Source organism: Acinetobacter sp. ANC_7553 (genome assembly GCF_056779895.1).
This window is the reverse complement of the sequence record NZ_JBWYIV010000001.1, coordinates 57,266-287,951: the sequence shown is the minus strand read 5'-3', so window position 1 is coordinate 287,951 and position 230,686 is coordinate 57,266. Positions and strand designations below refer to the sequence as shown.

Below are 230,686 nucleotides of genomic sequence, written 5' to 3'. Positions count from 1 at the left end.
TTAGACATCACCTAGACTAATGATGGTTAAGATGTCGCGTGTCAATCAGGGAAATTGCAATACGTCAACTCAACGCAAAAAATTATAATAAAGCTCGAGTTATCAATTCAGTCCAAATTCATATCAATATCTGACAAATTTGCTAGTTTGCGCTACACCAATCATCAATAGTCATGCCCGATTGTTGAAAACTCGTAGATTGCTGATTTAAATAAAATTGCGCAATACGCTTCATTACATGTGCTTGTTCAACTTGAATAAACTCGTCTGCTAAACCAACAATGTTTTGATAGGCCTTTAACCTTCCGCATAAAGCAAGTTGTTGCTCCATCGCTGTGGCTGTACTGTGTTCATCATCTAAAATCTGCTTGGTTTGTTCGATCAGCTGCATTTCATGATCCAGTTTTTGCTGATACACCATCTGTTGTGCATCAATCAAATCATTCGCTACAACCTGTTGCGATACAACAAAACTTAAACCTACAAAAATCAAACTCACCCATAACATGCGCATTAGATTCCTAAATCAGGCTCAGCTTTCCAAACATCCTCATAATCATCTCGATCAATCATAAAACGGAAACCTGTTTCCAATGCAAGAAATGGAATGGCATCGGGTAAAATTTCTTCAAGCTCTTTCACCGTCATCGTCTCAAAAAAATCTTCGCCTTCGCCTAATTCACCACCATAAATAAACCATGCCACTTTCTCACCAGGTTCAGGTTTATTACGTAAACCGACGATTGGCTCTTGATCTAAAGTATGCTTAGCCACAGCAACAACATCATCTTCATTCACTTTGATGTAAGCAGAATCAAACTCCTCACAGACTAATTTTTGCTCTTCAATAAAATCTTGCAACATGGATGATTCCATTTTCATCATAAATTCAGACCTAATTTTAAGCATAGTGTCGTATAAGCACAATCAATCCGACGAAACAATCTGTTTTTACAATGTTTTTTTTGCTATCTTGATTTTGTTACATATTCAAGATTAAATGGGGGGAATTTCATATGAGCAGCAATTCAAATATTTCAGCAACAAATACCGCTTCTCTACATGGTGGTAAACGTGCCAATGCAGGTCGAAAATCACAGTTTTCAGAAAAAACAGTAGTAATGCGTGTTCCTGAATCAAAAGTGATTCAAATTAAAGAATGGTTAAAAATACGACCTGAAGATGATTTCAATCAACAAATTGAAATTTCACCAATCCAATTTAGAACACGTTTAAAAATCGCCTATCCTATTGAATCTGTGGCAGCAGGCTTCCCTTCCCCAGCACAAGATTATGTAGAAGGACATATTGATCTAAATGAATACTTGGTTCAAAACGTAGCTTCTACTTTTATACTACGCGTAAATTCGTTATCAATGAAAAATGCAGGGATTGAAGTTGGTGATCAAATCTTGATTGACCGGAGTTTGAATGCAGAACATGGTGATATCGTCTTGGCGCTGATTAATAATGAATTCACAGTAAAAAGATTAATGTTAGAAAAACAAAATGATGGAACGATCCTTTTATGGTTAAAAGCCGAGAATCCAGACTACCCTGACATCTATCCTCGTAGCGAAGAACAAATCATGGTCTGGGGTGTAGTGACTTGTATTTTAAAAAAACTGAAATAAATTGATCTAAGCAGTTCACCCTACTCCTATGCAAAATATTTATCATCAAGAGATTTTTGCGCTCATTGATATTAATAACTGCTATGTCAGTTGTGAGCGTGTATTTAATCCAAGTTTAAATGGTCAACCGGTCGTTGTTTTAAGTAATAACGATGGTTGTGTCGTATCTCGTAGTGAGGAAGCGAAAGCTCTCAATATTGGCATGGCCGTGCCATGGTATGAAATTGAAAAAGATATGCTTAAAGCTGGTGTTAAAGTATTTTCAAGCAACTATGCCCTCTACGGCGATATGTCTAGTCGTTTTTTCACTATTTTAGAGCAACACTTTCATGCAGATTCAGATCTAGAGCCCTATTCAATTGATGAATGTTTTATTCGTCTAACACATTATCAAAGTCTTTTTGATTTAGAAAAATTTTGTCGAGAATTAGTCGACCGTATTCAACAATGGATCGGTTTACCTTGTTGTATCGGGATTGGTTACAGTAAAACACAAGCTAAACTCGCCAATCACTTTGCCAAAAAACGTTCTGGTTTTAACCGAGTGTGTTCTTTATTGGATTTGGATCCATGCAGTTTTGATCAATTACTTATAGAAACCTCAGCATCGGAAATTTGGGGCGTAGGTCGAAAAATTAGTAAACAACTTGAAAGTTACGGTATTTATAATTGCTATGACTTAACTTTTGCCAATGAACACTATTTGATGAAGCAGTTTTCAGTGCTCATGGGGCGTACCATTCGTGAGCTAAAAGGTCAGTCCTGTATTTCACTAGAAGATCCTGATTTACCGTCTAAACGAATCTTAGCATCACGAAGTTTTGCATCAGCATTAAAGGATAAAGCATTAATCAAGCAAGCCATGATTTTTCATTTAAGTCGGGCTCATGAGCGTTTAACCAAGCAAGAACAATTATGCGCCTGTGTCCATGTGTCTCTTTATGAAAAAATTCCAGTAAAACCATTCAAGAAATCACATTCTCATGTAATTGGTTTGGAATATCCGACGGATGATTTATTAATCCTGACCCATGCAGCACAACAGCAAATTGATGTTTTATTTAAAGAAAATATACGTTATGTAAAAGTTTCCGTCATGTTTTCTGCTTTGAGTGCTAAAAAAACACATACACATGACCTTTGGCAGCCTCATGATTTAATCCAGCAGCGAGATTCACTCATGACAACAATTGGCGCTATGAAAAACCGCTTTGGAAAGCATTGTATTCAAGTGGGCTATCATACCAATCAACAACAATGGAAAATGAAGCAATTGCACCACTCTCCACGCTATACCACCTCATGGTCAGAAATGCTGACTATTGATGACTCACATATGGCGGTTACACAAAACAAATGAATACTTTTGGTCAATTCGGTTTAAAATAGCAGACTCGAAGAATTAAAAGAAAAATGTAATTTTTTAACATTGCCAATTGACTGCAAAGTTCTCAAAATACAGCTCATTGACGACATTGTTTTTTTGCTATTTTTGAAACAAAATATAAATGAAAAGCTTAAAAACATGCCATAATATGCAAACTTTGCAGACATCTTGCAAGGTTATATTGCAACTTTCATATTGGAGCTGTCTTCATGAGTTCGACCATTTTGGTCATACATGGACCAAATTTAAATTTGCTAGGAAAGCGAGAACCTGAAGTTTACGGACATTTAACTTTAGACGATATCAATCATCAACTCATACAGCAAGCTCAAGAAAGTTCAATTCAACTTGAAACCTTCCAAAGCAATTGGGAAGGTGCCATTGTCGACCGAATTCATCAAGCCCAAATTGATGGTATAAAATTTATCATCATCAATCCTGCTGCACTGACCCACACCTCAGTAGCAGTACGTGATGCCCTATTAGGTGTTGCGATCCCATTTATTGAAGTTCACCTTTCAAATGTTCACGCACGTGAAGCATTTAGACACCACTCTTATCTCTCAGATAAAGCTGTCGGTGTCATTTGTGGACTAGGCGCACAGGGTTATTCATTTGCATTAACTCATGCCGTGCAAAAAATTCAAACTTCTACACATCTTTAACCTTAGGAATACGAATTCATGGATATTCGCAAAATTAAAAAGCTCATCGACTTAATGATTGAATCGGATCTTCAATCTATTGAAGTAAAAGAAGGTGATCAATCCATTGCTTTAGCGCGTCGTAATCCTATCGTAGCCGCTGGTGTTGCACCAATACAATCTGCTGCGCCAGAAGCTCCAGTTGTGAAACCAGCTTCTCGTGGTGCTGTTGAAACCTCACCAATGGTTGGCGTGTTCTATGCTGCACCAAGTCCAGGCGAAGCACCATTTGTAAATGTAGGACAAACTGTTTCAGCAGGCGAAACGCTTGGAATTATTGAAGCAATGAAAATCATGAACCCAATTGAGGCAACTCAAAGTGGTGTGATTGAAGAAATTTTAGTTAAAAATGGTGATGTAATCCAATTCGGTCAACCTTTATTCCGCTACCGCGCGTAATCGTTGGGGGTTGGTATGTTGCAAAAAGTTCTCATTGCCAACCGAGGTGAAATTGCACTGCGTATTACACGTGCTTGCAAAACACTCGGTATTAAAACAGTCGGTATCTACTCGGATGCCGATAAAGATCTCATGCATTTACGCTTTGTTGATGAAGCCGTTTGTATTGGTCCTGGTGCAAGTAGCGAAAGTTATCTAAATATTCCTGCAATTATTACAGCAGCGGAAGTGACTGGTGCAGATGCAATTCATCCAGGTTATGGCTTTTTATCAGAAAATGCTGAATTTGCTGAGATTGTAGAAAGTTCTGGTTTTATCTTTATTGGTCCACGTCCTGAACATATTCGCCTTATGGGGAATAAAGTGTCAGCGATTATGGCGATGCGTAAAGCTGGTGTACCAACCGTTCCAGGTTCAGCTCATGCTGTAACACCAAACAATGCCTTGGCCGAAGCAAAAGAGATTGGCTTCCCACTTATCGTTAAAGCTGCTGCTGGTGGTGGCGGTCGCGGTATGCGAATTGTTGAACGTGTTGATACACTGTTGGAGTCTGTACAAGCAGCTCAACGTGATGCTGAAATGTGGTTCGGTGATGATACGGTTTACATGGAACGTTTCCTTCAAAAGCCACGCCATGTTGAAGTACAGGTGATTGGCGATGGTAATGGTCACGCCGTACATTTATATGATCGTGACTGTTCATTACAACGCCGTCATCAAAAAGTGCTTGAGGAAGCTCCTGCTCCGAACCTTCCAGAAGAAGCTCGTGCTGAAATTTTAGCAGCTTGCGTAAAAGCATGCGAATTAATGCAGTATCGTGGCGCAGGCACGTTCGAATTCTTATTTGAAGATGGTGAGTTCTTCTTTATTGAGATGAATACACGTGTTCAAGTAGAACATCCTGTGACAGAAATGGTAACGGGTGTCGATATTATTGAACAACAGCTTCGTGTAGCCGCTGGTCTTGGTTTAAATCTAGAACAAGATCAAATCAAAGTACACGGTCATGCAATTGAATGCCGTATTAATGCAGAAGATCCAACCACCTTCCTCCCATCACCAGGTAAAATCGAGCAATTCTACACACCAGGTGGTGCAGGCATCCGTTTAGATTCTCATATCTATCCAGGTTATAGCATTCCACCTTACTATGATTCGATGATTGCTAAATTAATCGCACATGGTAAAGATCGCGAAACCGCTTTGGCTCGTATGAAACAAGCCTTAGATGAAATGATCTTAACTGGAATCAAAACCAATATTCCGCTACACAAAGATCTCATCCTTGAAGATAAGAACTTTGCAGAACAGGCTATGGATATTCACTACTTAGAGAAACATTTGTTGAAACAGGTACAAGGACATAGCGAAGCTGAGTAATTACAGCTTTACAAGATGAATAAAAAAGCCTCTTTTTCAGGAGGCTTTTTTTTATTGAAGAATACGCTGCAAAGATTTTAGCTCATGGCAATATACGATTAAGTTTTGCAAAACATTGTCCACCCTTTTCAGATGCACAGAAATTGATTTGATTCGGATTGTCCCATTTTACAAAATATTGAGACAAATCTCCTGCCTGATCTACTTGATTACCAGAGCAGTCTTTTTCGTTGTTCTCATAATTGACTTGCATGACCAAGGTAGGCAACAAACCCGAAGAGCTGTCTTGAGATGGTTGATACTCAAATAAACCGACCGACCACTCTTTAGCACTATTCACGACCACCTCATTGTTACCACGGAAATTATAATACTCAACACATTTTTTATTATTTGGAATTTCCATTCCCCATAAACCTAAAATTTCTGGGCGCATGTTGATTCGAATATTATTTTCAGGCTGTTGTAAATCAGCACCTTTAGCTTGCGCTTGGACATTTTGATCGGCAGAAGAAAAAGACGTCATTAATAAAAGTAAAGGTGCAAAAAAAACTGTTTTTTTCATACAACATCTATAGGTCAACGTTTAGAGCTAAATTAGCACATTTCAGCAAGAAAACTTATAGAATTAACGTGATAAGAACAATTTTATATAAGAAAATGAATTCCCTATTGATGAACTTTAAATCATCAGCAGTTTAATGCGATCTATTGATTTATTAGTGCAAAAATATATTCTTATCAGAATAATATTCATTCTATACCTCACAGAAAGCTTAAAAATATAAGATTTTATGCAAGGGAATATACGTTAAGTATGACCATATGGATACGAACAGAGCTGATTAAAAACAATGCACAATCTTTTTTGATTGTCATGCTGATCATTACACTTTGTGCTTTGGCTGGAATACTTGGTCGACCTCTCTCATTTCTTGCAATTTTCTGGCCTGCAAATGCCGTACTACTTGGTCTTTTTTTAAGATTTAGTTATCTCAATAATCTTGGTGGCTGGCTTGGGGCCTTTTCTGGGTATATGCTTGCAGACCTAGGTACTGGCAACACTTTACAACTTACTTGGTTGTTAACTCTTGCTAACTTGCTAAACCCATTAGTGACCTTATACCTACTGAACCGATTAAAAATCAATTATCAAGAATTCAATAAAGGTCTTACATTTGTTTACTTATTTTTAATTAGTGCTTTTGGCGGGTGCCTAGCGAGCCCAACCTTTGCGATTTTAACCATCCCTTATGTTCCTAACAGCTTTATGGAACTCAGCCGTATTTGGGTTGATTTTGGCATGTGGTGGAGTGGTGAAATTCTTAACTTTGTCGCTTTTTTACCTATTGTTCTCGCATTACCAAACAAAACTACAGTTCAACAATATTTTGTAAATCAAAAAAATCAACGTTTAAGTTTGCCCTTTGTCTTACCCTTCATATTTGTCGTTGTATCTGTAATTCTAACTCACTTTTTTATTGGCCCTGGCGCCATCATGTTCCCGATCGGAGCACTCATCTGGGCAGCATTAACCTACAATTTATTGTTGGTTGCAATCATCAACTGCTTTGTATGTATGTTCTTATACAACAGCTTAAGTGCATATTATCTAACAGAATCTCCAGAAGCATTTATTTCGACAACACTGTCTGTTCGCATCGGTCTTTTCATGCTGGCTTTAGGCCCACTAACATTATCAATTATTAGTTTGAATCGCCAAAAGCTATATCACCAAATATTATATTTAGCGAACCATGACAGTTTAACAACGACTATGAATCGCCGATATTTTTATGAAGAAAGCGAAAAGACGATAGACTCAACTCATAGGGAGGCGAAATCCAATATTCACAGCGTGTCTATTCTACTACTCGATATTGACCACTTTAAAAAAATTAATGATCAATATGGACATGAAATAGGTGATATTGTTCTCAAAGACTTTAGCAATATCGTCAGATCTCAAATTAGATCAAATGATTTATTCGGTAGAGTTGGCGGTGAAGAATTTGCCATCTTAATTAAAGATAGTAACCTACCAGCCTGCATTGAAATCGCACAGCGTATATGCGACCGCGTGGCAGAAACACCGATTATGATCAGGCAAAATCAACATCTCAATATTAGTGTAAGCATAGGTTTAAGTTATCAACAACTTCCGTCTGGCACCCCATTCCAACAATTGATTAATCGTGCAGACGTTGCCCTTTATCAAGCGAAATCTGAAGGACGAAATAGATTATGCGTGGATCCGCAATTACTATTTACTCAAACATCATAAGTCATTATCTTGCTTCAGTGGGCTTGAGATTTGGTAAAGCGGATAAAAATATGAAACCAATCAACGTTGAAGCTCCTGCAATGATAAAAATATAGCTACCAGAAATCAGCTCCCAATATTGTCCTGCCAATACGCTTCCAGATGCCACACCCAAGCCCCACATCGTACTATACAAAGCTTGAGCTCTACCCTGCTGCCCAGCAGAAAAGTGCTCAAAAATAATGCGCATCGCCAATAAGTGAAATAAACCGAAACTAAATGCATGCATTGTCTGGGAGAGAAATTGGAGAGCAAAACTTTCAGGAAATAAACCAACAATCAAAAACCTAAGCCCAGTCATCCATAAACAAATCGCAACCAACTGACGCCATGTAAAACGATTTAAAAAAAATGATGCATAGGCAAACATCATGATTTCAGCAATAACACCTGTTGACCAAAGAAATCCTGTTGCTGTGGTACTAAATCCAGATGACTGTAAGTAATTGCTATAAAAACTATAGAATGGTGCTTGAGCAAACAACATAATGAACTCAATTAAGAAAATTGCTTTCACAACTGGTTGTTTTAAAACTGGAATAATGGATTCAAGTGTTTTTTGGGCTTTTGGTGCGCCCTTCGGTTCTTTTACTGTAAATGACCATAAGAACGCTAGAAATGAAATACTCAGTAATAAAATCGGGAGATAGTGAATATCGATGATTTCAAGAATTAGACCAATAAAGAAAACACCAACAATAAACCCAATCGATCCCCATTTTCTCACTTTGCCATAAAGTTCATTTCGTTTTTCGCCTAACCAAAATAATGTAACGCCTTCAAATTGAGCAAGTATCGCATTTTGAAAAAAGCTGAAGATCAACATTAACAAGGCAATTGATTGAAAATTATTGGGTATAATAAAAATGAGGAACCATATACTCGCTTCCATCCATGTTGCGATTCGCACCAATAGCATTCTTTTACCCGTTTTATCCGCCACCCAACCCCAAATAAACGGCGCAAAAAAACGTGTCATGATTGCAATTGCACTAAGCCACCCAATCTCTAAAAAGCTAAATCCCTGATCTTGCAGATATAGACTCCAATACGGCATGAAGGTACCGACAATCGCATAGTAGAAAAAATAGAATCCACCTAGTTTTGTTTTAATTGGCAACGCTTGTATCATATTGCAATTACCTGTATTTTCAATGACTTAATACTATTTAATAGTTGCATACATTTGTTACCACTTAGGTGTAATTGCACTTCATCAGTCTACAAATCAGTCTACAAATTTATTTTTTTGTAGACTCTTCATTTTTTGTAGACTGAAGATATTTACGTCTTAGAAAATAATTCTGTGATCATTTTCATCAGAATTAATTGTTAGTAAGTTACTAAAGAAATTTTATACTTTACCTATAAGGTTTCCTACCCAATTTTGCTATTTCTCTTTTTTGAAAATTCAGCGGATAGCATAACTTGCAAAGTATTGAAAAAATTTCAATCTATAGATTGAATCGTACTAGACTGGGGTAATAGAGTTTGATGAGGAAATTACTGCTAAATTGCTAATGTAAAAATTTATGACAATGCATGGGTAAGAGTTTTTATAAATTACAAATATATTAATTTAAATATTATATTAATAATCGATTAATATCAGGCACTCATAATAAATATTTCTAAAACTATAAATCTTGATACATATTCAGGGTATCTATTAATAAATATAAGGCACATGCTGAGTTTGTCGATAATACTATTGACAATTCAAGGACAATCATTATGTCAAATTTCACAAAGTCAAGTGACTCTAAAACCCAGCAACAGAACCAGCAACAATCAAATCCTGCAGGCGATAATACGCAAAAAACTCAGCAAGAAAAAAATAAGGAACAGCAATTAAATGCTGAGAACAGACAAACTAAAGATGCTCCGAAAGAGCATACTGAGGGCGAAGTTAAAAAATAACTTATAACTCAGAATTCTTAAATCATTTAAAAGGTTTAACTCCTTTTAGGTGATTAGGATAAATAATGAATATTGTTAAAGTTAAAGTCCATAAAATGTATGAAAACTTTCACAGAAATCCAGCTATTCAATATGTTGGGTTTTTTGATGATAATAATGTATTAATCAGCTTATACGATAACAATAATATTAAACTCATTAATAAAATCGGGACGTTGCAATGGGTAAGCATTGCTACTAATCAAGCTTACTTTGTTGAAATACCAGATTATATTAGTGCCGAGAATTAAACTCCTGATGATTAAATACCCTCAAGTAATCCTCGTTTTTCACAAAGAGTCAAACCACAGTGATCGTAGATGTGCTTGGGCAAACTATAATTATCAAGGGAAACTAAATAACATTACAGATTTTTATGGCCAGAATTTATCTCTTTACGATGGCAATAAAGTTGTCATTGATGGTGATATTTGGGTTCTGGAAAGTCATCTACACAAGGTATATAGAGATAGAGGTCGCAAATGAAAAAAATTCTAAGTGCATTCGATTTAAAACGTAATTTATATTTCAGAAAATTAATGCTCGATGGTGATTACAAACAAAATGTATATGATTTAAAGCATAGGAATAATTATGATTTATATGTATATAAATTAATAGATAGTGAATCAGGCAGAAAACTGTTTTTTAAAAATTTTATTATATTTAAATAAATTAGCCCTCACTTGGAGGACTCATTTATAATCTTAACAATTGCTTCGTGTTTACGTGCGCATGCACCATATTTAATGCGGTCATCAATCATTACAGGTAAGATATCTTTACCTGTATCTCCATCTATTTCACGCAAGTCTTCACAACGTGTTTTAAGATTCGCTGGTATATCGTAGATCGTTAACGAGTTGCATCCCGTCATCATCAAAACAAGAGTTGAGATAAACAGTACGCTCAATGATCTTTGGCACTTCAACTGTAATTTTTTCGACTCGAATTTTTTCTTTTGATTCGCGCTGTTCATATTCTTCACTCACCTCTTTTGCAATTTCTCGACCACGTTTCTCGGCATCAAGGTATGGCTTCAGTTTTTTATCGATCTTGCCCTGACAGATAATTTCTGCATTCAATACCCTGTATTCTGCCTGGGTGCGTTTGTACTTCTGCCAACCACCCCAAACGGCGATAGCAACCAGTAGCGCTAAAAGACAATAAATAATTAGTTCATAAAACTTGGCGATAAAGGCTGACATCAGTTCACCCCCATGCACTTGTTATAGCGCTCAACTTGTCTGGTCCACACGCCATAGCAATTGTTAGAACGAATACTGCAGTCGCGCTTGGCCACATACTTCCATTTCAAAAGTGATTTACACGCCTGAATATATTCACGCGCTTTCAAATGACGAAGCATTGACGATCCAGACCAAGCGCTCGTGCCGTACTGGTACGTGAAGTCCATGTATAGATCATATTCATCTTGAGAAATTGGAATATTCAGAACGGTTTTATTGAATCGCTGTGCGTCTTTATTCATGTGTAGCTTCAGATATTGAAGCGCAGTCTTGCGGTCAATCGCTGGGTCAGTCATTTTTACGCGAATACCATTTGGATAGACAGTGGTACCGTGGCCAATGGTTGGTACATCGCCTTTAACTGGAATTTTAGGACTCGCTGTATAACCTTCTTTTAAAGCTGTTGCTTGTATTTGTTCTTCACTTGGACCAGTGATGTATTGATAACCACCTACGCCACTCAAGCCCACTGCTAATAATAAAGATGAACCGATGACGTAATGCTTAGGTTTTGCCATTGCACTGACCTCCTGCTTTACGAAGCTCAAATGCATGTAGCTCTTCTTTCCGACGCTCGTCCTTGGCTTTGTAGTACCAATTTACACAAAAACCTAAGATCGAAATGATTAGACCACCCACACCGACAATTAGGCCAATGGCTGTGATCGGATCTAAGCCAAGCCACTTCCCTGCAACTGCCCCACTACCTGCAACGAATGTTGTTTTTGCTGCCCCTGATGTCACTGCAGCACTTGTCTCTATTGCTGTTTGCACATGCTCTGATGACATGCTGCCCCCTATATTCAGACATTAAAAAAACCCTGATCTAATTAAAGTTCAGGGTTCATTGTGGTTTGTTGGTTAAAAAATGGTGCCGAAACCAAGGCACCCATATGTAAATTTTGAAGCGGCAGACGCAGCAACCGCTGCTTCTACGGCTAACTGCGTCTTTTCAGACATGCAACATCCATTAATTAAAATTCACACCCAAGCCCCTGTTCATGGTGCGGTGTACCAAGCCAGGTCATGGCTTTAGCTACAGTTTCGAGGTTGTTCATATTAATTCCCAAGGCGTCCAAGAACCATTAAAACCTTTTATTCGTCTAGCTCTCTTGTTACTGAGAACACTTTTAGCAGTTTGCTCTAGCCAGCCTTGACCGATTGCGGAGCTGTATTTAGTGTCTATAATCAGTCGATTATCAACCAACTCAAATGGAAGATTGATATATGTTTTACTATCACTTGCGGCTGCATAATAACTAGATCCAGCTGTAAAATCATTAGCATTAAAACTTGATTGCGGCTCGCTAGATAAAAAAGTTGCCTCTTGTGGAACAGCGCCAACGTTTCCAAAATTAGCCCACTTTGCAGCACTACCAATGCCTGATGTTACGCAAACATACCCAAGATTTCCTCTACTAAACTGATCATTTCGATAAATAATATCACCGATTTTCCAATAGCCACTTGTCGGCAATCCATTGCGATTAATCTCTAGGCGACCAGAACTTAATTGAATAAGATTATCAAATATAGCCGAAGAATTACCTTCGCGAGTAACAAGTATTTTCCCACCAACAGCAGTATCCACTTTGATGTTACTAGCATCAGCAACGCCTAATCGAACACCGAAATGAGCGCGGTTAACATGAATATTGCTCACACAACCAGAATCATCGGGAGAAAGAATCTGAACGGTTGAAGTTTGATTGGAAATATCTGCGCTTTCAGATATTTTAATATCAACATTTGAAACATTAGGTGTTTTCCCTGTTATTAAGAATGTTGAGTTAGGGTTATCTGTTTCTATTCGCACATTGTTAACAATAAGATTGTCACTGTCTTGTGCATAAAAAGAGTCACTAAAAATATTATTAAACGTTCCATTGGCGCTGAAACTGTAAGTTACAGAACCACCTTCGATATCATTCATCCTACCTTGATCAACACCCTCAAAATTATAATCAGAGTAACCGTTGTCCCATGATTTACAATGTGATGCTCTTACACCTTTGCTGTAAGACTTATCTGTTTTAGTAGTACTTCTATCATAAGTTGTTGCTACAAAACCTGTTCTAGCATTATTCCAAGATTCACACCCCAAAAATAGAACATTATCTGAGTTCATTGCAGAGAAGCCATCACCAGTCCCGCCTCCACCCGGATTAAAGCCATTGTTATATGACTTACAAAAAAGAGCTTTTTGATTTTCAGAACGAGGATTGAAGATCATAAGATCTTCATTCACTGCATAAAATCCATGTCTCGCATTATTGTATGAGTGACAAAAAATGGCGCACGAGTTTCTACGCAAATCAACCCCACGACATGTATGCGTACCTGCACCTAGAGCATCTTTATTACCATCTACAAATGCACCAAATAAAACACTATTTTCAGAGACAATAACTGTTGGTTTATCTGTATGTCTACGACGTTTAAAAATAGCTCCATTTGCATAAACGATGGTATTCGGCGGGATTACTGCACTATCAACTAAATAAACGCCCTTCGTCATCTGAATAACATGCTTGCCACTAGGATCCAACAAAGAAGCAATATTTACAGTTGCATCAGTAGAACCAGTAGAATCCGCTGCAACTTGTAAAGGAGTTTTGATCTGATTGTTTATTGTCTCCTGATCAAGTCCATTTGGATTGATTACTTGATTTGTTCTCCACTTTGCATTACTCGATGGGTAAGACTTCCCTGTTGGTACAGCAACCCCACCCTCATTCCAATATTCATCAATGTAAGAATCATCATTGCTGGATCGAACGCTAAAGTAGTCGCCACTCTTAGTATTAGCTAGCCCCTCAGCAGTATCCTTGTAAACCTTGCTACCTAGTGTTGCGCCAGTTCGAATTTGATCAATCTGATTATTAACATCACGAATATCACTTGTATTTTGTGAGATTCGTTCGCCATTTTGATTGATGCGATTACCCAGCCGAGACTCAAGCTGATCATTCTTTGAGTCTGAGTATTGTTTTGCAGCATTAATAGCGCTGTCTGTCGCCGTCTTATTTTGATCAACCTTGATGTTTAGGCTGTCTATGCGTTGACTTAACTTATTATCCTGACGATCCACATAGCCTTTAAGCAACACTCCACTTATCACAAGCTCTTGAACTTTGCGCCATACACGATCCAAGTCTTCATTAATAGCTTGCGGTCGGAATGAGTTGTTATAAGAAGAATATTGGCTTTCACGGCGAGCTGGTGAATTACGCTGAATAGTAATTTTTAAACCGTTAGCTGGTGCATGATTAAACTTAATTGAGCCTTGCAGATTTGATGAGTTTTTAATGAATTGCCATGTACTTGCTTCAACTTCATCATCATCAACCATCACAATTAAATGGTCTTTAGATTCACAGTCAAAAGTTGTTGGAAACTCGTTAGTCGTGCCATTTGCTGTATATTCTTTATATGGCGTTTGCTCAGGTACTGCCATGGTATGCCCCTAATTTTCAAAATCATAAGTGGCTTCATGCACACCACTTTCACTTCTCCAATTAGGTCCTTCTACAACCTCATTTTGTCTGTGTATTTTTCCGACACGTTCTGGTTGGTCAACTATCGCACCTGCTGCAGAGTCTAAATAATCGTCAGGCTGACTTACTATCGCTGGATTCCACTCACGCATTTGTTTAGCTGGTGGCGCATCTTCTTCCTCACCACTTTGATTTACTGTCACCAAAACTGAAATATGAGCCCAAAGAAGACCTGACATTAGTGGGCCTTCGAATCCTTCTAGAATCCTTTTATTTTTATTTAAGCTAGTATGTTGTTCATCTACTCCACATCGTATTCTTCTTTTCTTTAATACTGCTTTTAATGAAGTTGGAGCAAAGCCACCGATACCATTTGTTTCAACTACTATGCGCGGCACATGGAATTCTTTAATGAGATCGCTTAATTGCCAAACCTGTCCACCAACGATCTCACCGTTTTGATCAGTGATAATGTCTGGACCAGTTAAAGCTAAGGATCGATGCCAGTACTTGTTGCCAAGATCATCATGAAAGATCAGAGCTACTGTAGATTTATCTGATTTCAATTTACCTGATGATGGATCCCATTTTGCAGACATACCAACAATACGGCGTTGTCCTAGCATCAGATATAGTTCACCATTCGCACGTTTGAGCACAGGCTCACAGTCATATGCAAGCATTTTGTCTGGATCAAGTCTCACATCACCAATAGGTTTAGCATGCATTTGATACTGAGAATCCCATTCATTGAGTGTCTTACACTCCTCACGGCGAATTTCCATTTCTTCTGCAGTAAAACGTTCTTCCCAAATTCCCTCAGAATAAAAGTCGATAATGTAGTGCGACTCTAGGAGTGTTATTTCCCAAACTTCACCTTTACGCTCACAGAAATAATGAATACCTTTTTTTAAATATTTTGATCCTACACCGATGCCGCTAAAGCTATGTTTAGGTTCAAAATCTAAAATTACTTTTTGACCAACCACACCATTTTCAATTCTTCGTTCGTGCTCGAACATTTTTAAAATGAATGTTTCTACACGTTTCTGCTTTTTTATTTTTTCGTATAAAGAGTCATAGGTGTGTGGCGTACCAATCCACAATTTTTTTGCGCCTGGTATAGCAATGTGTGTTTGCTCTGAAAGTTTTTTCGGAAGCTTTTCTCTTTGCTCTGGATTTGCAGTTGTTTGTGGGGTTTCAACGTCATCATTCTGAATAAAGTGAGCACGGTGGCCTGTCACGCCTGATAAGATTCCTTTAGCCAACATAGTGCCGTATCGTACGTCTGGTGTGCCGTTCACGAACCAACGCTCGACCTCACCTTGGCGAATACTAACTGCGTGATTATTTATGCATAAAGGATGTCTTTCTAATACATCCCTAGTACCTTTTGAGCATTTATACGCATCTGAATCAGTAGTGCCTTGATGAAGAATTTGGGTTTTAGGCCAGCAGTAAATTACCCATGCATTAAACACGTCCAAGATCGAAGATTTAGAGTGTCCACGTGGCATCATTAACAAGGCTGTTCGCCCTGTTAAATAGAACTTTTCTAAAAATAGGCATACAAGTACGTGAAAGGTTGGTACTTTCCAACCCTGCAATTCTGCCCATATTAAAAAAAATGCGAGAAACGTTATCTTAGGTTTAGTCATTAACTCAACCGTTGTTTAAGTTTTGCCGCCTCTTCTTCAGCTTTTTTAATTAATTGCTGTTCGTATTTTTCCTGTGTCGCAGCTGTAGCACTAATAGGCTGAATAGTTCCATTTTTAAAAGCCAGAATACGTTCTAATGTGGCGAGAATGCTGGCTTGCTTTTGGGATATTGTGTATAGAAACCCTTTATCTCCCCGACCTTCTTTTGTGTGGATGGTTGTGTTGATCGCCTTGCACGTTGTGATAATGAAATCATCTGTCACTTCTTCAGCAAGATTTTCAATTTTTTCAATTTGTTCATCGCGCATAAAAAAAATCCCCTGCATATACGGCATATATACAGGGGATTTAAATTGATAAATTTGGGTGATTTCTCTATTGAATTATGCGCTCAAAATCAGGGGTCTCAATATCACCAAGATCATCGCCCCAGAATCGGGTTCGATCATGATCACGCTCAGCTTTACGAAGTAATTTTTCTCTATATCCAGGTGCGATCATATCCTGCATTTCATCAAAGATTAGGCGATTAGCTGCAGCTTTGGTATAGAAAAGATTCTGTGCAGGAATTTTATTTTTAACTAATCGATAAGCTTCATTAGCAGCATTTGTATCTTTGTCTTCGTGCCATTGCATTGCATTGCCTATCGTTACATTGGCTACAGATTTGATATCACCACCTAATGGACCAACCATAAAGTCAGTTATACCTCTACCAGATGGATCAGCTCCAGCAACAACAATATCCCCTAGAATAGATAAACCACCACCTTGAACTGCACTTCTCATCCAAAATGCCGCGGTTTTATTTGGATCATTACTATCAATCATCGTTTGAGGATCATTACCATTTGCTAACTCTTTTAACTGAACAACCAACGCACCTAGGATAGTAGTCATTGCAAAGATAGAAGCTCCATATGCTGCCTTAGAGGTCCCCTTTTCAAATGACATTGCACGGCTTCCATGACGCATAAGGAATGCCACAGGGAATGATTTAAACTGAGTGATACCCTTCCATAGGAACTCTGTTCCTGTTCCTTTTCTTAATCCTCCACCTATCAATGTACGCTCACGCAATCCAGCCTCTATGACTGCCATCCCCTGTTCATCCAGAAGGTGAGCTTGAAAGCTAGATGCAATCTCATCTTTAACTTTTTTGGGATCACCAAATTGTGTAAGTTTTTCATCTGGGATTTCATAAATTGAACGTGCAGACATGAGCTGGTTGCCTTTACGATCCACCACTGGTTCAGCCAATCGCATGACTTCCCAAGCTCTTTCATTCAATCCTGTTTTTTCCATGAGCTCACGGTCATCAGCATTTAGATCTGACCATGATTTATCACGGCTTAGTCGTCCATATTTCTCCATGAGCATCTTTGTGAAGCCCACTTTTGAAGCCGCAGTCAAAGCATTTAGACCTGACACACGCATGACTTGAGTAGCAATAGCACTTGATATACGTGCTAATTTCTGTGATTTGCCATGCACGGAAGTAAGGCCATCATCTGACCATCGTGCAATTGAACCAAGCATTTCCTCTGTTGCTAAACCTAGACTATGAGCTAACTCTCGATCTTCTTTATTTTTTGGGTTTAACTGAGATATAAGCTCACCAAAAGTTTTACGGTATGCGATGCCATGAATTGAAGCGGTCTTAGCAATCATCGCTTGATCCGTCACGGAAGATAGCGTGGTTCCACCTAGCATAGATGCCACATTCATTGATCGATATGCTAGACCAAGGTTTGCCAGAACTTCTGATTGAGGTGTGTTTTCCCCCATGAATTCTGAGAACATTAGTTTAGCTCGCTCAATAGTTTCATTTTTATCTTTTTTGATTAACCCTTTTTCGCGATCTTTTGCATCGGCTGCATCCCTCAATATACGCATAGCATTGTTCGGACTACTCCCGAGATTTTCTACTACAGCAATATCCTTTGATAATCCATTAATGTGCGCCTCAACTAAATCAACAAATGGCATTCCCCCAAATTCAGCCTGATATTCAAGCCAAGCATCAGCATCTTTGAAATGAAGCACACGACTCTCACTGTGTCGACTGGTTACTTTTGAATTTCCCCCAAAAGACTGACGACCAACTTCTGTTTTATTTGAACCATTTAGACTTAAAGTATCATATGAGTATTCAAGTAGCTCTCGTATTTCTTGCTGTGAATAGTACGTGCCATCCTCATGTACATACTTTGAAGTATCAATTAAGCCTTCTGCTTTCTGTACCCATACCTGTTTGCCTGCCTTGACGATCTTTTCCAAGCTGTGCGTCTGCGGCAATCCCCAATCATCCAGCTTGCCAATATCACCACCAGATCGGTTAAAACGCTCACGCATACCTTCAAAGACTTCTCCCATCTTGTCAGAAATCTTCTTGGCTAGTGGATCATCTGTGTTATCACCAAAGCGTTCACGTACAATCTTTTGCACTAGATCTGCATCGGTAAATACACCTAAACCGCCTTTGATGTTGGTATAGAAGTCCACCAGCTCACCACGATAAATAGAGGCAATAGCACGTGCCTTAGAGTCAAGGGACTGAATACCTGACATATCCCCATGCGGGGCAACCATGCGATCTACCACTTCACTTGCTGATAAAGTCGGATGGTCCAACAAAGCTAGGTTTTTATTTTGAGTTAGGATATCTTGAGCAGCAATTTTATGCTTTCGTTTAAGTTGCTCTTGAATATTGATTGCTACAAATTCCCCAGCTTTAATCAACTTTTCTGACTCGGATAGATTTCTCCAAGTCTGCATATCCTGCTTTGCCAAAGACTTCATAGCATCCTTGATACGATTTTCAATATCGGTTGCTTCTTGAATACTAAGTTGTGACTTTCCTAGCGCTTGTGCTACGGCGGCTTTACATTGTTCTTTCATAAAAAATGCTCAGATAGTTTTAAGTTATCTGAGCATTAATTAGAGTGTGGTTTGTTGGGTGATGTTAATTTAAATTAATACCCAAAAACTTTTCTATTTCTTATAACGGCAATGACGGATGGTGGAGTATGCTTGCTAACCAAATTATCAATTAATTCCTGTTTATATTCGCTCGAAAAAACTTCTGGATGGTTTTGAGCTAGTAAAAGCATATTATCTCGGGTTAATTTCATTAAAAAAGCGTGACCGGCTGGAGTAATTTGAGATATGTTATTTGCTATGTAAATTAAATTTGCATTGAGTAATTCAGTTACTTCTTGAGCATTGTATGGCAGCCAAATTGTTTCTGACTTTTGAATAAAGAACTGTAGTAAAACTGCCTTTTCATTATTGGTTAAATTTATTATTTTTTGTTCAATCTTTTCTTGATATGACTTTTCTATTTTACTATTTTCTCTACTATTTTTTATAGCACTGAATAGTGATCTAACGATCAAGATCGATATTGTAATAGCTGATATAAAAAACACTAATCCAGTATAATTCTTATATTCAGATTTAATGCTTGTATAACCAGTTAAATCTGCTGCCCCTAAAATATTGTAAGATAAAAAAGCTGTAGTAATACAAACTACATATAACAAGACATTATGAGTCCTAAATATATCTAAAAAAGATTTAATATATTCCATTTAGATATCCTTTAAATTTTTTAACATTTTGCACCCCTGCAATACCTGACAACAATACGGAAAGCATTCTGGTTAAATGCCTTTCGGGAGCGACCCTATCCGCTTAATGATTAAACGATTTATTCCCCAAACTGTAAAGCACAACTAATAGCCGTCTGAGTCGCTAAAGTATCTGCTTCCGCTTGTTTCGCTTCTGCTTCCAACTCATTCAGATATTCACGTAAAGTAATTGTGATTTCTTCAGCATTGCCATTTGGATCCGTTCGACTAACTGAAATAGCCTGATCAGGGTTTTGCATAATAATATCCAAAGCGGCTGATTCCTCTGGACCATCACCAAATAACGAACCTTGACGTGGATCACCCATCGATTCAATACGATCTATTTCTTTTTGAATATTCTCAGAAATGCCCTTAGCACTCCGCTTATTTTGATCAAAAACATTGAGGAAGTTTTTTGCACCAGGTGTAAGTCCATCATCAATTAACTGACCTTGATTCAAATAATCTTGTACGTTTTGACTATTCGCTTTTAAGTCGCTTAGCTTTTGCGCTGCTTGTGCTAAATCACTTGCTAAAGTGTTTTGATGCCTACCCCCTTGCTTAACCAAATCACTGAGCTGTGCAAGTTGTGGAGCGCTACGAAGCAATGCATTTAATACAGTTTTTGCATCATCATCTAAGGATTCTGCTAAACGAGTTACCAGACTGGAGTCACCATAAGCACGTTGTACTAATGCAGACTCAATACGGCGTTTACCATCTTGGTTAAGCCTACCCTCAGCAGTCATCATCGAAGCCTGTTCAGCCTTAGGTAAAGATGAAATAAAGCCTCTCACAAAATCCATTGAGCCATCTAAATTGACCGAACCATCTGCATTGAAGTTAATCATTGATGAGTCTGGCAAACGATCTACATCTGAAACAGCTCTTTCAGTCGCGCTAAATTGCGCAACATCGGATTCATTCGCTAAACGTGCAAACTGTACACGGTCAGTATCAGTTAGGCGTGTGCGCACTAAAACAGGCTTATTGATACCAGAAATATCTAACCCTTTAGATGATGCATATTCGGCAACATACTGTTGATATGCATCTGCTTTGCCTGATTCATAAGCTTTACCAATGGCTAATGTACGACCATTCCCTGATTCAACAACACCATCCATCCCAATGATCGGCGCACCATTGGATAACATTGAAGACTCGCCCAACCATTCAGGTTTTAATTCATTCGCCATTTGTTCGATCTGTTGACGTGATGCTTCACGTGTACGATCACGCGGTTGTAATTCACTTGGATAGTTTGGATTGACACCATACGCTAAATCATTAGATGCAATCAGCTCATCAAGGGATTTAACCTCATAAGCAAATTCATAGCTAGACCCATCCATGCCATAGGCAGTGGTAACATTATTACCAGTGTAATTTTTATATTTACCAGTATTGATGAAATCCTTTACACGATTGACGTAATTAATGGTTTCTTGTGCTTTAGGTTTACCATTTTTCTGCATGGCTTTACCATTTGCGAAGCCACCATTGTAGTGTGCAGCCAATACCAAAGGGTCTTTGGTTTTATACTGTTGTGACATTTCCCGAACAAGGTATAGCGCCATTTCAGTAGCATGTTCAGGATTATTAACATCCCATTTCTTTTTATAGTTACGCTCAAGACCTGCCTTAGTTTCAGGCATAATTTGCATAATCGACTGCGCACCCACTGGTGATACTTGCCAGTTATGTGACTTCTCACCTGCACGGCGAATTGAAAGTAGTAATGGTACAGCCCAATCCATATCCATTTCTTTGGCTTTTGAATGCAATATGGAATCCAAGCGTGGATCATCATAACGAATCTTGTCGTATTCGCTTGGTGCAATACGTACAGGCTTCTGCTTTTCCTCACCCTTAACTGGATGCACTACATTGACAGGTCGACCCATACGGATTGCTTCTACTGAGGCATCTAGGTTTTTTAAATGGTTGTTAGCCTGGATCGGATCGGCTGGGTTTACTGGTGCTAGTGTTTCTTCAAATTCCATTTCATTAGCGGCCAATGCTGCATGTTTTTGATCAGCAGAAATGTTTGAAACATAACGACCAGCACCAAAAAACATTGCATTGAGTAGGACATCAGTAGCAACCGATTCACCTGTGACTTCATATTTTTTTGCTTGTTTATCATAGCCCTCAGATTCGAGAGCTTGATTAGATGCATATTGACCAGCCGTAGATAAAGCCGTAGCACCCCCAATAGAAAGCAATCCATCTTTGACTAAGCCACTAGCACCCTTAAACCCATATGACATTGGCAGCACGGTTGATACTGCAGCAACTGCACCATCCGTTAATGCAACTTGAGTTGCTGTATCACTATCTACACCTTGCCGAGTAAGATCACCATATACGTGATTCGTTTCTGACAAACCTGTTACAGCTGCTGCACCACCTATGCCACCAACTGCTGCACCTAAGGTTGCTCGAGTTGCGTAATCTCCGAGACTAAACGCAATATTACCGATAGTTCCTGTATTCTCTTTATCTTCAAGATAATCAATAGATCCATATACTAGATCATCGCGCGCTTTATCCTTTTTCTCTTTATAGACTGAATATGGTTCTATAAATTCTTCAGTTCGCACATCTCTTAGAGAATGCGAAACACGGTCTGTTACAGCGTCAATTGGTGCCATGACCACTTCACCGACTTTGGCAAAACCTGCTGCAACACCACGAAACGGCGCACTCACAGCACCATCAAATAGCCCCACGTTTTTAGGTTGTTCAGTAGGATTATGCGCAATTCCTTTCGCATTTAATTCATCAATCTGACGCTGTTCTTCGCCTGAATACTCAGATAACCAATTGCTCATTACTTAGTTACTCCAATCAGGTTGATACGCCAAATTGCGCCATTTACAACTAAAGGTCTCCCACGTTCATCGATCAGGTCATATTGAATTTCACCACGTGCGGATCGTTTGTCTGAACGGCGTAAACGTAGATCTTGTAACTCACCGACACTTAGACCTGTTTGTTTAGATATGGTGTTGTAGCCTTTTTCTAAATGAGTTTCAAAGTCAGTATCTTGCATTCCATATGGTTTAGAGACTTTCCAATCAAGTTTGGACATACCATGGTTGCCAAATTTTAAACCCTGACTATAAACCCCACCTGTCGCCATACTTAGCGCCGTGTTAGCAATTTGAGTATTCACACTATTGGAATCAACATGGCGAAAGTTTTCTCGCTCAGATACGTGCGCATAAATGGATTTAAAAGCTGCAAATGTCATATTTGAAGTTTCACCTGAAACTGTAGAACCAACATATTCGTTAAATTTCTGTTTAAGCAGATTGTCACTTGGCAGAATTAACTGTTTGTTTTTGAGTGCCTGTGTACCACTTAAAATTGCTTCAGCTATATCTTCACCTTGATTTGACTTATAACCATTTAATCTCGCTATTCCTGCCATTACATATGATTTATCACCTGAACCAAGCTGCCCTAAAGCTGATCCCCACAGAGATGCACCACCCTTAACGCCTTTGGTTTGACCAATCATTTCACCAATAAAATTCAGTTTTTCGTTTACTGGCATTGCTTCAAAGGCTTTACGCACCTCTGGCAAGTCTTCTTCTGAAATTGGACGTACAGAGAGATTTGCATCTTTTAAAGCCAACTGATTCACGCCGTTATCAATCACTTTTGAAACGAATGATTTAGGATTACCACGCAATTCAGTTGGTGTAAGTGGGTGCACTTTAAGACCAGCTTCTGATACAGCTTGATTAGGATTCTTTTTGATCTTCTCAAGCTTCTCAGCATGAAGCGACTCAAACACACCTAAAATCTTTTCTTCGGTAGCTGGGTCGGCTGATGGACTATTTGCCATCTTGGCTTTTTGCTGATTGATACGCTTCAGTTGCTCAGGGGTGGATAGCCGAGTAAAGTGCTGAAAATTATTAGACTGTTGCTTGTAAAATTTAAATTCAGCTTCATGCTCAGTACCTGTTACAGCTTTTTCAACATTCAAAGAATATTCATCATCAAGCATTCGCCCGGTGAGCACTTGAGTTTTGTAGTCTCCAAAAACCTTACCAGCCATCTGAACACGTTTGTTTTCTTCAACTTCCAATTGTTTGTTGAGTGCATCAATTCGGCTTTGTACTTGAGCTTTCTTCTGCTGCGCTTGTTGTCCATCTAAATATCCGTATTTACCCTCATCTAGTTCAGTGACTAATGATTGCAAATCAGCTGTATTCTTGGTTTCTAGCGCTTTGGTAATACGACCATCAATTTCAATGAGATCCATTGATGTGTTGTAAGTACTCAAACGCTGTTGCTTAACATGCTCAGGGATATTCAAACTCGAAAGATTATTTTTTAAATATTCTGATCCTTGTTGACGTGGCATACGTGTCGCGATTTCCGTCATTCGGTCAGCAACATTTAGACCACGCTGTTCATCCGCTTTAAATTGCAATGGCAGAAAGCCAGTGCCATTACGATTGACATTACTGGTCCAATGGTTTTTTAAATCCTGACGTGCATGCTGTGGTAGATCATTTTCAATTTCTTTGAACCGCTTCTCTGACCAACCACTTAATAATTTATTGGCAACGTCTGCCTCCATCGTGCCTTTTGCCACTTCATTTTTCAACGTTGTAACTTGCTCCGATAGTTCTACCGTCAAGATATCATCGACTTTGACTTTAGCTTCTTTGGTAGCTAATTCATTTCGAGCATCAACAACGCCACCAATAGCTTGGCCTAAATTTGAAAGTCCAGAAAATGCAGGGCTTTGTCTCAATTGTGGAGTTGAATTAATACGCCCTTGAGATCGAGGAATCATCACCATAATTATTTCCACCCTGCTACACGTGCACCTGCACTAATGGCACTACTGGCTGATCTAAGCCCATAACTATTTGATTGAATACTTCCAGCTCTGCGAATGTTTGATGCGTTATTTGCTGCATCTTGAATCATGATCGAGGCGTTATATGCACCATCCGATAAAAATTCATCCTGAATTGCAGCTGCTGAACCTACATCCACATCAAGCCCATTTTCTGCCGCTGCTGCACGTGCTGAACCTGCATTATTCTTTGCCATGCGTCTTGCTTTTTCAGCTTCGACACGTGCCACAGATTGAACGGTTTTTGCATTACCTTTCGATTCAGCACGTGTTTGAACGGCGTTCATCGAGTTCTCAACACTGCTAAAAATATCGCTAATTAATCCGCCACTTTGACCACCACACATAGTTAAATATCCTTTTCCAATACATAGCCAGTGAGTTCAAAACCAAGTGATTCATAAAGTTTCACAGTTTTATCAGCATGAATGCCAGTGATGGTACCGACACTAATTCGATCAGCACCTTGCAACTCAGACCACGAAATGAAAGCTTTAATCAAGTCAGATGCTGCGCCTGATCTGCGGTACTCAGGCAAGACATATAGACCCTGCTCATAAGCCACCTTTTGCCCTGAACGCCAGTCAACATCCATTGCACCAATCAATGCACCTATAACTTCGAATTCATCATCGAGTGCGACAAAGATTGAGCCATACATATCGATAAGCTTTTCAAATACCATGGCTGTTCTTTTCGCATCAAAGCCTTGTTTCTTAAAACGTTCAGACTCTTGAGTTAGCTTTTCACCAAAATCTACTAATACTGGAACGTCACGTTCTTCTGCTGCACGTATATACATTTTATTTCTCGTTCACTGATACCAACATAGAGATACTTTGAACGTGAAACGGCAAAGGTTTGTTGTGTGTTAATTTAATTTGCAGTTCATGTAGTGGTTGCCAACCAGTTAGTGCTACTTCTGTGTAGCCTGTAAATGGCTGATTTTGAAAAGCCCATTGATCATTTCGTTTGTGCTGAAACTCATATTCATTGACATAGCCGCCAATTGATTTGTTTAGCCATACCACAACTTCATGGACCATAATTTTGTGGAACATCATGGTCGATGGTACCTGACTAAAATCAGGTGCAAGTAGATCAATCACAACCTCAAATGGCTGACCTACATAAGCGGAAGAAACATCGTCTGGATAAGTTTCACTATAGAAAAATCCATCAAATTCAGACCAGTTATACAGCGGATCGACCAACTTCTGCATATTAGAATCGAGAGTTGAATTTGTGACTAAAAATTCACAGTCACTCATTGCACTGTCTGTAATTTCTTCAAGAAAAGTACTGCCGTTTCGGTCAGTAAGCATGAAGCATTGATCAGATCCAGTACTTGTCGGCAACGCACAGATTGAAATTACATTTGCACCAAAATCATGAAGCGCCCAAGCATTCATTTCTTGATCACGATTGAGTGTGATACTTGCAACCTTGCCATCACCTAACACCATCCATACAAGGCTGTACGGCGTTTGTTGATATGTAATTTCTTTGATACCGCCGTGATTCTGTGAAATATGCGGCGCTACAGCAGAGAGTTCTGGTGAAGTAAGTCCATCCACTTCATAACGATAAGACAAAGCTCTTAAGCGCTCACCACCACGCTGGACGAATAATAGTTCACTCCCTACCAAGCATGGACGCACGTCTTTTTGAACACCATATGACGTGTGTTGATCGATTTGCGCTGATGCTGGCGTCAATGCACCTGTAGAGCTAATAAGGAATTCTGAGCCACCAGTGAGCGCTACAACGCCACCACGTTGCGCTAAATGGAGAATGTTATCTGACTGCGCAGATGATGAAGCGATACTGAAAGCATCTGAATCCTGAGTCGATTCCAAAAAGTCGCCGTCATTTCCAATCGAACTAAACCACATCTGATTTGGATTGGTTTTTGTGTTTGCAAATACCAGTCTTTGTTTGAAGAATACAACCGTCCGTGGATAACCTGTACTTGATGTAAATGCCAATGATCCCAAAGTCCAAGACTTTGCGATTGCTTGTACATCCGCATTCAACTTGACCATGACTTCACCCATAGCCACTGTAGGTGAACTGATCGATGTGATCTTGACCTGACCACCGTTGATAGAGACTACTGCACCAATATGACTTGAATTGAATACTGAAGCATCAACATTGGTCACCAATTCCCATTGTGATGCAGATTCAGCAGGTATAGCGTTTTTATTGTCGACTATCGCTCGCCATGTTTGCCCCATATAAATTACACGGTCACCAATGAGGTATTGCTCTGCACTGTTCCAAGATGGAAAAGCTGTAGCGGTCAGACTAATATTTTTACCAACATCTGTGCCTGATGGCTTCAACGCAACGTTTGGCGATGATCCTAGTTCATCTGTAGGCTGTGTCGTGAAGTTGAAAGGACTGAATTGCCAATTGGTAAAGTCTGCAGAACAAATAAATCGATAGACAGGCGTATCACCCTGCACGAAATACATGCGGTACCGAGTATGTGCAAATTGAATTTCTTTGACTTTTTGAGCAGTATCGTATGGCGTTTCTACTGACCAAACAGTTTCATTAGAACGTGGATCATACACATACAAATGACCAACTTTGAGAATGATCATGTATGCATTTTCAGAGTTTGGAATGAATGGAATTAATCTTAAGCATCCCTCCATCACACCTTCGAAACGTGTACCTGGTCTTTTCTTTGCACCGCCTTCAACCAATGGAATTGCATTGAGTAAGGTTTTAGCGCCGTTACCATACTGTTGAACATCTGTACGAGTATGTAGTAAGGGTGAAAGCTCACCACTACTGAGATTATTCTTTAATAACCACTGTCTAGCCATTAGTAACGACTCCCCACGTAGCGTGAAAACTCATATTGCAGTTCTTCACTAGGTCGCTCTTGTGCATTGATTGCACGCGCACGGCGTAATAATCGCTCATATTCCGCTAATGCTGATTGCCCAGCTGCATCACTTCCTGTATTCGGTTTGCTCAGTCTCGAAGCTAATTTAAGCGCCATAGCTTCAACCAGCATCGAATCCCATTCATCTTCATTGTCGTTATCAAAGATGTACTCGAGGTTGATTTGATTTTGGTTGGCAAGGATATGACGACCTTCGATTTCATAGCACTCTGTATTAGCACTGATGATACGAATAAAATCTCTTGGTAATGGGAACGCATGTGCATAGCCGAAGCTAGGATGTGTGGTAATTGGCGCAAGAATGGTACGTTTCTTCGCACATGACCAAGGATGATCGCGCAATATGGATTTACGTGTCTGATCGTACAGGCTTCTGCATCGTTCAGCCGTTGCAGTATTTTCGTCAAAGCCTGTAATGCCCCGATCACCAATCAAGCTAAGCGCATGATTGCAGATAGAAACTCGTGTTGTAGTCATAAAAAAGCCCTCAATTTTATTTCATATTGAGGGCTTTAGACTTTGAAAGTTTTGTGTATAAAAAAGACCTAACACCCTTGCTGAAAAGTGTTAGGCCAAAACTGATTAACGGAGGAAGTCGATAGCGATAACTGCTTCCTCAAGTGACCGTGCAGCGCCGTATGAAGCAATACCGCCTATTTGTTTGGTATTTGATTTATCCGGTCGTACTGCAATATCGAAGTTTGAAATCATGTTACGTCCAAAGTGAACTGCACGTGAAGCTGTGAAGAATGTTCGTCCTTCAGTCGCACCACCTGCGCCATCTGGTAGCTCTTCATAAGGAAGCCAGATAAAGCCACTCCATTTTTTAGCAACATCACCATCTTGAATGGATTGAATCGTGTCGCGATCCCATTTAGTCAGTTCATCATCATTCAGAATCTGTTCAAGGATTTCCGAGTTATAGATGGCGTACATTGGGCCGCGCTTGTCCATTTTTGTTTTACGCATAGTTGCACGTGCTTTTACAATCTTGGCTTTATTCATTGGTGAAGCATTTGCCAAGATGATTTGCGAGCTAGGCAACGGCGTAGGAGTATAATCCTCACCATCAGCTGTTTTACGCTGTACTGAAGCACCCAACGCTTTAATAATTGTGGAATCACGTTCTTCGTACTCAGCACCTAAACATAGCTGCATATATTCTGATGTTGGATTTGCTGAAAGCTTAGCTTCATCACGTGGATCAACTGGCACGAACAAACCAAAATCTTTCATTACAGCAAGACGTGTGCCTGCTTCTGGTACTGACCAATCTGTATCCTGGAAACGATCAGTCATTTCTTTCATTTTAAGAGCGCCTAAATCATTCACAGTGAATGTTGAGCCACCGATATTACCGCGATCCACCGCTAAGACTTGTAACGTTGATGCTGTTGTCTTAGCCTTAGTTTCAAACGCAGTATGGAACTCACGCTTAAATGCAGCTGTGATCATTCCATTATTTGTTGCGAAGTCTTGAGACATCTTCTACCCCTTAAATTATTCTGGGAATTGCTTTTGGAAATATTGGCTTACACGCGCTGCGACTGACTTATGATCAGGATGATTAGCATTGCTGTATGCTTCCGATAACATCAATTGTTCAATAGACTCACTACCGCTTTGCTGTGTGTTTGATGGCGGTAAATCTTCCTGAATTTGCTTACCAATTGCTGCAGCAAGTTTCAAAGCTCCAATCGGTGAATCCAAATCACTTGCCTGAAAACCTAAAGCTTCAATGGCTTGCTTTGCTAAATTCACATTGGCGTTAAATTCAGAGCCCCATTCTTGTTGCAATGCATCAATTTGAACGGCGTTATGCTCATCAAAAGCTTTAACCACCGCCGTGACCTGCGCATTTGTCATACCTTCTGCATGAAAAGATTTAAGAACTTCCGCGTTACCAGTTTTGAAAGCATCAAAATCAAAGCCATCAATCTCAACTGCATAGGCATCCGCTGATTCTGGTACCGCCGTAGCTGGATCTGTTTCAGTTGTTTGCTTTTCTTGTTCACCAGGATTCTGCTGTGTTGTCTCAGTACCTGGCACCGTTTGCGTTTCTGTTGCTGCAGGTGGTGTTGTAGTTTGAGTCTGTTCAGTTGTTTGTACGTTCGTTGTGTCTGTTGTTTGTGATTCATTCATTGTTTTGCTCCATATGTGCAATTTCTAATTGCTCGCTATAGCGAGGATCATTTGCTGTATTAATTCGATTGATGATGAAGTCCACGACTTCTGAGCGCCCTATACGGCGACAAGTCTCACGCTCATCATCTGTAAAGACGTTTCGTTTAAATCGGCTTGTCAGTTCTTCTAAAATTCGCTGACCATCGCTACTCATGTCGAAATGGATTCGGTAAGTCATAGACGTAGGCTTGCGAACCTGACGCCATTTGAAGTGATGACCAAGCTCATCCTTGGCTTCATTTTCATCAAGAAGCGTTTTGAACGGTTTGGAATACTCTTCATACTTGGTTTTGTAATACTCAGAATTGCGCTTGTTCTGGTCGTTTTCCTGTAGTAATTGGTAGATAACAACACCCATAACCAGTACAACAATCACAAGAAAAACGATGAATCCGATCATTGCATTGCCTCACTAACCATTTGGGCTTCTAAGCCTTTACCCATACCTTGAGCAACCGCGTCAGTCATTTGCTGAGCCATAACTGCTTGTTGCTCCTGTGCTTGGGCTTGTTGCTGCTGTTTGGCTTTTTCTTCTCGATATGCTTCAAGTTTTTCAGTCGTGCGCATGATTGATGTCGGTACACCTAAACCTGCTGCCAATACATGCGGAATTGCATCTGTATCGATGTTGTCCAATGCATTTGGATCTACTTCAATGATTGATCCTAAAGACATCATCAAGCGCTCAATACTTGATACTTCTTCGAGCTTTTGAGCACGTGCCAAAGGTGAGATAAATTTGAAAGAAAGATTACGCTCGACAAGTTCTTCAGGAGCTTCACCAAGCACACCAGCACGATAAGCAAGCCCAAATGAACGCTCTAATAGTGGAACTAGTAGTTCAGCTTGTGCACGACCATATAACGGACCTAACTGCTGTCGAATCATGTCTACACGCGCATAGATTTCAGCTGCAGTTGGCGGTGTGTTGTAGTGTTGAGTCAGACCATCAGCCAATAATTTACGGCGAATACCTGATTGGATTTTTTCTAAAAGACCATCCCCAACCACGAAGCCTTTTCCTGAATCTAAGCGCTTCAATGAATCAGTACTGTTCGCTGTAATGATTTTCCCACCACCTAAACGCACTGTACGAGGATTTAGAATGCTGTCATCCTCAGCAACCCACATACCAAGAATATCAATCTCAGCACTGCGTAGCGTATCTCTGATCAATGTATTGGCTGTCTTTGCATCAGGTAGTGCAGTTGACATGATGCCAACGCCGTAAACCGAACCAGGTATTTTTCTAAAACGTGGTACCGCACATGGGAACTCGTAATAGCCTGATTCTTTCAGCATGTGCTTACTATCGACTTCTAAGTGATATGACGCAAAAGGCATATTCTTTGGAAGCAATGGACGACCATCTAACGGCGTTTTAACGTCACGTGGCTGAATCACGTGCAGTAATTTAAATCGATCATCTGGACGATTTTGGAATGCATCAAGCACTGCTTTACTGACCTTGTGCTCCCCAAACTCGCTCACGATCTGTGCTGCTGTTTTGGTGTATTCACGGAAGATGGTATCAATCAAACCATCTGATCGAGTCGATGCAATAAAGCACTCACCAATAGGCCATCCTTGGAATACGAAGCCACCGCCTTTCTTACGATCAATGTCTTGATACATGACACACCAACCAGCAATCGCGAAGTCAATCATCACGTCAAAGATTTCAGAGTCGTAATTTGCGCCGTGGATGTTACGGAAAATGAACTGTGCAACCTGCTCTAACCAGTGCTCACCCTCGGTTAATTCGGCTGGATCATCCATACCATCGGGTACAGCCTTAAACCAAATTGCATTCGCTGGCGTGGTACCGCTTATCAAATTCGACACAAATGTTTGAATCGAATCTGCAGCAGTTGAATCTAGCAAATCAGCACGTTGTTTCTCACGTGTGCCAGTTAGATCACCGCCACCGCTAAAACATTGTTGGCGTTCAGGTGCACCAAACTTGTAACACTCAGTCCAATGCGACTCGAACTTGGAACGCTCAGAGCGCATTTCTCCAAATCTTTTGCATAGCTGTTTTGCTAGTTCACTCATGCCTTAACCGCCTAATGTTGTTTTCTTTTCGTTTTCTTCTGCTGAAGCAAGCACATCAGAGGCTTTACGTTTCTTACGTTGCGCCTTAGCATCGTTCTCAGCCAATTGCGCTTCTTTTTTCGCTTGTGCTTCTGCTGCTTGAGCATCGAACCCTTTTTCAGCTTTTTTGAATCCTGTAAGACCAATCGCGTCCATAGTTGATCCAAATAATTTCCCTACTGCTCCACCACACATGATTAGATTTCCTTTTGCTCTAAGCCGTGTTTACCTTGAACCCAACGTGTTTTCTTTTTCGCTTCGATACCACCAGCTTTAAGCAATTGGTCGAGCTTTGATTCGATACGTTTTTGGTTTTCAAGAATGAGGTCTAGACGTGCGTCATCGACTTGAATTGATTCAGGTGTACTTTGAGCTTCGGTAGATACATCAATTTGAATTGACTCAGGCTCAGTCGATATTTCATTGGAGAGATCTTCGCCGTGAGGATTTGATTCATTCGCACCGATTGGTGTTTCATCTATCGCAGGTTGTGCACCTGGTGTTTGGAGTTTTCTTTTTTGAGTGGTCATTAAAAAGCCCTATTCATTTGTTGGTGAATAGGGCTACTGTGAGGCTATATATGTTCAGGTTGGTTGAGTATAATTAAGCCCTTAAATTATAAACATAGATTAAATATGGACAAAACTTACACTGTAGAAGTCATGAAGAGAATCTTACATGAGCGTTTATCAACATTAATTCAGGATGATGAATATTATTATTTTTATAAATATTTGTCTTTTGATTCGGACTTAAACGTTCTTAACACATTTAAAAATGTTACTTTAAAATACACCAAACCGAAAAATTACAATGATCCTTTTGATTGTTATTTTACTGTAGATTTAGATGATAGTGGGTTTAACAAAAAAAATATTGAAGCGGAAATGGGGTTTACTATACCTCCCAAAAAGTGGTTCAGTAATAAAAATAAATATCTTAATTTATATAAAAAATTTTATATAGAAAGATTTGTAAATGATTATCGAGATTGCATTTCAGTTACTTGTTTTACTAGTACACCTCTAGATATACTGATGTGGTCTCACTACGCTAGCAATCACTCCGGATTTGCTTTAGAGTTTAAAATACCTAAAAACAAATATTTAGCTAAAACAACAAATATTCCTTTACCAGTTATTTACACTGATAAATATCCAAAAATTAAACTCAGTTGGCGTTCTAATGATATTAATTTGGAAAATCCTGACCATCAAATGGATCTATACACAAAAATGGTGTTAACTAAAGCTGATTGCTGGTCATATGAAAATGAATTTCGAATAATTTCTTATAATCATAATCAACATAATGAATTAATATTATTACCTTTCGAAGCAACTACGCTTTCAAGCGTAATATTGGGCGCTAGAGTGGATAAAGAAAATCATTTAAAAAGAATCCACTCTTCAGTAAAAGAATTTAATAAAGATAATAATACGGATGTCAAAATTTATGAAATTGAAATGGTTAGAGGGAAATATGAGTTATATATCCCTAAACACCCAATGCTTTCATAGTGAACAAAAGAGGATCCAGATATGACGATTATTTTCTTATCTCCCGATCCAACTCATCAATCACTTGGTCACATAGACCGCCGTCTTCAAAAATATCTAACTGACCTAACTTGTATTGGTAGGTCTGCCATTCCCCTTCACGTGGATATCGCTCAATCCCTGTTTCCGTTTGCCACAGCTCGATAAAAGCTGCGCCGTTGTCATAGTTAGGGATTCCACCTCTCGCCCATTCAGAGACTGTAGAAGCACCAGAGACAGGCAAAATGAATGCGATCTTTTCATGCGTCCAACCAAAGTGATTGCACAAATCCAAAATCATACGGTTGAAGTCTGGACGCTTGTATCCACGCTGTTTAACGCGAAATTCTTTAACCGTCTTTTTGTTTTTTTGATTAATAAAACGCGCGCGCGCGCGAGGATCAGTGGCAAACGCTACAGAATCAACCGTCATATCCATATTTATTCCCCTTAAAGTTCCCAGACTTTCAAACGAATTAAGCCACCCTTAACGACACTTCCACGCTTGACATGAAGTTCATCGAACTGCTCATCGTCTTCACAAAAACCACACTTCACTAAAGAATCGATAGTTGCTTTCAAATGGTTATCGATATCTCGTTTCTGATTGGTTGGAAAATGAAACGTCACTTCTAATTTCAAACGTGTGGAAAGTCTTAATGCTGGGATGAGTGCATTGACTACGGCGTGAAACTGACGCGCCTTATCGCTCAATTTCATGCCTTTGCCGTTACGTTCCCAGTAGTGGTTCACACTTGGTGGTGTTGCAGCGATTTCGCAAAATAAAACCTGGTTATCGTCATAGTTCGTATTTCGCTCTAATTTCGCTTGTGTTGCGTTTTTCTTAGCCTGCTGTACCTTTGCTTGATTTTCTTGTTTAAGACGCTCACGCGCTAATCCTGATCGATTCTGATGCGCTTTCAAGTGCGCTTGTAACTGTTGTTCGCTCCATCGAAGTGTTGTCATAAGCCCACTCCAAATGTTTGTTTCGCTTTCAGTATTGGCACAAACCCTTGTGGTTGTTTGCAATCACCTTGAACATATCCATGTTTCTGCAATGAATTTAAATACCTTTGGACTGTTCTAGGACTTACTTCGGTTACGACATTTTCCATAATGTCTCGAACATAGGTTTTGTTAGGTCTACATGTGATGAAAAGTAAAATTTCAATCGTAAGTTCAAACATGTAGCCGTGAGACTGAGTAATGCTCATACAGCACCTCCCAAACGATGGTCATTCCAACCGCATTCGATAATGGTCAAAACGCCTTGTTGGAAACGTGACCAGAGTCGATCTCCAAGATCTTTTTTCAATTCACTCAATGGCATGTTCGATATCAGCATAGTCGGCTTCAATCGGTCATATCGTGCATACAAAACTTTGTGAACTAACTCACGGCGCTTATCTCGATCATGCAATCCATACTCATCAATGATCAGCAAGTCATACTGCGAAAACTCATAAATCACCGACTTTTCAGTTTCATTCGGAGCATCCCATGCATCCATGATCTTTTGTGCTAAGTCTTCACTGGTGATATAGCGTGTGTATTTACCCTTCTTGAGCAATGTTTTTGCGGTTGCACAGCTCAGATGTGTTTTACCAGTACCTGTACGACCTGCCATGATCAGGTTGTTTTTATCGCCGTTCAGAATGCTTTTCGCATAATTCACAGTTTTGTCTAACGCATACTTGTGACCTTCATGCTCGACCAGATAGTTTTTAAAACCTGATTCAGCGTGACGTTCTGGAAGCATTGCACCAGTCATGTGCTTAACTCGAACCATCTCGTCTACTGATTTTTGATGGTTAGCGTTTGAGTTATTCACTGATTCCACTGCGCATTTCGGGCATGTTGTAAATGGACCTGCTTTGACCATTGCAACGTTGTGGATCTGACAAACTTGAGCAACGGTGTTGAGATCAAAATTGATTGATGACATCGCATTCATAGAAAATCCTCCGGAATGTCTACAGGTGCAGAAACTGGCTGATACTCAGCTTTTTCCCATGCTGCATTCACTTCAAGATTAGTTTTCGATTTTTGAGATTGTTTCGCCTTGCGTTGTTGAAAAGCCTGTTCCTCTGCATCGGTTTTAAGGTTTTTCATGAATGTGGTTAACCAGATCGACATCCACTTTTGAGGCGTATGTTTCCCCTTGTCTAATGACCATTGCGCCATGGTCTCGAGATTTTTATAAATTCGATCAACTGAGTGATTTGGAAAGTTGGTTCTTGCCTGGTCTTGAAAATCGACTTGTGCTGGATATTTTTTGCAAAGGTCTTTGAAAGAAATGAAGTTGCTGTCTTCAGGATGATATTCAACGAAATTCAATGGGCGATTTTGAGCCGTGAATTTCTTTTTATCTTTTTCTAAAGGTTCTATAAGGTTATCTATTGTGTGTTCGGTTTCCGAACTAGTTATTGGTTTGGTAATCGAACTAGTACGGTTCACTTTCCGAACTGGTTCGGTAATCGAACTAGTCTTGTTAGTGAACTGATCTTTTAGGGATATCTCATTTAAAACGTATTTTTTTACGCCCCTTGAACCAGCACCAGCAATTGAAACAACCTTGAGTTTTAATAGCTCTTCTATGCCATTTCTGACAGTTTCACGACTTAATTTACGTGCACCTGGTAAGTCGCCACCCTGTAACTGTGAATAACTAACAAAATCAGATTCTTTGTTGTGACCGTTAATGCGATTTTCTAATTCCGCATATACGTTTCGTGCCGCATCACTAAGAAATGGCCACACTTCTTTTCGATACAAGCGACTAGACATCACATAGCCCTGTTCGAACTTTTTGCTATACATGTTTAATCCAGCCTCTTGTTTCGGCTGTGAAGGTTTTTTAAATGGAATAACTTGCGCTGTATTCATTCTTCACAACCTCCCTATTACGTGTTAAATTCAACATTGGTTATCAACCTCGTTTACTTTTCGGAGTGAACGGCTAAAAGGCTCAACTGGTCGCACAGTTGGGCTTTTTTTATGCCTATATTTTTTGGAGTTACATCTCGGATCGGATGTGGTACCAATTCCAAACAGAATGTATTCGCTGTATTCGTGGACAGGTTTAGTTCGTCAGATAAAAATGAGACATAACTTTCAACTTGTGAAATATCAGCAATGATTAATGCTCTTACATATTCAGAAAATGTTTGGTTTCTTGTCCTTCCTATAGCTGTTGCTTTTTTCTTTTCAGTGTCGGTACATCTAAAAGTTCCGAGCTCATTTAGTTTTTCGGACATAAACACCCCTAAGCATTCGCAGGTAAAGGAGAGATATTTGCTTTCAACTTTCCTTTCGTTAGAACCTGAATTCTTGCCTGAGTATCAGAGGGAATCCCTTTATGTCGCCATTTACTAATTGTTCCTCTAGTTACGCCCAGAACTGTTTTTGTTAAGTGAATGTCTTTTTCAACGCCGAAGTGGTTTTTTAAATCGTCAACGGTCATGTTTACCTCAATAAACTAATAGTTTCCATTAGTAAACCACAAGTTTCCGCATTCTTCAATGCATTTGTTTACTATGGGAAACATAGAGCGGAGAGTTTTTTATGAGTCCAATCAGAGATCGAATAATTCAAAGAATGACTGATCTGAAGCTCAGACAAGTTGATTTGATGGATGCAACAGGTGCAACTAAGGGCGCTGTGTCAAAGTGGGTTTCAGGTACAAATGTACCGAGTACTGAATTTATGCCAGCGCTCGCGAAAATTTTAAGAACTTCTGAAAGTTGGCTTTTAACAGGAAATCAAACACCACACTTAACAAAAATTGAGCCGTGGGATAGTCACACTCCGCTAGAAGATGATGAAATTGAAATTCCATTTTTCAAGGATTTCTCTTTTGCATGTGGTAGTGGCTCTATTAGTGAGGCAATAGCTAATGAGACACGAAAATTACGCATGTCCAAAGCAACACTGCGAAACCTCTCGATTGCAAAAGATAATGCAGTAGCAGCTACAGCTACGGGCGACTCAATGAGTCCAACAATTAAAGATGGCGATACAATCCATGTTGATTTAGGCCGAAAAAATATTAAAGACGGCAAAATTTTTGCTATCTGTCTCGGTGGTCTGTTTTATTGCAAACGCTTGTACAACTTGCCATTGGGTGGGGTTCGCATTGTTTCAGATAACTCTGCTGAATTTCCAGAAATACAGTTAAGTGCCCAAGAAATAATTGATCAACAGTTAGAGATTATTGGTTGGGTTTGGCAAATATCTAGTTTAGAAAGCTGGTAATTTTACAATATTAAAATAATTTGAACTCATGATTGGCTGTATTAAAAAATTTAGATAAATACATGGTGGTAAGATGAGCTATATATTTTTATGGGCTATGAAAACTGAAAAATACTATGGAAGAGCTAGTAGATACATCACATCAGAATTAAATAAAATCAATGATTTAAAATTATATTACAATGAAAACCATAAAGTTCATGATATAGATTCTTATGAGCGCAACCTTAAATACTACTTGGATAAGCTGGAAAGCAGGTCTGATTGGATTAGAGGGATATTAATATTCATCTCACTTATTACATTGATGCAATTTATAGGTGTTATTTACGCAGCGTTTGATCAGAAGTATCTTAGTTCAAGCCAAACAAATCTACTTGTAACCTCTTTCATAATATTTCTATCTAGTTCATTTTACCTATTATGGGAATACAAAAATTTCCAAAAAAATAAATACGAAGCCCTAAAATTATTCCTAATGGTAAGACAACACAATTTTAAAAAAATACGTGATGAACACGAGGCTAAATTGAATCCAAAACAAAAATATGAAAAAGGAAGCCCTATGGACTACCTATTTGGGGATGATGACTAAAATTTTTAAAAGCCGCAACCCGAGCGGCTCTTGGATCGGGTGGAGAAGAACGATGAAGGATAAATTTCTACAAGCCATAGATAATAAACAAAAGATAAAAGTAACCTTTTATTCTAAAGATGATGGCCATGAGATTGAGCGCATATGTGCTCCAATGGACTTTGGCCCAAGCAGAAGATTTAAAGATGGGATTGATAGATACCATTTGTGGGATTATTTTCCAGACCAGGGAAAAAAACCCCACCCCATCCCACTTGAACCAAGATTTTTAAGAAATATTGTTGTGCTTGATGAGTTTTTCAATCCTGGTGACTTTATTACTTGGAATGTAAGTACTTCTCCTTGGCACTATCCAAGAGATTGGGGTCAATATTCATAATTCTATCTAATAACCAAAAACACTGCTCTTGGGTCAATTCAATAGCGTCATTTTCATCTGGATTCGGCCCATTAAAAGACAAATTCCAAACCGTTCCTTCTGTTTCAATGGACTCAATAACCAATGGCGGTGATGAATTTTTTATTGTTCCTGTCATCTTAACAAACTCCAAACAACCCATCCCTGTGATGGGTTTTCTTTTGTCTATTAAAACATAAAGTTTCCTAATTGAAAATATTTTGTTTCCTTGCATAAACTTTGTGTTGACTTAAAAGTTTCCTTTGGTAAACTAAATCTCGTACCCAATAAAAAAGCGGCAATGATTTCGAAGGCATGCCGCTTTGCAATTAAGCGAGATAAGTATGAACCAAATAAAACCAAATAGTCAAACGTCTAAACGTTTGCGCCAACACCCTACCGATGCAGAAATGACGACACCTCGTCTTGCATATATCCGCGCCAATATAAAAGAGTTCTCAGTATTTGCTGTAATGGCTGTGCTCTGCTGGTTTGTAGTGAGAGCTTTCATCTATTCAGTGTGGGGGGCGTGAAGTAATGACAATTCTAGAAATCCATCCTGAAAACCCAATTCGGGTAAGCTTCCCCACAGCCTGCAAACTGCTTGATGTGACCCGCGAATCACTTCGCCACACTATTCGCAAGGATCCAACGTTTCCGCGCCCAATCAAAATGGGGACCACGAAACAAGCTCCTCTATATTTTGATTATGCCGAACTAGTTGCTTGGCACAACAGTAAGAGGGTGAGCCCATGAACGCATACACTCAACTACCACAGGCAAAGCTCATTGAAAAAATGAGCAACGATGAATATCACGCTCGTTCTGAATTTAGTTCAAGCCAGCTCAAAGATATTTTACGTTCAAGTGCTCATTTCTATTCAAAAAACATTTTGAAAGAAGTTGAGCGTGAATCTAAATCAGCAATGGATTTTGGCACATTGGCTCACACCCTATTCTTAGAGCCTGAGCAATTCGAAAATGAGTTTGTGATTGCGCCTAAATTTGATCGTAGAACGAAAGATGGTAAAGCCCAAGCATTGGCATTTGAAGAAGCTAATCAAGGGAAAATTCTAGTAGATCAGGAACAAGTGGATGGAGCACATCGGATAGTAGCGAATCTTAAAAAACTCAGTTCATACGCTGACATGCAGAAACACTATGGAATGCCAGAAGCAAGCATCTTTTTTGTAGATCCTGAGTTTGGTTTAGAACTTCGTATCCGTCCTGACTGGCACATTGCACCGTGCAAGGCTTTTCCGTATGGATTGATTTTGGACCTCAAAACAACGACTGATGCACGTCCTCACAGCTTTTCTAAGAAATGTTCTGACTTTGGATATGACTTAAGCGCAGCTATGTACCGTGAAGGATTTCAACAGTACTACCAAACTGATGAGAAACCGCATTTTTTATTGCTTGTAGCTGAAAGCTCAATCCCTTTCAACGTTAAGCAATACAAAGCTTCTGACCTATTTTTAAGTGTTGGTGAAGTTAGGTACCGCAAATCTAAAGAATTACTTGCTGAATCACTATTGATCAATGAGTGGGATGGCTACTCGACTGATCTTGAAGAACTGTTTTTACCGTCATACATGACAAAACAAGCTTTAGAAAACGATTTTAACTAATAGGAATATTAAAAATGAACGCTCAATTACAAAACAACCGCCCTGCTAATCCTATCGCGTCTTTCAATGCTTTTATGCAAAAGCACAAATCTCAATTGGAATTAGCTTTACCGAAACATTTGAACGCGGATCGTATGGTGCGCTTATCTTTGACTGCATTTAGTCAAAACCCTGCTTTACAGCGTTGTGACCCTAAAACAATCTTTGGGAGCATTATCGTAGCCTCTCAGCTTGGTCTTGAAATCGGGGTTAATGGTCAAGGTTATTTAGTGCCTTACAAAGATAAATGTACCTTTGTACCTGGTTGGAAAGGCTTAGTTGATCTAGCAAACCGTGGCGGTCGCTGTACAGTTTGGACGGGTGCAGTTTATGAGGGTGATGAATTTGATTACATGCTTGGAGATTCACCTTATTGCAAACATAAACCTTGTGGTGAGTTCGATGAAGCAAAATTAACTCATGTTTACGCAATTGGTCGAGTTAAAGACTCAGAAACGCCAGTTATTGAAGTATGGCCTGTAAAAAAAGTACATGCACACTTCAAGAAAACGGTAGTTCCAGCGCTTCAACCTAACCATTATTCTAAAAAACATTTTGAGGCTTACGCTAAGAAAGTGGCTTTATTACAGGTTCTTAAGTACATGCCTCAATCGATTGAAATGTCTAACGCGGTTGATGTTTCCTATGCAGCAGAAACTGGCAAAGGCGTTGTTATCGATGGTGATTTTGTTTCTGTAGATAATAGCCCTGTTGAACATCAAGATGACACTCAAGAGCAAATAGTTGAGGCTGTGACAGAATCACATCAACAAGTAAGCCAACCTAACGAAGAAACTTACGCACCAACTTTTGAGCAAATCAAACGTGGGATTTTAACAGCTAAGTCACCAGCACATCTCGATGTAATCGAAGAACAAGCTATGGATCATGCTAATAAAGAAGAGCGTAAACAACTGATGACGTTGGTAAAAGCTCAGTCAGTAAAATTCACCCCAAAAGCGGAGGAACCAGCAGCAAAAAAGCATGAACCTCAGTTTGAAGATGCTCCACCCAAACAAACAACAGCTGAAAAAAAGCCGACTTCGACCGAGGTGCGTAAAGAGTTCTTAGATCGTATTGCACTGATGAGTAATGCAAAAGATTTAGAGACTGTAATCCCTTTTATTAACGGTAACGAAGTCCTCACTGAAGCGCATAAAACCTATTTAGTGAATGCCGTTACTAACAAAATTGAGGACATTAACAAGTCCAAAGTAGCCGCTGTGGATCCTAACAAGAGTGCTCAAGTCAAAGGTGGTCTAATGCTAATGATGGATGAGGCTAAAACACTTCCTGAATTAGAAGCTGTAGCACCAAAGGTGACTGAGAACAAAGCAAAGCTCACACCTGAAGATCATCAAGAGCTACTGGTTAAATACAGCGAACGTAAAGTGGTCGTTGCTCAAGGAGATATCTTCGAGTTTGTTACAGAGCAAACACCAGTCGAAAAGGCCATTTCGAGAATCATGAACTGTCAGAGCCAAGATGAGATCAATCAAGTTTGGGCTGAAATTGAAAGTGATCCTTACTTATCAGCATCCTTAACAGAGGATGACAAGAAAGCAATCGAAAGTGCTGCAGATCAACGCGAAGCTGAAATTACAGGCTAATCACTAGCGCCCTTAGGGGCGCAATCCAAGGAGTGGATCGTATGAAACGTGAATATTTTTATGGGTGTGTGATGTTAATTATTTTTGGTTTTTCGGCTGCGATAGTAGCGATATGGGAAAAGGTGGCGTGATGGCTTTAAAAAGTTTTAAAAATATAAATGAGGAAGAACGATCTAAATTATTAAAGCCTTTTTTGGATGCACCAAATGATCAAAAGTTTGGACAAGATTTGGTAGCGTTATATTTAGATTGTTCCCCTTGGACATTGGCTAGAATGCGCTGTGATGGCTCTGAACTCCCCTACACCAAAATTGGTCGACGAGTTGCTTATAGAAAAGCTGATGTATTAGCATTCGAAAAAAGCAGAACCGTCACCTGCACAGCTCAATACGCATAAGTTAAAAAGGCAGGTTTACCCTGCCTTTAATTGCTTAAGTCTTTCATCCCAGACACTTTCATAATTAAAACAGTCAATTTTGCCCTGATAAACTGCTTCTACCATGTTCATTGAAGCCCTGAGCTCTTCCATAGGAATTTGCACATATCCACCAGTCACATCAACACGTGGCCTCGCAGTATGATTCAGTAATCGCTTGGTCACGTAAATATTGAATCGAAGTAAATTGCAAATCGTGGCAAAAGTACGCCGAAAATCGTGCATGGAAACATAAAAATCTACCTGATCGCCTATGACTCTTAGAATCCGATCAACACAGGTGGCATGGATGTTTGCTGACGTTGGTATTTTTGTCGCAGGGAAAACCCAATCGTTCTCACGCAATAAATAACGGTCTTTCAGGATTGATAATAGATGTTCACCTATTGGAAACCAATGGTCAGCGCCATTTTTTGTATCCCTAAACACAACAGTTCCATCTTTAAAATTGATGTCAGTCCATTTCAGCTTACAAACTTCCTGACGACGGCAACCCGTATACATTGTGAATAAAAGTATATCTCGATGTGTGTTAGATCGAGCAGTATTTTCTAAATTCAGTTCATCCTGATAATTCAGAACGGCATTGTAATATTTGTGAATAACATCTTTATCCAAGTGCCTTTCACGACGCTCAATTTTATTCCAGCCCTTGGTTACAGCAATAACATCAACAGGATTTGTGCGCAGGATTGGATCCTCATCACTTGAGTACAGCACATGCATATATTTCCACAACGTACCCAGTAGCGATACAGCACCATTGGCAGATGAAGGGCTCAACTTAGTTACTTCAATAAATTTATCCAGGACTTCACTTTTGGTGATTTCAAATAATTTTCTATTAGACCAGCGCAAATACAAATTGAAGTACTTGTTATATTGTTTGACTGTTTTTGGCTTGAAGTCATTTTTGCTTAGATAAATATCCAATGCTTCTTGTACTGTAATATCAAGTGGATTATTAACAACTTGTTTTTTAGATGGCTTTACATACTCACCATTGGCAATTTTAGCCAAAATGGTTTGTGCTTTAGCACGAGCAGATAAGGCAGAAATTTCATTAGTTTTACCTAGAACTACCCTGTACAGTTCCCCTGCATTTCTTCTTTCAATGATATAGGATTTTGATTTGGTGGTAGCCCGAACAGCAAATCCAATTAACTCACTATCCCGATAAATTTTTTGACCTGACGTCGTCAATGGAATAGCATCAACATTGGACTTGTTGAGTTTCATATTTAATACCAGATACCTTAGACAGTACTGATTTAAGCATGTTTCTCAACAGTCTACAAATAATCTACAAGTAAAAAAGTGACACAATAAAACCTGCAAAATACCAACATAACAACTTGTTTTTATTGGATTTATAAAAATAAACTTTCCACAATGGTTCTATAGAAAAAATAGAATCCACCTAACCTACTTTGGATTGGGAATGTTTGGTGCATATTGAACCGTGCTTAATTTCGAATAGAACTATATTATAAAATAGATAATGAATAGTGATGAGAATAAGAAAGGCAGCTCAAGGCTGCCTTTAAATTAATTCAGTGCGATGACTTTAACTAAGATTGTTTGTGATTCTTCAAAGTCATCAAATATTTGCTTTCGATTAAGTTCTTTTGACTTCACTTTAAACTCATGATTCTGGTACTGAATGACTGATGGAATTGAATCGAAATACGCATAATCTGCCTCGATGGTTTCTTCAAACAATGGAGTGCCCAATTGATAGTCTTTGCTCTTCAGCACCACATATTTCACAGTCGTTTTCATTTCATACTCTTTTATTAACGCTTTATTTTTAGTTATATCACCTTTTGAAAAGTGTTCAATCAAAAATAGAAACGTTTGACTATAAAGGACTCAATCAATTATTTTTTAACACCTTTAAGCTTAATTAAAGCAACATGACAAGCATCACCACAAAGAAAAATAGCAAAACACGACAATAAATATATATTTTTTGATAACTGGTTAACATTTATATGGATTCTATGCTAAATTTAGCATATACAAAAACAACATCTATTTAACTGGTTGATAATAATGAAAGTTCAATTTATATCTATTCTTACTGCTCTTTCACTGAGTGGGTGTATCGTTGTATCCAATAAACCAAATGCAAGTTCTGCAAAAGCTTATGCATCTAATGTTATTGATTTTAAACCTTCAGAACATGCCAAGCGAATTGAAACACGTGGTCAGGTGATTTGTGAACCATCAAAACCATGTACTGAGTTAACATTTGATTGGAAACAACAAGGCAATAATTTATTTAGAGTACATACCAATCTATTTGATCGAAATACTTTTGATATCAAGCAAATTATCTTCACGCTAGATGGTCAAACTTATCCTTATGCAACCACAACCCAAACCAGCACCCGAACAGTTAACAATTCTGATCTCATTAACTCTACAAATTACATTGATGTACCAATGAATTTTATTGTTATGTTTGATCAAGCCAAAGCCATTGATATTGCTGTAGTGACAGATCAAGGTGCCATAACGCATAGCATTTTAAAAGATGGGCATGCATCGTTTGCCTATCAAACATTTAAAAGTGGCTACCAACAATTTAAGCAAAAGTAAAAAAAGACCCACTATGGGTCTTTTTTTAATCATCGATACAAAACTGCAACGTGTTATTAGACTGCTAGGCATTTCATTTTTTAGAAATTTTCGTTAGATTTAACAAATTGTGTACACAGTTATAATAAACAAGACAATAGGTAAAATCATGAAAATCAAACTAGCGCTTATTTCAGCATTGGTTGTATTAACAGGTTGTGCAGGAAGCTATCCAGAACGTGTTGTAACCAAAGGACCTCTCATCTGTGCTACTGATGAAATTTGCCCTGAACTTGCACTCCGTTGGAATGATGAAAAGCGTAATGGTTTTAAAATAACTGCAGATGTAAATGACACTGCACAACATGATATTAAACAATTGAACTTTATTGTTGATGGTCAGCCTTATGTCTATTCAACAATTCAACCAACCCAATATGCAACTGTAGCTGGTGTAACGAATTCATCTAATTTTATTGTCGTTCCTGTAAGTTTTTTAAACTCATTTAGAGACGCAAAACAAATTGATCTAAAAATCGTGACAGCTAACGGCGAAGTGACTCGTCCGATCTTGCAAGCTGATGGTCAGAAATCTTCTGCTTACTTAACCTTTATCAAAGGTTATACAGGTCAAACTATCGAATAAATGCATTATTCATTAAAAAGCCAGTTCGTTGAACTGGCTTTTTTTTAAGACTTACAACTTTTTTGATAACTTGTTCCTAAATCTTGGAATGATCGATCAAAAGAATTTCTCATTTTTCTTGCAAACAATGCTTCTCCCTTTGCTTTAGCCATATGAATATTCTTTTGTGCTAATCGTTCTAAAGCATTTAACACATCTGCATATTCACAAGCTCTTTGAATGATCAACGAAATATTCTGCTTACTATCGACCGATTGATGTAATCGAATTTGACTCGCCTCAATCTCGTTATAAATTGACTTCACTTCAATATCAAACTGAGATTGCGTTAAGCCATTCGCATAACTATACGATAATCCACATAAGACCATCGCCCCAACCAATATCCTTATTTTCAATTGAATTCCCCATAAAACGTTCAATTGCAATTTTAAAATTATATTAAAAAGCCAGATCAATCATCTGGCTTTTACATCATACGCTTTTTTACTTTGGTTAAATTGGCTCAAATGGCGCAACAACGTCGGCATTTTGGGCACGATGACGCATAAAGTGATCCATTAACACAATTGCAAGCATGGCTTCAGCGATTGGTGTCGCACGAACACCCACACAAGGATCGTGACGACCTTTAGTAAGAACATCCGTATCTTCACGATTAATGGTAATCGTTTTGCCTGGTGTGGTAATAGAAGCAGTAGGTTTTAGTGCAATTGATACACGAATATCTTGACCACTTGAGATACCGCCTAATATACCACCAGCGTGATTCGCTAAGAAGCCATTAGTTGTCAGTTCATCACGTGTTTCATGACCAAATTGTTCAGCCACGCCAAAACCATCACCAATCTCTACACCCTTGACCGCATTAATTGACATCATCGCATGTGCGATATCAGCATCTAAACGATCGAAAACAGGTTCCCCCCAGCCTACGGGTACTTTTGAAGCAATAATTTCAAGTCGTGCTCCACAGCTTGTTCCTTTTTCACGCAATGATGTCACAAGTGCTTCAAAGCGTGGTATGGCATCAACATCACCACAAAAGAATGGATTATTCGGCACTTCATTCCAATCTAGTTTTTCTGTTTTTTCAGTTCCGATTTGTGTTACATGCCCTCGGATTTCAATACCAAACTTTTCAAATAAGAATTTTTTAGCAATTGCACCCGCTGCAACACGCATCGCTGTTTCACGTGCGCTTGAGCGACCACCACCACGGTAATCACGGAAACCATACTTTTGTGTATAAGTATAGTCTGCATGACCTGGACGGAAAGTTTGTGCGATATTACCGTAATCTTTAGATTTTTGGTCTGTATTACGAATTAAAAGACCAATGGATGTCCCAGTGGTTTTACCTTCGAACACACCTGAAATAATTTCAACTTCATCTGGTTCTTTGCGTTGTGTTGCAAATTTAGAGGTACCTGGTTTACGACGATCTAAGTCTATTTGTAAGTCCTCAGCTGATAACTTTAGACCTGGTGGAACTCCATCTACAATCGCCATCAAACCAACACCGTGAGATTCACCACAAGTTGTTACACGGAACAATTGCCCAATACTATTGCCAGCCATGTTCAACAACTCCTTTATACTTGAACAGATTGAATGAATAAATCACGATATTGACGGCATTGTGCTGCAGTCAGTGCAAAAATACCTGACCCACCACGTTGGAATTGCAACCAGTAGAAATCAACAGTATTAAAGTTTTGTTTCATTGCCCACTCTGAGTTGCCCACTTCAATGATGATTAAACCATCTTCACTTAAATAGTCTGCGGCTTGAGCCAGCATTTTACGCACAAGATCCAAACCATCTTGACCCGCTGCCAATGCCAATTCTGGCTCGTGATGAAACTCATCTGGTAAATCTGCCATATCTTCAGCATCGACATACGGCGGATTAGAAACAATTAAATCGTATTGATTTTCAGCAGGTATTTTAGCGAAAAGATCAGATTCCAATAAAGCGACTTGATACTGTTTATTGTGATGCTCACAGTTGATCTGTGCAACTTCAAGGGCTTCTTTCGAAATATCAGTAGCATCAACTTCAGAATCAGGGAATGCATATGCCAAAGCAATTGCGATACAACCAGAGCCAGTACACATATCCAAAATACGCTGTGGAGTTTTAGGATTTGGATTCACTGGCAAATTATTGACCGCTTCACCCATTTCACCGTTTTCAGTCAAACAATAAGGTGCAAAACGATTTTCAATCAGCTCAACGATTGGTGAGCGTGGAATCAGTACACGCTCATCGACATAAAATGGTTTACCAAAGAAATAAGCAAGATTTAATAAATATGAAGTAGGAACACGGTCATTGATACGACGTTCGAGTAAGCTCAAGAATTCCGCAACTTCGCTTGGCAGCAATTTTGAGTCTAAAATCTCAGCATCGGCATTCCAGTCCAGTGACAAAGTTTGTAAAACTAAAGCAGAACTTTCAGCAAAATAATCTTCAGTACCTTGACCTAAGTGTGCATCGTATTGACGTAATGCTGTAACTCCAAAACGAATAAAATCTCGAATAGTTGTTAAGTTTTCAGCGGCTTCCTGTAGATGTTCAGGGCTAATAGTCGGTCGATCCACTTAAGGCGTCTCCAAGGTCAAATTTTTAAAAACGGTCTATGATACCTTGTTTTATCCTTTTAATAAAAAGTTCTATCCGTGTTATTCGGCAAATTTGTATTGAAAATTTGAATAGTTAGAATTATCCATTGAATAAGGTCTACTCATTCAAGTTTTAAAATAGCGAGAAAGTTGATTAAAACTAACGATATTGAAAATAATCGTGTATACTCGAAGCCAACTAGAAAATTTATGTTGTTTCATTAAATCTTTTATTTCGCAGTGTTAGTCATAATCCTACGTTTGGTTTCAGATTTTAAGTTTCATTTTTTTTCCAAGTTACATCATTGAGTTCAAACTCATAACATTAAAGTTTTATTAGGATTCCTATTATGTCTAATACTGTTAAAGGTACAGTTAAATGGTTCAACGAAACTAAAGGTTTCGGTTTCATCCAACAAGAAAACGGTCCTGACGTTTTTGCTCACTTCAGCGAAATCAAAGGTTCAGGCTTTAAAACTTTGGCTGAAGGCCAACAAGTTGAATTCAGCGTAACTCAAGGTCCTAAAGGTCCTAACGCTGTTGACATCGTAGCAGTTTAATTAACTGTTAAAAAAAAAGCGGGCTTTGCCCGCTTTTTTTGTCTCTCGAAAAGCTCACCAGACTTGAAAAAGAAAATTTAGACTCAAACTAATAAAAGTTAAAGTGGATTTCAAAAGTTGAAGTATGAGTTATAAACACAATAATTTAATGGCAATCCGTCAAAATTACTGGAGTGATGATTCTTCCCCTCGTGTCACAACAGAAAAACAATTTCTTAAGCAATTTTTGATGGATCATCAAGTTTTTGAAAATCCAAGTTTGGATGATGTTAAATATTTTGTCTTCAGCTTACCTAGCGTCATTATTATCAAAGCATATGCCCTTGGATTTATTCATGAAACTGTTGTCAACTTAATGAAGTTATTCATCTCTGAGTATCGCGTGTCTCTGTCTAATCGAGCTCAACTCCCAGTTAAATATCGACTTTAAAAAGCTTAGGCTATTTCAGTTTGAATAAATTGACCATTTATACACCTGATATTGAAATACTTGAACTATTTTAATACGTTCATAACATGTAATATTCAATACAATGATTTCTCTGCGCGATTCGCTTAAAGGACCTAAACTTCATGTCAGATCAGAATGAAAAGCTTAAACAATTAAAAACTTCTTCAATGGATCGCCGTCTTTCGATTGCGAAAGCTTCTCTACTGGCTGGCACACGCTGGGCTGCTTCAAGTGCGAGTTCTATTTTTTCAAGCGAAGAAGAAAAAGAAAAAAAACGTAAACAAGCGATGAAAGAACAAGCTGACTATCTCGTTGCTGAAATCGGTAAATTAAAAGGCTCTATCGTCAAAATTGGTCAAATGATGGCGTTATATGGTGAGCATTTTCTACCTGAAGAGATCACGCAAGCCTTAAATACTTTAAATAATCAGACCGTTGCCCTCGCGTGGCCTGCAATCCATGAGCAACTGCGCAACCAACTTGGATCTAAACTCGATGATCTCACCATTGATCATGAGCCTTTAGGCACCGCATCATTAGCACAGGTTCACCGTGCAACACGTAAGTCTGATGGACTTGAATTGGTGCTCAAAGTTCAATATCCAGGTGTAGCAAGCGCAATTGACTCAGATATGAGCTTGTTTAAGAACATGCTCAAACTTACACGCATGGTTCCTCAAACTCGTGAATTTGATCAATGGTTTGATGAGGTTCGCGAAATGATGCACCGTGAAGTAAATTACAAAATTGAAGCTGAAACAACACGTCGTTTTAGAGCGCGTTTAAAAGATGATCCGCGTTATGTTGTTCCACAAATTATTGATCAATATTGTACAGATCAAGTGCTTTGTATGACTTTTGAGCGTGGTGTTCCGATTAATAGCCCAGTCATGCTTTCACTCCCTCAGGAACGTCGCAACAAATTAGGTGAGGCATCGCTTGAAATTGCCGTTCGTGAAGTGTTTGAATGGGGCGAGATGCAGACTGATCCTAACTTTGGTAATTACCTAGTACGCTTAGGTGACGGCGCGCAAATTGAAGATAAAATCATTCTTTTAGACTTCGGTGCGATCCGTCAATTTGATGATCAACTCCTCAAGGTAGCTCGTAATTTAATTACCGCGGGCTATCATCATGATGCTCAAGCCATGGTCAATGCTATGACAGGTTATGAGTTTTTCGATGCAATGCCATTAAGCATTAAACCTGACATGGCAAAAGTGTTCCTTCTAGCTACTGAAGCTTTTAGTACTTATAGCAATAACCCAGACCTACCAACAGGCATTATGGATGAACAGCAGCGCTATGATTGGAAACAAAGCCAGCTGCATAGCCGTGTGATGCAACGAGCATCCAAGTCGATGGCATCGCGCTATTTTTCAGTTCCACCAAAAGAATTTATGTTCATCAGTCGTAAGTTCATAGGTGCATATACATTCATGACTGTGATCGAAGCAAAAACAAATGTACGTAAAATGATCCAATCATATATTTAATGAACTAAGACCATAGTGATCTATCGTGTCACTATGGTCAATTTATTAAATAAAAAATTTAATTACTAAAAAGAATATATCTTAAATTTCATTAAAATACCTATTGAATTACCATTTATCTGTTTGGTCAAAAAAGTCTTTTAAGCTAGTCATTTTCGACATAGTCATTTCACTAAACACATGTCACGATCTTGTTGTATAAAAAAACCATCAGGGAATTTACAACAATGAATGATATCGCAAACAAAGCGCAAGGTTTAGGCTTAGCCTTGATCACTAAGCTCGCAGGCAGTGATTTAATCGATCAATTAAAACTAAGAAAAATTATCGAACGCTCGCTTTATCAAGGTTCTAAGGCTGGATTTAAAACCTTGGGCTCTACACAGAAAATTTTTAAACAAAAATCCAATACTCCGACTCAACGTCTATCCAATCAGCAAAAAGGGTTATTTGATCTCAGCCTTTCTGAAGAACAACAGATGACTGTTGATGCGATGCAACAATTTGCTCATGAAGTTCTCTCCCCCCTAGCACATACAGCCGACCACCAAGCTACTTTTCCAGAAAACTTATGGGCTCAATTTAAAGATTTAGGTGTCAATTATTATGCATTGCCTGAACAATACGGCGGCGTTGCTTCAGAAAAGAATGTGGTTACAAATGTGCTGATCGCAGAGCAACTTGCACAAGGTGACTTCTCATTAACAGCTACATTACTCTCCACGTTCTCAGTCATTAATGCAATTACACAGTGGGGTTCAGCAGAGATTCAAAATAAGTATTTGTCGGCATTTAGCGAACAAGATTCTCTATTTGCGACTTTCGCTGTGCAGGAAAATACACCAGCTTTCAACCCTTTCCAATTAAAAACAAAAGCGACACGCCAAGGCGATCATTTTGTCATTAATGGTGAAAAAACTATTGTTATTCTAGGTGAGCAGGCAGATCTTTTATTGGTTTCCGCAGATTTAGATGGAACAGCTCAAGTTTTCATTGTTGAGCGAAATGAAACGATTTCATATAAAGCAAATCCAGCAATGGGGCTTAAAGCAACCCAATCTGTGAGCCTAAAATTTAACAATACACCAGCATTTAAACTGAGTGAGCAAGATTTTGATTATTCAGCGTTCATTGATCTGGGCAATTTAATGTGGTGTGCAATGGCAGTGGGTACATGCCAAGCGGTTAAACAATATTGCATTCAGTATGCCAATGAACGCACCGCATTTGGTGAACCAATATCCCACCGTCAAAGTGTTGCATTTATGATCGCGGATATGGCTATTGAAATTGATGCTATGAAAATGTTGGTTTTGAATGCTGCAAGTCGTGCAGAATCAGGTTTAAGTTTCCATCGCGAAGCATATTTAGCACGAATTTTATGCGCAGAAAAATCAATGAAAATTGGCACTGATGGCGTACAACTCTTAGGTGGACATGGCTTTACCAAAGAACATCCAGTTGAACGTTGGTATCGAGATTTGCGTGCTACTGCCATTATGCATTCTGGTTTACATGCTTAATCAAATAATAAAAATTTAAGGACAAAGATGATGAATTTAGAAAATCCGAAAAAATTTAAAATGCTTGTTGATCAAGCTCATCAGACAGCGTTAAACGTGCTTCGCCCTATTTCACGCAAATATGATAAAGCTGAACATGCTTATCCCAAAGAACTCGACATGTTAGCATCCCTATTGGATGGTATGAATGAAGGTGGCGATGGCATGAATGCTGGCGCTGCGGTCAATAAACGTGGAGATACGACTCAAGGCAACAAAAATGGCGTGAACATGTCTACTGCTTTGGGTGTAATTGAGATGTGTTATGGCGATACTGGTTTATTACTTACCATGCCTCGCCAAGGATTAGGTAACTCTGCAATTGCTGCTGTAGCCAATGAAGAGCAACTTGAACGCTTCAAGGGAACTTGGGCTGCGATGGCAATTACCGAGCCAGGCTGTGGATCTGATTCTGCAGCAATACGCACCACAGCGACTAAAGATGGTGATGATTATATTTTAAATGGCGAGAAAATTTTCGTCACTTCTGGCGAACGAGCTGATTCAGTCGTGGTTTGGGCAACACTCGATAAAAAACTTGGGCGTGCAGCAATCAAATCATTTGTTGTTCCTAAAGGCACGCCTGGCATGACCGTTGAACGTCTTGAACATAAACTCGGAATTAAAGCTTCAGATACTGCTGTCATTCGCTTTATCGATTGTCGCGTCCCTGCTGCAAATTTATTAGGTAATGCTGAAATCGATGTTGCAAAAGGTTTCGCAGGCGTCATGGAAACTTTTGATAATACACGCCCTCTTGTGGCTGCAATGGCAGTTGGGTGCTCTAAAGCGTCTTTAGAGCGTATCAAGGAAATTTTTAAAGACCAACTAGATGCTGAATATGCCACTCCTTACCTTCAATCCTCAAATATTGCAGCTCAGATTTATCGCATGGAAGCAGAATGGGAAGCTGCACGTTTATTAACCCTAAAAGCTGCATGGATGGCAGACAATAAAAAGCCTAACTCGCGTGAAGCTTCTATTGCAAAAGCGAAAGCTGGACGCATTTGTAATGAAATTACATTGAAGTGTGTCGAACTTGCTGCAAGTGTAGGCTACACCGAAGATGAGTTATTGGAAAAATGGGCGCGCGACTCCAAAATTCTAGATATCTTCGAGGGCACACAACAAATTCAACAGCTTATTGTTGCGCGCCGTGAACTTGGAAAATCATCAAGCGAATTGAAATAAATCACGTTGAATTAAATTCAACTGCGATGAAACTTAGATATACTCTGTGAAGATTTACTAAGTTTCATCGATTATGTACTTTATTCGAACTATTCAACCCCAAGATAATCCCCATATTGCAAAAATCATTCGTGAAGTCTCAGTGGAGTTTGGTCTCGCTGCTGAATCAGGCTTCGCAGTTGCAGATCCAATTCTAGATCAACTCTATGACGTTTATACAAAACCTCACTCCATATATTGGGTTATTAGCAATGACCAACACGAGGTCTTTGGTGGTGGGGGCATTGCACCTTTGCTGGGCGACGAAAACACTCTAGAGATACAAAAGATGTATTTCATGCCCTCAATACGAGGTTTGGGTTTTGCAAAACAAATTCTAGAAAAATGTATCCAATTTGCACGAGATCAGGGTTACACGCAAATTTATCTCGAAACTACAGCATCTCTCTGGCAGGCTGTAAAATTATATGAAAAATTAGGTTTTCAACATCTACAACACCCATTAGGAAATACTGGACATAGTGATGCATGCGAAATACGCATGTTAAAAGTATTATAAAAAAAACCGACCCATGGTCGGTTTTTTTATTTTTGAGTGTTAGCCCAGTAATTTATCAATAACACCAAATTTTTTAAAAATTTTTGCTCGTCGTTTAGGATGAATATTGGCTTTATTTAAATCGCCACCATAATGGTCAAATACGCGCTTATCCATAATTTTAAACCATAACTTAGGTATTAAAACTGGGATCAACATCGTCGCATATCCACTTGGCAACACTGGCGCTTCTTCAAAGTTTCTCAATGCTTGGAAAGGTCGTGTCGGATAAGCATGATGATCTGAATGGCGCTGCAACTGGTATAAGAATAGATTGGTTGTGATGTTATTATTATTCCAACTATGTTCAGGCATAGTACGCGAATAACTCCCATCTTCTTTCTTTTCTCGCAATAAGCCGTAGTGCTCAAGATAGTTGACCATTTCAAATAAAGTCACACCGTAAAGTGACTGTATGGCTAGGAATGGTAAAATTTTCTTACCATACAGTTTTAGCATCGTTGCGTGAAAAGTTGCACTAATGGCTGCGCCGTGAAATAGCTCATTTTTCAGTGAAAAGAACGACTCACCCTTACGATTTAGTCGATGTTTTTCAATCTGTATTGCCGACTTCAAGCCACCGCTAATCGTTCTTGGAAGAAACTCATAAAAGGTCTCACCCATCTTAGAGGTCGCTGGATCTTCTGGAGTAGCAGCACGTTTATGATGCCCATATGGGTGCTCAATACGGAAATGATTGTATCCAAGTGGTGCTAACGTCACGTGTGACCAATAATGATCTGCACGCTTCGGTCGATGGCATAGTTCATGGGCAGTATTCACACCAATACCGTTGATCAATCCCATTGTACAACCAATCAATAACTGATCCAACAATGGAGTTTCTTTACGTGAAACAACATATCCGGCAAAAAAATTAGCTGCATACTGTAAAGGAACAAACATTTTTACTATACGATCATAGTAAGGATCACTGACCAATTTTTTGATCTGCTCATCACTCGGATTATTCTCATCAGTACCGACCAAAGCATCAATGGTGGGAATAATTACGTGTAATAATAAAGGTCCACCTAATGCAAACAATTTTTTAGTTGCTTTAGGTCCGTATTGATATCCAGCCAAAAAGCCCATCCCTAATACAGGTAGTGCTGGACTAAGCAACCATAAGTAACGCTTCTTATCCAGTTGTAAGCCTTGCGCTATCGGGTTCTGACTCAATAACTCTTCAACTTTTACCTTTGCATTCACTTGCAATTTTCCTTTTCTATTTCTTATTTTTATCTTTGTTCATTTCAAATTTCAAATACAGTCGTAATCGTCCAAAAAAGCTATTGAGTCGTATTTCCACGATGATTTTGAAGTTAAAATACATTATAGAAATCTTTACACATGTTAAGATTCAGCAATTGTAAGCGTATAGGGAATATACGAAAAACATGGATGCCCTCAGTCAAGTTTTTGAAGATATTCACCTCAAAAATACCGAATATCTCTACCTTCAAGCACAAGGTAAATGGGCTTTTGAGTTAAGTCATCAAACAGCCATGATTACCTATATTTTATTATACGGTGAAGCCTTTTTTAAATTTCAAAATGGCGAACAGCTACATTTAAAAGCTGGAGATATGGCAATTATTCCTTCTGGAATGTCACATCAAGCCTATAGCCATCAAGAACAAAGATTAGTCAACATTACTCAAATAGATCATTTATTTAAAGGTTTAAGAGATGATGAAATTATCCTCGGTGACGAAGATGATAAATCTGAGAAATCTCTCATCTTCAGTATACGATCTAATATGGACAGTATTATGGGTGGACCATTGATTCAAGCCTTACCCACTTATATCCATTTAAACAATGCACTGAATGCTAGAGAGCCGGAGTGGTTAAGGATCGGGCTTTATTTCGTGGCTGATGAAACCAAGATGAACCGACCTGGTCGCCATAAGATTATGGATCACGTGGTGAGTATTATGTTAATCGAATGCGTGAGAGATTACATTTCCACGCTAACGGACCAGAATAACTGGTTAATTGCTCTTACTCACCCAGAACTGAGCCCTGCATTTTCAGCGATTCACAGCCAACCAGAACGAAACTGGACTGTAGAATCATTGGCAGAAACTTGCTTTATGTCGCGTTCAAAATTCGCTCATTTATTTCAAAATATGGTGAATGAAACACCATTAGCATACTTACAGAAACACCGTTTAAGATTAGCCAGTCAACTTTTACGCTTGAGCCAGCTTTCAATCCAACAAATCGCGCACAAAGTTGGTTATTCATCAGAGACTGCATTTAGTCAAGCCTTCAAAAAACATTATCTATGCAGTCCAAGCCAGTATCGGAATACTTATTTGAATTAATCGAATTAAATAAATCATAGCAAAATAAAAAAAGCACCGAAGTGCTTTTTTTATGAAGATAGAATTACTGGTGAGTTACTTAATTTTTGCAACTGACTTTAAATACTCAGTGTAATCTTTAAGTAATTGTGTACCACGATAGTTTTGATAAAGCTGTGCAAGCTGCTGTTTTTCTTCAGCCGAAATCGAATCCATAGATGGTTTTTTTACCTCAGCCACACCGATAATTACCATTTCATTTGGTAATTGAGCTGTAGTCACAGACCACATTCCTGCTTTAGGTGCAGGCACACTAAATGCAGCACGTTCAATTTCTCGTTTAAGACCTTGAGAACGAGTAAACACACCTGCATTTACGAAAGATTGCTGATGCTTAGTTAAAACCTGCTGTGAAGGTAGTGTTTTAAAATCCTTTAACATTGCAGCAACTTTTGCTTGAGCAGCTTCATATGCCTTTTGATTCAACAGCTTTTCTTTAACCTTCGCTTTGGCTACTGATAAAGGTTGAACACCAGCTTCACGGTATTCACGAACTTTCAACCAAACTGTATCACCATTCGCCAATTGTATATTGCTGGTCGCATTACGATCACCATTTTTTACATCTTGACTAAAGATCTTAGCTTTTACAGCAGGATCCGCTAGGACTGTATTTTGAGTGGCAAGAGTTACATTATTCGCAGTAACCAATTTAGCCGATTTTAATTCCTGAGGGACTACATCTAAAGCATCGCTACTTACAACGAGCTCATTCAAACCATTTACTAGATCAGAATAAGCATTGGCATTTTTAGATTTTAATAAATCAGCTTCAAGACGTGCTTTTTCAGACTCAAAACTAGCAACATTCACTTGAGCAGCTTTAGCTTGAATAATATGTACACCAAAATCGGTTTTTACTGGCTTAGAAATCGTACCTTTTGAAGCTTGAACTGCATTATCAAAAGCATCACCGAATACACCGGCTTCATAACCATCAACTCGACCCGCATTATCTTTGGAACTAGAATCTTCAGAATACTGTTGAGCAGCCTCTGCAAAAGATAATCCTGATTGAATTTTTGCATAAACATCATTGGCTATTTTTTCAGCCTCAAGCGCAGTACGATTATCTGTTGTAATCAAAATATGTTGGACTTCAACTTTGGCATTTTTATTTTGTTGAGTTACATATTGATCATAAGCTTGTTTTAATTCTGCATCTGTAACAGTTGTTGTGGCATTTGCTACCATAGCAGGCGTTACCAATACATAATCAAGATCAACTGAGGCAGGTTGCTTAAACAGCACTTTATGTTTTTCATAATAAGCAGCGACTTCAGCATCAGTTATTTTTACAGACGTTTTGTAATCATCCAATTTTACAGATGACATAAATAACGTACGTTGCTCACCTTGTAGATTTGCGATTTGCTGAATATCACTTTGGCTTACCAAAGAATTATCACGAATGCTTGAAACTAACATTTGAAGCGCATGATCTTGTCTTAAATTTTGGATTAGACCCTGGCTCGTCATATTAATTGATCGAAGATAGTTTTCATAAGCTTGTTGTGAAAATTTACCATCAACCTGCAGACTTGGCTGTTGAGCAATCATTTGTTCAATCTGAGCATCACTTAAACTGATGCCTAACTTTTCAGCCTGCTGAACCAATAAAGCACGATCAATTAAACTATCTAGAGCCATTTGTTCAATATACGATTGATTCAGAAGTGATTCATCACCTTGAACCATTTGTAAGAATTGATCTTTATAATTCTTCGTTTGAACTTCTAGCTCTTTATTAGAAATTTCTAAATCATTAACGGTTTTAGCAATCCCATCTTTGTTTCCACCACCGAAATAGCCTTCAATACCGACCAATGCCAATGGTGTCAAAAATAATACTAGAAGGACTTTGCCGAGCCACCCTTTAATGAGTTTACGAAACGATTCCATAGGTATTCCAATATTTTATTTCAAAGCGATTCTAACTGATAATCCAAACCGAATATATCAGATGAAGCCATAAATTTTCTTTTTAATAAAAAACGCGCCAAGTCGGCGCGTTTTGGACTTAATAAGAATTAAGCTACAGAATCTTTTAAACCTTTACCAGCTTTAAAGCTAGGAACTTTGCTTGCTTTAATTTGTAATTCTTCGCCAGTTTTCGGGTTACGACCAGTGCGTGCAGCACGATCTTTAACGCTGAAAGTACCAAATCCTACTAAAGTAACAGAGTCACCTTTTTTCAGCGCTTCGCCAATAGAAGCAATAGTCGCGTCCAATGCCTTACCAGCATCAGTCTTAGACAATCCCCCTTTCTCTGCAATCGCATCAATCAATTCTGATTTATTCATGAAGATTACGTCCTCTTATATCGTTTGTTTAAAATCCAAGGCTTGTATTTTAAAAGGCCATGACGACTTTATAGCAATGCTTTGGGGGGAAACGCAATACTGCTCGACCTGTTTTGATCAAAATAAGCGACAAAAAATACCAAAATTACAGTTTTATCTCTAAATCCATCATTTTTTTTCGAGTTTGGCTCGTAAAGCTTGATTTTCAGCAATGAGCACATCTAATTTCTGGTGAATATCTAAAATCATATTCTCAAGATGTTGTACATCTTTAGTTGAGACGAGCCCAATACGATTAAGCGAAGTACTCACCCCATGATCTAAAAGTTTTTCCACCTTATCTTTTTTATCCGTAACAGACTCTTTAGTTTTTTCCGCAACTTTGTTTACTGTTTGATCTGTAAATTCAACCGTTTTTGATTCAAGCTCTTCACCAACTTTGACTAAAGAGTCAAACATTTTATTACCTTCTTCCTCTGCGCGAGAAAAAGCACCTAAACCAGCAAGCCAAATTTGTTTAGTATATTTACGAAAATCAAGTGTGGACTTGCGTTGATGCTTTGTTTTACGTGAGTTTGCAGGTTGTGAGTTGTCCATTAATTCCTGTTCTTTATTGTTATTTACATCTTGATCCACCGTTACACTCCTGTATATTTTAGCCTCTAAACTGACTATTCGTGCATAAAATACATTGATAATATCAAATATCGCTATTGAACCTTGTTCAAAACTGTTCTACAAAGCAATGATAAATGATGTAATCTTAGACTTAATTTAAGTTTGTGTTAATAGAACTTTTTAGATTTATTAAATTTGAATAGGATTTTTTTATGAGTGAATCGCAACAACAACAAGGTCATACCCGTTTGTTGCTTAACATTGTTATGTTAGTTTTAGAGACATTCTATTCTTTCGTCTTAAAACATGACCGTGTTGTTCGCCTTCAAGCAAAAAAATTTGTAGAACAACAAATTACAATTAAAATGAATAGCTATATCCCCTATTTTGACTTTTATATCCAATTTACGGATAAAGGCATCTTATTTGACCTTCAAGCGCCAGAAAAAGAACCTGACCTCAAGGTAAGTAGTACTTTAGTCGATATCATTCAAATTTTCGGGTTCGCAAACCGCAGAAGTTTGAAAAAAATGCGTATTGAAGGTGATCAAACCCTTAAAGACGAATTCAGAGATTTAGCATTGCATCTCTCAACACCGAAATTACTTTCAGATTGGAAAAACTGGTTAACAACAGCTTCTGAAGACCAAGATACAAAGGCTTCGAGAAAACGCATTGCACCATTACTTGAAAAAATTGACTTACAAAGATCTAAAATCAATACACTTCAAGTAGAGGTAAAACAATATAAAAATCGTATTCGTCGCATGCAATCCAACCAAAAACGTATCAACATTGCATTCGGGATAGTTTCGGTTCTATTCGTGGCTTTAATCGTGTATAATTTATTGAATATTTATTAAAATAATAAAGTTTTATCTGTTTGAATCCTCGCCATATTTAATTCCGATTAATTTAGTTGGTTTTTAGAAAAAATACTTGACTAAATTAGTCGGAATTCATAAAATTTCATCATCTAGCCTTTTACACGTGTATCGAATCATGCGCTTAACCACTCGCGGTCGCTACGCAGTGACTGCATTACTTGATCTAGCTTTGCAGCCGACTGAACAAACCATTACTTTGGCAGAAATTGCTACTCGCCAAACTATTTCTGTGGCTTATTTAGAACAACTATTTGCTAAATTAAAGCGTCATGGCTTGGTTTCGAGTGTACGTGGTGCTAATGGTGGATACCATTTAGCGCGTAATGCTTCTGATATTACGGTCTTAGAAATTATTGAAGCTGTAAACGAAACTGTTGATGCAACACGTTGTGACCACAAAGGTAACTGCCAAAATGGCGCAATGTGTCTAACTCACGATTTATGGCAAGAACTCTCCCTCCACATTGCCGATTACTTAGCTAAAATCTCTCTTGCTGATTTAGTTGCTCGCGATAACGTTCAAACTGTTGCGATCCGCCAGAATACAGCTCCATTAGATTCAGCCCTTTTATCGGTTACAGGTATTTGACATGAAACGTCCAATTTATCTTGATTATGCTGCAACGACTCCAGTCGACCCACAAGTTGCTGAGCGCATGATGGAATGCCTTACATTCGATGGGACTTTTGGTAACCCTGCATCACGTTCGCACGCATATGGTTGGCAAGCTGAAGAAAAAGTTGAATACGCTCGTGAGCAAGTTGCAAATCTTGTAAAAGCAGATCCACGCGAAATCGTTTGGACATCTGGCGCTACAGAATCTGACAACCTTGCACTAAAAGGTGTTGCACAGTTCTACGCTTCAAAAGGCAAACACATTATTACGAGTAAAATTGAACATAAAGCAATTTTAGATACTTGCCGTGAATTAGAACAAGAAGGCTTTGAAATTACCTATCTTGAACCAGAAGCTCAAACAGGTCTAATTACTCCTGAAATGGTTCAAGCTGCTTTACGTCCTGATACAATTCTTGTTTCATTAATGATGGTCAATAATGAAATTGGTACTGTGACTGATGTTGCCGCTATTGGTGAATTAACTCGTGCGAATAAGACATATTTCCACGTAGATGCCGCCCAAGCTGCTGGTAAAGTTGAAATCGATTTATCAACCATGAAAATTGATTTAATGAGTTTCTCTGCTCACAAAATTTATGGCCCTAAAGGTATCGGTGCACTTTACGTACGTCGTAGTCCACGTGTGCGTCTTAAAGCTCAAATGCATGGTGGTGGTCATGAGCGCGGTATGCGTTCTGGTACGCTTGCAACTCACCAAATCGTTGGTATGGGTGAAGCATTTGAACTTGCAGGTAAAAACCTAGTTGCTGAACAAACTCGCTTACGCACTCTACGTGACAAACTTTGGAATGGTCTACAAGATCTTGAACAAGTTTTCTTAAATGGTCATCCGACTCAAAACGTAGCAAACTACTTAAACGTAAGTTTTAACTTCGTTGAGGGTGAATCTTTAATGATGTCACTTAAAGACGCTGCTGTTTCATCTGGTTCAGCTTGTACTTCTGCAACATTAGAACCTTCTTATGTTCTTCGTGCATTAGGCTTATCTGATGAGTTAGCACACAGTTCAATTCGCTTCAGTTTTGGTAAATATACGACTGAAGAAGATATTGATCATGTGCTAGAAGTAACTAAAGCTGCTGTAGAAAAATTACGTGACCTTTCTCCACTTTGGGATATGTACAAAGAAGGGATTGATCTGTCGAAAGTTGAATGGACAGAACACTAATTTAAACCAAACACATGCATCTTATTAAGCTTAAATATTGAAATTTAATAAGATGCACCCATATTAAATATTATCAGCCGACCCTGAGGTTTGGAGACGCATCATGGCTTATAGCGAAAAAGTGATTGATCATTACGAAAATCCTCGTAATGTTGGTGTTTTAGATAAAAACGCAGAAAACGTAGGTACAGGTATGGTCGGTGCACCAGCTTGTGGTGACGTTATGCGTCTTCAAATCCAAGTGGATGAGAATGGTGTAATTGAAGAAGCTCGCTTCAAAACTTACGGATGTGGTTCTGCAATTGCTTCAAGTTCACTTGTAACTGAATGGCTAAAAGGTAAAACTTTAGACCAAGCACAGCAAATCAAGAATATTGATATTGCAAATGAACTTGCGCTTCCTCCTGTAAAAGTACACTGCTCTGTACTTGCAGAAGATGCAATTAAAGCTGCAGTAGAAGACTACCGTAGCAAAAAAGCGAAAGCTTAATTTAGCGCTTGATGATTGAATGGAGTTTTCATGATCAATTTAACTGAAAATGCTGCAACTCATATCAGCAATTATTTATTGAATCGCGGTAAGGGTGAAGGTATTCGCGTTGGTGTGAAAACTTCAGGTTGTTCTGGATTGGCTTATGTTCTCGAATTCGTTGATGAAGTTGATGAACATGATCAAGTCTTTGAACAGTTTGGGGTTAAAGTTTTCGTTGATCCGAAGAGCCTTGTTTATCTAGAAGGTATGGAAATGGACTATGTTAAAAATGGTCTAAACGAAGGTTTTGAATTCAACAACCCAAACAAAAAAGGTGAATGTGGTTGTGGTGAATCTTTCACTGTTTAAAATAATCATTCTCTTTTTACCTGATTAAAACAGTGCCCTGCACTGTTTTAATTCTATTCAGCGCCCATTTTTATTTCTCACTATTTTGGAATTCCAAATCCATGAATCATTTTGAGTTGTTTAATCTCCCTGTAGCACTCGATATTGATTTAGCAACTTTGAAAGCTAACTTTCTAAAATTGCAGCAACAATATCATCCAGATAAAGCTAAAAATAAAGACCAAGCCTTGATCAAATCTAGCGAAATCAATCAAGCTTATAAAGTTTTATCTCAAGTTGACAGCCGTGCTGGATATTTACTTACACTCAAAAAACAAGACTATCATTTAGATCAATCCATCAATGATTTCGAATTTTTACAATCTGCATTAGAAATTCGTGAACAGTTAGATGAAGCTCAAAGTTCTGAACAACTTTCATCTTTAAAAACTGAAGTGCAACAATGGATTGATGGTTTAGTTCGCGAATTCAAAATAGACTATGAAGCTGAAGATTGGGCTGAGTCTCGCGATACTGTTCGAAAATTACGTTTCTTCCAAAAAGTGATGAATGATATACATCAAGCTGAAGATCGTATTCTCGATGATGAAGATTTTGACTTAGATGACGAATTCTAATTTTATTTTTTTGTTTTATTTTCAAGGGATTTAACACATGGCACTCTTGCAAATTGCTGAACCTGGACAATCAAGTGCGCCACATGAACATCGCATTGCTATTGGTATTGATTTAGGTACGACCCACTCTCTTGTAGCAACTGTGCTTTCTGGCAAACCTAAAGTTCTAAATGATGAACAAGGTCAAGTGTTACTTCCTTCTATCGTACATTATGCTGAAAACTCTACTGTGCTCGGCAATGACGCAAAACCGTTTATAACTCGTGACCCACAGAATACTATTGTTTCTGTAAAACGTTTTATGGGACGCTCAAAAGCTGATATTAAATTTCAACACCCATATCAATTGGTGGGTGAAGACAATCAGATGCCTGCTTTTGAAACAGCGCAAGGTCGTAAAACACCTGTCGAAATTTCTGCTGAAATTCTAAAAAACCTAAAAGATCGCGCTGAAGCAGGTTTAAAGAATCCCATAAATGGTGCTGTCATTACAGTACCTGCCTATTTTGATGAGGCACAACGCCAAGCAACACGAGACGCTGCACAGCTCGCTGGTTTAAACGTACTGAGATTATTAAACGAACCTACAGCAGCAGCTGTAGCGTATGGTTTAGATCAAGCAACAAATTTAAGTACAGATCAAAACTATGTGATTTATGACTTAGGTGGTGGTACTTTCGACGTATCCATCCTACGTTTCTCACAGGGTGTATTTGAGGTACTCGCTACAGGTGGACACACTGCACTTGGAGGTGATGATTTAGATCGTCTTATCGTCAAGTGGGCTAAAAAATCGCTCAATATCGAGACCTTAGATGATAACGAGTATGCGCACTTCCTTGTTGCAGCACGTAAAGCGAAAGAAGCTTTATCGGACCAAGATCAAGTTAATCTTCAGCTTTTAGAAAACGAATTAACATTGGATCGTGCAATGTTTGAAAGCATCATTAAAGTTGCTCTAGATAAAACGATTTCAGTGTGCAAACGAGTATTACGTGATGCTAAATTGGAATTAGACGATATTAAAAATGTCGTTTTAGTTGGTGGCTCTACTCGCTCTTATGCGGTACAAAAAGCTGTAGCAGAAGTATTTAGTCAAGAACCCCTGTGTACCATTAATCCAGATGAAGTCGTTGCAATTGGTGCTGCAATTACTGCCAACCAATTAATTGGTAATAGCACCGATGGTTCTTTGCTACTTGATGTAACACCATTATCACTTGGTATTGAAACCATGGGGGGATTAGTAGAGCGATTAATTTCACGTAATACTGCAATTCCTGTCGCTCGTCGTCAAGAGTTCACCACGTATCAAGATGGTCAAACTGCGATGTTAATCCATGTTGTCCAAGGTGAGCGCGATTTAGTAGAACATTGCCGTAGTCTCGGACGTTTTGTTTTACGCGGCATTCCACCGATGACTGCTGGTCAAGCACGCATTGAAGTGACTTATCAAGTCGATGCTGACGGTCTCTTATCGGTATCTGCTCGTGAAACAACATCTAACGTCTCAGCTCAGATTGATATTAAACCATCGTATGGTTTATCTGATACTGATATGGAGCGCCTACTGGTTGATGGTTTTAAATTTGCAGCAGAAGATAAAGCCCTTCGTCATTTACATGAAACTAGAGTTGAAGCTCAACGAGAACTTGAAGCTCTTTCTCAAGCGCTTAAAGCTGATATTAAACTCTTGACTGAACAGGAAGCTCAGGATTTAATTTCTGCACAAACTCATTTGGCTCAACAACTTGAAACTTCTGATATTGAAGCAATTGAAGCTGCTGTTGCTGCGTTAAAAGTTCATAGTGATGCATTTGCTGCAAAACGAATGAATCAACATATTGATCATGCTCTCAAAGGCACTAAGCTTGACGATTGGTCAAACTCAAACTAAACATAGGTAAAAATTTATGCCACGTATTAAAGTTCTTCCACATGCGCAAATTTGCCCTGAAGGTGCTGAGTTTGAAGTTGAGCAAAATGCCAATCTTTGCGAAAGCCTTCTAAAAAATGGTATTAAAATTGAACATGCTTGTGATATGTCTGCAGCTTGTACGACCTGCCATGTCATTGTTCGTAAAGGTTTTGACGGCCTTGAAGAAATGAATGATGTAGAAGCAGATTTACTCGATCGTGCTTGGGGTCTAGAGCCAGATTCACGTCTTTCTTGCCAAGTAAAAATTGAAAATGATGATTTAGAAGTTGAAATTCCGAAGTACACGATTAACCATGCTTCTGAAAATCATTAATCATTTGTAAAACCATAAAAAAAGGTCACTTAAGTGACCTTTTTATTTGTGTAGATATAAGATCCTAATTTAGATATTTTACTTCATCGGACAGTTTTAATTTCACAATACCAGAAGAGTTGGTTAAATCCTGCTGAAGTTTAATACGTTCAATCATTTTTTCTAAAACTGCGATTAATTCAGCATATTCGTAATTTTGTACTTCTTCCATATTCAGCACCAGCTGAAACCCTTTGTACTCATAATCAAACCAATGTTGATGGGTTTGCTTGGTGCTATATTTTTCCATGACCTGCCAACTCTTAATCGAACCATGAATCCCTTTCAGTTCTACAGGTTCCTGAGGTGCACAAAGATAATAGTTTTTAACTAACTTATAAGTCTCATCCGAGATTAAAATTTCATCAATTTCTGCAGCATTTTGAAGTCTTGCAGCTAAATTCGCATCCCGCCCAACAATGGTATATGCCATTCGATGAACTGCACCATAGTTACCAACGTGACAATAACCAGTACTAATGCCCATACGTATATGCAGTGCTGAGTATCCCATTTTCACCCAGCGTTCACGCAAAAATTTCATTTGTTGACGCATTGCCATCGCCATATCGATGCAATTTTTGGCATCTTGTTCAACCCCTTGCGAATCTGGATCTCCAAAAAAAATGAGAATCGCGTCTCCCATAAACTTGTCAATTGTTCCACCATATTGCTTAGCAATTTCAGTCATATGGCTCAGATAGTCATTCAAAACAAAAGCTAAGTCATCTGGAATAAGAGTCTCTGAAAGCTCAGTAAATCCCTGAATGTCAGAGAAAAAAATCGTAATTTTTTTTCGTTTATATTCAAGTTTCGCTTCAGTTTCACCACGCATGATAGATTGCCACAATTGAATTGGTGCATAGCGGCTTAACTGATTCGATAACTCAATATATCGATTCATTTCTTTAAAATAAGTTTGACGTTGAACATCTAATTTTTTTACACGTCGATTCTGATAATAATTAGCAAAATTCACAAAAAGAATCGCACATATACACGAGACTACGGACAATTCGATTGAAGTTTGCTGGAAATAGTCTTCAAAACCAAAAATAAAAATTGTACAAATATAAAAAACAATGATCGCAACTAAAATTGCAATCGAACTCACCATCATCGAAATTTTATTATTAACGGCGGTATACACTAATCCAAACAGGAAAACAAATGTAGGCAACAAACTTAAATGCACTGCTGCTAAGGCGGTAGCTACAACAACAACATCAATAATAAAGAACGCAAAACGTCTGGTTTTACTACCATAACGATATTGGATACTGTGTGAAATTCGGGGCGCTAATAGAATCAGCAAGAAAATAAATAGAGGGTATAAAATCTGATAATTTTGGTTTTGTGAAGTGAAATAATAGATCACAACAAGAATCGCGATCATCACATACCCCATCATCCTGAGGAGTACTTCAAATTGCTGTGGCTCTTTATCCAGCATTCGTTCAAATGGCAATTGCTATTACCTCAATTCACATTATTTTTATTCTTCCCTGAAATTGACGTATTTACTCCATACGCCAATCGAAAGGCATGTCACCTTGACCACGAAGCGCGAGCATGAGCGTTTGACGCATATGCGCTAAAACATCATTACTGTAAGGAACTGCAGGTGAAGCACCCCAAACAGGCTTAGGCCATGCAGAATCATTCTGATAACGAACTACATGATGAAAATGAAGTTGAGGAACCATATTTCCTAGTGCTGCAACGTTCATTTTATCCGCACGGAAAACTCGAGATAATTGACTAGATAACCAGCTAGATTCTCTTAAAAATTGTTCTTGGTCTGCTTGGCTTAATTCATATAATTCAGTTACACCTGGAACACGCGGTACCAAAATCAACCATGGAAATTGCATGTCATTCATTAAACGACAAGTTGAAAGTGGAAAGTCGCCAACAAAAAAAGTATCTTGAGCAAGTTGTGGATGCAAACTAAACATATATTTATAAATGACGCAAAAATTAAATGGATAGCTAATACTAACACAACAGTTTTAGACTGAGTATTATTAGTCATGTGTTTCGATACAAAAAAATATGTATTTCATTGATTTGAATCTCACTCATTCATTGCAATGCATCGCTAAAAAATCAACCTATAAGGTTGACTGTCAGCCAGTGCATTTTGAGCAACGAACAAGTATAGATTCAAGCCCAACTTAGATCAGTTAAGCCCTCTCATCAATTCATCTAAAAGATCATTAATAAACTGAATTCTTTTGTCATTTTCCTCAAGCATAACCATCACTTTCAGACGTTGACCACCGTCCATTCTAAAAAATGTCGGATGTTTTTGCATCATTTGGATAATACTCATCGCTTGAACAGGAGTATCAGGTGAAAATTCAATTTGGCCACCCTGCTTACTCAAATCAATCTTGGTAATACCTAATTTTTCTGCTTTTATACGCACCTGATGAACAGTAAAAAGATATTTCACTTGTTGAGGTAGCACACCAAAACGATCGATAAGCTCCATACGGATATGATCGAGTTTTTCTTGTGTATCCGTGTTACTAATTCGCTTATAGAACAATAAACGCTGATGCACATCACCTAAATATTCATCTGGAATTAATGCAGGCATATGTAAACTAATTTCAGCCGTGAGTGACAAAGGGGCATCAAAGTTAGGAGTCTTACCATTTTGGATGGCTTTAGTCGCTTTCTCAAGCATTTCCATATATAGACTATATCCAATTGCATGCATTGAACCACTTTGCTGCTCACCTAGAAGCTCGCCTGCTCCACGTATTTCTAAATCCTCTGTTGCCAATACAAAACCAGCGCCTAAAGTAGAAGCACGCTGAATGGCATCAAGTCGTTTTTCAGCATCACCTTTTAAGCCTTTAATAGACGGAACCATCAGATACGCATAGGCTTGATGATGAGAGCGCCCCACACGACCACGCAGTTGATGAAGTTGTGCCAAACCTAGCTTGTCTGCTCGCTCGATGATAATTGTATTGGCATTTGGTACATCAATTCCCGTTTCAATAATGGTCGAACACACCAATACATTATATTCTTTATGATAAAACTGCTGCATGACCTGCTCTAACTCACGCTCACGCATTTGACCATGCGCAACTGCAACCCGAGCTTCAGGAACTAACAACCGAATATTTTCAGCCGCTCGTTCAATGGTATCCACTTCATTATGCAAAATATAAACCTGACCACCACGTAATAGTTCACGCAAGATCGCCTCTTTCATCGTGGCATCGGTCTGCTCATTGACAAAGGTCTTAACAGCAAGACGGCGTGCAGGTGGTGTAGCAATAATTGAGAGGTCACGCATACCTGAAAACGCCATATTTAACGTACGCGGGATTGGCGTAGCTGTTAGCGTCAGCATATCTACATCGGCACGCATCGCTTTAATACGTTCTTTATCTCGCACACCAAAGCGATGTTCTTCATCAACAATCATCAATCCAAGTTGTTTAAACTGGACATTTTCCTGCAAAATTTTATGTGTTCCAATAACGATATCGACTTTACCGTCTGCCAAATCTTCGATCGTTTTTAAATGTGTTTTATTTGAACCAAATCGAGATAACACTTCAATACGGATAGGCCAATCAGCAAATCGGTCTTTGAAGGATTCATAATGCTGTTGTGCAAGTAAAGTTGTTGGAACTAAAACAGCAACTTGCTTATTGTTTTGTACAGCAACAAAAGCAGCTCTCATCGCCACTTCTGTCTTACCAAATCCAACATCACCACAGACTAAACGATCCATTGGTTTAGCTTGTTGCATGTCGTATAAAGTCGCTTCGATAGCATTCGCTTGATCAAGCGTTTCTTCATAAGCAAAACCACTGACAAATTGCATATAAGCAGTGTGGTCTAGTTCAAATTCGATGCCTGGTTTTGAATGACGTCGTGCTTGAATATGAAGTAGTTCGGCTGCAACATCATGTATTTGCTCTAGTGCTTTGCGCTTAGCTTTATTCCAAGCATCAGTACCAAGTTTATGCAGTGGTGCTAAATCAGGATCACCTCCACTGTATCGACTAATCAGATGCAAATTGGTGACAGGAACATAGACTTTGGCATCATCAGCATAATTAAGTTGCAAAAATTCGTGGTCTTGATCATCAATACATAAATTCACTAATCCCGCATAGCGACCTACACCGTGATCAATATGAACTACAGGTGCACCTATACTTAATTCAGTTAAACTTTTAACTAAGAACTCTTCAGAAACTTCATGCTGGCGTTTTCTACGGCGTTGTACAACACGATGCTCATAGAGTTGATTTTCTGAAATGACAGATATTTGTCCTTTAATCTCCAAGCCACGTTCAAGTGGTGCATGCGTTACTGCTACTGAATATTGTTGATTAATAAATTCCTGATAATGCTCTACAACAGGAATTTCACCCATACTCGCTCGTAAGGAGTCCTTTAACGATTCACGACGTCCCGCACTTTCAGCGACGAGTAAGACAGGGTGTTGCGCAGCATCAATAAATGATTTTACAGCATGAAAAGGCTGTTGATGTTTAGGCTCTACCGCTAAACGAGGTGGCTGTTCAGCAGAGGTATTAATTACACCCGCTTTAGGTTCAAAAACTTCGTCAAATGCGATAATACGAGGAAACTGATTGAGTTGTTCAAAAATTTGATTTTGTTGAAAGAAGATTTGTTCTGGAGCTAATAAAGGTTGATCAACATTATGACGTCGGTCTTCATAACGCTGATAAATATCTTTCCAAAATTGAGTTAATTCACTTTCAATATTTCGATCTGTAATGACAATGGAATGATTTGGTAAGTATGATGTAATACTACTTTGTTCTAGCATTTCTTTTTTTGAAAAGAACAGCGGAAAGTAATAGTCCAATCCGGGTGAAGATATACCCTCCATTACATCCTGATAAATTGGATTCTTTTTCGGGTTCGCCGTTGGAAACTCTTCAGCATAACGGTCTCGAAATTGAGCTCTACCTTCTTTTAAAGGAAACTCTTTAGCTGGTAAAACCTTAAAATGTTCAAGTTTCGTCGTGGTCCTTTGAGTTTCTGGATCAAAAAATTTCAAAGAATCAATTTCATCATCAAACAAATCTATTCGAATTGGAGCATCTTGCCCTGAAGCAAAAATATCAACTAAACTTCCCCGAACAGCAAATTCTCCATGATCATATACAGTATCGACCAAATGATAACCAGCCTGAATCAGGCGTTGTTTCTGCTTTTCTAAATCAAATTTTTGCCCAACGCTAATATCAAAATGCTCACCTAACACCCAAGACGTCGGCGCAACACGTTGTGCCAAAGTTGTGCTTGAAATGAGTAGTATCCCTTTTGCTGGCATATTAGAGAGCACTGATAATCTTTCTGAGACAATATCTTGATGCGGAGACAACCGATCGTAAGGTAAGATCTCCCAATCTGGAAAGATGGTGGGCTTCACACCATAAAATTCAAGTTCACTCTCAAGTTGAGCTAAATGTTGATTATTTCTAGCTACCAGAACAAAGAGTCGATCAGAGTTTTGACTTATTTCTTTTAAAAGCAAAGCGATGGCAGAGCCTTTAAGCGCCCCTAACCATCTTTTTTCGCCAGATTTTATTTGTGATAGATTAAGTTGAGAAATTTCTTTTTGGAACATGAAGATCGCTTTAAAAGTCTGGTAGGACATTGCACTATTTTATCATGTTCAAAATCGAGAATGAGTTATTTTTAGATATCACAAACATTCAGTCGCAAACATTAGCGCTCACGTTTGAATTCACGATAATAATCATTGAGCAATATCACGAATTTTTTTAACTGTTCTAGATTCTGTTGATTATTACCTAATCTCGTAGTAAAACGACCTGTATTCAACTCGAGATCTATTTTCTCTTTGATCAACATTCCCCGATAAAATAAATTTTCCAAATCATCAAAACGAGTAACCTTTCGGTTCGAAAAATATGACAATCTTTCATTTAGTTCATTCAAAACAACGTCATCGATAATATATCCTAATTCAGGATCATGACGAATTTGATGGGTCTGTAAATAAACTTGCTCAGCCGATGGTTTTTTTTGAAACAAATCAGAAATTTTTTTAAACATAGTTCGGTAAGAAAAGCTGAAAACTCAAAATAATGTTTTATCTTAGCATTTGGTCACGAATACACCTATATTCATGACCAAAAAGCACTCAAACTAAAATTAACCGTAATTTTTTCTTAAATATTCTACAATCTTCTTCGATTCGAACAATTTTACGCCTGTATTAGGATCAACTAAATACGGGACTTGTATATCCTTCCCCTTGCGATTCATTACCTTTACAACCTGCTCGCGTTTACCGCCAGCCAAAGGAATATATTTCCCAGGCTTCAATCGTAAAATCGCTGGTCCTTGATCCTGCCAACGTTCTTTAGCAACATTATGAAACTTAAATGGTAATTCAAGTTCTGTGAGTTCAGCGCGCACGATTCTGGTGTATGGACTCGCTTCAAACCCCCACAGCTCAATTAAATGCTCGGGTTGTGGTCTCTGCTTAATCGCTTTATTTATAAAAATCCCACGAGCACCATTAATCAGTGTTCCAGCTAGAGCAACTACAGGCAATTTGGGGTAGTGTGAGAATTGCTTCGGTGTTTGACCTGTCTCACCATAATGCTTAAAAAGATAGTGAATAATATCCTGAGACTCGTAAAGTTTAGCCCCAGTATTTTCATCAATTAAAAAAGGAAATTGAATCTTACCACCAAGTGTTTTTACTTGATCTCGATAGACCCTTCCACCTTTCGGACAAGGATACACTTCGTAGTCAAGATTAAGTAAAGTCAACACCTCTCTTACACGACGACAGAATGGTGATCCTTCAAATTCGTAAAGCTTTAATGCTTTTTCTGGCTGTTTAGGAAACGGTGTACCTGAAGTCCCACGTCCACCTTCTGCAACAGCTGAAGCTAGCGCCTGAGCCACTTTTAATTGATGAATCACCATACTGATTACCTCGTTTTTGTTTTATTTAAATTAATCGACTAATTTTGTCTTGGACACAATAATTCCATTATTGTCTGCATAGATATAATCACCTGGTTGGATTGTGATATTTCCAATTTGAATCGTGATATTGGTTTCGCCCACCCCTTTGCGATTACTTTTTTGAGGTATAGCCGCAAGTGCGTGCACGCCTAGATTTAAACTCGCAATAGCATCAACATCTCTAACACAACCATTAATAATGACACCACCCCATCCATATTTAACGGCAGACTCAGCAATCATATCTCCCATCAATGCACAACGTATGGAAGAACCACCATCTACAACTAAAACTTTGCCTTGCCCATCTGTAGCGAGTAACTCTTTTACTCGTGAATTATCCTCAAAACATTTAACAGTGACAGCTTCACCCCCAAAGCTTTTTACACCGCCGTAACTTTTGAAGAATTTTCCATCAATAGATGGATACAATACTTGAATATCTAAATCAGGATGGTCATCCAGTAAATCACACGTCACAAATGTTGGCGTTGTCACTTTTTATACCCTCAGTTATGTTTTTGAATCTCTAAATTATCATAAATCTTAATTTTTTCATTTTGAGTTCTTGCGCTCACGACCATAGTATTAGCGACTTGCTCTGCTGTCACTGGCTTATATTTGAATGTATTTGGCAGAAATTGCGATACTCGCTTGAAAATACTCTGAGAAATATCTTCGAGTGTCCTTGTTTCAGCTCTTTCACCAATTAAGAGTGAAGGTCGAATGATCGCCAATTGATAGAGTGATAATGATTTTAGATAATTTTCTAACTTTCCCTTCACTTGATTATAGAAGAATGGAGATCTTTCATTCGCACCTTCCGCACTTACAATTGCAAAAAAAGTATCGGTATTCACGAGCAAATCAGCAAAATGAGCATTTATCTCAAAATCGATATTGTAAAAATTTTCTTTAGAGCCTGCTTTTTTAATTGTACTTCCTAGGCAACTAAACGCATGTGAGAATTCAGAAGCGTCCTCATCATTTAACATTAAAAAGTCATCAATGACCAACTGATCAACTTTGGTGAACTGTTCAAATTGTTCATCATGCTTACGAACAACTACGACAATTCTTTCGCAATCTACCAATTGATTCAAATGATTTACCAAAGATCGACCAACTAAACCAGTTGCCCCTATAACTATTGCACTTTTAATATTTTTAATCATTTTTTCGCCATTCCTTCCAATATTTATCTAATCTAACGTGCTAACCGCATTTTATCTGCATCAAAAATGTTGTCAAAGCATGTCAAGACTTGACTTTGCCGCATCATTTAATCACAATATGGCACTTGTTTACGGGCTGGTGTAAATTCTTCTAATGTTTGTATTTAGTTGAAATTTCAGCCCGCCCAGACCAATCAATTTCAAGGAGTGCACGAGTGGCAAACTCTGCTCAAGCAAAAAAACGTGCTCGTCAAAACGTTAAAGCACGTAAACACAACGCAAGCTTACGTTCTATGGTTCGTACTTACCTTAAACGCACAGTAGCAGCGATCGCTGCAGGTGACTATGCAGCAGCTTCTGAAGCTTACAAAACTGCAGTACCTGTAATCGACCGTATGGCTGACAAAGGTATCATCCATAAGAACAAAGCTGCTCGTCATAAGAGCCGTTTAAATGCACAAGTTAAAGCTCTAGCTTCTAACTAAGTTGCGTTAAAAAAAGCCCTTTAAGGGCTTTTTTTATATTTTAAATTTATCAACAATACTTAAATAATATTAAAATTACTATCTTTCTTGCTCTATAAATTCACGAATAGACAGCTCATTACATTCACCACGCCATATCCATTTCAATTTTGCATCTATGAATGCTTCACCTTCAAACCAAACAAACAAACCTTCCATCATTTCTGGCCAATCCTGCTGAATAATCTGTGTTTTACCTGAAATCACAGCCAGAATACCAGCCAGAATAGTGTCATGGCTAACCGCCAAACTTAATCCATGATTCTGTTGAGGGTGAGTTTGATAAAGCAAATGTAAAACATCAATCACACCTGTAATTGGCTGCTTCATCCCAGGTAAAGTATTGTTTACAAAGCTATTAATAAATCCCAAAGCACCTTGTTGCTTAAAATATGGCGCAGCTTGTTCGATATCTAAAACGAAGCTACCAGGCTCGACCAAAAGCCCCTGCTCAACAATTTTAATATGATGGGTATTTGACTTAGGATTGATTTGATCAGCACCTTGAATCATCAGTGCTGCAGTATCAATACAACGTTGAATTGGACTAGAAATACAGTGTTCAATCACACGATCTGTTTGATCAATAAGATAAGCCCCCCAAGCCTGTGCCAAATCCTTACCTTGATCTGTTAATTGCAAATCATATCCAGCGAGTCCTTGGCCCACCACCATTTCACGAATTGAGTGGCGAGTAAATAGTGTAACAGGCACAGCAACATCGGGCAGTAAATCAACCGCTCTGAGCATACTTGGAGGAAGCAACTTCAGCGACATAATAATTCTAATAAATGAAATTAATTTGACTATAACACGATGAAATTATAGTTCCACTCCCCTAAAGTACATTTGACAACGCATCTAAAGCCAATTGCCTCATTTCAGGATCACGATAGGCGATAAAACCATTATTCAAAACAGTATCACGCTGATTATAGGTAAATGGCACAGAATCCAAGGTCAACAAACCACCTCCTATGCTCTCTAGCAAGCCTTGTCCAGCACTGGTGTCCCACTCGGAGGTTGGATGAAATCTTGGGTAAATATCTATTTCACCCTCAAGCATCATACAAAATTTATAAGCACTTCCAGCTTCACGACGTATAACCGGTATTTCTCTTTCAATATAATCAATATAGTGTTGATACTTAGGATTTTTACTACTATGACTCAGCCCAATTTGGATGGCATCGACTGGTGAGGCTTTAAATTTGCAATATTTTTCCCAAATATTGTTCATAAATGAATATTTATAAGGAAGATCCGTCAAATAGCCCATATACATAACTTTCTCAGTCGGCACGACTATGACTGAAAATACAGTTTGATGGTTCTGAATAAGACTCAGATTAATTGTAAATTCATCACGTTCATGAATAAACTCCTTCGTACCATCCAAAGGGTCTAGCATCCAACATTGAGGCCATTCATGTCGCTCTGAATAATCACTTTCTTCAGAAATGATTGGAATATCAGGTGTAAGTTTTGCAAGCTCTCTGAGCAGATATTGATTGACCTTTAAATCTGCTTGAGTTACAGGAGAATGATCATCTTTTTCGTTGATTTTAAAATCACGTCCAGCACAATAATTTTGATATTCTTCTAATAATATTTGGCTTGCAACAGCCAAAATCGGAACCAAATTTAACATTTGCTGATCTTGGGGAGCATGCGTTGTGATAAACATGGATAAAACCTATTTTTGTCTTTTGGCGCTACACACTCTAAGCATGACGATTATATTAAGAACCTCAGCTTAAATGCAGCATGATTTAATTTGCATTTTTGGATTTATATTTATAGTAGCAAACCTATAAAATATAACCACTTTGAAACACATAACCCATTTCAATCATAAGAACTCTAACACTTTTAAAACAAAATCCGAAGCGTGATTGCCAACAACCCTCAATTCATCTTAAATAACACCCGCAATAGTTCCAAAAATCAGAGCGCACCTTAGAGTCAGTATCAAAATAAAAAACAAGCCTTCTTAAAGAAGGCTTGTTTTTTATTTTTGCTCTTTGACTGGACTTTCAGGCTGTTCATTCGGTTTTTTTACAGGCTCTTTATTTTTAAAAGAGTCCTGATTCCCTTTATCCTCATTAGATTCTTTGTGTGGTTTCGAACTATTATCATGATTTGTCATACTTCAAACTCCTATGCACCATTTTCAAAAAATATGATGCATTCATCGCGACTTCTATACTATTTTTGTATTCATTCTTAAGATCTAAATTTGTGACCTTACACATCCAATTCGATATAATACGAATGGAATGAAATATAGAAGTCACCACGCACACCCATTCTTGAAGTTCAATTTTAAAATGCTGATGCGAGTCCAACCTTTTGCATCAAATGATGGTGTAAATCGATATTTAAATAACACCCATTTTGTTGTTTTTATTTGTGCTAAATTGCAACAATACCTGAGGAAAGATGAATGAATAAACCCATCATCATGTTCGACATGGATGGAACCCTACTCGATCTTGCTTTTGACGATTTAATTTGGAATCACAAACTCCCTGAGCGACATGCCAAAACTCATCAAATCAGTTTAGAACAGAGCAATCAAATTCTATTTAAATTTTATCAAGATCATAAGCACACGCTCGATTGGTATTCTACGCGCTTTTGGACAGCCAAAGTCGGCGTTGATACCTTTCAGCTTCAACACGATCACAAAGAATTCATCAAGCCGAGACAGGGATGCATTGCGTTATTATCAAGCCTTAAGCAAGCTGGATACCGAATGTGGTTAGTCACCAATGCTGATGAAAGAGGTTTGGCATTGAAAATGAATCAAGTTGACCTCACCTCTTATTTTGAAGTGATGATCAGTAGCGAAACGATCAGTTTTGCTAAAGAGCGTTTTGAATTTTGGGATCAATTACAGAAAATGCACCCATTTGAACCTCGTCACTGCGTTCTCGTTGATGATACAGCGGTAGTACTCGAAGGTGCTAAATCTTTTGGTATCGAACACCTGATCACAATTACCCAACCATCTAGCGCTCAACCTGAGCGCGAAAGGTCTAAACTTCAGTATCCTGCAATCAATGATCTAAGATCATTAATCCCCTATTTAGACCAAATTAACCATGAGAAAGAAATGAATGTCAAAACAGCATGAAACTAAAATCACAGATTCAATGCGAATTGATAAGTGGCTTTGGGCAGCACGCTTTTTTAAAACCCGCTCAATTGCCAAGGCAGCAATCGAAGGTGGTAAAGTTCATCACAACAATGATCGCGTTAAAGTTTCCAGAGAAGTACGTGTAGGAATGGAGTTAACGATTCAGCAGGGATTTGAAAAGAAAACCGTCATTGTGAAAGCATTATCATCTGTACGAGGCGGGGCACCTGCTGCACAATTACTCTATGAAGAAACTGAAGTCAGTATCGCGCGTCGTGAGTTGCTTTCTACACAAAGAAAATTGCATAATCTTGCACGACCAGATCATCGTCCAAGCAAAAAAGATCGACGTGATATTACAAGATTCCGTCAACAAAATGGTCAGCAATATGACGAAGTTTGGTCATACGATGATGAATAAGTTAAAGCGACAAATATTGTCGTTTTGAAGTTTAAAATTATAGAACAGTCCTATTTTTTCTGTCACTATAATGCCGTGGACATTAGACTTAATTAAAGACATCCACTTAAGTTATCAGTGATTTACATCGTTTTGAGGTTATGAGATGGATGATAATAAAAGCAAAGCACTGAGTGCTGCTTTAAGCCAAATTGAAAAACAATTTGGTAAAAATACGGTAATGCGCCTTGGTGACAATACTGTTCAAGCTGTAGAAGCTGTATCTACAGGTTCTCTTACATTGGATATCGCACTAGGTATTGGTGGTTTACCTAAAGGCCGTATTATTGAAATTTATGGTCCAGAATCATCAGGTAAAACCACCATGACACTTCAAGCGATTGCGCAATGTCAAAAAGCAGGTGGTACTTGTGCATTTATCGATGCTGAGCATGCTTTAGATCCTCAATATGCTCGCAAACTTGGTGTAGATATCGATAACTTATTGGTGTCACAACCTGATCACGGTGAACAAGCACTAGAAATTGCAGATATGCTGGTCCGATCTGGCGCTATCGACTTAATTGTTGTCGATTCTGTAGCAGCCTTAACCCCTAAAGCCGAAATTGAGGGTGAAATGGGCGACTCTCATATGGGTCTACAAGCGCGCTTGATGAGCCAAGCATTGCGTAAAATTACAGGTAATGCAAAGCGCTCCAACTGCATGGTGATCTTCATTAACCAAATTCGTATGAAAATTGGTGTCATGTTTGGAAGTCCAGAAACCACTACTGGTGGTAATGCGCTCAAATTCTATGCTTCTGTACGCTTAGACATTCGCCGTATTGGTCAAGTAAAAGAAGGTGATGAAATAGTTGGTTCTGAAACACGCGTTAAAGTGGTGAAGAACAAAATGGCACCTCCTTTCCGTGAAGCATTATTCCAAATCATGTACGGTAAAGGTACAAATCAGCTTGCTGAATTGGTCGATCTCGCTGTACAACAAGAACTTGTTCAAAAAGCTGGTGCTTGGTATTCATACCAAGGCAACAAGATTGGACAAGGTAAGAACAACGTGATTCGTCACCTTGAGGAAAATCCTCAACTTGCACAAGATCTTGATCGCATGATTCGTGAACAGTTGTTAACCACAGCGACACCAGCCCCAACTGAAGAAAATGACGAAGAAGCAGATTTATTTGAAGTATAATTTTTCAAAAATTTGAAATCGAAGCGCCCAAATTCTGGGCGCTTTTGTTTAAGTGCATGGATTTAAAATGTCAGAGAAGTTTCCCAAGTTCATTCATTATGAGCAATTAAAATCAATAATGAATGAAGATGAACCTCAACATCTCATCAATGATCAACACTCGACTAGTCAACACCTAACCGATCAAGCACCAGATGAATGTGATTTAGATGATACTCATTCATCAGTTCTAGCACAGAATAAAGGCTTAACAGGGACTCGTTTGAGATCGTATGCATTTGCAGTCTTAACTCGCAAAGAATACTCAAAAAAAGACTTAATCGATAAACTTGCTTTGTATGCACAAAATAAGGAAGAGGTTTTGAGCTTAGTTGATGAGCTAGCGCGAGAAAATTATCAAAGTGATGCTCGCGTTGCAGAAATGACGGTACGCAGCCAATTACGTAAAGGAAAAGGTCCAAATCGAATAAAGCTAGCGCTTAAAAGCAAACACGTTGATAAAGCGTTGGCTGAACCAGAAATGGAAGAAATAGATTGGTATGAACAAGCATACTTATTGAAGGTCAAAAAATATGGCTATGAAGTTGCTCAGGACGCAAAATTAAAAGCAAAACAAATTCGCTTTTTACAATATAGAGGCTTTGAAATGGATGCGATTATGAAAGCTATAAAAAGAAAAGAGAATGGAGAATAAGAAATAAAATTATTATAATGGTGGCAACCCTACTAGCAAAACTCCGGCACATCATAGTTCTGATACCGTTGCTACCTTCCGGTCCTGGCGGGGTTCTCAGAGTACAATTGCGAAGCCACCAGCAGGGCTACCATTGCAAGAACAGAGTATAGAGATTTTTAACGATCTTGCAATACCATAATGGGCTTTAAAGGCACTAAAAAAGTTCAAGTGAATATTTACTAATCTATTAACAACAAACTTGATATTTTTCATCTAAATAACTTCAACTTAAATTTCTTCATTTATACAGTTTCATTGTAAATTTATATTGATTTTAAATGCTATGACGTTTTTAATGATCTGATTATTAAGAATTGAAAATACTCAAAGTTCAAATTTGAGTATGGATACAAATGGAATAATGAACATGCTCAATAAGCGTACTTTTCTTGCACTAGCATTGATGAGCTCAACATCAGTTTTTGCCAATATTCCTATCGAATCAAAAGGATTAAGCCAAAATTCAAGTTTGAACCAAACAGCAGTCGCAGTGAATAACACCGCTACCGCTCCTACCAACACCAGTTGGCAACTTATCCAACAAAATCAACGCTTAGAAAATCAAATTCGTGCACTTCAAGGCAAATTAGAAGAACAAGAACATCAAATTAATCAACTGACCAACGAATTAAAAAATCGCTATACAGATCTAGATCAAAGATTAGAACTCCTCCAACAAAAAATTGATCCTGTTGAAAAGTCCAATGCCGAAGATTCTAATGCCGCACCACCCGCTCCCAATGAGCCAACTGCACCAAACACTAGCACTAACTCAAATACCACAGCATCACAAAATGCAACGAACTTGAATCAAACCAACCAACAAGAACTTGATAAAGCAGCTTATACAGTTGCCTTAGATGCATACAAACAAGGTGGCGCAAAAAAAGCTATTGCACCTATGCAAAACTTTGTACGTAACAATCCAAATAGTGTGTATACAGGTAATGCCTATTTTTGGTTAGCTGAGTTCAATTTAGCAATTGAACCACCCAATTATGAAGAAGCAAGAAAACACTATGAAACTGTCGCTTCGAAGTTCCCAAATTCAGGAAAAGCAGCTCGATCTTTGTATCAGCTGTATAGCATCGCGAAAGATGTAAATAAAAATGTTCAAACTGCTGAAATTTACAAAAATAAATTATTAAGCACATATCCTGACTCAGAAGAAGCTGGATATTTCAAAAAAAGTTAAATAAAAAAGACATCATAAGATGTCTTTTTTTATGTTAGCAAAAGCCCTTAACGAACAATACCGCGTTTAGATTCATTCAGAGAATCTATAAGGAGCTGTGCTTCAGAAACATTTGGTAGAATTTCAGCAGTAATCTGCTCAATGGCTTGTTGTGTCGTCAGACCACTTTTATAAATCAACTTAAATGATTCTCTCAAACCATTGATTACATCTTTAGACCAACCCTTACGACGCATACCTTCTACATTCATTCCAAATGCATGCGCCGGATTACCAGACACCATCACATAAGCAGGAACATCCTTCAAAATCAATGATGCTCCACCAATCATGCTATATGAGTCGATTTTACAGAATTGATGAATACCGGAGTTGCCACCGACAACAACGAAGTCACCAACATGCACATGACCTGCGACACCAACATTGTTTGCAAAAATGTTGTTATTACCCACCACACAGTCATGCGCAATATGCGTATTCACCATTAAAAGGTTATTACTACCAATTTTAGTAATACTTTGATCCTGCACTGTACCGCGATGCAGACTGCAATGCTCACGAATTTTGTTGTTGTCGCCAATCTCAAGCCAAGTTTCTTCACCAGCATACTTAAGATCCTGACACACCTCACCCACACTGGCAAATTGGAAAATTTCGTTTGATTTACCGATGCGAGTATATCCACCAACCACCACATGAGAATGTAACACTGTCCCACTATCAATCGTCACATGAGGACCAATAATCGAATAAGGACCAATTTTTACATCAGAAGCAATCGTTGCCGTAGGATCAATAATTGCTGTAGGGTGGATTAAATCACTGTTACTCATGCTTGCTCTAATTTCTGATGAGAAATAATAATTTCAGCTGTCGCTGCAATTACACCATCAACGCTCGCACTACAAAGATACTTGTAAATACCACGTTTCTGCATTACAAGCTCTGATTTTAACACGAGTTGATCACCAGGAACGACTTGTTTTTTAAAACGAACTTTTTCAGCGCCAGCAAAAAGAAAAAGTGAACCAGGTTTGGGTTTTTCATTGTTCATGATAAAGCCAAGAACGCCAGAAATTTGTGCCATCGCCTCAACGATTAAGACACCCGGCATGATTGGATAACCTGGAAAATGACCTTGCATAAACTCTTCATTTATGGAGACATTTTTAAATCCGACAATTCCATTCTCAGTCACTTCTGTAACACGGTCTACCAATAGAAATGGATAACGATGCGGCAAATATTCACGAATAGTTTGAATATTCATCGGCAATTCAGGAATTGAAAAAGATAAAGTAGACTCTGTCATATTATTTACGCAATTTTAAAGTTGATTCGATTGACTCTAACTGAGCCTGCATATCATCTATTTGTTTGACTAATTTGGTCAATGGCACATCTGCTAATTGTCTTAGACGAACAACTGTTCGTTTCCAACGAGAATTTTCGAGCAATCCCATTCCTGAAGAATATGTACCAGCTTCTAAAATGCTACCTGTGACCATTGACATTCCAGTAAGCGTTACATTATCTACAATTTTTAGATGTCCTGAGATACCACAAGCACCTGCAAGGATACAGTTTTTGCCAATCACAGTACTGCCCGCGATACCGCATTTTGCAGCAATCGCAGTATTTTCACCGATTTGAACGTTGTGTGCGACTTGCACAAGATTATCAATAATCACACCATCATGAAGTATAGTGTCATCCAAAGCGCCACGATCAATACTACAGTTAGAACCAATTCTGACATCATTTCCAATTTGAACAGACCCGAGTTGAGCAATTCGGTTCCACTTACCTTGATAAGGAGCAAAGCCAAAACCCTCTCCGCCAATTACGGTATTCGCATGGATACGAACACGTTTAGCAATTTTAGATCGACCCGTAATCGTGACATGCGAATCAATGAAACAATCCTCACCGATTTCAACATACTCATCAATTTTAGTTTGCGAATGAATTACTGTATTTGAACCAATCACTGCATGTGGGCCAACTACAACGTAATGACCAATGTATACATTATCTCCTATCATAGCACTCGGATCGATTACTGCGGTGGCCTCGATACCACGTTGCACAGTTTTAGATTCAAACACATGAGTTAAAATCGCGAAAGCAAGATACGGATTTTGTACGACAATAAAATTATTATGCTGATTAAGCTGAGCCTGCATCTCAGAAGTGACAATTAACGCACCTGCTTGAGATGAAATCGCTTCGTCTAAATACTTATCAGAATTTACAAAAGAAATTTGGTTTGAGTTCGCTTGAGTTAAACTTGCAAGACCCTCTAGCAACAGATCTGCATCACCAATAACTTGGCCTTGTACAAGTTTGGCCAAGTGATCGAGACGAAATTGATTTGATTTCATTGACTATTTGATTGCATTAACCTTTTGAATCATTTTAGCAGTTAAATCGTATTTTGGGTCATATGCCAAGGCAGCATTTTTATTTAAAACTAAATCAAGATTATTTTCTTTGCGCAATTGTTCAGCAACTTGTTTAATTCTTGAGTCAAAAACTTTGTTTGTATTTTGAATGGTGCTTTGAACACGTGATTGAACAGTCTGTTGCAAAGATTGAAATTCGTTCATCTTCGTTTGATATTGAGAGGATAGTTGCTGGGCATTAGATTGATTGGCTTGAGCTGATTTAGCCAAAGCTTCAATTTCTTTACCTAACTGTTCCAACTTTACCGTTTGCGGTTTAATTGTCTGCTCAAGCTGAGTATTCTGCTGCTTTAAATACGTGCTATTTTCTACCACTTTTTCTAAATCGATTACCCCATATCCTGCTGCATGTGCAAAGCCAACTACAGATGTGAGTAAAGCCGTTGATATCATTGTTTTAAATATATTCATTATTATTCCTTTTAAGGCAAAAGGCCGTACTAGAAAGTACGACCAATTTCAAATTGAACAGACTTAGTTTCATCACCAGGCTTATCATTCAGTGGGTACGCATAGCTTAATGATAGTGGACCAATCATCGTAATCCATGTGAAGCCTACACCAACACTATAACGCATATTTCCGGCATCGAAGCCAAAGTTATCTTTACAGTACTGTCTAGCATCGAATGCCGTCGGATTGGTTGCGCCAAAATAAATATTTCCAGTAGGTACGTCACATTGAGTGTCGAACACTTGAGCACCTTCTGCAAAAATAACAGGACGGACCTGTCGCGCCCAGTCGCCTTTAAAAGGAACTGGTAAGATTAATTCAGTGCCAAATTGAACTAATGCATTACCCCCCACCTCTTCAGGGTTTCTATCTTCTCTAGTTAGAGCAGCATCTGTAATACTCGGATATTTTGGACCTAATGTACTATTATCGTAACCACGAACAGACCCATAACCACCAGCGTAATAGTTTTTATAGAATGGTAAATCATTACCGAAACCTACCTTACCATAACCACGCCATACAAAATCCTTTCCTAAAGGAATAAAGGCTTGAGTATCGTATGTTACCTTCTGATATTCAACATCACTACCCGGCAATGCAATCTCTGCATTAACACGATGAGACATACCCGACGTTGGGAAGCGTGGATTATTTAATGTGTTATAAGACCAACCTAAATTTAAACTATAAGTAAAGAAATCACCTTTAAACTCATTACCGTACTCAACTTCAGGTTCAGAGCAAGGTTCATAACCAATTACATTACCGTTATCATCTTTAATTGGCTCTAAGTCGACTGGACAATACTTACCAGTACTTGTTTCCCTACCACCATTGGCAAGTAAATAATCACGTACATAAGTAGAAACAAATGGACCAGTCGTTACTTCAGTTTGATCAATATTAATACCAGCACTTAAGCTCTGATTCTCATCAATTGGGTAACCAAAGCTCAGACCACCACCGAAGCTATCTGTAACATAATTGTTAACGTTATAATCTTCGTCTAATTTCGTCTTACGATAATAGAGATTGTAACCACGGCTGACACCATCAATTGTAAAGTATGGATCAGTAACACTTAGGTTATAATAATCTTGTGTCTCAGAACGAGAAAGATCAATCGCTACCCGGTTACCTGTACCTAAGAAGTTAGTTTGACTTAAGCCTGCTTGGAATGTGATACCACCATTTTGCGAATAACCAACAGCTAAAGTACTTGATCCTGAGTGTTGTTCTTCAACAGCGATATTCAAATCGATTTGATCAGGCGCTCCTGGAACACGTACAGGCTTAACATCAACTTTGCTGAAAAATCCAGTACGCATCAAACGGACTTTTGAAAGATCAATTTTTTCATTACTCGCTAATGCACCTTCCATCTGGCGCATTTCACGACGTAAAACCTCATCAGCAGTCTTGGTATTACCTGTAAAATTAATACGTCTAACCATAACTTGCTGACCCGGATTGATGTAATAATTCAAATTAACTTTTTTTGTTTCATTGTCAATTTGAGGCACAACATTAATTTCCGCATAGTAATAACCAGCATTACCATACTTACGCTGTAATAACTGTTTTACTGCATTCACCAACTCTTGTGAGTAAGTTGCATCATCTTTATAAATCTTTAGTGCACGAAGATCTTCGTCTTTATATAAAGCATCACCTAAAAATTTGGTTTCACCAAATTTAAATTGCTCACCCTCATTCATTGAAACTTCAATGAAAATATTTTTTTTATCTTCACTGATATTCAAATTAGAGTTGGTAATTTCAAAATTGATATAACCTTTATTAAGGTATAAAGCTCTTAATGCTTCAAGGCTTGCTGCCATTTTTTCACGCGCGTAGCGATCATTTCTGGAAATGACAGATAACCATCCGCTTTCCTTGACAGCAAAGACTTGCTTAATTTCATCGTCTTTAAATACAGTATTACCAATTAAATTAATTTCAAAAACTTTAGCTGGTTTACCTTCAATGAAATTAATATTGACATCTACACGGTTATTAGCTTTTGCAACAGTTTCAACCTGAATATCAGCATTGTAGCGACCTTGTTGTGAATACTGTTGTTCAAGCTCGGTTTCTAGCGTCTGAAGTGCAAATTTAGTGAGCACCTCACCTTCAGCTAGACCCATTTTCTTCAAGCCCTCTTCCAAGGCTTCTTTTGGAATGAGCTTATTACCCTTGAAATTGATTTTAGAAATAATAGGACGTTCAACGACTTTGAAAACCAAAACATCGTTTTCTTTGAAAGCTTGAATATCATCAAACGAATTAGAGGCATACAACGCACGGATCGCATTCGCAATCACTGGATCATTAATGCGATCCCCAGCATTCACCGGTAACATTGCGAGTACATTAGCTTGCGTTAGTCGAACTAATCCATCAACACGCACATCCCGCGCGATAAACTCGTCTGCTGCATATACTTGTTGTACTGCTGCCATTGCGCTAACGAGTGCCAATGGCATAAATAAATGTTTGTGCTGCATGCCTATTGTTTTCCAGTAAGTTAATTATCCATCTATAACGCTTATAAACGCATAAAATCATTAAATATTGCGAGAAACATCATACTTCCCAGCAACACCATACCAATTTTTAATCCAACCAATTGTATTTGTTCAGAAACAGGTTTACCACGAATTAATTCAATTATGTAATAAACTAAATGCCCACCATCCAACATCGGAATCGGAAGCAAATTTAATATCCCCAAACTCACACTCATTAATGCCATAAATGAAATGAAAGTTTGCCACCCCATTTCAGCACTTTGACCTGCAACTTTAGCGATCGTAATTGGACCCGAGAGATTATCCAACCCAATCAATCCACGAATCATTTTGACAATTGAGCCTAAGATCATAGATGATAATTGACCCGTTTTCTCAACCGCAACCACAAAAGCTTCCGCTGGATTATATTGAATTGTATGCTTATATTCAGCAGGAATATTGATCTGACCAGATTGAGCTTGAACTCCCAACATTCCTGTCGTATTCCCCATATTATCGCGCTTCCCTTGGGGCATGACCTTTAATTGAACGATCTCGCCTTGACGCATCACCTCAATATTCAATAGTTTTTCTGGTGATTTTTGTACTATATCAACAACTTCAAACCAATCGTTAATTTTTTTATTATCAATCGCGACAATTACATCACCTTCTTTCATCCCTTGGCGTATAGCAGCACCATCTTCAGATAATTTATGCACAACTGGTTGAATATGAGGTCGATATGGTAAAAATCCCAAGATTTCCAAAGGTGATTGAGACTGATCTTTTAGAAATTGCTGAATCGGTAAATTAAAAGTTTGTACCTGACCATCACGATCAGCTTGAATTTGAATCGTACCAGTTTCACCTACGCGATCAATCAGCGCATAATTCAATTTTTCCCAAGTTGGCGTCGCAGTTCCATCCACAGCTATGATTTTATCACCAGAACGCATCTCTACTTGTTCGGCTGGCGTATTTTCAATCACTTTACCAATTCGAGTGTTTAATTGTTCTTGTGCTGGTAAGAATAGAATCCAAAAAAGTAAAACAGCAAAAATTAAATTAACAAGTGGCCCCGCAGCAACGATTGCTATACGTTTTAAAGGGGATTGCCGATTAAACGCATACGGTAAATCTTCCGCACTTACATTACCTTCACGCTCATCCAGCATTTTTACATAACCACCTAAAGGTAATGCAGAGAGCTGATATTGGATACCCGATTTTTTAGAGGTCCACTTTAAAACTGTTGGACCAAATCCAATTGAATACACAAGAACCTTAACGCCAAGTTTTCGTGCTACCCAGTAATGTCCAAATTCATGAATTGCAATCAATGGACCTAGAAGCAAAATAGCCGCGACGATAATGAAAAGTATATTCATCTTAGGTACTCAGTGAATTCGTGAGTTGAATAGCATAGCGACGTGCAAGCGCATCAGTCTCTAAGATTAGCTCTAAAGAATCAGCATTTGAATTTTGAACATGATTCAAAGTGGATTCAACAACTTTAGGAATATCTAAAAATTTGATTTTATTTTTTAAAAATGCTTCAACCGCAATTTCGTTTGCAGCATTTAAGATCGCAGGCGCCAATCCTCCAGATTTCATTGCTTCACGAGCCAATTGCAGCGCTGGAAATCGCACAGTATCAGGCTGCTTAAAATTAAGCGTATCGTTTACAAATAAATCAAGCGAAGGAACATGTGTTTCAATCCGATCTGGCCATGCAAATGCATGTGCAATCGGCGTACACATATCAGGATTACCCATTTGAGCCAAAGTACTACCATCAACATACTGAACCATTGAGTGAATAATACTTTGTGGGTGCACAACCACTGTAACAAAATGTTCTTGAATTGAAAATAAATGACAGGCCTCGATCAACTCGAGACCTTTGTTCATTAGCGTTGCCGAATCAACTGATATCTTCTGCCCCATAGACCAATTAGGGTGCTTACAAGCCTGTGCAGGTGTCACCGTACTGAGCTCATCAAGCGTATGATGCAAAAATGGACCGCCAGAAGCAGTCAACAAAATTTGTGAGACACCTAACTGGGGTTTACCAGCTGTATCTAATTGCAAATAATTTTGAGGCAGGCACTGAAATATTGCGTTGTGTTCAGAATCTACAGGTAATAATAAGGCATTATTCTCTTTGGCAGCCTTCATCATGATGTCACCAGACATCACCAACGATTCTTTATTTGCTAGAAGAACACGCTTACCAGCTTGAACAGCAGCGAGTGTTGGCAATAATCCTGCCGCACCCACTATCGCCGCCATCACGATATCAACCTGAGGATGCTCAGCAACAGCGATTAAACCCGACTCATCAGAGAGAATTTCGGTTGAAGTGATATTTTTTAATTTGAAAAATTGATGTAGTTCATCCACCTTGCCTGAAGGTACAACAGCATACTGTGGATGATATTGTTGACATATTTCGCTTAACTGCTCTACACGACTAAATGCAGATACCGCAAAAACATTGTACTTCTCTGGATGTCGATCAATGACTTTTAAGGTACTTTGTCCAATTGAACCTGTTACACCTAATATACATACTGATTGAGACATCTATAAATCTACACCAACAAGTTTTAAAACAAATATTCCCGCAGCAAAAATAGGTGCGGCAGCAAGCAATGAATCAATGCGATCTAATACACCACCATGACCAGGCAAAATACGACCTGAATCCTTAATACCTGCACGACGCTTAATCATTGATTCAAATAAATCACCTTGAACTGAGCTAAATACTGTCAGCACAGATAGGAGTAAAAATAGAATATGCTCTACTGCGGTTAAATCTAAATAGTTAAATTGTACAAATAAGATAACAATGATGACTGTAATTACACCACCGATTAACCCTTCAATAGATTTATTCGGGCTCACCTCAGGTGCAAGCTTACGCTTACCAAGCTTCCTACCTACAAAATACGCCCCACTATCAGCACCCCACACTAAGAGGAATAGATACATGAGCCACCAAGGTGAACTTATCCAGACTTCGTATATTGCCGATACTGCAGCGCTAATAATCACTACACCAATCCAATTCAGTGAAGTGTTATACCACGCATCATAAAGAGGATATTGCTTAACCCAATAAATGGTAATAACCCAAGTAATAATCGAAGCACTCCACAACAGCAGTACTAGATCATCAAAATAAAGCGCAATTGCAGAAAATACCGCAGTGATTACACCAAAGCATCCTGCTTTAAATTTATTCACTTGATCAGTTTGACGAGGCATGAGTTTAAACCACTCATAGCCAGCCCCCCCGGCAGCGATAATCATTAACGCTAACATTGGATAAATGGATGTAGTTGCAAACATACAGCTCAAGACTACAGCCACTAAAATCAATGCGGTAATTATCCGCTCTAACATTATTAGTTCTCTATTTTCTCTTGTTGGACCTGCTCAGAAGTTTTTCCAAAGCGCCTTTCTCGCCCTAAAAACACACCAAAGGCATGATCCAATTCTTCTGTTGTGAATTCTGGCCACAACGTCTCAGTAAAATACAATTCAGCATATGCAGATTGCCATAATAAAAAATTAGACAACCGATAATCACCACCAGTACGAATCAATAAATCGACTGGAGGTAAGTCACCTAAACTGACATGCTGAGCAAACAAATCAACATCAACTTGAGCAACATCAATTTTTTGTTCTTTGACGAGTTGTGCGATTGTTTTAGCAGTTTGTGCGATATCCCACATTCCGCCATAACTCACAGCAATTGTGAGCGTCATTTCTGTGAAAGTAGCAGTCCTTTGTTCTGCTTGCAACATTAATTGTTGCAATTCTGGCGACAAACGAGAGCGATCCCCAATGAATCTTAGTCCAATTTGGAACTTAATCATTCGAGGGATTTGTTCATTAATCGTCTCTTCCAACAGTTTCATGAGCAAATCAACTTCGTATTGAGGTCGATTCCAGTTTTCACTTGAGAAGGCATAGACAGTAAGTGCTTTCACACCCACTTTACGACAATGCTCTACAATCGGATCAAGGACATTTTTTCCTTCACGATGTCCATCACCTTTTTGTAGATGTTTCTTTTTTGCAAAACGATTGTTGCCATCCATAATGATGGCAACATGTTGTGGCAGAAGCTCTGCTGAGATGGTCATTATATAGCTTAGACCTTCATCAACTCTGCTTCTTTTGCTGCTAAACGCTTTTCAACTTCAGCAACAAATTTATCTGTGATTTTTTGGATTTCATCGCCCGCACGACGCTCATCATCTTCAGAAATTTCTTTTTCTTTCAACAATGCTTTAATATCACCCAATACATCACGGCGAATATTACGAATCGCAACTTTTGCATTTTCAGCTTCGTTACGTGCCACTTTTTGCATATCACGACGTGTTTCTTCAGTTAATGCCGCCATTGGTACACGAATTGAATCAGCAGTAATTGGGTTCAAACCTAAATCTGACTCACGAATTGCTTTATCAATTGCAGCAACCATAGTGCGCTCGAAAGGTTGAACAAGCAATGTACGCGAATCTTCAACACCAATGTTAGCAACTTGGTTTAATGGCACATCAGAGCCATAGTAAGGAACCATTACGCCATTAAGAATTGATGGATGTGCACGACCTGTACGAACTTTAGCAAAACCATGCTCTAATGAGTCCAATGATTTATTCATGCGCTCTTCAGCATCTTTTTTAAGATCGTTAATCATGTGATCTTCCTTACCTAATTCTCAAAATTTAAATCAAAATAGTGTTTAGTATAAATAGCTTTGAAAGCCACGTACATCAATTAGTAACGTGAGTACCTTCTTTTTCACCCATAACCACTGATAATAATGCACCTGATTTATTCATATCGAATACTTGAAGTGGAACATTATGGTCACGGCATAAGCAAATCGCGGTTAAATCCATTACACCAAGTTTCTCATCTAAGACTTGGTCAAATGTCAATGCATCATATTTAACAGCATCTTCGTATTTGCTTGGATCTTTATTGTAGACACCATCCACCTTCGTCGCTTTGAGAATTAAGTTAGCCTCAATCTCAATACCACGTAAACATGCAGCCGTATCTGTCGTAAAGAATGGATTACCAGTACCCGCAACAAACACACAAACTTCACCATTATTTAAATGACGAATCGCATCACGGCTAGAATATGATTCTACAACTGTACCGATTGGTAATGCTGACATTAAACGGGTTTTGATATTACGACGTACCAATGCATCTCGTAGCGCCAAACCATTCATCACAGTTGCCAGCATACCCATTTGATCACCTGTTACGCGACCAACCAATCCATCTTGCTGTAATTGGCTACCACGATAAAGGTTACCACCACCCACAACGATACCAACTTGCACACCTAGACCAACCAAGTGAGCAATAGATAAAGACATTTGATCAAGGACTTGTGCGTCAATACCCATATCTTTATTGCCTGCTAGCGCTTCACCCGAAAGTTTTAGCAGAATACGACCAAAGCGTGGTTTTTTAGAATCTAACATTACAAACTCCAATATCCGAATTCATTTATATGTATTACTTCAAACAATTATGCGGTTTTAATTTCAATCAATTCTGCATAAAGGTCGTATTCATCCGCATCAGTGATTTTCACAACCAGTAAATCACCTGCTTTAATCTTGCTTTTATCAATATCTTCCACAAAGACATTTCCATCAATTTCAGGGGCATCTGCATAAGAACGCGCCACTGCAACTGGAAACTCTTCTTCTAGATCATCAACCAGCACAGTCATGGTTTGACCTATACGCTTTTGTAGTTTTGCAGCAGAAATTTCTTGCTGAACCTGCATAAAGCGTTCATAGCGTTCCTGTTTAATTTCTTCAGGCACATGATCTGGAAGATCATTTGCAATTGCACCTTCAACTGGAGAGTAAGTGAAACAACCAACGCGATCAAGCTGAGCTTCTTTCAACCAATCAAGAAGTTGCACAAAATCTTCTTCAGTTTCACCTGGGAAGCCCACAACAAATGTTGAACGAATGACTAAATCAGGACACTTTTCACGCCAAACTTTTAAACGCTCTAGTGTGTTTTCACTATGCGCTGGACGCTTCATTAATTTTAAAATTTTAGGGCTTGCATGTTGGAATGGAATATCTAAGTAAGGCAAGATCTTACCCTGTGCCATCAAATCGATAACTGCATCAACATGTGGATATGGGTAGACATAATGCAGACGTACCCAAATACCCAATTGACCTAATGCTTCACACATATCATAGAACTTAGTTTTTACAGGCTGACCATTCCAAAAATCAAGCTTGTATTTCGTGTCTACACCATATGCCGATGTATCTTGAGAAATAACCAAGACTTCTTTAACACCAGATCGTTTTAAAGCCGCCGCTTCTTCTAATACTGAACCGACTGGGCGAGATACCAGATCGCCACGCATACTTGGAATAATACAGAAGGTACAACGATGGTTACAGCCTTCAGATATCTTCAAATATGCATAATGTTTTGGTGTTAATCGAATACCTTGTTCTGGCACAAGATCAATAAACGGATTGTGTTTAGGAGGTTCTGGAACATATTGATGCACAGCTTCCATTACTTCTTGATAAGCTGCTGCACCAGTAACTTTAAGTACGTTTGGATGCATTTGACGAATTTTTTCTTCATCTTTACCCAAACAACCTGTTACGATGACGCGACCGTTCGCACTCATCGCCTCACCAATCGCGTCTAATGACTCTTGTACTGCAGATTCAATAAAACCACAGGTATTAACAACAACTAAATCAGCACCGTCATAATCCGACGCTACATCATAACCTTCAGTTTTTAACTGAGTAAGAATTCGCTCGGAATCTACCAATGCCTTAGGACAACCTAAAGAAACAAAACCGACTTTGGGGGATTTCATGAATCTGCGCTCCACTAGAATCCGCGTATTGTATGTCTTTTCAATTCATAAAAACAGTTGAAAACCCCACTCTTTGCATAACGCACCAAAATATTCCCATAAATTTTAAAAAATATTGCAATCGCACCAATATGATGCATTATTAAATAACCCCAACTTTGCATGAATATTTTGCAATCGCTTCGCGCTTTTTTTCTTAATAAATGAGTTCATTTTAGTTGTATTTAACGATTTTAAAAAAAGTTGGCTCATATTTTGCTTTATTTGAGGACGTTAAAATTAAATAACTCCCTCTTTGTGAGCAGTGATTGAAAAATACATAGATGCAATTGCTCTATTTTAAGACAGGATTTTGAGGTTAATGAATCAACAACCAACGATTGATTACCGTTTACTCGTAGACAACTTGAGCACTGCGATACTTTTAGTCGATAGTGAATTAAATATTTTTTATTTAAATTCCTCATGTGAAGCACTCTTTGATATCAGTTTATTGAGAGCATCAGGTCAATCTGTGCTCAGTATTTTACAATCTCCAGGTGATTCATTTAACACTGAAGAAGCACTCACAAATACGTTACTCACGGGGCAAGCTTATACCCGCCGTGAAGCGACTATTATTGTGAACTTTAAAGATGTACATGTTGACTATTCTGTTGCCCAACTTAACACTGGAAAAAGTTATCACCCCCTCCTTCTGATTGAACTTAATCCAATTGATCGAATGTTGAAAATTTCTAAAGAAGAAAATTTTATTCAACAACATCAGGTCGCACGCCAATTAATCAGAGGTGTCGCGCATGAGATTAAGAATCCATTAGGGGGCATACGTGGCGCAACTCAATTATTGGCACGTAGTTTAAATGACCCTGAATATAAAGAATTTACGGACATTATTATTAGTGAAGTAGATCGCCTGAGAAATCTTGCTGACACAATGCTCGGCTCTCGGCAGTTACCAAGCTATGAACCAGTAAATGTTCACGAGCCTTTGGAGCGTGTGCGTTCGTTAATTGTAAATCAAACGAAAAAGAAAATTAAAATTACACGTGATTATGATCTTTCATTACCTGATGTTGAAGCAGATCGGGATCAACTTATTCAAGTGATGTTGAATATCAGTGTAAATGCTGTTCAGGCCATGACTGAAAACAAAGAGTTTTTTCAAGACACTCAACCTGAATTAACCTTGCGTACACGTATTCATCGCCTTGTCACGATTAACGGAACTTTACACCGCTCAACTGTTCGAATTGATATTGAAGATAACGGCCCTGGCGTTCCAGAAGAAATTTTGGAGTCCGTATTTTATCCATTAGTCACAGGACGCGCTAAAGGAACAGGCTTAGGTCTGAGCATCGCACAAAATATTATGCATCAACACAATGGAATGATTGAATGCCAATCCGTTCCGGGCAAAACCGTATTTAGTCTTTATATACCTTGGGAGTTAAACCATGTCGCGAAATAAAATTTGGGTAATAGATGACGATCGCGCCATGCGTTGGGTTCTAGAAAAAACATTTAAAGAAGAAGGTTTAGATGTTACCAGTTTCGAAGAAGCTCAATCTGCACTGGATCAGTTACTTGATGATACACCTGATGTAATTTTGACAGATATACGGATGCCAGGAATTGATGGTCTTACCTTTCTCGCTAAAGTCAAAGGTCATTATCCTGATCTACCTGTGATCATCATGACGGCACATTCGGATCTAGAGTCAGCAGTATCAAGCTATCAAACGGGTGCTTTTGAATATTTACCAAAACCATTTGATATTGATGAGGCTTTAGCACTTGTCAATCGTGCCATCATGCACATTAATAAGCTCCAACAACAAGAATCTGCGAAATCAACCGTACAGCCAATTCAATCAACTGAGATCATTGGAGAATCTCCTGCAATGCAGGAAGTCTTCCGAGCAATTGGACGTTTGTCGCAATCACACATTACGGTATTAATTAATGGTGAGTCAGGTACAGGTAAAGAGTTAGTCGCTCATGCATTGCATCGTCATTCACCTCGTAGCAGCAAGCCATTTATTGCGCTTAATATGGCTGCCATTCCGAAAGATTTGATTGAAACTGAATTATTTGGTCATGAAAAAGGTGCATTCACTGGCGCTAATACTCAGCGACAAGGTCGTTTTGAGCAAGCCAATGGTGGTACATTATTCCTCGATGAAATCGGGGACATGCCATTCGAAACCCAAACGCGTTTATTGCGGGTTTTAGCTGATGGCGAGTTTTATCGCGTCGGTGGACACATTCCAGTGCGTGTTGATGTCCGCATTGTCGCTGCGACTCACCAAGATCTAGAAAAATTAGTACATGATGGACGCTTCCGTGAGGATCTTTATCATCGTCTGAATGTAATTCGTATTCATATTCCTAAACTTGCTCACCGCTCGGAAGACATTCCGATGCTCGCACAACACTTTCTCGCACGAGCAGGTAAAGAACTTGGTGTAAGTCCAAAGATTTTACGTACAGAAACTATTGAATACATGAAACAGTTGCCTTGGCAAGGTAATGTACGTCAACTTGAAAACACATGTCGCTGGCTGACAGTGATGATTACTGGACGAGAGGTTTATCCAGAAGATCTTCCTTCTGAGTTAAAACAACTACCAATCCAAAAATCTGATGATCCAAATCATCCACACAATCAAGCAGATCGTATCGCTATTCAGCATTGGGATGAGTTGCTTAGTCAGTGGGCTGTACAAAAACTCAAAAATGGTGAAATGAAATTATTGGATATCGCCACGCCTATGTTTGAACGCACCTTAATTAATGCGGCACTACAACAAACTCGAGGAAGAAAACGCCATGCTGCTGAGCTTTTAGGTTGGGGTCGTAATACCTTGACTCGTAAGCTAAAAGAATTAGGAATGGATACTGCTGAAGATGATGAAGATGAAATCGTAAGCACTACAGCCGAGTAAACTTCTAGATTTAGGTTAATCAACACAATTGATTAACCTATTCTTCATCATAATTCTAAAATTTTAAATCATGCTCAATATAAGATACAAAAAGATGAGTCCAAATGAACAATAATCACTTAAAGCATAAAACTTATCTAGGTATCATCTTCTGCCTTATTTCTTCACCCTCCTTTGCCACAGTCGGCGGTCCGGAGACAATAGAAGTACTAGATTCAGATATTAAAGATCAGAAAATATATTATTTACGCCATTACCATGATGAATCTGGTCGACCACCAACACTTTATTATTATTTGCTCAACAGCAGAAACCCACATAAAGCGATTGAGGTTCAATCCATTTATACCCCATTAAATAGCCGAAATCACATTACTGAAATTCAGCATACGCTACGCAAAATTCAAAGTATTCAAGCTCGCCTTGTCAAACCAACACCATTAAGCCCCAAGACTGCTAAACTAAAATTCAATAGACAAAGAGAACAGACTGGAAATTTTTGGTTAAACGTGCCTGAAATTAAAGTAAGTAAATTCCAATCTCAGGTACAACTCAGCCAAAGCTCTGATCCTTCAATGTATAAAAGTTAACAATTCGAGAATATTCGATATCATCGTAATTTACCTCAGATCAAAAAACTTTACGCATTTCCTTACACTTTCCCCAATTATCGCGTTGCAGTCATTAGTTACATGGGTATTCCTACTGAAACAGGCTACGAAAAACAAGATGCCATTTTACTCAGCTCAACAAAATAAAAAGCTCCCGAAGGAGCTTTTTATTATGCTTTTCAAGCACGCTGTTCAATTGGTACAACTTTGCGTAATTCAGGTCCTGTGTAATCTGCACTTGGTCGAATAATACGGTTGTCTGCACGCTGCTCCATCACATGTGCCGCCCATCCTGTTACACGAGACATCACAAAAATTGGCGTGAATAGCTTCGTTGGTATACCCATAAAGTGATAAGCAGAAGCATGGAAGAAATCAGCATTACAGAATAATTTTTTCTCTCGCCACATGACTTCTTCACAACGTACTGATACTGGATATAAAACAGTATCTCCTACGTCCTTAGCCAAGCGCTCAGACCATACCTTAATAATCCCATTACGTGGATCATTGTCTTTGTAAATTGCATGACCAAAGCCCATGATTTTTTCTTTGCGTTCGAGCATACCCAGCATTTCGCGCTCAGCTTCTTCAGGAGATTTCCATTGCTCAATCATATCCATTGCAGCTTCATTTGCACCGCCATGCAGTGGACCACGCAAAGAACCAATCGCACCTGTAATACACGAATGTAAATCTGATAACGTCGAAGCACACACACGTGCCGTAAATGTTGAAGCGTTAAATTCATGTTCTGCATAGAGAATTAAAGAAACATTCATGACTTGTTCATGCAATTCATTAGGTTTTTCGCCACGCAATAAATGCAAGAATTGAGCACCAATTGAGTCGTCATCAGTATTTTCTTCGATACGAACACCATCATGGCTATATCGATACCAATAACAAATAATGGCTGGCAATGTTGCCAAAATACGATCAGCTATATCTTGCTGTTCACCAAAGGACTGTTCTGTTTCTAAGTTACCCAACATAGAAACACCTGTACGCATAACATCCATAGGATGTGAATCTGCTGGAATACGCTCAAGCACTTCTTTTAGTGCTTGTGGTAATGCTCTCAGTGATTTTAGTTTTGCTTTATAGTCCGCAAGTTGTTGCGCCGTAGGTAGTTCACCAAAGAAAATTAAATATGCAACTTCTTCAAATTGGCAATTTTCCGCCAAATCCTGAACATCATAACCACGATATGTTAAGCCTGCACCACTTTTCCCAACGGTTGAAAGTGCTGTTTTACCTGCGACTTGTCCACGCAATCCTGCGCCAGTCAATACTTTTCCTTCAGCCATTTTTTTATTTCTCCTGAGTGAATAGCTTATCTAGTGTGTTTTCGAAAGTATGATAATCAAGGAACTCGTATAATTCTTTTCGTTGTTGCATTTTATCAATAACATTCACTTGCGTGCCGTCTTTACGAATTGAATGCATCACTTCTAATGCTGCTTTCTGCATCGCACGTGTCGCAGACAATGGGTATAACACCATTGAAATTCCCTGTTCTGCTAGCTCTTCGGTCGTATAATAAGGGGTATCACCAAATTCAGTGATATTCGCTAGCACAGGCACACCTACAGCATCACAGACTGTTTTATACATCGTTATATCAGTCATCGCTTCCGCAAAAATAGCATCAGCTCCAGCTTCAACACATGCACATGCACGATCAATGACGGCTTGAAGCCCTTCTTTTTGCAGCGCATCCGTACGTGCCATGACCACGAAATTAGAATCAGTTTTTGCATCAACAGCAGCCTTAATACGGTCTACCATTTCTTGTTGTGACACAATTTCTTTATTCGGACGATGTCCGCAGCGTTTTTGCGCAACTTGGTCTTCAATATGAACAGCAGCAGCTCCAGCAGCGATCATTTGCTTGATACTTCGTGCAATATTAAATGCACCGCCCCAACCTGTATCAATATCCACAAGCAAAGGCGTATCTACACGTTCAGTGATACGACGAACATCTTCAAGCACATTATCTAAACTCGTCATTCCCAAATCAGGAAGACCATAGGAATAGTTTGCAACACCTGCGCCAGATAGATAAATTGCTTTATAGCCAACTTGTTTTGCCATCATTGCTGCATATGCATTTACAGTTCCGATGATTTGTAATGGCTTTTCCACTTCTAATGCTTGTCTAAATCTTAAGCCTGCAGACGATTGTTCTGTCATATTCCTTTCCACAGTGTTTACTATAATTATCGAGTTTTTAGTATATCTATAAATTTAGTTTGATATATGACCGTTTAGTATTTTTGCTCTAAAACTTTAGTCATATAAAAATGAATTATTATTCATTTTTTGATTTTGTTATTATTTTGAGTGTCAGGCGTTAAGTGCTTTAATTTGTTATACTCCATCTTCAATTTCATTTTCGCTATTGATACTGCATGCAACATCCATTTCCGCATATTGAAACTTCTGGTTGTGATATGCCCCATACTCGCCGTGGTCAAGAACGACGTTTAGCATTATTGCTAAGCGCTAATACGCTATTCTTGGAACGTGGCTACGATGCTGTGTCTTTGGATGATATTGTTCAACATGCTGGAGGCTCCAAAGCATCTATTTATAAATATTTTGGCGGCAAAGAAGGCCTTTTTACTGCTATATGTGATTATCGACGTGAACTCTTTTTTAAAGATATCTGTGTTGCATATGATCCAGATCATGGCGATTTTAGATCTTATCTGATACATACACTACTTAACTTTCATCGCCACATTAAAAAAGAAGATCACACTGCCTTTATGCGCCTCGTGATTGAGCAATCCCAAAAAAATCCTGAACTTGCTCTTTATTTGCACGAAAAAGGCCCTAAACATATCCAGTTAGCGATCGCAAATGCATTAGAAAATGCGCATAAACTTGGTGTGTTAAAATGTGAAAATCCTTTATTTTCTGCTCAATTATATTTTGGAATCTTAAGAAATTTAGAATGGAAAATTTTAATGGGGATACCAGTACTTGAAACCGATCAAGAAACCATCGAATACATCAGCTATTCTGTCGATCGCTTCCTAGATGGGCACCAAAAAGTCTAGTTTTTTTGCAATTCTCTTTACATATAGTATATTAGTCGATTCTCGTTTTTTTCATCAACCAACAATTATTGGTCGTCTCATTTACTATTTTGACGAAACAATGATTGTGGAGTAACCATGGCTCTACGACATTTTCTTACTTTACGTGACCTTTCAACTGCAGAATTAAATCGCATTATTGATCGTGCTATAGAATTAAAACGCATGCAGCATAATCATGAAGTCTACCAACCCTTTGTTGGTAAAGTAATGGGAATGATTTTTGAAAAATCGAGCACACGTACCCGTGTTTCTTTTGAAGCGGGTATGACCCAATTTGGTGGTAGCGCAATTTTCCTCTCGTCCCGGGATACACAATTAGGTCGCGGCGAACCGATTGAAGATTCAGCTCGCGTTATTTCAAGCATGCTTGATATTGTGATGATTCGTACTTTTGGCCACGATATTGTCACACGTTTTGCAGAATATTCTAAAGTCCCAGTTATTAATGCACTGACCGATGATCACCACCCTTGCCAATTGCTTGCTGATGTTCAAACATTCGTAGAACACCGTGGCTCTATCCAAGGCAAAACCGTTGCGTGGATTGGTGATGGTAATAATATGTGTAACTCATATATCGAAGCTGCACATATGTGGGGCTTTAAACTTAAGATTGCATCACCAAAAGGTTATGAACCAAAACCTGAATTTCTCTCTGAATTCGCGCACTGCGCCGAAGTTGTAGACTCTGCTGAAGATGCTGCAGTGAATGCCGACCTTATCGTTACTGATGTTTGGGCCAGCATGGGACAAGAAGAAGAGCAAAAAATTCGTGAAAAAGCTTTTGCTGATTTTCAAGTCAATGAACGTCTAATGGATCTTGCTCATCCAGACTGTTTATTTATGCACTGCTTGCCTGCCCATCGCGGTGAAGAAATTTCAGAAAATATGCTCGATCATAAAAATGCTGTGGTATGGGATGAAGCTGAAAACCGCCTTCACGCTCAAAAAGCACTTGTTGAGTTCCTCATCAATGAAAGCTTAAAAAAAGATTAATTTCATCCACTAAAAAAGCACCCTCGGGTGCTTTTTTATTTTCTAAATCTTAATGGTCATCTTTTAAATATTTAGGTTCTTTTGGAAGTTGCCAACTACAAAAGAAACATACGATTAAAATAATGATCACGTAAATAAAAAATGAATTTTCAATTCCTGCCGCCTTAAACTGCAAGGCAACAGAAGGTGCAGAACCACCAAATACGGCATTACCTATCGCATATGAGAAACCTACACCCAACGCACGTACATGCGGAGGAAACATTTCAGCTTTTACAATACCGCCAATAGAGGTATACAAACTAAGCAATAGCATCAGGAAAATCAGTAGCATCGCTACAATGAATGGAGTTTCGCTGAAATATCTCATCCCGATTGCCATGACTGGATAGATAAATATAGCCATCAGACCACTAAATAACAGCATAGAATTTCTGCGACCAATACGATCTGACAATGCACCAAAGAATGGTTGCGCCACCATGAGTACAAAAATACAGGCTGTCATCATCAACCCTACCGTTTTAGGATCTATTCCAATATTGGTAAGGTAAGTTTTTGAGTAAACTGTAATCACATAGAAACTAAGAGAGCCTGCTGAAGTATAACCAACTACCAATAGGAAAGTTTTCCAGTGATTTTTAAAAAGCTCACGAAGTGTACCAGAATCTTCTTTGTCACTTTCATCACTAGATAAAGTCTCTTCTAATCTACTTCTCGCTAATAAAGATAAAATTGCTGCAACACCACCAATAATAAATGGAATTCGCCATCCCCCATCATAAAGCTGCTGTTCAGACATAAATGCTAAGAATATTACACCCAATAAACTTGCAAGGAGTTGACCACCCGTGAGCGTTACGTATTGAAATGATGAAAAAAAGCCACGTTGACCTTTTAAACCCAATTCACTCATATAAGTCGCCACAGCACCATATTCACCACCAACGGATAAGCCTTGAAGCAATCGAACCATTAATAATAAAAACGGTGCAGCCATACCTACTTGTTCATACGTTGGTAATGCTGCGAACATGAAAGAACTTATAGCCATCAATATAATCGAGATGACCATTGATTTTTTTCGACCGTGTTTATCTGCAATTCGACCAAAAAGCCAACTACCGATAGGCCGCATAAAAAAGCTTGCTGCAAATACACCCCACACATAGATGGCTTGGGTAGAACTATCCATATCTGGCGCAGTTAAAGCTTGGGTAAAATATACAGCGAATACTGCATAAATATAAAAATCGAACCATTCAACTAAATTACCTGAAGCTGCACCAATAATTCCTTTGATACGGCTGGTTTTTTCTTGCTTGGAATATGTTGTAGACAAATGAAAAATCCTTATTCTAATTACATCGTTTATTGTCGAATAATAATGAAACTCTGAAGTATTTCAAAATTATAGACGGAAAATATATGCCTATTTCATGCCAATTTAAAAAGCCTTTATGTAAATTTTATTAAATAGGCTTCTAAATTTTTCTCAAAAATATTCAAGGTCGATTTATTATTAATTTAATTAAACAGACTTTCTCCTATGACAACTCACCGAATTAAGCCTTGTGGCTGTAAAATGATAATCAGCGCCCCGAAAATAACCACTCCGCCACCAATGATATCCCATTTAGTAAGATCCATTTGATCCACAAACTTTAACCACAACAATGCCGAACAAATATAAATACCTCCATATGCAGCATATATTCGACCTGATGCTGCTGGATGCAAAGTCAATAACCACACAAAAGCAGCGAGTGCGACAAAAGTGGGTAGCCACAACCAATGCGAACGCCCTTGATTTAGGATCAAATATGGAAAGTAACACCCTAATATTTCCATCAGTGCTGTCAGAAAAAATAAAGCTGTCGTAGATATTACTTTTGTAACTTGTATGTCCATACTTTCACCCAAAAATTAAAGCCCGTTTAAATAAACGGGCTTTAATACAATTAATAACACACTATGCTGGTTCAGCTGCAGAATCTTCAAATACTTCCAACTTCAATCCAACAGCTTTGCCATCTTCTTTTTTAACTGTTACTGCTACATTACCGCCGTTTTCAGCCAGCTCACCAAATAAAATCATTTCAGCAAGCGGCTTTTTCAAATGCTCTTGAATCAAACGCTGCATTGGACGAGCACCCATCAGACGATCATAACCATTTTCACTTAACCAATCTCGTGCAGACTGATCTACTTCTAAAACAACTTTTTTGTCATCAAGTTGAGCTTGAAGTTCTGTAAGGAATTTATCTACTACAGAATCGATTACTGTCGTAGGTAGAGCTTTAAATTGAATAACCCCATCTAAGCGGTTTCTAAACTCTGGTGTAAATGCCTTCTTCATTGCTTCCTGATTATCACGACTATTATCTTGCTCTGTAAAACCAATACTTGTACGGGAAATACTTTCAGCGCCAATATTCGTTGTTAACACTATAATGACATTTCTGAAGTCTGACTTACGACCATTATTATCAGTTAATGAACCATGATCCATGACTTGCAGCAATAAATTAAACACATCAGGATGTGCCTTTTCAATCTCATCCAATAACAATACACAATGTGGATTTTTATGTATTGCGTCAGTCAGTAAGCCACCTTGATCAAAACCAACATAACCTGGAGGTGCACCAATTAAACGTGAAACCGCATGGCGTTCCATATATTCAGACATATCAAATCTGACTAGTTCAACACCGAGTAGTTTTGCAAGTTGTTTTGTTACCTCAGTTTTACCTACACCAGTAGGTCCTGCAAATACAAAACTACCAACTGGCTTATCTGGTGCTTTAAGCCCAGCTCGTGACAATTTAATTGCAGAGGATAATGCGGTAATCGCCTCATCTTGACCAAATACAACTCGTTTAAGATCACGCTCTAAGTGCTCAAGTACAGATTTATCATCTTTAGACACAGTTTTAGGTGGAATTCGTGCAATTTTCGAAACAATATCTTCAATATTTTCAACTGTAATCAAAGTGTTATCTTGATCAGCTCTCAAACGTCGTTGTGCCCCTGCTTCATCTATTACGTCAATCGCTTTATCTGGGAGGAAGCGATCATTGATAAATTTAGCCGATAACTCAACTGCAGAAACAAGAGCTGCATCATCATATTGAACTTTATGAAATTCTTCAAATTTAGACTTGAGTCCACGAAGAATATCAATTGTTTCATTAATTGATGGCTCATTAACATCAATTTTTTGGAAACGGCGTGATAATGCATGATCTTTTTCAAAAACTTGACGATATTCTTGAAACGTTGTTGAGCCAATGCAACGTAAAGTACCATTTGCCAATGCAGGTTTGATTAAATTCGATGCATCCATAGTGCTACCCATACTTGAGCCTGCACCAATGATCATATGAATTTCATCAATAAACAAAATTGCTTCTGGCTTCTTCTTTAGGGCATTCAACAATTGCTTTAATCGTTTCTCAAAGTCACCACGGTATTTTGTACCTGCAACAAGTGCACCGATATCCAAACTATAGACTTCTGCATTAAGCAGTGGCTTTGGTGCTTTATTGTTAACAATCAGCCAAGCCAAACCTTCTGCTATGGATGTTTTACCCACACCTGGATCACCCACCAAAAGCGGATTGTTTTTACGACGTCGACATAGAATTTGAGCTGCACGCTCAATTTCTTTTTCACGACCAATCAAAGGATCGGTTTTACCCTTTAAAGCTTCTGCATTGAGATTTAGGGTATAAAGTTCTAATGGACCTGCATTTGCTGAGGCTGAGTTTTCACCATCTAAGTCATCCGTTTCTTCTTCAGCTGGAACATCTTCCTTACGCGCACCGTGTGAAAGATATTGAGTTAAAGTAAGACGATTGATTTGGTGGCGTTTTAGCAAATAAACCGCAAATGAATCTCGTTCTGAGTACATTGCCACCAGTACATCTGCACCTTCAACCGTCCGATCTCCACCACTAGACTGAACATGGAAAATTGCACGTTGCAATATACGATCAAAGCTTTCTGTAGGATGAGGCGCTTGTTCAGCATTATCGCCTAATTTAGGCGTATGTTGCTCTACATACTCTTCAAGTTCTTTACGCAAACTGACAATTTCTGCACCGCAGGCTTTTAGTGCATTCACGGCAGAATCATTATCTAAAAGTGCGAGTAACAAATGTTCAACTGTAAGAAACTCATGTCTCTTTTGACGAGCCATGCTAACAGCCAAACGCAGTGATACTTCTAATTGACGACTGAGCATGTGATCCCCTTATTCTTGTGGCTCGATCTGGCAAAGCAATGGATGACTTTGAGAGCGCGCATAATTGTTGACTTGATTCGCCTTGGTTTCAGCAATGTCTCTAGGATAGACACCTGCGATACCTTTCCCTTGATAATGTACTGTTAGCATTACTTCGGTAGCTTGGTCAAGATTCAATGCAAAGTATTGTTGTAAAATTTCAATTACAAAATCCATTGGCGTGTAATCATCATTCAACAATACCACATTGTATAAGGGAGGTCGCTTAAATTGCGGTGGTGCTGTTGCTACAGCTAAATCGCCATCGGCTTCATCATTTTGTGCATCACTCAATCTTGGATTGAAGTGCCAATCCACCAATCCAGATTGTTGAAATGATAATTTAATGTCATTGAGACATTTATGACGTTTATTACTTCGCATAGCACTCTATAATCTATTATTGAGAATTTGCCGCAGCTTGCGGTACTTCGGCTGCAAATGCAGCGGTTGATTCGATTGCTTCACCACGTTGCCAACTAAAGCGCTTGGTTTGAGCACTTGAGCCTTTTACACGGATTTCAATAAATTGGGGCGTAAAGCCTTTTGGCATCGTCCAACGACCAGTTAATCGCTGATAATGGTCGAAATTGAATGATTTTTCTGAAATTGGAACAACCAAGACTTCCGTACCTTGAATTAATCTGATTTCAATTTCACCAGATGCTTTACGTTTATTCGGACTGACTTGAACTAAATCAACCTGATATTCATATACATTTTCTGGAAGCGACTTAACAGCTAAATTTTGCACTGTTAAACTCAATCCACCACGTTGTCTCAGTACTTCTCGGAAAATCGCACTCTGACTTTCAATTTGAAGTTTTTCAGCGTTGGCTTGATTTAATGCAGCATACATATCGTTTGAGTTAGTTACAGCAACATCACGTTCTTGAACTGAGGTATTTAATTTCTTATTCAGCTCAGATAATTCTTTTTTTTGTTTTTCGACAACTTCAACCAATTGTTCCGCGTCAGCATCATAACCAACTACAGTTAGACCTTGACGATAACCAACCGTATAGCCCAGAAGTAAACTGCCTGCACATAAGATGATTCCACCCGCCATAAGGGGTTTATTCGATTGAAAAAAACCGATATTTTTTTCATCTTTATGCTGTGACGTATTATTTGATTCTGAGTTTTGCATCGTCATCTCTAATTTATAAAATCAAAACACACATTTAACTGCAAAGTTAAATGTGTGTGAAGTCAAAAAAGGTTTTTTATGGTAATAAACCAATCACGTTAAGGCCTGCATTTTCCGCAAATCCAAACATTAAATTCATGTTTTGAACAGCTTGTCCTGCTGCACCTTTCACCAAGTTATCTTGGGCAACTAAAATGACTAACTTTGTTGGTTGTGGTTTATACAACGCAATACGTAAATCATTTGATCCACGAACAGAACGAGTTTCTGGTGAACTTCCTGCCGGCATAACATCAACAAACTGCTCGTTTTGGTAGAACTGTTCGTAAATTACTTGCAAATCGGCTTGCTGACCTGCTTCTGTTAAGTCGATATATATTGTAGATAACATGCCACGAATCATCGGCACCAAATGCGGAACAAAAAGGATATTGTCAAATACACCTTTCTGTCCCGATATATTTTCAAGCGCTTCAACAATTTCAGGATGATGGCGATGCCCTGCAACACCGTAGGCTTTGAAGTTATCAGCATTTTCAGTATAGATCATGCCTAAACTTGCTTTGCGTCCAGCTCCAGATACACCAGATTTTGCATCAATAATAATACTTTCAGGTTTTACCAATACTTCTGAAGATCTCAGTACAGGCGCCAAACCAATTTGAACTGTCGTTGGATAACAACCAGGATTACCAATCACTTGAGCTTGTTTAATTTTTTCACGATTGAGCTCAGAAAGCCCATACACTGAATTTTTAAGTAGATCTGGACAAGCATGCTCCATACCGTACCATTTTTCAAATTGCGCTAAATCCTGCAAACGAAAGTCAGCGGCTAAATCGATTACTTTTGTATTCGCTGCTACTAATTCTTCAGCGTGTTTCATCGCTACACCATGTGGTGTCGCAAAAAACACAACATCGCAAGACTTTAATAAATCTAAGCTTAAATCTGAAAACTCTAGATCGGTATGACCACGTAAACTTGGAAACATATCATCGACACGACGACCAGCCTCAGTACGAGAAGTCAGTGCTTTCACTTGAACATTTGGGTGTCGCAGCAAAAGACGCAAAAGTTCAACGCCTGTATATCCTGTACCACCAACAATACCAACTGAAATCACGATATCTACCTCTAAATGACTGTATTCGTTACAGGCAGTAGTATGACAGGAACTTGTGACTTTCTGAACCCTTTCATATGGGAATGCTGTTATTTTATAAGTTTAATAATTTAGATGGCTCTGTTAAGCATCTAATAAAGTCTATCATGTGACTTCATTGATTTTCTTGCCAACTCAAATAGCATAAATACAGTGCAAATATAAACTCTGGGAGAGCAAAAAATACGATCGGATCCTGTTTCACAACAAAAGGAGTTACCCCCCATACCGAACATAACCCTCCACTCACGGAAAGCAATTTAGAAATCCTTTTTTGATTTATCCATAAAGTTGCCATAATCGATAATATCAACCACGCTATAGCCCCGCCAAAAAGCGATAAATAGTTCGTCCAATGATAGTGAATAGGATTAATCGGGTTCAGTAGAATATACATGAGGATGCTATAAAGCATTAAAGCAGGTACAGACAAAATTAGAATCAAAAAACACACACCAGTTCGTCTTATGAGCATATTAGAGACAAACTAACCAAACAGAGCAATCATGATAGCCAAAATTTAGAATACCAGTCGCCAAATCAGACTAATTGACTAGCGCTAAACAATTGATTTTTTAATATCGACAAAGCAATCCCAGCATAATAATTAATTATGCATCCACCAATATGGCAACGGCGTTATTTTTAATTTTTTTCGGTTAAGTTTAAAATCTGGATCATACTTCGCCACTTCCGCCCAAAACTGAGCACTATGATCAAAATGCTTTGTATGTGCTAATTCATGCACACAAACATAGCGTGTTATTTCCTGAGGAAAAAGCACCAAAGCACTATTCAACATAATATCATGACGTGCTGTACAACTTCCCCACCGCGTTTTTGGCTGACGAATCTTACAGCCATGATAAGCTAAACCACACTGATCAGATACTTGAGCCAGATATACAGGCAGATGCTGTTTAGCATAATCAATAACAAAGGCTTTTAAATATTGTTCAGGCTGACGATCACTCACACACAGCTCATTCATCACTGAATCAAACTTATAGTTGAATTTCTGCTGAATATATTGAATTTGAATAGGATTTTCTAAATTAAATAACTGTAAAGATAAAGGTAAAACGCGATCAATCTGTTGAATTTTACTTTGTTGTGCCTGCCAAGTTTGAACGATCCAAGCTTCTGAATCTTGAACAAACTGTTGTATTTGTTTATGGGTACAAAACCATGGCGCAGTCACACGAATTGACGTTCCATCTATACGTAGACGTAGTCTTTTCGATCGAATACTTTTGGTGATTTCAATATCAGGAAGGTCGGATAAAGTCATTGTTATTCTTTAATTATTAAATCCCCATCTCCCCCCTTTAAGAAAGGGGGAAGAAAAGCCCCTCTATTTAAAAAGAGGGAGTTTAGGGAGACTAGCTCGTCAAGGAGTTAAAATTAAATCGCTGTACGCTCTTCAATACCGTTGTTGGTCGCAACAATCGCAATGTCTGCTTTATTCAAAGCAAAGATACCGTTGCATACCACACCAGGGATATCATTCAATGTTTTTTCAAGCTCAAGTGCATTTAAGATATTTAAGTTATGCACGTCTAAAATCACGTTACCATTGTCGGTCACTACACCTTCACGGTACGCTGGGTCGCCACCTAAAGAGACAATTTTACGAGCCACAGCAGAACGTGCCATTGGAATCACTTCAACAGGAAGTGGAAAATCACGCCCCAACTGATCTACCCATTTAGAATCATCTACGATACAGACGAATTTTTTTGCAATCGATGCCACGATTTTTTCACGTGTCAATGCCGCACCACCACCTTTGATCATGTGCATATGACGATCAATCTCATCTGCACCATCTACATATGCATCAAGACCACCCACTGAGTTCATATCTACCACTTCAATACCCAGCTTCTTCAAACGCTGCGCAGTCGCTTCCGAACTTGCAACTGCGGCTTCTAATTGAAGTTCAGGAAGTAAATCAATCAAAAAGTTAACAGTACTGCCTGTGCCTACGCCTAAAATGCCCCCTTTCGGTAAGTGTTTTAAAGCTGCTTGTGCTGCTGCTTGTTTTTTCTCATCTTGGGTTGCATATAGACTCATGACTTCACTCAACTAATTTGGACTTTTGCAGTTATTTTAAACCGCTAAGCCTTATGGTTTGTTACAATAAGCGCCTATTTTAAACTGTTAGATGGAAAATTAACATGCTGTCTCGTTTGGTTCGACAAATTTTACAAGCAACGGTATACGACGTTGCTATCGAAACCCCACTCGAAGCGGCACCACGAATTAGTGAACGTCTTAATAATAATATTCGTTTTAAACGTGAAGACCTACAACCCGTATTCTCTTTCAAACTCCGCGGTGCCTACAACAGAATCAGCCAACTTCCTAAAGCTCAACTAGAACGAGGTGTCATTACCGCTTCTGCTGGTAACCATGCTCAAGGTGTAGCTCTCTCAGGAAAAAAATTAGGAATTCGCGCAATTATTGTGATGCCTAAGACAACACCAGACATTAAAGTCCAAGCAGTCAAGCGCTTAGGTGGTGAGGTTGTACTTCATGGTGATTCTTTTGACATCGCAAATAAATACGCAATTCAACGTGCACAAGAAGAAGGAATGACTTTTATTCCGCCTTATGACGATGAACTCGTTATGGCTGGTCAAGGTACAATTGCCAATGAAATTTTACGTCAATGGCGAGATGTGGATTATGTATTCGTTGCCGTTGGTGGTGGAGGTTTGATTGCAGGTGTTGCTGCTTACCTTGGTGATGTAGCACCACATGTCAAAGTTATTCCTGTGGAATATGACGAGTCAGCTTGTTTAAAAGCTGCTTTAGAAGCAAATGAACGTGTGATTCTACCGTCTGTAGGATTATTTGCTGATGGTACAGCCGTTGCGCAAATCGGTGAAAAACCGTTTGACGTGATTCGTCTGCAAAAATCTGACAATTCAGGTCCAATCGTAGAGCCAAATGTCGTTTTGGTGAATACTGATGAAATCTGTGCCGCAATTAAAGACACCTATGATGAATGCCGTAGTATTGTTGAGCCGTCAGGTGCGATGGCACTTGCTGGTATTAAAAAATATGTGGCTGAGCACGGCTTAGAAGGTAAAAACATCGTTTCAATTGTATGCGGTGCCAACATGAACTTTGACCGTTTACGATATATTGCAGAACGAACTGAATTAGGTGAACGTAAAGAAGCTATTTTTGCTGTCACGATTCCTGAACAAAAAGGTGCATTCCTCAATTTCTGTCGTGCCCTTCAAGGTCGAAATATTACTGAATTCAACTACCGTGCAAGTAGTGCGACTGCAGCGCAAGTATTTGTTGGAATTAGTTTAAAAAGCGGCGAAAAAGAACGTCAAGAAATATTCGAGACATTAAAGTTTCAGTACGATGTGGATGACTTATCTGATGATGAAGTTGCCAAATTACATATTCGCTACCTGATCGGTGGTCATGCTGATATTGAAAATGAACGTTTATTCCGCGTTGAATTTCCTGAACGTCCAGGTGCATTATTAACATTCTTGGAACGTCTTGGTCCAACGCATAACATTACCCTGTTCCATTATCGTAATCATGGTGCGGCTGAAGGTCGTGTATTGGTTGGACTCGAAGCTGAAGATGCACAACAAAACCCTGATGGTTTAGTTGAAACATTAGAAAGTATCAATTATCCATACGAAGAAATTACCAATAATCTTGGTTATCAACGTTTCCTCAAATAAAATCAATACAGCCTGTCATTTTGACAGGCTTTTTTAATTCAATAATTGATATACAATTAAAATCGAAAGATAGAAAAAACGATCACTTTAAAATTTTAGATATTAAGATAAATCATGCAAATATGGTTCAGTTTTGTAGTAATTCCTTTTCTCATGTGGATCATCTTTTCCGCAATTCTGTTTATTTCGAAATATCTATATCCTGAAGTTACCACCTTAAGCAAATTCCTCGAAGTTTTTATTTTTTTAGGTTATGCAGCACTACCCTATATCATGTTGGGATTAGCTCCTATTTATCGTTATCGTATGACGTTGATATATATGATGGCAATTGTGCTCATGACAAGTTTCGCTCATGCTAACTTTATGATCGATCATATTCATTTAACTTATATTTACTTAGCACTTTCATGGACATTGATTTCAATTACGATTTACTATTTTTATAGTGATCACAAATAATCCTCAACAAATGAATTGAATCAACTCAGATCAACAAGATAAACTCACTCAAAGCGAAATTAAAATCAAATCATTACTTTCTGATCTTTTAAATTTTAGGATATTCAATGGCGCTATTTGCAGTAATTGGCTTAGGCAGCTTTGGCGGTACAGTTGCATTAGAACTCACTCAATTAAAACATGATGTGATTGGAATCGATACTGAAAAAAAATACGTTGAAAATATCTCTGATAACATCAGTCATGCTGTCATCGCCGATGCCACAGATGAACATGTACTTCGAGAACTGAATGTACAGAATTGCGATGCCGTCGTTGTCGCAATTGGAGAAGATATTGAGGCCAGTATTCTATGTGTCCTCAACCTTAAAAATTTAGGCGTAGAAAAAATCCTAGTAAAAGCAAAATCGAAAGCCCATCATATGATTTTGACGCATCTCGGTATTGGTCAAATTATTCATCCAGAAGAAGACATGGGTATTCGCGTTGCACAATCATTAAGCTATCCAATGGTTAGACGCTATATGGCGTTGAATGATGACCGTTATATTGTCAAAGTGGAAGTGGGTGAAAAACTACAAGGTGTAGAATTTAAAGACATCATGGAACATAGCGACGGCGTACAAACATTATTATTACAACGTGGCACACATGTAATTTATGACATCGCACCTGGTACATTACTGCAAAAAAATGACATTTTAATTGTTGAAGGTCCTGTCAATCTTTTACGTAAACTCTCATCGAGATTTATTTCGAAATGATGAAATTTTATGATCAATTGATCAATAAAAAAACGCAAAGTATTAATTTGAGTCCACCAAGTTTGCTTGCTTTGGGCTTTCTCAGTTTTATTATCATTGGAACATTACTGCTAAAACTTCCCTTTGCTCACGAAGGAAATGTCTCTTGGCTAGAAGCCTTATTTACTGCCACATCCGCAGTGACAATTACGGGACTTTCTGTGGTCAATATTGGCGAAGCATATACGACTTTTGGTCAGTTCATCATTATGCTACTCATCCAATGTGGTGGCTTAGGGTTCATGACCTTCGCAATTTTGGCTGCTTTAAGCCTTTCCACTAAACTCGGTTTAAAGCAACAAGTGATGGCTCAAGAAACAATTGGTCAAACCAGTTTAGCAAGGGCCTCTTTCACTATTAAAGCCGTCTTATTGTATTCTCTATTTTTCGAAGGGATTGGAACATTCATCCTGACATTTACGTGGCTTCAATACTACGATTTTAGTGATGCTCTGTTTTATGCAGCCTTTTACAGTATCTCAGCATTTAATAATGGTGGTTTCTCTCTTTTTCCAGACAGTTTAATGAGCTTTTCAGGTCAATATGCTGTAACTCTGACCATCAGTATGTTGTATATCATTGGTGGAATAGGTTTTGTGGTACTTATGGATATCAAACGCGCTCATAAGTGGAAAAAACTCTCAACCAACAGCAAACTCATTCTTTCTACCATCGCAGGACTCAATCTATTTGCCTTTATTATGATTTGGTGTTTAGAAGCAAATAATCCATTGACCCTCGCCCCAATGTCAATTGGAGACCAAGCATTAAATGCTTGGTTTCATGCCACAGTACCGCGATCCTCTGGATTTAATAGTATTGATATGGCCAGTATGAGTGATCCAGCAACCTTGGTGACTATGCTATTAATGTTTATTGGAGGCGGATCTTTAAGTACTGCTGGTGGTATTAAAGTAGGTACATTTATTATTGTAGTATTGAGTGTGATCACATTTTTGAGACGAGCTGACGAAGTCACTGTTTTTAAACACTCGATTCCAGCAACGGTCACCTATAAAGCTCTTGCGGTCATTAGCATAACTGCTATGCTCATTTTCATTGGTTTCTTTACATTATTAATTTTAGAGCCTAATAAACGTTTTCTAGATTTATTATTTGAAGCTGTTTCCGCGGCTTGTACAGTCGGATTATCTAGAGGTATTACTTCAGAATTACAACCTGCGAGTTTATATATGCTCATGATACTGATGTTTGCGGGTCGTCTCGGTCCTTTGACATTGGCTTATTTAATTGCAACCCCTAAAAAAAGCAGGTTGAGCCATCCTAATGCTGAAATCCAAGTGGGTTAGATAGAATTCACTTGGATCTAAGGTGAAATTGATCGATAAAACACGAACCAATCCAAAAATAGATCAGATGTTTATAGCCATAAGTGCGTTTTATGATAGCCATGATTTCTTTATGCAAAGCATTGAACTTATCATGAATTAACACAAACTTAGAACTTTGCAATCAATAACCCAATACAAAGAAATTAAAAGACTCAAGGTAACTCCAAGTCTTTTCACCATATGCGTGTGATTAAAAAATTATGATTGGAAACCAATATAACGATTGAGGTTTTCGACACCCAATGCAACTTTATAAATTTTAAACTGAGCTAAATCAGAACGTGTAATCTCAGTAAACACATCCGAGTTTTCATCATCTGCATGAATTTCATCTACTGTGCGAGGCATAGTTGCTTCAAATTCATCTGAAATAAATTCAAATCCCAAGTCCATAGCAATAAACAATGTATGATCACAAGGTTGAATATATTGCTCTTCATTCCAGTCGATAACAGCGTGTTGACAATGCGGGCACTGTACATTTTCTTGAGGATCTTGAAGTTCAATTGTTGTATAAGCCATGTCAACCTTAAGTATTACGTGCTATAAAACATAAGTTTAACCATTGCTTTTAGATTTTTAAATAGCCCTCTTTATTCATTACTACATATAACAACCTTAGATTTTAGAGAAAACACAGCAACTCAATTGACTATTCAGAACAATAATGTATTTTTTAACAAAACGTCGCATATATGGAATGAATCCATGCTTTCAGATTTAGATGATTTTTATTGCTTTGCCCTTGTTGTCGAACATGGTGGTTTTAGCGCTGCCGAGCGAGCAACTGACATTCCCAAATCAAAATTGAGTCGACGTGTTTATAATTTAGAAGAAAATCTCGGTGTAAGGCTTATTCAACGTAGTTCACGTCATTTTGCTGTCACTGATATTGGGATGAACATTTATCGCCATGCGCAAGTAATGATGAATGCTGCCCAATCTGCTCATGATTTGGTAGATCATTTAAGTGAACAACCAAGAGGCTTAATTCGTGTCAGTTTACCCGTATCAATTGCCCAGCATGAAATGACCAAAATACTGCCAAATTTCCTTAAGCAGTATCCTGAAATCAAAGTTCAATTGATGGTTACTAATCGACGTGTCGATATCATCAATGAAGGAATTGATTTAGCGCTTCGTGTTCGCTCAAGTTTGGATGATGACCCAAGTTTGGTCATTCGAAAATTTGAAAATATTGAACAACATCTTTTCGCCAGCCAGGCTTATCTCAATGAATTTGGATCTATCAAAAAACCTGAAGAACTCTCAAATCATCGAATATTAAGTATGGTTGATGAACATACTGATCAACAACTCGTACTACATGATTCAAACAACAAATCGATTAAAGTCAAAGTGAGTCCAGTCGTGATGGGCTCTGACTTACTTATGCTTGCACAACTTGCAAGTGACAATTGTGGGGTAGCATTACTCCCAGACAGTATTGTTGAAGATTATATTAAAGATGGGCGTCTTGTTAAGGTTCTGCCTAACTGGAATGCGCCACACGGTATTTTTCATGTGGTTTACCCTTCTCGCCGTGGTTTATTACCAGCTGTACGTGTGTTCATCGACTACTTAGTTGAGCACCTCACCAAAAGATAGTCACAACAGCACAAAGATTTAGAAGAATGTTGGCTTATTATTTGCTACCATTCACTCTGCTTTGTGCTAGTTTTTTTAGATTTTTATGACTTCTATTTATCAACAACAACTTGATGCAAAAATTGAACGTATCCGCAATCAATTTGCTGAATATCAACCACCTGAACTAGAAGTTTTTTCATCTCCTGAAAAACATTTCCGTATGCGAGCTGAGTTCCGTATTTGGCATACAGAAGATGATATGTTTTATGCCATGTTTGAACGCGCGGAAGATGGTATTCAAAAGAAAGTTGTACGTGTTGATGAGTTTCCAATCGCGGATAAATCTATTAATGATTTAATGCCAGTTCTCCTGTCTGAACTAAAATCAAATGCAGTGCTCTCTAAGCGTCTGTTTGAAGTACATTTTCTTTCTACGTTGAACGGTGAAATGCTGGTTTCATTGATTTATCGTTGTCCGCTTGATCAAGACTGGGAACAACTAGCAAAAAATTTATCTTCAAAACTCAATATTAAGATTATTGGTCGCAGCCGTGGTCAAAAAATTGTATTGACGGATGAATATGTAGTTGAAGAATTACAAGTATTTGACCGTAAATTCAAATATAAGCAAATTGAAAGTAGCTTCACGCAACCAAATGCGCAAGTTTGTCAAAAAATGCTGGAGTGGGCATGTAATGCAGCTCAAACCAGTGATAAAGATCTTTTAGAGCTTTATTGCGGTAATGGTAATTTTACCCTTCCATTATCGCTAAAGTTTAATCGCGTTCTAGCAACAGAACTGGCTAAATCATCAGTTTATGCAGCGCAATGGAATATTGAGCAAAATCAAATTAATAATATTCAAGTTGCTCGCCTTTCAGCTGAAGATTTTACCTTAGCATTCAATGCAGAACGTGAGTTTAGACGTTTACAAGAAGCCAATATTGATATTCAAAGTTATGACTTCGATACTGTATTTGTAGATCCACCTCGTGCAGGCATTGATGATGATACCTTGAAACTACTTCAACACTTTAACCGTATTATTTATATTTCATGCAATCCAGATACTTTGCACGACAATTTAAAGATGTTATCGGGAACTCATAAAATCACTAAATTTGCGCTGTTCGATCAATTTCCTTATACCCACCATGTCGAGTCAGGCGTTCTTTTAGAGAAAATTTAAACAATTTATTTCTTACTAAATGGACAGTTCTTACACTGTCCATTTTTTATTCTTTTTGAATTTCACTTAGAAATCATATAAATAAAGAAATATTTAATTTTTCAATGTCATAATTTCGTTAAACTTTAGGTTTATCATCGAAATATTTATTTTAAAATGAGCCTTAAATCACGGTTACAAACTTGCATTAAATTTTAAATCGACTATATTTCGACCTATCTTTGGTTGCAAATGAAGGCTCTATGAGTTTTTGGCAAAAGCTGTTTTCATCAGATTCGCAGCAGAACGAGCATAAAAATCAAATTGCTTGTGTTGAAAATGATTGTTCATGTAAGACTAACGATCAGTTGATCGAGGCTTTACAAAAGGCATCAGATGAAGATGTAATCCGCGGAATCAAAAAAGTTCTTATTTCGCGTGGCTATTCAAAAAAAGATCTTACTGATTTATTGAGTAACAAAATCACCCTTCAGTAAAGAAAAAAAGCACTGCATAGACAGTGCTTTTTTTATGATAAATTTTCTGTTCAATTTAAAAATGTTCAATTAAGATAAGCTCATAGGATAATTAAAAATACATTTGGGGATTCAATGAAAAATATTCTATTCATTATTTTAGGGGCGACTTTCATATCGCTTAGTGGTTGTAATAAGCTACCTTCAGCATGTGAGGAAGTTTGGGGCAACATTGAAAAATTAGCGAAAGAGAGCGGTATTCCTCAAACTGCCATAGATCGTCAAAAAATCGAGTTTGAAGAGCAAATTCAACAGCTTCCTAAAGAAGATGCAATTAAAAATTGTGAAGCACAAAATGCTTTCTTCTCATAACTTCATTTGACTTGAATAAAAAATTTAGGCACCTTTTTTAGGGTGCTTATATTGTATTTATACCTCATTATTTATTTCCAATTCGGTTATACTGTGGACTCTCTTTCAATAAATGTACATCTGTAAAGTTATTGGAATATTTTATAAATGCGGCATAAACACGTCAAAACATTCCCTCTTGGTGCTCACTTAATTGTTAAGCATTTTGGTTATTCACATCATGGTATTTATGTGGGTAAGGGTCGTGTTATTCATTATTCAGGTTTTGCTCATCTCTTTAAAAAACATCCGATCGAAATTACATCTCTGCAAAAATTTGCACATGGCAAAAAAATTACGATTCGGCATTATAGCACCCCCAAATATTCAGGTCGTGCTGTCGTAAGACGAATGCGCTCTCGAATGCATGAAAATAACTATCATCTCATTATTAATAATTGTGAACACTTATGTTCTTGGGCGATCACGGGCATCGAAAGTAGTCCACAAGTCATCAAAATGATGAATAGACTCACCACTATTGGTTATATCAGCTCACTCATGAGCTACTTAAATAGTCTTCTTTTAACTTTAGCAACCACCTGTTTTGCTTTGGTATTTTATATTAAGAAAAAGTTAAATGATCAGCGCAAACTGAAAGGCCCTGTGTATATCGCTTTACAGCAACATCAGAAACTAAAGCAAAAAAAAGCCCCGCTTAAGCAGGGTTTCGAGGAAAACAAAGTTTCAAATTAACCTTTCGGTTGAATTAAATATGCGCTTGAAAATCCAAATAGTCAAATATATATTTGAAATATAATGTTATTTTAGTTTTTATTTATAACTTATTAAATTATTCTTAAATACTCACCTTTATCTAATCATGTGAATTTAATCACAAAAATTATTTATTAACCTAAATTTGAATAAAAAAAAGCCTGAATCAATCAGGCTTTTTTTGATATTACCAAACTTTATTTTGCAGGCTTAAAACTATCTTTTAAATCCAAAATACGGTTAAAGACAGGTTTTTCAACAGTATGATCAAATTGATCAGCGACAAAATAACCTTCACGTTCGAATTGGAATCGATCTTCAGGTTTCGCTTGAGCTAAAGCAGGCTCAATTACCGCTTGAACAATTTTTAGAGAATCTGGATTTAAATTCGCTAAGAAATCATCGTCCGCATCAGGTGCGGCTTCAGTAAATAGACGATCATAAATACGAATTTCAGCAGGAATCCCTTTATTTGCAGATACCCAATGAATAACACCTTTGACTTTACGACCTTCTGGATTCTTACCTAAAGTATGCGGATCGATAGAGCATTTAAGTTCAACAACTTCGCCATTTTCATCCTTAATCACTTCATCACATTTAATCACATAAGCATGACGTAAACGGACTTCACCACCAGGAATTAAGCGTTTAAACCCTTTAGGCGGCTCTTCCTCAAAATCTTTACGATCAATATACAATTCAGAAGTCAGTGGAATTACACGATCACCCATATCAACATTTGGATGGCGTGCGTGTGTTAAATCCATATCCTCTGGAAGGTTGGTCAATGTCACTTTAAGAGGATTCAGTACCGCCATACCACGTGCAGCAGTATTTTCTAATGATTGTCGAATGCAGAATTCAAGCATTGCAACATCGACAATACCATCAGTTTTAGATACGCCCACACGCTTACAGAAATCACGTAAGCCTTCTGGAGTAAAGCCACGACGACGCATTCCCACGACTGTAGGCATACGTGGATCATTCCAACCATTGACGTAACCACCTTCGACCAGCTTACGTAATTTACGTTTTGAGGTGATGGTGTAATCAACATTCAAACGGCTTGATTCGTACTGGCGTGGAACTGCTGGAGAATTTACCTTAGCGACAACCCAATCATAGAACGGGCGATGGTCTTGGAATTCAAGCGTACATAACGAGTGCGTAATGCCTTCAATCGCATCAGACAAAGGATGAGCATAGTCATACATTGGATAGATTTTCCACGTATCGCCTGTTTGATGATGCTCAGAATGTAAAACACGGTAAAGAATTGGATCACGCATATGTACGTTCGGTGATGCCATATCAATCTTGGCACGAAGTACTGCTTGGCCTTCTCCAAGCTCACCATTACGCATTTGTTCAAAACGTGCTAAGTTTTCTTCAACCGTTGCATCACGTTGCGGAGAATTTTTACCTGGTTCTACAAAATTTCCACGATTCAGCTTAATTTCTTCAGGAGATTGCAAATCGACATATGCATCACCTTGTTTAATTAATTGAATCGCCCATTGATACAATTGATCAAAGTAACTTGATGCGTAGCGTGGTTCACCATTCCAGTCGAAACCGAGCCATTTAACATCGTTCGCAATACCATCTACATATTCTTGTTCTTCTGCATCTGGATTTGTATCGTCAAAACGAAGATTACATAAACCAGAAAATTCTTCTGCAATACCAAAATTCAGGCAAATCGCTTTAACATGTCCAATGTGTAAATAACCATTAGGCTCTGGTGGAAAGCGCGTCACGACTTTATCTGTACGCCCTGCTGCAAGATCTTCTGTAATTACTTGACGTACAAAGTCTAAGCCCGGTTGTTGTTCTTGCTGCGCAGCATCGACTGATGGATTGTTAGTCGTCGGGGTATTTGGCAGGGATGAAACAACATCATTCGGCTTCATAGTTGATAAATCACTTCTATAAGATAAAATAGGATAATTAAAACGCTATCTTCATATTATTAACAAAGAAAATAACGTTTTTGCTTGCCTTGTAGTTTACAGTTTGCTTATGCTTCTCTCAACCACAAACCCATGGCTTTTTGTCCATGATCAGGAGATTATAGAATGAGTTTTCCTCAAGTCGAATTAAACACCAATAAAGGACGTATTGTTCTAGAGCTTAACTCTGAAAAAGCACCTAAAACTATTGCTAACTTTTTAGAGTACGTTCGTGATGGTTTTTATGATGGCGTAATTTTCCACCGTGTAATTGACGGTTTCATGATCCAAGGCGGTGGCATGGATGAAAACTTCAAAGAAAAAGCAACTCGCGATTCTATTGAAAATGAAGCTGACAACGGTTTAAGCAATGACGAAGGTACGATTGCCATGGCACGTACTCAAGCTCCTCACTCAGCATCTGCACAATTCTTCATTAACGTGAAAAACAATGCTTTCCTTAACCATACGGGTAAAACAGCTCAAGGCTGGGGTTATGCAGTATTTGGTAAAGTTGTAGAAGGTATGGACGTTGTTAATGAAATCAAAGGCGTTCGCACTGGTAACCGTGGCTACCACGCTGACGTTCCACTAGAAAACGTTGTGATCGAATCTGCTAAAATTATCTCTGAATAAAAAACCTACCCCTTAACTTATTAAGTTTTCAAGCACTGCTTTAAAACGAATATCATGTTCAAGGGATTGTTTCCCCATCTAAAGTTGATGGGGATGTAGGCAAATAAGGAATATTAAGTGACCTATCTGTTTATTTCAGATTTACACCTGTCACCTGAACACCCTCGACTCGTTCGAGGGTTTTTAGATTTATTAGATCATTATCAAGACCAGCAAACCCAACTCTATATTTTAGGTGATTGGTTTAATGCATGGATTGGTGATGACTATACAGCTCCTTGGCTCGATGAAATCGTTGAACGCTTAAAAAGATTTACTGCACAGGGAAATCAAGTTCTATTTTCTGTCGGCAATCGTGATTTTGCGCTGAATCAATTTTTTTTAAATAAATTTGATGGCATCTTATTGTCCGAAGTCTCTAACTTAAAAATAAATGACGTCCAAATTCGTATAGAACATGGTGATTCGCTATGTACAGACGATGTCGCCTATCAACGTTTTAAAAAAATAATCAGAAATCCACTCCTCATTTGGATACTGCGGAAAACCCCACTTTCTTTTCGTACTCAACTTGCAAATGGATTTAGAAAAAAAAGCCACGAATCAAAAGAATTTAAATCTTATGATGTCATGGATGTAAATCAAGATGCTGTCCACGATGCATTGAAAGAAGTTGATTTACTAATTCATGGTCATACGCATCGCCCTCAAATCCATATCTCTCAAGATAAAAGAAGAATTGTCTTAGGCGACTGGCGTTTGGATCAAGCTCAAATTTTGGAAATTAATCAATCGAAATTCTCTAAGCAGTCAATCAATGATCTGACACTGAAAACATGGTCTTATTAGTTCCTCTATTTTTATAATGATCTCATCAACCTTTAAATTGAAATTTCACTCAATGTTTGAATATTAATCAGTATGTTTTGCTTTAAGTTTTTCTGCATATGATAATAACCACTCAATTCAATTCGTGAGTTTGTCATGTCTAATTTCAGCAATATTACTGTTCAGCACCATGAAGATGATAAAGTGTCATTATTAATCGATGGTAAAGCAATCTCTGAACGTTATGATGTACGCCTAGATGCCACAATTATTGATGAACTCAAAAATCTTGCTGATGGCGCCGCATTGACAATCTTTGAACAATTTATATTTTCCCATCAAGATCTCAACTTTGAGCATTCATATCAATATGTGACTAACATCGTAAACCATAATAACGATTACGAATTGATCACCCACCTTGTCTACAAAATTAAGGCCGCAGACCAAGCACCGATCGAACATAATATCAGCAAGAATGGTCAACCTATGACTGAAGAAGATGTGCGCGCATTTATCAACCAACAAATTGCAATGTCATTAGAAAAATATACTGATTTAAAATATGCCTATTGATTTAAAGACAAGTCAGATTTTTCATATCATTTAGCATCAACTATAGAAAATATTTAAGTTCAGAGTCATTTAAAATTTTTAGATGAATATATTGTGAATAATCGGAGGATAATATGGATTTGTTAAACATCTCCCAATCTCGCTACACCACCAAAGCATACGATTCTTCAAAAAAGATCCCTCAAGAAAAGTTTGAAAAATTATTGGAATCTTTAAGGCTCGCACCTTCATCTATCAATATTCAACCGTGGCATTTCTTTGTCATCGAAACTGATGAAGCCAAACAGCGCATTGCTAAAGCACTGGTTGGTAAGTATGTTTATAATGCACCCAAAGTCCTTGAATCTTCACACACAATTCTGTTTTGTACGCATAAAGACATTACAGACTCTCATCTAGATCGATTATTAAATCAAGATGAAATCAGTGGTCGTTTTAAAGATGACCAAGCAAAACAAGCTCAAAAAGATACGCGCTTAGGCTATGTTGATTATTATCGCAACGAAAAAGGCGATATCCAGCGCTGGTCTGAAAATCAAACTTTTATTGCACTTGGGCAAACCTTATTTGCTGCAGGTTTAGAAGGTATCGATGCCACTCCAATTGGAGGATTCGATGAAAAAATTATCGCTGAAGAGTTAAATCTTGACGCAAAAGGCCTGATTCCATCAGTGCTATTGGCACTTGGTTATCGAAGTGAAAAAGATTTTAATGCCAAATTACCTAAATCTCGTTTGAATGCAGATCAAGTTTTCACTCGACTATAAATGTATTTGCCACAATAGTTTTCACGCTATTGTGGCTTTTCATTAAGCCGCTATTTTCTGTGAAATTTCTAAACTGATCATTGCAGCAGTTGCAGCTGACAGCGTCCAACCCAGATGCCCATGACCGGTATTATAAAAGACTCTCGGATGCTTCCCTTGTCTTACCACTGGCATCATATTCGGCATCATCGGTCTTAATCCAGCCCAAGGGACACAATGCTCAGTTGAAATATCAAAATTACGATTCACCCAATGAACCAAAGGTTGTATGCGATCCATACGGATGTCTCGGTTATAGCCATTAAATTCTGCAGTACCAGCAATTCTTAAACGATCTCGACCTAATCTCGACGTCACAATTTTTGCACTTTCATCCAATAAACTTACCCATGGTGCATGTTGTTGGCTATGTTCATCATTCAGCTGAACTGTAATCGAGTACCCTTTCACTGGATAAACATTGACACAATCTCCAGCCTGTTGTGCTAAATGATAGCTTCCAACTCCACCACAAATGACCATTGCATCAGCTTGAATAAATCCATCGGGTATATCTCTACTTTTAGGATCACAAGCGCGATATTTAGCTGAAACTTGTTCTGTTGAATGATCCAGATTTAAATCTTCAACTTGTACACCGTATAAAAATTTCCCGCCTTTATTCGCCACCACTTGGGCTAAATGCGTGGTGTATTTGTGTATATCTCCTGTGGCATCATCAGGACAATAAAAACCACCGTAATATTCCCCCGTCAAACTTGGTTCAATACTGTGAATTTCTTCATTTGTAACAGCGTGACGCTCTAATCCACCTTTGCATAACAAATCATTCACTCGTATAGCGACATCATAATCCTGCTGATTATGATAAAAGTGCAAAATTCCACGCTTTTCCAAATCGAATTGAATATTTTCTTTCTGTGCAATTTCAAACAGCCGTTTTCTTGCCAATAATGCCAGTCTTACCGTTTCTTGTGTGTTGGCTTCGTAATGCTTGATGTTACCCATAAATTCGATCAGCCAAGCGTATTTATGCAAATCAAAAGATGGGTTGAGTAATAACGGTGCATCTTTTTGGGTCATCCATTTGATACCCTTCAGTACCGTTGCTTTCTGATTCCACACCTCTGCATTACATGCAGAAAGTTGACCTCCATTCGCAAATGAAGTCTCCATTGCTGGGTATAAGTTTTTATCCAAAATTGTGACTTGATAACCAAGTTCTAATAATTCGTAGGCAGTGGTTATTCCTGTAATGCCTGCACCAATCACCATAATATGTGACATAAAAGCTCCTTGAAAATTTTATATTTTCAGTGCCCCATCTGTCACGGTACCTGAGAGCTTCGGAAATCTTCATGACATATGAATTTTTCCATCCCCTTCGGTGAGTCTAAATATCATTAGACTTCTCTCCAGATGATTGAGAATAATTACAGTCCTTTTGCCTGAGAGATTCCGGGGTCGTTGCTCCTTCGGCGGATCTACAGAAGACCTCTCTCCTGCAATATTCGTTTAATTCTTATTCAGCAATTAATATGCCATAGTTAATTTTTTTATACATCTACATGAATCAAATTTAGAAAAAAATTTTCATAAAATGGATCACCAACTTTAAGACAACGGCTATGACAGGGATATTTTTTTCTCAGGAAACAGTACAAAGGTCATTGTTTAGCTCAAATTTTCTCTACCATCGATAAAAATTTAGTTATTACAAAAAAATGAGGAAATAAGTTAATTTTTTTAAAGTTACTCTCTCAAATAGCATAGATCAACTTCCATCTACACTTTCATCTTTTTCAACATACAAGTGTAATGAATGATTAGAGCAATCATTGAAGCTCAAATTTTCAATAAATGAGAGAGTAAGTAGAATGTGAGTTGATATTTGCTGTCAACCCCACATGTTTTAGCGATGAGTATGTATAGACATTACAATGCCCATACCTGCAAGCGTTGCAATGACTGCCGTACCACCATAACTCATGAGTGGCAATGGATCACCAGTTACTGGAAGAATTCCACTCACCATTCCACTATTCAAAAACACAAAGAAAAAGAAAGTTAAACCTGCCGCACCCGCATAAAGACGTCCAAAATTATGGAAGCTGTTCATGGAAATAATCAAACAACGAATAATGATCGCTGCAAAGATAACAAATAATACAAACACACCAAAAAAGCCAAATTCCTCTGCATAAGCAGACATAATAAAGTCTGTATGATGTTCAGGGAGATAACCTAAATGAGACTGTGTTCCTTCATTAAAACCTTTACCAAATAGTCCACCAGAACCAATCGCAATTTTAGACTGAATGATATTCCACCCTGCACCTAGCGGATCTGATTCAGGATCAAACAAAGTTAAAATTCGCTTTTTCTGATATTCCTGTAGAAAGAAATTCCATAATAATGGTGCAACCACTGCAAACCCAGCAACCACAGCCCCAATCAAACGCCAAGAAATACCACTTAAAAAAATGACAAAAATTCCAGGAATAATTAATCCAATGTTTAAGTCAGGCTGTAATGCGACTAAAACAAAAGGTATCATCATCAGAAATAAAGCAAAGAGAATATGCATAAATTTGGGTGGTAAAGTCCGCAGACTAAAAAACCAAGCCATCATGAGTGGCATCGTAAATTTCATAAATTCACTGGGCTGCACACTCCCTAATCCAGGAATAGAAATCCAGCGTTTTGCGCCTAAGCGAACATCACCAATTAGCAATACCAAAAGCAGAAGCACAATCGAAAATGCATACAGATAAGGACTGACAATTTGATAAACTTTTGGAGGAATTTGTGCACAAATAAACAGCAAAATAAAACCGATACCAAAACTGGTCGCCTGCCGAATCACCATGCTTGAATCATGATTGGTTGCACTATAAACAACCATGAGTCCAAAAGCTGCGTTTAATATCAAAAAACCAAGTAACCATGGATCTAAATGTAATTTAGTCCAACGTGACGAATCATGTTTGATTGTTCGTCCATCTCTCAAGGCATGACGCAAAAAACGGTACTGTTGTGAAGGTATCATTGGCTGAATTGCATATTCTAAGTGGCGTTATTATAAGACAATGTTTTGGCTATTTAAGCAAAGTCCCAAACATAAAACTAAATTATTTCGAGTCAGACTGTGACTGAAGAATCAGACGAGCAAGTTCTAAATCTTCAGGATAAGTAATCTTAATATTATCAGATCGTCCAATCACCACATCTACTGGATGATGAGCATATTCAAGCGCACTCGCTTCATCCGTGATTGTGATCTTGTGAGTTAATGCATGTTCAATCGAAGTTTTTAGCAATTTAATGGTCGACAATTGTGGGGTTTGTGCTTGCCACAATGCACTTCGATCTACAGTTTTTTCAATGGCACTCGACTGATCTACTCTTTTTAAAGTATCACGTACAGGCGTTGCTAAAATTGCGCTATGCTTAGATTCGATAACATGGCGAATCAAAGATTCTAAATTGCTCAAGCTGACACAAGGTCGAGCAGCATCATGCACAAACACCAGATCATTTTCATCTGCAATATTGGTTAAATACTTTAAACCGTTAAGTACAGAATCAACCCTCTCCTGACCACCTAAGCAGAAATGAAGGATTTCTGATTTAGCAAATTGAAGTGTCTGAGCAAATTGGTCATGCTCTGAGATTGCCAATACATAGCCAGCAATAGGCAATTGAGCAATACGTTCTACAGTATGCTCAAGTATAGTTTTATTCTGGATAATTTGATATTGCTTTAACGCTGATTTGGAAAATCGACTACCAGAACCTGCTGCCGGAATAATAGCCCATAATTTACGGTTGTTCAGATTCAGGTTGTCTAGACTCATTGGTTCTTAAATCTACGTTAGCATTTGGGCCGATGTAAATCGGCTTATAATTCGTACTGATTGTACTCATTTGAATAAAAGTTTCATGAGGCTTAATTAAGCCAAGATCTAAACGTGCATGTTCTTCAATCGCCTCTACACCATTTTTTAGATCATATACTTCAGCAGCCAGAATACGATTACGCTCTTTTAACTCTTCATTTGTTTCAGCTTGTTGATTCATTTGCTGAAGTAGCGCCTGATGAGGGAAATATCCTCCTTCACCGAGCCAAAAGCGATATTGAAAGATGGCAATTAAAATTATTGCCACCAGCAAAATCACTTTACTTGAAGTAGTTTTAAAGACGTCTAACATTATATTTGAGGCTTAGTTAACATCATGAAATTAGAGCACTAATATACCCTAAAACAAAGAAAGGTAGTATGTGTAACTGTGTTAAATATGCAAATGTTAAACAAATTCACATTGATTGGTTTCTTTTAAAAACATGTACTGTTAAATATCAAAAGTTATTGAATATTCTAGAGTCATTATATTTACACTTTTTATTTCATAGCTTAATAACAAAAAAAACCACTCTTTACAGAGTGGTTTTTTGAAATTCAAAATAATCTAAACGATTAATTTAAACCTTTAAACTCAGCTTTACCGCGGTAAATAGCATTCGTTAATTCTTCAATACGAAGTAATTGGTTGTATTTCGCTACACGGTCAGAACGGCAAAGTGAGCCAGTTTTGATTTGACCAGCACCAGTACCTACTGCAAGATCCGCAATTGTAGAATCTTCAGTTTCGCCAGAACGGTGAGAAATCACTGTAGAGTAACCATTTGCTTTAGCAAGATAGATCGCATCTAAAGTCTCAGTCAACGTACCGATTTGGTTATACTTAATCAGGATAGAGTTACCAACTTTTTCGTTGATACCACGTTGAAGGATTTTAGGATTTGTAACAAACAAATCATCACCAACCAATTGAATCTTGTCGCCAAGAATCGAAGTTAGGTAAGACCAACCTTCCCAATCAGATTCATCTAAACCATCTTCAATAGAGATAATTGGATATTGGTTTACAAGACCAGCAAGGTAGTCAGAGAATTGGTTGTTTGTGAATGCTTTATTGCCTTCACCAGCAAGGATGTACTGACCATCTTTGTAGAATTCTGAAGATGCACAGTCAAGCGCAAGCATAATGTCAGAACCTGCTTTGTAGCCAGTTTTTTCAATTGCTTCAAGAATAACTGTAATTGCTTCTTCGTTTGAACGTAAGTTTGGCGCGAAACCACCTTCATCACCAACAGCAGTATTTAAACCTTGTTTCTTTAAAACTGATTTTAAAGAATGGAAAATTTCTGCACCCGCACGAAGCGCTTCAGAGAATGAAGTAAAGCCAACTGGCTCAATCATAAACTCTTGAATATCAACGTTGTTGTCCGCATGTGAACCACCATTTAAGATGTTCATCATTGGAACAGGCATTGTTAAAATGCTGTTGTTACGAAGGTCTGCGATGTATTGGAAAAGAGGAATTTTCTTTTCGTCAGCAGCAGCACGCGCAGCAGCCAAAGACACTGCCAAAGTTGCGTTCGCACCTAATTTTTCTTTGTTTTCAGTTCCGTCTAAAGCGATCATCGTATTATCGATGTCTTTTTGTTCGAATACTGATTTACCCACTAACGCGTCACGGATTAACGTGTTTACGTTGTTCACAGCAGTTTTAACACCTTTACCTAAGTAACGTGCTTTATCGCCATCACGAAGTTCTAAAGCTTCACGAGAACCAGTTGAAGCACCAGATGGTGCACATGCACGGCCAACTACGCCAGATGCTAAGATAACGTCTGCTTCGATGGTTGGGTTACCACGAGAGTCCAAAATTTCACGTGCACGAATGTCAACGATTTGGCTCATGAACAATTCCTCAGTTGATTAATAAAACGATGCGTCTAACGCTGCATCAGTGTGTATCTAATTTTTTGAAACCTTTAACCAAGGTATCCAATTCTTTAAGCTGAGCTAAGAATGGCTCAAGTTGAGACATTCGAAGAGCGCAAGGTCCATCACATTTTGCTTTTTCTGGATCAGGATGTCCTTCCAGAAAAAGACCTGCTAGACCTGTAGCCATACCCGCACGCGCTAATGTCGTAATTTGTGCGCGACGACCACCTGCTGAATCTGCACGACCACCTGGGGTTTGAAGTGCATGTGTCACATCAAAGAAGACTGGCACATTCATTTCTTTCATGATGTCGAAACCAAGCATATCGACAACTAAGTTGTTGTAACCAAATGCTGAGCCACGCTCACATAAAATCAGCTTGTCATTCCCGGCTTCCAAACATTTATGCAGGATATGACGCATTTCATGCGGTGCTAAGAATTGCGCTTTTTTGATATTGATAATGGCTTGAGTTTTTGCCATTGCCTCAACAAGATCTGTTTGACGGCTGAGGAAAGCAGGTAATTGAATGATGTCAGCCACTTCAGCCACAGGTGCTGCTTGATATGGTTCATGAACATCTGTAATGATGGGTACATTAAAATGTTTTTTAATGTCAGCTAACCACTCAATTCCTTTTTCAAGACCAGGTCCGCGGAAAGAATTTAAGCTCGAACGATTTGCTTTATCAAAGCTTGCTTTGAAAACATATGGAATATCCAAACGTTTGCAAATATCAACATAAGTTTCTGCAATTTCAAAAGCTAAATCTTTTGATTCAAGTACATTCATTCCGCCGAATAATACAAATGGCAAATGATTTGCCATTTGTATATCGCCTAAACGTACAATTTCTTGTGCTTTTAATTGTGACATTTAAACTTCCTAGTTATGTCCTAAGACATTCATTATTTCGATTTTTGATACTGTTTTTTAGCAGCATCAATAAAACCAGCAAATAATGGATGACCATCACGTGGAGAACTTGTAAATTCCGGGTGGAATTGTACAGCAATAAACCAAGGATGTTGAGGAATTTCAACAGTTTCAACTAAACGTTGGATTGGTGAATAACCAGAAATTTTCATGCCTTTTTCTTCTAAAGCAGGAATATAACGATTATTCATTTCGTAACGATGGCGATGACGTTCAATAATTTCTACTGAACCATACACTTCTGCAGTTTTAGTGCCTTCAACCAATTCTGATTTTTGAGCGCCAAGACGCATTGTTCCACCAAGGTCAGAATCTACAGAACGTTGCTGTACTTCACCACGTTCGTCTAACCATTCCGTAATTAAACCAATTAAAGGCGATTTAGTTGAACGGTTAAATTCTGTTGAGGTTGCATCTGCAATACCAGCAACATTACGTGCGTATTCAATGACCGCAAGTTGCATACCTAAGCAAATACCAAGGAATGGAATTCCATTCTCACGTGCGAATTTAATCGCTTGCATCTTACCTTCAGTACCGCGCTCGCCAAAACCACCAGGAACTAAGATTGCGTCAGCATCTTTCAACACTTCTGCTACATCTTGGCTTTCAAGTTCTTCGGCATTGACATAATCAATTTGAACTTTAACGCGGTTTTGAATACCCGCATGTAAAAGTGCTTCGTTCACAGATTTATAAGCATCTGGAAGTTCAACATATTTACCCACCATCGCAACACGAACAGTGTACTCAGGGTTTAATAATGCTTCTACGACATTATCCCAATCTGAAAGATCGGCTTCTGGTAAATCGTTATAACCAAAACGCTCGCAAATTAAATCATCAACGTCTTGCTCATAGAACGTACGTGGTATTTCGTAAATGGTGCGTGCATCTTTACACACCACAACTGCACGAGCTTCTACGTTCGTGAACAACGCAATTTTACGCTTTGTATCAGCATCAACATCGTGTTCAGTACGACAGATCAAAATATCTGGTTGAATACCGATTGAGAGTAATTCTTTCACCGAGTGCTGAGTTGGTTTTGTTTTCAACTCTGCAGCTGACTTGATATATGGCAACAACGTTAAATGCATCAGCATTGTGCGTTTGTGACCAAGTTCAACCATTAACTGACGAACAGATTCCATGAATGGGAGAGATTCAATGTCACCTACTGTACCGCCAATCTCAACAATAGCAACGTCATAGCCTTCGCCAGCGCGAAGAACACGTTCTTTAATATTGTCTGTAATGTGTGGAATAACTTGAACTGTTCCACCAAGGTAATCACCGCGACGCTCTTTATTTAAAACGTCTTGGTACACGCGACCAGATGTAAAGTTATTAAGCTTGGTCATTTTCGCACGACGCAAGAAACGTTCGTAATAACCCAAGTCTAAGTCAGTTTCCGCACCATCCTCTGTGACAAAAACTTCACCATGTTGGAACGGGCTCATCGTCCCTGGATCGACATTAATATATGGATCCATTTTCACCATGGTTACTTTTAATCCACGGGCTTCTAAAAGTGCAGCAACTGAAGCAGCTGAAATACCTTTACCTAGTGATGAAACAACACCACCAGTAACGAAAATAAAATGGGTCATTGGGTTTCTCGTACAATCGAGCCTAAATCGGCCTGCAATGTTGCGCAATTTTACTTTACTCTGTACCTATAAAGCAAAGTCAATCCGCATCAATTCAAAGAACAATAAACAATTGGTTATTCTATCATCATTTCCAATAAAGATTCACGCACACTTTCAGTGATTTTCATCTGTTAATTTGCTGTTATACTACGTCAGTCGATCTAGCTAGTTTGTTTTGAGCAACTATGAATAAAAAACTTTTAATCGGTGGTGCAATCTTATCTGCACTTCTCGTTACTGCATGTGTAAAAAAAGAAGCGCCTAAGGAAGAAGAACAGGAACAAACTGTTGAAACAACTGAACAGGCAGAACAAATTGAGAACATAGAGATTTCTGAACCAGAAATCGAACCTGAACCACCAACTCAAGTTGAAATTGAGCATCAGGAGACAAACAATACGTCAGCGACTATTCGTCGTGAATACCGTGATGCTCCTGCACAAACGAATCCTGCGCCAGCACCAGCTGTTGAAAATGTAGAACGCCCTACACCTTCTCCAAGTGCATCAACAGGTGGTTCTCAATCTGAAGATGATGCTGTTGCCGCTGCTATTGCTGCTGCTACCCCTGCTTTAGAAAACTAATTTTCGAATTTAAAAAAACCGAGTGACAAGACTCGGTTTTTTAATGTCAACATGAATGAAAGTCAAATTGTTATTCATTTATAAACAACAAAAATTGTCAGGCTTTCTCTAATTCTAAAAAAAATTCTGCAATTAATTTGTGTGCCCAAGATTCTGGATTTTTATTACCTTCATAGAAACAGCAATGGCTTCCTTTTTTTGTGGTCACTACTGCCATGTTCGGCATATGTTGAATCACTTCTTTATAAGGCTCTAAATTGCGGATATGGCATACTGGATCGTCTTCCGAATTTAAAATCATCAACGGCACTCTAATCTTCTCAAAGACATAGATGGGATTTGTCGCTTTACAATATGCGTCATAATTTTCAAATCCAGCGAACTGATAATATGTTTTTTCAAAATCAAATAAATCTTTAGCAACACTCAGTTGCTTTAAACTTTCTAAATTTCGCCAATGTTGCTCATACGGTTTTAAAAAATGTGCATTTAACTTTTTTGCCATCAAACGGCTATAAAAAGGATGAACATTTGAAAACCCAGTTTCCGTATTGTATCCAGGACAAAGTGCGAAAGCCGCTTGAATTGGTGTGGAGCTTTCTTCCTCACCTAAATATCTAACCAATAATCCAGTTCCTGCTGAAGACCCAACTGCATACAATTTAGAATATGGTAAGCGCTGTTGAATATGTTCAATCTGCTCTCTTAGATCTTGCGTGTTTCCAAAAAGATTAATTTTAGGAACTGAAAGTGGTAGACCCGCATGCCCTCGTCTTAAACACAATGCGATACGCCAACCAGTTACTTGATGTAAGTCTCTGACCAATTCTCTCATACTGGCTGGGCTTCCAGTAATGGTATGTAGCACTAAAATAGTTGGCGTTTCCGCAGAAAGATGCATGCCATACCAAGCAATACCCGTCGTTCCCCCATCAGACATTGTTAACTGTTCAATGAAGTCATATTCTAATTTTACGGTTTTCTTTCGAATTTTATCAAAATACACCAAGTGAGCATGCGTATTCGAGAGCCACGGCGTTGGTCTATATTTATAATGCAAACGTTTCAAGTTTGAAATCACATGCGCTAACTCACCTTGCGGATTAAAATAGATTGAAGGTATAGCTGCACCAGTAAAATGATCAAGTTGGGTTTGAGTGAATTCTTGCATCCACTTGAAACGCTGATTAAGATTCATACAGACTCCGAATTTACTTACTCCAATTCATAAGCCAAAAACATGCCTAATTTATTTTGGTAGAAATTGAGCCATACGTTGACCCATTTGCAACGCCAAAGCCTCTAAGCCACTTTTAGGCCGAATCATCACTTCAAAGTCAACAATTTGACCTTGCTCATTAAACTGGATCATATCAATTCCTTTTAATGTTTTTTCACCGACATTTGCAGAAAATTCGAGCACAACACTAAGCCCATCTGCTGTATAGAACTCACGGTGATAACGAAAATTTTCAAAGATCTCAATCACATTGCTCAAAATAAAAGTAACAACCTGTTTGCCTGGATAAGGCTTAAATGCGACAGGTGATTTAAATACGACTTTTTCAGACAAAAGCTCATTCAATAGACTTAAATCACGCGTTTCAAGCATGTGGTGCCAACGTTGAATAGATTTTTGTGTGGTTTCGAGTGTCATTGTTACGTCCTTTTTGTTGTATCAGTCCAATCTTTTAGAAGAAAAGGGAGAATACTGCGTCAAGGAGAGGTCTCATTCAATTAAGTACCCTCTCCAAATCCTCTTCTCGCACTTTCATCTAGAATACAGGAGAGAAATTTTCTGGCTTAAATCTTGGCAGCCAATTCAGCACCTTGACGAATCGCACGTTTTGCATCTAGCTCACCCGCTTCTTTCGCCCCACCAATTAAATGAACTTTTTTACCTGCCTGCTCAAGTTGATCAAACATAGCCGTATATGATTCTTGACCTGCACAAATCACCACATGATCCACGTCTAAGACGGTAGTTTGTTCGTTGATTGTGATATGTAAGCCTTGGTCATCAATTTTGTTATACGTTGCACCTGGAATCATTTTTACATCGCGATTTTTTAATCCAGTACGATGAATCCAACCCGTCGTTTTACCCAAGCCTGCACCAACTGAAGTGGCTTTACGTTGTAATAAGTAGATTTCACGTGATGGCTGTTCTACTTGAGCAGGTTTTAAACCTCCTACATTAGAATAAGATGTATCAATTCCCCATTCATCATAAAATTTTTGAGGATTCAAGCTTCCACTTTCCCCCTCATGGGTTAGATACTCAGCAGTATCAAAACCAATACCACCAGCACCAATAATCGCAACACGCTGTCCGACTGATTTTTTCTCTCTTAAAACTTCGATATAAGACAACACTTTTGGATGATCAATTCCTTCAATATCTAAATGTCGAGGTGTCACACCTGTAGCGACTACAATTTCATCAAACTGATCTGTATTAAGCTCTTCAAAAGTTGCAGTATGATTAAGTTTTAATTGAATTAAAGGCTGCAACTCAATTTTTCGCTTAAAGTAACGCAATGTCTCATAAAATTCCTCCTTTCCTGGAATCGTTTTTGCAATATTGAATTGCCCCCCAATTTGATCGGTTGCTTCAAAGATGATGACCTGATGACCACGGTCAGCTGCATAAGTAGCAAAACTCAATCCTGCAGGACCTGCACCAATGACAGCAATTTTTTTAGGCGTATGGGTTTCTTTAAAAATGAGTTCAGTTTCATGGCATGCACGTGGATTAACTAAGCATGACGCAATTCTGAGTGAAAAAATATGATCCAAACACGCTTGGTTACAGCCAATACACGTGTTGATTTCGTCACTTCTACCCTGTTCAGCTTTTAGTACAAATTCTGCATCTGCAAGCATTGGGCGAGCCATAGAAATCATATCTGCATGACCTGAAGCTAACACGTGTTCAGCCATTTCAGGGGTATTGATACGATTTGAGGTAATCAATGGAATATTGACTTCACCTTTTAGCTTTTCTGTCACCCATGTAAATGCTGCTCGAGGTACTTTCGTTGCAATCGTGGGTATACGCGCTTCATGCCAACCAATACCTGTATTAATGATGGTTGCGCCAGCTTTCTCAATTTCTTTTGCAAGATGGATGACCTCCTCAAGCGTTGAACCGCCCTCAACCAAGTCGAGCATCGAAAGTCTATAAATGATAATAAAGTTTTCACCCACCTCTGCACGGGTACGTTTTACAATTTCAATCGGCAAACGAATGCGGTTTTCATAACTCCCACCCCATTCGTCATCACGGTGATTGGTACGTGCTGCGATAAATTCATTGATGAGGTAACCTTCAGACCCCATAATCTCAACACCATCATAACCTGCATATTGAGCCAGCTTTGCACAGTTAGCAAAATCATCAATGGTTTGATGAACTTCAGCCGAGCTTAAAGCATGAGGTTTAACTGGATTAATTGGTGCTTGAATTGCTGATGGCGCAACATTTTCAGGCTGATATGAATATCGACCAGTATGCAAAATCTGCATTGCAATCTTACCGCCAGCATCATGTACTGCTTGTGTAATGATTTTATGTTTCTCAGCTTCAGCAATCGAGTCTAATTTTGACCCTCCAGCAAAAGTCACACCAGCATCGTTGGGTGAAATCCCCCCCGTCACGATAAGACCGACCTGTCCTTGAGCACGCTCAGCATAAAATGCGGCCATACGTTCATAGCCACCTTCAACCTCTTCTAAACCTACGTGCATTGAACCCATCAATACACGATTTTTTAAAGTGGTAAAACCTAAATCTAGTGGTGCAAGTAAGTTTGGATAATTTGACATTCTGACCTCATGGCTCGCGTTTGCTTGCTATTATTGTGTGCTTCATGCAACTTGTTGCATAAATATATATTCTAATTTTGCTTTTTATGCAACATGTTGCATAATAAAGTTGATTCAAGATTTTACGATATATGATTTATGTCTTTAGCACATGTTTTGTTGACCAGTCTCATTGAAAAACCAAGTACAGGTATTGAACTTGCGCGTCGCTTTGACCGTTCTATGGGATTCTTTTGGAATGCAACTCACCAACAAATCTATCGTGAACTCAATGCTATGCAAAAAAAAGGTTGGATTTCGACTATTGATGAAGGCGATCCCAACTCGAGAAAGAAAAAATATAAAGTTGATGCTCTAGGTCGAACTGAACTTGCCAATTGGATGGTACAGCATAGTGAGCCTGCCCAACTCAGAGAAGAATTGATGGTGCGTTTAAGAGCTGAAGCACAACTAGGTGGTAATAATGTGTTGACAGAATTGGAATCTCATTTAGAGATTCATAAAAATAAGTTAAAAATATATCAAGCGATTTACGATAAAGATTTTGCTAATAAAGATAATGATGACCGTACACTCTATATTCACAAAATGATTCTTCAATTAGGCATTGAATTAGAGCAAGGTTGGATCAGTTGGTTAGAACGTGTAATTCCACAATTGAAAATAATGAATACAAAATAAAGGATATATCTATGCCATTTTATACCATGCAAGATGACGAAAAATTATATGTTCGTGAAATTGGTCAAGGTGAACCTGTTTTGGTGCTATCTGGTTTAGGAATGCAAAGTTGGCAATGGATTCCTTTTTTTGCACTTAATTTAAAGAAATATAAATTCATTATTCCTGACTGGCGCGGTTTTGGTGGGTCTAAGCATTGTAAAATTCCAGATACTGATGCTATTTCAAGTCACTGGAACGATATTCAGGCATTGATCAGTCAACGCCCTAGACAACAATATAGAGTGATTGCTTATTCTATGGGGGCAACTACTGCCATGCATGGTATGCAATATGGTCAATTTGCTGATCAAATCCAAGCATACTTGCATATTGATCAAACCCCTAAAATACCTTCTGATGAAACTTGGAGTTTCGGGCTATTGGGCGATCGCTATCCAGAGTTCAAAAAGCTACTCATCGAACTTTCTTCTTTTTTACATCAACATGAAAATTATCAAAACCTGAGTAAATTACCTACTCACTTAAGCCGCGAATTAGTCGAGCTTTGGGTTAAGTTTTTATCTTTACAAGATAATCATCAATTGAGCGCTAAAATTTTTAAAACAACACTCAATCAACCGAAAATTCAAAAGTTAATCCTCCCTATGCAACGTCTCGACTATATGCGTTGGTACATTGACAACTATCTAAACCATAAAGAAGATTACAGAGCATCGATCTCAAAGTTAGAATGTCCAGCAACTTTTTTTATCGGCGCTAAATCCGCACTCTATCCAGCGCAAGGGCAAAAGCTCATTGCTGAATCGGTTAAAAATCATCGTATCGTACTGTTTGAGCGCTCAGGGCATACGCCTTTGATCAATGAACCCATTAAATTCGTACAAGAAATTTCTAAATTTCTGAATCAAACTATATAAGCTCTAATGAATATTTGAATATTAAGTTGATCCAGACGTCATACGTGGGCACAAAATCAATAGGATGGAGATTGGATGAATCAGTCTAAAACAAAGCTTGTGATTTTTTCGGGTGCTGGTATGAGTGCTGAAAGTGGTATCAATACATTTCGAGATAGCGATGGACTTTGGGAAAACCATCGCATAGAGGATGTCGCAACGCCCGAAGCTTGGCGTAACAATCCTGTTTTAGTACAGCGCTTTTACAATGAACGGCGAAAAAAAATTTTAGCATCTGAACCTAATGCAGCACATCTTGCGATTGCAGCACTTGAGCAACATTTTGATGTACATGTGATCACGCAGAATATTGATGACTTACATGAACGCGCTGGAAGCAAAAAAGTACTGCATCTTCATGGAAATATAAGACTCGCCAAAACCTCGGGGCCAGATGCTCAATTCACAGACAAATTTTACACAATTGAAGGTACTGAACTGGATATTTCTCGTGACTTTTGTGACGCTGGATACCCACTTCGTCCACATGTCGTATGGTTTGGTGAATCCGTTCCCGCTTTTGAAGAAGCAGAAGTGATTTGCCAGCAAGCTGAAATCTTTGTTGTGATTGGAACGAGCTTAGCTGTTTATCCTGTTGCAGGCTTAGTACACAGTATTTCACCAAGTTGTGATGCGTATTATATCGACCCTAAAGCCGATCTCGGCCGTGTGCCACAACACTATACATGTATCTCAAAATCAGCAACCGAAGGAATGCAAGATTTGGCCAAACTTCTTTCTTCAGTTCAGCCAAATTGAGGCATGGGCTTATTTGAGTTTATCAAAATAAGGTTTTAACCATCGATATAACAAGAAGCCAATTAAGACAATCAAATACAAAGGCCAAATCATTAATAAAAACACCAAAAGATCGAGCACAAATTGCCAGCCATATTTGATGCTATTCCAAGCACGCTGAATAAAGTGATCACCATTTAATCGCGCCACTGCATCAATATCAATATCAACCCTTTCTCGGACTAGTGTTGGTTGATTCAGTTGTAAACTGATCGTACTGAATTTAACACGGTCTTGAACTTCGAGTTGAGTGAGCCGTGTGATTTCATTCAAATGAGCTGGTCGTGCTTGACTTGAAATAGTCTGTGCTTGATTCATTTTTTCTTGGAGAAGCTTCAATTCAAAACGTTGTGCACTATAGCGTTGCTGATTCAAAAAAAACATTAAAGGTAAAAGTTGATTAACAACATGTGGGGCACGCTCACTCGGTACACGTAGCACCATAAAAGATACAGGTTCAACTTTTTCAAATACTTTTACTTTGCCTTCTGAAATATTCTGACGTTTAAGATCAACCACATTGAAATCAATATCTTTTCTTTCAATAAATCCGCCAGCTTCAAGGGTTATTTTTTCTATCTCTAAACTGCTTTTCACCACATCTTTAACAGTAAAGTTAACTTGCGCCTCTCGAACCATACGACGAGTCAGTTCAACTGGATTAACCTCTTGATTTAATATGACCTCAGGTTTTTGCTCCTGGACGGGCAAAGTATTTGGTTCAGCCGCTTCTTGCATATCAACTTGCGTATCAGCAGTATTTTCTTGAACTGCTTCAGCAGAATGTTCCTCTATTTTTTTTGAACAGGATGCCAGCAACATCGAACACAGCAGCGTGCTTATTACTATTCTTTTCATTCATTTTCTCTAAATTATAATGTTTGTATTTATGGCTCATAATTTTAATTATTATAAACATTCAATTAAGAAATTATACTTAAAAGTTTCAATGAAAATGGCATACCTCATTGAATGAAATATGCCATCAATTTATATTCAATTGACTTTCAGATTCTACCTACTCTATTAACTTACTTTGTCCATGTTCATATCATCGACAACATGACCCGCGATCTCAGACACTAAATTTTCAAAAGAGAAAATTTGATTTAACTGCTCTTGCGTCAAAAGATTCTGCTCAATGACAACTTGCTGAATGGTTTTATTTTCTGCAAGACAAACCTTCCCAATTTCATCACATTTGGCATGACCTAGAATCGGATCTAATAATGTGACGATACCAACACTTCGCATCACTGCATCGTAACAAGTCTGTTCATTTGCAGTAATACCTTGAATACACTTGTTTTCAAGTGTTTGCATTGCTTGAATTAATAAATTGGTTGATTCATTCATGGTCAGTGCAATTACAGGTTCCATGACATTTAATTGTAATTGCCCCGCTTCAGCTGCCATGGTCACTGTCAAATCATTACCAATGACTTTAAAAGCAATTTGATTCACTACTTCAGGAATAACTGGATTGATTTTCGCAGGCATAATGGATGAGCCAGCTTGTAATTCAGGTAATCTAATTTCAGCTAATCCCGTACGAGGCCCTGAACTTAATAAGCGCAGGTCATTACAAATTTTTGAGAGCTTGACGGCTAAACGCTTTAAAGTACTTGATAGAATAATAAATACGCCACAATCACTGGTGGCTTCAACATAGTCTTCAGCACCTTGTAATTTCAATCCAGTAATTTGAGAAAGCTTTTGAACCACTTCTTGTGCATATCCATGAGGTGTGTTCACACCCGTTCCAATCGCAGTCGCACCCAAATTTATTTCTAGCAGTAAATGACGCATCTTTTGGATGAGGCGATAGTCTTCTTTTAATAGCGTCGCAAATGCACGAAACTCTTGTCCGAGTGTCATAGGTACAGCATCTTGGAGTTGAGTTCGCCCCATTTTAATTACGTGTTGAAATTCAGATGCTTTGATCTCAATAGCAGCGATTAATGAGCGCACTTGAGACAATAAATCTTCTAAACTGTAATATGTTGCTAATCTCAATGCAGTGGGATAAACATCATTGGTCGATTGCGATTTATTCACATGGTCGTTTGGATGAATTACATCATATTGACCTTTTGGCAAGCCGAGATGCTCGAGTGCAAGGTTAGCCACCACTTCATTACTATTCATATTAATAGAAGTTCCAGCTCCACCCTGATAAATATCAATTGGAAATGAAGATTTCCAGCTTTCAGGCTGCTCAATCAATTGATCACAAGCCCATTGAATCGCTTGACTGACGTCTTGACTCAATTTGGAAAATTTTAAATTTGTCTGTGCTGATGCTTTTTTAACCTGTGCCAATGCACGAATAAAATGTATGTTTTCACCTATCTGTTGATGCGAAATCTGAAAATTCTCCATCGCACGTAGGGTATGAATCCCATAGTAACGATCGAAAGGAACCGCTTTTTCACCGAGCAGATCCCGCTCTATTCTTGTTTTATCAAATTCAACCGTAGACACTTTTATTACTCAACAATAATGCACCATTATCATGCAATATCGATGATAGGCTTCATGCTTATTTTCACTATTGATTTAATACTTCTTTATGCAATAAAAAATTACAACTTCGCTGTTTAAGTGACTAATGTAACTTTATGTTAAAGACAATCATTTATAGAATTGTTTTAAACCTCAAAGTAAACTTTTTTTGAAAAAATAGTCTTTGTAACTAAAATTACATTCAGTTTCACTAAACGACTATAAATCTCACTCAAATGTAACAGAGCGTAATTTTCAAAACATGCTTGAATCAGCTCCTCGAATAATTCGATTAAAAATTCATCTCGGAAAGATGGTCATTTAGGACAGACAAAGGATGGCATAGCAATGAGCCAATTAAATCCTACGCTAATCACATTTATTTTTTATATTGTGGCGATGCTTGGCATTGGGCTTTATGCCTACAAAGCCACGAATAATTTTGATGATTATATTTTAGGTGGTCGGAGTTTAGGCAGTGTCGTCACTGCATTATCCGCAGGTGCATCAGATATGAGTGGCTGGTTACTCATGGGCCTACCTGGTGCAATTTATCTCTCAGGTTTATCCGAAGCTTGGATTGCCATTGGTTTAATTATCGGTGCTTGGTTGAACTGGCTGTTGGTCGCGGGTCGTCTACGTGTTCATACCGAAATACAACATAACGCATTGACTCTCCCCGACTATTTCACCAGCCGCTTTGGTGATCGGAAAAAAGTTCTTCGTATCATCTCAGCTTTTGTAATTTTGATTTTTTTTGCAATTTATTGTGCCTCTGGCATGGTCGCAGGTGCACGTTTATTTGAAAGCCTATTTGGTTGGGATTACAACACAGCCCTATGGATTGGAGCAGTGGCAACGATTAGTTATGTCTGTATTGGCGGTTTCTTAGCCATCAGTTGGACAGATACATTCCAAGCAGGCTTGATGATCTTTGCGCTTTTACTTGCTCCAGTAATGACCTATTTAGCCATTGGTGAAAATGCTCAGCAAGTTAGTGTCATTGTGGAATCCGCACGCCCATTAGCGAATAATTTACTTTCAGATCTCAGCACTGTAGCAATTTTATCTTCAATGGCATGGGGACTTGGCTACTTTGGTCAACCACATATTCTTGTGCGCTTTATGGCAGCAGATTCCGTGAAGTCTATTCCAGCTGCACGTCGAATTGGAATGACATGGATGATTCTATGTCTTGGTGGTGCAGTCGCTGTCGGTTATTTCGGAATCGCTTACTTTGATACGTTTCCTCAACTCGGTGCTGCAGTCAATGCAAATCCTGAAACAGTCTTCATGGAATTAACTAAAATCTTATTTAATCCATGGGTTGCAGGAGTGATTCTTGCCGCGATTCTTGCTGCAGTGATGAGTACCCTAAGCTGCCAACTATTGGTATGCTCTACCACGCTTACAGAAGACTTATACAAAGCATTTATTCGTAAATCTGCCTCACAAACCGAGCTGGTTTGGGTAGGTCGTTTGATGGTATTAATCGTTGCGATTATGGCAATCTTCCTTGCAATGAATCCGAACAGCAAGGTACTCGGTTTAGTTGCTTATGCGTGGGCTGGCTTTGGTGCAGCATTTGGACCACTGATTATCCTTTCTCTCTTCTGGAAACGAATGACCATCAATGGTGCATTGGCAGGTATGATTGTTGGTGCTGTTACCGTCATTGTATGGAAAAACACCATGGCTGATACTGGCGTCTATGAAATCATTCCTGGCTTTATTTTATCTTGGGTGAGTATTATGGTGGTGAGTTTATTAGGCCGCCCGCCAGCGCAAGATGTGACTGACCGTTTTGATGAAGCTCAACAGAAATATGAAATTGAAATGCAAGAAATCAAAAATGGAAGGTAATGAGAAATAAAAAATTAAGGGGCTTATAGCCCCTTTCTTATACATTTACTTTTTAAATGTTTGCTTAAGTTGCACTTGCGAAGATTCCTTAATAACTTCCATCACTGGATAGCTACGGGTTTCTTTGATGCCAGGCAGTTGCCATAAAACCTGTCCAGAGATCTTACGAAACTCTTCCATGTTGGCGCAACGAATTTTAACTACAAAATCAAACCCACCGCTGATCATGTGACATTCAACAATTTCAGGGTAACTTCTCACTGCATCAGAAAATTCTTCTAATACATTTGGAGTTGTTTTATCTAATAAAATTTCGACAAATACCACAAAACTTCGATTCAGCAGATCTGGATTTAACTTGGCTTCATAACCTGTAATATATCCATCTTTGGTTAGTTTTTGTACTCGAGCAAGCGCTGCTGTGGGAGAAAGATTGACCATTTCAGCAAGTTTTATATTTGATAGACGCCCATCTTTTTGCAAGATATCTAAAATTTTTAAATCTGTACGATCCAACGTCATCATTTGAGTCTGCATGCGAATTATTCTCTAAATTTAACTCTAATTATAGTGAGTTATGCACCATATTTTCTGTAATTATAAATTAAATAAACCTTAAAGATAAATCTATTTCATTGTCACAGGACGCTGGCGTATATCTCATGGAACAACTTAGCTCACCCCTTTCTCGCCCAATAGACATTCAAGACATTACTGAATTTAAAGATAAATCAGATCTAGAATTAGAAATAAATCGTGCATGGCGCCGTGATGAATCTGAATGTGTCGAAACACTTCTCGAACAGACCGAGATTGATCAAGAAATTTCAGACAAAATTTATCAATTAGCCTTCAATTTAGCGCATTCATTACGTGAACGTAAAGGGTCAGCGGGCAAAGCAGGCATTGTACAGGGTTTATTACAAGAATTTTCATTATCTTCACAAGAAGGTATTGCGCTCATGTGTTTAGCTGAAGCGCTGTTACGTATCCCTGATAAAGCAACACGTGACTTATTGATCAAAGACAAAATCAACCAAGGCAATTGGAAAGATCATTTAGGTCAAAGCAGCCTAATGTTTGTAAACGCGGCAGCATGGGGCTTAATGTTGACCGGTAAATTAATGGAAACACCTAAAGCAAATAGTTTATCTGGTCTACTCACAGGCATCTTGGCACGAAGTGGCCGTGGCATTATTCGCAAAGCCGTTGATGTTGCTATGCGTATGATGGGTGAACAGTTTGTTACAGGTGAAACCATTGATGAGGCGTTAAATAATGCCGAACGATTAGAAGAACAAGGCTTCCGTTACTCATATGATATGTTAGGTGAAGCAGCACTTACAGATCATGATGCGGAGCGCTATTATCAAGATTATACAAATGCGATTCATGCGATTGGTAAGGCATCGTCTGACAAAGATGTTTACGAAGGCCCCGGTATCTCAATCAAACTTTCAGCACTTCATTCACGTTATCAACGCTCGCAAATTGACCGTGTACACGATGAGCTTTATCACAAAGTCTTTAATCTAGCGGTTCTAGCGAAACAATATGATATTGGTCTAAATATCGATGCTGAAGAAACTGATCGTCTGGAAATTTCATTGGAACTTCTTGAACGCTTATGTTTCGAACCGAAATTGAATAGCTGGAAAGGCATTGGATTTGTGATTCAAGCTTATCAAAAAAGATGTTTTTACGTGGTCGATTACATCATTGATTTAGCTAAGCGTAGTCAAAAACGTTTAATGATTCGTTTAGTCAAAGGCGCCTATTGGGACAGTGAAATTAAGAAAGCACAAGTTGAAGGCATGACCGATTATCCTGTCTTTACTCGAAAAGTGCACACAGATTTATCTTATATTGCATGTGCTCGCAAACTTTTAGCCGAACCAGACTTTATTTATCCGCAATTCGCGACACATAATGCACAAACCTTAGCCACTATTTATCATTTAGCAAATCCTGAACAATATTATAAGGGACAATACGAATTCCAATGTTTACATGGCATGGGCGAACCACTTTATGAACAAGTCGTCGGTTCTAAAGCAGATGATAAACTTGGCATACCTTGCCGAATTTATGCACCTGTCGGAAATCACGAAACCCTTTTGGCTTATTTGGTTAGACGATTGCTTGAAAATGGTGCAAACACGTCTTTTGTAAATCGTATTGCTGATAAAACACTCAAAATTGATGACTTGATTGAAAATCCACATCAAACCATTGATGTCACAAGTCGAATCGAAGGCAAAGTTGGATTAAAGCACCCTGCTATTCCATATCCGAAACATTTATATGCTGATCATCGCCCTAACTCTCTTGGAATTGATCTTGCAAATGACCAAGACCTTGAACATTTGAATCATACTTATCAACAATGGTCTAAAGTTCAAATTAAAGCCACCCCAATGGGTCTGAGATTAGATGAATACGTACACGATACAGAGTCAATGGCAATTCTCAATCCTGCAAACCATCAAGATATTGTCGGTGAAGTGACGGAAACTCATGCCATGCAAGTGGAAATGGCGTTAGTTAATGCGACTGAAGCACAGCAGGATTGGCGAAATTTAGAAAAAGATCAACGTGCAGAATATTTAATTACAGCATCCAATGTGATGGAGTCTCGACTTGAAGAGCTAATGGTTCTGCTCAGTCGTGAAAGCGGTAAAACATTTGCCAATGCGATTGCTGAAGTACGCGAAGCAGTAGATTTCTTACGCTACTACGCAGCACAAGTGAAAGATCTAGAACACAAAGCCGTTATTCAACCCTTAGGTACAGTATTGTGTATTAGTCCTTGGAACTTCCCATTGGCAATTTTTACAGGTCAAATCGCGGCGGCACTTGTGACTGGGAATACTGTAATCGCCAAACCAGCGGAGCAGACCCCTTTAATTGCCTCAATTGCAGTTCAGATCCTTTGGGAATCTGGCGTACCACAATCTGTCTTACAGCTCTTGCCCGGACGTGGTGAAACAGTGGGTGCACAACTCAGTAGTGATCATCGTATTCAAGGTATTATGTTTACAGGGTCAACTGAGGTTGCGAAAATTTTGCAGAAAACCGTTTCAAAACGACTGAATCAATTTGGTCAATCAATACCTCTCATTGCAGAGACTGGCGGTCAAAATGCCATGATCGTAGATTCTTCTGCCCTGACTGAACAGGTGGTATTAGATGTTGTCAGCTCAGCATTTGATAGTGCAGGTCAACGTTGTTCAGCACTGCGAATTTTATGTGTTCAAGAAGATAATGCGCATACCGTGATCAAAATGCTTAAAGGTGCGATGAAGCAATTGCGTGTCGGTATTCCAAGTTTATTAAAAACTGATATCGGTCCTGTTATTGATCGCGAAGCAAAACAAACCATTGATCAACATATCAATAAAATGAAATCTTTGGGTTATCCCGTTCAACAACTCATGTGGGATGAAGATGACTCTCATCTCAAGCAAGGCACATTTGTTAAGCCGACTTTGATTGAGTTACCACATTTAGATGATCTTGAACGTGAAGTATTTGGCCCAGTATTGCATGTCATTACTTATAAATATGGCGAACTTGATCGACTTATTGATCAAATCAATGCCAAAGGCTATGGTTTGACTATGGGCTTACACACACGGATCGATGAAACCATACAAACCGTAATTTCAAAAGCAGAAGTTGGAAATCTCTATATTAACCGCAACATTGTAGGTGCTGTTGTCGGTGTACAACCCTTCGGTGGAGAAGGTTTATCTGGTACAGGTCCAAAAGCTGGTGGACCGATGTATATTTATCGGTTAATGCATGAATGTACACATAAAAAAATTGCACAACCTTATGCAACGAGCCAAGGCGTTGATTTGACTGAACATCAAAATTTATTGAATCAATATAAAGATTGGGTCAATAAGTCATTTCCTCATTACCAAATGAAGGAGTTTCAACCAAGTTGTGTCGGACATAGCTATGAATTACAAGGACCAACAGGTGAAAGCAATCAATATGTTGTGTTACCGAGACATAGGGTTTTAAGCTTGGCAGATCAGGAAATTGATCAGATTCATCAACTGCATGCCATTCTCGCGGTTGGCTCTCAGCCAACCGTTCTAGGCGAGAATACGTTTGTTCTAAAATACTTACAGTCTATGCCTAAAGAAATCGCTCAACGTATCGCCATCATTGCTGATATTGAGACAGGTAGTTTTGATGCAATTCTACATCATGGCACCAAAAATCAACTGTTAAAATTGCAAGATAAAGTGGCTCAGCGACAAGGTCCGATCATCGGAATTACACATCTAGAGCCTGGTAATTATGACATTCCTTTAGAACGCTTCTTTATTGAACGTGCAATTAGTATTAATACCGCAGCTGCAGGTGGTAATGCGAGTCTAATGACCATGCAAGCTTGATTCTGTTGAGTCAAAAAAACCAGTGCATTGCACTGGTTTTTTATTTGTGATTTAAACAGCAAGCATACTATTTAAAGTTTCCGATACATTTTTAGATTTCACGATAGGTTTCAATGCTTCGAGTTTCGCTTTGACTTCGGCTTGTTGAGGTTGGGCTAACGTGTACCAACGTGACAAAAGTTGTAACAAACGTGAGCCTACAATCGGATTCTTTTCATCCAAATATTGAGCCAACTGAATAATGTGATCTACCCCAAAACCCCAAGTATTCACAGGGTTTGAATTTAAACCACCAGTTACAGCACGGATTCGATTAGGTAGTTTAAGATCGTAATCAGCATGTGATGTCAGTTTTTGAATCGTCTCTGCTGTCGCTTTCGGATGAGCTGCTTGGATCATAAACCACTGATCCATTGATAGAGCCTCATCTTTAAAACGCGCATAGAAATCTTCTAAAATCTCAACAGCTTGCGGTGCATCATTCCACACCAACACTTTTAAAGCACCTAAACGTTCAGACATATTACGTGTTTGACGATACTGTTGCTCAGCTAAGTCAAATGCAGCCTCATCTCCTTGACGCGCAATAAAAGAAAGCATGATGTTCTTTAAGGCACGTGTACCCATAGCTTGGGAAAAATCTGACTGTGTTGCTGGATCTAAGGATAAATAAGTCTTTTTAGCAAAATCACCTAAACGGCGAGACAAAGTATCTAATAGAGCATTACGCTTTTCATAGATCACTGTCGGTTGATAATCGTGGTCAATACGGCTACCCAAATAACCTTCACTCGGAACATCAAATAAACGCGAAGCTAACAGCGGATCTTGCTGAATTACTCTAGGTAGCGTTTTTAACATTGCTTCAATATATATGTCAGCAGCTTGGTCATTTAATAAGATGCGCTCAAGCAATGTTTGCGTCGCTTGCCACTGATTAAAGCCATTGGTTTCGTACTGTAATAAGAACGCAAGCTGTTCATCAGTATAATTAAACTCTAAATTCACGGGTGCAGAGAAATTTCGTAATAATGAAATTACAGGCACCTTCGCCACGTTTTTAAACTCGATCGTTGCTTCATCAGTCGTGAATAAGTAAACACCATCTTTGACTTGATCTTCAACCAAAGCTGAGCATTCGAGTTGAAGTTGCTCACCAGTGTGTTCATCAAACAAAGCCAAAGCGACAGGAATTGGAACCGCTTTTAAGTTTGGATATTTTGGATGTGGTTTTAAACTTTGCCTAAAGGTTAAACGATAAGTTTTCTGCTCAGCATCATACTCACCTTTGGCTTCAAGCTTAGGTGTGCCCGGTTGGTTATACCAAGTTAAAAATCCAGATAAATCCACACCAGAACCTGCTGATAATGCAGCAACCCAATCTTCCACAGTCACAGCTTGACCATCATGGCGACTGAAATACTCATCCGTTCCTTTACGGAATTTTTCTTTACCTAATAAAGTCGCCATCATTCGGTTAATTTCTGCACCTTTTTCGTACACAGTCGCTGTATAGAAGTTATTAATTTCTACGAAATGATCTGGACGTGGAGGATGAGACAATGGGCCTGAATCCTCAGGGAATTGGTGCGCTTTAAGCACTGCTACATCATCAATTCGTTGAACAGCAGCGGACTGCAAATCCTCAGAAAAAGATTGATCACGGAAAACGGTTAAACCTTCTTTCAGACAAAGTTGGAACCAGTCTCGGCAAGTGATTCGATTACCCGTCCAGTTATGGAAATATTCATGAGCGATAACAGATTGAACACGCATAATCGCAGCATCAGTCGTGTATTCTTCATCAGCTAAAACACATGATGTGTTAAAAATATTAAGCCCTTTGTTTTCCATTGCACCCATATTGAATGCACTGGTCGCGACAATCATATAATTGTCTAAATCATAAGGTAATCCATAGTGCTCTTCATCCCAACGCATAGAATGTTTAAGTGCTTCCATGGCAATATGGCACTTAGGAATATCTTTTTCTTCAGCATAAATTTCTAGGGCTACATCACGACCTTCAGAAGTGACGTAACGATCTTTTAATACCGCTAAGTCTCCAATGACACATGCAAAGAGATAGGCTGGTTTCTTGGTTGGATCTTGCCAAATGGTATAATGGCGTCCTTCGCCTACTTCACCCGCTTCAATTAAATTACCATTCGCCAGTAGGACTGGAAATTTCTTATCCGCTTCGACACGTGTTGTGAAAACAGAAAGCACATCTGGACGGTCTGGATAGAACGTAATTTTACGAAAGCCTTCTGGTTCGTTTTGAGTTACAAACAGATCAGATGCTGCTTGGTATAAACCTTCAAGTTGTGTGTTTGATTCAGGATGAATTTTAACGACTGTAACGATGCATGCATCATCAGGTGCATCTTTAATCACTAACTGTTCATCATCTAGATGATATTGCGAAGAATCTAACTCTTGACCATTCAGTGTAATTGACTTCAACTCAAGCTCACGACCAAGCAACACCAAATCACCTTCAGTCTGACGTTGCATTTTTAGTGTGCCTGTCACCATCGTATGATCGTCATAGACTTGAATATTTAAATCAATCGAATCCACGACAAATGCTGGCTTCTGATAATCTTTCAAAAAAATCGTTTGATCTGCTTCGATCACTGGATTTGCCGCGATATTCATAACTCGTCCTATAAGCTGTTCTTTACAGCGATTATGCTTTTATGTGAAGTCAATTGATCATAGGTCAAAATTGACGAATTGTCTGTGTTTGACGCTCTATTTAATATGGGTCTATTCATGTTTTTTTCAATTTAATTTATTTGTAGTAACAACAGTTTGCTTCTTTATTACCCGTTTCAAATATCTTGTCTAAGTACGATAGAAATGTAACAAAAATTCACTTCTTTATTTTCAAGCATAATTATTGCTTCAGTTTAAGAGCGGTAATCATCAAAAAACTTATAAATCATAAATGAGGTGAAATATGCTCATCAGGGACCACATAGTCAGAGTAGAAAACATCAAAACCATGCAGATGATGGATGCTGCTAAAATTGATCATCGCGTGATTGCAGCATTTTTAACCAGCGAGGGAATGCCTATTGAAACATCAGAAGTCACAGCTGTATTGAAAAACTATGATGCACTCGGAATCAAGAGATTATCTCAAAAGAAATCTCAGGTACTGATCCAAGCTAAAATGCAACATTTTTCCGATTCAGAGCTCCCTTGCCCTTTAACCTATTAAATCCTCCATCTAGGTCGATCTAACACTTGAGGAAATGATTTTCTGGTTCGATCTATTCATATATTTCACATAAGCAGGCATTCACCTGCTTATTTTATTGATCGCAACACCAGTCAGATTTGTTTTCAATACTGACTCAATCAAGCGATGTTGAACAATCGTGTGTATAATTCTTTCATCTTGAAATTAAAGTGCTGCCATGTTGCAAATTCTCCAAAAAAATGCTGATGAAAGTAGTTTCTGTCCACTTTGTCAGGCCAGTATGTACTTTATTGAAGCAGAAGAATTTGATAAAGAAATCCTATTCCATCAATGCTCTTACTGCCATCATCAAGTCTTTCAAGATGAAAACCGCAACTGCCATTGTGAGCGCTGCATAGCAAAACGAAAGAAAATGATGCAAGAAACTCGCATTCAAGAACAACGTAAGATTGCATCGAAGAATAAGGACATACAAGAACTCGATTTGCATCAACTGAGCTTTATGCACAAGTTGTTTTTACTCTCAATATTAGATCAACAAGTTCATGAGCATACCCAACATCAAGAATTCATCGATTGGGAAAATATTAAATATCACACCATTACCCCAAGTTATTTATTTCAAAATCATTTGATGAAACAACTTTTGAAAGACAATATTCTTGTCCCACGTGACTTTTCGAGTGAACTCAGTCAATACTATATTAATGTCCGTCTTGACGGCTATTCTGAGCCGAGCTTGTTTAGTATTACTCAAGCGTTACGTCAGCTCTTTTATGAAAATCTGAGCCAAGGTGTACCATTTAAAAATAGTGATGAAGTCAAAAGTGCACTCTATACTCTGTTGTACCAAGAAATTATTCAATTTGCGCAATACTACTGTCGTACTTGGGGCGTTCAAATTGCTGGAAATCAGAGTTTTCAAACCTTTTGTTTTAGATTATTAGACTCTCTCGCTGTGGGTCAAATCTATTATTTAGTTCAAACTGCGCTTGAATATTTGCACCATCAGAAAGCACTCCAAGCCCGTAATGAAAATTTTATCAATACCAACCTTTTAAAAAAGACCTTACAGCAATATCGTGAACGTTCTTTAGCTGAAAAATGGGAAACCTCAACACTGCCAAGGCTACCTAACTTGCCTTTAAGTAAAATGAGCGAAATCTTATTTTTTCATTTTCTAGGCTATGATGAATCAATCTTTTTTCAACCCGTTTGGCGATCGTGGAGTAAAATCGAGCCACGTTTAAATTTCTACTCACAAAAACGTTGTATGAATTGTGGCTCGAATGAACTTTCTGTGGATTATGACGCAGATGACTATGTCAGTTTAATTTGTCGTAATTGTAATCACCAAGACCACTATTTTACACGCTAGCGAACGACTATGAATCATCCAGAAAACTTGATAGCAAATGCTCCAAAAGATATCGAGGTTCAAACCCAAGAGATTCTTAAACAGGTCATTGAAGCATGGCATCTGTTAAAAACCACTCAACCTTTAGTGCATTGTATGACCAATCAGGTTGCTGCCAACTATGTCGCAAATGTACTGTTAGCTGCTGGTGCCTCACCTGCCATGATTGATAATCCTTTTGAAGCTGAAAGTTTCGTAAGTATTAGTCAAGCTTTAAGTATCAATTTAGGTACACCTCATACAGAACAAGTTGCCGCAATGAAAATTGCCACAGAAACTGCTCACAAAAAAAATATACCTTGGGTATTAGATCCTGTTGGCTATAGTGCTGTTTTGCCATGGCGCAGTGAAATTACAAATGATTTATTGCGGTTTAAACCCACCATTATCCGAGGTAATGCTTCAGAAATTGGGAGCTTAGCAGGACAACAAAATCAATCTAAGGGTGTAGACAGTACCCTCGATAGCGCTGCCGTAGTAGAACAAGCGAAAACTTTATTAGATTACTCTGAATGTATCGCAATTTCCGGCGAATCTGATTTTATTCTTTCAAAGTCTTATGGATATATAGTTAAGATTAATGGAGGTTCACATTTACAACCAAAAGTTACCGCTACAGGATGTGCATTGGGAGCATTAATTGCTGCTTATGCTGGTGTGACAAAACCAACCATTGCATGTATTGCTGCTCATGTACATTTTGCCATCGCAGGTAAGTTCGCTTATACGCAGGCTCAAACTGTCGGAAGTTTTAATGTCGCTTTCATCGATGAACTCTATAGCTATTCGGCTGAAAAAATTCAAAACAGTGCAGATATCGAAATACTGACTTTTGCTGCATAACAAAAGGCTGAAGATCACTTCAGCCTTTTTAGTCTTACTTCTGAACTCTACCTTTACGATAATGCTCTTTTGGCATTTCCGCCAACTCAATGATCAATTGAACCGTTAAGCCTTGAGCATGATAACCATTAAAGCTATGAAGATACTCATTTAAGCGATCTGAAATAAGATTCTTTTGCACTTCATTACGCCCCGTCATGATCCCTAAACGAACATGAATATAGGCTTGAGGCTCTTCGCCAAAACCAATCAGGAAATCACTATTAGCACGAATACGTGATTTGATATCAGAAGGATGCCCCACTAGACCTGTATCAAATAAAGCGTGGTTTAAGCCTAAAAGCAACGCTTTCGCATCTAAATTTTGGATATTATCCGAATACTCAACGATCATCTGTGGCATCTTAATTCCCTTTGCTTGTGTGTTAAAAAAATCAATTTCAAATGCGTAACTCATTATTCAATGAATAATAAGGCTAATCTCACTTGGTCATAGCCCATACGCGGATTGGTATTTTCCACGATCGGACGCAACTTGATCGCACCATCTTCACCAAAATGTTCAGGACTCTGTCTTTTAAGTAATTTTTTATAGATTTTACGTACTTGTTCAACGACTTCATCCCCAGGATGAGCAACCGAAATATCTAACCCCTGCTCACGATGAAGTTTGCCTAAGTGGTTAATAATGGTTGCTGGCGTTAAACCACGCTCAACCGCAATATCCTGAATTTCATAACCATTTTCAAAGAGTTCGCGAGTTTCATCGAGAGTCGCGGTGGCATAATTGGCTTTACCTGCATTTTTGGCAATTTTTTTCTCATTACGACTAATCTCAAGCTCATTGAGTGTGCCACCACAGTGCCGAATAAATGCCTTGTGTTGCGCTTCTAAATCAGCATCACCAAAATGCGCTTCTGCTTCATCAGAGAGCTCTTGAAATCTTCGGTCGGCTTTAATTGCTAAACTGTCTAATTCTAATGCTTGCTCATTGAAGCCGAGCAACCTCAGACCATCAATAGATTTCAAACGAGATAAGGCGACATAGCCCTGACCCTTTTCAAAGGTATTCGCCAAATTGATTTCCGCCGCCGATAAAGTCATCCCTTGAGACTTATGAATAGTAATCGCCCAAGCTAACCTTAAAGGAACTTGGGAAAAACTCGCGATTGTCTTTCCTGCATCATTATCAACAGACCAGGTTTCAGGTTCGACCACCAGAACAGTGCCGTCTGTTAATTTAACTTTAGGTAATACCCCGTGATCATCTACTTCTTCAAAGCCAATGACTTCACCAAGGCTGCCATTGATATAACCCACATCAAAATTGTTTTTTACAAACATGACTTTGGCATGTTTCTTTAAGGTCAATTCTTCTGGTGCACGTACGGAAGATTTTAATGTCTCAATTAATTTTTCATTACCATCCATTTGTGCACAAAATTGATGACCATCCCCATCAATCTCATTTAAATGACGGTAATTAATGGCATCAACATCCATATTATGGGTATACAAACGTGTAAATGTCTCACCAATATCTTGCTCACGCGTTTGTTGTAAAGCTTGAATATGCTCGGCTTGAATATTTTGCGCACGGATTGCATTCAAAATATCATTCAAGGCTGAGTCATCTTGTCGATGTTGTTCAGTTAAATAACAAACACGAAATTTCGCTTCTACCCAAGCCTGGGACATAAAACAGAATTTATCTCGATTTTTTTCGTCATTGCGTCCGACTGGTGGTAACTGGAAGAAATCTCCAGCGGCAATCACCTGTATGCCACCAAATGCTTCATCAGACTCTTTAAAAAACTTGAGCACTTGATTAACTAAATTAAGCTGCTTCGCATGTAGCATCGAAATTTCATCAATGATCAATACCTGCGCATTTTCTAAATGCTCTTTGAGATATTTACGCTCTTTCATGCGTTTTAGATCATCATCTGATAAAAAATCTTTGATCCCGATCCCCGCCCACGTATGAATGGTCATCCCATTCATGTGTGTGGCTGCAATGCCTGTAGATGCAGTAATGGCGACTGAAACTTTTCGTGCCTTAAGATAATTAATATATTGATTAAGCGTATACGTTTTTCCTGCACCCGCAGAACCTGTCAAAAAGACATTTTCTCCTGCTTTCATTAACTTCAGTGCAGTTTCTTGTTTCATATGTGCTTAACCTAATTTGAACGCTCATAGCCTAACGACATTTCATCAAAAAGTTAAGCCAAAAATCAGTCTTATGATCATGTTAACGCGTGAATACGTCAATTTAAGGCGCATCAGTTGTTGATTTGTTCAGGATCTCCAAAATTCCAAATCAACATTTCATTGACTTGATGTACAAACTCTTTGGCCTCCCTCACAACCTTTAGATCAGCAACTTCGTTATTGGGCAAACGCAGTTGGTCAAAATGAAGCTGATCGAATTTAAAAAAACAACCGAGTGTCAAATGCTGTGAGGGATCATGTAAATTTGACATATGGAACGCCACATATTCACCATCAATAATTCTTTGGGTATAAGATAAAGCCAGACAATGTTTATAATTTACAGACTCTTGAATAATTTGCTCTAATTCATTCAACTCCACAAATTTCCAATTCTCTGTATACATGACTGCTTGAGGTGATACTCGTTTCCAATGACTTTCAGCATGTCTCAATTTCAAAGTCGTCAATGTATCCACATAATGTAAATGCTGATGCCAACGTATTGCTTGCTGATACCATGCGGGCCATGTCATATTTTTCGAAATAGTTCTATCTTGTTGGAAAAAATCAATTAGATAATCTGCGACATAAGAGTCAAAAATATTATTGCTTCGGTTATATTGAGAATTTGGATGCTTAAAGCGCTGCCTAAACTCATCTAGATTGATATGATACTGCTGCATTAAAAAATGAAAATGCGTTTGATGTTGTGTTGAAGGCTCAATAAATTTGATGATTTCATCAGGCAGATCTTTAACTAAATCATTTAAAAACAACATATAAGACTGCATCACTTGAGAAATACGTTTAAAGACATATTTTACTGAACTCAATCCTTGCTGATCCAATGACCATAACAAGTCCAACCATTCCTTAAGATATAAAATAGAAGCCGTGAGTGGCTGTGATTTTGTTAAATCTTGAGCATTTTGTGCCTCATTCAATGTATATGAATGATGCTCAGTAGATAGTTCAAACCATGATTGTTGCTGTGAAATACGCAAACACTCAGAAATAAATAAACGACCGATAACCTGTTCAAAATATTGAATCGAGAGTTGTATGACATGCGGATGTACTTTAGAGCAATCCACAAAACTTAAAGCGGTGACGGCCAATCGAATATTGGGATCTTTTAGATTTTCACTTACCCAGTCGATGACAAGATAATCTTGTTTAAATAACCAATTCACTGCTCTTTTGTGTATAAACAGTGGCGACTGTTGCGCTATATCTTCTACCCAATACTGCACATCTTTATTTAAAAAATTTTGTTTATTGAAAATATCTTGATACTGCCAATACCCTCGTTTGATCCAACGTGTAAAACCTAATAAATGCGGTGTTTGCTCGTTATGCTGTTTGAGTAAATTGAAATCAGGCTCTAAGTCTACCAATTGAGATAAGCTAAATTGTTCTTCGAAAGAAATTTGTGCCATACGATATAACCGTTTTGGCAACATTAATTCTGCTGAAGTGCTTAACCGATCGTATACTGGAATCAATTTTTGCACTGCAAGAAAATTATCTCCCATGACTGAATTGACCAAGCACAGATGTTTAAAATTTAGTTCAACTTCCAGAGGTATTTCAGCACCAAATCGACTGAAATTCAGCAAATGAGGTTCATCATAATACTCACTTTGCATCATGATTCGATCTAACTGCATCGCTTGCTGATCGGTCAAATTATAGAGGTACTGTTCAACACGATTTTCTCCATCGACCCATTTAAAGACTTCTTCAACCAGCATTTGACGAAATAACTGCACTTTCGTTTTTAAATATAAAGAATGATGTGAGGCCTTATGATTAAAGATAAAACTAAAATCATTGAACATAAAATCCGCAATTTTTTGAATCTCGACATTTGAGTGGGATGTATAAAATTGAATTTTATAATCATCGATACACTCAACTGTGAGCAGTCCATCTGCGATCACTAAGCTATTATTTTCCTGATCAATTACGAATAAATTTTCAGGCGTAATCGTCCATAGATATAACCACTGATCCTGAAATACGGCTTTGAGTGTATCGCAATGATCAATTAATGCCTGTGCAGTATATTGATGACGTTGCTTTGGATTTTGCGGAGGACACGCCAGCATACAGTTTGCCTAAATAAGAAAGACTGGAAGAATTTTAAAAATAACAACGATATAACTATATTATTCTATCTTAAAATGAGTTGTGCTATTCAGATTCTGTAACTTTTGTATGAGTCAGATAAGCAGTTCGTATCATGCAACAATTATATGAAAATTTCTTGAAAGTACGTTTGACTCACTCCTCTGACTGTATTAAAACAATCTCATACTAAGAACTTTAGAGACAATAATGAAAACAGTGGTGATTACAGGTGCAAATACAGGAATTGGATTAGCGACAGCAAAAAAATTTGTTGAAGATGGTCATCATGTCGTACTTGCCTGTCGTAATTTGGATAAAGCTCAGAAAGCTAAAGCAGAAATCAGCACCAAAGGTCATGGTCAAATTGATATTGTAGAATTAGATTTAAATGATTTAAATCAAGTCAAATCTGCAGCACAAACTTTAAAAGAAAAATATTCACAGATTGATATTTTGGTCAACAATGCAGGTTTAATGACGCCTAAATTAGAAGAAACGGCTAATGGTTTTGAAAAACAAATAGGTGTCAATTATCTAGGACATTTTGTGTGGACAATGCAATTGTTACCTTTACTTCAAAACGCGCCTTCAGGCCGTATCATTCATCTTGCATCCATGATGCATGTTCTGGGTAAAATTGACACACATCAATTTAAATTTCATTCTGTTAAAAAGTATAACGGTGTACTCAGCTATGGAAATAGTAAATTAGCAAATTTACTATTTAGTCATGCTTTAGCTGAAAAGCTCAGAGGCACATCTATCACCAGTAACGCAATTCATCCAGGTGGTGTGGATTCCGAAATTTATCGCGAGCTTCCTAACTATCAATATCGCGCTTTAAAATTGTTCTTAATCTCACCCAACAAACCGGCAAATCTTATTCATCAAATTGCGTTATCACCTGAATGGTCTAAAAAAACAGGTCAATACAAAAGTTTGCAAACACCAGCTTTTCAATCTTCACATGCGAAAAATCGTAGTTTAGCTCAACGATTGTTTGACGATACAGAACAACTTTTAAAAGAATATTTATAGTCAATCTAAACAATTTTGAATCAGGGAATGAATCAATAGATGATCGAAAAAATGAGTGCTGAGACCACGCTACACTACCAACCCGACATTTTAGGTGAAAAATTTGAACAACATATTTTCAAATTTACGCCTGATTATGATGGTGAGGTTATTGCAACATTAGTACGTCGTCCATCGGATATTCCATCAACAAAAGCTGTGCTGTATATCCATGGCTTTATTGATTATTTCTTCCAACAAGAAATGGCGAAAAAATTTAATGCCCAAGGTTTTCATTTTTACGCCATTGACCTTAGAAAATACGGTAGATCACTACTTCCGCATCAAAAACCTTATTTTGTGAAAGACCTAACCGAATATGATGAAGATATTCATGCCGCATTGAATGCAATTCAGAGTGAGGGAAATGAATCGGTATTATTATGCGGTCATTCTACAGGCGGTTTAACTGCCACTTATTTTTCAATTCGACACCCTGATTATCCATTGATTAAAGCAATCTGGGCCAACAGCCCATTTTATGATTTCAATATGAATGTTTTGAAAAAGAAATATGCGCTTCCAATGATTGCAAAATTAGCTCAGCAATTTCCGTTGATGCAATTACCAAGTGAATTAAATAAGTTTTACGTGAAGAGTTTGCACGAAAATTTGAACGGTGAATGGAGTTTTGATCTCAAGCTTAAACCTAAAACCTACACCAAAGTGTATTTGAGTTTTATTGGTGCTGTTGTGAAAGCACAGCAGAAAATTCAATCTGGTCCTAAAATTTCAGTTCCACTCCTTGTTATGCACTCAAGTCGCACGACCAATCCCAAGAAATACAACATTAATGCTCAGACCTCTGATGTGATTTTAGATGTAAAAACCATCGAAAAATATGCAAAAGCATTACAAGGTGATGTCACTGTAATGACAATTAAAGATGGCCTGCATGATTTGGTTCTTTCAAAAAAACTGGTTCGTCAGCAAGTGTATGACCAACTCTTTGCTTGGCTTTCTTCAAAAAATCTTTAAATTCTGTTCATCTAAGACCTTATTTTACTGGTCTTGATTGTTAATGTGTATTGATCAAGCTGAATGGACTTTCTCTTGGTCATACAATATTTCTATTCTTCAACCTCCCCATCTCTTCACAGACCTTTGCGACCAATCTCCTTTTCACCCATTTGAAATATTATTTCTTGCTTGCTGTTTCTTGTTTTGAGCCATGGAGAAATTGGGTTGGTATTTGGTAGGTACACATAATCGCAAGAGTGTCCAATACTGCAAACACGGTAAATATCACCGACCACAACAATAAATGGTAAAAGGAATCTCACCATGGCTTTTAAAAATATTGCAGACCAAACAAACGGTTTTTATATCCCTTGTGTTTCACTTTTCGGACCAGGTAGTGCTAAAGAAGTTGGAAGCAAAGCTCAAAATTTAGGGGCTAAAAAAGCACTGATTGTGACTGATGCAGGTTTATACAAATTTGGTGTCGCAGATATCATCGCTGGCTATTTAAAAGAAGCGCAAGTGCAGAGCTACATATTTGCTGGTGCCGAGCCTAATCCGACTGATATTAATGTCCACGATGGTGTGGAAGCATACAATAATAATGCTTGTGATTTTATTATTTCTTTAGGTGGTGGCTCTTCACATGATTGTGCTAAAGGTATTGGTTTAGTGACTGCAGGTGGTGGGCACATTCGCGACTATGAAGGAATCGATAAAAGCACCGTTCCGATGACACCTCTTATTGCAATCAACACAACTGCAGGAACTGCTTCGGAAATGACGCGTTTTTGTATTATTACCAATACAGAAACCCATGTAAAAATGGCAATCGTCGATTGGCGTTGCACTCCACTCATTGCCATAGATGATCCTAAACTGATGATCGCAAAACCTGCAGCGTTGACAGCTGCAACAGGTATGGATGCGCTTACTCATGCCGTCGAAGCCTATGTTTCAACAGCAGCGAATCCAATTACGGATGCCTGTGCTGAAAAAGCCATTAGCATGATCAGTCAATGGCTGAGTCCTGCGGTTGCTAATGGTGAGAATATTGAAGCACGTGATGCAATGAGTTATGCACAATATTTGGCAGGCATGGCATTTAATAACGCCTCTTTAGGTTATGTACATGCCATGGCTCACCAATTAGGCGGTTTTTATAATCTTCCGCATGGTGTATGTAACGCGATTTTGCTTCCCCATGTCTGTGAGTTCAACTTAATTGCCTGCCCTGATCGTTATGCCAAAATAGCTGAATTAATGGGTGTAAATATTGAAGGATTAACCATTAATGAAGCTGCATATGCAGCAATTGATGCGATCAAAATCCTATCTCAATCCATTGGCATTCCATCAGGATTAAAAGAGCTTTCGGTTAAAGAAGAAGATTTAGAAGTGATGGCTCAAAATGCACAAAAAGATGCCTGCATGCTCACTAACCCACGTAAAGCAGATCTCCAACAAGTCATCAACATTTTTAAAGCTGCAATGTAAATTTTTGAGTTGCTAGATCTAAAAGAGAATCTGGATACACTTCAGATTCTCTTTTTTTTATTCTTTGGTTCACAATCGAATTCGGTAGTACATTACATCAGGAACAGCGGCTTTAAAATTTTGTAGGTATATAAAAATGGGAATAAAATACGTTAACAATATGAAGAATATGCTTTAGGCCGTTGTGTTTTACTTTAATTCGGCTCAATTATGATAGTGCTGTAAAAGTTGTTGCGTTGAATGATCTTGCGGTGATAACTCCATTAAACGCTCCATTGCATCAACTGCATCAGGATTTCGTGCAATGTATTTTAAAAGCACTTCAACATCACAATATTTAAAAATTGCTTCGCTCAAACGCGAATCTAAACAATTTCGCCAAGAACACAAGAATGGGCTTTCTGTTTTTGCGAGCATTACACCATTGACCTGCTGTAAAGCTTTATCAATAAATCCAACGTCTAAAGCATTTTCGATTTGGAGGAAATCAGCCTCAATATGCGCCAGTAATTTATAGGGTCTTGAGCCTAACATTCCACCCAATAAATCTCGAAGCTGCGACATTTCAGCTTTTAAAGTTCCCATGCTTACCTTTCGTTCCCCATATAAAGCTTGATGAAGCGAATCTAAGCTAAGACCTTGAGGACATAATGCCAATATTGTCAAAATTTCAATCTGTCTAGGTGTCACCACCAAGGTACGTCCGTTAAATATAACTTGAGGAATTCCAAAGGTACGAATAAATAAATGTTGGCGTTGATAATTCAGTAATGCTGATTGTATTAAAGATGCACAACGTTCTGCTGCGAGTAGTCCAAAACTATTGTGATGATCCCATGTCGTTGATAAATCTAATACACCAATGAGTTGCTTCGAAAATGGATCAACAATTGGTGCTGCATAGCACACCCAATCATGAATAGACTCCATATAGTGTTCATTTGAAAACACACAACTTGATTTTTCAGTTTTCAAGGTTAATGCTAAAGCATTTGTTCCAACCACTTCCTCCCGCCATTGACCGCCTTCAATAAAGTGAACACGTTCTGCAGCCTTACGCATTTGTTGACTAGCTTCCGTCCAAATAATGGTGCTGTTGATATCGCCTACCGCAAGTACCATAGATGATTGTTGTGCAACATGTTTTAACTCTTGTTCACATATTTTCAATGCTTGATTTAGGCTGTTACTTTCAACAGTACACGTTGTGATCAACGGCGCTACCATTCGCTCTTTCGGAATTTCTGCCAACTTCGATCTTTGCCAAGACTTTAAAATATGCTGACCAAGTTGTTTCGCCTGTACAGTTGAAAGACTGATTTTCTCTCTAAGTGTTTCTATTTGTTGTCTTTGCTTGATTAGAGTCTGCATTGAGTTCATTCCTTATTATCTCAACATTTCCCAATATGCATGTGTTGTACTTATTATAGTTATAGTATTTGTTGATCAGTTGTAAACCTTCATCATTCCAACCTTTTTCCAACCTTATAGTGGTTATGTTAACTCATCAATAATAGAAGATATCTAATACCAAAGACGAAGATATTTTCCATAACTTTACAGCACAACCAAAGGATGGACACTATGCGCTACGCTGATCCCAATCAACCAGATTCTAAAGTTCAATTTAAAGCACAATACGAAAATTTCATTGGTGGGAAATGGGTTCCTCCAGTAAAAGGTGAGTATTTTGATAATCTTTCTCCAGTAGACGGGAAAGTCTTTACTCGAGTTCCCCGTTCTTCAGTAGAGGATATTGAACTCGCTTTGGACGCAGCTCATGCCGCTAAAACTGAATGGAACAAAACGTCTGCAACAACTCGCTCTAACATTTTATTAAAAATAGCAGATCGCTTAGAAGAGAATCTAGAATTACTTGCTGTGGCAGAAACATGGGACAATGGTAAACCTATCCGTGAAACCTTAGCTGCAGATATTCCACTGTGTATTGACCATTTCCGCTATTTTGCTGGCTGTATCCGCGCACAAGAAGGTGGTATTTCAGAAATTGATGAAGATACTATCGCCTACCATTTTCATGAGCCATTGGGTGTCGTTGGACAGATTATTCCTTGGAACTTTCCGATTTTAATGGCGGCGTGGAAACTTGCGCCTGCATTAGCAGCGGGGAACTGTATTGTCTTAAAACCAGCTGAGCAAACTCCTGTCAGTATTCTAGTTTTAGTTGAACTGATACAAGATATTTTACCACCAGGTGTGCTGAATATCGTCAATGGTTATGGTGTTGAAGTAGGACGCCCTCTTGCCACAAACCCACGTATTTCAAAAATTGCATTTACCGGCTCAACTGCAGTCGGTCAATTAATTATGCAATATGCCACCGAAAATATTATTCCAGTGACATTAGAACTTGGGGGCAAATCTCCAAATCTTTTCTTCGAAGACATCATGGATAAGGATGATGAATATCTAGATAAAGCGCTTGAAGGTTTTGCCATGTTTGCGCTGAATCAGGGAGAAATCTGTACTTGTCCATCACGTGCTTTAGTCCAGGAAAGTATTGCAGATAAATTCTTAGAGATGGCTGTAGAGCGCGTGAAGCGAATTAAAACGGGACATCCACTTGATACAGAAACCATGATTGGTGCTCAAGCCTCGCAAGAGCAACAAGATAAAATTTTAGGTTGTATTGCTACAGGTCGTGAAGAAGGTGCTCAAATTCTTACGGGTGGTCAAGCTCGTGAAGAAATTGGACAAGGTTTTTATATTGAGCCGACGATTTTCAAAGGCAATAACAGCATGAAAACATTCCAAGAAGAAATTTTTGGACCAGTTTTGGCTGTGACAACATTTAAAGATTTCGACGATGCCATCAAAATTGCCAATGACACCATTTATGGATTAGGTGCTGGTGTTTGGTCTCGATCAGCGCATACTTCATATCGTGCAGGACGTGCAATTCAATCAGGTCGAGTCTGGACAAATTGCTACCATATCTACCCTGCTCATGCTGCTTTTGGCGGTTATAAAAAATCAGGGATTGGTCGTGAAAATCATAAAATGATGCTGGATCATTACCAACAAACTAAAAATTTATTGGTGAGTTACTCTACTAAACCAATGGGTTTCTTCTAAAACAAAAGCTAAAGAAGCGGCAGATTGCCGCTTCTTTTCTGCTACAGGAGTTTAATGGATTAGCTGGCTTGTAGACTTTTCATATCAATCACAAAACGATATTTCACATCACTTTGAAGCATTCGCTCAAATGCCTCATTAATATTTTGCATATCAATGACTTCTACATCCGACACGATATTGTGCTCACCACAAAAATCAAGTAGTTCTTGAGTTTCTTGAATCCCACCAATCACCGATCCAGCGATTGATTTTCTTCCCATAATCATGGGTACGGAATTGCTGCTAAATTCTCCGAGATAGCCTACCAATACTAGTGTCCCACTCAATGCAAGTGTCGGAATATAAGGCTTTAGATCATGATCATATGGCACAGTATCAATAATTAAATCGAACTGATTTTTCACTGATTTCATTTGTGTTGGATCTGTTGATAACACGACATGATCTGCACCTAAATCACGTGCATCCTGTTCTTTATTTGCTGATCGTGTAAATAAAGTCACTTCTGCACCAAGTGCATGAGCAAGTTTAATCGCCATATGACCTAAACCACCGAGTCCAACAACAGCCACTTTAGAGCCTTCACCGACATTCCAATGTTTTAATGGCGACCACGTCGTGATCCCAGCACATAAGATGGGTGCAATGGATTGTGTATCTAAATTTTCAGGTACTTTCAATACAAAATCTTGGCTCGCAATGATCGTTTGTGCGTAGCCACCATAAGTAGGTGTTTGATCATGACGATCTAAACTACCATACGTTTGTGTATTGCCAGCTTCACAATATTGCTCCAAACCTTGGTGACAAGCAGAACAAGTACGACATGAATCTACCATACACCCGATTCCGACCAGATCTCCAACCTTAAACTTCGTTACCGATGCTCCGATGCTTTTTACGCGACCAATTACTTCATGACCAGGTACAATTGGGTAACGACTAAAACCCCAATCATTACGCGCTTGATGTAAGTCAGAATGACATACACCGCAGTATTCAATATCAATAATGACATCATCGGGGCGAGCTTGACGTTGCTGAAACGTATATGGAACCAATGGACTTTTAGAATCAAGCGCTGCGTAAGCTAAAACATTATGGGTCATCGTGACTCCCTCAAGCTGTTAATTTCGTACTCTCTTATTCGTTATATCACATCAATATTTTTAATAAATTTAGCTGAGTCTCAATTTAATTTCTTTTTCACTTATTTTTGTAATTCGCGCTCTACAAAATGCAAGCGATCTTGCCCCCAGTACATATTTTCCCGCAAAAAAAATGTAGGTGCTCCGAATACCCCTCGTTGTACGGCATTGTTTGTTTCATCAATCAATTTTTGTTTTACCACCGGATCTTGGCTTAAATCCAAAAGTTGCTGACCGTCGATTGCATCACCTTGAAATAAATTTATCAGAACTTCTGGATCGGCTAAATTCAAGGGCTTTCTAAACATCGCATCAAAAAGCTTGGTCAAAATCACTTCAAAATATTCATCATGATAGATTTTCACTGCCGTTAATATACGCATTAAAGTCAATGTATTCATTGGAAAATATGGATTCATCTGCATCGGGATCTGATAATAATCTGACCAACGACTTAAGTCTTGCATTGAATAGATCCCTTTAACAGGCACCTCAATTGGACTCTTGTTACCAGTCGACTTAAAAATTCCACCCAATAAAATTGGTGTGTAATCAATCACTGCATTATATTTTTTGGTGATTTCTTGTAGCTTATAAAAAGCCAAATAACTAAATGGACTGCCAAGATCGAAATAAAATTCAACTTTTTGTTGTTGTGTAGTCATGTCTTATCCTTATTAAATATGATTACCACTGTTCAGACCATGGTCGCAAATCCAATTCATGTGTCCAAGCATCTCGTGGTTGATGAGCAATATGCCAATAGTTATCAGCTATATGTTGAGGATTCAAAATACCGTCATGCTGTTTTTTTTCATACAAATGAGGGAAAGTATCTTTAATAAAATCAGTATCAATCGCCCCATCAATAATGATGTGCGCAACATGAATATGATGAGGCCCTAACTCTTTTGCCATACTTTGGGCTAAGGCTCTTAACGCATGTTTAGCGCCAGCAAAAGCGCTGAAATATGATGAACCACGGATGCTTGCTGTTGCACCAGTGAAAATGATAGTGCCGCGCTGCCTTGCGACCATCCGTTTAGCGACTTCACGACCATTTAAAAAAGCACTAAAACAAGCCATTTCCCAGATTTTAAAATATTTACGTGCTGTTTCTTCTAGAATGCTACACGGCACATTTGCTCCAATATTAAAAACCAATACTTCAATCTGACCAATGTCACGTTCAATTGTGTCAATCAGTTGAATCACTTGATCTTCTTTTCTTGCATCTGAAGCAAATCCATAAGCTTTACCACCGTGTGCTTCAATCTCTCGGATGACAAGTGCAAGCTTGTCTGCATTGCGTCGAGTCATACAAGCAGTATATCCACCTCGTGCAAAGCGTTTTGCGATCTCACTGCCTGTGGCATCTCCTGCACCAATGATCAGTGCGACCTTGTTATATGTTGATTTTTCTTCTGAATGATTAATTTCTGACTGCTGATCGTTCATCATCTCTCCATTAAATAACGATCGTTATTATAACGATCACTATGTTATAGTTTTGAGGCACAGTCAATGGTTATTGAATATTCAATATGAGATATAAAGCAGGATACAAAGAAGAAAAACGTCGCGAAATTTTAAAAACCAGTGGTGAACTCGCAAAAAAACAAGGTTTTAACAATACTGGGGTTGATGGTTTTATGCACGCTGCAAATATGACCAGCGGTGCTTTCTATTCTCACTTTTCTTCAAAAAACGACTTATTTAAAGCCTTAATCGAATCTGAAATCGGAGCAAGTATTCAACAGTGGGAAATGAATCCTCATCAAGATCCAGAATCTTGGTTAGATTTTGAAATGAACCGATATCTTTCTCTATTACACGTTCAACACCCAGAAAAAGGCTGTGTTTTACCCTCACTTGCTGCTGAAGTTTCACGCGCTGATGCTGACATTAAACAATGTTTTGAAAAAGAACTTCAGCGTGGTTACAAACTATTTGCGCAGTATGCTCCAGAACCTGATTTCGCTTGGGCTATACTCTGTCAAATGGTGGGCTCCGTACTATTAGCGCGTGGAGTTCAAGATGAACGCTTAAAAAAAGATATTCTCAATTCTAGTCTAGCGATGCTCAAGAAATTATTAAAAAAAGAGATTGCGAAATAAATCGTTTTATATTGTTTTATGGACGAAACCCTAGTTCCAAAAGTTCTATACTATAATCTCCTCATCATTCTTTTAAGAACGTCACATCATGAGAAAGCTTCCTGAAACAGTATATGCAATACAGCATTTAGCCTTTGAAGATCTAGGTTCTTTTGAGGAGACACTATATCAACTGGGTTATCGGGTCAGATATTTTGATGCAGGTGTGGATGATCTTTCAGTAGCCTTAAAGTACGAAGGTCTGATCATTATTTTGGGTGGACCGATTGGTGTTTATGAGACAGAAGATTACCCTTTCCTACAAACAGAAATAGACTTACTTAAAGAAAGATTAAAACTTCAACGCCCTACGCTTGGCATCTGTCTAGGTGCTCAACTCATTTCAAAAGCCTTGGGCGGTGCAGTATATGCTGGCCACACTAAAGAAATTGGCTGGAGTACAGTAGATATTATAAATGAACAAGACAACGTTCTAAATTCTTTAAATGGTGTACCAGTTTTGCATTGGCATGGTGATACCTTTGATCTTCCCTCGCAATCGAAACTTCTGGCAAGCACTCAAATTTATATAAATCAGGCTTTTCAAGTTGGAGCTAATATTTTAGCACTCCAGTTCCATCCTGAAGTGACCTCAGATAGTTTAGAGAAATGGTTGATTGGTCATACTTGCGAATTGCGTAAAGCGGGTATCGATATTACTCAATTACGTGCAGATAACCATAGTTATGCTGAAAAGCTAGAATCTGTGGCAGGTTCAATCTTAAGCCGTTTTATTGAACAGATTAAATGATTTTGATTTGATTACCTTCCACCCAACTGTAGATCCGGATATTGGGTTGTGCTATGCCAATCAATCCACCATTAGTTATGAGCATCCACTCCGTTGCATCCCACTCATCCGAATTTGATAGAGTGAGAAACCGCTTTGAGCAGTTAATATTTTTTAGATATCAAGTGTCTAAAATTTTGTTCAAATTTTTCCAATGTACCCAATCGTTAAGAAGTTTGACTATGGTGAGTCCACATATCACACATATAACTCCATAAATTATTTCGGGAACTATCTGTGATGCACCTAAAGAATTAAACAATCTCCAATATTCATCTTTTTTAAAGTAAAACATTATGGGAGCAAAACTCATAGAAAATAAAACTAGTAAATTCATTACTAAAACTTTTATTTTTCCTTTTTTTGATACCTTTAGTCTAATGATTTCACCTCTAGAGTTTTTTAATACCTGATAACCTGCTCTATTCCATACAAAAGTCCAATAAAGTAACTCAAACTCCATTGCATTAAATTTATCTAAGAAATATTCCAGCTCTTTTATATCAACGTTTTTTGCTCCAGTAAGTGCAGAAATTGCTGAATTTAGCAGAAGCGTTTTAACTTCCTCGCTTTCATTAAGATTTTTAATCCTTTCTCGTTCTTCAAAAAAAGATTTAAGACGTAAGTGGCGCTCAAGATATTTTTTTCGATTGTATGATGGTGTAATAAGCTCAATGGCTTTTTCAAATATTTGCAAATACATATTTAAAATAAACTAAATAATTATAATCAGTCCAAATCATAAATCTAAATTTATTTTAAATAAATGCAATTTTTTTAAACCATACAATATCCATGACTTTTTTAAATATTTCTACTCCTATCTCTGCAAGCGTATATCACGTTTAATGAATTGATCTACAAACTTCTTAGTATGGTTATTATCTCCCTGTGTAAAATCGTATGTGACATTGATTCTAAAGCTTGAGCCACGCTCAATGACTTAAGCTATTTAGATAAAATTCTTGTTGTAGATTTGGTTCATCTTACTTTCGATAATTACGGGTAGAGCATTAAAAAGAGAAGCTTTTGGCCTCATAAGAAAATAATAAACCGCCCATTTAGGCGGCTTATTTATCACTTAACAAATTGATTTTATTATTTTTTATTATCTACTGAAGCTTCAGTTGTAATATTCACCGTGATTTTATCGCCTACATTAGGCACATATGCGCCTACACCGAATGCAGAACGGTCAAATGAAGTCGTTGCATTGAAACCAATAGACTGCGCTTTCGTCATAGGATGTTCAGCTTGTTTATTCAAAACAGCATCTAGTACGACAGGCTTAGTAACATTTTTAATCGTTAGATCACCTGTGATCTTATACTTGTTCTTACCATTTGGTTGAACTTTAGTACTTTTAAAAGTGATATTCGGATATTTTTCAGCATCAAAGAAATCTGGTTTCAATAAATGTTCATCTAATGCTTTGACATTTGTATTGATACTTGAAAGTGGAATTGTGACATTCACCGCTGAATTAGCAGGCTTTTCATTGTCTACTTTTATCGTTCCTTGGATATCGCTAAAATTACCTGATGGTGTAGAAAAGCCAAAATGATCCCAAGTAAATACTGTCGCTGTATGAGTTGGATCAATTTTATACTCAATTGGTTTAGCAAATGAAACTGTTGCTACAGAAAGCACTACGGCACTTAACGCTATTGTTTTAAAGTTCATCAATTTTTCCTCAAATTTTTTAAAACATTTATGAAATGGATAGTGAATAATGTATAGCATTCTGAAATTCTTGCATCAGTACAGATAGAACAGTTTGTTGCAAGATTAGAACGCACCTTAAGAAGGTGTCACTTTTATCAAATCAATTTGATCAGATTATGACTATCACTTGTGTATAGATCATGTTTTTCATCTTTAAGCTTTCTCCTAATAAGCAGTTAACATCAACACATATCTTAAATATGAGATTAAATTAAACATTTATACAATATACTAATATTTTGTCTCATTTATAATACTAAAATTACCACTTTGAACTGGAGAATAATGATGAGTGAACAACAACAAGCGATTGATAAAGCGCTTAAAACTAAAGCACCTAAAGATGTCGTATTGGCTTTTTTATATAATACTGATAAATCAAGAGTAGCGATTGCTTCAGAAAAGTTAGTGGCTGAAGATGCCATTTATACTTCGCTAAATTTCAACAATCCTGAACTTAAACAAATTGAACCTTGGGCTGGTACTTCTACAGGTCGTGATGTCTATATATATACTTTTTCTAATGTCGGAACTTATTGGACGATCGATGATTTTCAAATCACAGATATTTTAGCTGAAGATGAAACAGTGGCTGTATTCGGTCAATTTACTTATACATCTGTTTACGCTAAGCGCACTTTTACTTCACCTTTTTCAATTAAAGCAGTAGTTAAAGATGGCTTAATCACGTATTTCCAGTTTATGGAAGATACTTATGCTTCAGCAGCATCTTTCAGAGTAAGTGGTGAATGGACAATTCAACAAAATGCTGATCCAAAATTAAATTTTACCGTGTCAGAAACTACGGCTAATTAACTGTAAAATAATAAAAATAGGATAATAAAAAAGCCTCATAAGAGGCTTTTTTATGACTGTTAAAGCTTTTCAATCAGAATACGATCAATCTGTTTTAATCCTGAAGTTTTTTCACGATTTTTTCGACGTACTTTAATGATTTTCTCTTCAGCCATATCTTGTAGCAATAATTCTACTGCTACCATCGCTTCAAGTGGTAAGTCTTCACCAATCCACTTTTGCTCACCCGCATCCATTAAAGTAATTTCATCACTAATTTGCTCATACAAACTCATTGCGCTACTCACTTCCAATCTGAAATCTAGGGAATGAATGTATCTATATAGATACATAAAAATAAAAAGACGCCCCACAGTTGGGACGCCTTTTAAAACACTTAATTCTAAGAATTAAGGAGTAATTTCTTTCACTGCTGCGACAACTGCTTCAGTCGTAATACCAAAGTATTGGAACAAATCTTTCGCTGGTGCAGATTCGCCATACGTAGTCATACCAATCACACGACCATCAAGACCTACAAATTTCCACCAGTAGTCAACATGCGCCGCTTCAACCGCTACACGCGCACGGATATTAGATGGAAGAACTGCCTCACGGTAAGCAGCATCTTGCTTAACAAATTCTTCAGCACATGGCATAGACACAACACGCACACCTTCAAGCTGTGCATAAGCTTCCATTGCCAATGCAACTTCCGAACCTGTTGCAATGATAATCGCTTTCAATTCGCCTTTTTCTTCAGCCAATACATAACCACCTTTCGCAACATCAGCAATTTGTGCTTCTGTGCGTGTTTGGAATGCTAAGTTTTGACGAGAGAAGATCAACGCAGTTGGACCTTCAGAACGTGTTAACGCAGATTTCCAAGAAATTGCTGCTTCAACTGTGTCACATGGGCGCCATGTGTTGAGGTTTGGTGTACCACGTAAAGATGCGATTTGTTCAATTGGTTGATGTGTTGGACCATCTTCACCCAAACCAATAGAATCGTGTGTGTAAACATGAATCACACGTTGTTTCATCAATGCAGACATACGTACTGCGTTACGTGCATATTCCATAAACATGAGGAATGTTGCTACGTAAGGAATGAAACCACCGTGAAGTGCAACACCGTTTGCGATTGCAGTCATACCGAACTCTCGTACACCATAGTGTACGTAGTTACCTGCAGCATTGTCTTGAACGCCTTGTGCGCCATTCCAAAGTGTTAAGTTAGAACCTGCTAAGTCAGCAGAACCACCTAAGATTTCAGACAGCATTGGGGCAAATGCTTGGATTGCATTTTGGCTTGCTTTACGTGTTGCGATGGTTTCAGCTTTTGCGTTTACTTCAGCAATATACGCATCCGCTTTTGCAACGAAGTCAGCAGGTAATTCACCGCTTAAACGACGTTTAAGATCAGCCGCTTCAGTAGGATATTTTGCTTCATATTGTGCAAATACTTCGTTCCAAGCTGCTTCTGCTTGTTGACCTTTTTCTTTCGCGTCCCATGCAGCATAAACGTCAACAGGAATTTCGAATGGACCTTCAGTCCAACCCAACGCTTCACGTGTTAATGCGATTTCGTCGTTACCCAGTGGTGCACCATGGCAATCTTCTTTACCTTGTTTGTTTGGTGAACCTAAACCAATAATCGTTTTACAGATAATGATTGTTGGTTTCTTCGTTTCAGCTTTAGCTTCTAAAGTTGCCGCACGTAATGCATCTGCATCGTGACCATCAACTTTCAATACTTGCCAGCCATAAGCTAAGAAGCGTTGTTCTGTATCGTCAGAGAACCAACCTTCTACTTCACCATCAATTGAAATACCATTGTCGTCATAGTAAGCAATTAATTTACCTAGACCCAAAGTACCTGCCAATGAACATGCTTCATGAGACACACCTTCCATTAAACAGCCGTCACCTAAGAAACAGTAAGTGAAATGATCAACAACTTTAATGTCTTCTTTGTTGAATTGCGCTGCTAAGGTTTTTTCAGCCAAAGCAAAACCAACAGCATTCGCGATACCCTGACCCAATGGACCAGTGGTTGTTTCGATACCAGGTGCATAACCTAATTCTGGGTGCCCCGGTGTTTTAGAATGCAATTGACGGAATGCTTTTAAATCTTCAATTGAAAGATCATAGCCAGTCAAATGTAATAGTGCATATTGAAGCATTGAGCCATGACCATTTGACAATACAAAACGGTCACGGTTAGCCCACTGAGGGTTTGTCGGATTGTGATTTAAGAATTCACGCCATACAACATCAGCAATATCAGCCATCCCCATTGGTGCACCTGGATGTCCAGAGTTTGCTTTTTGCACAGCATCCATTGCAAGTACACGAATTGCGTTAGCAATGCGACGTTCATTCAGCGGGGTTGTCATAGATCAGTGTCCGATAAATTAAAGATGGGAAATGAATAAAATTCAAAAACTGGGTGTATTGTCTTAAAAAAATCAAACAGCGTAAAGCCCAGAAACGTATATTTCAGCCCTAAAGCGAAAAAATTCATACAATGCGAGTCGGTTTTATCAATATTCAATTCAATCCAATATTTTTTAGTCGCTTGGCCTTTTTTTAAAGTACTGATGTTGAATCATGTATTCACATTCTTTCGTACCCACTTAAGCTGTTTTTTATTTCAGCTCAGTCTTAAAAGAATAAGTCTTATACAAAAGTTTTCACTTATCAATTTAACAGATGATGATATCAATTAAAAAAACACAAAAATGACATAAATTCATGCTTTTTAGTCAGGTTAAGCTAGTCCTTAACGCTAAGTCGATGTACCATATTGCGTCTTTAGAAATAACTGTGATAGGACTTATGCGCGAGTACGCTGTATTTACTTCAGAATCTGTAAGCGAAGGCCATCCAGATAAAATGGCTGACCAAATCAGTGATGCTATTTTGGATGCAATCTTAAAAGAAGACCCATATGCACGGGTTGCTTGTGAAACGCTTGTAAAAACAGGTGCTGTTGTTCTTGCAGGTGAAATCACAACAACTGCAAATGTAGACTTTGAAGCAATTGTACGCCAAACCGTAAATGGCATTGGATACCATCATTCTGATTTAGGTTTCGATGGTTCGACTTGTGCTGTCATCAACATGATTGGCAAACAATCTCCTGAAATTGCTCAAGGTGTAGATCGTCAAAAACCTGAAGATCAAGGTGCTGGCGATCAGGGTTTAATGTTTGGCTACGCGAGTCGCGAAACAGATGTTTTAATGCCTGCTCCTATTTCGTATGCGCACCGTCTTATGGAAAAACAAGCAGAACTTCGTCGTAACGGAAGTCTGCCATGGTTACGTCCAGATGCGAAAAGCCAAGTGACTTTTGCATATGAAAATGGTGTACCTGTTCGTTTAGATGCGGTCGTATTATCGACTCAACACGATCCTGAGATTTCACAGACTGATTTAAAAGAAGCTGTCATTGAAGAAATCGTGAAAAAAGTAATTCCAGCAGATATGTTCCATGCGGATACCAAATTCCACATCAATCCTACTGGTATGTTTGTGATTGGTGGTCCAGTCGGTGACTGTGGTTTAACAGGTCGTAAAATCATTGTAGATACATATGGTGGTATGGCTCGTCACGGTGGTGGTGCTTTCTCTGGTAAAGATCCATCTAAAGTAGACCGCTCTGCTGCTTATGCTGGTCGATATGTTGCAAAAAATATTGTTGCCGCTGGTTTAGCTGATAAATGTGAAATTCAAGTGTCTTATGCGATTGGTGTTGCTGAACCAACATCTATCTCAATCAATACATTCAATACTGCTAAGGTTTCTGAAGAATTGATTATTGCATTGGTACGTGAGCATTTCGATTTACGTCCATATGGTATTACACGTATGTTGAATCTCATTCAACCGATGTATAAGCAAACTGCTGCATATGGTCACTTTGGTCGTGAAGGTTCTGATACTGCATTCACTTGGGAAAAGACAGACAAGGTTGAAGCGCTTAAAGCATCAGCTGGTTTGTAATTTCCAAATAAAAAAGCCCACATTGATGTGGGCTTTTTTATAGATTCAATTTGCTTTATCACTTTGATGAAGCGTGTCCAAAAACGACTGCTTCACAGGAACATTTTGTTTATCTTGTAAATATAAATGGGCCACTTTAAACACAATGGCTGCGGCTAAACAAGCAATAATACAAAATATCCAAAAACCATAAGGTGTTCTAATATTTTGTGATCCACATTCAGAACACACTTTGTCTGTCGAAGCAACCACCTTGTCGCAACACGCACAATGATACTGATACAGCATACTCATCCTCCCGATTTGACTGTCTTTTTTATTTTTATCTACATCACCTTAGAAGCTAATATTTATACTATATAAGCCTTCACCAATAATCAACCTCATGATGTAGCTATAAAACAGCAACCATCTATGTCTTCATTCAATATCTTGTATTATCAGATATCTATGTGAATTTTTTTTGACAACCTGCTCTATCATTCTTTTTCTTCTAGAGATTATACATATTTTATTCACGCACTCGCCCATCATATCCGCATGGAAATCATAAATTGAAGTAAAATAAACGTAGTGAAAAAATGATGATATGACTATGGTTCAATTAATTAAGAAAGGCGGCTTGAGAGAAAGAGCAAACAGAAGTCGCTCTTATCAAGGTTCTGAAAATACTGAAGCAACTTTGCGACCAAGACGTTATCAGCAAGACACGCTCATTCTGACTCAAACAGAAGAGTTAGATCAAGATTCAGTTAAGCATAATAAGCGCATCGATCCACAACCAGACTGCAAAGATCAAAAATAGACCACCCGATGCCATATCTATGTAATGCCCTGAACGCTGGTAGAGCTGTTTAATTTTGGGGCGCGCTAAAACGACCATCAAAAACGTAAAGGTTAAAAACGTTTGAATCGGAATAATGAATGCAAGTTGTATTTTCAACATCTCTGGTGCTGAAGCAGTTAAGGCAAGTGAAAATACACTACTAAAATAAATCAGTGTTTTAGGATTGGATAGGTTTGTAAACAACCCCATCAGAAAGTATTTTTCAGCTTTTAAAGGTGACTGATTTTCATCAATTGCATCAAGTTTGAAAGACTTATAGGTTTGCCAACCACCCTTTAGCATCGCCCAGCCCATTTTTGCCAAAAATAAACCACCGACTAACATTAAGACTTGTTGAATCCATGGGAATTGGGCAATCAAAAGTGCAAAACCTGATAAGGTTAAAATCACCCAAAATAAAATTCCAATAGAAATACCTAAAATAACTTTCAACGTGTTTGCGATTGTGGTTGACGCTGCGCATTTGGCAATCAACAAAATATCAGGTCCAGGACTCAATTGAGCAACAAGATGCAGGACACAGATGGTAAGTAATAGAGACATAAATCAAAAATGCATTAAAATTGTTTGAATTATACTGTTTTTTAGGAAAATCGAGATACAAAAATAAAAAAACCAGACATTACATCTGGTTTTGAACATGCGCAATTTACTTTTGATTAACGTCTTTCATTTCAATTTTCTTTGTTTCAGGTGTAATTTCTCTTGCTTCACCATCAATGATAGTAGAGTCATTTGAACCACGACCGTGCTGCTGGCTTTGCATTTCTTGCATTTGGCGCATTAAATCTGCAAATGGATTCTGACCATTTGCTTGACCACCCATGCCGCCCATATCTCCCATCATACCACCCATCATTTTTTCCATCATGGCTTGCTGACGCTTCATCATGGTTTTCATCATCACCGCTTTAAATGCTGTTTGAACAGGTGGAATTAGAATAAGTAAGGCGAATAGATCGGAAATTAACCCCGGAATCAAAAGGAAAATACCCGCAATAATTTTAGGTAAGTTATTGGTCAAATTCGGATCAGCACTCATATGACCTTGATGCATTTGCTGCATCTGTGGCATTAAACCTGATGCATGAGAACGAACCATATTTAAACCAATAAAGAATGCAGCAATAAACCAGAAGAATACATACCACATACTTCCGACTAGATCACCCACACCGACCCATACGAAGATTTCAAGGACTATACCGATTAAAACAATAAGAGCTAATTTCATGAAATGTAATCTAATCTCAAAAATTTAAATATAGGGTCGTAATCATCTGCTCAATCTGTATCAAGCTTTTTTCATACGCTTATGTAACAATATGGGCATTATTTTATTTTTAAAGTCATGGAATGTCATTAATTATCGGAATTGATCCTGGTTCACGTCTAACAGGTTACGGTATTATTCAAAAAGAGGGGCAAAAACTCACTTTTGTTGATGCTGGAACAATTCGCACTGAAACACCTGACATGCCTGAGCGTCTAAAACGAATTTTTTCAGGCATTGAAAGAATCGTTAAATTTCATGGTCCTACCGAAGCTGCTGTGGAACAGGTATTTATGGCGGTCAATCCTGACTCTGCCTTAAAACTTGGTCAAGCACGCGGTGCAGCTATAGCGGCATTGGTCAATTTAGATCTACAAGTGGCTGAATATACTGCGCGTCAAATTAAACAATCTGTTGTTGGCTATGGCGCTGCTGATAAAGAACAGGTTCAAATGATGGTTATGCGCATACTTAATTTAAGTATTAAACCACAAGCCGATGCTGCAGATGCACTTGCCGCAGCAATTTGCCATGCACATGCCTCTGGCAGTATGAGTAAATTGGCTGTCTTAAATGCTTTAGGTGGAATGGCACGTGGACGAAGCCGCAGCAGTAGTCGTCGACGTTAAAAGTCTCTCGACACTCAATGCACTTATTGGCGAATTTGAAAGTTATCGAAATCACGCTCTTTGATGTCAATTAAGTCTTCATAGAAGATTTGCTTAACTTTACTATTATGAGGCCCTGCCATGGCCAGTTTGATCATGTCATTTACATCTTTATATGTGCCAACAATGATAGCTTCCACATCCCCATTATCCATATTTTTAACGTAACCAGTTAAATGCAACTTTAAGGCTTGTTCCATAAACCAGCGACGAAATCCGCCCCCTTGAACAAGACCTTGTATCGTTAATTTTAAATATCGCATATCTATCCCTGAATTTTATTTTAGATTTACTATTTGATAAATCGCTTGAGCCATATTCTGAGCTAACAAACCACGTTCACCCTGTTGAGCCAATACATCACCTGCCATGGCATGTAAGTTAACAATTTCATGAAGTTGAATGGAATTAGACAATTGTCCTTTAAGACTAGCAATCATTCCTGCAAGGATATCCCCCATTCCACCTGTACCCATTCCTGGATTACCTTGGGTGCAAATCCAAATGGTTTGCTGCGCGTCAATCGTTAAACTTCCTGCACCTTTTAATACCCATTCACCAGCATACAGTGTTTGTAATCGTTTAATTGCTTTGATGCGGTCATGCTCAACTTCCGCCACGCTAGAGTGTAAAAGTTTTGCAGCCTCACCAGGATGTGGCGTTGCGTAAGTTCTCTCATTGAGTCGAATGGGCTTTTCAGATAAGAACCACAATGCATCAGCATCGAGTACAGTCGGTTTGTTCGTAGAGGACAGAATACTCATCCATTGATCATATTGCTCAGCTGCCCACTCATCACGTCCCAACCCCATTCCAAAACAAATCGAATCGACTTGCTGTAGCAAATTTTTTCGTTGTGATGGATCGAAACGATTAATATCCTGCACCATTACATTGGGAGATCGTGACAAAATTGCTGAATGATGTTTAGCATCACACACGATCGTGACTTTACCCGCCCCAGCGGCAAATGCAGCTTCAGCCGCCATAATCACCGCACCTCCCATTTGTGCATGACCGCCAATCACGAGCACATGCCCATACGTTCCTTTATGTCCTGTAGAGTGTCGTCGCGGCAAAATTGTTTTGACTGGGCTTAATCGGGCCACAGGTTTTAAATCTGAGTCACATGGTAAAATGGGAATGAGTTTTAGATGTCCTATAAAATCCTGTGCACGCCCTACAAATTGCCCTACCTTATATGCGAGTGCGGTAAGCGTATGCTGAGCATGAATAGCCATTGGTAATGGTTGACCTGTATTTGCATCTAAACCGCTCGGCATATCAATCGCAATTTTGACGCCGTCTTGCTCATTAATATGATGGATAATTCTCTGCCAGTCTTCACTTAAAGTACGATTAATTCCAATTCCAAACAATGCATCAATATAGACATCATAACCCTGACACAGGTTCAGATCGGTGAACTGCTTAAGTGGTATGGATTGACTCATTTTATAAGCACTCTGCAAGGAGTCAGCCGAGTGATGATCGACTTGTGAAAAAGAAAAAATATCGATTTCTAGATTTTGGTTGAATGAACAATGTCGTGATAAAGAGTGCTGTGCTAAATAGTACGTAACAAGATAACCATCCCCTGCATTATTTCCTTTGCCGCAGCAGACTGCGATACGGATTTTCTTTTTTTCAATACCTTGAAGAATTGTGATGATTTCTTGTGCCATCATCCAAGCAACTTGCTGCATAAGACCAAAAGCACTATTTTGATCGTCAAACCAGCGCTGTTCCCAAGCTTGTATCTCACTGCTGTGATAAACTTGTTGATGCATTATCGTTCCTTTTTTTATTTATGACTCAATCTCTCTCATCTATACCAGCTCGTATTCCAACACAGCAATTTGATCCTCATGCGCTTAAAGCTTGGATTAAATCTCAAGCATTGGAACTGGGCTTCGCTGATTGTGTCATTGCCCGACCTGATGCTCAAGATGAATTACCTCGATTAAAAGCATATTTAGATCAAGGATTTCATGGTGACATGAAGTTCCTCGAAGAAAATTTGGAAAAACGTGCTAATCCAACACTGTTGGTTCCCCATACAAAAAGTATTATCTGCGTCAGAATGAATTATTTGGTTGAACGACCTCAACCTCGAACAGTACCTGATTTCCCTAATTCTGCCGTTATTGCGCGATATGCACGCGGACGGGATTACCATAAAACCATGCGCGGTAAATTAAAAACACTTTCAAACCTTATTCGTGAAAAAGTCGGTCCGTTTGAATCAAGACCTTTCGCCGATTCAGCCCCTATTTTTGAAAAATCACTCGCTGAATCTGCTGGTATGGGTTGGACAGGTAAACATACCCTGCTCATCCACAAAAAATCGGGTTCCTTTTTTGTACTCGGTGAACTGTTTAGTTCTCTTGAATTACCCTTTGACGAGCCTGCCAGTGCACATTGCGGCTCATGTACAGCATGTATTGATATTTGTCCAACGCAGGCGATTGTAGCGCCATATCAATTAGATGCCCGAAAATGTATTGCTTATCTGACCATTGAATACCAAGGCGTGATTCCTGAAGAACTACGCCGTGGCATAGGTAATCGCGTATTTGGATGTGATGATTGCCAGCTGATTTGTCCTTGGAATAGTTTCGCACAAACCACAACGGTTGCTGATTTCCATCCCCGTCATGGGCTGGATCGTCTTTCTTTAATAGAATTATGGCAATGGGACGAAGCAACATTCTTAGCAAACACAGAAGGCAGTCCACTGCGTAGAACAGGCTATGAAAGCTTTATGCGGAATATTGCGATTGGAATCGGGAATGCACCGTATCATCCAAACAATATTGAGCAATTGATACTAAAAAGAAATCAGTCTAGTAAGATTGTGCAAATCCATATTGACTGGGCAGTACAAGAACAACAATCAAAAAGAAATAATTAACTGTACTTTTCCAAGATGACTTGACAGCGCAAAAACACCGTTTTGAGCATGATCTGAAATTTTAAGCACACTTTAGCAACAAGTTCTCAGCATCAAGTTCCCAAAAAATAATTTTGCGGCGAAAAATGCTTAAAAATAGTTAAGTTTGTAACTAATTCAACAATGATTAATTTCTATTGAGTTGGCGAATTTGATAATTTTTTTGAGTCATTATTGTCATATTTTACGATTTTGCATTATTAAAATTACAGTATGATCAAATAAGTAGCTTTTTAAATGATGGATAAATTATGCAAGTACGCAATGATTGGACGCGTGAAGAAATACAAAAACTCTATGAACAACCCTTCATGGACTTAGTTTTCGAAGCACAACGCGTGCATCGTCAATACTTTGATGCAAATACCATTCAGGTCAGCACATTACTATCGATCAAAACGGGTAAATGTCCTGAAGATTGTAAATACTGTTCTCAATCTGCACGTTATGATTCTAAACTTGAAGCCGAAAAAAGAATTGCTGTTGAAAAAGTAATTCATGAAGCCAAAGAAGCTCTCGCTTCTGGATCATCTCGTTTTTGTATGGGTGCTGCATGGCGAAATCCTCATGAACGCGATATGCCTTATGTACTTGAAATGGTACGTGAGGTAAAGGCCCTAGGACTTGAAACTTGTATGACCTTAGGGATGCTCAATCAATCTCAAGCGGAACGTTTAAAAGAAGCAGGTTTAGATTATTACAATCACAATTTAGATACCTCTCGTGAGTACTATCCAAATGTGATTACCACACGCACTTATGATGATCGTTTAAATACTTTAGACTTTGTACGCCAAGCAGGCATGAAAGTGTGTAGCGGTGGAATTGTTGGCTTAGGTGAAGATACTCAAGATCGTATTGGTCTATTACATGAACTTGCGACCTTAGCTATTCATCCAGAATCGGTACCAATCAACATGCTTGTACCGATCGAAGGCACACCCTTAGCAGATGTTGAAAAACTCGATGTGACTGAATGGATTCGCACTATTGCCGTAGCGCGCATTATCATGCCAAAAAGTTATATAAGACTTTCAGCGGGTCGTGAATCTCTTTCTGATTCTGATCAAGCTTTAGCGTTTATGGCAGGTGCTAACTCTTTGTTCTCAGGTGAAAAGCTTTTAACGACACCTAATGCTGGTGAAGGCAAAGATAAGCAGTTATTCGATAAGTTAGGTCTAAAAGCAGAAAAAGCGAAGCCGACTGTATCAGAGCTGACTATAGATGCAATGGCAAGTTAATTTCAAAGCTTCGCTTAATTAAAAACCGAAGCTTTGCTTCGGTTTTTTATGATGTGATCAATATGCCATAACTGGCATTAAGATACTGTCCCGGCTTAATTTCATCTGTTCCATTGGCATGGTGTACCGTTATTTTTTGACTAAATGCATCAAACTCAAACCGATCATAACTATCTTGGTGGTACATCAACCAATAAATCGTATCTATGACATGATCATCACAAATATAAGTATTCGATTTAAAATCTTTAATCATTTAATTTAAATCCTTTTTTCAATCACAATATTATTATATCTCAATTCATTTTATTGAATATCATTTTCTTTATTTAAGATAATATCTAAATTTCCTTTAATCCAATATATTATATTTACATATCACAATAAATCGATTTCCACACATTTTATAAGCGCTATTATTTTATTTTAATTTTGAATAAAGACTGATTATTATGAGTATTATTGATTTAAAACCTCAAACTGCATTGCAACACCGCCCCAGCGCACTGACCACACAAATTAATGCTGTATGGGGACAAGGACCTTCTTCACGTTATGAAAGCCTCGCCTCGTTATTCAGACCTACATTTGAAAAAATCAAAGCTTCGCGATCAGAACGCGAAAAAAAAACGAATTTTAGCTTTTGAACAGATTCACTGGTTAAAAGACATCGGTTTTACGAAACTTCGCTTACCCAGTTCGCAAGGGGGATTTGATGCAACTATTCCAGAATTATTTAATCTATTAATCGAACTTGCCGAAGCTGATGCAAATTTACCTCAGGCACTTCGCGTACATTTTGGCTTTGTGGAAGATTTACTGCTCAGCCGCGACCCACAGTTTAAATCTATATGGCTTCCTAGAGTAGCTCAAGGTCAAATTATTGGAAGCGCATGGTCTGAAGGTGGAAATGAGTCCATTCATGAATTTAAAACGAGACTTTCCAAAGATGCTGAGGGACGCACGATATTGAATGGACAAAAATTTTATACCACAGGAAGCTTGTATGCAGACTGGATTGATGTGGGTATTACTGATTTGTATGGAGAATCAGCCAGCATTCTAATCCCTCGACATGCCGAAGGTGTTGAGATTGTGGATGACTGGAATGGTTTTGGTCAAATTCTTACAACAAGTGGTACTACTAAGTTCAATCATGTTGTTGTGAATCAACAAGATGTCATCGGAGACCAACAGCGCTTTAAATATTCAGCAGCATTCTATCAACTGATTCAATTGGCAATTATTTCAGGGCTTACAAGAGCAGCAAGCTATGAAGTATCAGCTGAAGTTTATAAACGTGAAAGAAATTATACACATGCCAATGCTTCCTACGTCCGTAATGATGCTCAAATCCTACAAGTGGTGGGTCAAATTCGTGGTGTCGCCTACACCACTGCAGCAATTATTGAAAAAAATGCACAGGCGATACAACGTGCTTTTGAAGCTGGGTTGAATGATAATGAACAACTCGAAGCAGATCAAAATGCCATAGCAGAATTAGAGGTTGCTCAATCTCAAACCATTATCACTACACTTGCATTAAATTCTTCGACCATCATTTTTGATGCTCTAGGAGCATCAGCCACTGATAAAAACTTAGCTTTAGATCGTTTCTGGCGAAATATTCGTACGCTCGCATCTCACAACCCAAGAATTTATAAAGATCGAATTGTCGGAGACTTTAGCGTAAATGGTGCATTACCCCCTTATCAATGGCGTATCGGTAAAGTTGATGAATCAGGGCTTCTGCAAACAGATAAGGCTTCTTAAGCTCGCTTTAAATCGTTAAGACACTATTCTTTAGTGTCTTTTTTTAGTGTTTTTTAAAGTGATCTATCTAAATCGCTTAGGCTATTAGAGCTCTCATTTACGAAGCTAGTAAAAAGGTCCTTAACAGGACCTTCTTAGCAGCATCATCGAAATTACATCAATTAAGCCACTTGAGCTTTCAAGTGTTTCGCCAAAGGACTATTACCAATTTGCCATACAAATGGCAATTCAGTTTGATTCACGACAAAAGCCCCCACCACTTTCTCCTTATAAATAATCGGATTATGTGAGGATACGACACGTGCATTACGCCAGAAACGATCTAACTGCTTCGATGAAGCGCTGGCTGAAGCGCCCAAACTATTGAATAGTTTAGTTGTTAAATCAAGTACAAGATCTGAAATGACTACCTGCCCTTGAGCAGATTCTAGTTCTGCAATTTGGTTAATCTCATGATCTTTTTCAGATGAAGCATTAAAGTGACTTAAATATGCATCATCCAGTGCTGCAGCTGTTTTTAAAGTAATGGCTTGACTTGCAAATGCTTGGGAAGATGCCTTACCAATCACTTGTAGAATCTGAGCATCATCACGGACAAGATCAGCATTCCCGTGGCTAAAGATTCGAGTACGCTTACGCACTTCCTCACTAAAGGTTTCCACCGCAGAAAATGCGATGCCGGTCAGTGTTGCTAGATGTACAACTTGATAAAAAGCTGTTTGATATTTAAAACGCTGATCAAAAGGATAAATATGATCTCGTTCAATCGACACTTGGTTGATTTTTAGCGTCCCGCTTCCAGTGGTTTTTTGACCAAATCCATCCCAATCATCATGTACTTTAATTCCATTAGCTTTAGTTGAGACCGCTGCAATCACATGCTGATCAGTGGTCTCATCATAGGCAAAAAGATCAATCCAATCGGCAAAAATAGTACCTGTAGAATAGAACTTTTCTCCTGAAACTTCATATTCGCCTTGTTGATTTTGTTTCACTCGGGTAATGACGTCGCCTATCTCAACATTACCGACTTCTGTCCAAGCGTTTCCTGCGATTTCACCATTTACAAATCGCTTAAACCAAAACGCTTGTGATTGATCTTTATGCGCCACTAAACGGTCTTCGACAAATGCAAAATGTCCACGTAAAGCTTGCACAATATTTGAATCCGCTGTCGCCAACTCGATTAAGATTTGGAAAAGTTGCTGTTGGGTAAAACCTGCACCGCCATATTTTTTTGGCACACGTAATGCACCAAAACCTGCATCGTTTAACCATTTAATTTGTTCATGAGGCAAATCACGATCGGTTTCTCGCTTAACAGCCCCTTCTGCAATCTGCTTAAAAATCGGTCGAAACTTTGCTGCAACCTCTTCATAGTTGGCACCAAGTGAAAGTTCTTCATTCTGATTTAATATAGTCATAATAAATTTCTCCTTAGCTCCATGGATGACGTGGTGGTGGGACATCATTTAGAAAATAATTTCCTACAATGTTGTATTTCCAACGCACGGGATCATGCAAAGTGTGTGTTCTGGCATTGCGCCAATAACGATCTAAATTTAATTCTGATAAGGTCGAACGCGTGCCAGAAAGCTCAAATAATTTATTCGCTGCTAAAATCGCAATGTCAGTCGTTAAGACTTTTGCTTCAGCCACGAGCAATGTTGCTTCATTAATATGATCTTCGGTCGGTTCAGCAAGTGCTAAATCAATCGCTAATCCAGCCAAATCCAAAACAGCTTCAGCAGCACGCAGCTTAATTTTCAATTCACCAATATTCGAAATGGTATATGGATCTGAACTTGCTTTATCTAAACCTGAATCAATCCATGGACGTGCAAAGTTACGAACGTAATGAATCGTTTCTTGAATCGCACCACGTGCAATCCCAGCATCTACAGCAGCTTGAATAAATTGAGAAATTGCTCCAGCTGCTGTCGGTCTTACAAAAGCTTGATAAATGGGAACGATAAATTTTGCATCCACTTTAACGTTGTTTAATTCGACTGATCCACTGACCGTTGTACGCTGACCAAACCCGCTCCAATCATTGGTAATTTTTACACCTTCTGTCCCTTGTGGCACGATTGCAGCAAATGGTTTTCCTTCAGCATCAATCGCAACAACCGGAATGCGGTGTGCCAGTAAAGCTCCTGTCGCAAAGAATTTTTGACCATTCACAATCCCATTACCAAAAGCATCAAATTCTATTTTTGTGGTGAGATCGGCAACCGTCTTAGACCCTTTTTCTGAGAAAGCATTCCCCAAACGCTCTCCACCCAGTACGGCTTTAAAAAAGAATTGTTTTTGTTCTTCGGTGGCATCTAAACGGATATGCTCGAGAAACACCCAATGATTTTGTGCGATTTGACCTAGTGATGGATCAGCGCTAGAAATGGTTTTTACAACTTCAGCGAGAGTCTTGTAACTCACTCCTGAACCTCCATATTGCTTTGGAATGTTAATTGCCCAAAGTCCTGATTGAGAATACTTGTTTATTTCACTCAAAGGTAAACGGCGTTCATGATCACGAATGGAGGCTTCCTTTGCAAAATCTTCAGCGAGCTGTTGTGCGATTTGAATCGCTTCTTCATCTGTCTTAATCACATGCGCTGGCTGATGAATTTGGAAGAATTCTTTTGAAATTTCAGCCTCATGCAATTTTATATCTATTTGTGCAGTCATTTTATTCTCTTCAAAAAAATTGAATAAAATTAAACTAGCACTAATTATTTTAATTTTTTATACGATTATTTTATTTACTAATCTAATTTCAAACAAAATAAGTCATTTATTCTTTTATTATGAATATTGCAGTTTTTCTCATTAAATAATAAGTATGATATTTCATATAATCAGAATATAAACATTTAATTATTTTATATTTTCATTATGACTAAACATATACGATTTAATGCTTTTGAAATGAATTGCATTGCACATCAGTCCCCAGGCTTATGGCGTCATCCGCTCGATCGCTCTACGGAATATAAAGATTTGGAATATTGGACTGATTTAGCAAAAATATTAGAAAAAGGTATTTTTGACGGTATTTTTCTTGCAGATGTTTTGGGTATTTATGATGTGTATCATCAATCGGCTCAACATGCTTTAAATGGTGCTGTTCAAGTTCCTGTGAATGATCCAATTCAAATTGTTCCAGCAATGGCAGCAGTCACCCAACATTTAGGCTTTGGCGTAACCACCTCTATTTCATTCGAACATCCTTATCCCTTCGCACGACGTATGAGCACGTTGGATCATCTCACCAAAGGTCGCGCGGGTTGGAATATTGTGACTTCATATCTAGAAAGCGGATCCAAAAACTTAGGTTTAAAAACCCAAGTAAGTCACGACAATCGTTATGATATTGCAGACGAGTATCTGGAAGTTTTATATAAACTTTGGGAGGGTTCTTGGGAAAATGATGCGGTACGACGCGACAAAGCCGCTGGTATTTTTGCGGATCATACCAAAGTTCATCCAATCCAACATGAAGGTAAATATTTTAGCGTGCCAGGTATTCATATCTGTGAACCTTCTCCGCAACGCACACCTGTTTTATACCAAGCAGGTGCATCAAAGCGTGGACAGAAATTTGCTAGTCAAAATGCAGAGTGCGTATTTATATCTGCACCAACTAAAGTTGCTGTAAAAAAGTTAGCACAAGGAATTCGTCAGAATCTTATTGAGGAAGGTAAAGATCCAAACGCAGTTTTAATTTATACGATGCTTGCGATTGTGGTCGATGAAACTGATGAGAAAGCGCAGGCTAAATTTGCAGAGTATCAATCTTACGGAAGTTATGATGGTGGATTAACACTCGCTTCAGGGTGGTCTGGTGTAGATTTTTCACAATTCAAAGCTACAGACCAGGTTGAATATATTCATACCAATGCCATTCAGTCTATGTTGCAATCTTACGTAGAAGCAGATCCAGATAAAGTTTGGACCATTGAAGAAATTGCAAAATGGACCAGTGTAGGTGGAAACGGCCCCGTGATTGTCGGCTCTCCAAGCACAGTAGCCGATCGTCTTCAAGAATGGGTGGATGAAACTGGCATCGATGGATTCAATTTGGCTTATATTTTGGCACATCAATCTTTTGAAGACGTGGTCGAATACGTCGTTCCTGAGTTACAACGTCGCGGTGTTTATCCTACAGAATACACCAAGGGGACGCTTAGAGAAAAGTTGTTTGGTCATGGACCATTACTTCCAGATGATCATCGTGGTGCTCAATACCGTAGGTCATCAACGAATGGGCTGCACACCACAACCCAAACCGCAACACTTGAATCTGTGTAGATCCATTTAAATTCTCTAAATCTAAAAAAAGCCCCTTTCGGGGGCTTTTTTTAATGCTGATGTTCTAGTTCATGGTGATATGCATCATCTTCTATCTGCAAGGTCATTTCAGTAATATGATGATCATGACTTAACATTTCAAAAGCTTGGTGATGTAAACGTTTAGGATCGACATTCGGTGCAACCAAATGAACTGTGAGCATGACTTTTTTGGATGTGATCGCCCAAACTTTTAATTGGTGAATGTCCTTAACTCCTTCAAGCGATAATAAATCTGTACGGAGCTTTTCAATATCAATCTCATCAGGCACACCTTCAAGTAGGATATTTACACTTTGCTTGGCGAGAATCCAAGCACGTGGTAAGACCCAAAATCCGATCAGGACTGCGATAATCGTGTCAATAAGTACCCAGCCTGTAAAATCAATAATCACAGCACCGATGATCACACCTACAGAACCAAGTGCATCACTTAATACTTCTAGATATGCACCTTTGACATTGAGGCTATCTTTACTACTCGAAAAAAGAATCTTCATCGAAATTAAATTAATGATTAAGCCAATGACGGCGACTATCATCATTCCAACACTCTGAATTTCAGGAGGATTACTTAATCGATGAATCGCTTCTATCAAAATATAAATTGCAACGATAAATAACATCACCGCATTAAATAGAGCTGCCAAAATTTCAAACCGTTGATATCCAAAAGTTCTCTTGTTATCTGCAGGTTTTTGACCAATCTTAATTGCAACCAACGCGATGGCTAAAGCGGCAGCATCAGTAAACATATGTGCAGCATCAGACAATAAAGCTAAACTTTGGGTAATGAATGCTGCAACGACCTCAACAATTAGAAAGGTCGTGGTTAAAGCGAGTGCAAAAGTCAGTTTCTTTGCGTTGCCTTTACTGACTTCCACATGACTGTGATCATGATTATGCGAACTACCCATTTTATACTCCTCATCAGAAACCTCACTTAAAATAAAGTGAGGATCTGATTCATATACATAATGCTATTGTTTAATTTTTTGTTCTGCTTTTGCTTGATTCATCCACCTATACAATACAGGTAAAAGTAGTAGCGTCAGTATTGTGGACGAAATTATTCCACCGATAACCACTGTCGCAAGCGGTCGCTGTACTTCAGCACCCGTACCCGTAGCGAGGGCCATTGGAACAAATCCTAAAGACGCCACAAAAGCAGTCATCAGCACAGGACGTAATCGCAACACTGCACCTTGCCAAATGGCATCTTTTAAACTGTATTCACTTCTTAGCTCCTTAATAAAGGTCAACATAACCAGTCCATTCAGAACAGCGACACCTGATAAAGCGATAAAACCAATACCGGCAGACATTGAGATAGGAATATCACGTAACCATAAAAATAAGACTCCACCCGTGAGAGCAAAGGGTACGCCCGTGAAGACCAATAAACTTTCTCTGATATTTTTGAATACAGCCATCAGCAGGATAAAAATCGTAATCAAAGCCAATGGAATCACGATAGTCATTCTAGCTTTGGCAGATGCCAAATTCTCAAACTGTCCACCATACTCAATCCAATAGCCACTCGGTAATGCATATGTCGTGAGGCTAGATTGCAACTCTTGGACAAATGAACCCAGATCTCGCCCTTCAACATTTGCCGTCACAATAATCCTACGCTTGCCATTTTCACGACTCACCTGATTCATACCATCAATATTTGAAACTGTAGCCACATCTGCCAGTCTTACTGTCCCACCATTGGGGAGTTGTATGGGTAATTGTGCAATCCCCATGACTGTTCGATCTTGATCAGTAAGTCGAATAACAAAATCAAAACGGCGGTCGCCTTGTAGAATTTCACCGACTTGTTGACCGCCGATACTTGAGGCAACTAAATTTTGTATTTCACGAACCGAAAGACCATATTGCGCTGCTAAAGAACGATTTACGTCTATATTTAATAAGGGTAAACCTGAAGTCTGTTCTACTTTGACTGCGGTACTGCCACTGATTTTTTGCACAATCTTGGCAATTTTGGCAGCTTCATCGTTTAACACCTGCATATCATCGCCAAAAATTTTTATACCTATGTCACTGCGCACCCCGGAAATGAGCTCATTAAAACGCAGTTCAATGGGTTGAGAAAATTCACTATTGTTGCCAGGCAAAGTCTCCAAAAAAGTTTCAATACGTGACCTTAAATCATCTAAGCTTTCTTTGGGATTCGGCCACTCTTGGCGAGGTTTCAACATGATGAATCCATCTGAAATATTGGGTGGCATCACATCTGTGGCCACTTCAGCAGTACCCGTTCGTGCGAAAACATTTTTAATTTCTGGAAAATTTTGAAGCAAAAGTTTCTCAGTCATTTCCTGCATTCTTAATGATTCTTCTAAGCTGGTACTGGGTGAACGCATTTGTTGAATAGCAAAATCACCTTCGCTTAATTGCGGTGCGAATTCACTTCCTAGACGTGTCGCCAACAACCCTGTTAAAAACAAAATACTAACTGCGAGCGTTAACATGACCGTTCGATATAAATAAGTCATATCTAATGCTTTTAGATATCTTTTCTTTAACCATAACATCCATCTACTTTCAGTTTCTTTTACTTCACCTGTTACAAATAAGGCTACCGCTGCAGGAACAAAAGTGATGGATAAAATGATCGCAGCAATAAGAGCTAATACTACGGTGAGTGCCATAGGGTGAAACATTTTTGCTTCAACACCACTTAAAGCAAATATGGGCAAGTACACCACTAAAATAATCGTTTGACCAAAAATTAAAGGACGGCGCGCTTGACGAGCTGCAAGGAATACTTCTTTAAATCTCTCTGAACGTGTTAAAGGTCGTCTTAACTGTTCTTGGGCATGAGCTAATCGGCGAATACAGTTTTCGACAATTACCACCGCCCCATCTACAATAATTCCAAAATCTAGCGCACCTAAACTCATAAGGTTGGCACTAATTTTCTGCTGTGCCATACCTGATAATGTAAATAACATCGAAAGTGGAATCACGCATGCTGTAATTAAAGCTGCTCTAATATTTCCCAAGAAAATGAATAAAATCACAATCACCAAAATCGCCCCTTCGACTAAGTTCTTTTGAACTGTCTTAATGGCTTTCTCGACTAAGGTGGTACGATCGTAAACAGTTTCAATTTTTACGCCTTCGGGCAGTGTGGTTTGAATTTCTTGAATTTTTTGATCAACCGCTTGTGCAACACTACGGCTGTTTTCACCCATCAGCATCATGGCGATGCCGAGTACGGTTTCTTCTCCGTTATAGGTCGCTCCGCCTGTTCTAAGATCATGTCCAATCGACACTGAAGCAATATCTGAAACACGGACAGGATTTCCATTCAAGGTAACCACCGTTGTATTTTCAATATCCTGTATCGTATTCAGTGTTCCAGGAACTCGTACTGTCAGTTGTTGACCTCCATCTTCAATAAATCCTGCTCCACGATTTTCATTGTTCTCAGTGAGGACCTGTTGAAGTTGCGTCAAACTGACTTGTAATTGCTGCATACGATTCAAGTCTGGCGAAACAACATAAGTTTTATTGAATCCTCCAATAGTATTCACCTCTGCAACGCCTTTTACGCGTTGCAATTGTGGACGCACAATCCAATCTTGAATTTCGCGTAAATCCATTGCTGTGTATGAAGCACCATCAGGCTTTTTAGCCTTTGGGTCTGCTTTTAACACCCATTGATAAATTTCACCCAGTCCCGTAGATACTGGAGACATGGTAGGTGCGATATCATCAGGTAATTCGGATTGAACCTCTTGCACACGCTGATTGATTTGTTGACGCGCCCAGTAAATATCTGTGCCATCTTTAAAAACAATGGTGACCTGAGATAAACCATACCTAGAGATCGAACGTGTTAATTCAAGATCTGGTATCCCCGCCATGGCATTTTCAATTGGATACGTAATGCGTTGCTCAACTTCGAGCGCAGTAAATCCATTGGCTTGGGTATTAATTTGAACCTGTGTATTGGTAATGTCTGGAACTGCATCAATTGGCAATTTTTGATAACTATAAACTCCAACAGCAATCCAAGCACAGGCAAACAGCATGATCCAAATCGCATGTTGAATTGAAAACTGAATAATTCGCTCAAATAGCCCTTCAGCCTTCGGCATGTCATGATTAGTGCCCATGGTCAGCTTCTCCTTTTTCTAACTCCGATTTCAGTAAGAAGCTGCCTTGATTGACATATTTTTGCCCCGTTTGAAGACCAGACTTAATTTCTGCCCATTGACCATCTGAAGACATTTCACCTACTTCAATGGGTTGCGCTTTAAAGTGGAGTTTTCCATTTTTTTGTTCTGTAACAATAAATACTGCTGATTTACCTTCGATTTTTTGCACTGCATTTTTTGCAACGCGTAATACATTCGATGCATCGGGACTTTGAAGTTCAACATTTACCATCAAATTTGGTCTTAACTCACTTGCCTTTCCTTGAACTTTAGCGCGAACAATCAAGCGGCCAGTCTGCGCATCTGCTTGCGGCGTTAACGATTGCACAAGAGCTGTATACGTCTGACCTGACTGTAAAGATTTGAATTGAATATTTTGTTGTGCACCAATTTGATTACTCGCATCTGCAGGTAGCACAAATTCGAGCCATAAATCTTTTAATTGTTCGATGATGAAAATCTGATCTGCAAGTTGCACATTTTCACCCACCACAATGTCTTTTTGGCTGATCACGCCCGAGATAGGCGAACGAATGGTAAAACGACCATTCGAACCTGCTGAAGCTCCCAAAGCTTGTAAACGTGCATTGGCACTTTGCACTGCGATTTGTGCTTGACGATATGCATTTTCAGCACGTTGCAAATCCTGTTTTGCGGAGATCCCCTGCGACCACATCCGTTGTTCACGTTGCAAATCTTGGCGTGCCAAATCTAAATTGGATTGCTCCATTCTCAAATTCGCTTGTTGGTCAATGAGCTCTGGGACACTTAATACTGCAAGTACTTGACCTTTAGTTACTTCTTGTCCCAGTGCTACATTCACTTGTTCAACATGACCAGCAAAATTAGGGGAAATATGCGCTTGTTGATCTGTATTTACCATCAATTTTGCAGGCAAGTTTGTGTATCGCGGAATTACACCTAATTGAGCTGATTCTATCTTGATACCATGTTCTACCAACTGTTTAGATGTGAGTTCAATCACATCTTCTTCTGCATGCTCAGCTTCTGCGCCATTCGACGTTTCAGCTTGCTCTTCACTCTCAACAATTGCTGTTTTCTTATTATCTTTAAAAAAAATCCAAATCCCGATAACTACCGTCACCCCAATAATCAAGGCGATGAGGAATGCTTGGTTTATTTTTCCTTGTTGTATAGATCTCATTTTATTCTGCCCCTATATTGATGAAATTTTCTGACTGTGACACAGCCTCTTTGAGTAATTGGGTATAGGCATCCGAACGACTAATTTGTTCATAACTGGTACCAATACTTAATGCCTCAGCAGCAAGTGCGGTTTGCCATGCCTCTCTTAAGAGCTGAATTTGACTGAGCCGAATATTTTGTAATTGTGTCGTTGCTTGTTGCACCTCAGTGATTGAAAGTTTTCCATTTTTAAAACCGAGCAAAGAGCGCGTCTGTACTTTTTCAGACAAGTCTTTTTGTCTCAGTACAGCGTCATACTGCTGTTTTAAGCCACGCACCTGATGAAATAAGTTTGCAATCTCTAAAATTTGTTGTTTGAGTTCTCTTTGTTGTTGACGCTCAAGTAGAGATTGCTGGCGTTGAGCAAGCGGAATTTCGTATTGCTGACGATTAAAAATATTGAACGGAATATCGACACCCACAGATAAACTAGTATCGTTTGTCTCATTGGGCGCTTTTGTTCGCGTCATCCCTACATTCAAGTTTGGATTTGGTTTTGCTTTTACTTTAAGCTGCTCAATTCGTTGATTAGCCTGCACAACATTGAGTGCATAAAGCTTTTCTAAATAACCTGCAGAAATATAATTTTGAACATTCTGTTCAACTTGGTCAGGCCAATAAATCCGATTTGAATCAACCTTCACCTCTGCTTCAGTTTCTCCCCAGAGATTAGAAAGATTACGTTTTGCAATTTCTTTATTTAAAATGGCTTGCTGATAATTGCGTTCATTTTCTGCCGCTTCAATCTGCGCTCGTTCATACTCAACCAAGGCTATGCTTCCTGCCTGATATCGTTTTTTAGCGCTGTCTAAAGTTTCACGACTGACTTGCAGTTGAGACTTTTGAATTTGTGCTTCAGATTGCGAAATTAAAAACTGTGACCAAGCATACTTCACGATTAATTGGCTTTGTGCTTCCCACAACTTTTCTTGCAATTCATTTTGTTGCCCAGCCAAACGCGCTATATTTTTTTGAATCCGTCTTTGACCAAAAATGTCGATCGGCTGACTAATACCAAGACTCAATTCTTGATCTTGACTCGAACCAAAACCATCTCGAGAGAGATTGATAGTCGGGTTTTGCCAAAGTCCACTTTGCTTGACTGCAAGTTCTGACATTTGTTGTCGTTGCTGCCAAATCTGTTCTGATTGTTGATATTGAGACACTTGAACGAGTGCTTGTTCAAGCGAATTGACTGTCATTGCTTGAGCATTTGCACCCAAACTAAGCGAACCTAAAACCAGCCATAATCGAATAGAATGTTTTAATTTAAAAGACATGTGAATTTCCCACTAATTTAAAAACAAGTGGTGGGAAATTTTTAGGCTACCCCACCAATAGCGGGGTTAATTCAGGAGGCGGAGGGATTTTACCTAAATGAGGCGATTGATAGGCATTAATCCAAAGAAAGTGATTTTGGTAAATCTTTTCGATGTGTTGTGATGAAGGCAAATTCTCGTTTACAGCAAGAATAAACTGAGACATTGACGGCAGATGATCTTGATGATCCAAAACATCGATTTGCGCTTTTTCTTCTAGCGTCACGCTTTGATCATCACCAAGCACGAAGCCTTTTTCAATTTGGGACTTCGGACTTTTATTTGAAAGATCGGCTTGGCAAAGTACAGGTTGATGATGACCAAAGTGAAAACTTTGTGTCGATGTTGAGTCGCTTTCATGAACACAAAAAGCCGCCGCCACATTCCAAAGGCTTTGGAACATGAACATACATGCTAAGAATGTCACAAATTTAGCCGATCTCATTTAAGCAGGCTCTCATCTTTTCTATCTGCATTTAAAACGTGATAGTGATCACCATCAAGTGAAGAGTTGTAATTCTCCATCATATTTTGATGATCGAAACCTTGATCTTGAAAGAATGTACATAAGAAAAATGAATGAAAACTTAAAAATTTAGCGCTTTTAAAGCACGCTTCGAAAATGGCATCGATTTTGCAACCTAATCATACGAATTTTATTTTTTGTATTACTGAGGTGGCAACGATGAGCTATGTTGCACGAGAATTGAGTCAAAAGCATAAATTTTTGCTTGGTTTTGGATCGTTTTTAATTCCAATTTTAATCTGGTGTGCAGTGAGTTATTTGCCTTTTATTTGGCATCCCCAAGTTCAAATCACAGATTCTGGTAGCACAACATTTTTACAACTCGATAGCCGTGTCAGTAGAGAAGTTTATTATGCTGAAGCGCAATTGGCAGTCGATCAAGGACTGCCACCACCTCGGGGAATTTTGGTCAATCCCATTTACCTACCCGCACCAGATGAAGTCGCTACAGCCTTAGTGACCGCATTTACAACGCCACCCGCTCAAGCAAATGCACCATGGTTTCATGAAAGTTTATGGCACAGCATTAAACTGGTGTTTACCGCATTTTTTATTTCTTCTTTGATCGGGATTCCTTTGGGTATTCTTTGCGGTTTTTCTCATAAAATTTCTCAGTTAACTGAACCTTTTGTAGAGTTCTTTCGCTATCTGCCTGCACCAGCCTTTGGCGCTCTTGCTGTTGCGATTTTGGGCATTAATGACGCACCTAAAATTGCCATTATTGTGATTGGTACCTTGTTCCAACAAATTCTGATTATTGCCAATACCACCCGTCTGGTCGACCGCAGTCTTATTGAAGCTGGATTCACCTTAGGAACTAATAAAATCAAAAGTTTATTTTATGTGGTCATCCCTGCTGCACTCCCAGAAATTTATCGAAACCTTCGTGTACTTTTAGGTTGGGCTTGGACCTATTTAATCGTTGCAGAACTCATAGGAAGTACATCCGGTATCACGTGGTTCATCACTCAACAAGCTCGCTATCAAAACTTTGACAATGTTTTTGCCGCAATTTTGATTATCGGTTTGATTGGTCTGATTTGCGACGTGATTTTAATGAAACTTGGACAGCAATTATTTAAATGGAAAACGGGAGTTCGCTAATGTCTTCAGCACTTCAACCCTCAGATTTTGATGCCCGCGCTTACTTTGACAAAATTTACGCTCGTCCCGTCATTTTAGAAGCAAAAAATCTCACCCAAAAGTTTAGCCACGGAAAAACTGAGCGCACCATTTTAAATACTTTAGATTTAAAAATTCATAAACGTGAATTTATCTGTGTTATTGGTCCTTCAGGATGCGGTAAATCTACCTTTAGCCGTATTGTGGCAGGTCTTGATCCATATACCAGTGGTGAATTACTGGTAGACGGTGAAATCATCACAGGACCGAGTCCAGAGCGTGGCATGGTTTTCCAAGGCTACACACTGTTTCCATGGAAAACGGTAAAAGAAAATGTCATGTTTGGTCCACTCATGCGAGGTGCCAGCAATGCTACAGCTGAGGCGCAAGCCCGTGAATGGATCAACATTATCGGACTTGAAAAATTTGAGCAGCAATACCCTCATGAACTTTCTGGAGGGATGAAACAACGCGTTGCCATCGCTCGCGCGCTCGTGAATCAGCCAAAAATTCTCTTAATGGATGAACCCTTTGGGGCTTTAGATCCTCATACGCGTCAAAAAATGCAAAAGCATCTGATCGATCTTTGGGCCAATATCGATATCACGATTATTTTTGTGACACACGATATGGACGAGGCAATTTTACTGGCCGATCGGATTGTGGCATTGAAGGCCAATCCTGGCGAAATTAAGGAAATCATTGAGGTTGATCTACCAAGACCACGTCAGCATGAATTGATGCTCACTGAAAAATTTAAATCTTTAAGACAACGTGTAGATGCTTTGGTACATTCTGAAGAAGATGAACTTGATCCAGCTCTCGCAGACTTACCTAAAATTCCTAGAATGACCAAGGTCAGTCATTCTAAATAAGGCGCTATATCCTGATCACACAAACGGTCAGGATAAAGCATGCAACATCAATCCTTTTGACCACACCATTTTAAATGCAGCCTTGGATTAATCACGACTTCATTTCATCACTCTCAATTCTCCCATCTACCAATTGAATGGTTCGATCACATGTAGCGGATAATCGTGGATCATGGGTCACTAACAATACCGCACAATTTTGTTGCTCATTTACTTCACGAAACAGCTCAAAGACTTCGCTCGCTGTTTGACTGTCCAAATTACCTGTAGGTTCATCAGCGAGGAGTAAAGCAGGCTGAGTGATTAAAGCTCTGGCGATTGCGACACGTTGTTGTTGCCCACCAGAAAGTTGACTGGCTTTTCGTTGTGCAAATTGACTCAATCCTACCGCTTTTAACAAATCATGTGCCCGATCTAAAGCTTGCTGATTGGGTTTGCCATGCGCCAACATTAGAGGCATCAAAACATTCTCAATAACGGTGAACGCTTGAATCAAATGATGAAACTGAAACACAAATCCAATGCTCTTTCCACGCAATTCCGTTCTTTGTTGATCTTCCATTTGACTGGTTGGTTGACCAAGTAAATAAATTTCACCACTGGTGGGTTGATCCAGTAAACCTAAAATATTTAATAACGTACTTTTACCTGAACCTGAAGGTCCAATTAACGCAGCAAAATCTTGACGATGTATCGCAAAATCAATCCCATGCAGCACTTCAATTTCATTGGGTTGTCCAATGTTATAAGACTTTTTCAAAGCCTCTAAACGTAGTACTTCATCATGATTAGACATGACGGATTGCCTCCACAGGATCTAAACGCGCTGCACGACGGGCAGGAATCGCCGCTGCAATTAAACCGCTCAATGTTGCAAGTAATAAAGCGGATCCAATCAAATAAGGTGAAATTGGAATGTAGAATAACCCTGGGCCAAATTCATTAAATGACCAAACCAATGCATAACTGGTCAGGATTCCAACAATAGAACCAAGTAAGCCGAAAATCGCACCTTGAATGAGAAAGATCATCAAAATTTGTTCTCGGCTCGCACCTGTCGCACGCAAGATTCCGATCTCACGTGTACGCTGTACCACTGTAATGGAGAGTACGCTGGCGATCGCAAATGCAACAGATATTCCAACAAATATAATAATCATATTGGTTGAAAGACTTTGCGCTGAAATCGCATTCATCAATTGCGCATTACTTTCAATCCAACTTTCAGCTTTTAATCCAGTGAGACGATGAATTTGCGTTGCGACCTGATCTGCGGAGAAAATATCAGAAATACGAAGATCAATAATGGTAACCCCACCCGGCAAACCCAATAAAGACTGTGCCCGCTTTAGATCGATATACATATATCGTGAGTCTAGTTCTTTGACTCCGAGTTCAAAAATACCCGTTACATTCATGACGGCGTTAATATCTTGACCGTTATCAACGCGAATTTTACTGCCTACGCGCACACCAAGGTCTTTGGCCAACTTACTTCCGATGAGTACATCATCTGCTTTTAAACGAAGCTGACCAGTTTTTAGATATTCTTGCAAAGGTACAATACGTTGATAACGTGGTAAATCAATCCCCATAATCGCAACTGACTGAATCGCTTCCCCCCGTTTTACCAGTGCAGGTCCTGAAACCATGGGAGAAACGGCATTGAGCGTCTTGATATTGTCTAGATTTTCAAGAACTTCTTGCCAGTTATTGATCGACTTGAGTCTTTGAGCCCTTTGATCTTCATGGATAATGTGTGCTACGCCCTCAGGCACTTTAACGACGCGATTGACCTCATCTGGTGCATGTAAACTAATATGTGCCTGAGTGCCCAACGTACGCTCAATCAAATTGGACTGAAGCCCCTGAATTAATGCACTAATAAAGACAATAACGGCAACACCAATAGCAACACCACCAATAATCATCAGTGTTTGACTGCGACCCTCGCGTAGAAACCCAACAGCGATGAGCCAATTGGTCCATAAACGCTTCATCTTCACAGTGCTTGTACCTGCTTAGTTCTGACACGCTGATCCGCTTTTACTTGATCAGGCTTTATAACGACCTGATCATTGTGATCCAACCCTGATAAAATTTCAGTCATGGTGGTTCCACGCAATCCTAATTTTACAGATTGACGTTGGACCTTACCTTGTCTTATCACCATAACTTCAGCCTGCGTGGTTGAAGGGTCAATAAGCGCATCATTGGCTATTACTTTGGTTTTATTTCGACGTGCTGTTTCGACATTCACTGAGACTGTCATATCTTGCTTCAAAAAATTGGGTACAGAATTCACCGCCAATTTGACTTCAACCGTACCACGTTGAGGATCAATATTAGGTGCAATAAAGTTAACTTCAGCTGGAAATGCTTGCTCTGGATAAGCATCTGCAATCACTTCCGCTTTTTGACCCAATTTCAGATAAGGTAAATTTTGCTCATCGACCGCCACTTTAATTTGCGTTGGACTATCAACTGCGACTGTAAAAAGCACTTTCCCAGGTTGAATCGCATCCCCTTTTTCGACTTCACGCGTCAAGATCGTACCCGATACTTGCGCCCGAATTTCACTTTTTGCCAATTGAGCGCGTAGCGCATTTAATCTTTCGCTTAAGGTTTTTTCTTCCACTTGACCTGGAGCAAGGCTTTGCGCCTTCAGTTTTGCCGCAGATAATTGATTTCTGGCTAAGCGTTCAGCTTCTAAAGCTTGTTCTTTTTCTTCAACAGAAAGCACTCCCGGTTCCGTTTGCTGACGACGTCTTGCTTCGCGACTGGCTTGTTGTAATTGGAATTCTGCCGTTTTCAATTCAACCTGCGCTTGTGGATAGCGAATTTTCCGCAATTCCTCTAGCGCAACTTCTGCTTCACGGACTTGTGCTTTTAAATCATCAGATTGAATAATTAACAGTACATCTCCTGCTGCTATTCGTTGACCTTCTTGCACGCGTCGCTCAATCACCACACCCGAAATTTCACTCCCAATTTCACTACGTGCTACATTTTCAGCACGACCTGAAGCAACCACTGTTTGAATCAGTGGTTTTTCTTCGATTAGGTAAGTTTCGACTACAGGACCTTGCCACCAACGGAAAATGAAATATATCCCACCAATCGAAATGAGCAGAATGAGAATCCACCATTTTCGTTGTTTTAAAATACGCAAAGCTTTATCTCCCAATAGGCCTACTTCAGTTTATATTGTCGAGTACAGTAAGCTCTTAAAATATCTGGTGAGCGCTTGTGAAGATGCTTGGTATTCCGCCCCGCAACACGTTTACGCCACATTTCAAAACTACTTTTTTTTAATTGTTGTCGCATCAATCGAATAACTGCACTTTCGTTTAATCCGTATTCCAGCAGAATGGCTTCAAAGGGTGTCCGATCTTCCCATGCCATTTCAATGATTCTAGAAATATCAGCTGTTGTATACAACGCACATGATCCTTTTTTATACGCATTAAACTTCGATGTTAATTGTTCATTCGTGAAAAATATGTGATTTTTGTTGATTTATAGACACTTCATACACGCTAATGCATTCATCGCATAAAACGATTGATTTTATAATTTTAATCCGTTTCCTAGTTTTTTCATTTTTATCTATTCTTAATCCATACAAGGTAGGCAACTCTGTTGCTCTACCGACCAATCATTCAGTCCAACTTTATGCCCAGTGCAAGCCCCTCTGCACTGGGCTTTTTTTTATTTAAATGATTCAACCAATTTTGGATAAATCAGCCCATCAATATCTAGTTTTACCGTATAAACTCCATTTTCAAGATTAAACTTATTAACATGATAAGTTGATCCATAAATAGAATCTAAAGTTGAGGAGCGTTTAAATACCTTTTGATTTGCCTCAAGATCCAACAAATGTGTGCCTTGAATAAATTGTTCATATTGCTCAGGTTCAACACCAACACGCTTAGACATAATCATCAAAGCATCGTTTCTGGTCTCAGGATCTTGAATATATTTGACGGTTCGATCCCATACTTGTAGCACTTTTTTCCATTCTGCTTGATGCCTAGATAAATGCGTCATATTTACCGTCAACGTATCATAGATCAATCCTGGTTTATCTTGAGAACTATAGATGATTTTGGACCCAGCTACGCTTTTTAAAGCTTGATTTGCTACAGGTTGCCATACAGCGATGGCATCCACATCTGGGCTGCTAAACACTTGGGGTAATTCGTTGGTTGCTGCATTAATCAGTTTGATTTCATTGGCTGATATATTTTGATCTGAAAGTGCGGTATTCAATAAATTATGATCGACCAGCCCTTTTTCGACTGCAATCGTTTTACCCTTAAGATCTGCCACACTATGAATGCCCTCTTTTGCAAGAATGACATCATTCCCTGATGAATAATCAGTTGCTAAAATCATAATGCCACGCGTTCCACCTGAGGCGATGACCAAATTATCCCCATGTGAAACAGAAACCGCATCCAATTGGTTTGCTGCAAAAGCATTCATAGAGGCTGAATAATCAAACCATTTAAACTCTACGTTTAATCCAGCTTCTTTAAACCACCCTTTCTCAATAGCAACTTGCCATGCCACCCATCCCGGCCAATCACTGTAACCAATCCGAATCGGTTGCATTGATTTTTCGGCTTGAGCATGTTGACTTGGTTCTGGAATTTTTGCGGTTTTATCACAACCCACGAATAACAATGCAGTTCCAATGACTCCCCATACCATCGTTTTCATTGCACCACCTCACCAATGCTCGTGCACTTAAATTTAGTATTGGTAAAATTTGAGGCTTGAATATAATCACGCCATCCACCAAAGTGACTGATATCAAGTGCATCTGCTAAAGCATGGTTTTCACATATAAAGCCTTTCACCCATGTTCCATCAATGAGTTGGACATTGCCAATACCAAGTGGTGCTGGGACTTCAGCAACAATGTCACCGAACAATGCTCTTGGTACATCCCACACTTCCACTTCAATAGAATGACCTGATGTATCTCGTTGTAGCCCCGGCTTAGGTGGCTGAGTATTTTTTAAAGCAAATAGTTTGTAATACGGCGCAGTACGCGTTTTTTTAACCAAGGTGGCTTGTCTGCTCGTTAACTGAAAATTCAGCGGCATGCCTGTAAGATGTGCTCCCACCACTGCCAATTTAACGGTGTGCTCAGATCCTATTGATTTATGAATTTGATAGCCTTGCTTTGACGTTGCTAAATTTAATCCTGAAGTCGCATGCCATTGCTGACCGAAGTGTGCCAAAGCTTGATCCATCCAAGCGCCAGCAACTAAAGTGATACCACTTGGCAAACCATCATCACGGATGACATTCGGAAGTGCCAATGCAGATAAATCAGCAAAATTAACAAAATTGGTATAAGCCCCCATATGCGAATTCTTTTGGATCGGATCTGCTTCAACATCTGCAATGCGATAAATCGTAGGAGCTGTTGGCACCATCAACGCATCATAATTTTCTAATTGAAGATTGATCTGCCTAGCCCATTCTGCACGCTGATACTCATCTTGCATCACGTCTACAGCATTGAATTGATCAGCTTGATCAATAATTTGCTTAATTACCGGATGACATTGCTCACGTCGAACTTTGTGTTCGACGGCATGCGTACGCTCCGCAACCCATGAGCGGTTATACAATTCAGCAGCCAATTGATTAAATACTGTGAAATCAATCTCTTCAACTTGAAATCCGAGCGATTTCATTCGAGCAATGGCTGTTTGAAATGCTTGCTCACTTTGAGTATCACCATAAAATTCTAAGTGATCTGGGATTGCAATCTTGCCCTTCGAAAATTGTGTCGGAACTGTTCTCGGATGCTGTCTTGAATAAGCATCGGTCGCATCATAACCTTGCATCAATTGCGCTACTGTCCAAGCATCCTCTACTTGAGTTGCAAAAATTGAGATCACATCAATACTTCGACATGCAGGGATTAAACCTGTGGCTGAAAACCAGCCTTTGGTTGGTTTGAGTCCGACAATATTATTTAAACCCGCGGGAACTCTGCCGGAACCAGCTGTATCAGTACCGAGGGCGAACGGTACATATCCATTTGCTACTGCAACCGCTGAGCCAGAGCTTGATCCACCGCTAATATAATCCGGATTGAAACTGTTTTTTACAGCCCCATAGGGTGAACGCACGCCAACCAATCCCGTGGCAAATTGATCTAGATTGGTCTTGCCCACCACGATTGCACCAGCAGATTTAAGCTTAGCGACGACGGTTGCATCTTGCGTTGCTAAATAAGCCGCATCTGGGCACGCCGCAGTGGTATAGAATCCAGCAACATCAATATTGTCTTTGACAGCAAATGGCACGCCATATAACGGAAGATCAGCAATATCCTGATGGGCCAATGCATCAATCTGCGCCTGTATTTGCTCGGCACTGGCTATTGAAATCCAAGCGTGATCATCATTGGAGAATTCAGCAACATAACGCTTCAAATCATTCAGTTGAATAGTTTGATTTGCATAAGCCTGTTGCCAATCTTGTATAGTCCATAATGTCTGCACGGCGGTGCTCCTTATACGTGTTCCGAATTTTGAGGAATAGGTGGCATGACTGCATCCATCAGCTCTAAATGCCCCTTAATTACCCCTTTTAATGCTTTAAATTGCTCACTGATGGCTTTTAGGTCACTGCTGACCCCTTGCATCAACATCACCTGCATGACTTTGTCATCATCTAATTGGATATGTAGTGAACTAATCACCTGAGTCAAAAACTGTTGCTGTAAATCAATAAGTTGTGTTCTTAATGGCTTTAAACTGACGTCATACAATAAGGTTAAAGTACCGACCATGACTTCATTTCGGCTAACAAGGTCATTGATCAAATGGTGGTTAATCATGTCAACAATGGCTTGAGATCGGCTTTCATAATGTTGATCTACAATTTTTTGATCCATAGCCTGCAATGTATGTTCAGGTAAAGTGATGCTGATCCGCGCCAGCTTCTGTTTAGGCACGTTTGAGCTCCTTAGGTTTTTGAGATTGTTGTAGGTGTAAACCCGCACGGACACTCATCAGTTCAATGAAGAATTGAAGGATGGGATGCTTCGATTGTTTGGATTGATTTGTCGTCATCTGCAGCACCTCTAGGTATTACAAAAAAAAGAATTGGTAATACTTGGTAAATGCAGAAAGCGTGCCAAAACTTTTCTTGAGATATATAAAAGAGAGCTAGAAAAAAAAGTCGTCGGAAAGATTCAAAAATGTGCATGAATCAAAATTGTGCACTTGATTTGTTCAATGTTCAGAAATGCAAAAAGACCGCCTTTCTGGAGATAGACGGTCAACTCGAATGGTTATTATTTTGTCTTCTTGTTCTAATGAAATACTTTACTGGATATCAGTGACGAACTCCTCACGCGGAATACGGAATTTCTTCAATCCAATTAACCAATCTTTTTCTGGATTACGGCGACCTAGTGCCAATAGCACCACAGACTTTAAGCCTTTTTCTTTTAAACCTAATAATTCATCCAGACCGTCTTTATCAAAACCTTCCATTGGCGTTGCATCTACACCTAACTCAGCTGCTGCCGCAATTGCCATACCAAAACCAATATGAGCCTGTTTTGCAGTATGGTGGTATTGCTGCTCTTCAGTAAACGTCGAGAACAGGTTCTTTAAGTTTTGCACCACATCCATGGTCGTATCTAAAGGTAAATGACGCTCACGATTCATTGCGTTATAGCGTTCATCGATACGCTCGTCTGGAATCGTATCCCAAGCCGTAAATACCAAAAGATGCGAGGACTGGGTAATTTGCGGTTGATTCAATGCAACTGGTGAAATTTTCTCTTTAAGTTCTTGGTTGCTGATCGAGATAATATGGAACGGTTGTAAGCCCGCTGAGGTCGGTGCTAAGCGCGCAGCTTCAAGAATTTGATCGACTAATTCTTGCGGTAGTTTTTCACCAGTCATTTGTTTGGTTGCATAACGCCACTGTAAAGCTTCTAATAATTTCATGTATTTACCTATAATATTTAAATGTGAATATTTTTAATTCTTTAAGCGTATAAACTCGCCAACATTGATTTGAGTGATTGGCTTGGACGACCTAAAAGTTTTTCTAAATCTTGGCTTTGAACTTCATACTGTCGATGTTTAATATCTACAACTGTGCCATGTGTGAGATAGATCAGAAATTCGGGCAAACCGATTCTTTTTAACAGCTGTTGATAGGCTTCTTCAGTGAGATCGTGATATTCCATTGGTATTGTTTTAAGTTGACTTAGCTCATCAGCAATATCTTGATAGCTATAAGTTTGGCTGCCGACTAACTCATAGACCTTATTCTCATGATCATTTTGAATTAAGGCATTTGCTATTGCTTCTCCTAACTCTGCTCTTAGCACATAAGGCACTTTTCCCGCTCCTCCAGAGAGCTGGATGCCTGTATCGATGACCCTTTCACCGATAATTTGTGGAATCGCTTCTGCATACATGGTGTTGCGTAGGAGTGTATATTTCAGTCCGCTTGCTTTGAGGTAATCTTCAGTTTGAAAATGACTGATCATCAAATCTTTCACCGCTGAATTTTCAATATTTTGAATGGACAAACCTGTGTAATACACATGTTGAACACCTGCTTCACGCGCAGCATCGATGACATTCTTATGTTGTTCAAAGCGATTCATTTCCATCGTTGAAATGAGAAGTAACTTGTCGATACCATGAAAGGCTTTGATCAAACTTTCAGGTTGATTGAAATCTCCTTCACGGACTTCAATATGTTCATTGACATAAGGTTTGGCTTTTTCTAAGTTTCTCGCCAATACAGCAAATTCGTTGTTTTGTAACTGTTGCTTTAATTGTTGCACTACACTTCGCCCTAAATGGCCAGTAGCACCAGTAACTAAAATCATTCAATAACCTTGGATTATTTTTGCAATGATGTAATTTATAGGCGAGTTAAAAAACGAGATCACTATACTGTTGTATAGTGAATTTAGGATTTCATTTGATTAAATTTTATGACGAGATGGGAGGATAGATGGCTGATTTTATGAAAGAGAATGCTGAAACATTAAGCGAAGATGACCAATGTAATTTGATGTTTATTGTGGCGCTTAAAAATGCCATGAACGTCATTAATGGCAAATGGAAATTAGCGATTGTTGCAACCATGATTAAACAGCCACGCCGTTTTAATGAGATTGAACGTCTGCTGCAAGGCATTACACCCAGAATGATTTCTAAAGAGCTCAAAGAACTTGAATTGAACAATGTTGTTGAAAAAATTGAGTCTGTTGATGAAACTACGGGTAAAACAACCTCAATGTATGATCTGACGCCATCAGGTCGTGGCCTAGAAAAGTTGATGGTTCAAATGGCGGTTTGGGGACAAGAGCATAAAGAGAGTTTGAAATAATTATAATTTTTTATAGATCGTATCAAGGCTGTCTATATCTAAAATCAATACCACAATTTTTGCATCGATAACTTGGTAAACCAAGAAATCGCCTGCCGATCTCAATTTCACTTTATAAACATCATCTGAGTTAGTGATTTTGTTTTTGGGAATCTTAGTGTTTTGTTATCACTTTGAAATTAATAAATTACTGCTAAATTAGCTTCCATGTTTGGGGGCTTTTTATGACAGAAAAATTATATTATTGGGCTGAAAATTTAAAAAATTATAGTTCTGACAATGATACGGAATATGATGAAGTTATAGAAATAAAACGACTTAATTTCTTTATTGGCAAAAATAATGCAGGTAAAAGTAGATTTTTAAGATCACTTTTTAGCACTGACATAAAATTTACAGAAATTAATTATGTCGATCCCTCTTCAATGCTATTGGCTTTAAAAGATATTGCATCTGACATCTATCCAAGGAATTTTGCATTCCAAAATAGTTATGGTGGAAATCTAAAAGAGTCTTTTCTAAATTTAATTCAAACAACATTGAATAATCTAAAAATAAATTCAAGAGTCAATTTTAAAAAAAGTTGGGATAATAATCTAACCGAAATTAGAAAATTTTACGTCACAAATGTAGAAAATAAATTTCCAGATTTATTGGAAATTTATGACCAGCAAACCCAGAAATTTCATCAAGAAAATAATTTTTATTATAAATTTTACATTCCTATATTAAGAGGCATGCGCCCTGTTACAAATCAAGAAAACAGACAACCATACATCGAACGTGCCCAAAAAGATTATTTTTCTGATACAGCTAAATTCAATGCTAAAAATATTATCACGGGTGAAAATCTTTATCATGAACTAAAAGTTCATTTATTGGGTGAGCCTGAACAACGTGAACTCATAAAAAGTTATGAAAAAAATTTAAGCCAATATTTCTTTGATAACGAAGCTGTTTCATTGATTCCTAAACATGATCAAGACGTTGTGAATATTAAAATTGGTAAAGATAAACAATTTGCTATATCTCAATTAGGTGATGGTCTGCAACAAGCCATCATTTTGACTTATGAAGCATTTATCAACAAAGATAAAACACATGCTTTCTTTATAGAAGAACCAGAACTTCATATGCATGCAGGTATGGTTCGTCAATTAATGAATTTCTATTTGAATGAAACTAACCATTATTATTTCTTTACCACTCACTCTAATCACCTTTTAGATATGGCAGATGAATCAGACCAGGTCATGATTCAAAAGTTTGTAAAACAACCTAAAGAAAACTCCAATGAGTTTGAGTTTAAAATTTACCGCTGTGACCGAGATCGTGACTTACTTGCTTCTCTCGGTGTACGCCCTTCTTCGGTTTATTTGGCAAACTGTACAATTTGGGTCGAAGGGATTACAGATCGGCTCTATATCACTAAATACATGGAAAAATATTTAGCTGAATTAGAGGAATCTAATGAGGAGCTTTATAAAAAGTATCGTCGCTTCATGCCCAATTATCACTATACGTTTGTAGAGTATGCAGGCAGTAACTTAGTGCATTGGTGTTTTAGCGATAATTATGCAGACCAACTAGAAGATAAAGGTTTAAGTGCTAAAGCCGTTGCAAGTGAAATGCTACTGATTGCAGATGGTGATATTGAAAATAAAGCTGATCGAATTCAAGTCTTAAGAAGTGAGTTAAAGAAAGAAAACTACCTAATTTTAGAATGTAAAGAAACGGAAAATACGCTACCTAAAGATTCTATAGTTAGAGTAGCTATTCAAAGATTTAATCGAATGAGATCTAAAACAAAAGATAGCTATGATATTTCTTTAATTAATAGTATTACTGATGAAAACTATTTCGTTCATAAAGAATTTGGTATTGGTAAACTTTTGGATATTAAATTAAAAAAACCATCGTCTAAAACCAAAAAATCTTTGTTTGCTGATGGAATAGGTGTAGGTACGATCAAATACAAATTAGATTTTTGTCGTGAAATCATCAAAGATTTTGATGAAAATCCTGATTGGCAACTTACACCAAAAGCTAAAGATTTGTGTGAGCGTATTTTTAAGCATATTGAAAGGTGTAATTCAAATTAGAAAAAAGACCGCCTAAGCGGTCTTTTTTATATCAATTTCATCAAGCCACTGGCGCTAACGTAAACAACACCTGCCCTGTTTTCACAGTTTGCCCTTTTTCAATGCTAATCGCTTCAACCTTCATACGTTCAGGCGCAATAATTGGAATCTCAATCTTCATCGCTTCAATCACGGCAAGCGTAGCGCCTTCTTCCACAATATCCCCTGACTGACATTCAATTTTCCAAATTGAACCCGGCATATGTGATTCCACCGCACAGCCCCCTTCAGGCACTTCCACGCCTTCACTATCATCCACAGTATCAAGGCTTTCAGACACGTATTCTGCAAGTCCTGCCTCATGCCAACGACGACGTTCTGCATCAAAGTTGGCTTGTAGCACAGACTTAAATGCCGAAATGGACTCTTGGTTTTCAGTTAAGAAGTCGTTGTACTCTTTTAAGTTTAATACGCCTTCTTCAAGACGCAGTTTTAAGCGACCAGCTTTAAAGTCCTCACGCATCTGCATCAGTTCTTCTTCAGACACTTCATAGAATTTAATTTGGTCAAAGAAACGCAGTAACCACGGTTTGCCTTGCTCAAAGTCAGCATTTTTACGGTAGCGTGACCACATTTGCGTGGTACGACCAACAAACTGATAGCCCCCCGGACCTTCCATGCCATACACGCACATATAAGCACCACCAATGCCCACGGCATTTTCAGGGGTCCATGTACGTGCAGGGTTATATTTGGTCGTCACCAAACGCTGACGCGGATCAAGTGGTGTTGCGACAGGAGCACCGAGATAAACATCGCCCAAGCCCATGACCAAATAACTTGCGTCATACACCACATCTTTCACAGCTTGTTTATCTTTTAAGCCATTAATACGACGAATAAATTCGATATTGTCCGGACACCACGGTGCATCTGGACGAACGGTTTGCATATAGCGCTCGGTGGCAAGTTGCGTTTGTGAATCTTCCCAAGCCAGTGGTAAATATACAGTCCGTGATGGGACTTGCATCTCGGTCACATCAGGCAATTCAGCTTCAGCCACTTGCAATAAACGCAGTAAATCAAGCTGATCGAGTTTGATCGAGTCAAAATGGATTTGTAGCGAACGAATACCCGGTGTTAGGTCAATAATGCCCTGAATATTCTGTTTTTGAACCCATTGCATGAGGGCATGAATACGGAAACGTAAGTTTAGATCCAGCACCAATTCGCCATATTCCACCAACATGTAGTTGTTGCCGGCAGGACGATACACCACATCAGGCGCACCATTTTCACCTTTTAAGGTATCGAGAACCGCATTTTTTAGAGTTGCGAGTTCAGGATAGAAAGACTCATCAAATGCCACCGCTTCTGTATCTGAAGCTTCTAATTGCGCATGATATTTTTCATTTAAAAGTTTGGCTTGGTGATAGCTTACAGGGACAAATTTCACTTTATCACCCGCTTTAAGCTGACCGAGTTTCCATAGCTCAGAGTTGATCACCACCGCAGGACATACAAAGCCGCCCAAACTTGGGCCATCTGGACCCAAAATAATCGGCATATCACCGGTGAAATCAATCGCACCAATCGCATAGGCATTGTCATGAATATTCGATGGATGCAGACCCGCTTCACCACCATCCTCACGTGCCCATTCAGGCTTTGGACCAATTAAACGGATACCGGTCCGGCTTGAGTTAAAGTGAATCTCAAAAGTATTGGCAAAGAAGGTATCAATATCATTTTTAGTAAAGAAATCAGGTGCACCATGCGGGCCATACATCACCGCAATTTCCCATTCATGACTAAATGACGGCACTTGTTCAGGCGCAAGGCTTTTCACTTCATCACTTGTAAATGCCGTAATTGGAAGCATATCGCCAATCAGTAAGTTACGCCCTGCATGACCGCCAAACTGACCGAGGGTAAAGGTCGCTTGTGAGCCGAGATATTCAGGCACATTCAAACCTCCTTTGATGCCGATATAGGTGCGGCAACCTGTTGTAATTTTGCCACATTTTAAAATCTGACCTTTACGCACATTGATAGTTTGCCACATTGGCACAGACTGACCATCTAGAGTCGACGGCATATCGCCACCGGCAAGCACAATTTGACTGTCACAATGGAATTTTAACGTTGGACCTTGTAGCGTACATTCTAAGCCTGCAGTGTTATACGCATTGCCAAGCAATTGGTTCGCAACATTGAGTGATAATGGATCAATCGCACCTGATGGTGGCACACCAACATCCCAGTAGCCCAAACGTCCTGTAACATCTTGCACAGCAGTTTGAATGCCAGCTTGTAACACTTCAATCTTTTGGGTTTTCCATTCAAAAGTATTTAAGAAACGTGTGGTTTGTGTCCCTACTTTAAACACATCACAGTCGATAATGTTTTGTAAATATTCAAGATTGGTTTCAATCCCTGCAACTGAAGATTTCGCCAAAGTATCCGTCATGGCTTGAATCGCAGAAGAACGATCGCCTGCTGTGACAATGATTTTAGCAATCATCGGGTCATAGAATGACGATACATTCGAGCCTGTTTCTACCCATGTTTCATTACGGGCATTAGCATCAAACTCAACATGTGTCAGTAAACCGGCACTTGGTTGGAAGTTTTTGATTGGGTCTTCAGCATATAAACGTACTTGAATCGAATGACCATTAGATTCCAATTTTTTAGTTGGCGCGGTCCAATCACCGCTGGCTAATGTCACCATCCATTCCACCAAGTCCACACCAAAGACTTGCTCAGTCACACCATGTTCCACTTGTAGACGGGTGTTCACTTCCAAGAAATAGAATTCTTGGGTGTCTGTATCCATCACAAATTCAACCGTACCGGCAGAACGGTAGTTCACCGATTGCATCAGTTGAATGGCAACATTTTGGATATAGGCACGTTGTTCATCATTGATATGCGGTGCCGGGGTTTCCTCAATCACTTTTTGGTTACGACGCTGTACCGAACAATCACGCTCACCGAGTGCGATCACCTGCCCTTGGCCATCACCAAAAATTTGCACTTCGATATGACGGGCATTTTGCACAAATTTCTCTAAGTACAAACCGGCATCTTTAAAGTTGGCTTGGGCTAAATAAGACACGGTTGCATAAGCATCTTTCAGTTCAGCTTCATTCCATACCAAGCGCATGCCGATCCCACCGCCACCTGCGGTACTTTTCAGCATCACAGGATAACCAATACGATTCGCTTCCGTTAAGGCTTCAGCTTCATCCGCCAATAACTGACTACCCGGAAGTAGCGGTACATTGGCTTGAATCGCAAGTTCACGTGCCGTGTGTTTAAGACCAAAGGCACGCATCTGCGCAGAATTTGGTCCAATAAAAGCAACGCCTTGTGATTCACATAGGTCGCAGAATTCAGCATTTTCAGACAAGAAGCCATATCCCGGATGAATGGCTTGTGCGCCGGTTTGTTTAGCAACCTCTAAGATTTTTTCAACGTTTAAGTAGCTTTGGCTGGCTGGTGCTTCACCGATATACACCGCTTCATCCGCTAAAGTCACATGCAGTGAATCACGATCGGCCTCTGAATAGACTGCAACTGATTGGATACCGAGTTTTTTAAGGGTACGAATGACACGACACGCAATTGCACCACGGTTGGCGATCAAAACTTTATTCAATCCATATTTTTTAGTCATGGTTATGCGTCCTCGCCTTCACGGATGATCAATTGAATTTTGGTTGGGTTATAGGCATTACAAGGATTATTCAGTTGTGGGCAGTTGGAGATCAGCACGATTAAATCCATTTCCGCTTTAATTTCCACATATTTACCCGGTGCAGAAATACCATCATCAAACTTTAGATGCCCCTCAGAGGTCACGGGCACATTCATAAAGAAGTTAATATTTGGACCGATGTGACGCACGTTTAAGCCGTGTTTTTTCGCAATCGGATGCTGAGACAATGCAATCATGAAATTATTACGGCAGCTGTGCATTGGATATTTGTCATGTGCATAACGCACCGTGTTACTTTCACATGAACATGCCCCGCCTAAAGTATCATGACGACCGCAGTTATCATCATGAATGGTGGCAATTTTGTTGCCAAAGTTGGTGTATAAGGGTGTGCCTTTTTCTAAATAGATTTGTTGATTAATCGCTAAGGTATCAGTTGCGCTATAACGCTCTTCAGGGTTTGATGTCGAGATAAAGAGCGTATCCACCGCTTGGTTGCCTTCTAAATCCACAATACGGAAATATTGTCCTTTTTTGACTTCGCACATCCATGCTTCACCGGCAGGACATACTTCGCTAAGGACCGTTTTTTCTAAGCTGTTTTGTAAATTAGCTAAAGCTGTCATGATTATTCTCCCCAATTAAGCGCTGAGTGCGTAGTAACGATTATTGTTTTGAAATGCTCTCTGATTTTGCGGGCATGAATCACGACATATATCGTTGCCGCTTAAAGGAAGTGCTTTGTATAAAGACAATTGAACATCGGCAGGAGAATATTCAGCGCTGTAATCTAAAGCATGCGGTGCGGATGATAAAAACACCAAGCAATCCATTTCAATGCGGAGTTCAATCACTTGATTCGTATTGTCAGATGCTACATAGCTGAGATTACCATGGTCATCCGGTTGAACTTTAGAAAACAGATTTAACGTACTGCTCAGGTCTGTTGCAGATAAACCAAACTTGGTCATTTCAAGCAGTAAAGAATCTTTACCGTTACGGTACATGTCGTTGCGTGCATCTTGAAACGTTTTTGAACCAAATTGTTGTTCAATTTGCTGTGCATTGCATGGTGCACAAAATGCATCATTCCAACCGTGGTCATCTTTGACAATGGAAATCATCGCGCGACCAAGGTCCGATGCAAGGATATGCCCAGTGCTTAAAAATGCCGTATGTTGCCCTTTTAAGCTGTCTGGCATGTTATACCGTTCGAGCTTGTCTTCGCTATTGACGCAGTACAGTGCCACATTGGCATTTTTACCTAAGGCTTTGAGTTGTAATACTGCGCCACGCTGAATGCGTGCTGACCAGTGGTGTCCACCCGGTAAACGTTCTGTCCAAAGGACTTGATCTTCGTGATAATTTATTGTGCTCATATGCATCCATCCCAATCTTTTACGGTTTACCTCCCGGGCTTTTATCCCTCCGTGTAGCTTGAGCTTGCAACTTAAGCCGTGAACTCTCGGTCGCAGACCTACATGAAACTTCATGTATCGGAACCCTAGATCACTTTATGATTGAATAGATAGATGCAAAGGCTGTGCCAAAGTAATACTCTTTTGTGTTTTAGTATTACTGTCGCTTGATATATAACATTTCTCTTAGAGCTGATTGTATTGAACAGAACTTAATTCAAGTAAATCTGTTGAATCAGTCGGAGTAAAGAATACTCGGGAAGCACCGAAATTAACCTGCGTGCAATTTTCTTGTGCAAAGAAAAAAGCTAACACATGATTCTATTTTGTTTGTTATGAGCGGTTATTTTCTGATTGCTTAAGTAGGTTTAGACTCTGGTTGATATCACGCACAGTGATTAACCTAAAAATCATAACTAAGCTTCCAAGTGCTACGAACAAAAGAAATACAAGTAAAATGATTAAAGTCATCCCTGTGTTTAATGCACTATCTGAGGTATAACGAGCTAAAAACCAAGTAAAATTTGAAAATATAAAAAAAGCTAAAGAACCGGTGACGGTATATAAGGCACCATACGCTAACCCTTTAAAGACTAATTCCCGTTCTGAATAAATACATTGAATTTCTCCATTTTCAACTTTAAAAAATTTCCATGTAGTGCGAAGGGACTTCACTAAGTAAAAATAGTAATCTGCATATTTGCGTATAAGTATATCGGTTAAGAATGAAGGAATCTCAACACCGCCATTGAGTTGATCACTGGCAATTTTCTTCAAAAAAGGATCTATTGTTTTATTCGGACTTACAGAGATAAATTCTCGAATGTAAAAAGATGCAGCCTCATATAAATTTTTATTTTCATTAAAACTTCTCAGACTCACAAAATACGTTTTTCGACCGTAAAAGACAGCGACGATACCTATAAGCGTCGTACAAATAATCGAAAATAAGCTGAGATAGTCTGAGACTGAAAATGAAGGTATGAGTTGTATCATGGATATAATCTTAAATTTATAATGAATTGAGTTTTATAATTAAAAAAAACACTTAGATAAATGACCAAAATGGTGGACAATGGACTGAGATCAAATCGTTTACTTTCTACAAACAGATGATGAGTCCAATGTCTCGATGTCAGACATCAATCTTAGTTAAAAAAGTATAATCAAAAGCAAAAAAATCGTCTTCATACAAATAATAGCGACTATCTAATTTTCATCTTAACTTCGCTCATTATTTATATGAAGATTCATTCGAGGTTCAATCTTCACTTTATTCAGAATGATTAAACTTTCTTACATGTAATAAAGTTTTCTTGATTCTGAAAATTTAGCTAATTTTTTTATAAATGAATCGAAATAATCTTTTTCCTTATCTTCAGTTCGAAAACCTGCATATAAAGTACGCCTTAACCCCTCTGGTGCAACGCAATCTAGGCGACGTGAAGTGACCCACCCTTTGGTTTCATATTCGTTTACCACCCAATCTGGTAAAGCTGCGATTCCACGCCCACTTGCGACTAACTGAATCAGCATCTGGGTCAGATCTGTGGTTCGAATATTTTTTGGAAGAATATTTGCAGGAATGAACAACTTCGACATGATATCTAAACGATGTTTGTCTACTGGAAATGTAATCAGCGTTTCTTCAGCTAAATCTTGAACAGTAATGTTTTTTGCACGTACCAAAGGATGTGTTGTAGATAAAACAAGTCGTGATTCATATTCAAATACTGGGAAATATTCAACTCCTTTTAATGCAATTGGGTCTGCAGTAATCAACAAATCAAATTCGCCATTTTGTAGCAATTCATGAGGATTTGCTTCAAACCCTGATGCAAAATCTAAATCAACATCAGGATATTGGTTTCGATACTGATTTAATATCGGCATGAGCCAATCAAAACAACTATGGCATTCTGAAGAAAATGTAATTCTACCAGTTTGCCCATGGATAATACGCGTGATATCACTTTGAGCAATCTGAACTTGCGGTAAAATTTCATCCGCTAACTGCAACAGTCTTAAACCAACATTAGAAAAAGTAATTGGTCTCGTCTTGCGGTTGACGACTTCAACCCCCATCCACTGATCAAGCTCACGTAACTGATGAGATACGGCTGAAGGTGTAATGCAGAGATCACTCGCTGCAGCGACTAAAGAGCCATGCTCTCTCAAAGCCAATAGCATTTTCAAATGTTTTAGTTCGATCATATGGGAAAAAACTCAAATCATGATCCCTCTAGGGATATATTAAAATCTTCGCTTTAGCCCACATTAAATGAGCTATCTAGGCTGATAAGACATTTGGGTGAAATTAAATCAATCCTTTTACAAGGAAGATACTTCCTATGATAACCAACAAGACAGCGAAACATTTCTTTAACATTGCTGGCGATAAGGCATGTGCAGTTTTGGCACCAAATTTTGCTGTTATAAAACTCATCACACTAATGCCAATCAAAGCATAAATATGAACATACCCGATGGTATTCGGCACATTGATCTCAGCAGTCATACCAAAAACCATAAACCCTATAGCACCAGCTAGAGCTATTGGTAATCCACAAGCAGCAGATGTACCGACAGACTTTTGCATCACGACCCCATAACGATTCAGATATGGAACGGTCAGACTACCACCACCTATCCCAAAGAGTGCCGATGCAATCCCAATGACACTACCTGCTGCAACTTGCTGACTTGATGAAGGAAGAGCCATTGTTGAATTAACTGCTTTGTTCGCGCCTGTAAACATAGTATACGCCACCCAAATCAAAAATAAGCCGACCATGATTTGAAGATGTAATCCCGGTAACAAACCAGCAATTCCAGCACCTGCAAAACAGCCGATGGCCATGGGTGGAGCTAAATTTTTAAATACAGGCCATAGCACAGCACCATTTTTATGGTGTGCCATTAATGAGCTAATCGAAGTGACAACGATTGTTGCTAAAGATGTTCCTAGTGCCAGATGCATAATTACATCATGATCATAACCCATTTGGGTAAAGACAATAAAAAGTAGTGGCACAATAATCGTACCACCGCCTACACCAAACAGCCCAGCCGCAAAACCAGCAAATGCACCGATGATTAAAAAGGTTATAAGTTCCACAATAGACTAACTTTTAAAAAGATGAAGGGATTAAGGGGTTGAGTTAAGCGTGTTCCAACTGACCCACTTGATGATAAGCACGGTTAAAGTACACCAAACTTTCTTCTTGATTACTTTGCTTTACTGCAGTCACACGGCATAAAAAAATACTATGTGTACCGACTTGTTGAATATTCTCAATCTCGCAATCAAAACTGACTAAAGCATCTTCTAAAATCGGCGACCCAGTTTTTAAATCAATCCAATCACCTAGTCTGAAACGATCTTCTGAGCTGAGCTTGCTTGAAGCAAAAGCATTCGAAAGCTGTTCATGCTGAGTACTCAGTACGTTTACAGCTAAGACTTTATTTTCAACAAAATGTGCATGTGAACGAGAGGACTGATTCATACAGACTAATAGTGTTGGCGGAGTATCTGTGACACTACATACCGCAGATGCAGTAAAGCCATGCATCCCTGCTTCGCCTGTGGTTGTAATCACATTTACCGCAGTTGTAAGTAAAGACATTGCATTTCTAAAGTCTGTTGCTTCAATCATCTCTTTCATCTCAAATATACATATGACGTGTCGTACATTAGACAGAACAAATGATCTTGCGACGATTTGCCCTGATTAATGCAAGACTACGTTTGATTAAGCTTCTAGCTCTTTACGGACAATGGCAGCTCCAGCACTTAAAGCCTCAAGCTTGCCACGTGCCACTTGACGAGAGAGCGGCGTCATACCACAGTTCGTTGATGGATAAAGCTTATCCGCGTCCACAAATTGCAAAGCTTTACGCAGGGTATTCGCGACTTCTTCTGCGGTTTCAACTTGATTAGTTGCCACATCAATTGCACCTACCATGACTTTCTTACCACGAATCAATTCAATCAAATCCATTGGCACACGTGAGTTTTGGCATTCAAGCGAAATAATATCGAGCTTAGATTGTTGTAGCTTCGGAAATGACTCTTCGTATTGACGCCATTCATTACCCAAAGTTTGTTTCCAATCGGTATTGGCTTTAATACCGTAACCGTAGCAAATATGAACCGCAGTTTCACATTTTAAACCTTCAAGTGCACGCTCTAGGGTTGGTACCCCCCAATCATTTACTTCATCGAAGAATACGTTAAACGCCGGTTCATCGAATTGGATAATATCCACGCCTACTGCTTCGAGCTCTAAAGCTTCTTGGTTTAAAATTTTGGCAAATTCCCAAGCCAATTTTTCACGGCTCTTGTAGTGACCATCAAATAAAGTATCAATCATGGTCATTGGACCAGGCAACGCCCATTTAATTGGCTGATTGGTTTGGCTACGCAAGAATTTCGCATCTTCAACAAATACCGCTTGTTTACGAGAAACTTCGCCCACAACAGAAGGTACACTTGCATCATAACGATTACGAATACGCATGGTTTCACGCTTTTCGAAATCTACACCTTCAAGATGCTCAATAAATGTAGTGACGAAGTGCTGACGGGTTTGTTCACCATCACTCACGATATCAATACCAGCAGTGACTTGCTCATGTAATGATAATTTCAATGCATCACGTTTTGCCTCAAGAAGCTCTTCCCCTTCGAGTTTCCATGCAGACCATAGTTTTTCAGGCTCAGCTAACCAAGATGGTTTCGGTAAACTACCCGCAGTTGAAGTTGGGAGTAATAATTTCGGTGGTGTAAGTGCCATGTCTAATCTTCTTTCTCTAAATTCGTGAATCTGTATATCAATTGGATGTTTTAAGCAGCTGTTTCGACTTCGAAATTTTCAGCCCATTCATTTAAAATGTCTTGATAAGGCTTAATGAAATTTTCTTCTGTCCATTTACCTTGTTTGACTGCTAACTCAGCACGTTCTACACGGTCATAAACAATACGAGTTAGTGAGTAGTCGCCATAGCTTAAGCTTGGTTTATATTCCACGCCTGCTGGTGAGTTAGTATTGTAAATTTCAGGACGGTAGATTTTTTGAAAGCTTTCCATAGTTGCAATCGCACTGATCAATTCAAAATCAGTGTAATCACGAAGTAAATCTCCAGCGAAATAGAATGCGAGTGGTGCGTTACCACCTTCAGGTTTGAAATAACGTACACGTAAGCCCATTTTGGCAAAATATTCATCGGTACGTGAATATTCATCATTTTTGTATTCCACACCCAAAATAGGATGTACGTTGGTGGTACGGTAATAGGTTTTAGAGGTTGAAACACTTAAGCAAATTACCGGTTCTTTGTTGAATTCTGCTTTAAATACTGCTGAATTCACCAGATGTTTATACAATTTGCCATGTAGATTACCAAAATCTTCAGGTTTTTCACCCACGCCAAAACCCAACTGAGGCAATACCACACTGAAGTCATAATCACGCACATAAGATGAGAAGCTATTGCCAATCATACCTTCAATACGTTCACCTGTTTGGTGGTCAATCACCACACTTTTCAGTGTTTCAATAAATGGGAAAGTTTGTCCATTGCCTTCGATATCAATTTCTGCAGAAATGATGTCGATCTCAAGTGAATAGCGATCACCTTTAGGATTATCGACAGTCGCCAAGCTATTAAAACGGTTGTTGATCATCGCAAGTGTACGGCGCAGATTTTCCTGACGACTTTCACCACGAGCCAAATTAGCAAAGTTTGTAGTCAAACGTGTACTTTCTGCTGGCGTATAGTTTTCATCAAAACGGATACGTTTAATTGAACACTCAAATGCTGTACTCATGGAGATTGCCACCTAAAATTTTATAAGAAACTAAATTTCTGAATGGCTGTATTTAAACGTGAATAATAAAGTGAGTAAAACGATATAAATTCAGCTTAAGATGAGAATCCCTCATGTTAAAGCATATTCGCTATTTCAGGCTTAACCGTACTAATTCAGCCTCACATTTCCCAAAATCTAAGCATAGATAAGGTTTATTCAATATGAAATTAAATTGTTCATTGTCTTTATAGTATTGACGGATAAAAGTTAATTCTTGCCCGACTGTAATTCTGTCCCAGATGACAGGTTCAAGTTCAGCAATTTTATCTTTTGATGTATATGCTGATACGGTTGTTGAAGTCACTTTGCCTATGGTTTCTTTGCTGTGACGATGGCTATTGGGGGTTTTGATCAACAAGACAAATAACCATGCATCTTTATAAAGAATGTCTTGAACAATGAGATCAGCAACAGGTAATCCTTGTTTTAGTCGATATGTTCTTTGCCGACTGGTTAAATTTAATGAATATCGTTCGGTTAATTTATGAATAATCTTTTCAATATCAATTTTACCTAACTCAGTTTGCACTATAAATTTGCAGTAAAAATATGATCCTCTTGTGACCTTATCTTGAATTTTTTGTGCGGTGTATTTTGTGTGGGGCTGTAATCAATCATTTTATGTCATCCAACTATGCACTTTTCATGTCAATCAACAATCCACTTAAGTCCAAATTTCTTCATCCATTTTTGAATTGTTCATCAACAATAATTTTCTCTACATTTCCCATTTTGCTGAGCGCGTCAGCAATCAGCATTAATCAAATTGCGCTAGCACTGTCACCTCACGTTGTAAGGTGACAATAAAGTAGTTCCTAATGCGCATTACGAACCTTGATCAGCAAATCTTATACTTGTTTAAATAGTATATCAACATTATTGATATATTAAATTAACTTTGATAATATGGCTGCATATCAATCGAATTGTGGATTGACCATCCATTCCAACTTTCTTTTTTGAAGTTGTTTGAATGGCTGACCACCATTCAAAAACTTTGATACATATTGCCCTGAATATAAGACTAACCATCTTCATATTGCCGATGTAGCGGACTGCTGGGGAAACCTCGCTCGGTACGTTGCAACGGGGGCTAGAGGATTGCAATATCCTTTTTCTATCCGTTCATTCACTTTTTAAGAGTTCCAAGCAAATAAAAAGTGGTTGGGCGACAAGGAAACGGGAGCCTATAAGCGATTTATCGTGAAATGGTCATTTGGTTAGTAATAGCCAAGTTAGGTGTGAAATTATGAAAATAGTGGAACATTGAAACCCTGTTCAAAGTGATACAGTCAGGAGCAGCATAGGATGTGCGATAGTCTCCGTTAATAGCTGAATGTGTATGCTTGATCGAACAAGTTTTTTACTTGGAAAAGTATGCTCATTTCCAATCACGATGGCTGCTGAGAGTGCCGTAAGGTACTAGGGCTTTGAGGCTAACGCTGGAAAAGCTGGCACCATTTTGCGCAAGCTGAATGGATCGCTGGATAGCTTAAACGTGTAACGGCATTAATCGATAGATGCTGATTGGAGTGTAAGAGTTTTACCCTTTACAAAGTTGTGTATACATCATATCCCGATATTTTTAAGGAACTACGGTCGGGGGAAACAGGAAGTATGTATACAGGCGAGAGGATAAACGGTCTGCACATTAAGACACTTTGAAATAACTTGGGAAGCACTGAATAAAAAGGCTTAAATTGGTTAAAAGTCTGCTGTATTTTTTCAGTGTGGGAGCGATGGTGAGTAGCGCATATAAAGCAAGTATTTACTTGCGGAAATTGTGATACCAATCTTCATAGTAAGATTTGTATTAAATGAGATAGCTAGCTTAAAGCGAATCCTAAAACATTTCGATTTTTTCAGTCGGGATGCTCATTGCGAAAACTTGAGTCGGCACATGTGTGAGCATGTTGGACAATATGTAGAAAAGAAAGGTTAATGGAACACTGGTCGTGTTTCTCACTCGGGGATTGGTCTCCTTGTCTAGGCCGAGATTGGTACAGTGTAAGTATTCTGAAGTTTGGTCACTGATGAAAATATACTTATACGGGTTTGCCTGAGACTTAAATCAGGATAATGCTACACCAGCATGAAAAAATCGTGGCTTGTTCTTCCAGATTAGACAAGCATAAAACTATTGCCTAGCAGTAGAAATATGAAATGGAATATGGCCTAAGTCGGCATGAAAAAATTGAACCGCCAGTACAGGCGTAATCATCTGCTCAACAAAGAGCGTTAACAAATGCATTAGGCTCGATCCCTTAGGGACGAGCCTTGTCTAACTTTAGGACAAAGCCCTTCCTTTTACCACTCAAAACGTTCATTTCTCAATTTACTATCTTGATCATCTTTTTCTGATTGAATTTCTATACGCTTCAACCACACTTCTTCTTTCAAATTGATAAATGGTAAAAGTTTAGGGTGTGATAGCTTTAGTTTTTCTTTCAAGGGGTGAACCGTACCGGGTTTGTCGGAGACTTTTTTTATTTAAGTTAGGCCACCTGACCTAACGGGTTAATCTTATCATAGTACATTGCTTCAAACTCAAAAGGCGATACATAACCCAGTGCACTGTGTACACGCTTTTTATTGAACCAATCTACCCAGTTTAGTGTCGCAAGTTGTACATCTGCTAAACCTTGCCAATCTGCTTTTAAATATTCAATCACCTCTGTTTTGTATAAGCCATTCACCGTTTCAGCCAGAGCATTATCGTATGAATCACCCGTTGTACCGACTGATGCTCGTAAATTTGCAGCTTCTAAACGATTGGTATAGCGAATAGAAAGATATTGAACACCTCTATCGGAATGATGAATCACATTCTTTGGCATGCCTCGATCGTGCAATGCTTGCTCAAGTGCATCGAGCACCATATCTGTATTCATCCGTGTAGATACTTTCCATCCAACAATTGCTCGTGAGAACACATCAATAATAAAGGCGGTATAGACCCAGCCTGAATTTGTTTGAATATAGGTAAAGTCAGCAACCCACAAGTGATTAGGCTGATCAGCTCTAAAATTCCGTTTCACCAAGTCAGGTGCTCGTTTTTGGTCATCTCGGCTACGGGTGGTTTGTTTGTTCTTACCTCGCCAAACACCTTGTATACCTAGCTTTTTCATTAATCGAGCAACTGTACAACGTGCAATAACATAGCCTTCACGTTTCAGTTGTTGCCAGACTTTACGTATACCATACCGACCTGAACTTTCCTTCCAAATTCGTTTAATCTCCTCAGCATGATGCAAGTCATGTTAATCTCGCTTTGCTCGATGTTCTGGATTTTCGCAGAGATCTAGAGTCCGGTAATAGGTTGAAGGTGCGATCGGTCAAATCCTACAAATCGCATCAACACCATATAAATCTTTATTGTTATGGATGAAATCCACCATTATTTGTGTGGACCGTCGAGCTCCGCCTGGGCGAAAAAAGCGGCTGCTTTACGTAGAATCTCATTGGCGCGTTGCAGTTCTTTATTTTCGCGTTCGAGTTGTTTGATACGTTCTTGGTCTGAAAGCTGCTGTACTTTAACTGGATTTTGTTTATCTAAATATTTTTGATACCAAACACGTAGTGTTTCAGGAGTACAACCCTTGCGCAGTATACTGCTCAGGGAGCAATAGCGGTGATCGCAGCCCAATTCGATGGATAATCTTTTTCAGATTCAATCAATAATTGAACCGCTCTTTCTCTGATTTCAGGGGTATATTTTAATTTTGTCATCAGGATAGTCTCTCAGAATATTGACTCTCCGACAAACCCGGTACGGTTCACAAAGCTTTACATGCCAAGATAGGACATCAGGCATTGCAAATTGATTTTTTAGAAGATGCGCTCAGAAAAATAGGGCAGCTGAGCGACAAAAAATGATCGATAAGACCCATCAACTTTCGGTACGACAACAATCGCAATTGATTCAAATCAATGGATCGAACACGCCCAATGCTCGACGTGCCAGTACAGCCCGCGAATATCTGGATATGGCAAAGCAGAGCCCCAACTTGACCATCATGACGCATGCCACCACCCATAAAATTCTGTTTAGTGGCAAACAAGCAATTGGGGTGGAATACCTGCAAGGTGCAAATCGGCAACAGTTACATCAAGTCTATGCGAATAAAGAAGTTTTGCTCTGTGCAGGTGCAATTGCATCTCCGCAAATTTTACAATGTTCAGGTGTAGGCTCTAGCGAGTTACTGCGTGATCTAGATATTGAACTTGTCCATGATTTACCTGGTGTCGGGGAAAATTTACAAGACCATCTGGAAATGTACCTGCAATATAAATGCACAAAACCTGTTTCGCTCTACCCCGCCTTGAAATGGTATAACCAGCCTGCTATTGGTACCGAATGGTTATTCAATGCAACTGGGATTGGCGCCAGCAACCAATTTGAAGCAGGGGGGGGTATTCGCTCTTCCGATGAATTTTCTTGACCCAATATTCAGTTTCATTTCCTGCCTGTTGCGATTAACTACAATGGTAGCAACGCAGTCAAAGAACATGGCTTTCAAGCCCACGGCGGTTCTATGCGCTCACCCTCGCGTGGACGCATCAAATTAAAATCTAAAGATCCATTTGAACATCCAAGCATTCTGTTTAACTATATGTCCACAGAGCAAGATTGGCGCGAATTCCGCGATGCTATTCGGATTACACGTGAAATCATGCAACAACCCGCATTAGATCCTTATCGCGGTGAAGAAATTAGTCCGGGTAAACATTTAAGCAGTGATGCAGAATTGGATGACTTCGTACGCAATCATGCTGAAACGGCCTACCACCCTTCTTGTAGCTGCAAAATGGGCGAAGATGAAATGGCCGTGGTCGATGGTCAAGGGCGTGTGCATGGTCTGCACAATTTACGTGTGGTTGATGCCTCTATTATGCCGTTAATTATCACAGGGAATTTGAATGCTACGACCATTATGATGGCTGAGAAAATTGCCGATCAAATTCGTGGACTACCAGCATTAGCTCGTTCCGATGCAGGTTTTTATCAAGCTCGTTCATCTGCATAGTTTTCTCACACTCATCAGCAATCAGCAATCAGCAATCAGCAATCAGCAATCAGCAATCAGCAATCAGCAATCAGCAATCAGCAATCAGCAATCAGCAATCAGCAATCAGCCCACATTACTTCGATGAATTAATGTGGTCTTTTTAATTCTTTATATCTTTAAGTGCAAAAAATTTATTATAAATCACTGAAATTAATAAAAATAAAATAACCATCACTCAAATTTATATACATTATATCTACATTTATAATAAAAATTACATAGTCAATACTTATTTCGTCTAAAATAGCAACCGATTAGAAATGTCTAGTTAAACTAAATGCTACATTTTTCTTAATGGTTAGGATTCATGTATTTCACTCCCTCTCTCTTCTGAACTTTTAGTTTACGACCATTTCTGTCACCCTCTTTTTTATATTTTTGTTGCTCTCTATTCGCTCTAAAGCGATACAAAACACCTGCTCACAAGGTCAAAATCGCATGAAAACTTTTTTAAAATACCTCGCGGTATTTATCGTACTGCTTTTGCTTGCAGTGTTGATTTTTTTATTCCGTTCAACTGCGTCTAAAAAAATTCAAACCTCAAATGATGAACCTGTTGTTGATGCCGTTTTAGTTGGTGGGGGCATTATGAGTGCAACCTTAGGCACTTATCTCACCGAACTGGAACCGAACTGGAAAATCCGCATGTACGAACGACTCGATCAAGTTGCTCAAGAAAGCTCGAATGGCTTTAACAATGCGGGTACAGGTCACTCAGGCTTTATGGAAATGAACTATACCTCTGAGAAAGACGGTAAGATGGACATTACTAAAGCGGTACAAGTGGCTGAACAGTTCGAAGTTGCAAAACAGTTCTGGTCTTACCAAGTTAAACAAGGTGTTTTAGGCGAACCAACAAGCTTTATTAACCCTGTTCCGCACATTGCTTTTGTCTGGGGTGACAACGTTAATTTCTTAGAAAAACGTTATGCAGCAATGGTTCAAAATCCAATGTTCTACGGCATGAAGTTTTCAGAAAATCCTGCTGAAATTAAACAATGGGCGCCATTGGTCATGAATGGTCGCGATACTGCGCAAAAAGTTGCTGCAACCCGTATGGATGTTGGTTCAGACGTCAACTATGGCGCGATTACCACGCAATTGGTTAATCACCTAAACAAACAATCCAACTTCAAATTAGAAACCTCAACAGAAGTCACGGGCATTAGCCAAAATGATGACAAAACTTGGACGGTTTCTTTCAAGAGTTTGAAAACAGATGCAACTAACCATGTGAAAACGCGCTTCGTATTTATTGGTGCGGGCGGTGCTGCAATTAAATTATTGCAGATGACTGGTCTTCCTGAATCTAAGCAATATGCAGGTTTCCCTGTGGGTGGCGTGTTCTTGATGACCGACAACCCTAAAGTGACTGCTGGTCATACGGCTAAAGTGTATGGTCGTGCTGAACTCGGTGCACCGCCAATGTCTGTTCCACATATTGATACGCGTTATATTGATGGTAAAAAATATGTGTTATTTGGACCATTTGCGACCTATTCAAACAAGTTTTTGAAGCAAGGTTCTCAGCTAGATTTATTAAAATCTACCAACAAAAACAATGTCTTACCTATGACCGCTGTCGGTTTGGAAAATCTGGACTTGGTTAAATACTTAGTGAGTCAGGTGATGATGACGGATGAAGATCGTTTCAATGAACTGAAAAAATACTATCCAGATGCAAAGCCTGAAGATTGGCGTTTAAGCCAAGGCGGTCAACGGGTACAAATCATCAAAAAAGAAGATGGTAAACCAGCCAAACTCCAATTTGGTACAGAAATCTTCGCTTCTAAAGATGGTGCTGTAACGGCCTTACTGGGTGCGTCACCTGGTGCTTCGACTTCACCCTACATCATGTTGAGTTTGCTTGAAAAGGCCTTCCCGCAACAAGTACAGGGTAAATGGAATCCGAAATTACATGAAATTGTAAAATCGTACCAACAAGAGTTAAGCTCAAACCCTGTGTTACTTGACCAAGTACGTCAATACACCAGCCAAACTTTAGGATTGAAATATACGCCTATGGCGCAAGCAGCAAATAATTCAACACCTGCTCTAAGCAAAGCGCAATAATTTCTTTTCTATCGGAAGGATGAACTACGGTTCATCCTTTTGCTTTTCATATTATTCCTATCTTTGTTTATGTCTTATCTTCAGTCTGAAGCTTTTATTGCTTTTCGTTGTCGTGATTTCTCTTTACTAAGCCTCAATCAACTTTGTTTGGTGCTTGCTGTGGTCATGCAGGAAGTCGCAATTGGTTTTGCACTTTATCAAATAACCCAAGATCCGCTCAGTTTAGGCTTCATTGCCGTAGTAGAACTGCTGCCTTTTATTGGCTTGTCTTTTTTCGGCGGGCATTGGGCAGATCGATATAACCGTCAAAAGCTGCTGCAATGGAGCTTTAGTCTGAGTAGCGGCATTCCGTTATTAATGATTGTTGTTTTTTATGTTTTCCAGACCAAACAGATTGAGCAAAACACGCTGCTCTATTTAGTTTATTTTCTTATTTTTTGCTTAGGCATTTTGCGGGGAATATACAGCCCTGCATTTAATTCAATACGCCCATTTTTAATCTCTCGGCAAGCAGAAAACAATGCTTCCATGTGGACGACTTCGATCTGGCAATTTGGAGCCATTGCGGCTCCGCTATGTGCTGGATTATTACTGAGCCATGTGGGACTTGTTGCAACGCTAGGTGTCATCTTTCTGTTGAGTTGTATTGGCAGCCTTGCTGTTTGGCAACTCAGTCCACGTAGTTTTCCCATCTCGATACACGGCCAAGTGTTGCAAAGTTTAAAACATACTTTTAGATTTATGTTGCAACAACGTGTGCTGTTTTGGAGTATGTTATTGGATCTTGTGACAGCCTTATTTTGTAGTGTTATCGTGCTGCTCCCAATCGTCGCTCACGATGTTCTGCATTTAGGCGCCGAAGGCTTAAGCTTACTAAGAGCAGCACCAGCTATCGGCACGGCTCTAATGATGGGTGTATTACTGCATTTTTCGCCAAGCCAAAAAGCTTGGCGCAATATGTTACTTGCCAGTATAGGAATTGCAATCACGACATGTGTATTTGCTTTATCGACATCACTATGGCTAAGTATCGCTCTGCTTATACTGATTGGCGCTTTAGATAGCATCAGTATGGTGATTCGCCAGAGTTTGTTACAGCAACTTCCTCCTCAAGACTTACATGGTCGTGTGGCGGCACTCAATGGGATATGGGTCACTACAGGCAACCACTTGGGTGCGTTAAACAGCAGTATGGCATCACGTTATTTTTCCATCACGCCTGCGATACTGATCGGAGGAAGCCTATGTTTAAGCATTTGTCTTTTCAGCTTTTTTCGTAATAGAGATTTACTCAAAACACCATCAAGTTATGAGAAGTATAAATACCTATAATAGAAAAAATAGAAGCTTACACAAAATTTGCCCATACTTGTTTCATGCGTAATGAGTTTAGATAAGGATTGATTTTATGGCAAAAACAACCGAATTAACTCACCGACTTTGCACACTCATTTATTTTGTGATCATCTTTGTCATCATGGCGTATTGTCTGCTTAATGCAATGTATACCGTGATTATTGGGGGTACGACATTCTATCTCTTTGCCAGTTTTCTACTGGTTCTACAGCTTATTTTTGCCTTGCGAACTTCGCTTAATAGTCGCATTTACACCAGTTTAGGACTGGTATTGCTGATTGTAGGATTGTTATATAACCACGGGCTGGATTTTTTGAGTCATTTAAAAGCGATTATATTAATTCCAGCGCTCATGCTGACACTATTTGGTCTTGATAGTATATATAAACATCCAACTCGCTTGATGCTCTTGAAAATTGGACTTGTGCTGGGTCTGCTGCTGCTGGCATATAGCCAATATTATGAGTTGGTTGAACTACAAAACTACTATAACTCGCTGCACAATGGTGAAACTTGGCAGCAATTTGGAGCGTTATAGATGATGATTGACCTTCTCCCTAACCAAAAGGCATAGCTATCTACACCTTTAGGCACTTAATGCTTACTGATGCGATGATGTCTTGATCTGTTCGCATGCAATCGGTTTTTTATCATTCTCACCCTCCGCATGATGGTGACGGGCGTTTCATCGGCAGGGATCACCTGCTTATGGTTCATTCCCTTGCAAAGCAGTGCTTCTCAGGTTCACAGTACTCTAGTCGTGATTTTAGAGCGCTATTATTGACAAATGATTGTATTCAAAGTATGTCTAGACGCGGCCTTGCGCAGTATACTGCTCATGGGATAATGCAGTGACTGAAAGCTTCTTTCATACATTAAAAGGTCATGTTGTACATGGCAGTGTGTTTTCGACTCGAAAAGAAGCGAATGCTGTCCCAGCTGAAATACGTCATGCTATTTATACGACGAATGCGATTGAATCACTGAATAGCGTAATCCGCCATTCAACAAAAAAGAGAAAGATCTTCTCTTCAGATGATTCAGTAAAAAAGGTCATTTATTTAGCAACATCAAACGCTGCTAAAAAATGGACGATGCCAGTCCAAAATTGGCGTTTAGCGATGAATTGGTTTACGATTCATTTCGATGATCGATTAAAAGATCATTTATAAAAAATGGAACTTACACAAAATAATTTACAGGCTCGGATAATGTTTTTTCATGGTCACTCCTCTTTCAAGACCATGAAAATAATATGTATTTAATTTTAGCTTAAATCCAGTTTGCTTATTTAGCTCGCGGCTTTCCAGCATCAGAACGTTTTTTGCGCCACTCTCCATCCTTATTACGTGACCGGTTTTGACCCGATGTTGGACCTGTTTTAACTACTGGACCTTGAGTATCTTTAGGAGAAGGCATCATCCCTTCCTTTTATTGATATATGATTAATCTAAACTATCATATGTTTATTCATTTTCAATATCTTAAATATATTGATACAAATGTCTTACTATAAAATTTAATTAACTGATTTTAATAATTATTTGGTAAAGCTATTTTTTTAATAAAGCAATCGGGGGCAAAAAATGAGACTAAAAAGCGTACAACTCACCAATTTCAGGGGATATCAAGATACTGTTTCAATTCCTATCGACCAATGCCTTACAGGAATTGTTGGTCGTAATGATTACGGAAAATCAACAATTTTGGAGGCTTTAGCGATTTTTTTTGAAATTGAAGGCTATAAAGCAGATAAAAACGATATAAACTGCTTTAGTTCAGCATCTGGCGCAAATACATTTGAGATCACTTGTATATTCGATCAAATTCCAGATTCTATAGTTCTTGATGAAAACGTAGAAACCACATTAAAAGAAGAACATCTCCTAAACAAAGATGGGGACTTTGAAGTCGTCAAAATTTTTAAAGCTTCTACTACAGGCAAACCAGATAAAACCTGTATTAAGTGCTTACATCCTCAGAATACCAAACTAAATAATCTTTTAAGTTTAAAAATTAGCGATTTACGAAAATTAGGTGAAGAACTCAATATCTCTGATTATGTTAGTGATAAACGAATAGCTTCATTATGGCGCAAAGCTCTAAGAGCTTCTACTAACTTGCAACTTAGCGAAATATTATTAGATGTTGAAAAAGAATTCTCTGCGGAGAGTAAATCTATATGGGGAAAAATTCAGGATCACCTCCCAACATATGCTCTCTTTAAAGCTGATAGAGAAAGTAGTGATGGAGATACAGAAGCTAAAAATCCATTACAACAAGCTGTAAAAGATGCTCTATCCGACCTGCAATCTCAAATTTCAGATTTAGAATCTCAAGTAGAGCAAAGAGTTCTTGATGTAGCTCACCGAACATTAAATAAATTAAAAGAAATGGCGCCTGAATTGGCTAATGAATTAAAACCACGTTTTAAAGATAAGCCTAAATGGACATTTAATTTTACACTTGATGGTGAAAATGGCATACCTATTAATAAACGTGGAAGTGGTGTAAGACGCTTAATTCTTCTAAATTTTTTTAGAGCTGAAGCTGAAAAATCTATAGATATACATCACCGAAATGTAATTTATGCTATAGAGGAACCAGAAACCTCACAACATCCTAATTATCAAGTAATGTTAATGAAAGCACTGCTAGAGCTTTCTACACACGTTAATAAACAAATCTTAGTTACGACTCACGTTCCTGCTTTGGCAGGTTTAATTCCTATAGAAGGTGTACGCTTTGTCACAAAAGATAATGACTTAAAACCATGTATTAAAATGCCTGACGAACATGTATTAAAAGAGGCTACAGAAAGTTTAGGAATTTTACCTGAAACTGGAATGGAACGTGCTAAAGCAGTAGTACTAGTAGAAGGAAAATCAGATGTAATATTTCTAAAACATACA

Annotated in this window: 222 protein-coding genes, 1 other RNA gene, 5 pseudogenes, 2 riboswitches and 1 other annotated feature (1 of these 231 only partly in view); of the genes and pseudogenes, 92 read left to right on the top strand and 136 right to left on the bottom strand. The window is 38.7% G+C overall.

Annotation, left to right across the window (positions count from 1 at the left end; genetic code table 11):
• Positions 1–142 precede the first annotated feature (142 nt).
• Positions 143–514 carry a hypothetical protein gene (locus tag AC1M9I_RS01450; protein ID WP_481610586.1) on the bottom strand — a complete coding sequence of 124 codons (372 nt, stop codon included), beginning with the start codon at positions 512–514 and terminating at the stop codon, positions 143–145.
• The gene (locus AC1M9I_RS01445) at positions 514–864 is read right to left on the bottom strand and encodes an immunity protein Imm33 domain-containing protein (RefSeq protein ID WP_035267817.1); all 351 of its coding nucleotides are present in this window, start codon (positions 862–864) and stop codon (positions 514–516) included. Before AC1M9I_RS01445 ends, AC1M9I_RS01450 begins: the two co-directional genes overlap by 1 nt.
• A 152-nt stretch (positions 865–1,016) precedes the next feature.
• On the opposite strand from AC1M9I_RS01445, the gene AC1M9I_RS01440 reads away from it, so the two are divergent.
• The 5 genes from AC1M9I_RS01440 (at position 1,017) to accC (ending at position 5,504) form a co-directional block, all read left to right on the top strand.
• On the top strand, positions 1,017–1,634 hold the full coding sequence (locus AC1M9I_RS01440) for a LexA family protein (RefSeq protein WP_481610585.1): 618 nt from the start codon (positions 1,017–1,019) through the stop codon (positions 1,632–1,634).
• Between the two features lie 28 nt (positions 1,635–1,662).
• Positions 1,663–2,994, top strand: coding sequence for a Y-family DNA polymerase (locus AC1M9I_RS01435; RefSeq protein WP_481610584.1), 1,332 nt, complete (start codon positions 1,663–1,665; stop codon positions 2,992–2,994).
• A gap of 236 nt (positions 2,995–3,230) precedes the next feature.
• Positions 3,231–3,686 (top strand): type II 3-dehydroquinate dehydratase, encoded by a 456-nt coding sequence (gene aroQ, locus AC1M9I_RS01430; protein WP_035267826.1) that lies wholly within the window; start codon positions 3,231–3,233, stop codon positions 3,684–3,686.
• An 18-nt stretch (positions 3,687–3,704) separates the two neighbouring features.
• Positions 3,705–4,124 (top strand): acetyl-CoA carboxylase biotin carboxyl carrier protein, encoded by a 420-nt coding sequence (gene accB / locus AC1M9I_RS01425; protein ID WP_035267829.1) that lies wholly within the window; start codon positions 3,705–3,707, stop codon positions 4,122–4,124.
• A gap of 15 nt (positions 4,125–4,139) precedes the next feature.
• Positions 4,140–5,504, top strand: coding sequence for an acetyl-CoA carboxylase biotin carboxylase subunit (accC, locus tag AC1M9I_RS01420; protein WP_035267832.1), 1,365 nt, complete (start codon positions 4,140–4,142; stop codon positions 5,502–5,504).
• 82 nt (positions 5,505–5,586) lie between these two features.
• Here accC and AC1M9I_RS01415 read toward each other — a convergent pair whose 3' ends face one another.
• Entirely contained in the window at positions 5,587–6,069 is a 483-nt protein-coding gene (locus AC1M9I_RS01415; RefSeq protein ID WP_035270703.1) for a hypothetical protein, read from the bottom strand.
• Between the two features lie 252 nt (positions 6,070–6,321).
• Here AC1M9I_RS01415 and AC1M9I_RS01410 point away from each other — a divergent pair, with 252 nt between their 5' ends.
• Positions 6,322–7,788, top strand: coding sequence for a GGDEF domain-containing protein (locus tag AC1M9I_RS01410; RefSeq protein WP_481607350.1), 1,467 nt, complete (start codon positions 6,322–6,324; stop codon positions 7,786–7,788).
• A gap of 4 nt (positions 7,789–7,792) precedes the next feature.
• Here AC1M9I_RS01410 and AC1M9I_RS01405 read toward each other — a convergent pair whose 3' ends face one another.
• Positions 7,793–8,956, bottom strand: coding sequence for an MFS transporter (locus AC1M9I_RS01405; RefSeq protein ID WP_481610602.1), 1,164 nt, complete (start codon positions 8,954–8,956; stop codon positions 7,793–7,795).
• A 605-nt stretch (positions 8,957–9,561) separates the two neighbouring features.
• Here AC1M9I_RS01405 and AC1M9I_RS01400 point away from each other — a divergent pair.
• Positions 9,562–9,747, top strand: a complete 186-nt coding sequence (locus tag AC1M9I_RS01400) for a hypothetical protein (RefSeq protein ID WP_481610583.1) — start codon at positions 9,562–9,564, stop codon at positions 9,745–9,747.
• Between the two features lie 65 nt (positions 9,748–9,812).
• Positions 9,813–10,037 (top strand): hypothetical protein, encoded by a 225-nt coding sequence (locus AC1M9I_RS01395; RefSeq protein WP_481590017.1) that lies wholly within the window; start codon positions 9,813–9,815, stop codon positions 10,035–10,037.
• Between the two features lie 576 nt (positions 10,038–10,613).
• On the opposite strand, the gene AC1M9I_RS01390 is transcribed toward AC1M9I_RS01395, so the two are convergent.
• From AC1M9I_RS01390 to AC1M9I_RS01295, 20 genes are all read right to left on the bottom strand, one after another.
• A complete protein-coding gene (locus tag AC1M9I_RS01390; protein ID WP_481610582.1) occupies positions 10,614–10,994 on the bottom strand; it encodes a hypothetical protein in 381 nt (126 codons plus the stop codon).
• Positions 10,994–11,554 carry a glycoside hydrolase family protein gene (locus AC1M9I_RS01385; protein WP_481610581.1) on the bottom strand — a complete coding sequence of 187 codons (561 nt, stop codon included), beginning with the start codon at positions 11,552–11,554 and terminating at the stop codon, positions 10,994–10,996. The genes AC1M9I_RS01390 and AC1M9I_RS01385 overlap by 1 nt, the downstream gene beginning before the upstream one ends.
• Positions 11,541–11,825 (bottom strand): holin, encoded by a 285-nt coding sequence (locus AC1M9I_RS01380; protein WP_481610580.1) that lies wholly within the window; start codon positions 11,823–11,825, stop codon positions 11,541–11,543. The genes AC1M9I_RS01385 and AC1M9I_RS01380 overlap by 14 nt, the downstream gene beginning before the upstream one ends.
• A 265-nt stretch (positions 11,826–12,090) precedes the next feature.
• Complete coding sequence (locus AC1M9I_RS01375; protein ID WP_481610579.1) at positions 12,091–14,493, bottom strand: hypothetical protein; 2,403 nt, start codon at positions 14,491–14,493, stop codon at positions 12,091–12,093.
• Positions 14,494–14,502: 9 nt separating this feature from the next.
• Positions 14,503–16,191 carry a phage terminase large subunit gene (gene terL / locus AC1M9I_RS01370; RefSeq protein ID WP_481610578.1) on the bottom strand — a complete coding sequence of 563 codons (1,689 nt, stop codon included), beginning with the start codon at positions 16,189–16,191 and terminating at the stop codon, positions 14,503–14,505.
• Entirely contained in the window at positions 16,191–16,499 is a 309-nt protein-coding gene (locus tag AC1M9I_RS01365) for a hypothetical protein (RefSeq protein ID WP_481610577.1), read from the bottom strand. The genes terL and AC1M9I_RS01365 overlap by 1 nt, the downstream gene beginning before the upstream one ends.
• A gap of 67 nt (positions 16,500–16,566) precedes the next feature.
• On the bottom strand, positions 16,567–19,092 hold the full coding sequence (locus tag AC1M9I_RS01360) for a hypothetical protein (protein WP_481610576.1): 2,526 nt from the start codon (positions 19,090–19,092) through the stop codon (positions 16,567–16,569).
• Positions 19,093–19,166: 74 nt separating this feature from the next.
• Complete coding sequence (locus AC1M9I_RS01355) at positions 19,167–19,784, bottom strand: super-infection exclusion protein B (RefSeq protein WP_481610575.1); 618 nt, start codon at positions 19,782–19,784, stop codon at positions 19,167–19,169.
• A gap of 119 nt (positions 19,785–19,903) precedes the next feature.
• Complete coding sequence (locus AC1M9I_RS01350) at positions 19,904–22,663, bottom strand: transglycosylase SLT domain-containing protein (RefSeq protein WP_481610574.1); 2,760 nt, start codon at positions 22,661–22,663, stop codon at positions 19,904–19,906.
• The gene (locus AC1M9I_RS01345) at positions 22,663–24,651 is read right to left on the bottom strand and encodes a methyl-coenzyme M reductase (protein ID WP_481610573.1); all 1,989 of its coding nucleotides are present in this window, start codon (positions 24,649–24,651) and stop codon (positions 22,663–22,665) included. The genes AC1M9I_RS01350 and AC1M9I_RS01345 overlap by 1 nt, the downstream gene beginning before the upstream one ends.
• 2 nt (positions 24,652–24,653) lie before the next feature.
• On the bottom strand, positions 24,654–25,058 hold the full coding sequence (locus AC1M9I_RS01340) for a hypothetical protein (RefSeq protein ID WP_481610572.1): 405 nt from the start codon (positions 25,056–25,058) through the stop codon (positions 24,654–24,656).
• Between the two features lie 2 nt (positions 25,059–25,060).
• Complete coding sequence (locus AC1M9I_RS01335; protein WP_481610571.1) at positions 25,061–25,513, bottom strand: N-acetyltransferase family protein; 453 nt, start codon at positions 25,511–25,513, stop codon at positions 25,061–25,063.
• A 1-nt stretch (position 25,514) separates the two neighbouring features.
• Complete coding sequence (locus AC1M9I_RS01330) at positions 25,515–27,551, bottom strand: phage nozzle protein (RefSeq protein WP_481610570.1); 2,037 nt, start codon at positions 27,549–27,551, stop codon at positions 25,515–25,517.
• Positions 27,551–28,111 (bottom strand): phage connector family protein, encoded by a 561-nt coding sequence (locus AC1M9I_RS01325; protein ID WP_481608513.1) that lies wholly within the window; start codon positions 28,109–28,111, stop codon positions 27,551–27,553. The genes AC1M9I_RS01330 and AC1M9I_RS01325 overlap by 1 nt, the downstream gene beginning before the upstream one ends.
• Before the next feature lie 105 nt (positions 28,112–28,216).
• A complete protein-coding gene (locus AC1M9I_RS01320) occupies positions 28,217–29,119 on the bottom strand; it encodes a phage capsid protein (RefSeq protein WP_481610569.1) in 903 nt (300 codons plus the stop codon).
• Positions 29,120–29,134: 15 nt separating this feature from the next.
• Entirely contained in the window at positions 29,135–29,776 is a 642-nt protein-coding gene (locus AC1M9I_RS01315) for a hypothetical protein (protein WP_481610568.1), read from the bottom strand.
• On the bottom strand, positions 29,769–30,218 hold the full coding sequence (locus AC1M9I_RS01310) for a Bbp19 family protein (RefSeq protein WP_481610567.1): 450 nt from the start codon (positions 30,216–30,218) through the stop codon (positions 29,769–29,771). The genes AC1M9I_RS01315 and AC1M9I_RS01310 overlap by 8 nt, the downstream gene beginning before the upstream one ends.
• A complete protein-coding gene (locus tag AC1M9I_RS01305; RefSeq protein WP_481610566.1) occupies positions 30,215–31,873 on the bottom strand; it encodes a portal protein in 1,659 nt (552 codons plus the stop codon). Before AC1M9I_RS01305 ends, AC1M9I_RS01310 begins: the two co-directional genes overlap by 4 nt.
• Before the next feature lie 3 nt (positions 31,874–31,876).
• Positions 31,877–32,107, bottom strand: a complete 231-nt coding sequence (locus AC1M9I_RS01300; RefSeq protein ID WP_481610565.1) for a hypothetical protein — start codon at positions 32,105–32,107, stop codon at positions 31,877–31,879.
• A gap of 2 nt (positions 32,108–32,109) precedes the next feature.
• Complete coding sequence (locus AC1M9I_RS01295) at positions 32,110–32,442, bottom strand: hypothetical protein (RefSeq protein WP_481610564.1); 333 nt, start codon at positions 32,440–32,442, stop codon at positions 32,110–32,112.
• Between the two features lie 105 nt (positions 32,443–32,547).
• Between AC1M9I_RS01295 and AC1M9I_RS01290 the strand changes: the two genes are divergently transcribed.
• Positions 32,548–33,432 carry a DUF2971 domain-containing protein gene (locus AC1M9I_RS01290; RefSeq protein ID WP_481610563.1) on the top strand — a complete coding sequence of 295 codons (885 nt, stop codon included), beginning with the start codon at positions 32,548–32,550 and terminating at the stop codon, positions 33,430–33,432.
• 28 nt (positions 33,433–33,460) lie between these two features.
• Here AC1M9I_RS01290 and AC1M9I_RS01285 read toward each other — a convergent pair whose 3' ends face one another.
• From AC1M9I_RS01285 to AC1M9I_RS01255, 7 genes are read right to left on the bottom strand one after another with little or no spacing between them, the layout of a single operon-like run.
• Positions 33,461–33,889: a hypothetical protein gene (locus AC1M9I_RS01285; protein WP_481610562.1), complete on the bottom strand. Its 429-nt coding sequence runs from the start codon at positions 33,887–33,889 to the stop codon at positions 33,461–33,463.
• Between the two features lie 11 nt (positions 33,890–33,900).
• Positions 33,901–34,416 (bottom strand): RusA family crossover junction endodeoxyribonuclease, encoded by a 516-nt coding sequence (locus AC1M9I_RS01280; RefSeq protein ID WP_481610561.1) that lies wholly within the window; start codon positions 34,414–34,416, stop codon positions 33,901–33,903.
• A complete protein-coding gene (locus AC1M9I_RS01275; RefSeq protein ID WP_481610560.1) occupies positions 34,413–34,664 on the bottom strand; it encodes a hypothetical protein in 252 nt (83 codons plus the stop codon). Before AC1M9I_RS01275 ends, AC1M9I_RS01280 begins: the two co-directional genes overlap by 4 nt.
• Positions 34,661–35,404 (bottom strand): ATP-binding protein, encoded by a 744-nt coding sequence (locus AC1M9I_RS01270; RefSeq protein ID WP_481608502.1) that lies wholly within the window; start codon positions 35,402–35,404, stop codon positions 34,661–34,663. The genes AC1M9I_RS01275 and AC1M9I_RS01270 overlap by 4 nt, the downstream gene beginning before the upstream one ends.
• Positions 35,401–36,336, bottom strand: coding sequence for a hypothetical protein (locus AC1M9I_RS01265; RefSeq protein ID WP_481610559.1), 936 nt, complete (start codon positions 36,334–36,336; stop codon positions 35,401–35,403). The genes AC1M9I_RS01270 and AC1M9I_RS01265 overlap by 4 nt, the downstream gene beginning before the upstream one ends.
• Before the next feature lie 53 nt (positions 36,337–36,389).
• Positions 36,390–36,707 carry a hypothetical protein gene (locus AC1M9I_RS01260; RefSeq protein WP_481610558.1) on the bottom strand — a complete coding sequence of 106 codons (318 nt, stop codon included), beginning with the start codon at positions 36,705–36,707 and terminating at the stop codon, positions 36,390–36,392.
• An 8-nt stretch (positions 36,708–36,715) separates the two neighbouring features.
• Positions 36,716–36,913 carry a Cro/CI family transcriptional regulator gene (locus AC1M9I_RS01255; RefSeq protein ID WP_481610557.1) on the bottom strand — a complete coding sequence of 66 codons (198 nt, stop codon included), beginning with the start codon at positions 36,911–36,913 and terminating at the stop codon, positions 36,716–36,718.
• Between the two features lie 101 nt (positions 36,914–37,014).
• Here AC1M9I_RS01255 and AC1M9I_RS01250 point away from each other — a divergent pair, with 101 nt between their 5' ends.
• From AC1M9I_RS01250 to AC1M9I_RS01215, 8 genes are all read left to right on the top strand, one after another.
• Positions 37,015–37,704: a S24 family peptidase gene (locus tag AC1M9I_RS01250; RefSeq protein WP_481610556.1), complete on the top strand. Its 690-nt coding sequence runs from the start codon at positions 37,015–37,017 to the stop codon at positions 37,702–37,704.
• A 73-nt stretch (positions 37,705–37,777) separates the two neighbouring features.
• Positions 37,778–38,299, top strand: coding sequence for a hypothetical protein (locus AC1M9I_RS01245; protein WP_481610555.1), 522 nt, complete (start codon positions 37,778–37,780; stop codon positions 38,297–38,299).
• 52 nt (positions 38,300–38,351) lie between these two features.
• Positions 38,352–38,678: a hypothetical protein gene (locus AC1M9I_RS01240; protein ID WP_481610554.1), complete on the top strand. Its 327-nt coding sequence runs from the start codon at positions 38,352–38,354 to the stop codon at positions 38,676–38,678.
• 362 nt (positions 38,679–39,040) lie between these two features.
• Complete coding sequence (locus AC1M9I_RS01235) at positions 39,041–39,229, top strand: hypothetical protein (RefSeq protein ID WP_481610553.1); 189 nt, start codon at positions 39,041–39,043, stop codon at positions 39,227–39,229.
• A 4-nt stretch (positions 39,230–39,233) separates the two neighbouring features.
• Positions 39,234–39,452 carry a transcriptional regulator gene (locus AC1M9I_RS01230; RefSeq protein ID WP_481610552.1) on the top strand — a complete coding sequence of 73 codons (219 nt, stop codon included), beginning with the start codon at positions 39,234–39,236 and terminating at the stop codon, positions 39,450–39,452.
• Positions 39,449–40,327: a PD-(D/E)XK nuclease-like domain-containing protein gene (locus AC1M9I_RS01225; protein ID WP_481610551.1), complete on the top strand. Its 879-nt coding sequence runs from the start codon at positions 39,449–39,451 to the stop codon at positions 40,325–40,327. Before AC1M9I_RS01230 ends, AC1M9I_RS01225 begins: the two co-directional genes overlap by 4 nt.
• A 14-nt stretch (positions 40,328–40,341) precedes the next feature.
• The gene (locus AC1M9I_RS01220) at positions 40,342–41,976 is read left to right on the top strand and encodes a recombinase RecT (protein ID WP_481610550.1); all 1,635 of its coding nucleotides are present in this window, start codon (positions 40,342–40,344) and stop codon (positions 41,974–41,976) included.
• A 130-nt stretch (positions 41,977–42,106) separates the two neighbouring features.
• Positions 42,107–42,373: a helix-turn-helix domain-containing protein gene (locus AC1M9I_RS01215; RefSeq protein ID WP_481610549.1), complete on the top strand. Its 267-nt coding sequence runs from the start codon at positions 42,107–42,109 to the stop codon at positions 42,371–42,373.
• Between the two features lie 15 nt (positions 42,374–42,388).
• On the opposite strand, the gene AC1M9I_RS01210 is transcribed toward AC1M9I_RS01215, so the two are convergent.
• Both AC1M9I_RS01210 and AC1M9I_RS01205 read right to left on the bottom strand, forming a co-directional pair.
• The gene (locus tag AC1M9I_RS01210) at positions 42,389–43,651 is read right to left on the bottom strand and encodes a tyrosine-type recombinase/integrase (protein WP_481610548.1); all 1,263 of its coding nucleotides are present in this window, start codon (positions 43,649–43,651) and stop codon (positions 42,389–42,391) included.
• Between the two features lie 309 nt (positions 43,652–43,960).
• A complete protein-coding gene (locus AC1M9I_RS01205; protein ID WP_035270711.1) occupies positions 43,961–44,194 on the bottom strand; it encodes a hypothetical protein in 234 nt (77 codons plus the stop codon).
• A gap of 273 nt (positions 44,195–44,467) precedes the next feature.
• Between AC1M9I_RS01205 and AC1M9I_RS01200 the strand changes: the two genes are divergently transcribed.
• Both AC1M9I_RS01200 and AC1M9I_RS01195 read left to right on the top strand, forming a co-directional pair.
• Entirely contained in the window at positions 44,468–45,016 is a 549-nt protein-coding gene (locus tag AC1M9I_RS01200; RefSeq protein ID WP_481610547.1) for a hypothetical protein, read from the top strand.
• 148 nt (positions 45,017–45,164) lie between these two features.
• Positions 45,165–45,641: a hypothetical protein gene (locus AC1M9I_RS01195; protein ID WP_481610546.1), complete on the top strand. Its 477-nt coding sequence runs from the start codon at positions 45,165–45,167 to the stop codon at positions 45,639–45,641.
• Positions 45,642–45,685: 44 nt separating this feature from the next.
• Here the strand turns inward: AC1M9I_RS01195 and AC1M9I_RS01190 are convergent, their stop codons facing one another.
• The 3 genes from AC1M9I_RS01190 to prmB all read right to left on the bottom strand — a co-directional run bounded on the left by AC1M9I_RS01190 (position 45,686) and on the right by prmB (position 48,247).
• Entirely contained in the window at positions 45,686–46,039 is a 354-nt protein-coding gene (locus AC1M9I_RS01190) for a hypothetical protein (RefSeq protein ID WP_481610545.1), read from the bottom strand.
• A gap of 97 nt (positions 46,040–46,136) precedes the next feature.
• Complete coding sequence (gene aroC / locus AC1M9I_RS01185) at positions 46,137–47,222, bottom strand: chorismate synthase (RefSeq protein WP_481610544.1); 1,086 nt, start codon at positions 47,220–47,222, stop codon at positions 46,137–46,139.
• Between the two features lie 14 nt (positions 47,223–47,236).
• A complete protein-coding gene (gene prmB, locus AC1M9I_RS01180; protein WP_481610543.1) occupies positions 47,237–48,247 on the bottom strand; it encodes a 50S ribosomal protein L3 N(5)-glutamine methyltransferase in 1,011 nt (336 codons plus the stop codon).
• Between the two features lie 371 nt (positions 48,248–48,618).
• Here prmB and AC1M9I_RS01175 point away from each other — a divergent pair, with 371 nt between their 5' ends.
• From AC1M9I_RS01175 to AC1M9I_RS01150, 6 genes are all read left to right on the top strand, one after another.
• The gene (locus tag AC1M9I_RS01175; RefSeq protein WP_035263597.1) at positions 48,619–48,828 is read left to right on the top strand and encodes a cold-shock protein; all 210 of its coding nucleotides are present in this window, start codon (positions 48,619–48,621) and stop codon (positions 48,826–48,828) included.
• 124 nt (positions 48,829–48,952) lie between these two features.
• Positions 48,953–49,258 carry a hypothetical protein gene (locus tag AC1M9I_RS01170; protein WP_481592662.1) on the top strand — a complete coding sequence of 102 codons (306 nt, stop codon included), beginning with the start codon at positions 48,953–48,955 and terminating at the stop codon, positions 49,256–49,258.
• Between the two features lie 143 nt (positions 49,259–49,401).
• A complete protein-coding gene (locus AC1M9I_RS01165; protein ID WP_481592663.1) occupies positions 49,402–50,775 on the top strand; it encodes an ABC1 kinase family protein in 1,374 nt (457 codons plus the stop codon).
• 227 nt (positions 50,776–51,002) lie between these two features.
• On the top strand, positions 51,003–52,298 hold the full coding sequence (locus AC1M9I_RS01160) for an acyl-CoA dehydrogenase family protein (RefSeq protein ID WP_481610542.1): 1,296 nt from the start codon (positions 51,003–51,005) through the stop codon (positions 52,296–52,298).
• Positions 52,299–52,328: 30 nt separating this feature from the next.
• Positions 52,329–53,528, top strand: coding sequence for an acyl-CoA dehydrogenase family protein (locus AC1M9I_RS01155; RefSeq protein ID WP_035263603.1), 1,200 nt, complete (start codon positions 52,329–52,331; stop codon positions 53,526–53,528).
• A gap of 73 nt (positions 53,529–53,601) precedes the next feature.
• Positions 53,602–54,087, top strand: a complete 486-nt coding sequence (locus AC1M9I_RS01150; RefSeq protein WP_481594614.1) for a GNAT family N-acetyltransferase — start codon at positions 53,602–53,604, stop codon at positions 54,085–54,087.
• A gap of 39 nt (positions 54,088–54,126) precedes the next feature.
• Here AC1M9I_RS01150 and AC1M9I_RS01145 read toward each other — a convergent pair whose 3' ends face one another.
• The gene (locus tag AC1M9I_RS01145; RefSeq protein ID WP_035263607.1) at positions 54,127–55,338 is read right to left on the bottom strand and encodes an alkane 1-monooxygenase; all 1,212 of its coding nucleotides are present in this window, start codon (positions 55,336–55,338) and stop codon (positions 54,127–54,129) included.
• Between the two features lie 188 nt (positions 55,339–55,526).
• Between AC1M9I_RS01145 and AC1M9I_RS01140 the strand changes: the two genes are divergently transcribed.
• On the top strand, positions 55,527–56,459 hold the full coding sequence (locus tag AC1M9I_RS01140) for an AraC family transcriptional regulator (protein WP_481594613.1): 933 nt from the start codon (positions 55,527–55,529) through the stop codon (positions 56,457–56,459).
• Positions 56,460–56,534: 75 nt separating this feature from the next.
• On the opposite strand, the gene AC1M9I_RS01135 is transcribed toward AC1M9I_RS01140, so the two are convergent.
• From AC1M9I_RS01135 to AC1M9I_RS01125, 3 genes are all read right to left on the bottom strand, one after another.
• Positions 56,535–58,400 carry a SurA N-terminal domain-containing protein gene (locus tag AC1M9I_RS01135; RefSeq protein ID WP_481589963.1) on the bottom strand — a complete coding sequence of 622 codons (1,866 nt, stop codon included), beginning with the start codon at positions 58,398–58,400 and terminating at the stop codon, positions 56,535–56,537.
• A 128-nt stretch (positions 58,401–58,528) separates the two neighbouring features.
• On the bottom strand, positions 58,529–58,801 hold the full coding sequence (locus tag AC1M9I_RS01130) for an HU family DNA-binding protein (RefSeq protein WP_035263613.1): 273 nt from the start codon (positions 58,799–58,801) through the stop codon (positions 58,529–58,531).
• Between the two features lie 168 nt (positions 58,802–58,969).
• Complete coding sequence (locus AC1M9I_RS01125; RefSeq protein WP_092766445.1) at positions 58,970–59,398, bottom strand: phasin family protein; 429 nt, start codon at positions 59,396–59,398, stop codon at positions 58,970–58,972.
• A gap of 233 nt (positions 59,399–59,631) precedes the next feature.
• Between AC1M9I_RS01125 and AC1M9I_RS01120 the strand changes: the two genes are divergently transcribed.
• The 8 genes from AC1M9I_RS01120 to fdx all read left to right on the top strand — a co-directional run bounded on the left by AC1M9I_RS01120 (position 59,632) and on the right by fdx (position 65,824).
• Entirely contained in the window at positions 59,632–60,282 is a 651-nt protein-coding gene (locus AC1M9I_RS01120; RefSeq protein ID WP_092766334.1) for a hypothetical protein, read from the top strand.
• Between the two features lie 139 nt (positions 60,283–60,421).
• Complete coding sequence (locus tag AC1M9I_RS01115) at positions 60,422–60,895, top strand: Rrf2 family transcriptional regulator (protein ID WP_035263618.1); 474 nt, start codon at positions 60,422–60,424, stop codon at positions 60,893–60,895.
• Between the two features lies 1 nt (position 60,896).
• Positions 60,897–62,114 carry an IscS subfamily cysteine desulfurase gene (locus AC1M9I_RS01110; protein ID WP_035263620.1) on the top strand — a complete coding sequence of 406 codons (1,218 nt, stop codon included), beginning with the start codon at positions 60,897–60,899 and terminating at the stop codon, positions 62,112–62,114.
• A gap of 103 nt (positions 62,115–62,217) precedes the next feature.
• Complete coding sequence (iscU, locus tag AC1M9I_RS01105; protein ID WP_035263622.1) at positions 62,218–62,604, top strand: Fe-S cluster assembly scaffold IscU; 387 nt, start codon at positions 62,218–62,220, stop codon at positions 62,602–62,604.
• A gap of 30 nt (positions 62,605–62,634) precedes the next feature.
• Complete coding sequence (iscA, locus tag AC1M9I_RS01100; protein WP_035263624.1) at positions 62,635–62,955, top strand: iron-sulfur cluster assembly protein IscA; 321 nt, start codon at positions 62,635–62,637, stop codon at positions 62,953–62,955.
• A gap of 101 nt (positions 62,956–63,056) precedes the next feature.
• Positions 63,057–63,572: a Fe-S protein assembly co-chaperone HscB gene (gene hscB, locus AC1M9I_RS01095; protein WP_481610541.1), complete on the top strand. Its 516-nt coding sequence runs from the start codon at positions 63,057–63,059 to the stop codon at positions 63,570–63,572.
• 37 nt (positions 63,573–63,609) lie between these two features.
• A complete protein-coding gene (gene hscA, locus AC1M9I_RS01090; protein WP_481594612.1) occupies positions 63,610–65,469 on the top strand; it encodes a Fe-S protein assembly chaperone HscA in 1,860 nt (619 codons plus the stop codon).
• 16 nt (positions 65,470–65,485) lie between these two features.
• A complete protein-coding gene (gene fdx / locus AC1M9I_RS01085; protein ID WP_035263630.1) occupies positions 65,486–65,824 on the top strand; it encodes an ISC system 2Fe-2S type ferredoxin in 339 nt (112 codons plus the stop codon).
• 64 nt (positions 65,825–65,888) lie between these two features.
• Here fdx and AC1M9I_RS01080 read toward each other — a convergent pair whose 3' ends face one another.
• From AC1M9I_RS01080 to AC1M9I_RS01050, 7 genes are all read right to left on the bottom strand, one after another.
• Positions 65,889–67,331, bottom strand: coding sequence for an adenylate/guanylate cyclase domain-containing protein (locus tag AC1M9I_RS01080; RefSeq protein ID WP_481587494.1), 1,443 nt, complete (start codon positions 67,329–67,331; stop codon positions 65,889–65,891).
• A 52-nt stretch (positions 67,332–67,383) separates the two neighbouring features.
• On the bottom strand, positions 67,384–67,821 hold the full coding sequence (locus AC1M9I_RS01075) for an HIT domain-containing protein (protein WP_035263634.1): 438 nt from the start codon (positions 67,819–67,821) through the stop codon (positions 67,384–67,386).
• Positions 67,822–68,045: 224 nt separating this feature from the next.
• Positions 68,046–71,504 carry a transcription-repair coupling factor gene (mfd, locus tag AC1M9I_RS01070; protein WP_481594659.1) on the bottom strand — a complete coding sequence of 1,153 codons (3,459 nt, stop codon included), beginning with the start codon at positions 71,502–71,504 and terminating at the stop codon, positions 68,046–68,048.
• 101 nt (positions 71,505–71,605) lie between these two features.
• Positions 71,606–71,956, bottom strand: a complete 351-nt coding sequence (locus tag AC1M9I_RS01065) for a hypothetical protein (protein ID WP_180027816.1) — start codon at positions 71,954–71,956, stop codon at positions 71,606–71,608.
• Between the two features lie 99 nt (positions 71,957–72,055).
• On the bottom strand, positions 72,056–72,841 hold the full coding sequence (locus AC1M9I_RS01060; RefSeq protein ID WP_180027815.1) for a glutathione S-transferase N-terminal domain-containing protein: 786 nt from the start codon (positions 72,839–72,841) through the stop codon (positions 72,056–72,058).
• 30 nt (positions 72,842–72,871) lie between these two features.
• The gene (gene rraA, locus AC1M9I_RS01055; RefSeq protein ID WP_481594611.1) at positions 72,872–73,381 is read right to left on the bottom strand and encodes a ribonuclease E activity regulator RraA; all 510 of its coding nucleotides are present in this window, start codon (positions 73,379–73,381) and stop codon (positions 72,872–72,874) included.
• An 11-nt stretch (positions 73,382–73,392) separates the two neighbouring features.
• Positions 73,393–74,058 carry a Rossmann-fold NAD(P)-binding domain-containing protein gene (locus AC1M9I_RS01050; RefSeq protein ID WP_481594610.1) on the bottom strand — a complete coding sequence of 222 codons (666 nt, stop codon included), beginning with the start codon at positions 74,056–74,058 and terminating at the stop codon, positions 73,393–73,395.
• Between the two features lie 215 nt (positions 74,059–74,273).
• Here AC1M9I_RS01050 and rpsT point away from each other — a divergent pair, with 215 nt between their 5' ends.
• On the top strand, positions 74,274–74,543 hold the full coding sequence (rpsT, locus tag AC1M9I_RS01045; RefSeq protein WP_035263646.1) for a 30S ribosomal protein S20: 270 nt from the start codon (positions 74,274–74,276) through the stop codon (positions 74,541–74,543).
• 78 nt (positions 74,544–74,621) lie between these two features.
• Here the strand turns inward: rpsT and AC1M9I_RS01040 are convergent, their stop codons facing one another.
• The 3 genes from AC1M9I_RS01040 to AC1M9I_RS01030 all read right to left on the bottom strand — a co-directional run bounded on the left by AC1M9I_RS01040 (position 74,622) and on the right by AC1M9I_RS01030 (position 76,731).
• Entirely contained in the window at positions 74,622–75,359 is a 738-nt protein-coding gene (locus AC1M9I_RS01040) for a histidine phosphatase family protein (protein WP_481610540.1), read from the bottom strand.
• A gap of 61 nt (positions 75,360–75,420) precedes the next feature.
• A complete protein-coding gene (locus tag AC1M9I_RS01035) occupies positions 75,421–76,269 on the bottom strand; it encodes a 3'(2'),5'-bisphosphate nucleotidase CysQ family protein (protein ID WP_180027811.1) in 849 nt (282 codons plus the stop codon).
• Between the two features lie 324 nt (positions 76,270–76,593).
• Positions 76,594–76,731 carry a hypothetical protein gene (locus AC1M9I_RS01030; protein WP_481610539.1) on the bottom strand — a complete coding sequence of 46 codons (138 nt, stop codon included), beginning with the start codon at positions 76,729–76,731 and terminating at the stop codon, positions 76,594–76,596.
• Positions 76,732–77,028: 297 nt separating this feature from the next.
• Here AC1M9I_RS01030 and AC1M9I_RS01025 point away from each other — a divergent pair, with 297 nt between their 5' ends.
• The 4 genes from AC1M9I_RS01025 to AC1M9I_RS01010 all read left to right on the top strand — a co-directional run bounded on the left by AC1M9I_RS01025 (position 77,029) and on the right by AC1M9I_RS01010 (position 80,028).
• Entirely contained in the window at positions 77,029–77,721 is a 693-nt protein-coding gene (locus tag AC1M9I_RS01025; RefSeq protein WP_481610538.1) for an HAD-IA family hydrolase, read from the top strand.
• Positions 77,705–78,145, top strand: a complete 441-nt coding sequence (locus AC1M9I_RS01020) for an RNA-binding S4 domain-containing protein (protein ID WP_481594607.1) — start codon at positions 77,705–77,707, stop codon at positions 78,143–78,145. Before AC1M9I_RS01025 ends, AC1M9I_RS01020 begins: the two co-directional genes overlap by 17 nt.
• A 145-nt stretch (positions 78,146–78,290) precedes the next feature.
• Positions 78,291–79,334, top strand: coding sequence for a recombinase RecA (gene recA / locus AC1M9I_RS01015; RefSeq protein WP_035263652.1), 1,044 nt, complete (start codon positions 78,291–78,293; stop codon positions 79,332–79,334).
• Positions 79,335–79,401: 67 nt separating this feature from the next.
• The gene (locus tag AC1M9I_RS01010; protein ID WP_481594606.1) at positions 79,402–80,028 is read left to right on the top strand and encodes a regulatory protein RecX; all 627 of its coding nucleotides are present in this window, start codon (positions 79,402–79,404) and stop codon (positions 80,026–80,028) included.
• A 27-nt stretch (positions 80,029–80,055) separates the two neighbouring features.
• Here the strand turns inward: AC1M9I_RS01010 and ffs are convergent.
• Positions 80,056–80,152: signal recognition particle sRNA small type (gene ffs / locus AC1M9I_RS01005), an RNA gene on the bottom strand.
• Positions 80,153–80,437: 285 nt separating this feature from the next.
• Here ffs and AC1M9I_RS01000 point away from each other — a divergent pair.
• Positions 80,438–81,265 carry a YbgF trimerization domain-containing protein gene (locus tag AC1M9I_RS01000; protein ID WP_481594605.1) on the top strand — a complete coding sequence of 276 codons (828 nt, stop codon included), beginning with the start codon at positions 80,438–80,440 and terminating at the stop codon, positions 81,263–81,265.
• Positions 81,266–81,312: 47 nt separating this feature from the next.
• On the opposite strand, the gene lpxA is transcribed toward AC1M9I_RS01000, so the two are convergent.
• The 12 genes from lpxA to rimO form a co-directional block, all read right to left on the bottom strand.
• Positions 81,313–82,101, bottom strand: coding sequence for an acyl-ACP--UDP-N-acetylglucosamine O-acyltransferase (gene lpxA, locus AC1M9I_RS00995; protein WP_035263657.1), 789 nt, complete (start codon positions 82,099–82,101; stop codon positions 81,313–81,315).
• Positions 82,098–82,580 (bottom strand): 3-hydroxyacyl-ACP dehydratase FabZ, encoded by a 483-nt coding sequence (fabZ, locus tag AC1M9I_RS00990; RefSeq protein WP_035263658.1) that lies wholly within the window; start codon positions 82,578–82,580, stop codon positions 82,098–82,100. Before fabZ ends, lpxA begins: the two co-directional genes overlap by 4 nt.
• Position 82,581: 1 nt before the next feature.
• The gene (lpxD, locus tag AC1M9I_RS00985) at positions 82,582–83,652 is read right to left on the bottom strand and encodes a UDP-3-O-(3-hydroxymyristoyl)glucosamine N-acyltransferase (RefSeq protein ID WP_092766345.1); all 1,071 of its coding nucleotides are present in this window, start codon (positions 83,650–83,652) and stop codon (positions 82,582–82,584) included.
• A gap of 3 nt (positions 83,653–83,655) precedes the next feature.
• Complete coding sequence (locus AC1M9I_RS00980; RefSeq protein ID WP_481594604.1) at positions 83,656–84,144, bottom strand: OmpH/Skp family outer membrane protein; 489 nt, start codon at positions 84,142–84,144, stop codon at positions 83,656–83,658.
• A gap of 29 nt (positions 84,145–84,173) precedes the next feature.
• Complete coding sequence (bamA, locus tag AC1M9I_RS00975) at positions 84,174–86,696, bottom strand: outer membrane protein assembly factor BamA (protein ID WP_481594603.1); 2,523 nt, start codon at positions 86,694–86,696, stop codon at positions 84,174–84,176.
• Between the two features lie 41 nt (positions 86,697–86,737).
• Complete coding sequence (gene rseP, locus AC1M9I_RS00970; RefSeq protein ID WP_481594602.1) at positions 86,738–88,093, bottom strand: RIP metalloprotease RseP; 1,356 nt, start codon at positions 88,091–88,093, stop codon at positions 86,738–86,740.
• Between the two features lies 1 nt (position 88,094).
• Positions 88,095–89,291 (bottom strand): 1-deoxy-D-xylulose-5-phosphate reductoisomerase, encoded by a 1,197-nt coding sequence (gene ispC / locus AC1M9I_RS00965; RefSeq protein WP_481594601.1) that lies wholly within the window; start codon positions 89,289–89,291, stop codon positions 88,095–88,097.
• Positions 89,292–90,116 (bottom strand): phosphatidate cytidylyltransferase, encoded by an 825-nt coding sequence (locus AC1M9I_RS00960; protein ID WP_035263666.1) that lies wholly within the window; start codon positions 90,114–90,116, stop codon positions 89,292–89,294.
• Positions 90,117–90,118: 2 nt separating this feature from the next.
• Positions 90,119–90,865 carry a polyprenyl diphosphate synthase gene (gene uppS, locus AC1M9I_RS00955; RefSeq protein ID WP_481594600.1) on the bottom strand — a complete coding sequence of 249 codons (747 nt, stop codon included), beginning with the start codon at positions 90,863–90,865 and terminating at the stop codon, positions 90,119–90,121.
• 8 nt (positions 90,866–90,873) lie between these two features.
• Complete coding sequence (frr, locus tag AC1M9I_RS00950) at positions 90,874–91,428, bottom strand: ribosome recycling factor (RefSeq protein ID WP_035263669.1); 555 nt, start codon at positions 91,426–91,428, stop codon at positions 90,874–90,876.
• Positions 91,429–91,504: 76 nt separating this feature from the next.
• The gene (gene pyrH / locus AC1M9I_RS00945; RefSeq protein WP_035263670.1) at positions 91,505–92,233 is read right to left on the bottom strand and encodes a UMP kinase; all 729 of its coding nucleotides are present in this window, start codon (positions 92,231–92,233) and stop codon (positions 91,505–91,507) included.
• 47 nt (positions 92,234–92,280) lie between these two features.
• On the bottom strand, positions 92,281–93,624 hold the full coding sequence (rimO, locus tag AC1M9I_RS00940) for a 30S ribosomal protein S12 methylthiotransferase RimO (protein WP_481594599.1): 1,344 nt from the start codon (positions 93,622–93,624) through the stop codon (positions 92,281–92,283).
• A gap of 361 nt (positions 93,625–93,985) precedes the next feature.
• On the opposite strand from rimO, the gene glnL reads away from it, so the two are divergent.
• The 3 genes from glnL to AC1M9I_RS00925 all read left to right on the top strand — a co-directional run bounded on the left by glnL (position 93,986) and on the right by AC1M9I_RS00925 (position 97,162).
• Complete coding sequence (gene glnL, locus AC1M9I_RS00935; protein WP_035263674.1) at positions 93,986–95,095, top strand: nitrogen regulation protein NR(II); 1,110 nt, start codon at positions 93,986–93,988, stop codon at positions 95,093–95,095.
• On the top strand, positions 95,082–96,572 hold the full coding sequence (gene glnG, locus AC1M9I_RS00930) for a nitrogen regulation protein NR(I) (RefSeq protein WP_481610537.1): 1,491 nt from the start codon (positions 95,082–95,084) through the stop codon (positions 96,570–96,572). The genes glnL and glnG overlap by 14 nt, the downstream gene beginning before the upstream one ends.
• A 104-nt stretch (positions 96,573–96,676) precedes the next feature.
• A complete protein-coding gene (locus tag AC1M9I_RS00925; RefSeq protein ID WP_481594597.1) occupies positions 96,677–97,162 on the top strand; it encodes a hypothetical protein in 486 nt (161 codons plus the stop codon).
• A gap of 200 nt (positions 97,163–97,362) precedes the next feature.
• Here AC1M9I_RS00925 and prpC read toward each other — a convergent pair whose 3' ends face one another.
• Complete coding sequence (prpC, locus tag AC1M9I_RS00920; protein ID WP_092766353.1) at positions 97,363–98,493, bottom strand: bifunctional 2-methylcitrate synthase/citrate synthase; 1,131 nt, start codon at positions 98,491–98,493, stop codon at positions 97,363–97,365.
• 4 nt (positions 98,494–98,497) lie between these two features.
• Complete coding sequence (gene prpB / locus AC1M9I_RS00915) at positions 98,498–99,382, bottom strand: methylisocitrate lyase (RefSeq protein ID WP_035263679.1); 885 nt, start codon at positions 99,380–99,382, stop codon at positions 98,498–98,500.
• Positions 99,383–99,600: 218 nt separating this feature from the next.
• Here prpB and AC1M9I_RS00910 point away from each other — a divergent pair, with 218 nt between their 5' ends.
• Together AC1M9I_RS00910 and argF are read left to right on the top strand one after the other, a co-directional pair.
• Positions 99,601–100,254 carry a TetR/AcrR family transcriptional regulator gene (locus AC1M9I_RS00910; protein ID WP_092766355.1) on the top strand — a complete coding sequence of 218 codons (654 nt, stop codon included), beginning with the start codon at positions 99,601–99,603 and terminating at the stop codon, positions 100,252–100,254.
• A gap of 117 nt (positions 100,255–100,371) precedes the next feature.
• Complete coding sequence (gene argF, locus AC1M9I_RS00905; protein WP_481587506.1) at positions 100,372–101,292, top strand: ornithine carbamoyltransferase; 921 nt, start codon at positions 100,372–100,374, stop codon at positions 101,290–101,292.
• 49 nt (positions 101,293–101,341) lie between these two features.
• On the opposite strand, the gene AC1M9I_RS00900 is transcribed toward argF, so the two are convergent.
• The 8 genes from AC1M9I_RS00900 to rpiA all read right to left on the bottom strand — a co-directional run bounded on the left by AC1M9I_RS00900 (position 101,342) and on the right by rpiA (position 109,971).
• Positions 101,342–102,634, bottom strand: a complete 1,293-nt coding sequence (locus AC1M9I_RS00900) for an MFS transporter (RefSeq protein WP_092766357.1) — start codon at positions 102,632–102,634, stop codon at positions 101,342–101,344.
• Between the two features lie 215 nt (positions 102,635–102,849).
• Entirely contained in the window at positions 102,850–103,203 is a 354-nt protein-coding gene (locus tag AC1M9I_RS00895; RefSeq protein WP_092766358.1) for a YnfA family protein, read from the bottom strand.
• Positions 103,204–103,264: 61 nt separating this feature from the next.
• Positions 103,265–105,541: an ATP-dependent Clp protease ATP-binding subunit ClpA gene (clpA, locus tag AC1M9I_RS00890; protein WP_035263687.1), complete on the bottom strand. Its 2,277-nt coding sequence runs from the start codon at positions 105,539–105,541 to the stop codon at positions 103,265–103,267.
• A gap of 9 nt (positions 105,542–105,550) precedes the next feature.
• Positions 105,551–105,964, bottom strand: a complete 414-nt coding sequence (clpS, locus tag AC1M9I_RS00885) for an ATP-dependent Clp protease adapter ClpS (RefSeq protein ID WP_035263688.1) — start codon at positions 105,962–105,964, stop codon at positions 105,551–105,553.
• Positions 105,965–105,980: 16 nt separating this feature from the next.
• The gene (locus AC1M9I_RS00880) at positions 105,981–106,730 is read right to left on the bottom strand and encodes a DUF6776 family protein (protein WP_481610536.1); all 750 of its coding nucleotides are present in this window, start codon (positions 106,728–106,730) and stop codon (positions 105,981–105,983) included.
• A 76-nt stretch (positions 106,731–106,806) separates the two neighbouring features.
• Entirely contained in the window at positions 106,807–107,856 is a 1,050-nt protein-coding gene (gene argC / locus AC1M9I_RS00875; RefSeq protein ID WP_481589944.1) for an N-acetyl-gamma-glutamyl-phosphate reductase, read from the bottom strand.
• A gap of 646 nt (positions 107,857–108,502) precedes the next feature.
• Complete coding sequence (locus tag AC1M9I_RS00870) at positions 108,503–109,186, bottom strand: M48 family metallopeptidase (RefSeq protein WP_481592684.1); 684 nt, start codon at positions 109,184–109,186, stop codon at positions 108,503–108,505.
• Between the two features lie 113 nt (positions 109,187–109,299).
• Complete coding sequence (rpiA, locus tag AC1M9I_RS00865) at positions 109,300–109,971, bottom strand: ribose-5-phosphate isomerase RpiA (protein WP_481591051.1); 672 nt, start codon at positions 109,969–109,971, stop codon at positions 109,300–109,302.
• A 104-nt stretch (positions 109,972–110,075) separates the two neighbouring features.
• On the opposite strand from rpiA, the gene ilvA reads away from it, so the two are divergent.
• The 4 genes from ilvA (at position 110,076) to AC1M9I_RS00845 (ending at position 114,189) form a co-directional block, all read left to right on the top strand.
• Positions 110,076–111,614 carry a threonine ammonia-lyase, biosynthetic gene (gene ilvA, locus AC1M9I_RS00860; RefSeq protein ID WP_481594596.1) on the top strand — a complete coding sequence of 513 codons (1,539 nt, stop codon included), beginning with the start codon at positions 110,076–110,078 and terminating at the stop codon, positions 111,612–111,614.
• A 114-nt stretch (positions 111,615–111,728) separates the two neighbouring features.
• A complete protein-coding gene (locus AC1M9I_RS00855) occupies positions 111,729–112,076 on the top strand; it encodes a hypothetical protein (RefSeq protein ID WP_481594595.1) in 348 nt (115 codons plus the stop codon).
• A 107-nt stretch (positions 112,077–112,183) separates the two neighbouring features.
• Positions 112,184–112,840, top strand: a complete 657-nt coding sequence (locus tag AC1M9I_RS00850; RefSeq protein WP_035263698.1) for a potassium channel family protein — start codon at positions 112,184–112,186, stop codon at positions 112,838–112,840.
• Positions 112,840–114,189 carry a TrkH family potassium uptake protein gene (locus AC1M9I_RS00845; RefSeq protein WP_481594658.1) on the top strand — a complete coding sequence of 450 codons (1,350 nt, stop codon included), beginning with the start codon at positions 112,840–112,842 and terminating at the stop codon, positions 114,187–114,189. Before AC1M9I_RS00850 ends, AC1M9I_RS00845 begins: the two co-directional genes overlap by 1 nt.
• A 240-nt stretch (positions 114,190–114,429) precedes the next feature.
• Here the strand turns inward: AC1M9I_RS00845 and AC1M9I_RS00840 are convergent, their stop codons facing one another.
• A complete protein-coding gene (locus tag AC1M9I_RS00840; RefSeq protein WP_481592687.1) occupies positions 114,430–114,753 on the bottom strand; it encodes a hypothetical protein in 324 nt (107 codons plus the stop codon).
• 186 nt (positions 114,754–114,939) lie between these two features.
• On the opposite strand from AC1M9I_RS00840, the gene AC1M9I_RS00835 reads away from it, so the two are divergent.
• The 5 genes from AC1M9I_RS00835 to AC1M9I_RS00815 all read left to right on the top strand — a co-directional run bounded on the left by AC1M9I_RS00835 (position 114,940) and on the right by AC1M9I_RS00815 (position 118,572).
• Positions 114,940–115,839 carry a LysR substrate-binding domain-containing protein gene (locus tag AC1M9I_RS00835; RefSeq protein WP_035263702.1) on the top strand — a complete coding sequence of 300 codons (900 nt, stop codon included), beginning with the start codon at positions 114,940–114,942 and terminating at the stop codon, positions 115,837–115,839.
• Between the two features lie 85 nt (positions 115,840–115,924).
• Entirely contained in the window at positions 115,925–117,010 is a 1,086-nt protein-coding gene (gene trmA, locus AC1M9I_RS00830; protein ID WP_481592689.1) for a tRNA (uridine(54)-C5)-methyltransferase TrmA, read from the top strand.
• Between the two features lie 242 nt (positions 117,011–117,252).
• The gene (locus AC1M9I_RS00825; RefSeq protein WP_035263705.1) at positions 117,253–117,486 is read left to right on the top strand and encodes a hypothetical protein; all 234 of its coding nucleotides are present in this window, start codon (positions 117,253–117,255) and stop codon (positions 117,484–117,486) included.
• Between the two features lie 114 nt (positions 117,487–117,600).
• Positions 117,601–117,837: a hypothetical protein gene (locus tag AC1M9I_RS00820; protein ID WP_481594593.1), complete on the top strand. Its 237-nt coding sequence runs from the start codon at positions 117,601–117,603 to the stop codon at positions 117,835–117,837.
• 147 nt (positions 117,838–117,984) lie between these two features.
• Positions 117,985–118,572, top strand: a complete 588-nt coding sequence (locus tag AC1M9I_RS00815; RefSeq protein ID WP_051586486.1) for a lecithin retinol acyltransferase family protein — start codon at positions 117,985–117,987, stop codon at positions 118,570–118,572.
• Between the two features lie 218 nt (positions 118,573–118,790).
• Here the strand turns inward: AC1M9I_RS00815 and AC1M9I_RS00810 are convergent, their stop codons facing one another.
• Complete coding sequence (locus AC1M9I_RS00810) at positions 118,791–120,512, bottom strand: glutamine--tRNA ligase/YqeY domain fusion protein (RefSeq protein ID WP_481592691.1); 1,722 nt, start codon at positions 120,510–120,512, stop codon at positions 118,791–118,793.
• A gap of 165 nt (positions 120,513–120,677) precedes the next feature.
• On the opposite strand from AC1M9I_RS00810, the gene AC1M9I_RS00805 reads away from it, so the two are divergent.
• The 4 genes from AC1M9I_RS00805 to nfsB all read left to right on the top strand — a co-directional run bounded on the left by AC1M9I_RS00805 (position 120,678) and on the right by nfsB (position 123,358).
• On the top strand, positions 120,678–121,187 hold the full coding sequence (locus AC1M9I_RS00805) for a peptidylprolyl isomerase (RefSeq protein ID WP_481610535.1): 510 nt from the start codon (positions 120,678–120,680) through the stop codon (positions 121,185–121,187).
• A 117-nt stretch (positions 121,188–121,304) separates the two neighbouring features.
• Entirely contained in the window at positions 121,305–122,036 is a 732-nt protein-coding gene (locus AC1M9I_RS00800; RefSeq protein WP_481592692.1) for a UDP-2,3-diacylglucosamine diphosphatase, read from the top strand.
• Positions 122,037–122,171: 135 nt separating this feature from the next.
• Positions 122,172–122,591, top strand: coding sequence for a hypothetical protein (locus tag AC1M9I_RS00795; RefSeq protein ID WP_035263715.1), 420 nt, complete (start codon positions 122,172–122,174; stop codon positions 122,589–122,591).
• 113 nt (positions 122,592–122,704) lie between these two features.
• Positions 122,705–123,358 (top strand): oxygen-insensitive NAD(P)H nitroreductase, encoded by a 654-nt coding sequence (gene nfsB, locus AC1M9I_RS00790; RefSeq protein ID WP_035263717.1) that lies wholly within the window; start codon positions 122,705–122,707, stop codon positions 123,356–123,358.
• Positions 123,359–123,400: 42 nt separating this feature from the next.
• On the opposite strand, the gene AC1M9I_RS00785 is transcribed toward nfsB, so the two are convergent.
• The 7 genes from AC1M9I_RS00785 to AC1M9I_RS00755 form a co-directional block, all read right to left on the bottom strand.
• On the bottom strand, positions 123,401–124,645 hold the full coding sequence (locus tag AC1M9I_RS00785; RefSeq protein ID WP_481594592.1) for a D-amino acid dehydrogenase: 1,245 nt from the start codon (positions 124,643–124,645) through the stop codon (positions 123,401–123,403).
• Positions 124,646–124,784: 139 nt separating this feature from the next.
• Positions 124,785–124,873, bottom strand: a riboswitch (glycine riboswitch).
• A 397-nt stretch (positions 124,874–125,270) separates the two neighbouring features.
• Positions 125,271–126,407 (bottom strand): rod shape-determining protein RodA, encoded by a 1,137-nt coding sequence (gene rodA / locus AC1M9I_RS00780; RefSeq protein WP_092766373.1) that lies wholly within the window; start codon positions 126,405–126,407, stop codon positions 125,271–125,273.
• A gap of 82 nt (positions 126,408–126,489) precedes the next feature.
• Positions 126,490–127,215 carry a 2-C-methyl-D-erythritol 4-phosphate cytidylyltransferase gene (gene ispD / locus AC1M9I_RS00775; protein ID WP_481587522.1) on the bottom strand — a complete coding sequence of 242 codons (726 nt, stop codon included), beginning with the start codon at positions 127,213–127,215 and terminating at the stop codon, positions 126,490–126,492.
• Positions 127,181–127,570, bottom strand: coding sequence for a cell division protein FtsB (ftsB, locus tag AC1M9I_RS00770; protein WP_481592694.1), 390 nt, complete (start codon positions 127,568–127,570; stop codon positions 127,181–127,183). The genes ispD and ftsB overlap by 35 nt, the downstream gene beginning before the upstream one ends.
• Positions 127,571–127,836: 266 nt before the next feature.
• Positions 127,837–129,126 (bottom strand): phosphopyruvate hydratase, encoded by a 1,290-nt coding sequence (gene eno / locus AC1M9I_RS00765; RefSeq protein ID WP_180027787.1) that lies wholly within the window; start codon positions 129,124–129,126, stop codon positions 127,837–127,839.
• A 46-nt stretch (positions 129,127–129,172) separates the two neighbouring features.
• Positions 129,173–130,030, bottom strand: a complete 858-nt coding sequence (gene kdsA / locus AC1M9I_RS00760) for a 3-deoxy-8-phosphooctulonate synthase (protein ID WP_035263729.1) — start codon at positions 130,028–130,030, stop codon at positions 129,173–129,175.
• Positions 130,031–130,062: 32 nt separating this feature from the next.
• Positions 130,063–131,703, bottom strand: coding sequence for a CTP synthase (locus AC1M9I_RS00755; RefSeq protein WP_179998118.1), 1,641 nt, complete (start codon positions 131,701–131,703; stop codon positions 130,063–130,065).
• Positions 131,704–131,930: 227 nt separating this feature from the next.
• Between AC1M9I_RS00755 and AC1M9I_RS00750 the strand changes: the two genes are divergently transcribed.
• Positions 131,931–132,329: an internalin gene (locus AC1M9I_RS00750; protein WP_481588211.1), complete on the top strand. Its 399-nt coding sequence runs from the start codon at positions 131,931–131,933 to the stop codon at positions 132,327–132,329.
• 97 nt (positions 132,330–132,426) lie between these two features.
• Here the strand turns inward: AC1M9I_RS00750 and AC1M9I_RS00745 are convergent, their stop codons facing one another.
• The 3 genes from AC1M9I_RS00745 to AC1M9I_RS00735 form a co-directional block, all read right to left on the bottom strand.
• A complete protein-coding gene (locus AC1M9I_RS00745; RefSeq protein ID WP_481592695.1) occupies positions 132,427–133,527 on the bottom strand; it encodes a YheT family hydrolase in 1,101 nt (366 codons plus the stop codon).
• Between the two features lie 51 nt (positions 133,528–133,578).
• Complete coding sequence (locus AC1M9I_RS00740; protein ID WP_481592696.1) at positions 133,579–133,986, bottom strand: nuclear transport factor 2 family protein; 408 nt, start codon at positions 133,984–133,986, stop codon at positions 133,579–133,581.
• 146 nt (positions 133,987–134,132) lie between these two features.
• Positions 134,133–136,157 carry a 2,4-dienoyl-CoA reductase FMN-binding domain-containing protein gene (locus AC1M9I_RS00735; RefSeq protein WP_481592697.1) on the bottom strand — a complete coding sequence of 675 codons (2,025 nt, stop codon included), beginning with the start codon at positions 136,155–136,157 and terminating at the stop codon, positions 134,133–134,135.
• 138 nt (positions 136,158–136,295) lie between these two features.
• On the opposite strand from AC1M9I_RS00735, the gene AC1M9I_RS00730 reads away from it, so the two are divergent.
• The 3 genes from AC1M9I_RS00730 to AC1M9I_RS00720 all read left to right on the top strand — a co-directional run bounded on the left by AC1M9I_RS00730 (position 136,296) and on the right by AC1M9I_RS00720 (position 138,556).
• Positions 136,296–136,838: a PadR family transcriptional regulator gene (locus AC1M9I_RS00730; protein ID WP_481587528.1), complete on the top strand. Its 543-nt coding sequence runs from the start codon at positions 136,296–136,298 to the stop codon at positions 136,836–136,838.
• Between the two features lie 11 nt (positions 136,839–136,849).
• Positions 136,850–137,758, top strand: a complete 909-nt coding sequence (locus AC1M9I_RS00725) for an alpha/beta fold hydrolase (protein ID WP_481592698.1) — start codon at positions 136,850–136,852, stop codon at positions 137,756–137,758.
• Between the two features lie 75 nt (positions 137,759–137,833).
• Entirely contained in the window at positions 137,834–138,556 is a 723-nt protein-coding gene (locus AC1M9I_RS00720) for an SIR2 family NAD-dependent protein deacylase (RefSeq protein WP_481592699.1), read from the top strand.
• Between the two features lie 9 nt (positions 138,557–138,565).
• Here AC1M9I_RS00720 and AC1M9I_RS00715 read toward each other — a convergent pair whose 3' ends face one another.
• Together AC1M9I_RS00715 and AC1M9I_RS00710 are read right to left on the bottom strand one after the other, a co-directional pair.
• The gene (locus AC1M9I_RS00715) at positions 138,566–139,453 is read right to left on the bottom strand and encodes a DUF4349 domain-containing protein (protein ID WP_481594591.1); all 888 of its coding nucleotides are present in this window, start codon (positions 139,451–139,453) and stop codon (positions 138,566–138,568) included.
• Positions 139,454–139,621: 168 nt separating this feature from the next.
• Complete coding sequence (locus tag AC1M9I_RS00710) at positions 139,622–141,079, bottom strand: aspartate ammonia-lyase (RefSeq protein ID WP_481594590.1); 1,458 nt, start codon at positions 141,077–141,079, stop codon at positions 139,622–139,624.
• A gap of 369 nt (positions 141,080–141,448) precedes the next feature.
• On the opposite strand from AC1M9I_RS00710, the gene putP reads away from it, so the two are divergent.
• The gene (gene putP, locus AC1M9I_RS00705) at positions 141,449–142,963 is read left to right on the top strand and encodes a sodium/proline symporter PutP (RefSeq protein ID WP_180027777.1); all 1,515 of its coding nucleotides are present in this window, start codon (positions 141,449–141,451) and stop codon (positions 142,961–142,963) included.
• Positions 142,964–143,008: 45 nt separating this feature from the next.
• Here the strand turns inward: putP and AC1M9I_RS00700 are convergent, their stop codons facing one another.
• A complete protein-coding gene (locus AC1M9I_RS00700; protein WP_035263751.1) occupies positions 143,009–143,500 on the bottom strand; it encodes an Lrp/AsnC ligand binding domain-containing protein in 492 nt (163 codons plus the stop codon).
• Positions 143,501–143,625: 125 nt separating this feature from the next.
• On the opposite strand from AC1M9I_RS00700, the gene putA reads away from it, so the two are divergent.
• On the top strand, positions 143,626–147,375 hold the full coding sequence (gene putA, locus AC1M9I_RS00695; protein WP_481610534.1) for a trifunctional transcriptional regulator/proline dehydrogenase/L-glutamate gamma-semialdehyde dehydrogenase: 3,750 nt from the start codon (positions 143,626–143,628) through the stop codon (positions 147,373–147,375).
• 51 nt (positions 147,376–147,426) lie between these two features.
• Here putA and pepN read toward each other — a convergent pair whose 3' ends face one another.
• A complete protein-coding gene (gene pepN, locus AC1M9I_RS00690; protein WP_481610533.1) occupies positions 147,427–150,036 on the bottom strand; it encodes an aminopeptidase N in 2,610 nt (869 codons plus the stop codon).
• 304 nt (positions 150,037–150,340) lie between these two features.
• Between pepN and AC1M9I_RS00685 the strand changes: the two genes are divergently transcribed.
• The 3 genes from AC1M9I_RS00685 (at position 150,341) to thiM (ending at position 152,846) form a co-directional block, all read left to right on the top strand.
• On the top strand, positions 150,341–150,604 hold the full coding sequence (locus AC1M9I_RS00685; RefSeq protein WP_035263756.1) for a hypothetical protein: 264 nt from the start codon (positions 150,341–150,343) through the stop codon (positions 150,602–150,604).
• Between the two features lie 199 nt (positions 150,605–150,803).
• Positions 150,804–151,964 carry a hypothetical protein gene (locus AC1M9I_RS00680; RefSeq protein WP_481610532.1) on the top strand — a complete coding sequence of 387 codons (1,161 nt, stop codon included), beginning with the start codon at positions 150,804–150,806 and terminating at the stop codon, positions 151,962–151,964.
• Positions 151,965–151,973: 9 nt separating this feature from the next.
• Positions 151,974–152,846, top strand: a complete 873-nt coding sequence (gene thiM, locus AC1M9I_RS00675; RefSeq protein WP_481610531.1) for a hydroxyethylthiazole kinase — start codon at positions 151,974–151,976, stop codon at positions 152,844–152,846.
• 34 nt (positions 152,847–152,880) lie between these two features.
• Here the strand turns inward: thiM and AC1M9I_RS00670 are convergent, their stop codons facing one another.
• The 3 genes from AC1M9I_RS00670 to AC1M9I_RS00660 form a co-directional block, all read right to left on the bottom strand.
• Positions 152,881–153,249 carry a 5-carboxymethyl-2-hydroxymuconate Delta-isomerase gene (locus AC1M9I_RS00670; RefSeq protein WP_481610530.1) on the bottom strand — a complete coding sequence of 123 codons (369 nt, stop codon included), beginning with the start codon at positions 153,247–153,249 and terminating at the stop codon, positions 152,881–152,883.
• Between the two features lie 53 nt (positions 153,250–153,302).
• Positions 153,303–155,018 carry an AAA family ATPase gene (locus AC1M9I_RS00665; protein ID WP_481589920.1) on the bottom strand — a complete coding sequence of 572 codons (1,716 nt, stop codon included), beginning with the start codon at positions 155,016–155,018 and terminating at the stop codon, positions 153,303–153,305.
• 113 nt (positions 155,019–155,131) lie between these two features.
• The gene (locus AC1M9I_RS00660) at positions 155,132–157,174 is read right to left on the bottom strand and encodes a hypothetical protein (protein ID WP_481610529.1); all 2,043 of its coding nucleotides are present in this window, start codon (positions 157,172–157,174) and stop codon (positions 155,132–155,134) included.
• A gap of 229 nt (positions 157,175–157,403) precedes the next feature.
• On the opposite strand from AC1M9I_RS00660, the gene AC1M9I_RS00655 reads away from it, so the two are divergent.
• The 3 genes from AC1M9I_RS00655 to mdh all read left to right on the top strand — a co-directional run bounded on the left by AC1M9I_RS00655 (position 157,404) and on the right by mdh (position 160,730).
• Complete coding sequence (locus tag AC1M9I_RS00655) at positions 157,404–158,234, top strand: SDR family oxidoreductase (RefSeq protein WP_481594585.1); 831 nt, start codon at positions 157,404–157,406, stop codon at positions 158,232–158,234.
• Between the two features lie 51 nt (positions 158,235–158,285).
• On the top strand, positions 158,286–159,251 hold the full coding sequence (locus AC1M9I_RS00650) for an alpha/beta hydrolase (RefSeq protein WP_481610601.1): 966 nt from the start codon (positions 158,286–158,288) through the stop codon (positions 159,249–159,251).
• 306 nt (positions 159,252–159,557) lie between these two features.
• Positions 159,558–160,730 (top strand): iron-dependent methanol dehydrogenase, encoded by a 1,173-nt coding sequence (gene mdh, locus AC1M9I_RS00645; protein WP_481592708.1) that lies wholly within the window; start codon positions 159,558–159,560, stop codon positions 160,728–160,730.
• Between the two features lie 204 nt (positions 160,731–160,934).
• Here mdh and AC1M9I_RS00640 read toward each other — a convergent pair whose 3' ends face one another.
• Positions 160,935–162,110 (bottom strand): sigma-54-dependent transcriptional regulator family protein, encoded by a 1,176-nt coding sequence (locus tag AC1M9I_RS00640; protein ID WP_481594584.1) that lies wholly within the window; start codon positions 162,108–162,110, stop codon positions 160,935–160,937.
• Positions 162,111–162,314: 204 nt separating this feature from the next.
• Here AC1M9I_RS00640 and exaC point away from each other — a divergent pair, with 204 nt between their 5' ends.
• Positions 162,315–163,826, top strand: a complete 1,512-nt coding sequence (gene exaC / locus AC1M9I_RS00635) for an acetaldehyde dehydrogenase ExaC (RefSeq protein ID WP_481592710.1) — start codon at positions 162,315–162,317, stop codon at positions 163,824–163,826.
• A gap of 59 nt (positions 163,827–163,885) precedes the next feature.
• Here exaC and AC1M9I_RS00630 read toward each other — a convergent pair whose 3' ends face one another.
• The 3 genes from AC1M9I_RS00630 to AC1M9I_RS00620 all read right to left on the bottom strand — a co-directional run bounded on the left by AC1M9I_RS00630 (position 163,886) and on the right by AC1M9I_RS00620 (position 166,435).
• On the bottom strand, positions 163,886–164,938 hold the full coding sequence (locus tag AC1M9I_RS00630; protein WP_481592711.1) for an NAD(P)-dependent alcohol dehydrogenase: 1,053 nt from the start codon (positions 164,936–164,938) through the stop codon (positions 163,886–163,888).
• A gap of 101 nt (positions 164,939–165,039) precedes the next feature.
• Positions 165,040–165,642 (bottom strand): 2-hydroxychromene-2-carboxylate isomerase, encoded by a 603-nt coding sequence (locus AC1M9I_RS00625; RefSeq protein ID WP_035263778.1) that lies wholly within the window; start codon positions 165,640–165,642, stop codon positions 165,040–165,042.
• Between the two features lie 22 nt (positions 165,643–165,664).
• On the bottom strand, positions 165,665–166,435 hold the full coding sequence (locus AC1M9I_RS00620) for an SDR family oxidoreductase (protein ID WP_035263780.1): 771 nt from the start codon (positions 166,433–166,435) through the stop codon (positions 165,665–165,667).
• Between the two features lie 86 nt (positions 166,436–166,521).
• Here AC1M9I_RS00620 and AC1M9I_RS00615 point away from each other — a divergent pair, with 86 nt between their 5' ends.
• Both AC1M9I_RS00615 and AC1M9I_RS00610 read left to right on the top strand, forming a co-directional pair.
• Complete coding sequence (locus AC1M9I_RS00615) at positions 166,522–167,094, top strand: TetR/AcrR family transcriptional regulator (RefSeq protein ID WP_481592712.1); 573 nt, start codon at positions 166,522–166,524, stop codon at positions 167,092–167,094.
• An 88-nt stretch (positions 167,095–167,182) separates the two neighbouring features.
• Positions 167,183–167,884, top strand: a complete 702-nt coding sequence (locus tag AC1M9I_RS00610; RefSeq protein WP_481594583.1) for a glutamine amidotransferase — start codon at positions 167,183–167,185, stop codon at positions 167,882–167,884.
• A gap of 160 nt (positions 167,885–168,044) precedes the next feature.
• On the opposite strand, the gene AC1M9I_RS00605 is transcribed toward AC1M9I_RS00610, so the two are convergent.
• Together AC1M9I_RS00605 and AC1M9I_RS00600 are read right to left on the bottom strand one after the other, a co-directional pair.
• Positions 168,045–168,626, bottom strand: coding sequence for a hypothetical protein (locus tag AC1M9I_RS00605; RefSeq protein WP_179998143.1), 582 nt, complete (start codon positions 168,624–168,626; stop codon positions 168,045–168,047).
• A 395-nt stretch (positions 168,627–169,021) separates the two neighbouring features.
• Complete coding sequence (locus AC1M9I_RS00600; RefSeq protein ID WP_481594582.1) at positions 169,022–169,606, bottom strand: YceI family protein; 585 nt, start codon at positions 169,604–169,606, stop codon at positions 169,022–169,024.
• A gap of 330 nt (positions 169,607–169,936) precedes the next feature.
• On the opposite strand from AC1M9I_RS00600, the gene AC1M9I_RS00595 reads away from it, so the two are divergent.
• Positions 169,937–170,464 (top strand): nuclear transport factor 2 family protein, encoded by a 528-nt coding sequence (locus AC1M9I_RS00595; protein ID WP_481594581.1) that lies wholly within the window; start codon positions 169,937–169,939, stop codon positions 170,462–170,464.
• 59 nt (positions 170,465–170,523) lie between these two features.
• Here the strand turns inward: AC1M9I_RS00595 and AC1M9I_RS00590 are convergent, their stop codons facing one another.
• A complete protein-coding gene (locus AC1M9I_RS00590) occupies positions 170,524–170,739 on the bottom strand; it encodes a hypothetical protein (protein ID WP_035263790.1) in 216 nt (71 codons plus the stop codon).
• A 114-nt stretch (positions 170,740–170,853) separates the two neighbouring features.
• Positions 170,854–172,842: a transketolase gene (gene tkt, locus AC1M9I_RS00585; RefSeq protein WP_481594580.1), complete on the bottom strand. Its 1,989-nt coding sequence runs from the start codon at positions 172,840–172,842 to the stop codon at positions 170,854–170,856.
• A gap of 442 nt (positions 172,843–173,284) precedes the next feature.
• Between tkt and metK the strand changes: the two genes are divergently transcribed.
• On the top strand, positions 173,285–174,451 hold the full coding sequence (gene metK, locus AC1M9I_RS00580) for a methionine adenosyltransferase (RefSeq protein WP_035263794.1): 1,167 nt from the start codon (positions 173,285–173,287) through the stop codon (positions 174,449–174,451).
• Positions 174,452–174,496: 45 nt separating this feature from the next.
• On the opposite strand, the gene AC1M9I_RS00575 is transcribed toward metK, so the two are convergent.
• Positions 174,497–174,739, bottom strand: coding sequence for a hypothetical protein (locus tag AC1M9I_RS00575; protein ID WP_481610528.1), 243 nt, complete (start codon positions 174,737–174,739; stop codon positions 174,497–174,499).
• A gap of 307 nt (positions 174,740–175,046) precedes the next feature.
• On the opposite strand from AC1M9I_RS00575, the gene AC1M9I_RS00570 reads away from it, so the two are divergent.
• Positions 175,047–175,256, top strand: a complete 210-nt coding sequence (locus tag AC1M9I_RS00570) for a hypothetical protein (RefSeq protein WP_481592717.1) — start codon at positions 175,047–175,049, stop codon at positions 175,254–175,256.
• Here the strand turns inward: AC1M9I_RS00570 and AC1M9I_RS00565 are convergent.
• Positions 175,200–175,841, bottom strand: a complete 642-nt coding sequence (locus tag AC1M9I_RS00565; RefSeq protein WP_481592718.1) for a LysE family transporter — start codon at positions 175,839–175,841, stop codon at positions 175,200–175,202. The two genes, AC1M9I_RS00570 and AC1M9I_RS00565, sit on opposite strands and share 57 nt — an antisense overlap.
• A gap of 106 nt (positions 175,842–175,947) precedes the next feature.
• The gene (locus AC1M9I_RS00560; protein WP_481610527.1) at positions 175,948–176,532 is read right to left on the bottom strand and encodes an FxsA family protein; all 585 of its coding nucleotides are present in this window, start codon (positions 176,530–176,532) and stop codon (positions 175,948–175,950) included.
• Between the two features lie 122 nt (positions 176,533–176,654).
• On the opposite strand from AC1M9I_RS00560, the gene ruvC reads away from it, so the two are divergent.
• Complete coding sequence (gene ruvC, locus AC1M9I_RS00555) at positions 176,655–177,200, top strand: crossover junction endodeoxyribonuclease RuvC (RefSeq protein ID WP_035263804.1); 546 nt, start codon at positions 176,655–176,657, stop codon at positions 177,198–177,200.
• A 23-nt stretch (positions 177,201–177,223) separates the two neighbouring features.
• On the opposite strand, the gene AC1M9I_RS00550 is transcribed toward ruvC, so the two are convergent.
• Positions 177,224–177,502 (bottom strand): acylphosphatase, encoded by a 279-nt coding sequence (locus tag AC1M9I_RS00550; protein WP_481610526.1) that lies wholly within the window; start codon positions 177,500–177,502, stop codon positions 177,224–177,226.
• 15 nt (positions 177,503–177,517) lie between these two features.
• Positions 177,518–179,029, bottom strand: a complete 1,512-nt coding sequence (locus tag AC1M9I_RS00545) for an NAD(P)H-hydrate dehydratase (RefSeq protein ID WP_481610525.1) — start codon at positions 179,027–179,029, stop codon at positions 177,518–177,520.
• 20 nt (positions 179,030–179,049) lie between these two features.
• Here AC1M9I_RS00545 and queG point away from each other — a divergent pair, with 20 nt between their 5' ends.
• On the top strand, positions 179,050–180,153 hold the full coding sequence (queG, locus tag AC1M9I_RS00540; RefSeq protein ID WP_481594577.1) for a tRNA epoxyqueuosine(34) reductase QueG: 1,104 nt from the start codon (positions 179,050–179,052) through the stop codon (positions 180,151–180,153).
• A 290-nt stretch (positions 180,154–180,443) separates the two neighbouring features.
• Positions 180,444–181,433: a biotin synthase BioB gene (gene bioB / locus AC1M9I_RS00535; protein ID WP_180027754.1), complete on the top strand. Its 990-nt coding sequence runs from the start codon at positions 180,444–180,446 to the stop codon at positions 181,431–181,433.
• A gap of 46 nt (positions 181,434–181,479) precedes the next feature.
• Here the strand turns inward: bioB and AC1M9I_RS00530 are convergent, their stop codons facing one another.
• On the bottom strand, positions 181,480–181,689 hold the full coding sequence (locus AC1M9I_RS00530; RefSeq protein WP_481594576.1) for a hypothetical protein: 210 nt from the start codon (positions 181,687–181,689) through the stop codon (positions 181,480–181,482).
• Positions 181,690–181,885: 196 nt separating this feature from the next.
• Here AC1M9I_RS00530 and AC1M9I_RS00525 point away from each other — a divergent pair.
• Positions 181,886–183,206 (top strand): annotated as a pseudogene (locus AC1M9I_RS00525) (acyl-CoA dehydrogenase family protein).
• 161 nt (positions 183,207–183,367) lie between these two features.
• On the opposite strand, the gene AC1M9I_RS00520 reads toward AC1M9I_RS00525, so the two are convergent.
• On the bottom strand, positions 183,368–184,630 hold the full coding sequence (locus tag AC1M9I_RS00520; RefSeq protein ID WP_481594575.1) for an acyl-CoA dehydrogenase family protein: 1,263 nt from the start codon (positions 184,628–184,630) through the stop codon (positions 183,368–183,370).
• Positions 184,631–184,643: 13 nt separating this feature from the next.
• Entirely contained in the window at positions 184,644–185,894 is a 1,251-nt protein-coding gene (locus AC1M9I_RS00515; protein ID WP_481610524.1) for an SfnB family sulfur acquisition oxidoreductase, read from the bottom strand.
• Between the two features lie 207 nt (positions 185,895–186,101).
• Here AC1M9I_RS00515 and AC1M9I_RS00510 point away from each other — a divergent pair, with 207 nt between their 5' ends.
• Positions 186,102–187,517 carry an LLM class flavin-dependent oxidoreductase gene (locus tag AC1M9I_RS00510; RefSeq protein ID WP_180027750.1) on the top strand — a complete coding sequence of 472 codons (1,416 nt, stop codon included), beginning with the start codon at positions 186,102–186,104 and terminating at the stop codon, positions 187,515–187,517.
• Positions 187,518–187,567: 50 nt separating this feature from the next.
• On the opposite strand, the gene AC1M9I_RS00505 is transcribed toward AC1M9I_RS00510, so the two are convergent.
• From AC1M9I_RS00505 to AC1M9I_RS00485, 5 genes are all read right to left on the bottom strand, one after another.
• Positions 187,568–188,473: a cation diffusion facilitator family transporter gene (locus AC1M9I_RS00505; protein WP_481610523.1), complete on the bottom strand. Its 906-nt coding sequence runs from the start codon at positions 188,471–188,473 to the stop codon at positions 187,568–187,570.
• A 63-nt stretch (positions 188,474–188,536) separates the two neighbouring features.
• Positions 188,537–191,692 carry an efflux RND transporter permease subunit gene (locus AC1M9I_RS00500; protein ID WP_481610522.1) on the bottom strand — a complete coding sequence of 1,052 codons (3,156 nt, stop codon included), beginning with the start codon at positions 191,690–191,692 and terminating at the stop codon, positions 188,537–188,539.
• Positions 191,682–192,899, bottom strand: a complete 1,218-nt coding sequence (locus AC1M9I_RS00495; protein WP_481610521.1) for an efflux RND transporter periplasmic adaptor subunit — start codon at positions 192,897–192,899, stop codon at positions 191,682–191,684. Before AC1M9I_RS00495 ends, AC1M9I_RS00500 begins: the two co-directional genes overlap by 11 nt.
• A 1-nt stretch (position 192,900) precedes the next feature.
• Positions 192,901–194,220, bottom strand: coding sequence for a TolC family protein (locus AC1M9I_RS00490; protein WP_481594570.1), 1,320 nt, complete (start codon positions 194,218–194,220; stop codon positions 192,901–192,903).
• A gap of 46 nt (positions 194,221–194,266) precedes the next feature.
• Entirely contained in the window at positions 194,267–194,704 is a 438-nt protein-coding gene (locus AC1M9I_RS00485; protein ID WP_481587099.1) for a cation efflux protein, CzcI-like, read from the bottom strand.
• 240 nt (positions 194,705–194,944) lie between these two features.
• On the opposite strand from AC1M9I_RS00485, the gene AC1M9I_RS00480 reads away from it, so the two are divergent.
• Positions 194,945–195,889: an ABC transporter permease gene (locus AC1M9I_RS00480; RefSeq protein WP_481594569.1), complete on the top strand. Its 945-nt coding sequence runs from the start codon at positions 194,945–194,947 to the stop codon at positions 195,887–195,889.
• Complete coding sequence (locus tag AC1M9I_RS00475) at positions 195,889–196,782, top strand: ABC transporter ATP-binding protein (RefSeq protein ID WP_481594568.1); 894 nt, start codon at positions 195,889–195,891, stop codon at positions 196,780–196,782. The genes AC1M9I_RS00480 and AC1M9I_RS00475 overlap by 1 nt, the downstream gene beginning before the upstream one ends.
• 91 nt (positions 196,783–196,873) lie before the next feature.
• On the opposite strand, the gene AC1M9I_RS00470 is transcribed toward AC1M9I_RS00475, so the two are convergent.
• The 10 genes from AC1M9I_RS00470 to AC1M9I_RS00425 form a co-directional block, all read right to left on the bottom strand.
• Entirely contained in the window at positions 196,874–197,578 is a 705-nt protein-coding gene (locus tag AC1M9I_RS00470; RefSeq protein WP_481594567.1) for an ABC transporter ATP-binding protein, read from the bottom strand.
• A complete protein-coding gene (locus AC1M9I_RS00465) occupies positions 197,571–198,782 on the bottom strand; it encodes an ABC transporter permease (protein WP_481594566.1) in 1,212 nt (403 codons plus the stop codon). Before AC1M9I_RS00465 ends, AC1M9I_RS00470 begins: the two co-directional genes overlap by 8 nt.
• Before the next feature lie 2 nt (positions 198,783–198,784).
• Positions 198,785–199,954, bottom strand: a complete 1,170-nt coding sequence (locus AC1M9I_RS00460; protein ID WP_481594565.1) for an efflux RND transporter periplasmic adaptor subunit — start codon at positions 199,952–199,954, stop codon at positions 198,785–198,787.
• A gap of 20 nt (positions 199,955–199,974) precedes the next feature.
• The gene (locus AC1M9I_RS00455; protein WP_481587095.1) at positions 199,975–200,223 is read right to left on the bottom strand and encodes a TIGR03643 family protein; all 249 of its coding nucleotides are present in this window, start codon (positions 200,221–200,223) and stop codon (positions 199,975–199,977) included.
• 270 nt (positions 200,224–200,493) lie between these two features.
• Entirely contained in the window at positions 200,494–201,510 is a 1,017-nt protein-coding gene (locus AC1M9I_RS00450) for an ABC transporter substrate-binding protein (RefSeq protein ID WP_179998167.1), read from the bottom strand.
• Entirely contained in the window at positions 201,507–203,315 is a 1,809-nt protein-coding gene (gene atzF, locus AC1M9I_RS00445; protein ID WP_481594564.1) for an allophanate hydrolase, read from the bottom strand. The genes AC1M9I_RS00450 and atzF overlap by 4 nt, the downstream gene beginning before the upstream one ends.
• 11 nt (positions 203,316–203,326) lie before the next feature.
• Positions 203,327–203,770, bottom strand: a complete 444-nt coding sequence (locus tag AC1M9I_RS00440) for a CopG family ribbon-helix-helix protein (protein WP_481594563.1) — start codon at positions 203,768–203,770, stop codon at positions 203,327–203,329.
• A complete protein-coding gene (locus tag AC1M9I_RS00435) occupies positions 203,763–203,888 on the bottom strand; it encodes a hypothetical protein (RefSeq protein WP_257219874.1) in 126 nt (41 codons plus the stop codon). The genes AC1M9I_RS00440 and AC1M9I_RS00435 overlap by 8 nt, the downstream gene beginning before the upstream one ends.
• Before the next feature lie 255 nt (positions 203,889–204,143).
• Positions 204,144–204,776 (bottom strand): NAD(P)H-dependent oxidoreductase, encoded by a 633-nt coding sequence (locus tag AC1M9I_RS00430; protein WP_035263843.1) that lies wholly within the window; start codon positions 204,774–204,776, stop codon positions 204,144–204,146.
• Between the two features lie 41 nt (positions 204,777–204,817).
• Complete coding sequence (locus tag AC1M9I_RS00425; protein ID WP_481594562.1) at positions 204,818–205,675, bottom strand: SDR family oxidoreductase; 858 nt, start codon at positions 205,673–205,675, stop codon at positions 204,818–204,820.
• Between the two features lie 128 nt (positions 205,676–205,803).
• On the opposite strand from AC1M9I_RS00425, the gene AC1M9I_RS00420 reads away from it, so the two are divergent.
• Both AC1M9I_RS00420 and AC1M9I_RS00415 read left to right on the top strand, forming a co-directional pair.
• The gene (locus AC1M9I_RS00420) at positions 205,804–206,181 is read left to right on the top strand and encodes a winged helix-turn-helix transcriptional regulator (RefSeq protein WP_481594561.1); all 378 of its coding nucleotides are present in this window, start codon (positions 205,804–205,806) and stop codon (positions 206,179–206,181) included.
• 224 nt (positions 206,182–206,405) lie between these two features.
• Positions 206,406–208,283: an AAA family ATPase gene (locus AC1M9I_RS00415; protein ID WP_481594560.1), complete on the top strand. Its 1,878-nt coding sequence runs from the start codon at positions 206,406–206,408 to the stop codon at positions 208,281–208,283.
• A gap of 40 nt (positions 208,284–208,323) precedes the next feature.
• Here AC1M9I_RS00415 and uca read toward each other — a convergent pair whose 3' ends face one another.
• The 12 genes and pseudogenes from uca to AC1M9I_RS00355 all read right to left on the bottom strand — a co-directional run bounded on the left by uca (position 208,324) and on the right by AC1M9I_RS00355 (position 223,005).
• Positions 208,324–211,944: an urea carboxylase gene (gene uca, locus AC1M9I_RS00410; RefSeq protein WP_481594559.1), complete on the bottom strand. Its 3,621-nt coding sequence runs from the start codon at positions 211,942–211,944 to the stop codon at positions 208,324–208,326.
• A gap of 2 nt (positions 211,945–211,946) precedes the next feature.
• Positions 211,947–212,612: an urea amidolyase associated protein UAAP2 gene (locus AC1M9I_RS00405; RefSeq protein ID WP_481592742.1), complete on the bottom strand. Its 666-nt coding sequence runs from the start codon at positions 212,610–212,612 to the stop codon at positions 211,947–211,949.
• Between the two features lie 15 nt (positions 212,613–212,627).
• Positions 212,628–213,365, bottom strand: a complete 738-nt coding sequence (locus AC1M9I_RS00400; protein ID WP_481592743.1) for an urea amidolyase associated protein UAAP1 — start codon at positions 213,363–213,365, stop codon at positions 212,628–212,630.
• A gap of 28 nt (positions 213,366–213,393) precedes the next feature.
• Positions 213,394–213,505: riboswitch (guanidine-I (ykkC/yxkD leader) on the bottom strand.
• 232 nt (positions 213,506–213,737) lie between these two features.
• A complete protein-coding gene (locus AC1M9I_RS00395) occupies positions 213,738–214,400 on the bottom strand; it encodes a hypothetical protein (protein ID WP_481592744.1) in 663 nt (220 codons plus the stop codon).
• A gap of 300 nt (positions 214,401–214,700) precedes the next feature.
• Positions 214,701–215,618, bottom strand: coding sequence for a LysR family transcriptional regulator (locus tag AC1M9I_RS00390; RefSeq protein ID WP_180027730.1), 918 nt, complete (start codon positions 215,616–215,618; stop codon positions 214,701–214,703).
• A 103-nt stretch (positions 215,619–215,721) separates the two neighbouring features.
• A complete protein-coding gene (locus tag AC1M9I_RS00385) occupies positions 215,722–216,522 on the bottom strand; it encodes a sulfite exporter TauE/SafE family protein (protein ID WP_481594558.1) in 801 nt (266 codons plus the stop codon).
• 43 nt (positions 216,523–216,565) lie between these two features.
• Positions 216,566–217,060: a flavin reductase gene (locus AC1M9I_RS00380; RefSeq protein WP_481592758.1), complete on the bottom strand. Its 495-nt coding sequence runs from the start codon at positions 217,058–217,060 to the stop codon at positions 216,566–216,568.
• Positions 217,061–217,156: 96 nt separating this feature from the next.
• The gene (locus tag AC1M9I_RS00375) at positions 217,157–218,200 is read right to left on the bottom strand and encodes a methionine synthase (protein ID WP_481591114.1); all 1,044 of its coding nucleotides are present in this window, start codon (positions 218,198–218,200) and stop codon (positions 217,157–217,159) included.
• 50 nt (positions 218,201–218,250) lie between these two features.
• Entirely contained in the window at positions 218,251–219,234 is a 984-nt protein-coding gene (locus AC1M9I_RS00370; RefSeq protein ID WP_481594557.1) for a putative oxygenase MesX, read from the bottom strand.
• 130 nt (positions 219,235–219,364) lie between these two features.
• Positions 219,365–219,805: a hypothetical protein gene (locus AC1M9I_RS00365; protein WP_481594556.1), complete on the bottom strand. Its 441-nt coding sequence runs from the start codon at positions 219,803–219,805 to the stop codon at positions 219,365–219,367.
• Between the two features lie 1,778 nt (positions 219,806–221,583).
• Positions 221,584–221,727, bottom strand: coding sequence for a hypothetical protein (locus tag AC1M9I_RS00360; RefSeq protein WP_481610520.1), 144 nt, complete (start codon positions 221,725–221,727; stop codon positions 221,584–221,586).
• Positions 221,728–221,771: 44 nt separating this feature from the next.
• Positions 221,772–223,005, bottom strand: a pseudogene (locus AC1M9I_RS00355) (IS3 family transposase).
• Positions 222,600–222,716: a sequence feature (AL1L pseudoknot), on the bottom strand. Its footprint overlaps the pseudogene before it by 117 nt.
• Before the next feature lie 51 nt (positions 223,006–223,056).
• On the opposite strand from AC1M9I_RS00355, the pseudogene AC1M9I_RS00350 reads away from it, so the two are divergent.
• The 6 genes and pseudogenes from AC1M9I_RS00350 to AC1M9I_RS00325 all read left to right on the top strand — a co-directional run.
• Positions 223,057–223,214 (top strand): annotated as a pseudogene (locus tag AC1M9I_RS00350) (IS3-like element ISAcsp5 family transposase); the annotation flags it as partial.
• A 3-nt stretch (positions 223,215–223,217) separates the two neighbouring features.
• A pseudogene (locus AC1M9I_RS00345) lies at positions 223,218–224,303 on the top strand (GMC oxidoreductase); the annotation flags it as partial.
• Positions 224,304–224,783: 480 nt separating this feature from the next.
• Positions 224,784–226,418 carry a malate dehydrogenase (quinone) gene (gene mqo, locus AC1M9I_RS00340; RefSeq protein ID WP_481594342.1) on the top strand — a complete coding sequence of 545 codons (1,635 nt, stop codon included), beginning with the start codon at positions 224,784–224,786 and terminating at the stop codon, positions 226,416–226,418.
• Positions 226,419–226,487: 69 nt separating this feature from the next.
• Positions 226,488–227,750, top strand: a complete 1,263-nt coding sequence (locus AC1M9I_RS00335) for an MFS transporter (protein ID WP_075166811.1) — start codon at positions 226,488–226,490, stop codon at positions 227,748–227,750.
• A 76-nt stretch (positions 227,751–227,826) separates the two neighbouring features.
• The gene (locus AC1M9I_RS00330; RefSeq protein ID WP_075166733.1) at positions 227,827–228,312 is read left to right on the top strand and encodes a hypothetical protein; all 486 of its coding nucleotides are present in this window, start codon (positions 227,827–227,829) and stop codon (positions 228,310–228,312) included.
• Between the two features lie 397 nt (positions 228,313–228,709).
• A pseudogene (locus AC1M9I_RS00325) lies at positions 228,710–228,946 on the top strand (transposase); the annotation flags it as partial.
• A 115-nt stretch (positions 228,947–229,061) separates the two neighbouring features.
• Here AC1M9I_RS00325 and AC1M9I_RS00320 read toward each other — a convergent pair.
• Positions 229,062–229,193, bottom strand: a complete 132-nt coding sequence (locus AC1M9I_RS00320) for a hypothetical protein (RefSeq protein WP_481594341.1) — start codon at positions 229,191–229,193, stop codon at positions 229,062–229,064.
• Between the two features lie 167 nt (positions 229,194–229,360).
• Here AC1M9I_RS00320 and AC1M9I_RS00315 point away from each other — a divergent pair, with 167 nt between their 5' ends.
• Positions 229,361–230,686 carry the 5' portion of an AAA family ATPase gene (locus AC1M9I_RS00315; RefSeq protein WP_481610519.1) on the top strand. Its footprint extends 507 nt past the window's final position, so only the first 1,326 of its 1,833 coding nucleotides appear in the window; the start codon lies at positions 229,361–229,363; its stop codon lies beyond the right edge, outside the window.

What these genes read in the sequence shown, in the direction of transcription:
- AC1M9I_RS01295 (WP_481610564.1), bottom strand. Translation starts at nt 32,442, where the DNA reads ATGACCACTCAAAAAAGAAAACTCCAAACACCAGGTGCACAACCTGCG.
- AC1M9I_RS01280 (WP_481610561.1), bottom strand. Translation starts at nt 34,416, where the DNA reads ATGACAACACTTCGATGGAGCGAACAACAGTTACAAGCGCACTTGAAA.
- AC1M9I_RS01270 (WP_481608502.1), bottom strand. Translation starts at nt 35,404, where the DNA reads ATGAATGCGATGTCATCAATCAATTTTGATCTCAACACCGTTGCTCAA.
- AC1M9I_RS00335 (WP_075166811.1), top strand. Translation starts at nt 226,488, where the DNA reads ATGTCTTATCTTCAGTCTGAAGCTTTTATTGCTTTTCGTTGTCGTGAT.
- hscB (WP_481610541.1), top strand. Translation starts at nt 63,057, where the DNA reads ATGAATCATTTTGAGTTGTTTAATCTCCCTGTAGCACTCGATATTGAT.
- AC1M9I_RS00615 (WP_481592712.1), top strand. Translation starts at nt 166,522, where the DNA reads ATGAGATATAAAGCAGGATACAAAGAAGAAAAACGTCGCGAAATTTTA.
- AC1M9I_RS00735 (WP_481592697.1), bottom strand. Translation starts at nt 136,157, where the DNA reads ATGTCAAATTATCCAAACTTACTTGCACCACTAGATTTAGGTTTTACC.
- AC1M9I_RS00500 (WP_481610522.1), bottom strand. Translation starts at nt 191,692, where the DNA reads ATGGGCACTAATCATGACATGCCGAAGGCTGAAGGGCTATTTGAGCGA.
- AC1M9I_RS01235 (WP_481610553.1), top strand. Translation starts at nt 39,041, where the DNA reads ATGAACCAAATAAAACCAAATAGTCAAACGTCTAAACGTTTGCGCCAA.
- AC1M9I_RS00465 (WP_481594566.1), bottom strand. Translation starts at nt 198,782, where the DNA reads ATGAAGCGTTTATGGACCAATTGGCTCATCGCTGTTGGGTTTCTACGC.
- AC1M9I_RS00840 (WP_481592687.1), bottom strand. Translation starts at nt 114,753, where the DNA reads ATGGCTTATACAACAATTGAACTTCAAGATCCTCAAGAAAATGTACAG.
- lpxA (WP_035263657.1), bottom strand. Translation starts at nt 82,101, where the DNA reads ATGAGTAACAGTGATTTAATCCACCCTACAGCAATTATTGATCCTACG.
- frr (WP_035263669.1), bottom strand. Translation starts at nt 91,428, where the DNA reads ATGATTAACGATCTTAAAAAAGATGCTGAAGAGCGCATGAATAAATCA.
- rpiA (WP_481591051.1), bottom strand. Translation starts at nt 109,971, where the DNA reads ATGAGTCTATATGCAACCCAAGATGAGAAAAAACAAGCAGCAGCACAA.
- AC1M9I_RS01035 (WP_180027811.1), bottom strand. Translation starts at nt 76,269, where the DNA reads ATGTTTATCACAACGCATGCTCCCCAAGATCAGCAAATGTTAAATTTG.
- AC1M9I_RS01445 (WP_035267817.1), bottom strand. Translation starts at nt 864, where the DNA reads ATGTTGCAAGATTTTATTGAAGAGCAAAAATTAGTCTGTGAGGAGTTT.
- AC1M9I_RS00730 (WP_481587528.1), top strand. Translation starts at nt 136,296, where the DNA reads ATGTCTTTAGCACATGTTTTGTTGACCAGTCTCATTGAAAAACCAAGT.
- AC1M9I_RS01310 (WP_481610567.1), bottom strand. Translation starts at nt 30,218, where the DNA reads ATGATCGGATTCATCGTTTTTCTTGTGATTGTTGTACTGGTTATGGGT.
- AC1M9I_RS01215 (WP_481610549.1), top strand. Translation starts at nt 42,107, where the DNA reads ATGGCTTTAAAAAGTTTTAAAAATATAAATGAGGAAGAACGATCTAAA.
- aroQ (WP_035267826.1), top strand. Translation starts at nt 3,231, where the DNA reads ATGAGTTCGACCATTTTGGTCATACATGGACCAAATTTAAATTTGCTA.
- AC1M9I_RS01305 (WP_481610566.1), bottom strand. Translation starts at nt 31,873, where the DNA reads ATGAGTGAACTAGCAAAACAGCTATGCAAAAGATTTGGAGAAATGCGC.
- AC1M9I_RS01010 (WP_481594606.1), top strand. Translation starts at nt 79,402, where the DNA reads ATGTCAGAGAAGTTTCCCAAGTTCATTCATTATGAGCAATTAAAATCA.
- iscA (WP_035263624.1), top strand. Translation starts at nt 62,635, where the DNA reads ATGATCAATTTAACTGAAAATGCTGCAACTCATATCAGCAATTATTTA.
- AC1M9I_RS00825 (WP_035263705.1), top strand. Translation starts at nt 117,253, where the DNA reads ATGAGTTTTTGGCAAAAGCTGTTTTCATCAGATTCGCAGCAGAACGAG.
- AC1M9I_RS01065 (WP_180027816.1), bottom strand. Translation starts at nt 71,956, where the DNA reads ATGTTTAAAAAAATTTCTGATTTGTTTCAAAAAAAACCATCGGCTGAG.
- AC1M9I_RS01140 (WP_481594613.1), top strand. Translation starts at nt 55,527, where the DNA reads ATGGATGCCCTCAGTCAAGTTTTTGAAGATATTCACCTCAAAAATACC.
- AC1M9I_RS01345 (WP_481610573.1), bottom strand. Translation starts at nt 24,651, where the DNA reads ATGGTGATGATTCCTCGATCTCAAGGGCGTATTAATTCAACTCCACAA.
- AC1M9I_RS00750 (WP_481588211.1), top strand. Translation starts at nt 131,931, where the DNA reads ATGAATAAAAAACTTTTAATCGGTGGTGCAATCTTATCTGCACTTCTC.
- rimO (WP_481594599.1), bottom strand. Translation starts at nt 93,624, where the DNA reads ATGAAATCCCCCAAAGTCGGTTTTGTTTCTTTAGGTTGTCCTAAGGCA.
- queG (WP_481594577.1), top strand. Translation starts at nt 179,050, where the DNA reads ATGACTCAATCTCTCTCATCTATACCAGCTCGTATTCCAACACAGCAA.
- mqo (WP_481594342.1), top strand. Translation starts at nt 224,784, where the DNA reads ATGAAAACTTTTTTAAAATACCTCGCGGTATTTATCGTACTGCTTTTG.
- AC1M9I_RS00570 (WP_481592717.1), top strand. Translation starts at nt 175,047, where the DNA reads ATGGTTCAATTAATTAAGAAAGGCGGCTTGAGAGAAAGAGCAAACAGA.
- aroC (WP_481610544.1), bottom strand. Translation starts at nt 47,222, where the DNA reads ATGGCTGGCAATAGTATTGGGCAATTGTTCCGTGTAACAACTTGTGGT.
- AC1M9I_RS00485 (WP_481587099.1), bottom strand. Translation starts at nt 194,704, where the DNA reads ATGAGATCGGCTAAATTTGTGACATTCTTAGCATGTATGTTCATGTTC.
- AC1M9I_RS00610 (WP_481594583.1), top strand. Translation starts at nt 167,183, where the DNA reads ATGAGAAAGCTTCCTGAAACAGTATATGCAATACAGCATTTAGCCTTT.
- AC1M9I_RS00515 (WP_481610524.1), bottom strand. Translation starts at nt 185,894, where the DNA reads ATGACTGCACAAATAGATATAAAATTGCATGAGGCTGAAATTTCAAAA.
- AC1M9I_RS00495 (WP_481610521.1), bottom strand. Translation starts at nt 192,899, where the DNA reads ATGAGATCTATACAACAAGGAAAAATAAACCAAGCATTCCTCATCGCC.
- accB (WP_035267829.1), top strand. Translation starts at nt 3,705, where the DNA reads ATGGATATTCGCAAAATTAAAAAGCTCATCGACTTAATGATTGAATCG.
- AC1M9I_RS01335 (WP_481610571.1), bottom strand. Translation starts at nt 25,513, where the DNA reads ATGTATATACGTGCAGCAGAAGAACGTGACGTTCCAGTATTAGTAGAT.
- AC1M9I_RS00415 (WP_481594560.1), top strand. Translation starts at nt 206,406, where the DNA reads ATGACAGAAAAATTATATTATTGGGCTGAAAATTTAAAAAATTATAGT.
- AC1M9I_RS01220 (WP_481610550.1), top strand. Translation starts at nt 40,342, where the DNA reads ATGAACGCTCAATTACAAAACAACCGCCCTGCTAATCCTATCGCGTCT.
- AC1M9I_RS00375 (WP_481591114.1), bottom strand. Translation starts at nt 218,200, where the DNA reads ATGGCACTTACACCACCGAAATTATTACTCCCAACTTCAACTGCGGGT.
- AC1M9I_RS01230 (WP_481610552.1), top strand. Translation starts at nt 39,234, where the DNA reads ATGACAATTCTAGAAATCCATCCTGAAAACCCAATTCGGGTAAGCTTC.
- AC1M9I_RS01210 (WP_481610548.1), bottom strand. Translation starts at nt 43,651, where the DNA reads ATGAAACTCAACAAGTCCAATGTTGATGCTATTCCATTGACGACGTCA.
- AC1M9I_RS00785 (WP_481594592.1), bottom strand. Translation starts at nt 124,645, where the DNA reads ATGTCACATATTATGGTGATTGGTGCAGGCATTACAGGAATAACCACT.
- AC1M9I_RS01355 (WP_481610575.1), bottom strand. Translation starts at nt 19,784, where the DNA reads ATGGAATATATTAAATCTTTTTTAGATATATTTAGGACTCATAATGTC.
- AC1M9I_RS01200 (WP_481610547.1), top strand. Translation starts at nt 44,468, where the DNA reads ATGAAAGTTCAATTTATATCTATTCTTACTGCTCTTTCACTGAGTGGG.
- AC1M9I_RS00380 (WP_481592758.1), bottom strand. Translation starts at nt 217,060, where the DNA reads ATGATTGAAGCAACAGACTTTAGAAATGCAATGTCTTTACTTACAACT.
- exaC (WP_481592710.1), top strand. Translation starts at nt 162,315, where the DNA reads ATGCGCTACGCTGATCCCAATCAACCAGATTCTAAAGTTCAATTTAAA.
- AC1M9I_RS01125 (WP_092766445.1), bottom strand. Translation starts at nt 59,398, where the DNA reads ATGGACAACTCACAACCTGCAAACTCACGTAAAACAAAGCATCAACGC.
- AC1M9I_RS00725 (WP_481592698.1), top strand. Translation starts at nt 136,850, where the DNA reads ATGCCATTTTATACCATGCAAGATGACGAAAAATTATATGTTCGTGAA.
- glnL (WP_035263674.1), top strand. Translation starts at nt 93,986, where the DNA reads ATGAATCAACAACCAACGATTGATTACCGTTTACTCGTAGACAACTTG.
- AC1M9I_RS00320 (WP_481594341.1), bottom strand. Translation starts at nt 229,193, where the DNA reads ATGCCTTCTCCTAAAGATACTCAAGGTCCAGTAGTTAAAACAGGTCCA.
- AC1M9I_RS00845 (WP_481594658.1), top strand. Translation starts at nt 112,840, where the DNA reads ATGAAATTTTATGATCAATTGATCAATAAAAAAACGCAAAGTATTAAT.
- AC1M9I_RS00405 (WP_481592742.1), bottom strand. Translation starts at nt 212,612, where the DNA reads ATGACAGCTTTAGCTAATTTACAAAACAGCTTAGAAAAAACGGTCCTT.
- AC1M9I_RS00370 (WP_481594557.1), bottom strand. Translation starts at nt 219,234, where the DNA reads ATGAGTACAGCATTTGAGTGTTCAATTAAACGTATCCGTTTTGATGAA.
- AC1M9I_RS01130 (WP_035263613.1), bottom strand. Translation starts at nt 58,801, where the DNA reads ATGAATAAATCAGAATTGATTGATGCGATTGCAGAGAAAGGGGGATTG.
- AC1M9I_RS00670 (WP_481610530.1), bottom strand. Translation starts at nt 153,249, where the DNA reads ATGCCACAGATGATCGTTGAGTATTCGGATAATATCCAAAATTTAGAT.
- AC1M9I_RS01115 (WP_035263618.1), top strand. Translation starts at nt 60,422, where the DNA reads ATGCGCTTAACCACTCGCGGTCGCTACGCAGTGACTGCATTACTTGAT.
- hscA (WP_481594612.1), top strand. Translation starts at nt 63,610, where the DNA reads ATGGCACTCTTGCAAATTGCTGAACCTGGACAATCAAGTGCGCCACAT.
- AC1M9I_RS01365 (WP_481610577.1), bottom strand. Translation starts at nt 16,499, where the DNA reads ATGCGCGATGAACAAATTGAAAAAATTGAAAATCTTGCTGAAGAAGTG.
- fabZ (WP_035263658.1), bottom strand. Translation starts at nt 82,580, where the DNA reads ATGACAGAGTCTACTTTATCTTTTTCAATTCCTGAATTGCCGATGAAT.
- AC1M9I_RS01255 (WP_481610557.1), bottom strand. Translation starts at nt 36,913, where the DNA reads ATGACCGTTGACGATTTAAAAAACCACTTCGGCGTTGAAAAAGACATT.
- putP (WP_180027777.1), top strand. Translation starts at nt 141,449, where the DNA reads ATGAGCCAATTAAATCCTACGCTAATCACATTTATTTTTTATATTGTG.
- AC1M9I_RS01150 (WP_481594614.1), top strand. Translation starts at nt 53,602, where the DNA reads ATGTACTTTATTCGAACTATTCAACCCCAAGATAATCCCCATATTGCA.
- AC1M9I_RS00980 (WP_481594604.1), bottom strand. Translation starts at nt 84,144, where the DNA reads ATGAATATATTTAAAACAATGATATCAACGGCTTTACTCACATCTGTA.
- AC1M9I_RS00720 (WP_481592699.1), top strand. Translation starts at nt 137,834, where the DNA reads ATGAATCAGTCTAAAACAAAGCTTGTGATTTTTTCGGGTGCTGGTATG.
- clpS (WP_035263688.1), bottom strand. Translation starts at nt 105,964, where the DNA reads ATGCGAAGTAATAAACGTCATAAATGTCTCAATGACATTAAATTATCA.
- AC1M9I_RS01120 (WP_092766334.1), top strand. Translation starts at nt 59,632, where the DNA reads ATGAGTGAATCGCAACAACAACAAGGTCATACCCGTTTGTTGCTTAAC.
- AC1M9I_RS01135 (WP_481589963.1), bottom strand. Translation starts at nt 58,400, where the DNA reads ATGGAATCGTTTCGTAAACTCATTAAAGGGTGGCTCGGCAAAGTCCTT.
- AC1M9I_RS01245 (WP_481610555.1), top strand. Translation starts at nt 37,778, where the DNA reads ATGAGCTATATATTTTTATGGGCTATGAAAACTGAAAAATACTATGGA.
- AC1M9I_RS00560 (WP_481610527.1), bottom strand. Translation starts at nt 176,532, where the DNA reads ATGAAATTAGCTCTTATTGTTTTAATCGGTATAGTCCTTGAAATCTTC.
- putA (WP_481610534.1), top strand. Translation starts at nt 143,626, where the DNA reads ATGGAACAACTTAGCTCACCCCTTTCTCGCCCAATAGACATTCAAGAC.
- AC1M9I_RS01225 (WP_481610551.1), top strand. Translation starts at nt 39,449, where the DNA reads ATGAACGCATACACTCAACTACCACAGGCAAAGCTCATTGAAAAAATG.
- AC1M9I_RS01320 (WP_481610569.1), bottom strand. Translation starts at nt 29,119, where the DNA reads ATGTCTCAAGACTTCGCAACAAATAATGGAATGATCACAGCTGCATTT.
- AC1M9I_RS00850 (WP_035263698.1), top strand. Translation starts at nt 112,184, where the DNA reads ATGGCGCTATTTGCAGTAATTGGCTTAGGCAGCTTTGGCGGTACAGTT.
- AC1M9I_RS00480 (WP_481594569.1), top strand. Translation starts at nt 194,945, where the DNA reads ATGAGCTATGTTGCACGAGAATTGAGTCAAAAGCATAAATTTTTGCTT.
- pepN (WP_481610533.1), bottom strand. Translation starts at nt 150,036, where the DNA reads ATGAATATCGCGGCAAATCCAGTGATCGAAGCAGATCAAACGATTTTT.
- AC1M9I_RS00815 (WP_051586486.1), top strand. Translation starts at nt 117,985, where the DNA reads ATGCGGCATAAACACGTCAAAACATTCCCTCTTGGTGCTCACTTAATT.
- terL (WP_481610578.1), bottom strand. Translation starts at nt 16,191, where the DNA reads ATGACTAAACCTAAGATAACGTTTCTCGCATTTTTTTTAATATGGGCA.
- AC1M9I_RS00835 (WP_035263702.1), top strand. Translation starts at nt 114,940, where the DNA reads ATGCTTTCAGATTTAGATGATTTTTATTGCTTTGCCCTTGTTGTCGAA.
- AC1M9I_RS01410 (WP_481607350.1), top strand. Translation starts at nt 6,322, where the DNA reads ATGACCATATGGATACGAACAGAGCTGATTAAAAACAATGCACAATCT.
- uppS (WP_481594600.1), bottom strand. Translation starts at nt 90,865, where the DNA reads ATGACCATCTCAGCAGAGCTTCTGCCACAACATGTTGCCATCATTATG.
- AC1M9I_RS01160 (WP_481610542.1), top strand. Translation starts at nt 51,003, where the DNA reads ATGAATGATATCGCAAACAAAGCGCAAGGTTTAGGCTTAGCCTTGATC.
- lpxD (WP_092766345.1), bottom strand. Translation starts at nt 83,652, where the DNA reads ATGAAATCAAATCAATTTCGTCTCGATCACTTGGCCAAACTTGTACAA.
- AC1M9I_RS01325 (WP_481608513.1), bottom strand. Translation starts at nt 28,111, where the DNA reads ATGACTACAACACGAGTTTCTATCTGCAATCATGCGCTTAGCTTGATT.
- AC1M9I_RS00450 (WP_179998167.1), bottom strand. Translation starts at nt 201,510, where the DNA reads ATGAAAACGATGGTATGGGGAGTCATTGGAACTGCATTGTTATTCGTG.
- ispD (WP_481587522.1), bottom strand. Translation starts at nt 127,215, where the DNA reads ATGAGTCTAGACAACCTGAATCTGAACAACCGTAAATTATGGGCTATT.
- AC1M9I_RS01050 (WP_481594610.1), bottom strand. Translation starts at nt 74,058, where the DNA reads ATGATTAAAAATATTAAAAGTGCAATAGTTATAGGGGCAACTGGTTTA.
- AC1M9I_RS01020 (WP_481594607.1), top strand. Translation starts at nt 77,705, where the DNA reads ATGTCAAAACAGCATGAAACTAAAATCACAGATTCAATGCGAATTGAT.
- AC1M9I_RS00530 (WP_481594576.1), bottom strand. Translation starts at nt 181,689, where the DNA reads ATGATTAAAGATTTTAAATCGAATACTTATATTTGTGATGATCATGTC.
- accC (WP_035267832.1), top strand. Translation starts at nt 4,140, where the DNA reads ATGTTGCAAAAAGTTCTCATTGCCAACCGAGGTGAAATTGCACTGCGT.
- AC1M9I_RS01450 (WP_481610586.1), bottom strand. Translation starts at nt 514, where the DNA reads ATGCGCATGTTATGGGTGAGTTTGATTTTTGTAGGTTTAAGTTTTGTT.
- AC1M9I_RS01415 (WP_035270703.1), bottom strand. Translation starts at nt 6,069, where the DNA reads ATGAAAAAAACAGTTTTTTTTGCACCTTTACTTTTATTAATGACGTCT.
- AC1M9I_RS00425 (WP_481594562.1), bottom strand. Translation starts at nt 205,675, where the DNA reads ATGATTTTAGTTACTGGTGCTACTGGCCATTTAGGGCGAAGTGTAGTG.
- AC1M9I_RS01025 (WP_481610538.1), top strand. Translation starts at nt 77,029, where the DNA reads ATGAATAAACCCATCATCATGTTCGACATGGATGGAACCCTACTCGAT.
- prpC (WP_092766353.1), bottom strand. Translation starts at nt 98,493, where the DNA reads ATGGCTGAAGGAAAAGTATTGACTGGCGCAGGATTGCGTGGACAAGTC.
- ruvC (WP_035263804.1), top strand. Translation starts at nt 176,655, where the DNA reads ATGTCATTAATTATCGGAATTGATCCTGGTTCACGTCTAACAGGTTAC.
- recA (WP_035263652.1), top strand. Translation starts at nt 78,291, where the DNA reads ATGGATGATAATAAAAGCAAAGCACTGAGTGCTGCTTTAAGCCAAATT.
- AC1M9I_RS00870 (WP_481592684.1), bottom strand. Translation starts at nt 109,186, where the DNA reads ATGACTTTATCCGACCTTCCTGATATTGAAATCACCAAAAGTATTCGA.
- AC1M9I_RS01260 (WP_481610558.1), bottom strand. Translation starts at nt 36,707, where the DNA reads ATGTCCGAAAAACTAAATGAGCTCGGAACTTTTAGATGTACCGACACT.
- AC1M9I_RS00435 (WP_257219874.1), bottom strand. Translation starts at nt 203,888, where the DNA reads ATGACGACAAATCAATCCAAACAATCGAAGCATCCCATCCTTCAATTC.
- AC1M9I_RS00605 (WP_179998143.1), bottom strand. Translation starts at nt 168,626, where the DNA reads ATGTATTTGCAAATATTTGAAAAAGCCATTGAGCTTATTACACCATCA.
- AC1M9I_RS00740 (WP_481592696.1), bottom strand. Translation starts at nt 133,986, where the DNA reads ATGACACTCGAAACCACACAAAAATCTATTCAACGTTGGCACCACATG.
- ilvA (WP_481594596.1), top strand. Translation starts at nt 110,076, where the DNA reads ATGCTGTCTCGTTTGGTTCGACAAATTTTACAAGCAACGGTATACGAC.
- AC1M9I_RS01290 (WP_481610563.1), top strand. Translation starts at nt 32,548, where the DNA reads ATGGACAAAACTTACACTGTAGAAGTCATGAAGAGAATCTTACATGAG.
- AC1M9I_RS00510 (WP_180027750.1), top strand. Translation starts at nt 186,102, where the DNA reads ATGACTAAACATATACGATTTAATGCTTTTGAAATGAATTGCATTGCA.
- glnG (WP_481610537.1), top strand. Translation starts at nt 95,082, where the DNA reads ATGTCGCGAAATAAAATTTGGGTAATAGATGACGATCGCGCCATGCGT.
- pyrH (WP_035263670.1), bottom strand. Translation starts at nt 92,233, where the DNA reads ATGTTAGATTCTAAAAAACCACGCTTTGGTCGTATTCTGCTAAAACTT.
- AC1M9I_RS01000 (WP_481594605.1), top strand. Translation starts at nt 80,438, where the DNA reads ATGCTCAATAAGCGTACTTTTCTTGCACTAGCATTGATGAGCTCAACA.
- ispC (WP_481594601.1), bottom strand. Translation starts at nt 89,291, where the DNA reads ATGTCTCAATCAGTATGTATATTAGGTGTAACAGGTTCAATTGGACAA.
- AC1M9I_RS00820 (WP_481594593.1), top strand. Translation starts at nt 117,601, where the DNA reads ATGAAAAATATTCTATTCATTATTTTAGGGGCGACTTTCATATCGCTT.
- AC1M9I_RS00715 (WP_481594591.1), bottom strand. Translation starts at nt 139,453, where the DNA reads ATGAAAAGAATAGTAATAAGCACGCTGCTGTGTTCGATGTTGCTGGCA.
- AC1M9I_RS01195 (WP_481610546.1), top strand. Translation starts at nt 45,165, where the DNA reads ATGAAAATCAAACTAGCGCTTATTTCAGCATTGGTTGTATTAACAGGT.
- AC1M9I_RS00745 (WP_481592695.1), bottom strand. Translation starts at nt 133,527, where the DNA reads ATGAATCTTAATCAGCGTTTCAAGTGGATGCAAGAATTCACTCAAACC.
- AC1M9I_RS01155 (WP_035263603.1), top strand. Translation starts at nt 52,329, where the DNA reads ATGAATTTAGAAAATCCGAAAAAATTTAAAATGCTTGTTGATCAAGCT.
- AC1M9I_RS01300 (WP_481610565.1), bottom strand. Translation starts at nt 32,107, where the DNA reads ATGTGTGGTGGAGCAGTAGGGAAATTATTTGGATCAACTATGGACGCG.
- AC1M9I_RS00895 (WP_092766358.1), bottom strand. Translation starts at nt 103,203, where the DNA reads ATGGACATACAAGTTACAAAAGTAATATCTACGACAGCTTTATTTTTT.
- AC1M9I_RS01240 (WP_481610554.1), top strand. Translation starts at nt 38,352, where the DNA reads ATGAAGGATAAATTTCTACAAGCCATAGATAATAAACAAAAGATAAAA.
- AC1M9I_RS01350 (WP_481610574.1), bottom strand. Translation starts at nt 22,663, where the DNA reads ATGAGCAATTGGTTATCTGAGTATTCAGGCGAAGAACAGCGTCAGATT.
- AC1M9I_RS01395 (WP_481590017.1), top strand. Translation starts at nt 9,813, where the DNA reads ATGAATATTGTTAAAGTTAAAGTCCATAAAATGTATGAAAACTTTCAC.
- AC1M9I_RS01165 (WP_481592663.1), top strand. Translation starts at nt 49,402, where the DNA reads ATGTCAGATCAGAATGAAAAGCTTAAACAATTAAAAACTTCTTCAATG.
- AC1M9I_RS00795 (WP_035263715.1), top strand. Translation starts at nt 122,172, where the DNA reads ATGTCTAATTTCAGCAATATTACTGTTCAGCACCATGAAGATGATAAA.
- argF (WP_481587506.1), top strand. Translation starts at nt 100,372, where the DNA reads ATGGCTCTACGACATTTTCTTACTTTACGTGACCTTTCAACTGCAGAA.
- AC1M9I_RS00400 (WP_481592743.1), bottom strand. Translation starts at nt 213,365, where the DNA reads ATGAGCACAATAAATTATCACGAAGATCAAGTCCTTTGGACAGAACGT.
- prpB (WP_035263679.1), bottom strand. Translation starts at nt 99,382, where the DNA reads ATGACAGAACAATCGTCTGCAGGCTTAAGATTTAGACAAGCATTAGAA.
- AC1M9I_RS01205 (WP_035270711.1), bottom strand. Translation starts at nt 44,194, where the DNA reads ATGAAAACGACTGTGAAATATGTGGTGCTGAAGAGCAAAGACTATCAA.
- eno (WP_180027787.1), bottom strand. Translation starts at nt 129,126, where the DNA reads ATGAGCCAAATCGTTGACATTCGTGCACGTGAAATTTTGGACTCTCGT.
- AC1M9I_RS00925 (WP_481594597.1), top strand. Translation starts at nt 96,677, where the DNA reads ATGAACAATAATCACTTAAAGCATAAAACTTATCTAGGTATCATCTTC.
- AC1M9I_RS00910 (WP_092766355.1), top strand. Translation starts at nt 99,601, where the DNA reads ATGCAACATCCATTTCCGCATATTGAAACTTCTGGTTGTGATATGCCC.
- AC1M9I_RS01040 (WP_481610540.1), bottom strand. Translation starts at nt 75,359, where the DNA reads ATGTCGCTGAAGTTGCTTCCTCCAAGTATGCTCAGAGCGGTTGATTTA.
- AC1M9I_RS00545 (WP_481610525.1), bottom strand. Translation starts at nt 179,029, where the DNA reads ATGCATCAACAAGTTTATCACAGCAGTGAGATACAAGCTTGGGAACAG.
- AC1M9I_RS00475 (WP_481594568.1), top strand. Translation starts at nt 195,889, where the DNA reads ATGTCTTCAGCACTTCAACCCTCAGATTTTGATGCCCGCGCTTACTTT.
- AC1M9I_RS00590 (WP_035263790.1), bottom strand. Translation starts at nt 170,739, where the DNA reads ATGAGTTTGTATGAGCAAATTAGTGATGAAATTACTTTAATGGATGCG.
- AC1M9I_RS01340 (WP_481610572.1), bottom strand. Translation starts at nt 25,058, where the DNA reads ATGTGTGGTGGTCAAAGTGGCGGATTAATTAGCGATATTTTTAGCAGT.
- AC1M9I_RS01250 (WP_481610556.1), top strand. Translation starts at nt 37,015, where the DNA reads ATGAGTCCAATCAGAGATCGAATAATTCAAAGAATGACTGATCTGAAG.
- AC1M9I_RS01110 (WP_035263620.1), top strand. Translation starts at nt 60,897, where the DNA reads ATGAAACGTCCAATTTATCTTGATTATGCTGCAACGACTCCAGTCGAC.
- AC1M9I_RS01275 (WP_481610560.1), bottom strand. Translation starts at nt 34,664, where the DNA reads ATGAGCATTACTCAGTCTCACGGCTACATGTTTGAACTTACGATTGAA.
- AC1M9I_RS00655 (WP_481594585.1), top strand. Translation starts at nt 157,404, where the DNA reads ATGAAAACAGTGGTGATTACAGGTGCAAATACAGGAATTGGATTAGCG.
- AC1M9I_RS00625 (WP_035263778.1), bottom strand. Translation starts at nt 165,642, where the DNA reads ATGACTACACAACAACAAAAAGTTGAATTTTATTTCGATCTTGGCAGT.
- AC1M9I_RS00680 (WP_481610532.1), top strand. Translation starts at nt 150,804, where the DNA reads ATGTTGCAAATTCTCCAAAAAAATGCTGATGAAAGTAGTTTCTGTCCA.
- AC1M9I_RS01380 (WP_481610580.1), bottom strand. Translation starts at nt 11,825, where the DNA reads ATGTCATCAGAGCATGTGCAAACAGCAATAGAGACAAGTGCTGCAGTG.
- AC1M9I_RS00880 (WP_481610536.1), bottom strand. Translation starts at nt 106,730, where the DNA reads ATGCAAAACTCAGAATCAAATAATACGTCACAGCATAAAGATGAAAAA.
- AC1M9I_RS00505 (WP_481610523.1), bottom strand. Translation starts at nt 188,473, where the DNA reads ATGGGTAGTTCGCATAATCATGATCACAGTCATGTGGAAGTCAGTAAA.
- AC1M9I_RS00575 (WP_481610528.1), bottom strand. Translation starts at nt 174,739, where the DNA reads ATGCTGTATCAGTATCATTGTGCGTGTTGCGACAAGGTGGTTGCTTCG.
- AC1M9I_RS01385 (WP_481610581.1), bottom strand. Translation starts at nt 11,554, where the DNA reads ATGGCAAAACCTAAGCATTACGTCATCGGTTCATCTTTATTATTAGCA.
- AC1M9I_RS00490 (WP_481594570.1), bottom strand. Translation starts at nt 194,220, where the DNA reads ATGTCTTTTAAATTAAAACATTCTATTCGATTATGGCTGGTTTTAGGT.
- AC1M9I_RS00630 (WP_481592711.1), bottom strand. Translation starts at nt 164,938, where the DNA reads ATGACCCATAATGTTTTAGCTTACGCAGCGCTTGATTCTAAAAGTCCA.
- tkt (WP_481594580.1), bottom strand. Translation starts at nt 172,842, where the DNA reads ATGACAACCCCGCTGAATGAACGTCGCATTGCTAACGCAATTCGTGTA.
- AC1M9I_RS01390 (WP_481610582.1), bottom strand. Translation starts at nt 10,994, where the DNA reads ATGTCAGCCTTTATCGCCAAGTTTTATGAACTAATTATTTATTGTCTT.
- AC1M9I_RS00420 (WP_481594561.1), top strand. Translation starts at nt 205,804, where the DNA reads ATGGCTGATTTTATGAAAGAGAATGCTGAAACATTAAGCGAAGATGAC.
- metK (WP_035263794.1), top strand. Translation starts at nt 173,285, where the DNA reads ATGCGCGAGTACGCTGTATTTACTTCAGAATCTGTAAGCGAAGGCCAT.
- bamA (WP_481594603.1), bottom strand. Translation starts at nt 86,696, where the DNA reads ATGCAGCACAAACATTTATTTATGCCATTGGCACTCGTTAGCGCAATG.
- AC1M9I_RS00855 (WP_481594595.1), top strand. Translation starts at nt 111,729, where the DNA reads ATGCAAATATGGTTCAGTTTTGTAGTAATTCCTTTTCTCATGTGGATC.
- AC1M9I_RS01435 (WP_481610584.1), top strand. Translation starts at nt 1,663, where the DNA reads ATGCAAAATATTTATCATCAAGAGATTTTTGCGCTCATTGATATTAAT.
- AC1M9I_RS00595 (WP_481594581.1), top strand. Translation starts at nt 169,937, where the DNA reads ATGAGTGAACAACAACAAGCGATTGATAAAGCGCTTAAAACTAAAGCA.
- AC1M9I_RS00700 (WP_035263751.1), bottom strand. Translation starts at nt 143,500, where the DNA reads ATGCAGACTCAAATGATGACGTTGGATCGTACAGATTTAAAAATTTTA.
- mdh (WP_481592708.1), top strand. Translation starts at nt 159,558, where the DNA reads ATGGCTTTTAAAAATATTGCAGACCAAACAAACGGTTTTTATATCCCT.
- AC1M9I_RS01315 (WP_481610568.1), bottom strand. Translation starts at nt 29,776, where the DNA reads ATGAATGAATCACAAACAACAGACACAACGAACGTACAAACAACTGAA.
- AC1M9I_RS00430 (WP_035263843.1), bottom strand. Translation starts at nt 204,776, where the DNA reads ATGAAATTATTAGAAGCTTTACAGTGGCGTTATGCAACCAAACAAATG.
- AC1M9I_RS01360 (WP_481610576.1), bottom strand. Translation starts at nt 19,092, where the DNA reads ATGAAAGAACAATGTAAAGCCGCCGTAGCACAAGCGCTAGGAAAGTCA.
- AC1M9I_RS00960 (WP_035263666.1), bottom strand. Translation starts at nt 90,116, where the DNA reads ATGTTAGAGCGGATAATTACCGCATTGATTTTAGTGGCTGTAGTCTTG.
- AC1M9I_RS00520 (WP_481594575.1), bottom strand. Translation starts at nt 184,630, where the DNA reads ATGACTATATTAAATCAGAATGAAGAACTTTCACTTGGTGCCAACTAT.
- AC1M9I_RS00470 (WP_481594567.1), bottom strand. Translation starts at nt 197,578, where the DNA reads ATGTCTAATCATGATGAAGTACTACGTTTAGAGGCTTTGAAAAAGTCT.
- AC1M9I_RS00565 (WP_481592718.1), bottom strand. Translation starts at nt 175,841, where the DNA reads ATGTCTCTATTACTTACCATCTGTGTCCTGCATCTTGTTGCTCAATTG.
- kdsA (WP_035263729.1), bottom strand. Translation starts at nt 130,030, where the DNA reads ATGTCACAATTAAAAGCACAAGAAATTGTACGTTTAGGCGATATACAA.
- AC1M9I_RS00640 (WP_481594584.1), bottom strand. Translation starts at nt 162,110, where the DNA reads ATGAACTCAATGCAGACTCTAATCAAGCAAAGACAACAAATAGAAACA.
- AC1M9I_RS00600 (WP_481594582.1), bottom strand. Translation starts at nt 169,606, where the DNA reads ATGAACTTTAAAACAATAGCGTTAAGTGCCGTAGTGCTTTCTGTAGCA.
- AC1M9I_RS01030 (WP_481610539.1), bottom strand. Translation starts at nt 76,731, where the DNA reads ATGACAAATCATGATAATAGTTCGAAACCACACAAAGAATCTAATGAG.
- clpA (WP_035263687.1), bottom strand. Translation starts at nt 105,541, where the DNA reads ATGCTCAGTCGTCAATTAGAAGTATCACTGCGTTTGGCTGTTAGCATG.
- bioB (WP_180027754.1), top strand. Translation starts at nt 180,444, where the DNA reads ATGCAAGTACGCAATGATTGGACGCGTGAAGAAATACAAAAACTCTAT.
- AC1M9I_RS01285 (WP_481610562.1), bottom strand. Translation starts at nt 33,889, where the DNA reads ATGGATATGACGGTTGATTCTGTAGCGTTTGCCACTGATCCTCGCGCG.
- AC1M9I_RS00390 (WP_180027730.1), bottom strand. Translation starts at nt 215,618, where the DNA reads ATGATCGAACTAAAACATTTGAAAATGCTATTGGCTTTGAGAGAGCAT.
- AC1M9I_RS01400 (WP_481610583.1), top strand. Translation starts at nt 9,562, where the DNA reads ATGTCAAATTTCACAAAGTCAAGTGACTCTAAAACCCAGCAACAGAAC.
- AC1M9I_RS01330 (WP_481610570.1), bottom strand. Translation starts at nt 27,551, where the DNA reads ATGGCTAGACAGTGGTTATTAAAGAATAATCTCAGTAGTGGTGAGCTT.
- AC1M9I_RS01440 (WP_481610585.1), top strand. Translation starts at nt 1,017, where the DNA reads ATGAGCAGCAATTCAAATATTTCAGCAACAAATACCGCTTCTCTACAT.
- AC1M9I_RS00755 (WP_179998118.1), bottom strand. Translation starts at nt 131,703, where the DNA reads ATGACCCATTTTATTTTCGTTACTGGTGGTGTTGTTTCATCACTAGGT.
- AC1M9I_RS01170 (WP_481592662.1), top strand. Translation starts at nt 48,953, where the DNA reads ATGAGTTATAAACACAATAATTTAATGGCAATCCGTCAAAATTACTGG.
- fdx (WP_035263630.1), top strand. Translation starts at nt 65,486, where the DNA reads ATGCCACGTATTAAAGTTCTTCCACATGCGCAAATTTGCCCTGAAGGT.
- AC1M9I_RS01060 (WP_180027815.1), bottom strand. Translation starts at nt 72,841, where the DNA reads ATGGTGATTCATCAATTAAAAGTGGCTCAGGCGCTAGCTTCAGCTGTT.
- AC1M9I_RS01375 (WP_481610579.1), bottom strand. Translation starts at nt 14,493, where the DNA reads ATGGCAGTACCTGAGCAAACGCCATATAAAGAATATACAGCAAATGGC.
- AC1M9I_RS00330 (WP_075166733.1), top strand. Translation starts at nt 227,827, where the DNA reads ATGGCAAAAACAACCGAATTAACTCACCGACTTTGCACACTCATTTAT.
- AC1M9I_RS00810 (WP_481592691.1), bottom strand. Translation starts at nt 120,512, where the DNA reads ATGAAGCCGAATGATGTTGTTTCATCCCTGCCAAATACCCCGACGACT.
- AC1M9I_RS01265 (WP_481610559.1), bottom strand. Translation starts at nt 36,336, where the DNA reads ATGAATACAGCGCAAGTTATTCCATTTAAAAAACCTTCACAGCCGAAA.
- iscU (WP_035263622.1), top strand. Translation starts at nt 62,218, where the DNA reads ATGGCTTATAGCGAAAAAGTGATTGATCATTACGAAAATCCTCGTAAT.
- AC1M9I_RS01075 (WP_035263634.1), bottom strand. Translation starts at nt 67,821, where the DNA reads ATGTTTAGTTTGCATCCACAACTTGCTCAAGATACTTTTTTTGTTGGC.
- AC1M9I_RS00685 (WP_035263756.1), top strand. Translation starts at nt 150,341, where the DNA reads ATGCTCATCAGGGACCACATAGTCAGAGTAGAAAACATCAAAACCATG.
- rseP (WP_481594602.1), bottom strand. Translation starts at nt 88,093, where the DNA reads ATGAATATACTTTTCATTATCGTCGCGGCTATTTTGCTTCTAGGTCCA.
- AC1M9I_RS00660 (WP_481610529.1), bottom strand. Translation starts at nt 157,174, where the DNA reads ATGCTGGCGTGTCCTCCGCAAAATCCAAAGCAACGTCATCAATATACT.
- trmA (WP_481592689.1), top strand. Translation starts at nt 115,925, where the DNA reads ATGACTTCTATTTATCAACAACAACTTGATGCAAAAATTGAACGTATC.
- ftsB (WP_481592694.1), bottom strand. Translation starts at nt 127,570, where the DNA reads ATGTTAGACGTCTTTAAAACTACTTCAAGTAAAGTGATTTTGCTGGTG.
- AC1M9I_RS00805 (WP_481610535.1), top strand. Translation starts at nt 120,678, where the DNA reads ATGAGTTTTCCTCAAGTCGAATTAAACACCAATAAAGGACGTATTGTT.
- AC1M9I_RS01175 (WP_035263597.1), top strand. Translation starts at nt 48,619, where the DNA reads ATGTCTAATACTGTTAAAGGTACAGTTAAATGGTTCAACGAAACTAAA.
- AC1M9I_RS00395 (WP_481592744.1), bottom strand. Translation starts at nt 214,400, where the DNA reads ATGATACAACTCATACCTTCATTTTCAGTCTCAGACTATCTCAGCTTA.
- AC1M9I_RS00620 (WP_035263780.1), bottom strand. Translation starts at nt 166,435, where the DNA reads ATGAACGATCAGCAGTCAGAAATTAATCATTCAGAAGAAAAATCAACA.
- thiM (WP_481610531.1), top strand. Translation starts at nt 151,974, where the DNA reads ATGAATCATCCAGAAAACTTGATAGCAAATGCTCCAAAAGATATCGAG.
- nfsB (WP_035263717.1), top strand. Translation starts at nt 122,705, where the DNA reads ATGGATTTGTTAAACATCTCCCAATCTCGCTACACCACCAAAGCATAC.
- AC1M9I_RS00550 (WP_481610526.1), bottom strand. Translation starts at nt 177,502, where the DNA reads ATGCGATATTTAAAATTAACGATACAAGGTCTTGTTCAAGGGGGCGGA.
- AC1M9I_RS00650 (WP_481610601.1), top strand. Translation starts at nt 158,286, where the DNA reads ATGAGTGCTGAGACCACGCTACACTACCAACCCGACATTTTAGGTGAA.
- mfd (WP_481594659.1), bottom strand. Translation starts at nt 71,504, where the DNA reads ATGTTCCAAAAAGAAATTTCTCAACTTAATCTATCACAAATAAAATCT.
- rodA (WP_092766373.1), bottom strand. Translation starts at nt 126,407, where the DNA reads ATGATACCTTCACAACAGTACCGTTTTTTGCGTCATGCCTTGAGAGAT.
- uca (WP_481594559.1), bottom strand. Translation starts at nt 211,944, where the DNA reads ATGACTAAAAAATATGGATTGAATAAAGTTTTGATCGCCAACCGTGGT.
- AC1M9I_RS00665 (WP_481589920.1), bottom strand. Translation starts at nt 155,018, where the DNA reads ATGAAACAAGAAACTGCACTGAAGTTAATGAAAGCAGGAGAAAATGTC.